Below are 230,686 nucleotides of genomic sequence, written 5' to 3' on the forward strand. Positions count from 1 at the left end.
CTGTCCAGCGTTTAATCTCTTCGTCCATCGTCGTGCTCATCGGTGTCTCCTAAGTGAAGATTACACCTGAGCAGAAAATCACTGGGTCATTACATCCAAGGTTACTTTGACCCATCCGCGTTTCCCAGGCCAATGCTCGATAGACAATCCGAGCTGTTACGGCGCCTGTGAATTCGCTTGGGACCCTGAAGCATCCTCGTACTTTCGAGTCCTGTGGAAGTAGAGGTGGTTGTTGATGCCATGGATGTGGTCGGAAGCGAGCGCCGAGATGGAGGTTGTCAAACGAATTGAGTGTTGGTTTTGGCACTGATCAAAGTCCGCCCGTGCTGACTCAAGCGAGATGACAAACGGCCGATAGTCCTGATACGCGCTAATTCCCCATGACTTCATGAAAAGGCCACCAAGGGCCAAAGTTCAGCTGTCCGGCCTGCGGCACGAGGGGAGGGGCTGGATGCCGCAAACGTCGTTTGCACCCATCTATTCAACGACGACAACGTCCCAGCCCCCATCGCGGAGGGTGGTTTCGCCATCCCCATCCAGCCGTCCGCGATTTACCGCGACGCAGAGGAAGTCAGTCGGACGGGACAGGCCCACATACACATGGCGACGCTGAAGTGGGATCGTAGCCGGTAGCCTGCCCTTTGCCCGCGGCTGCCCTGCCAACAGAGGCACCACATCCGGGATGTCGAAGCGGCGCGACAGTCCGTAAGACTCCAGATACAGCGTTGCCAGGTGCGTCTCCCCCTTGGTCATGGCCACCGTGTCGACATCGACCGTCACGCTCCGCTCGCCAACGGTCACATGGCACAAGCCACCGTGGCGCGCCTCGGCGTCCGCCTCCTCAGCCGGTGACGCAAAGAACTCAAGGGCGGCAAACCGTGGGCGCGTCATGCCAGGAAAGAGGAGAGGTTCGACGGCCGTATACAACATGTCGACGAGGGTGCTCCGGCCCAACGCTGTGGCCGACGCCTCTTTATCCATCGCCATCAGCCGGCAGACCTTACGGAGCAGTGTCAGGTCAAAGTCCTCCCTCGCGCGCAGCCCCCGGAACAGCTGCCAAGGCTCCCGCACGTTGACCGCTGCGGGAGAGTCCGCCTCCCGCAGGGCAACGAGCACCATCCGGCGTGCCCGTTCCGCCCGTGGACCGAGATTGGTGGGCACGGCGCCGATGCCCGGACCCTCCCCAAGCATGGTCCACGCGTTGGCCTGTTTGGGTGGAGCATCGGCGGGCGGCGTCGCCAGTGGGGGCCAGAAGTCCCCTACGTGTCGGCCGGGCGCCTGGTTCGCCATACCCGTGCGGCGTGCGCAGACGGCCCGCACCCGCTGGCCCGCAGCAAGTGTTGCGGCATCAAACCGGGCAAGGACGAGTTCTCCGAAGAAGGGAATGACCCGCGAGATTCTTGCCGTGTCATAGACAAGCACCGTCGGTCGGTGGGGCGAGACGGGGCCCTTGCCAACCACGGCAGGACCGTCCTCCCGTATGCGGGAGACCATCTCGGCAATTGCGGGACCAAACCGCCGGCTCGTGCTCATTGTGAGAAAGGGCTCACGGGGAAAGTCGAAGTGTCCGTCCCCGCCTCCGTCAAAAATCCGCTGGTTGCTGTCACCGAAGCGCTGCATGACCACCCTCTCGCCGAACGCGCTTCTGATGAGTGCGGCCTGGCGCGGGGAGGTGTCTTGCATCTCGTCGAGCATCACCAAGGGAAAGCGCGCTGCAAGGATTGACGGTAAGCGCTTTTGGTCGACGAGGACGTCTTCTGCGATGGCCAGCATATCGTCGTGGCGGAACACGCCCTCGTTCGACAGTCGCGCTTTGAGCCGACGCAGGAAATCTCCAACGGGCCCGCCTTCCTTCGGCAGCTCGCCGCTTTTGGAGACAATAGCAAGCCCGGGCCCCGCAAAGGAGAGCGTAGCGACAAGGGCTGCGCGCCGCTCCGGGGACTGCTCCATCCAAAAGCGCGTCTTGCTGTGGCTTCGTGCGGCCCGGAGGGCTTTAGCGGCAAAGACGTCGTCGTCGACGCAATCAACCTGCACGCCTGCACTCCGGAGGCGGGGCAGGGCGAGGAACTGGTTGGCAAAAGCATGGATGGTGCCGATGAAGTGCGGATGTGACAGCAGCCGCAATCCTTCGGGGGTCTTGCCCACGCGCTCCCGGATTTCCCGTGCTGCCGTGTTCGTGTGGCTGATGACACACAGGCCCGAACGTTCGGACGTCCAGCGGCGCGCAAGAAGATAGAGCTTGGCGGCGAGAATCGTCGTCTTGCCACTGCCCGGTGCTGCCTGGATATCCCGGTTGCCGGACTCCAGCAGCACCGCTCGGCATTCGGCGTTGTCAAACTCAAGGCCCGGGAAAGCGGCCCCGAGTGCGAGGAGCTCTTCCTCGGTCAAGTGCGGGGCAGTCACGGCGCCTTGTCTCCGAACGGCCCGGTCAGGTGGATGAGCGCGTCTTGCAGGTATGGGGGGAGCGCATTGAAGAGAGCAACGCCCTGCCCGTACTTGCCCGATTCAAGCAGTGCAGCGGCGAACTGAGCGGTCACCGCCTTCGAGGCTTTCTTGGCAAACAGCGGCCGGTAAATCTGGCAAGCCCGCGCTTCCCTGGTCTGGTCCGACGCTTCGATTCCCTCCCAGCTTTTCTCGAGTTCAACCACGCCGGCTTCGACCTCATCTGCTGCGAGATGCCCGTCGTTCGCCTTTGCCTGCACGGCAAGACCGACCGCCACGTGCATGAGCTTCGCGCAGTCCGAATGGGCCATATCGTACTCGAGGGTCCAGTGACCTGACACGCACACCTTCGTGCTACCACCCTCGGCGCGCATGGTCCGGCTCTCGCGCCGCTTTGTGAGGTCGTCCTTGGAAAAATCGGCGAGGAACTTCTTTTTCTTCTTCTTCGGCACATACGTCGCCTCATTGGGCACGACGTCCAAGTCCGTGATGCACGCAACCGGGAGGGGCAGGGACACACCGTCCTTGCGCTGGAGAATGCGGGCGTAGTGATACAGGCCAACATCACCGACATTGACCACCGAGACGCCGTGTTTGGAAAAATCGCGTCCGCATGCCCTGGCGATGGCCGGCAGGAGCAGCGCCTCACCCGGCCCCTCGACGATGGCAACACCGCGGGCAAAGAACAAGTTGGCGCGGGACGACTCGAGAAAGCGGCGGAGATAGGCGTAATCGGCCGCCTCCAGGGCTGTGGTCTCCTGGTCTAGCCGAAAGGTGCGTCCGCCGACGACCAGTGTCATCGACTCGATGGGCGCCCCGGCTACAAGGGACGGACTGTGGGTCGTCATCACCACCTGCACGGCGTTGCCTCCGTCTGTCGCCGACCCGTCGAGGAGCGCCATCACACGGTCCTGGAGCTGAGGGTGGAGGTGTGCCTCGGGCTCTTCAATGAGGAGCAGGGCAAGCTCATCGTTGTCACGCAAGAGCACGAGTTCCGTGGCCATGAAGAGCACGTTGTTGTAACCGAGCCCGCGCGGCCGGCGCACATCGGGATGGTCACCGGGCGGCAGGAGGGAGAGTTCGAACCGTTCGAGAATCGGGGTCAGGGCGAGCTCGGTGGCAAGTCGGATGCTCGCCGCGAGTGTGTCGCCCGCAAACGCAAATTTGTCGAGATACCCGGAGTTGATGCTCTTCTCGACCTCCGAGATGACCTTGTGCCCGCTCATACGGTGCTGGGCAGCCGCCATGATGCCAACGAGCGTCTGTGGAACAGCGTCGGGCTGGTCCTTGTTGAAGTCGCTTTCTTTCTGGCCGGCCGTCAAGGGGTGGGCGGCGAGGATTTGCGACAGCCGCGATGCGCGTCCGGGACGCAGCTCGTTTTCGGCATCTCGCAGGGGGCGAAGGTAGGTGGCGCGAATCATCTCGCGGACGGTCGATGCGAGCTCCGGCCCGCTGCCATTGGCCCCGGAGCGCGCCTCGGTTTCGACTCTTCCGCGTCGCTTGGGTGTGGGCGGTACCCAGCGCGCGGAGACGGTCAGATGCAGGCTACTCGTGCCATCGGTCTCCAGGGTCAGCCAATCGAGCAGCGCAGCTTCCTGTGTTTCATTCAGGCCCCTGAGCACCCCGCTGATGGAGAGCGTCGCAACCCGCTGCCCGTCCTGGACATGAAAATCCTGCTCGGTCAGACGGGTCGCTTCAAAACTAGTGGTCCAAAGGAGATGGCGAATGGCGTCGACGATGGCGGTCTTTCCCGCATCGTTTTCGCCAACAAGGATGTTCATCCCTGGATTGAGCGTCCAGTCGAGTCCCGGTGCCGCATTGCCGTCCCCGAAAATGCGGAAATTCGTTGCCTTGATGGAAGTCAGGTGCATGCGGGGCCCGTGTTTCAGTCTGTGGTAAAAGGGGATTCAGGAAGTCTGTGTGGCAAGGCCGACGACGCCTTCGATGCCGGCAAAGTCACCTGACGCGGCGGCATAGACCTGCTCCAGGGCCTGGCGTGCCATCTGGTCGTTATAGTCGGCGACCGTGGTTGCCGGCATCTCCGATTCATCTGGCGGCTCGCGCGAGACAACGATGGCAATGGACGGCGACAGTGGCCAGTAAAAGTCGAGCGACTCGACCATGGCGCCAGGTGGGGAGTGGGAGGCGTGAACGTTGATGACCGGCTGGTCGGCCGTGACGAGGCGGCTAGTTGTGTTGTTGCGAACCACAAACAGACCGTAACCCATCTTGACGACACTGGCAGCAAGCTGGGCTGCGACGATGTGGCAGAGCACGTTCCAGATGCCTTCCGGGTTGTGCGAAGTCATTTGCGCCGGTCCGGAGAAGGCCATCTCGCGCATGCGGCGCGTGCGCGTGTATTGCACGCAAAGAAAGTGCAAAAAGCGGGTCCTGTCGCGCACGTTGCGAAAAAACGATGTGTCCCCAGCGAGCAAGGCTGCAAGGTACGGTTCCCCGGCCGCCTCGACGACGCCCTGAACCGCCTTTTCCTCGAGGTCAATGGCCGCTTCGCTGATACTCTTTTCCAGGGCGGCGGGGTCAGCGCCGCGCGCAAGGAGCCGGAGTTTGATTGCAAAGAGTTCATTGAACTCGCCAATCAGTGGCAGCGCGTAGGAACGGACGTCGGGTGCCAGGTGTGCGCAAAGACTCCGCAGCCATGCGATGTCATCCAGCGTCATCTCGCGAATTTCATAAAAATTCCGCTGCTGGCCGATTCCCATGAGGTTGGGGCGGAAGACTTTCCCCTCGCGGAGGCACCAGATGAGCTCGTTGTCGGCCCACGCCCGCAGGTAACGCCGCCAAACGAAATGCTGGGCACGCGTGATGTTCATCGGGGCGGGGTTGTGGCAGAACCGCACCACCGGGCTGCGTTGGGCATGGCCATCTTCCTTGTGGGTCGCGCTCGCATGATAAGACGACGCTGCTCGTCCACGGCAAGGCACGTGCGGCTAACGGAAGTGTCCTGTCTTGGATCGATTTTTTAAATGAACGCGAGGAGCCAGCGTATGCTTCGTCGGCGGGGGCACTCGGGCCGTGGAACGGCGAGGCCCCCATTTTCCTGCCCCAGATGTAGTCAGACACCATGCCATGAGAAGTCCTCGCGCCAGATTACGGTGGCAAGACCCCAAGGTTGCGTCGCGTCGTCGCAACTGGCTCGGTTACGAAGTCATCATTTTCAGCGAATTGGGGCTGTACCCCGAGGGGACCCACTTGGTCCCTGACGGCTTGTTCCACGCGGATGAGCAAATTGCGTTTGGCGTGGTCCGGGGCAGTTCGTGGGATCGCCTCGACCCCGATTTGCCCTTGACTGAGTTGCGGGGGTTGTCACCGGACCAACTCAGGCTTGTCGCCGCCCTGATGCTTTGCGAAGTGCGCAATGGCGCCCGGCTGATGTTTTATCCGGCAACTGAGTACGCGTTTCGGCTCGACGCCCGGCGACTCCGTCTCGACTCGCAAGCAACCATCGCTGAGATTCGCGCGCTGGTGCTTGAGCGGTGCGCCGAGGAAGCGGCAAAAGAGGAGCGGTTTCGCAGATTCAAGAGTCCCGTGGGGACTTATCAATTGTGGAACCGTTCCGAGTTTGCCCTGGAGCGACTGCCGGAGTTCTTCGAGGCTCTGAACCCAGTCGATTACGTGGTTTATCGAGGAATGCATGCCCTGATGAAGGCCGACATGCTGTCACGCTACCGGGAGTTCTGGGAAGAGGCGACGACAGCGTGCTATGTGGCACTGGACGCATCGTTCTCGGTCGTCCAAGAGCGTCTACGCGAGGAAGGAGTCGCACAGCCGTCGTCGGTGCTGGCGCAGCGGTGGGTCCATCAACACTTCAACGCGGCGTTCGGGCTACCGGAGCCGGGACCCACCGATAAGTATTTCGGTGAGATGTACGAGCAGCGCATCATGACGCTGCATCCCAAGAGCCGCCTTGGCGAATCGCCCGTCGCACCGTTGATGTACGAAGACTACATGTTCATGCGTCGTGACCTCCGGGAGATGTTCGCCTACCTCCTCACCGGCCGCCATGGCGATGACTATCAGCGGGACCTTGATGTGCACCTGGGTGTTCGCAGACCTTCTGCGTGAGGGCGCGACAGGGGCGCACCTGGCGCTTTGAGGCCGTCGGATTTGGAGGGCAATGGCCGGTGGATTGCACCGCCCTCGGACGCTCGCCTTGGCGACGACCAGCGACGCAATGCGACACCGAAGAGAGGGTCATGTCCTGCGTCGCCTGACCAGGCTCTGAAACCCCATAGACAGAGCCTCTGAGCTCACTACGATACCGGGGCACATTCCCATACACACTATTTGTGTCTGAAGCGTTGGGGGAAGGTAGGGAGATCGCCTCCCACTCTCTCTGTCTATTATTTAGTCGTCCTCCAGAAGGCGAGCGGCAGGATTATCCGCCGCACTGCCTGCTTGGAAATAGCCGATTACACTCGATACGGCACGGTGCTCGGTCATCGCCATGATCGCCGGCAATGCCACGCCTTGGCTGCTCGCCTCCGTCACAAAGCCCGAGCGCAGGCAATGTCCACCGAAATCCCCCGCCAGGCCCGCCAACTTGGCGCGTCGCTGCACGATCTCACCCACCGCGGCTGGCGACAGAGCAGGACCCACGCGCTGCTTCCACAGCCGCCGAAACATCGCCCCTTCGGTGATGCCGGCGGCGGCCAGCCAGGCCTCCAGCGCCTGAGCCGCGCGATCAAGCACTGGTTTGTCCGGCGTCGACGACGCCGTGACGCCGGTTTGTTGGGTCTTGCTGTGCTCCAGGCGATAGATAAAGCCCTGCGGGCCGATCCGACGCAGGTCGCGCAGGTCAGCAGCGGCCACTTCGCTGCGTCGCCGCCCGCCACTGGCAAAGCCGAAGCAGAGTAGGGCGCGGTCACGCAGGCCTTCCAATCTGTCGTCGCAGGTGGCCAGCATCGCCTCCAGCTCAGCGAGGGTGATGGCGGTCTTCTTGCGCGGCCGCTCGCCGCGCTTGACCGCGGCGCGAGCGGCTCAACTCAGCACGGTCCGAATGGCTGGCTGTTCCCACGGATTGGTGACGTGCTTGAGTCGGTGCGCCGTGGACAGCACGGCGACCCGATGCCGGACCGTCGCTAGTGTCCACGGACCGGGCTTGGCCTTGGGGCCGGACGCCACCAGGGCCCGATCGACGACTGCCGGCAACTCCCAAGCCAGCTCACGTCGGCCGAGCGTCGCACCACGTGATCGACCACGAACTGCAGCACGGTGGCTTCGGGCACCGGCAGCGTCAGCTCGATGCCGTAGCGCGCCGCGTGCCAGCCGGCCCAGTAGCGCAGCGCGCTGGCGTAGCTGCGCGTGGTGTTGGCGGCGGCCGCCTCGGCGAGCAGTTCGCGCGCGAGGGCCAAACGGGGACATCCAAGATTTCGCATGCCCTGAATCATTGCTAGCCCCATCATTGCCGTGTGTGGCAATCACCCTTCAGGCTGGCGGGCTTCATCCAACGCAGGGCAAGCGCCAAGTGATTGGCGGTCGGCATCCCCGCTGACGCATGCAGGCAATGGAGGAGGGAGGTGACGGCTGTGGCAGCGGCCAGTGGGCGTCAGTGATGGTCAGCCGACAAATTGAGATGCACGACGAATTTCATCGCCCAGGCATGACACCATCTAGGCACGCGGAAGGGTAGCCGGCATGCAAGGTCGCTATAGGGATAGGCCGCGCAGGCTCTCGAACGGCCGATCGCCTGGAAGGTGCCTTCTGTATCGACATTGTAGATACAATTGAGCTTTCGCCTATTTCTGCATTTCGGCCGGGGCTATAGAGCTGGCATCCGCGCCGGGCAGGCTTCGGCGGAGATGGCCCACGCCAGGGAAGAGGGAGGCTCAACCCAGTCTATGGTGGCGCGGAATACGGCTCCGGCAGACAATCTGGCGCCTCGCTGGCCCGCTTCCGGTTTTTGCGCGCTTCGGATGGGTGAGACTCTGAACTCGCAACCGTCGAGCAAAGGCGTTGAAAACGCCTACTCAGTGAAATCATAAAAACATGAGTCGTCCACAACAGTCGCGCGTAGCACGTAATCGTGAATTGAGTGCGTCAGAGGCAATCGCAGGCCGACACGGGCGACTTCGTGTTCGCGCAAGCATGCCTTTGGTCTTTAAAGCAAAGGAAAGAGTGGAATTCGAATGTATGGACTGCAGGACGGGTTCCGACGGTCAGTGGCGCATGCAGTTTCACAACGTTCTGATGGGCGTCGGTTGCCCGATTTGCAAAGTGCTTGACCCAATAAAAGTGCGCTTTCAAAAACAGTTCCCCAATTATCGTTTGGTACCCATCGTGGCGAAGACGGGAAAACCCGATGTCTCAACAATACGCTATCAGGTATTGCCACGTCAGTGGCGATTACCCGAGGACTTTGGTTGGACTCCGACCCCGCTTACGCATGCTTCGGTCAGGGAGTTTTTGGCAAAGCGACGTCTTCCGGGTAACGAGGGGCTTCAAACCTATGAGCAGTTTTTGAAAGTATTGCAAGTGTATCGTCGGAGCTTCCCAGAGGGCGTGCTTCGCTATGCGGGAAAGTCGAAGTCTGGCAGTACATCCCCTGGACCTTTCTATGCTGTGGAGACAGGATCACGATCGCTTCGGGCGGCCTTGAAATTTGACGCCATCGCAGCCGAAGGATTGCTGAAACACTGTAAGCAGGAGGGCAAGGACCGCAAACTCAAGCGGCTACTTGAAAAGGAAGCGAAGCAACATGGTGCAAAGATACTCGGCTACGGGCATCGACCGTCAGGGGGCTTTGAGATCCAATATGTGAGCCGCACGGGCTTTCAGGGCTGTGACACGCAGTGGCGCGCAAGAGAGAAATTCTGGGGGCAATCGGGTTTCCGCCGTGGCGAAACGCTGGCATTGGTCGTATTGGCGGAACTCTTCCCCTCGAGCGACTGGCGGCGGAATACGCGGCCCGATTTTCTCCTGAAAGCGAACGGCCATCGGCTAGAACTTGATGGCTATAGTCCATCACACAAGTTAGCGCTCGAATACCAAGGCAATCATCATTACAAGCCTCGTACGCTCAGCCAAGACGATCAAGCGAAGCACGAACGGGTCCTGACCCACGACAAGCTCAAGGCGGCGCTGTGCAAGACCGCTGGAGTATCACTCGTGGTGATTCCTGACGCACCGCTGGACCCGGTGAAATTTCTTGAGAACGTCGTATCCGAACTAACAAGGCTGGGCATAAGGGGATACAAATCACGTCCTTCGATCGATGCAATCCGAAGGCGATGGAGAACGATTTGCAAGAACCCACTGGCTCCTTTTCAGCAACAAGTCGTCCAGCGACTGGGGAACCACAAATTGTTGACGCCCGAACCGTCGTCTTTAGGTAAGGCGTCGATTATTCGGTATCAGTGCGGCCACTGTGGTCAAAAAAACGAAGCAATTGCCCACGGTTTCACAAGCGGGGCGCCGCGCCGTTACTGCCCACAATGCAAAGGCCGGGCTTCAGGCATGAAACGGCTCGCGGCGACTCTGCACCGATGGGAAAAACTGGGGATACCGCGCGCGTTTCTTGATCAACTGCAACCGAAAACGAATGCTGCGAAGACACAGTTCGTATATCAGTGTCCGAAGGGCCATGAAACGAGAGTTCATGATGTCGAGCATGCGCGACGTCACATTCGCGAAGGCCGATTTGAGTGCCCCGCATGCATGTCAGAAGAAGTTGGAGTCGATGTGCGACACGTTGCCAGCTTCGAGCAATATCGAGCAAGGATGCGTGCTTGCCTAGAGATTCTTCGTTTGACGCCTGCCACCTCATTTTCTTATGACGCAAAGGGCGAACTGCGTGTCGAAGTCCGGTGTCCCCACGGCCACCGGTTTTCCGTCAGTCGCCGCGAAGTCGGGTTAATGGCGAGAAACGAATGCCTGAATGACTTGAATATTGTCCCATCGGCGTGCCCGGCGTGCTGCTATCCAGGCGTGAAGCAGAACGAAAGCGGGTTATTGCGGGGCACAGTGTTTCACCGTCTTTTCGTCCTTCGAGGTATGTATCCTGATGCTCAATACGTCCATGGCTTCGATCCGACCTCGATCGGAGAAGAGGAGTACACGTGTGGCCAAAGGCACGCTGATGGAACTCCGCACCCCGTGATACGGGTTTCGTTCCGCAATTTGCAAAAGCACGCGAAACGGTACCCAAGGACCCATTTGTGCGCCTCCTGTGGGTTAGAACATGGCCAGGTGGTTGGTGGGGGCAAAACCCTCGAAGAACTCATTGCCTTAATGAAGGTGATGCGCGACGAGATCGGTCGTAGAGTCACTTTGCCGAAAAGGATGAAGATACCGACCGTCGAGGTGATATCTGGGGAAAAAATTGACGACACGGGCCGGGTGAGCACCACGAAAACACGGTTGCGATTCTGGTGTGGCATAACCGACCACCCGGCCATTACCGCCACCAAGGATTACTATTTCAATCGAGCTGGCACGCGAGGCTACGGATTTTGCCCTGGCTGCGTAAGGCTTGTCGGTGCCAATAAGGCGCCATTGCCATCCGGCAGTATGCTCCTCGGGGCGCTACGAGTTTGCAAACTGCGCAGTGGCGCCGGATCTTGAGTAGGCGCGCTCGAATAGGTGGTAAAGATAGTTGAAGCGAGGAGGGGGATGCACGCCTTTTAAGGTTCGGCATAGACAGCACCAGGAAGCAATACAACGCGTATGACGGGCCTATCGACGCCACGTGATTGCTGATGCCGACTGTATGCGGATGACCGATATCCGTTGATCGGTGTCGCAGGCCCATTAAATTTGTCACAAGCTTAAGGATGTTTAAATTCAATATGATATGAAAGTCATTTGGAGTGCCTTGTTAGGTAACCGCGAAATTTATGACATGGTTAACGAGCAAAATTCGAAATTACGACACGGTTACCGGAACCCAGTGTTCGCTTTCGATTGCGGTTTCAGCCTGTCGATGCAACACATTGCTGAAAACGTTTGACCATCTTTTCATGAGGACCAATTTGGCTCCGCGCCTCGAATTTGGTGACATTCAAAGGCCCCGATCCGAATAGGCGTTTGCCCGGTCAGGGTCAATTGCTCACGCGAGAATATCTGCGTATGGCGGTCAAAGCCCAAAATGTTTTGCCACCACGCTAGCCAGCCCGCTGGCGATCCTGCCACCCCACCTCTTCAATCGAGCGGTATTTTCAGACTCTACGTAACCTTGCGCGAAATACAACGTTGCGCCGGTTTTGAACTGAAAATGTTCGGCGAGATGATCACGTTCCGATCTGAAAGTGTCAGAAGGTAAGCCAGCACTTCGAAGTTCGATATAACGCAGGACCGCTTGGCTCGCAAATATCGTTGCAGAGACTTCTGTTCGACGTTCTGGATTGCCCTGCCAATAAACGGTCAGCCAGCCGTCATCGTCGAGCGGATCCATATTTGGATCGACAATAGGCGCAACCAGAGTGCCATCGAGCATCGACAGTGCACAGGTTTGACCGTCGACTGCAGCGTGGGTGTAAAGCGGCATAAGGTTGGCGATGAAGCCCACGATGTCTTGAGATTTTTTGCTCATAACAAGTCCAATGATCGAACACATTCAGTTGCAGCCAAGTTTTCAAAAAAAAGAGCTTATTCCGGCGGCACAGATTCGCGCCAACGCATTCCGTGTAGAAACGTATTTCGCTCCTCTGAGGTAGTTAGCGGGACTTGTGCGAAGTGGGTATGGGTCATTGATTTGATTAGCTGTTTGGCTTCCTCGGATTTCTCTGATGCGCGAGCCAAGTCAATCCCTGCCGGAAACATGTCTTCAGCGCGAGAAGCGGGGCGTGATGGTGACCACAAGCGTGATCCTAAGTTGGCCGTAGACAATTCCGCAATTAGCCCAGTTAGACCTTGACGCTCCAATCCCCGAAGAAGCTTTATCCGTTTGTTCCGAGCAAAATCTGTTCGGGTGAAGGTGTCGTTATAAATCGGGTCAAAGTGACGGATAAGGGCTGCCTCGGCAAGCTCCACTCTTTGTCGACGATCGAACGTGGCGTTGCTCATGTTTTGCCAGTGTTGAAGCTCTTCGCTCACACCACTGGTCGGCTCCAAAGTGAGGTCGCCGCCGGTACTCATGTACTTACGGTGATGCTCAAACCGGAACATCAAGAGAAGTATTTCGCTGGCCGGCGTGAAAGCTAGCGTTTCCGAAAGAATGCGTTGAAGTGTTGCATGATTTGCTAAACGGTCGATCGCAATTCTTGGGTTTTTGCGTCCCTGTCCAATACCTACGTAAAGAACTTCCAAGTCCCTGGCATCTCCCAAAACGCTTTCCGCTGTCGCAGCTAATACGTGAGAAGGTGTAAAAATGCGGTGCCCATTGGAGTCAATTAACAAGATGGAGCTTCCGATCTCGTCAACGGCCACGTCGACAATCCCTTTTGGTAAAGGATATCGAAAGGAAATGGACTCCCAGGCTTGCGATCGCTGCATTAAGAAAGAACCAGAAAGCGTGTTCGCTTCAATATGCATGGACATCGGATTGGGGCTAACGAAGATGCGAGGGCGACGAGTAATTAAATAAAGGTTGCATAGCGCAAATGCTTCACGAATGTCCGGCCTATGTTTCACCATATACAGCTCGGCGGGTGAAAGCATGTTGGCTTCACTGGAGAAAAGATGCAGGCTTCCTTCTAATGCAAACTTTCGCGTATCCATTGGACGCTCTTACCTTCGGATGGTGCATTGAATATATAAGGTCTACATGTCTCATAAGGTGAGATCGAACCTCAGTCTGGTGACGGTTTTTCTAGGGCCCACTCATTCTCAATAGATCGATGGCTGAGTCAATATCAGCGCCTGATTGAGAACTCTTCACTACGTTAACTGCGCGCATTGCGGCAGGGGCTTGAATGCCGTGCTCACGCATCAGTCGACCAATTTCGAAAGTCGCCCCGAGTCGCCAACTTGATGCCGGCCCGAGTGTTTTGGCTGTCTTTAGATCTGCGAATTGGCGCCCGTCGTAGCGAACCTCATCGAAGAGGTAGCTTAAGTCGTACACGCTGGACGGTGAGATTTCTCCCTCACCCGACAAAATACCCGCGGCGATGGAATGGTTACCACCAGCAACGAAACCAATACCCCAAGGTAGCCATAACTCCACTCGGTGGTTGTAATCCTGTGTCCACGGCCCCTGATATGGGCGCATATAATCGTTGCAGCCAGGAATTTCTTTTTCACTACCAATGGTCGCAAGCGCTGCGTTGTAGCGGCTTGTACTCCAAGGCCATGGAAGAAGGATGTCGCGACTCAGCTGTATTTTAAAGGCGTCAGGTTGTAGGTGTGGAGCTCGATATTGACCGTGCTCAAAGAAATATGGGCGCAATCCTGATCCAAAGAATTCAAGGGAATCAATATTGGGGTACGGATCCTGGCCAAGCTCTGCGACACCTAGCAGATACTCAGCTTGCATCGGACGCAAGAGAGCCCTAACTAAGCTCGGGAGACCGCGTGGGTTGATTTCGGCGATACCCTTCGCGGTCTCCATGATTTGCAGGAACTGCGTTTCAGCAGTCGGCCTGGCTCGCGCACGCCGATCAGCGCTGAACTTGGCCCCAAGCTTTCCCAACCAGCTTTCCCATGCTGGTTTTTGAGAAAGGGGCGGAATTCCGACGGCATCGCGTTGTTTTTCCTTCATACGCTTTGATATCGGCTGGGGTGAGCGTTTCTTGAGCGTGATAAATGTCCTAATTTTTGCTTTATCCGGGCACGGCCCCGTGTTCCTCGATGGCGTATTGGCTGCCACGGTCCGAATGCACGATGAGCCCCGGCGGCGGCTGGCGCGTGGCTGTGGTCACCTGCAAAGCGCTGCAGACCAGCTCGGCGAGCATGTCCGGTGCCATCGCCAAGAGTTAAGCTTTTTTCAGGACGACATGGCCTTTGCGCCGAAGATAGCCGACTCGAGTGTACCCGGCTTTCAGAATGATCATTATTTCCTTGAAGGTGGTATTTGTCTTGCCCCGATACATTTTTTGAAAAGCTTCAGGATTGCAATCTTTGCCATCAAATAGCTGCAATGCTTCCGAAGCTTTGTCATGAAAAACGTGACATAGGGACGGCGGGGAGGGTCCGGTCACCACGCCTTCAATCCATCTCAGATTGGCTTGCTCGTCATAACCATTGCGGGTGACCACGAGATGATGCGCATAACATATGGGAAGTCGCTGGGTTGGGTTGCCAACTTCATCGACATCGTCATCATCGTAAACATGTGCGCAAGTGTGGCTTACCCACTTCACGCCCTGCAGCAGCGAATTGTCATGTGCATTATCGCTACCGACGGCTAGCCGGCTTCCGTCAATCCAGAAGCTGACATTCGAGTTTGCTATGTAAGTCTCGAGTGGTGTTGGCATCGCGTCAGTCCTCCATAAACTCCGACCGCCATCCGGCCGTTACGATGAAAGTGCATCGACTTCCCCCTGCCTCCAAGCACACACGCGCAATCCCATGAATGGCACCGAATGATGATCATCGTTGCTCGTGTTGGAGCAAAAACTCTGCGTGTGCGTGAGTGATGCGGAGTGCGTGTACATGCCTTATTTCACGACGTATAGGCTGCATTGACATTTGTGATGATTTTGTGAGGACGCTAGCCAAGCGAGCACGCCGGTTTGGTGTTTAAGGTATTCGGTCCGCACTATGCTCGAATGGCGCAAAAGGGGACGGCTGAGTCAAAAGTCGCATCATGAAGGGGCGCGAATCATTACAGCGCCGAACGGCAGGCGAGGGGATCGCGGGGGAGGCAATGGCGAAGGACCTCTGGACTACCTAAGGGGGCGTACAGCGCGGCAACGCCAGCGACCTGGCCGCGTGCTACGCCATTCTGGATGATCGTCCACGACCGAATTTTGCCCACCGGGTGGACAAGGCCGCATAGGTCATTAGGGGCGCAGACTAGGTGCAGCCTCGGGTCGAACCCTGTGGCTATCTAAGGCGAACTAGTTAGATAACGTTTTTACTTGCCCGGACGTAACAGAAATACTGGTTTCGACTGCCGGAAACAGCTCCAAGAAATGAAGATCCATGCGGTCCGCATGCAATTCGATAGATGACCGAATAAGCGGACATGACACGATTAGCAGGTCAGGCGACAGAATTAGCGGGACTGCGACAGATCGGGATCGGGGCTCCGCATCGGAATCATCCTGAATTGCGCATAATGTATATTATGTCAAATTACGGATGGGCACTAATCGCGGCTGGCACGTGGGTTGCTTCACGGATCTTCCGATCGCATGGAGCTGCTTTGTGTCACGGAAACGCCACCGCCTGAGCTGGACCTACGACGACGCCCGCCAGGAGTTCCACACCCCCTCTGGCCGCGTCGTCACCCTGCAAGAAATTGCCACCGTCCTCTACGACCACGCTCAGGCCTGCCGGATCGACTTCGCAGGACCATGGACCGGCTGGCGTATGCGCGGCACCAGGCTGTACCCACCGGGATCGACAGCCGCCCTCAAGCCGGACACAGCACGGGCTTTCCTTCGCTGGATCAGCGTAGAGGCTGATCAGCCAATCTCCCCGAGCAATGAATCGGCTGAGCAAGCGTCCCCAGCTGGGTATACGAGCTACCCTCAATCTGCACAACAGCACCATCTACGCAGCGCTGATTCAACGCCAGACGTCGCCGTTCTTGCTGCCACTGTTGATAAGCTGCTTGCCGCTGTGCAGACACTTGCGCATCCTGTCGGCCCTGATAGACCACCTGCTGAGCATTCTGACGAAACGTGTCAAGCGCCTGCTGCGCCTGGCCAACATCTCGAGCACGGGAAAACTCGTTGTAGGCGATGTAGCCACCGATCAAGATCACGGCTGCGGCGACAACAGCGAACGCCAGCTTAGTGGAGCCGTCCATAGATTCCCCTGTCAGAAACGCCAGTCAGCTACGGCGCGACCAACGACGAAAATCCCAATCCAAGAGACGGGCAATAAGCCCCGCATCAGAGCGGGCCAGCCTGCGAACAAGACGAGAAAAGAAGCCCATGACACCTCCCTTTGCTCCCCTGAGCATAGAACACGGGGCTGAAAGTTCCCAGAGCAAGAGGTTTACCGAGGAGTACCCGGCCAAGGGTCGGAGGTGAACCCGCGCGCCTGGCTCAGGAGAGCCAGGTAGACGCAATACGGCCACACCGACAGCAAAAAGGCGCTTCCGGAGGGGTAAACCCCTCCACCCCATAGGTTTCGTGACGAATCACGAATTACTGTAACGCTCCCGCACCACGTCAGCAATACTCAGAACCGCTTGCCGACGCCCTTCCGTCATCGCCAAGCGCAACGCGTCAACCAAGGCCGCATCCGACAAATCCCGATACTCAGACTTGCCACGAGCAACCACCGCAGACCTGCGACGGCTGGCCCGATACTTGGCGGCGCGCTCCGCATCCGACATCGCGAACTTGCCCACGGCCGGCCGACCCGGCTTGCGCTTAAGCGACATCTCAATGGTTCCGGGGTCTTTTTCGTCACGCATCACGATATCTCCGATAGTGGAGATATATTATTGTGACGCGTCACAAAATACAAATGGCGATACGGAATATGTGACGCGTCACGAAATCATGGCTTATGCGGTGCATACACTGGCCGAGCCTCCAGTTCTGGCGGCACATATGCGGACTGGATAGGCGAAGCCTTCCACGCCTCTGACGCCAACGCGCCATCATCCAAGGGCGCGGCCTCAGCGTGGCCGGCGGGCGGCGAAGCCGCTTCCCGGCGGCCACGCTGATCCGCGTCATCCTGTTTCTCACGCGAACCAGCGTCGGCCGGCGCGGGTGGAATGAACGGGTTATAGACGCCGTTCTGAACGACCAACCGGCATTGCTTGAGCGGCAGATCGTAACGAGTGCCCTGCTCCGTATTGCACGTACAGCGGCCATCATCCACCGCAACACAATACAGCCGTGGCTGCGCCTGGACTTCCAACTTATCGAACATGGGTGCCGTCCACGGCAACCCCGATACCCTAGGCGTCATCCATTTGACGACATCGGTGTGCCGAAGCAGATCTGCCTGCGGCGACGCAGACCGCGCCTCGGTCGAAGAAGCCGCAACAGACCCGCCTGCACTCGAAACAGCCTTGATGTTCGCAGCGCGCATATGTTGCACAATCACGAAAGCAGCGGCAGCTGCAGCCAAACCTCCGACCACGATGAGCGGAAGCAAATAAACCCGCAGCGGGACACGACGTTTCATCGTGTGCAACTGACTGGACTTGTACAGCTCAAAAACTTGCTTCGGCAGCACCGCAACATCCTGAACGGCCTGCTTCAACTCTTTCCGATTGTACGGATCATCGATGCAGCGCCCCCAAGTAAATCGCTGAATCACCTGGGTGCCAAACTTACGGACCGTGTGCACGTGCTTGTCGACCAAACGACGAACGTAGGCACTCATGTTGGCCGGATCTTGCGTCGTCAACAAAAAATCCATGCCATAGTGCCGAACCTTAGTAATTTTCTGCACCCACGCAGCAGGCAAGCCACGGTCCTTAGGCATCAAAGAAATAGGCTGCTCAGGATTGGAGCCATTTTCCTGGCACTCGTCAATACAGATAATCGAACCAGGAGGAAGCTCCCACCACTTATGAAGCATCTCTTCCGTGAGCGGGATAGCTAGGCCTTCCTTAAGCCCATTGATACCAAACGCAAAAATCGGCCGACCCGGCTCGGCCTCCAACAAGCGCACAATTTCCGCAACAAGCTGCGCAGTCTTGCCCGCACCAGGCAGACCCGTAAACAACGCTATAGGCATGACGCCCCCCCTACGAAGATTGCTTTGACTTCATCGCTAGATGGACGCGTGCGGAGTCAACGACACGACGACCAGCCCAGGCGCTGAGGTAAATCGTGATGGCCTTATCGACACCGAAAAAGCCGATCCATCCACCCATACCGCTAGAAGCCAAATACTGCGCAATCTGCGTGTGATCGATGATGCCGGAGAAGGCTTTCTGCGCGACGAAACCGATTCCCAGCGACACCAACGCAGACAGGGCAAACTGCCCTACCACGCTGAGCAACATCTCGCCGATCCAGGCCACGAAAACAGGCATCAGAATGCACTCCCCGCAGTGACGCACGCCGCGCGATACAGCGCGAAGCCGACCACAAGGCCATAGATCCACGGCCCGATGGGACAAATCAGCGAGAAAGGAACAGTGAAACTTCCAAACTTGCCAATCGAAACCTGCAGGTCCTGCGCCGGACACTGTGTCCCGTAGCCAAATCCGCCGGAGTCATACGAGCCATTGTTCGCCTGGTCGCCGACCGTATTGCCGTTCGAAGGCTGGACAGTCACGTCCGACTGCGAATACTTAGACAGGTCCTGCTGAAACGTCGACGGGCCAGAATCATCACCCACCATATACTTCTGCTGATTGCACATGGCGTACCACTCTTGACGCCCCACACCGCACATCACCGCGTCACCGGAACATGCGGGCGGCGAGTTGCAATCCGAGCCACCGCCATAGCTGCCGCCATTCCCCGTGCTACTGGACGACGCAGGCGACGACTTAGACCCCGACGAGTTCGACGCCGGCAAAGAAGAATTCGTAGAGCCGCTCGACACCGAACCGCCAGGAGAATTGTAGGTATTGACCGTAACGCCGGACGTCGCACCGGTCGAAATGTTCGACTGAGTGTACTTGTCGCTAGAACCAATCTGCGTCGACGGGTCTGTGATCTGATTCTGCGTAGGGTTAGGTAGCGGCGCCGAAGGGGAGCCGGCGCACAACGTTCCGCCACCACTCGACACGCAACCGCCCTGCGACGACTCCGCAGTATGCGCTGGAATACAAAATTGTCCGCCGCCGCTCACACCGCAAAACTGATCCGTATTCGGGTCATAGCAACTTCCACCACCGCAGATAGTCGGCGACGGGCCATTCGACGTCGTAGGCTGCTGCGACAAAGGATTGCCGTTCGGATCATTCATCTGCGGCGACGTAGGCCCACCTGACGGCCCCGTGTCACCAAGATCACCCGTGTAAGTGATCGTTGCATGAATATGATAATGACCATACGCGTCAGCAATACCAGACGCACCGCTCCACTGGATGGTATAGGGACACCACACCTTGCCACCCGAATTGGGATCCGTCACCAATGTCTGACCAGTCGTCCCCAATTGCTCACCTGGAAAATAATAGGTATCGATGCTGGAATTAGCCAACATCGAACACGGATTCACAGGCGAGCCCGTGTAGTCAGTGCAACCGCCTAGCCACGGATAGCCCTGACCTGCCAAGCCGTACGGGAAACAATATGCGGGATTGCCACTCACCGGGTTCGTACTCTGCTTGCAAGGCTGCGTCTGAAAGGATGAACCCCACGTCGCTTGATCCTGCGCAAGAATCGCCTGACAAGACTGATACGCCTGACCAGCAGTTACCGCCGCACGGACGGGCGATGACGCAAAAAACATCCCAACGACAAACACGAGCAGAGCAACAGTCAGTCGTCGCGCGATGGCACAAACAGTATCCATGCAGCACCCAGCAGGCCGATCAACTCAAACCACCCGACGTAATCCGATATCGACATACGCCACCCAGGAAAGAGAAAGCGCAGGGGAGGCACACGCCTCCCCCGGCCCATGGATCAGATAGCGCTCTTGACCCACTTGTACACGCGCGCACCCACCGTCATGGCAAGCCACGCCACACCGATGGTGGCGATCGCCGCAGCCGCTGCAGTCAACGCAGCCGTCACCGACGAAACATCGACACCACCAGTGCCCTGTGCGAACGCGGCAGACGACACCATGCCGACACTCACCAGACCAACACCCGCGATCTTCTTCAGCTTGAACTTCATGTCACGCATATCACGACCCTCTACTTGCTGCTGACGCGATTGCCCTAAACGAATAAGCGGTGGCCCACGTCAGCAAAATAGCCACGCCTATCGCTGCGCCGCCCACGGCGTCCAGCGGGGGGAGCATCGACGGCTGCGCAACCCAATAGGGCGCAGAACAATGACCCGTCGTTGCATCAACATTCGCGGGGTCGCACGCCAAATACACCGTGCCTGTCATGACTTACGCCTCCGCAGAAATCGAATCCAAACGAACAACCACCACAGCGCGATAAGCGCGCACGCCGCAACCAACTCGCTCTTCGACACACACCAGTAATGCTCAAATACCAAACCAGCCGGCCCTGGCCGACGAAACGGAATGCAGAACAACCAGGGCCGGCTCCACCAATGCATCAGGCAACCTTACCGGGCGCCACGGCCACCACCGGCTTCACCGGCTTCAACTTGATATAACGCGACAGCTCCAGGTCACCGAAGCGACCTAGGGAGAAGCAACTCGGATCGATCTCGTAATCGCCCATCGGATAGACGGACCCAGTACCGAGACCGATGCGAAACGGCAGGCCGTAGCCGTCTCCCTGATCAAGCACCGCACGCTGCTCGCGCAGAATCTGCTGCGCACCGTTCCTGTCCTTGTACTGACGCTCTTGCACAACCGTGTCTTTGATAATCACGCGGGACATAGCTCTTGCCTCACCATTTCGTAGAGTTGATTCGCTGCACCCAATGTCTTGAAACGCGAGGGCAGCGATTCCCGCGTCACGTTCTGGCGCAAGAAACCCTCGGCCTGATCGCCGAGAGCGCGCAATATCAATCCAAGCGAAGGCCCGCACTGTGTGCGCAGCCACTTCACGCAAGCCGACGCAGTCGCCTCCACCTTGGCCTTGACCACCGTCAGCTTGTTGGCGACATCCTGCAGCCCAATGCGAGCGCACAACGCGTCCAGGAACGCATGCGCGCCACGGAAATAGCGCAACGGATGAAGCAACATATCGAGAGGAAGGCCACGACGCGCACGCGGGTTATCCGCGAATTCCTCGCCCACGTGCTTGCCGTAGAACCGCTGCTCGATTCTCAGCCAGGGCGACGACTCGTCTTTGAGCTGCTTGCCCTTTTCGTAGATGCACAATTCCTTGTGCCCTTTCTTGCCGACGTACAAGGTGCAACCAGTGCCGTGGCCATGGTCATCCAAGAAACGAGTCTTAGGCGGGCGCCCTGCCCCATTGAACAGACCCTCGCTCGCGCGCCGCGCGGTGTCGCGCAGATCAAGACTAATTCCACCGAAATCGTCCAGCGCCAGGTCACAGCGGCTCACGCGCGCGGCGAGAATTTCAAGCTGGAAGTGCACATGCTCCCAGCGCCTGATCCACCGGCAGCCCTCGCCACTCACCTCCACCAACATCGTGCCTGCGTTACCACCGAACGCCACACGCCCTACGAGCGCGCCCTCGCGATCCAAGATCAAGCACGAGTTGTCGTAGCGATACAGCTTGCGGCCAGTCGGCCGCGAAACGCGAAGCATCGCCTCGCTGCCGAAAATGAAGGTCCCAATGTCATCCGTGCTCGTGATCGAGCACTCTTCAAGACGGGCCATCGGGAAAGTGACCGTCAGGTAGTCGATGCCGAGGGCAAATCCGGTCACCCCACCCTTTTGGCCCCTGTTAGCGTCAGGGCCAACCACCGCTCCGGACCTTTTCCCCGCCCCGACCGGTGTAAAGCCATTTTTCAATGACTTAGCAGAGAACGGGAACGCCTCAGCGGGGCGACGGCGGCTCATTCGCCACCCCGACTAAACCAGCCCCACATCACCACCAAGCACCACGCCAAGAAGACATAGGCGGCATAGACAAAAATCCAGCTCACAGGAGCCCCCGCATGACCTGCTCGGCCGTCTCAGCGTGCCTACCTGCGCGACGCTCAGCGTCAGCGGCCAGCTCCGATTCGCCCAGGAGTCGGAAAATCGACGCGAAACGCAGTTCGGTCTCGCAGGCCTCCGCGCACCGCGTAACGGCCTCGAACTGGAAGCCGGTCATATCTGCGCACCTTGCCGATTGCCCTGCTCCGCAACAACGCGGGCAACAGCAAAGACACCATCTGCAGCCGCATCACCCCCGTCCAAGAAAAGGCCGCGCGCAACCTGGACCAACGACCTGTGGACCTCCCTCGCCTGCTCAGCCGTCAGCGTGAGAATTACCTCCGCCAGCAGAATCCGATTCATAGCCGCACCCCTTCCAGAGACGCCCGCTGACGGGCAGCAAGATCACGAAGGGGAATTGCCACCCGGGAGGTCACAAAGGCCGTGGCGGCGCAGGCAAGAAGTATCAGCACTGGATTCCCCAATGTCTTGGACCCCAAGACATGGGCGCATGTATAGTACCCCTGAACATTCGATGTCAATAGGGCCGAGACATGTCTGCCTCAATCAAACTGCTCGACAAGTACAAGACCGCCATGGGCATCACATCCGACAACGCGTGCGCAAACGCACTAGGCGTCGGCAGAGCAGCGGTCAGCCGCTGGCGAAACGGTGACGGACACCCGGACCCTGGCCTTGTGGAAGACATGTGCAAGGCAACAGGCGAATCCGTAGCGCACTGGCTACCGTTGATCGAAGCAGAAAGGGCAACAAGTCCCAAAGCACGCCAGGTGTGGCTTCGGCTTGCGCAAGCAGCCGCAGTAATAGCACTGATGGCGTCACTGCACAGGAGCGGCGCTCACGCGCAGCTCGCCCTGCTTTTTGCCGCCCATAATCCTGGCGGTCTGTATATTATGTAAAATTAGATTCGGGACATCCGAAAAGCTGGCAGTCCGGCCTTTGGGGTTCGTGACCAAACACAGATGTTCGCGCCACCCGTTGATTTGCTTGATGCCCACCACTCGGCGCCCCTGCTTGGCAGCCTAGGCCTCGTTCTCATGATTTGAGACGTCTGTTGGTCACGCTTGGCCTCAAGCCTGAGAAACCAAGGACATCGCAAACATGACCGCACAAAGCCTAAAGTCGTTTCTTACCAATGAATTCGTCGATCAGGCGTCCGATACGTTGGCTGCGGATGGGTTCATTTCCGACGAGCACGACTTCGCACCGTACCGAGAAACCGTCTCCACCCACGTCGAGTCCATTCAGAACGCGCTTCAGGATCGTGGCTTTGATATTGAACTGAGCGCCGGCTTTGTCAAAGGTAAGGATACGTACGCCTATTTTATCTATGACACCGATCGGTTCGTCGATTCCACCGCTGCCAAGGCCGCGGTAAGTCGTTGGCTAGATAGACGTGACTGATCAGTGAGTCGATTAGGCTCGCCGATTTAGCGAATCTTCTGCTTCGCTGGGCGTTTCGATTTGCCCTTTGCCGCGGATGATGACTTGCCGGCTTGCAGCTTCGAAGGCGCCGGCGCGTTGCGCCATTGCGTTAAAGCGGTCTCCAACGCCCGTATTTGCCCTGCCTGATGGGCGGATGCTTGTTCGGCCGTATGTAAGGCCGCTCGTAACGAATCCTGTTGAGCAGTGAGTTGCGCCGTGGTCTTGGCGTGCTCGCGCTGCGCGCGTTCCAGTAGTTGTTGCAGCGCCTTGACCTCCTGACGGGCGTGATCGATCTGCTGATGCGCGCGATCTTCCAGGCCACGCACCTGGTTCAGCGCGGTCGCCCGCTCGCCGCGTAAGGTATGGAGTTCCAACTGTTGCTGGTCGACCTGCGTCTGCAAACGATCCCGTTGCTGCACCAGGTCGACTCGCTGCGCTTCCATTTGATCCACCAGCACTTGGCGTTCGCGGAGTTGCGTCTCGGCCTGCGCCCGCTGGGTGGCATGCTCGGCCACATTGGCTTGTGCTTCGGCCAGTGCGATCTCCCATAACTTCCGTTCCTGGGTCAGGTCGGATTGGGCGGCGAATAGGGTGTTCTGATCCTCTATTAGCGCGGCACGGGCCAGCGTCTCGGCGTGCGACAGCGCCAGGCGCCACACGTCGGCAAATGCCTGCCCTGCTTCCGGTGGCACGTCGGGGAGCCGGATGGCCTCCTGCAATCGTTGCGCCAACGTGCCGCGCCATACATCCATCATGCGCGTGACCGTATTGGGCGAGCCGGTGCCTAACGCTTGGCGGATCTTCTCGACAGTGGGCTTGTCGCCGGCGGCGATCAACGCGTCCGCGGCCGCGTTGACCTGCTCTTGGGTGATGCCTTTAGGCATGTCTATGTCTCCTCGATCGGCACCCTGCCCTGGCCTTGCCGTACTCACGATAAGTGATGATTATCGCGGCCAGATGTCCTATTTCATAATATACATTACATAGTATGAATGATAATTCCACTTTTCCGACCCTCGCACAACCGGCTTCCAGCCTGACGTTGCCGATCTAACTAGCCGAGCAGGCCGCCGATGCGGTGCGTGAACTGCTGGCCGAAGCGGCGGCGGCGGACACGACGCGCAGCTACGCCAGTGCGCTGCGTTACTGGGCCGGGTGGCATGCGGCGCGCTACGGCATTGAATCGATGGTGTGGACAAACATCAGGCATGAAACGCATTCCGGCTGTTTCCACCGACCTGCTTCTGCGCGAAGTCGCGTCGTTGGACGACAGCGTGTTGTTGTTGCCGCAACAAGTGGTGATCTTCACCGGACTCACCATTGCCAATATCCCCTTTAGTCCATCTGTTGTTTGCCGGCTCGACTCGCTGCCTTGCGTTCAATAAATGCCGGCAGGTCTTTGAGCGATGGCGCAAGCTTGTCTCGCTGCTTCTCGCCCTGCTGACTCAGCAGTGCCTGCGATTGCGCATCTGCACGAAAGACGTCCACCATCGGCAAGAAAATGGCATGCATCCCGTCTAAAAAATCGCTGGGCTTCTTTTTGCGGGGGTTCCTAGCATTTTTTTCTGGCGCTGACTGAAACAGGACGCGCGACAGGTAATCAAAAGCCGAATAGAGCGATGGCGTTTCCTCCGGGCTCATCCGTAGCCCTCTAACAGGAACGTCAATGCTCAACAACTGCTCAGCGAGCGACCCCGGCCCACTTGAGAGGAAACGCTCGCGCGTCTCTTCGAACATGGCGCCGACCAAGACACTCATCTCCTCGCCGGTGTGGATCCCCTTTGCTTGCTGGTGCAAGCCACGCATTTCATCGTAAAGCCAGACCATGGATGCATGGAAGTTCACGGCGACATCCCGAAGGATACGAACAAATGATTCGCCCTCCGCCCAGTGCTCAATGATCCACCTGCAGAAGGAGGCGACATCACTGAGACCCTCTCTAATGACATGAATGAGTTCCCTTTGGCTAACCGTCCCTCGAAAGATTCCGAGCATCCTTGGAACGTCGGCCTTTCGTACCGGAAACCTCGCCAAGATGTCCTGGAGGCCTGCGTGATTTGCCTCCTCCATGGTCATGCTTCGGCGTTTCTTCCTGGCATTCTTCAGCGCAACCCGTCGCTGCGCGCGGGAGGTGCCCTGGTACTTGGCGGCATCGACCTTCATGGTCGTATCCCTGTCAAACGCACTGAGGTCAATCTCAACCTCTGGGAACCAGTCTTTTGACAGGCGTACGGGGTGGCGGTAGTACCCTTTCGCCGCAGCCAGTTTCTTCAGTTCATATTCGATGACATTGCCAAACGCGGGCAGATTGTTCCGCCCGCACAACTCAACAAGGACATCGATTCTCGCCTGACCCTCCTGCCCATGCGTCTGTTCCACAGGGAGGCATTCAAAGATATGGATGTCGCTGAACACGAACTCCGCGACGCCACGGTGCCGCAAATCGAGCAGTGCCTTTTTGACTGGCAGATATTCGGCAGCCTCCGCATGCATCGCGGACAGACGCGAAAAATCCTGGCTATCCAGATAGACCCTCAGCGGAGCCGGCATTTCCATCTCCATTTATTTATGTACAACGGCAATCGGGTAGCCTCATCACACCCTGCTACCCATATCCCGCGGCAACACCGCGACAACAAACCTAGATGCCATAGCCACCGGGTCGGCCGTGCAGCCCATCAGCGATTCTCTTGATGCGATCCAGCGTTCGATGGATCTCTCGTTTGTGGGCATCAAAGTCTTGGATGTTCTTTTTTACAAACAACTTTTGAAGCCTTCGTGCTTCCCCCGCGACACCGCTCCCCATACCCTCGTGTTCGAGGCGACGGGCAAACTCTTCGGACAATTCGTTCGTACTGAACTCGTCTAAGGTGGCCAAGATTTTCTCGCCCTGAGTGATGCGCCGGTCGGCCAACCCCTGCTTGTCAGCCAGCAGATCCGCTCGCGACTCGATCACCCGGTCCAATCCGGCCCGCAGTTCGGCGGTGATTGCCCCCCATAATTGGGCCAGTTGTTCGGGCTTCATGCGCATGTGTCGATCGCCGACATGGCATTCGTGCACTGAAATCATCGAGCGAATGGGTTGGGGCAACATCCTGTGGATGCCAACGACGCTCTCAATCAAAAGTTGAACAGACTCGGCGTCTCGCTGGGGTGCCTGCCGAGCATGGTGCGCAAGCGTATCCAAGTTGCTGGCCGTGGCGTCGTCAAAGCCTTCAAAAGACAGATGATCGTATTCCATGGGTCCAAGGCTCCTGTGTCCATGGATCGATTTTACTCAGAAAGGTCTCAGCTCCTGAGACCTCTCTGGCGGAACATGCCGGAGGTCTTGTCCAACGTCCCGCCCGGCCCAACGACGCCCAGGCGGGCAACCTCAGGGGGCTCCATGTCCAACGTCGACAAAATGTGCCTGCGGCTGCTGGCGATCTGCTTTCTCCCCATAATCGCCGCCGCTCCAATCGCCATGGCGGTCTCGGCGTTCAACGATGCCTTTGTGCACATGGGCGCCCCGCCCCTGTTGTCCGATCTTTCCTGGCCGATCACCCTGGTGACGGCCGCGGTGTGCGCGGCCCTTTTTGCCGTTCAGGCCACGAGGATCTGGCGATGGAAGGAAGGAAAGAGCCTCAGCTGCTCGAACTGCGGTTGCCTGTTGGGGAGCATCCGGGAGGGGCGTTGGGGGCCTTACCGCAAATGCCTGGGCTGCCGGGGTAACCACAGCGAACGGTGAAGGCCACCGCCTCATGAGCAAGATTGGTCGAAATGATCCTTGTCCCTGCAACAGTGGCAAGAAATACAAGCGCTGCCATGGTCGCCCGGATTATCAGGAAATCATCACACTGGTGGCAAAGAACGCCCAAAAACAAGCGGCTGTCCTGAAAATCCAACGCGAACGGCAGCAAGGTAAGGGGCGACCGATCATTTCGACGGCAATTGGAGATTTACGCATTGTCATCGTCGGACGCCAAAGATTTCAGGGGCGATGGAACACGTTCACTGACTTTCTTCATGACTACATCAAACTTACCCTGGATTCCGCGTGGGGCAACGCCGAAATGGCGAAGCAACCAGAGGAGCGGCACCCGTTGATCCGTTGGTACGCGGCCGTCGGCGAGTTGCAGCGGCAGCATTCCAAAGGCCACGGTGTCATCACGGCCATGCCTGCACACGGCGTTGTTCGGGCGTATCTCGGACTGGCTTACGATCTTTATACCATCGAGCACAACATCGCCAGCGTCCCCAAGCCCGAAACATGGCAACGCCTGCTGCGCCGGCTTCGCCACCCGGATCAGTTTGTGGGGGCGCGTTATGAAGTACGGATCGCGGCCATGCTTTTGCGCGCTGGGTTTTTCCTCGAATGGGAAGACGAGACGCTGGGCACAAACACGCATGGCGAGTTCGCAGCCACGTTCCCGCAGACGGGTCGCCAGTTCTGGGTCGAATGTAAGATACGGCAGCCGAAAACAACTAAGGATGCAGCAAAGGGGTTGGGGAAATTTTTGGCCTTGGTATCCAACGCCCTCAGGAAATCGACGGACAAGCAACGGATCATCTTTGTAGACTTGAACACCCCTGCAAAGGTTAAAACCGATAAGAACAGTTCTGACTGGCGCGATTGGGCCGTAGGTTGTCTGCGCAGGTTTGAGGGGGCCCCTGAGAGTCGCAAACTACCGCCCGCCATCATCATTATCACCAACTATCCCGATCATCACCATCTGGACACTCTCGTTCCCGATGCAGGAGGAGCCATAGAGGGCTTCAAGATGGACGACTACCGAACGGGAACGGCCATGCCACTTCACGAAGCCATCGAGCGAAGAGATCGGCGCCCTGAGGTGGAGGCACTTAGCAAATCTATGGCAGAGCACACGGATATCCCATCAACTTTTGACGGCGAGATTCCAGAGTTGATGGGCCAAGAAAACCGCCTGTTGATCGGGCGAAAATACGAAATTGAACCCGGTAAGTTCGGAACGCTGACGGACGCCTGCCTCATGGAGACAGAACGCAAAGCCGCCGCCGTCATCCAACTCGATGATCGAAGTCAGGTCATTTGGTACGTCCCATTGTCCGATAACGAAATATCAGCGTGGCGCCGTTATCCAGAAACATTCTTGGGAGAACTGCGACCTCCAGGTGGATCCGTTAGCAATGTTCTCGAACTTTACGATTTCTTCTTGTCCAGTCTCGACAAGACTTCAAAGGAAAACATCCTTGCTCAACTGCCAATACAGGGTGAAGAGGCCCCGCCAGCCGATTTATCAAGGGATGAGTTAGCAAAGCGTTTGGCGGAGCGATTGGCCATCAACGCGGCGCGTATGTCGAACGGATTTCCGCTCCCCGATTGGGCAATCCGTCTACGAAAACCACCCAGATCCAATGCTAAGTAACGCTGACCGCGCCAAAGCAGCACATCTTGAACGTAATAACCAAGGCACTGCCTGGATGGGATGAAGTCATTGGATTCCTACGAATGGCAGGTGCTTTCCACCTACGAAAGCGCCGACATCCTGATTCGGCTGTGACCTGTGGCGCAGCAAGTTCGGGGGATGAGCGTGCCGGACGCCAAGCGCCTGAAGGAACTGGAGACGGAGAACACGCGGCTGAGGGGATCACCTACGCTGTCATAGACCAGCGAGAAGATCGGCCCGTAGTCAAGCCAACTCGAAGGATTGTCACCGCTGCGGTCGCCCCCGAATGGCGCAATGATCAGTGCGGCAGATCGCCTCAGATCTATGAGGCAGATCGTATTTCGAATCCGGATATCCCATCCGGAGATCTCGAGTCCGCCACATCCAATTCACGCAGTCATGATCTCTTGATTACTTTCGTCATGCTCTCTTCACTTCACCTTCACTTCACTTTCGCTTCCGCTGACGATGAAACCTAGGGTTACACCTAGATTTCACTATTTTGAAACACTGGTACGTTCGCCACCACTGATGCAGACAGGGGGCGTTGTCGATGCGAAGTGATGTGGCGGTGCACTGGCGGCCGCGGGGAGAAATCGACAGGTGGCGTATGCAGCTCGGTTTATGTGTTACCGCCTGCTGCAGCCGTACGTGTTCCCCAACCACGTTCCCCTTCACACGCATTCCAGCGCGCCGTTGCGACGTCGGACCGGGCGCCTGCGCGACACCGGCAAAGTCGCTTCGTAATGGCGCTCGAATCGATTCTTTCGCGGCTGGCCTCAAGCGGAGGCGGGGCGCGCATCTATAAGCGACCTGGTGCTTATCGCCGGGATTGTCGAACTTAACCAGAAGGTCGGGCGCAACCGTTTGTCCGGTTGAGCTGCGCTTGCAGGAGAGCATATGGACAAAGCGGTTCGAACATTGCCTTGGCCAACCTACGACAAGGGCAATGTCTTCGTCGACGATGAGGACCTGGGTGCGCCGCGCCAGGCGTTGGCGAATCGGCTGTATTTCCGATATGACTATCGGGCGTACAACGATACCGAGACCGGCCGCTTCGAGGCCGCACTCCGCCGCTACCTCGGCGTGCCGCACGCGCTCGCGGTGTCGAGCGGCACGGCGGCGATCGCCCTGGGCCTGATGTCGCTCGAGCTCGAGCCGGGGGCGCTCGTCGCGTGCCCGGGCTTCACGTTCGCGGCGACGCCGAGCGCGATCATGCTCGCCGGCGGCCGGCCGCTCCTGATCGAGTGCGATCACAACCTGCACTTCGACGTCGCCGATCTCGAGCGCAAGATGTCGCCGGCAGTGCGCGCGATCGTGGTCGTCCACATGCGCGGCTTCGCGAGCGACATGCCCGCGATCCTCGCCGTCGCCAACAAGTGGAACATCCCGGTCGTCGAGGACGCGGTGCCCTCGCTCGGCCTCGTCGCCGGCGGCAAGCACACCGGCACGTTCGGTGACGCCGGGGCATTCAGCACACAATCGGATAAGTCATTGAATACCGGCGAAGGTGGCTTTCTCGTATGCCGCGATGCCACGCAGTTCGCCAAGGCGGTGGTGCTCTCCGGTGCCTATGAAGGGCGTTTCAAGCGTCACTTCGCGGGTCCGCCGCCCGAGATCTGCGATCTCGACTACCCACTCTTTAGCTTCCGCATGGACGAGATCCGCGCCGCGCTCGCCCACGCGGAAATGGCGCGCTTGCCGCGCCGACTCGAGATCTTGCGCAGCAATTACGACTATGTCGTCGATCAGATCGCGGACCTCGAGCGCATCAGTGTGCGCCAGCCGGTCATCCCGGGCAGCTACCTGGGCGACTCGCTGATCTTCCGCCTCCCGCACGTCAGCAATGATCACGTGGTGCAGGTCGCCGCCGCGCTGCGCAGCGAAGGCGTGGACGCGCGCGCCCTCGCTTCGGCCAACGATCCCAACGTGCGCTGTTTCTGGAACTGGCGGTTCCTGTTCCGCGGCAAGAGCCCGGCCGAGATCCGCGCCCTGTTGCCGGCGACCACGCAGCACCTGTCGCACGCGATCGACATCCCGATGTCGCCGACCCTGACCCGCGCCGACTGCGACGATCTGATCCGCGCGATCCGCAAGGTCATGCAACGCCGCGCTTCCTCGCACGCCGACCTCGCGCCGCGATCGGCCGACGTCGTCGAGACCGCCGAAGCCAAGTAACCCACGCGCCCGAGGACACCATGTATTCGCCCCACTCTTCTTCATCGCTGGCCGCGCCCGCCATCCCGCCGTCCGCCGAGCCCGCCGGCCCCACCCCGGGCCAGGCGTTCGCCTCGGCATACGCCGAGGCCGGCACGTCGGCGCGCGTCGACTTCCCGATCACGATCACCGATAGCTTCCCCGGCTTCCGGCGCCGGCCGCGGATCGCGATGCGCGCGCTGTTCAAGATCGTGAAAGCCGAAGGCCCCGAGGCCACGCACTTCTTCGAGACCCGCCCCGCCGAGGCCGCCAAGCGCGTGCACGACGAAGCGCTCCGCCTCGAGGCCGGCTTCGACTTCCAGTGTGGCAAGGTCCCGCTCCAACCGACCCGCGCGTGGGTGCAGATCCCCGAGGCCCTGCTCGCCGATCCGGTGGCGCTCGCCACCTTCATCGACTTTCGCCTCCTCGTCCGCCTCGGCACCGCCGAGAACCAGTCGCTCGCGCTTGGCAAGGGCGGCGATCACATGCGCGGACTGCTCGAGATGCCCAACCTCCGCCGCCTGCCCGCGCTCGCCGACCCGGTCACCTCGCTGCTCGCCGCATGCGAGCACGTCGAGCAGATGGGCGGCTCGGCCGATGGCATCGTGATGAACCCCGCCGATTATTTCCAGTACCTGTTCCCGCGCCAGGACGTGCTCACCGGGCTCGCCAACCTAGGCATCCGCATCGTGCGCACGCGGATGATCAACGCCGGCCAGGCGATCGTCGGCGACTTCTATGCCGGCGCGACGATCTTCGACAGCCAGCGTTCGACGATCGCGTTCGATCACCCGCCCGAGGGCACGTTCGCGCGCGACGGCCTCGCCGTGCGCGGCGAGATCAAGACCGCGCTCGCCATCCACCTGCCCACCCACTTCTCGATCGCGGCCCTCGCCTGAACATGACGATCAAGGTGTTATCGATCAATGGTTGGTGCCGCAACGGCAGCACGATCATTGGCAATTTGCTCAACGAGGTCGAAGGCTTCTTCCACGTCGGTGAGCTCCACTTCCTGTGGAAGAACGCGTACGGCAAGGGCTCGAACACCAAGTGCGGCTGCGGCCTCGACCTAGTGGCGTGCCCGATCTGGTCGCGCGTGCTCGACCTCGAGCGCCCCGCCGGCCGCGCCGCCGAGGATCACGCGCGCGAGGTCGTCGCGCGCCAGGTCAAGGCGATCCGCACGCGGTACACGTGGCGTGTGCTCCGCGACGGCGCGCTGCGAGGCGACCGCCGAACCCACGCCGACATCATGGCGCGCACGTACCGCGTGATCGCCGACACCACCGGCTGCAAAGTGATCGTCGACAGCACGAAGATCCCCGGCGAGGCCGCGCTCCTTGAGCACGTCGACGGCATCGAGCCGTACTACGTCCACCTCGTGCGCGATCCGCGCGCGACCGCGCACTCGTGGATGCGCCAGAAAGAGTACGTCTACACCGTCTCGGCGCTGCGCAGCACGGCATACTGGCTCACGTTCAACCTCGCGTCGCGCGCGCTCGTCTCGCACTACCCCGAGCGCTCGATCTTCCTCCGCTACGAAGACTTCATCGCCGATCCGGCCGCCACCTTGCGCCAGCTCGTCGAGCTCGTCGGCAGCGACGCGCGCACCTTGCCGCTGCGCGACCGCACCGCCGATCTCCACCCCAACCACACCGTGACCGGCAACCCCGATCGATTCCGCTCCGGGCCGACCGTGATCCGCCCCGACGACAGCAAATGGAAGGCCGAGCTGCCGGCGCGCGACAAGCTCGCCACCGTCGCGCTGGCGTGGCCGCTCATGCGGCAGTACGGCTACGCGCTCACCAACAACGCATCTCCCACTCTCGAGAGTAAACGTGGATCTAGGTCTGCACGATAAGGTCGCGCTCGTCGCTGGCGGCTCGGGCGGCCTCGGGTTCGCGATCGCCCACGAGCTGGTCAAGGAAGGCGCGCACGTCGCGATCTGCGGCCGCGATCCGGAGCGGCTCGCCGCCGCCGAAGATCGCCTGCGCTCGCTAGGTAAGGGCCGCGTGATGGCCGCGCGGGTCGACGTGCGCGAGGCCGCCGCGATCCCGCCGTGGGTCGACAGCGTGGTGCAGGAGTTTGGCAGGCTCAACATCGTGGTCACCAACAACGGTGGTCCGCCCGCCGGCTATCCGAGCCAGTTCGACCTCGCCGCGTACCGCGCCGCCGCCGATACCTCGCTGTTTCCGGCGATCCAGCTCGCGCTCACCACCCTACCGCACCTGCGTGCGCAAGGCTGGGGCCGGCTCTTGATCATCACGTCGGAGACCGTCGTGCGCAGCATCGGCGATCTCACCCTCTCGGGCGTGGCGCGCGCGGGGCTCGTTCGGTTCGCGCACGGCCTGGTCGCCGAGCTGGGCGCGTCAGGCGTGACCGTGAACGTGCTCGCCCCCGCCTACCTACGCACCGGCCCGATCGAGCGCCTCGCCGCGCAGATGGCGCCGCGGTTCGCCGGCGACTGCGAAGCGAGCATGCGCGCGCTCGCCAACCACATCCCGGTCGGCCGGGTCGGCGAGGCGAGCGAGTTCGCCGCGCTCGCCGCGTTCCTCGCCAGCGATCGCGCCGGCTTCATCACCGGCACCGTCCAGCTTGTCGACGGCGGCGCGTGCGCGGCCGGCGGCCTGCCCGATCACCTCACCACCGTCGATCCCGCCACCATCACCTGATCGAGGCCCTATGCTCTCTACCGCCACCCCGTTCACCGAGCGCGACGTCGAGCAGTTCTTCGACGCCAGCACGCAGAACTACCTCAGCTTCTGGGACAGCGAAGGCGTGCTGCACACCGGCTACTTCGCCGACGGCAACACCACCGACTACCATGCCGCCGCCGACGCCACGTCGCGCCTGCTCGGCGACGACGCCCAGATCACGGCGGCGTCGCGCGTGCTCGACGTCGGCTGCGGCTGCGGCAACTTCGTGTTCGCGCTCGCCCGCCGGTTCGCGTGCCAGTGCGAGGGCCTCGACCTCAGCCTCGAACGGGTCAAGTTCGCGGCGCAAAAGCGCGGCGAGCTGCCGCCGGCGGTCGCCGAGCGCGTGAGCTTTCGCCACGGCAGCGCGACCCAGCTGCCGTACGAAGATGGCCAGTTCACCCACGTGGTGAGCCAGGACGCGTTGTTTTTGATCCCCGACAAACCACGCAGCCACGCCGAAATGTTCCGCGTGCTCGCGCCCGGCGGTCGGCTGGCGATCTCCGACTTCCTGCAGCCCAAGCTCGAGATCAGCCCGCGCGCGCGCAAGCACGTGTACGACCGCGTGCGCTGGACCTCGGGCTACTCGCTCGTCGGCTATCAGCAAGCGCTCGAGCAGGTCGGCTTCCGGGTCCGGCTCGCGCGCGAGCTGTCGCCGCACCTTGCGCGCACGTACCAGGTACTCGGCAAGGTGGCGACCGCGCGCGCCGCCGAGACCGCCAACCCTGCCGCGCGCGACTGGATGCTCGGCTTTGCAGCGTCGTGCCAGGAGATCGAAGTCGCGATCGATCAAGGCGAGTTCGCGTGGGGCGTGCTCGTCGCGGACAAGCCCTGATTACCTTTATTCATTTCACGCTCTCGATAAGGAGTAGCAGCAATGATCCCAACGATTCGACAGGCGCTGATGAAAGACAATCGTCGCGCCGAGCTGATCAACCATCCGTTCTTCGCACGCGTGAAGCAGAGTCCCGATCTCGATCGTGACCAGGTCGCGCGCTTTCTCGGCCAGTGGTGGCACCCACTCCACTTCTTCCCGACCTTCCTGTCGCGCCTGGTCTCGAACCTGCGCGACATCGAGATGAAGACCGCCGTATCCAAGATCCTGTGGGAGGAACTCGGTGAGGGCAAGCCCGACCGCGCCCACGAGCGGGTGTACGTCGACACGATGACCGCGGTCGGCTTTCCGGCCGAGGCGGTCAACGCCGCCGCGCCGCTGCCCGCGACCGAGCGCCTGGTCCAGCGCTACAGCGAGGCCGCGACCGACTGCTGGACCGGCTTGGGCTTTCTGTACGGCACCGAGGTCGCCGACCTCGCGATGGTGTCGGGCATCGGCGTATCGGTGCGCCGGGTCACCGGCGCGAAGCAGCTGCCGTGGGTGACGATCCACGCACACCAGGAGCCCGGCCACATCGAGAGCGCGCAGGAGGCGATCACGTCCGAGCTATCGGAGATCGAAATCCACAAGATCCACGAGGCCGCGCGCGAGATGTGGTCGCTGTGGATCGCGTTCTTCGACGCGCTCGACGCGGCGTTCGATGGCCGCGAGCGCGCCCCGGAGCACGCCCAGGCGTGAGCGTCGTCCGCTCCCCGCGCTTTGTGCCACCTGCCCTCGCCGTCCGCGCGCCGGACACGGTGGTCCCGCTGTCGTTCATGCAACAGCGGCTGTGGTTCATCGAGCAGCTCGAGCCGGGGAGCGCGGCGTACAACGTGAGCGTGATGTTTCGCTTGCGCGGTCGCCTCGACCGCGCAGCGCTGCGCGACGCGCTGCAGGCGGTGGTGAACCGCCATGCAGCCCTGCGCACGCACTTCACCGACGTGCTCGGCGAGGCGCGGCAGGTCGTTGACGACGACTTCGTGCTGGCGATGCCGATCGACGAGGTCCGCGAGGCGGACGTGGCGACGGTGGCGCGCGGCCTGGCGCAGCGCGCGTTCGATTTGGCGACCGGGCCGCTCGTTCGCGCACACCTGCTCGCGATCGACGGCGGCGATCACGCCCTGATCGTCGTCGCGCACCACAGCGTGTGCGATCAGTGGTCGGTCGGCATCCTCATCAGCGAAGCGGCGGCGTTCTACCGTGGCGCGGGCGCCAGCCTGCCCGCGCTCGCGGTGGGGTATCCGGACTTCGCAATGTGGCAGCGCGGCTGGATGACCGCCGACGCGCTCGCGCCACAGCTCGCGTACTGGCGCTCGCAGCTCGCCGGCATCCCCGACGGCCTCGATCTGCCGTCGGATCGCCCGCGGCCCGCTACCCGCTCGGGGCGCGGCGCCCGGCTGTTTCCGCGCCTGCCGCGCGGCCTGGTCACCTCGCTCATCGACTTCAGTCGTCGCGAGCGCGTGACCTTGTACATGAGCTTGCTCGCCGCATTCGACGTCCTGCTCTGGCGCTACACCGGCCAGTCCGATGTCGTGACCGGCACGCCGATTGCCGGCCGCAACCGCCAGGAACTCGAAGGCCTGGTCGGCTTCTTCGCCAACACCCTCGTGCTTCGCGTGGGCGTCGAAGGCGAGCGCAGCTTTCGCGACCTCGTTCAGCGCGTGCGTGCGGTGTGCCTCGACGCGTACGCGCACCAGGACGTGCCGTTCGAGCAGCTCGTCGACGCGATCAAGCCGACCCGCGACCTCAGCCGCACGCCGATCTTCGAGGTCATGTTCGGCCTGCAAACGCCATTTCCGCACGTCGAGCTGGGCGAGTCGACGCTCGCGCCGACCCTGCTCGACGCCGGCACCGCGACGTTCGATCTGACGGTGTCGTGGGAGCTGCAGGACGGCGAGCTCGCCGGCTGGGTCGAGTACAACACCGACCTGTTCGACGCGCCGACCGTCGAGCGCATGATCGATCACTACCGCGTCCTGCTCGAGGCCGCGGTCACGCGGCCCGACGATCGGGTCGCCGCGCTGCCCCTGCTCGGCGCTGCCGAGCGCGATCGCGTGCTCTACGCGTGGAACCGCACGCACACACCGACGCCGCGGGTCGCGCACGTGGCCGAGCTGTTCGATGCGCAGGCCCGGCGCACGCCGGACGCGATCGCGGTGCTCGCCGGCGACGAGGCGGTCACCTACCGCGAACTCGATCAGCGCGCCGAGCACTGGGCTGCGATCCTGTGCGCGCGTGGCTGCGGGCCCGGCGCGCGGGTCGCGCTCGCGCTGTCGCGCGGCGTGGCGTTCCCGACGATGGTGCTCGCCGTGCTCAAGGCCGGCGCGGCGTACGTGCCGCTCGATCCGTCGTACCCCGCCGATCGGCTCGCGTTGATGATCCGCGATTGCGGGGCGCGGGTCTTGATCAGCGAATCGGCCGTCGCGGCAGGCTTGCCGGCGAGCGCCGCCGAGATCCTGCTCGTCGAGGCCCCGCCGCCGATCGAACGCGTGGCCGAGCGCCTGACGGCGAGCGCCGACAATCTCGCGTACGTGATCTACACGTCCGGATCGACCGGCACGCCCAAGGGCGTGGCGATGCCGCATCGCGCGGTGGTCAACTTGATCACGTGGCAGGCCGCGCGCTCGCCCGAGCCGATGCGCACCTTGCAGTTCGCCTCGCCGAGCTTCGACGTGTCGTTTCAGGAGCTGTTCGCGACCTGGGCCAACGGCGGCTGCCTCGTGCTCGCGAGTGAGGACGAGCGCCGCGATCCCGACGCCTTGCTGCGCCGGCTCGCCGCCGCGCGCGTCGAGCGCCTGTTCCTGCCGTTCGTCGCCTTGCATCAGCTCGCCGAGGCCGCGCACGGCCGACCCGCGACGGGTCTCGCGCTGCGCGAGGTGATCACCGCCGGCGAGCAGCTGCGGATCACACCGGCGATCGCCGCGCTGTTCACCCAGCTCCCGGCGTGCCGGCTGTACAACCAGTACGGGCCGACCGAGACCCACCTCGCGAGCGAGCTCCCGCTCACCGGCGCACCATCGACGTGGGACACCCTGCCGTCGATCGGCCGGCCGATCGCCAACGTGCGGATCTACATCCTCGACGCCGATCGCCAGCCGGTGCCGATCGGCGTGCCCGGCGAGGCGTGGATCGCCGGCGCCGGCGTCGCGTGCGGCTATCTCGGCCGCGACGAGCTCACCGCCGAGCGCTTCGTCGACGATCCGTTCGCCGGTGCCGGCGAGCGCATGTACAAGACCGGCGATCGCGCGAAGTACCTCGCGACCGGCGAGCTCGTGTTTCTCGGCCGCGCCGACGATCAGGTCAAGCTGCGCGGCTATCGCATCGAGCTGGGTGAGATCGAGGCCGCGCTCGGCAGCCACCCGGCGATCCGCGAGGCAGCGGTGATCGTTCGCCACGACGGCAGCGGGCCGCGCCTCGTCGGTTACGTGACGTGCACCGACGCGGCGCCGACGACCGCAGCGATCAAAGATCACCTGCGTGCCCGTCTGCCCGACTACATGATCCCGGCGGCGATCGTGGTCCTGCCCGCGATCCCGCTGTCGCCGAACCGCAAGGTCGATCGCAAGGCGCTGCCCAGGCCCGAGGAGGATCGCAGCGAATACGTCGCGCCGAACACCGTGCTCGAGGCGCAGGTCGCCGCGGTGTGGGCGGCCGTGCTTGGCATCGAGCGGATCAGCGTGATCGAGAGCTTCTTCGAGGTCGGCGGCCACTCCCTGCTCGCCACCCAAGTCGTATCGCGGCTGCGCGCGGCGCTCGCGATCGAGCTGCCCGTCCGCGCGCTGTTCGAGGCGCCGACGATCCGCGACCTCGCGGCAAAGATCGCGACGATTGCGACGATCTCGCCGACCGAAGATCGCGCGATCCCGCGCGTCGATCGCGCCGGCGCGCTCCCGCTGTCGTTCGCGCAGCAGCGCTTGTGGTACCTCGCGCAGCTCGATGCAAGCATCAGTGTCGCCTATCACATTCCGATGACCATGCACCTGCACGGCCCACTGGATATCCCGGCGTGGCAACGCAGTCTGGATACGTTGTGGGCTCGGCACGAGGCCTTGCGCACGGTCTTCGTGTCAACCGAGGGTCAACCCCGCATCGCATTGCTGTCACCGACCATCGGCTTGCCGCTGCGCCACCATGATCTGCAGGACACGAGCGATCCTCACGCATCCCTTCGACACCTGTGTGAGGAAGAAGTCGGCGCCCCCTTCGATCTCGCCCGGGGCCCCTTGATCCGTGCCCGCCTCGTTCGCTTGGCCGAGCATGAGCATGTCTTCGTGCTTACCCAGCATCACATCGTCTCCGACGGTTGGTCCATCGGCGTGCTGACCCGTGAGCTCAGTGCGCTCTACACCGCCTTCATGCAAGGACAGGCCGATCCGCTTCGGCCGCTGAGCATCCAGTACCCCGATTACGCCGTCTGGCAGCGTCAAAGGCTCGTCGGCGAACGGCTCGCCACGCAAGTCGACTATTGGCGCCGTACGCTGGCCGATGCCCCGGTCCTGTTGACCCTGCCCACGAATCGACCCCGTTCGCCGCAGCAATCGTTCGTCGGCGCCAGTGTGCCCATCCAGCTGGATGCCGCCCTGACCCTGGCGCTCAAGCGCTTCAGTCAGCAGCACGGCACCACAGTGTTCATGACCCTGATGACGGCCTGGGCGGCCGTCCTTGCTCGTCTGTCCGGTGAGGACGATCTGGTCATCGGCACGCCCACAGCCAACCGCAACCGCGTCGAGATCGAGCCGCTGATAGGCTTCTTCGTCAACACGCTGGCCCTGCGTATCGACCTGTCCGATAACCCCAGCGTGGCCGAGCTGCTGGCTCGGGTACGCCAGGCCACCGTAGCCGCCCAGGATCACCAGGATCTACCCTTCGAGCAGGTCGTGGAGGTTGTCCAGCCCGCGCGACATCTGGACCACACGCCACTGTTCCAGGTCATGTTCACCTGGCAGAACAGCGAGGTGGAATCGTTCAAGCTCCCCGGCCTGCGAACCGAACCGGTCGACATGCCCTTCGATCGGGTCAAGTTTGATCTGGAGCTTGCCTTGGGCGAAGCCGACGGCGGCATCATCGGTTCGCTGCGCTATGCCACCACCTTGTTCGATCACGCCACCATCGTGCGCCATTGCGACTACCTTGTCGCCATGGTGTCGGGGATGGTCGCTGACGCCGCCTCGCCGGTGAAGTCTCTTTCGATACTGAGTGCGACCGAACGCCATCAGCTACTGCAACAGTGGAACGATACCGGGGCCGACTACGACCGTGGTGCAACGCTGCATGGTCTGTTCGAAGCGCGCAGCGCGGCAATTCCCGACGCCGAGGCCATTCGTTGCCGCGATGTGGTGATGACCTATGGCGAACTCAATCGATCGGCCAACCGCCTGGCTCACGCGTTGCGCGCCCGCGGCGTCGTCCCGGGTGATCGAGTCGCCGCGTGCGTGACGCGCGAGCCCGCATCCATCGTCGCGCTCATTGGCATTCTCAAGGCGGGGGCCGCCTACGTTCCTGTCGATCCCGCTTACCCTGAAGAACGCATCCGCTTTATTGCCGACGACGCACAGCCCCGACTGGTGCTTTGTGACGCCGCCGCCAAGGAAGTAGCCAACCGGACGCTGGGTGCCAGCCATCCGCTGGTCGATGTAACAGCCCTCTTGGCGACCGATGCGCCGGAGCACAACCCGAGCCTTACGATCGCATCCGAGGACCTCGCGTACATCATCTACACCTCCGGTTCGACAGGACGGCCGAAGGGGGTGATGGGTATGCACCGGCCCGTGGTCAATCTGATCGAATGGATCGCCAGCACGTTCGCCGTTGGCCGTGGCGACGTCCTGTTTTTCACCACTTCGCTGTCGTTCGATCTTTCTGTCTACGATATCTTCGGCATCCTGGCGTCCGGCGGCTGTATACGCATCGCTACGCGCGAGGAGCTGGCCGACCCTCAAACCCTGGCTGCGATGCTGCTGGAGTCCGACATCACCTTCTGGGATTCGGCACCGGCCGTGTTCCAGCAGCTGATTCCGTTCCTCGATCTGCGAAAGGTCGAGTCGGCTCCGACGTTACGTCTTGCCTTTTTCAGTGGCGATTGGATCCCCCTGGAATTCCATGCCGCCATCGCTCGGCACCTGCCAAACTGCAGGATGATCGGGCTTGGCGGCGCCACCGAGGCGTCGGTGTGGTCCAACTACTATCCCGTGGATGCGATCGATCCGGCGTGGATCAGCATCCCTTATGGGCGTCCCATCCAAAACGCCCGCTATTACGTACTGGACGAACGTCTCGAACCGGTGCCCTCCGGCACACGCGGGGACCTCTACATTGGTGGCGAATGTCTCGCCGCGGGCTACTTCCGCCGTGAGGATCTCACCACCGAACGTTTCCTGCCCGATCCGTTCAGTGCCGAGCCCGGGGCACGCATGTACAAGACCGGCGACCTGGCGCGCTACCTGCCGGATGGCAACCTCGTGTTCCTGGGCCGCAACGATCACCAGGTCAAGATCCGTGGCTTTCGCATCGAGCTGGGCGAGATCGAAGCGCGCCTGGCGGAACATCCGGTGGTGCGCGAGGCCGTCGTCCTCGCCCGCGAAGACGCCCCCGGCGACAAACGCCTCGTCGCCTATCTCACTACCGCACCCGAGGACACGGCCGTCTCTGCTGAGCTGGCCGCAACCTTGCGTTCCCACCTCCGTGCCTGCCTCCCCGACTACATGGTTCCGACGGCCTTCGTGCCGTTGGACGCGTTGCCCCTGACGCCCAACGGCAAGCTCGACCGCAAGGCCTTGCCCGCACCCGGCGACACGGCTTACGCACGTCGGGCCTATGAGCCACCCCAGGGGGAGATCGAGCAGACCCTCGCCGCTCTCTGGGAGGAGTTGCTCGGCCTCCGGCAGGTCAGCCGGCACGATAACTTCTTCGCGCTCGGCGGCAACTCGCTGCTCCTCGTCACGCTGCGGTCGCGGCTCGAGACCGCGCTCGGCCGGGCGATCGCGCTCAAGCCGCTCGCCGAGGCCGCGAACGTGAGCGAGCTCGCCGCACGGCTCGCCGACGACACCGCCGCGAGCTGCCTGATCCGCCTGCAAGCTGGCCCGAAGTCGCCCATCTACTTCATCCACGGCGGCGGCGGCAGCGCGCTCACCTACCGCGACCTCGCACGCGCGATCGATGGCGAGCGCACGATGTACGGCTTCAACGCGCGCGGCCTCGACAGTGACGAGCCGCCGCACGCCTCGATCGAAGCGATGGCCAGCCACTACCTCGCGCTCGCGCGCACCGTCCACCCCGGCGGCCCGTTCCTCCTCGTCGGCGCGTCGTTCGGCGGCACGGTCGCGTACGAGATGGCGCGTCAGCTCAGCGCCGCCGGCGACGCCGTCGCCCTGTGTGCCCTCCTCGACGCGCCCGGCCCCGTCGCGCTCCCCGTCGCCGTTGATCCCGCCGACCTGCTCGTGTTCCACCTCGAGGCCCGGCGCTGGCTCGCCGCCGACGCCTTGCGCGGCCGCCCGCTCGACGAGCAACTCCAGATCACGCTCGACTCCGCGCACGCCGCCGGCGTCGCCCTGCCGTTCACCAGCCTCGCGGACGGCCGCCGCCACGTCGCGGTGTGGGGGAACAACATCCGCGCCCTGCGCGCGTACACCGCGCCGGTGTGGGGCGGCGCGATCGACTTCTTCTCGCCCGCCGACGCGCTCCCGGGCAGCCCGACCTCCCATCTCGATCACGCGTGGCGCGACCGCGGCGCCTTACACGTCGAAGTCGTCGGAGGCGATCATCTGTCGATGATCGCGCCGCCGCACGCCACCGCGCTCGGCGCGAGGATCCGCACCCTCATCGACACTCGTATCCGGAGCATCGCGTCATGACCACGCAGGGCACCATCGCCAAGTACTGGATCCAGATCCTCAAGGTCGACAGCGTCGAGCCAAGCGACGACTTCATCAGCCTCGGCGGCAACTCGCTCAGCGCGGTCCAGGTCGCCAACCGGATCGCCGACGACCTCGGCGTGCAGCTCGATATCGGCGAGATGTTCAACACGCTCGAACAAGTCACCGCGTACTGCGATCAGCTGATCCGCGAGCGCGACGCAGGAGCCGTCCCGACATGACCGCCCGTTTCTTCAACGAGCCCGCCCACCGCCACGGCGCCCGCTACCGCACCCACAGCTGGTGGCGCGACACCACCTTCGTCGACGATCTACGCGCCGCCGCCGCACGCACGCCCGATCAGCCGGCCGTGATCGCCGCGCGCGCGTTCGCCAAGGACGAGATCGCGATCACCTACGGCGAGCTCGCGCGCGAGGTCGACCACATCGCCGCCGCCCTGATCGCGCTCGGCGTCGGCCGCGAGGATATCGTCGCGCTCCAGCTGCCGACGTGGTGGCAGTTCACCGCCACCGCGCTCGCGTGCGCGCGGATCGGCGCCGTGGTCGCGCCGATCCCGGCCGAATACCGCCAGCGCGAGGTCGAGTTCATCCTCGCGCGCACCGAGGCAGTGGTGTACGTCGGCCCCGCAACGTGGATGCGGTTCTCGCATCGCGACTTGCTCCGCGAGCTCGCGCCGAGCTTGCCCGCGCTTCGCCATCGCATCTTCATCGACCTCGACGACGCCCACCCCGGCGAGCTCGATTTCGCCGCCTGGCTCGCCGCCGCGCCGCCGCTCCCCGCCGCCGATCTCGATCGCCGCGCCCCCGCCGCCGACGATGTCTTCCTCGTCATGTACACCTCCGGCACCACCGGCGAGCCCAAGGGCGTCGTCCACGCGTACAACACGCTGTACGCGATCGTGCGCGCGGTCAGCGAGAGCGCCCAGATCACCGCCGCCGACGTCGTCCACTCGCCGTCGGGCATGACCGGCATGATCGGCTTTCTCTACAACTTCCTCGTCCCGCTGCACGCCGGCGCGACCGCGGCGTTCGCCGACCTCGGCGATCCCGATCGCGGCCTCGCCTTGATCGAGCGCCACCACATCAGCTTCATCTACGCGATCCCCAACTACGTGAGCGGCCTTGTCGACGCCTACCGACGCAAGCCGTGCTCGCTCGCGAGCCTGCGCGTGATCGTCACCGGCTCGGCCGCCGTGCCACCGCACCTGATCGGCGCCGTGCGCGAGGTACTCGGGGTCCACGTCCAGGCGCTGTGGGGAATGACCGAGATCGGTGGCGCGACGTTCACCGCGCCCGACGATCCGCCGGACTGGCCGGCGCACAGCGATGGTCGGCCGTGCGCGTGGATGGAGGTCCAGATCGCCGACCGCGCCGCCGACGGCAGCGGCCGCCTGCGCGTGCGCGGCGCGAACCAGTGCCTCGGCTACTTCCAACGCCCCGATCTGTATGCGGCGGTAGTCGACGCCGACGGCTGGTTCGACACCGGCGATCTCGTGCGCGAGGACGGTCGCGGCGGCATCCGCATCGTCGGCCGGATCAAGGACGTGATCGTGCGCAATGGCTACAAGGTGCCGGTGCTTGAGGTCGAGTCCGCGCTCGCCGCGCACCCGCAGGTCGCGATGGTCGCGCTCGTCGCCGATCCAGATCCGCAGGTCGGCGAGCGGGTGTGTGCGGTGATCGTCGCGCGCGATCGCGCGCCGTCGCTCACCGACGTCCGCGATCACCTGCGCGCGGCCGGGATGTCGGCGCAGTACTGGCCCGATCGCGTACATGTCGTCGGCGAGATGCCGCTCACCGCGACCGGCAAGATCCAGAAGTACGTATTGCAAGATCAATTGCGCGCCCTACCACAATAAACATATGGACTTCACGCCGACCGAAGACCAGCAGTCAGTCCAGCGCAAGGCGCGCGAATTCGCCGATCGCGTGCTCGCGCCACACGCCGCCGCACGCGACACGAATGGCGAATTCCCGCTCACGGAATTGCGCGCGCTCGGCACGCTCGGCCTGCTCGGCATCACCGTCCCCGAGGCGTTCGGCGGCGCGAACGCCGGCGCGATCGCGTACTCGCTCGCGATGCAGGAGCTCGCCCGCGGCGACGCCTCGGTCGCAGTCCTGTGCGCGCTCACCAACATGGTCGGCGAGCTGATCGCGACCCGCGGCAGCCCCGAGCTCGCCGCGCGTTGGGTGCCGCGCCTGATCTCCGGCGACGCGGTGACCGGCGCGTTCGCGCTCAGCGAGCCCGACGCCGGCTCCGATGCGTCCGCGATGCGGACATTCGCGACCCGGACTGCGCACGGCTGGCAGATCTCCGGCACCAAGCAGTGGGTCACCGCCGGCGATCGCGCGAGCTGCCTCGTCGTGTGGGCGATCACGCAGCCGCCCGTCGCGCCCGGCGGCCCGGGCGGCGGCATCACCGCGTTCGTCGTCCCCGGCGATGCGCCCGGGATCACCGTCGCGCGGCTCGAGGACAAGCTCGGCCTGCGCGCCACATCGACCGCACAGCTCGTCTTCGATCGCGTCGAGGTCGGCGACGACGCCGTGCTCGGCGCGGTCGGCGGCGGGTTCGCGCTCGCCATGCTCGCCCTCGACGGCGGCCGGATCGGCATCGCGTCGCAGGCGATCGGCATCGCGCGCGGCGCGTTCGAGGCCGCCCTGCGCTACGCCGGCGAGCGCCGGACGTTTGGTAAGCCGATCATCGAGCACCAGGCGATCGGCGCGATGCTCGCCGACGCCGCGACCTGGCTCGACGCGGCGTCGCTGATGACGTTGCGCGCCGCCTCGCTCAAGCAAGCGCGCAAGTCGTACTCGCAGGCGTCGGCGATGGCCAAGCTGTTCGCGACCGAGCACGCGTGGAAGGTGTGCGACGCCGCGCTCCAGATCCACGGCGGCTACGGCTACGTGCGCGACTTTCCCGTCGAGCGCGCGCTGCGCGACGTGCGCGTCACCCGCATCTTCGAGGGCACGAGCGAGATCCAGCGCATCGTGATCGCTCGCAACCTCTTGCAAGGCCAATTGCGATGACACCGTCCCGCGCCCAGATCATCCTCGCGTACGCCGCGATGTACCTCGTCGGTGGCTCGGTGTTCCTCGGCCAGCGCGTCGCCATGCACGGCGGACTCACTGCGTTTCTGACCAGCGGCGTGCGCATGGCGTTCGCCGGCGCGATTCTGCTCGCGTGGTCGCGCGCGCGCGGCGGCGGGCTCGCGCCGCGCCGGACCTGGCTCGATCTCGCGATCTCGGGCAGCCTGCTGTTCGTCGGCGGCAGCGCGCTGTCGATGATCGCCTCCGACCGCATCGCGTCCGGCCTCGTCGCGTTGCTCACCGCGACGGTGCCGTTCTGGATCACGATCGGCGCCGCGTTGCTCCCCAGCGGCGAGCGGCCGGCGAGCCTTGGCGCGCTCGGCCTCGTGCTCGGCTTCGTCGGCCTCGCGATCGTGATCGTGCCGACCGTGCACGGCGACGCGAGCGCGTCGGGCATCGCGATCTCGCTGATCGCGGCGGTGGCGTGGGCCGCGGGCAGCCTGTGGGCGCGCCATCGCCTGCGAGAGTTGCCCGCGATGACGATCGCGAGCCATCAGATGCTGTTCGGCGCGCTGCCGCTGATCGCGATCGGCCTCGGCCGCGGCGAGCTCGCGCAGCTCGCGCCGACCGGCGACGGCCTACTCGCACTCGCGTACCTCATCGTGTTCGGCAACCTGATCGCGTACCAGGCGTTCGTGTTCCTCATGAACCACGCGTCGCCGACCAAGGTCTCGACGTATGCGTACATCAATCCGATCCTCGCGATCGCGCTCGGCAGCTGGCTCGCCGGCGAGCACCTGCCCGCGAACGGTCTCGTCGGCGCGGCGGTGATCCTCGCCGGCGTCGCGCTCGCCAACCTCAGTACAGGTAGCCGATCTCAACGTAGGTCTTGATGCCCTCGCCGAAGCCGCACGACAGGTACGAGCCGCCGAGCGTGCTCTGCTGCGCGAACGGCGCACTGCTGTCGCTCATGAACGTCCACGCCGCGCTCGCGCCGCCCGAATCTGCCGCAAGGGATGCGGCCCTAACGTGAGCCCCTGTCGGCCGCTCGCCACGTGAACGCCACCGTTCGTCACGAGAATGCCACCGTTCGCCACAAAGCAGCGGCGCGAGGGGCCACGCTATTGAAAAATAAAAACTCATTATTTCCATTGCGGCTGAGTGGGCAGCTCAATGGTTGGTGCAATATTGGGCGAGTCGATATTTCGGATGTGCTACGTGCGCACGGGATCGAGGACTGACACGGCTTTCAACGAACGCCATGCGCTGCCTTGCAACGATCCGCTTGTGCTTCGACAGCTCGCCCGTTTCGCTCACAAGCAAGACAAAGGCGGACGAGAAAGACCATGGGCCACGAAGAACACGAAGCATATGAAGAACCAACAAGACGAGGTTTGAAGATGACTTGCTTTGAGGCCCACAAGGACTACCCAAGCAGCAAGCCAAGCAGCAAGTTCCGAGCCACTCCCCACAGAGGCGCTTCTTGGATACACAAAATGGTGGCAGCTGCCGTCGTCACTACCATGTTCGTGGCAACGAGTGCTTTCGCTGGCAGCGTCGCCGTGCCGGTGACATTGGGTGGCGTCATTCATCCCGACAGTGACGACACACTCGCCTTCACACCGGATGGCAGCACCGTGTTCTTCGATCGCAGCGAAGGTCCGCACAAGACGGTGATGATTGCGCATCGTGTCGCCAACCATTGGTCAAAGCCGGAGGTTGCGAGTTTCTCCGGCCAATGGTTCGACCAAGACCCAGTCGTTTCGCCTGACGGGAGCTACATGCTGTTCAACTCAGATCGCCCCACCCAGCCGGGCTCAAAGCCACTGACACAGAACTATTTCGGCGCTGGTGTAACGGCGCCAGGCGCGAACATCTGGCGTGTCGACCGCACAACGCATGGCTGGGGCAAGCCCGTGTGGCTAGGCACCATCGTTAACAGCGATGTTTTCATCGATTTCGCGAGCATCGCCGGCGACAACACGCTGTACTTCATGCGCTGGAACGCGGAGGGAAAAGCGATGCAGTTCTGGCGTTCCGCATATAAGAACGGCCAATATCAATCACCGGAGCGCGTGATATTAGGCAAGCCATCTGAAACGCTGCACGATCCAGCCATAGCGCCCGATCAGTCATTTATTGTGTTCGACAGCGGAAGGATCAAAGGCGGGCTCGGCCGCCTGAAAATCGCGTTCCGCGATGGCGATCATTGGGGTGAGCCCATGGATCTTGGGGATGATCTCAACAAGGATTTGCCATGGGGATCACACCTCGCGCCGGACGGGCACAATGTCTACGTCACCGGAAATTCAGGCATCTGGCAGATTTCGCTCGATCCCTGGTTGAAGGCGAGCCGGAACAACGAGAGGCCGCCCTTATGAGGCGAGCTTGTTGAGTTCCGTCCAAAAAACGGCAGTTCTTGCCGGAAGCTGGAGTGCCCTACCCCTGATAACACGGGCTAATCGTCCTGCCCTAGCGTCCGCTTTCGCCAGAAGCGGTCCTTCGCGTAAAGCGAACGCTATCCTTAATAGCGGTCATGGCATGGCTGGGGCGTTGAACGGGTGGCCGCGTCCTGCTGCCGCTACCAGGCCCTCGCTGCTTCAGCGAGAAGCTGATGACTGATACGAACTCGCTCGACAGCGATGCTCCCCTTGCTGCGCGCGACGTAGATGGACACCTGAGACCTGGCTCTTAGGTTCTGGCTGATCAACTGACCCGTTTGCAGCATGTCAGTGCAAAGGCACTCGGGAACGATTGCCAAGCCGGTTCCTGCGGCGGCGGCATCAATCGCCGCTTGGTAGTCCGGAACGATCGCCGAGGGGAGGTCGGGATTCGATCCGAATGCGGCACGCCAGAAGCTGGCAAGCACGGGCAGCGGGCCTTGAATGTCGATCAGCGGCAATCCCTTGGGCGCGGCCGATTTGGGAAGGCGCTCGCGCCAGCGCGGCGCGCACACCAGTATCAGCGCGCCCTCGTATAGCAGGTCGTAGTCGATGGCCCGGTGCGGAATTCGCGCCGGCGTCACAGCAAGATCCAACTCCTGCTCGGCCAAAGCCTTCACCAACGCGGGTGGTGGTGCCGATCGCAAGTCGAGACGGACACCGTATTGCGACAAGGGTGCAAGTCCCGAGAGGATCAGCTTTGTGAAGCCGCTGGTCGATCCCACATGAATGGTGCCTGCTAGCCCTTCGCTCTTCCCGCCCGAGACGCCCACGACGGCTTCCAGCGCATCCAGATGCGCTCCCACTTGGCGCTCCAGTTCGTGGGCGGCAGGCGTCGACGCCAATCCGCGGGGTAAGCGCTCAAACAGCTTGCAGCCCAGGCGATCCTCGAGAACCTTGATGTGTCGCGATACGGCGGGCTGAGTCAGATGGAGCGCGTCTGCAGCTCTCGAGATCGAGTTGTGCCGGTAGACGCTGAGAAAGCTTCGAAGGTAGAGCAGATGAGCCATACAAATATTTATGGGAAAGTAATCAATAAATGATTTGTCTTGAGTCTAGGTCGGCCTCAAAGTCTGGGCAAGACATCCATCAGGTGCTGCCATGCCTTTACCGCCATCCACTGTTCCTGTGTTTTCCGACCTCCGAGGCAAGATCGCCGTCGTGACCGGCGGTTCGCGTGGAATCGGAGCGGAAACCTGCCTCGCGCTCGCGAAGAACGGAGTCAAGGTCGCGATCAACGGCCGTGACGAAGCGGCAATTCAGGCGACAGTGCAGGCCATCCGTGCAATCCACGGCGAAGCCATGGCTGCGCCTGCGGATTGCGCCCAGCTGTCTTCGGTCGAAGCGATGCGGGACCGCGTCAATGCGGAGCTTGGCGCGCCTGACTTTGTCGTAGCGTTTGCCGGGGGTGGCACCGGACGGCCGATGCCGTTCGAGCAGATCACCGAGGAGGACTGGCGCTCGAGCATTGACAACAACCTGACATCTACGTTCTTCACCCTCAAATGCTTTCTGCCCGCAATGATCGCGCGTGGCTCTGGATGCATCGTGAACATGGCATCGACTGGCGGCAGGGTGGCAGCAGGGGCGCCCGCTGCCTACGGCGCGGCCAAAGCTGGCGTGATCATGCTTACGCGTCATTTGGCCCACGAGGCAGGTAAGTACGGAATCCGGGTCAACTGTGTTTCACCATCGGCGGTTCTGACGCAACGAACCCGGAAGTCGATCTCGGACGAACAAGAACAACAGATGTGCGCCGCTTTCCCGCTGGGCCGACTGGGGCATCCACAGGATGTCGCAGCCGCGACCCTATTTCTCCTGTCCTCAGCCTCTTCCTGGATCACTGGCGCGACCTTGGATGTGACCGGCGGCCGTGTCATGTCATGAAGGAGGTCCGGATGGCGCGAATCACTCGGAACTTTGGATTTGCCGTCCCCTACCCTCGATAACACGGGCTAATCGCCCTGCCCTGACAAAAGTTCAATGCGCAACGCATTCGGCCATTCGTTTTAAATTGCGGTCAGGAATCATAGGCCGCGAGAGCAAATTCCGCAGCCGTCATGCTTGCCAGGTTTAAGTGTCCCGATCGGCAATGTTCGATGGTGATCATCTTTTTGAGGCTGAATAGCCAGCGGCACCTACCTGCTTGGCCGTAGCCACGTGCTTATCCAAGCCGCGACGCGCGCCCACGCGGTATTGGCGACCAATTGTCGTCACGTGTTTGGCGTCTTCACAACCGTGAATGGCGCGGCCAAGGACCACCATTGCTTCACTTACGCCCGGACACTTTTATAGCCGCCGCCGCGGTCACCGCCCCTCTTTCAATGGCGCCATACGTCCCAAAATGAGATGATTCACAGTTAATTGGCGCCGTCGGCGCGCCTTTCCCCCACCAGAGACACCGTGAAGACTCCCCAAGGCCTGCAGGCGCTGATCGATGACGGCGTCATTGATGAAGTGCTGCGCCCGCTCAAAAGCGGCAAGGAAGCAGAGGTGTACGTCGTCCGCAGCGGCGATGACGTACGCTGCGCAAAGGTCTACAAGGACATGGCGCAACGTAGCTTCCAGCAGCGCGTGCAGTATCAGGAAGGCCGCAAGGTGCGAGGCAGTCGTGAAGCGCGCGCGATCGGCAAGGCCAGCAAGTACGGGCGCAAGCAGCAGGAAGTAGCTTGGAAGAACACTGAGGTAGATGCGCTCTACCAGCTACGCGCCGCCGGCGTGCGCGTCCCTGAGCCTTATGGCTATTTCCACGGCGTATTGGTCATGGAGCTGGTCACCGATGCCGAGGGCTACTCCGCGCCACGCCTAGGTGAGATTGAGCTCAATGCAGAGCGTGCGCGCGAATACCACCGCGTGCTGGTGCGCCAGATGGCGCTGATGCTGTGCTGCGGGCTGATTCATGGCGACCTGTCCCCGTACAACGTCTTGGTCGGTCCGGATGGGCCGGTGGTGATCGACTTCCCACAGGTCGTCAGCGCCGCCGGCAACAATGCGGCCCGCACGATGCTGCTGCGTGACGTCAACAACCTCACGGCGCACCTTGGCCGCTCGGCGCCCGAGCTATTGGAGACCTGGTACGGCGAGGAGATGTGGGCGCTGTTCCAGGCAGGCGAACTTCAACCCGATACCGAGCTTACGGGCGAGTTCACGCCTGACGAAACCGAGGTCGATCTCGACAGCATTCGCCAGTCCATCAATGATGCGCGCGAAGAAGCGTTGATCCGGCAGCAGGGGCGCGAGGCGGCAGAGGAATACTAGAATCCGCCAGTTGCTCCAATGTGCCCGAGCCTCAGAATTTCTCGCCCACAGGCAGATAGCGCCACGCTCCGGGCGGCATCGCCCCGCTAGGGCCCTTGCCCAACGCGACCTTGCCGATGCGCAATCGGCGGATTGACACGACGCCCAGCCCGACCTGGATGCACATGTCTCGCAGCTGTCCATCTTGCGCGCCCTTGATCGCGAAGCGCAGCCGGGTCTCGTTCTGCCAGCTCACTTTGCACGGCGAAAGCGCGCGCCCTTTGAAACTCAGGCCGTAACTGAGCCTCTGCAGGCCGTCAGGCGCGATCTCGCCGCTGACCTCGACGATGTACTCGTGCTCGATAAGGTCAGCGTCTTCAGTCAGGCGGCGGCGTACACGGCCGTCCTGGGTCAGCACCATCAAGCCACTAGCCTCCGCATCCATCGGCACCGGCGACGTCAAGCGATGGAAATGTCGCCTGAGCAGACGTTCACCACTCGGGTCCTCGGCCCAGCGTGTCGCCGGCGTCACCAGGGAACTGGCGGACTTATCGCCATAGACGGCGTCCACGCCCGAAGGTTTGTGCAACAGGATCGTGGCAGGCTCCACGGCGTCCAGGCGCGCGCCGGGGTCGAGCTCAACCCGCTCAAGGGTCACCTTGTGTTGCGGCACCTCGACGACAAGCCCGTCCACCGATACCCAGCCGTTCTGGATAAATTGCTCGGCTTCAGCACGCGAAAGACCAAACAGCTCAGAGACACGATGGGAAAGTCGAACCGGTGCAGACATGGGGCTGGCCAGAGAAGCGCGACACGCAGTGTAACGGCTATGGAAGGTAAGCAAGGACTTTGTGGGCGCTACCCGTCATTTCTTTGAGAGCCCCCAGTGTGAGACACCACACTAGCCGCTGGTTGTCATTTTTCAATCAAGAGCTCGGTTTATTGGATGTCAGCTGCCATTGGCGTCTTCCACCATGGCAGCTGACATCCGAATCGAACGTTTTCAGAACGCGTAGGTAAGGCTCAGATGGGCAGCCTGATCGTTGACGCGTGAAGCAAACTGTCCGTTGTAGGTCGCATCCAGCGAGAGGTGGGATGTGGCGAGGAAGCGCAAGCCCGCCGTGATGGCCATGGCGTTATGCGCCACGGGTGTGCCTTGGACGGTGAATGCATTGCTGCCGCTGACCAACTGCATGGTGGCCGCGGGGTTCGTATCACCCCATGCGTGTTGCCAACCCAGGCTGGCATGGGCCTGCACCGTGCCTTGTGGATCAACTTTCGCGGCGCCGCGCAAACCCAGCATGCCGTAGGTTTGCGTGCTGGTGTGCGCATTGCCGCTGAGTGCTGCTGCAGTACCCGATTCGGAGAAGGCATCGGTGTGCAGCCGCTGTGCCGCCAGATCGACAAACGGTGCGAGCGTGCCGCGGCCAAGCGTGAACACGTAGCTTGCATCCACATAGCCTTGCGCCGTGTTGGCGTTATATCGGGTGGTATTGGCGCCGGCCACGTTGCGGAAGTCGACGTGGCGATCGGTGCTCAGGTGCTGCCAGCCGTAGAACGCACCGCTCATCAGTTGAAAGCCCCTCATTTGCAGGCTGCCATAGACACCGGCATGGCGGGTGTGCGCGTGCGCGGTCGAATCCAGCGAACCGACACTATCGGAAAGATTACCCGTGCCGATCAGGGCGCCTACACGCGCAACGTCGCCGATAGGTGCATCTGCACCCAGCAGCATGCCGCCGCCGTTGGCGTCGAGCGTGGACGCGTTGCCATCACCTTGATGACTGCTGCCGCGAGCCATCGCCGCGGTCCACACGGAAGTACCGTTGTCCATCCGGCCTGACTGACCGCCGGTTTCCTGCGTCCAGTCCAGCAGGTGCTCGGTGACGGCGTCGCGCACATCGTGTTCGTCGTCCATGATGGCGGTGCGGACCGAGGCATGGATTTCGCCGCTCATCTGATCGAATGCGATGCGAGCCGTGTTCGCATCCGCCAGCAGCAGCTCGTCGTAGATGGCGTTGCCATAGCTCAGCTTATTGAGGCTCGTGGCCACGGCGATCTGGTTTTGCGTTTGCGCCACGGCGCTGAAGTTGATGTTGTTTCGTTGCAGGGTCAGCGTCACATCGTTGACGGCGTAACTCAGCGTCGGCGTCAGAAAGGTGAAGTTGCTGCTGGCGGATGCGAACTGCCCACTCACGCCGCCGGCTGCGCTGAGAATGGTGTAGCTGGTGTGCGGCAGCCAGTTGCCGTTGTCGGCCAACACCAGCGCACTGCCCGCCAGGCTGGCGGTACCGCCCACGCTCAGCAGGCTGGCCTGTCCGCCGGGTGTCGCTTCCACCCGCAGCACACCGTTGGCGGTTTGCGTGTAGTTGCCTTGCACGGTGAGTGTACCGATCGAGCCGCCGGCCCATACCGTGCCGCCGTTGGTCACGCTGCCGCCGATGGTGCCATGGCCACGCAAGGTGCCGCCGCCATTCACCGCGACGTTGCCGCCAAGATAGGCCGACGTCGTGGCGGCGTCGCCGACTTCCAGTGTGCCGTTCTGCACCGTGGTGGTGCCGGTGAACGCCTTGCTCTGACCATCCAGCACCAGGGTCCCGGTGCCGGCCTGGCCGAGCGAACCACTGCCGGAAATCACGCCGCCAAAGCTGACCGCATCGCTGCGGTCGAACACCAGCGAACCGTTGTCGCTGACGCTGCCATTGATCCAGCCGCTGGTGCCGCCGTTGCCCACCTGCAAGCTGCCTGCGTCGATGGTGGTCGCGCCGGCATAGCTGTTGGCGCCGGTCAGCGTCAGGTTGCCGGTGCCCCTCTTGAAAAGGGAACCGTTACCGGAAATCGCGCCGCTAAAGCTCACCGCATCGCTGCGATCGAAGACCAGCACACCGTTGTTGACGACATTGCCAGTCACTGAACCCGACGTGCCGCCATTGCCGATCTGCAAGCTACCCGCGTTGATGGTGGTGCTGCCGCCGTAAACGCTGTTGCCGGTGAGCACCAGGGTGCCCGCGCCGGACTTGCTCAACGCTCCGCTACCGCTCAATGCCTGGGTGACGGTGAAGGTGTTCGCGGCATCGGTGATATCCAGGTCGCCGCCGTTGGTGCCGAGCGCAATCGCACGTGCCGTTGCGTTGAACGCGTGACCGGTGATGCTCAGCGAGCCACCGTTGATGGTCAACGCACCCGTTGCTGCACCAAGGTTTGCCTCGCTGGATACCGACAGGGTGCTGTTGTTGATCGTGGTGCCTCCGCTATAGGTATTGGTGCCGGTCAGCGTTACGTTGTCGCTCGACAGCACCAGTCCGCCGCTGCCCGCGATCACGCCGGCAAAGCTGCCGGTGGTGTTGCTCAAGGTCAACGGTTTGCTGCCCAGCACAACCACGCCGTCGCCGCTCAGATGACTCAGCGACACGCCCGTCGTGCTGGCCGATACATCCAGCGTGCCGTGGTCGATGACGTTGCTGGACGTTGTCAGGTCACCCGTCAGCGTCAGCGTGGCGCTGCTGTCGATCGTGGTGGCGCCGGTATAGGCATTGGTGCCGGAGAGTGTCTCGTTGCCGCTCGCCAGGGTTACACCGCCATTGCCGCTGATGACCCCGCTGAAGTTGCCGCTGGCATAGGTCAGGGATAGCGTCTGACTGCCGAGATTCACGCTACCACTGCCGCTCAGCGATGTGATCGATGCACCGCTGGGGGTGCCGCCGATATCGAACGTCGCACCGTTGGCTACGCTTACGTCGCTGGAATTTGCGATGCTGCCGCTGCCTGACAACGCCAGCTTGCCCGCGTTGATCGCTGTAGTGCCGGAGTAAGGGTTGGCGCTCGTGAGCGTCAATGTGCCCGAGCCCATCTGACTGAGCGAACCGCTACCCGAAATCACGCCGCCGAAGCCAACCGCGTCGCTGCGGTCGAACTCTAGCGAACCGTCGTTGGTGACGTTGCCGCCGATCCCGCCTGTAGTGCTGCCATTGCCGATTTGCAGGCTGCCGGCGCTGATCGTCGTGCCGCCGGTATAAGTATTGTTGCCCGTAAGCACCAGGGTGCCGAGATCGGTTTTCACCAATCCGTCGCTGCCGGTGATGACGTTGCCGATGATGGCCGTCATGTTTGCGCCGGCACTGCTGCCATCGCCCACGCGGATCACCGGTGCGCGGCCGTTGCTGCCGACCAGGGCCAGAGCGTCGCCAGTGAGGGTGTAGCCGCCAACATCGAACTGCATGCCGGCAGCGGCGACCTGGCCTGCGCGGTCATCCACTGTCACCGTGCCCGGCGCACCGCCAAACACCGCAAAACCTGGTTGCGGCTGCATGGCTACGCTCGGCACGCTGCCATCGCTGCTGGTCCACGCTTGCGACGTGACGGACCAGGTGCCGCTGCCGCCGCCCATCTGTGTCGCGGAGGCTTGGCCGTTCGCGTTCCACATGGCGAGCGTGAGGCCGCTGGTGTCGACCAGGTTGATCTGCTTGCTCGCGGTGAGGTTCTGCACTTGCAGCGTTTGCCCCGCGGGCGTGCTGCCCAGCGTGATGCCGCCGTTGCTCTCGCTCAGCGTGCCGCCGTAGGTGAACACGTTGTACAGGCCAGGCCCCATGCCGCCGGCATCGGTCGCATTGAGGATGGCGCCATTGAGCGTAAGGTCGCCACCGACCTTCACGCTGGTGCCGTTGCCATAGGTCTGGAAATTCGGAGCCGGTGCACCGAACGATTCGTTGAGCACGCTGTTCTGCGCGGCGGTGAAGTTGCCGTTGACGGTCAGCACGCCGAATGCCGCGCCGGGCGTGACGATGCCTCCGGACTGCACGTTGACGTTGCCGCCGATCGTGCCGAGGCCCAGCAGCGAAGCGCCGCTGTCGACGGTCACATTGCCGCCCAGTGTTGCGCCGTTGCCGGCGGCGCTGCCTACGACCAGGCTGCCGCTTGCCACTGTCGTGGTACCGGTGAAGCTGCTGCTGTGGCCGTCCAACGTCAAGGTGCCGGTGCCTTGCTGGACGATGGCGCCGTTGCCTGTGATCACCCCGCCATAACTCACCGCATCGCTGCGATTGAACACCAGCGTGGCGTTATCGACGATATTGCTGATCACCGAGCCACTGGTGCCACCGTTGCCGATCTGCAAGCTGCCGTTGCTGATTGTGGTGACGCCTGTATAGGTGTCGGTACCCGTTAGCGTCAGCGTGCCCGTGCCGATCTTGGTCAGGCTATCGCCGGCACTTTGATTGTTGTTGATGGCGCTATCGTCGATGATGCCGCCGAGGGTGTCGTTCTGGTTCAAGCCGCCAAGGGTCAAGGTCAACGGAAGAGGATTATTGTTGGCATCCTCGTTAGTGCCCAGCAGCACAGCGCCGCCACCGGATAGTGAGCCCATCGAGAGCGCGCTGGTATCGCCAGGGGTGCCGGTGATGAACAGCGCGCTGCCGGCGTTGTTCACCACCGTGGCTTGGCTCAGGTCATTATTCCCAAAGAACCCGAAAATGCCGCCCATGTAAGCGAACGGATTGCCGACCTGGCTTCCGCTGGGCGTAGTGCTGCTGCCGACGTTGGTCAGCACGGCATTGCCGGAGTTGGCGTCTTCCACGATCAGCACGCCACTGTTGCTGATGTGGGCATCGCCGATGGAAGCGCCACCGATGGTGCCCTGTGCACCGTTTGCCATGTTGAGCGTGGCAGAGCCGAGCGTGCTGTTGTTGCCGAAACTGATGTTGCCGCCGTTATCGACGGTGATCGTGCGCGAACCCGCGCTGACGATGTTGCTAGGGGTGCCGATAAAGTCCAGAGCACTGGAAGAAGCCACCTCGACATTCCCTTTGCCCAGGGCGCCGGTTGCTTTCACTTCGGCGACGGTCATGCCCCCCGCTGTGTTGTCGATCTTGGTGCCGCCCTGATAGTTGTTGTTGCTGTTGGTCAATATCAGGGCGCCGCCGCCGGAGCCAGTGAATGTCAGGCTGCCACTGCCGGTGATCTGGCCGTCCAGTTGCAAGCTGTCGTTTGCCTGGGTGGCTAGGGTGTTGTTGCCGGCACCCAGCGTCACCGCTGCGGAGACAGCGAGGCTGCTGGCGTTCGATTGCAGCGTGCCGCCGTTGAGATCAAACACCGTCGTGCTGCTCAGCGCCTGCGCATTCTCGCCGATCAGCGTGGCTCCGGTATTGATGGCAGTACTGCCGGTGTAGGTGTTGCTGCCGGACAGATGCAGCGTGCCGCCGTTCAGCGTGAGATTGCCGGTACCGTTGATGGCGCCGTTGAACGTGTTGCTGCCGTTGGCGTTGTTCACCGTAAGCGTCTGTCCACCCAGGTTGACGCTGCCGCTGCCTGCAAGGGTGGTGATCGAGGTGCCGCTGGTGGTGGCGCTGATGTCGAAGGTGCCGCCGCTGTTGATCGTCACGCTACGCGAGCTGGTAATGCTGCCGTTGCCCGACAGTGCCAGGGTGCCGCCCGTGATGGTGGTAAGGCCCGCGTACGTCTGGGTGCCGGTCAGTGTTTCGGTGCCGCTCGCCACGGCGAGCGAACCATTGCCGCCGATCACGCCGTTGAACGTATCGGCCGCGTTGGTCAGCGTCAGCGTTTGCGACGGGGTGCCGGTGTTCACGCTGCCGCTGCCTTGCAGCGAGGCGATCGAGCTGCCGCTGGTGGTGCCGATGATGCTGAAGGTGCCTCCGCTGAGCAGCTTGAGCGTGGAGCTGGCGAGGCTGCCGCCAGTCAACATGTCGAGTTCGGCGCCTGCATCGATCGTGGTCGTTCCGCTGTAGGTGCTGACGCCGGTGAGCTGCGTCATCCCTTTGGCCAGGGTCAGCCCGCCGCCGCTACCTTGGATGACACCGTCGAACCTGCCGGCGTCGGTGAGCGTGAGGGTCTGGCTGCCCAGGTTCACCGTACCGCTGCCTTGCAGCCAGGGAATCGAGACGCCCTGCGTGTCCTTGCTGATGTCGAAGCTGGCACCGCTGTCCACTTCCACGTAGGGCGTGTTGGCGATGCTGGCGCCGTCGGCGAGCGACAGCGTGCCTTGCTGGATGATCGTGTTGCCGGAGTATGGGTTGGCCGCGCCGAGCACCAGGGTGCCGTAGTCGGTCTTGACCAGGCCGGCGCTGCCGATCAGTGCACTGTTGATGGTTGCCGTGGTGCTCGCGCTGGCCGTGGTGCCGTCGCCCACGTTGATGATGGGCCCACTGCCGCTCAGGCCGATCAACTGCAGTGCCCCACCGCTCACCACGTAGCCGTTGCTATAGAACTGCATGCCGGAAGCATTGACGGCGCCAGCGCTATTGTCGACCGTCACCGTGCCTGGTGTGCCGCCAAAGATCGCAAAGCCCGGCTGCGGTTGCATCACGCTGTTGGGTACGCTGCCGTTGGGCAGGCTGCCGCCGTTGTTGGTCCACATCGGCGAGGTCGCCGACCAGGTACCGCTGCCGCCGCCCATCTGCGTCGCCGAGGTCTGGCCGTTCGCGTTCCAGATGCTGAGCGTGTAACCGGTCGTGTCGACCAGGTTGATCTGCTTGTTGGTCGGGCTGATGGTGAGGTACTGCAGCTGCACCGTCTGGCCTGAAGGCATGCTGCTCAGCACGATGCCGCCGTTGCTCTGGTTCAACGTGCCGCCATAGGTGAATACGTTGTAGATGCCCGGGCCCATCTGGCCGAAGTTGAAGGCATTGAGCGTAAGGCCGCTGAGCGTCAGGTCGCCGCCCACGTGCACGTTGGTACCGCTGCCGAACATCTGGAAGTTGGCGCCGGGTGTGCCGAATGTTTCGTTCAGCACGCTGCCCTTCTCGGCGGTGAAGTTGCCGTTCACCGTCAGCGTGCCGGTGAAGGCGCCGGGTGCGACGTTGCCGCCGGACTGCACGTCGACGTTGCCGCCTATCGTGCCGTAACCGCTCAGCCTCGCACCGGTATTCACGATCACGTTGCCACCCAGTAGGGCGCCGCTGAAGCCGGCATCGCCCACCATCAGTTGACCGTTTGCCACCGTGGTGGTGCCGGTAAAGGCACTGCTGTTGCCGCGCAAGATCGACGTGCCGATGCCTTGCTGCGTCACGCTGCCGTTGCCGGAAATCGCGTTGGCGAAAATCGCCGTATTGCTGCGATTGAATACCAGCGCGCCGTTGTCGACGACATCGTTGGCGATCGAGCCACTGGTGCCGCCGTTACCGATCTGCAGATGGCCGTTGCTGATGGTGATGCCGCCGAACCGAACATCGCCGGTCACCGCCAGCATGCCTGCGCCAGACACGCTAAGCGGGTTGCCGCTGCTGATCGACTGGCCCAGGGTGAATGTGTTGGAGGCATCGGCGATGTCGAGCCCGCCGCCGTTGCTGGTGAGGTTGATCGTGCGATTCGTGCCGGTGTACGCGTTGCCGGTGACTTGCAGGGTGCCGCCATCGAGTGTGACGGCGCCCGCCGCGGCGCCGAGGTTGCCGTCGCTGGATACTGATAGGGTGCCGCTGCTGATGGTGGTGCCGCCGCTGTAGAGGTTGGCGGCGGTGAGCACCAGCGTGCCGCCGTCGGTTTTCCGCAAGCTGCCGGGCGCGGTGCCGTTGCTGATGACGCCGGCCATGGTGCCGGTCTGGCCATTGGCGACATCGAAGGTGGTCGCGCCGCTCAAGGCGAAGGTGTTGCCGAGCGTCAATCCGTTCGCTGCGAAGTCGAGTGTGGTGCCGGTCGCCATGCGGGTGCCGCCGGTGCCGAGCGCCTGGTTGCTAGCTGCGGCCAGTGCGCCGGCATTGATCTGCACGCCGCCGCTGAAGGTGTTATTGCCGCTGAGGGTCAGCGTGCCCGTGCCGATCTTGGCCAGGCTGTCGCCGGCGCTTTGTCGCGCGTTGTAGTTGTCGGCAATCGCACCGCTGATGGTGTCGTTCTGGTTCAAGCCGCCGAGGGTGAGCGTAAAGGGAACGACATTGAAGTTGGCGTCGTAGTTGCTGCTGAGATAGACGTTGCCGCTGCCGGACAGCGAGCCGATGGATGGCGTAATGGGCGCGTTTTGAAATCCCTGGACGTACAACGCGCCGTTGTTCACGAACGTCGCGTTGGCGGCGTTGCTGGTGCCTTCCAGGGTGATCAATCCGCCGCTATTGGCGGTCACCTTGGCGGAGCCTGCATCCGAGCTATTGAAGATGGTGTTGCCGCCATTGCTGTTGGTGATGGTGGCATTGCCGCCGTTCCCTCCTTGGAAGGAGGCGGAAGTGTAAGTGCCATTATTGACAATGGTCGCATTGCCGGCCGTGGATCCACTGAAGAACATGACGTACGAGCTCTTGCCCGTGTTCGTGATGTTGGCGCTGCCCGCATCGCTGCCCGCGGAGAAAGTAGCGGAGCCACCGCTCAGCAGATTGATGGTGGCAAGGTTCGCTGTGCTGTTCTGGTCAAATTCGAGGAAGCTGGTAGGGGTAGTGAGATTGATCGTCTGCGAACCGGCACTGACTTGGCCTTGGCCATAAGCGTCTAAGAACTGCAGGCTCCCGTTGCGGCCAACGGTCACGCTACCGCTACCCAAGGCGCCTGTCACGGACGCCTGGACGATCATCTGGGCGCCACTGGTGGAAACGATTGTCGTGCCGCCCTGGTACGTATTGTTACCGTTATTCAGAACGATGATTTGAGCCTGATTGAGGTTTTCGATCGTCAGAGGGCCATTACCGGTGATCTGCCCTTGGAAAGTCGTGTCGTTTGAACCCGGATTATCGAAGGCGACGGTTCCACCGCCGCCGGAGACGGTGATCGGCAATAAACCAGGCAGGGAGAGACCCAGCAGGTGCAGCGTGCCGTTGTCGAAATACAGGCCGTTGCTGTAGCCGAGCGTCGTTGGATTGCTGATGTACAGGGTGGCGCCACCGCCGATCGTCGTTGCGCCATGGTAGGTATTGGCGCCCGTGAGCTTCTCCGTGCCGGCTTCCACTGCAAGGCCGCCGGTGCCGTTGAGCACTCCGCTGAAGGTGCCGCTGGCATTCGTGAGGGTGAGCAGCTGACTACCCAGGTTTACGTTGCCGCCGCCTTCCAGCGAATCGAACTGTGCATTGCTGGCGCCGCTGACGTCGAGGGTGCCGCCGGCGGCGATGTTGACGTCGCTGGAATGGAAGATGCCGCCCGCACCCCAGAGCACCAGCGTGCCGGCATTGATGGTGGTTGCGCCAAAGATCGGGTTGTACGCGGTGAGGATTTCCGTGCCGCCGTTGAGTGTCAGCCCGGCTCCGGGGTTGCCGCTGATCGCGCCCGAAAACGTGCCGTTGGCGTTGGTCAGGGTAAGCGTCTGGTTGCCGATGTTTACGCTGCCGCTGCCGGACAGCGAAGTGATCGACGTGCCGCTGTTGGTCCCGCTGATGTCGAAGGTGGTGCCGCTACTGACGTTTACGCCACTGGAATGGGCAATGCTTCCGCTACCCGTCAATGCCAGCGTGCCGCCATCGATGTTGGTGTTGCCGCTGTAGGTGTTGACGGCGGTAAGTACCAGCTGGCCGCCGCTGGTTTTCTCCACCGTGCCCGGCGAGCTGCCATCGGCAATCACGCCGCTGACGGTATCGGTTTGCCCAGTGGCCACGTCGAAGGTGGGGTCGCCGTTCAAGCTGAAAGCGTTGGCGATCGAGAGCCCATTCGCAGCGAACGACAGCGTCGTGCCCGGCGCCATATTCACCGCGCCGGTGCCGAGCGCCTGGTTGCTGCCTATGGCGAGGGTGCCTGCATTGATCTGTATGCCGCCGGAGCTATTGCTGTTGCCGGAAAGCATTTCCCTCCCACCGGCCAGCACCAGGCTGCCGCTGCCGCTGAGCGCACCGCTGAAGCTGCCGCTGGCGTTGCTAAGCGTGAGCGTCTGGTTGCCCAGGTTGACCGCGCCGCTGCCATCGAGCGTAACGATCGATGCACCATGGGTGGTACTGCTGATGTCGAAGGTGGTCGCAGGCGCCATCAGGTTCACATCGCTGGACTGCGCAATGCTGCCGGCGCCGGACAAGGCCAGCGTGCCCGTCTGGATGCTGGTGCTGCCGGTGTATGTATTGGCGCCGCTCAAGGTGAGCGTGCCGGTTTGGTGGGTGCCGCCGGTGATGACTAGCGGTGCGCTGCCGGAAACAACACCCGAGATGCCAAGTGCGTTGTCGTTGCTGTTGATGGTTGTCGCGCCGTTGACGATCAACGCGCTATTGCCGAGCGACCCACCGTCGAGATTCAGGCCGCTGGCGCCGGCGACGATTGTTGCGCTCGCATTGCTGGTGACTTCTACGGCACCGTTCAAGACCGAGCCGGCATTCAGCGTGAGCGTGTTGCTGCCGCTGGTGAACAACACGGCATCGCCATTGCTGCCATTGGCGCCGCTCGTGTTGTAAGCGGCGCCGCCACTGCCACCGCGGCCGCCGCTGATCGTGCCGCTATTGATGAGCATCAGGTCGCTGCCGGCAACCCCATTGCCGCCGCCGCCACCGGCGCCGCCGTTGGTGCCATTGCCGCTTGCGCCATTGACGTAGTAACTGCCGCCACTACCCGCGCCGCCATTGCCACCGTTGCCGCCGCTGATGCTGCCGTTGTTGGTCAGCGTGACATGGTTTGCATTCACGCCCGTACCACCCGCGCCGCCACCGCCGCTGCCGCCGACCCACGTCGAGCCCGCGGGGCCCTTGGAGCCGATGCCGCCGTTACCGCCATTGCCACCGACGATGCTGTTGCCGGCAGCGTTGGTCGTCGACGCGTTGATGGCTGCGCCCAGACCGCCACCACCACCCCCGCCGCCACCGCCATTGTTACCACCACTGAGGTTGGCAAAGGGGCCCAGCGCGCCGCCGCCACCGCCGCCGCCTTCGGTTGCGGTGGCCGCGCCGCCGCCCGCGCCGCCGGCACCGCCACTGACGTTATTCACCACGAGACCGCCGCTGCCGCCGCTTCCCGCGGGGCCGGATCCATTGGCGCCGCTGTCATTGAAAGCGCCGCCGGCGCCGCCGTCATTGATGCCGCTATTGCTGCCCGCGCCGCCCGCGGCCGTGATGACGTGATTGGTCCAGTACGAGCCATCCGTTCCGTTTGCGCCGTTGGCACCTTGCGTGGTGGTGGCCCAAATGTCGGGAGCGGCGAGGCTGGTGCAAAGCGCCAGTACCGCGAGGCACGCGAGCGTCAGCGGGCGCCGGCGCGGCGGCGCGGCTTCGGTGTTGCCGCCTGCGCCGCCATGCGGTGAATGCACCAGCTCCGAAGCTACCTGCAGCGTGCCGAGCGCATGGTTCCAGACCAGGCAGAAAATGCGATTCATGATCGGTCTCTCGATGTTGTTCGCGGCGCCGCGATGCGGCACACGTGGTGCGAAGAAGAAGGAAGCGGGTGGAATCAGGCGATGTGCATGTGCTACGCGCACGGGCCATCGATGCGCAGGAACGCAGGTGCAAAAGCACGTTCGTCGATGACGTCGCGGATCACTTTCGGTGCGCGCTGGCGTGGCTCATCAGCGATGAGCGTCCGGTATTTGCGCCAAGTGCGGATCTCGCCAGGCGTGTTGCAGGCACCCACGCGAAAACGCGCGCTTGACTGCAACCACACGGCAACCGGGCGCGGCAGTCCCGGGACGAAAAGAATGCGTTTAGCCATGGCCCCTGTATCCGATGGCGACAAAATGTTGTGACTCACGTCACGCTTTGTTGCGGAGCGGCAAGCTTAATGGCGAATTTGGCAGATGCAAGTGCTGCTGCCCGTAAGCTGAGACGCCTGGTCAAGCGGACTTTTGATGGAGGCAAAGCTTGCCGCTTTGCGTCGGGCATGCCCGTTCGCAGTGCGACAGCTTGCTGTTGGCATGGGCCTTGGAGCGTGGCCACGGCCTGGGCTGGCACGGAATGAAGTGGGCACGGTGATCCATGTATCCCCTGTGGATAGCAAGATGTCGGCTATCTTGAGGACAGCGCGGACCGCTGTATGTAGAACAAAAACGCTACACGTATTGTTGCCCATCGCGCCGCAAAATTACGTCCTTTTGGAATCCTGGACTTTTCATGGAATTACCGGCCGCCGGCCAAGCCGCGCCCCTGATCCACGTGGCCATCGTGGAGGACGACCTCGGATTCAGCAGGGCGCTTACCGAAGCCATCGAGGGGGCGCAAGATATTCGGCTTGCCGCTACCGCTGGCACGCGCGCCGAAGGGTTAAAGCTGTTACAGGGGGCGCCGACCGATGTGTTGCTGGTGGACCTGGGCTTACCCGACGGCCCCGGCATCGATGTCATCAAAGCCGCCGTGCAGCAATGGAGTAGCTGCAGCATCATGGTCAGCACCAACTTCGGCGATGAAACCCACGTGATCCGCTCGATCGAGGCCGGTGCATCGGGTTATCTGCTGAAGGACAGTTCCTCCGCCAGGATCGTGGACGAGATTCGCAGCCTGGCCAGTGGCGGCAGCCCCATCAGTCCGATCATTGCGCGGCAGGTGCTCGTGCGATTCCGCCAAATCGGGGTGAGGGAAACAGGGCGACCGACCACGCCGGACGAAGCGCCGCAACTTCTGTCCGCGCGTGAGAAAGAATTGCTGGAACTCATTACCAAGGGATTCATGACGAATGAAATCGCCAAGCTGATGGAGCTATCGCCCTATACGGTGCGCAGCTTCGTGCGGCGCATCTATACCAAGCTCAAGGTCACCTCCAAGGCGGAAGCTATCTATGAAGCGAGAAGCCTGGGGCTGTTGACCGATTAGCGAGCGCTATCCATCCACTGCATGAAATACCGTCCTACGCCCTCTTTTGCCAACGCGGTGTTGGTTTTGTCCCTGCTGTTGCTGGTTATCGTGGGCATCTTCTATTCGGGTGCCGATAGCAAGCAACCATCGGTAGCAAGCCCGCATCTAACGCAAGCCGATTGGCAGGTTGACGATGCGCAGGCAGCTTCCAGACCGGCTATGGCGGCACCAGTTTCGCCGCGCTGCGCTGGGCCGGTCTCCTGGCCCTCGCCAACCAGCACGCCAGTCACGGCATGGTCGGCTTTATCAACCTCAAGCTGTACACCTTTGGCCTGGGTTCGACTTACCACAGCCTGCTTCGTGACGTGACCCGTGGCAGCAACCCGGCGCAGTCCGGCAGTGGCACGGGCTTCAAGGCGGTGGCCGGTTTCCACCTGGTGACCGGCTGGGGCAGCCCGGTCGGCACCGCTTTCATTAACGCGTTGACCACGCCGTAAGCGGGTGGCGCAGGCGTGGACCGGGTGCTTCGCCGGCGCCCGGCCCATGCCATTGGCGAACTTAAAAGCGACCACGACAAAGCGGCTATGCAGTGCACGCCCCTCGTTATCGCCCGCGCCGCCAAGGCACTACCTCTGTTTGTCGGCCTATGAAGCTAAGCGTCACTAGAACGCTTCTCGGCAGAGCGCTGAACGGCCGCCGTTGCCGTTGGGGCGCTGCTCGGCGCTGGTTGCGCCATTACAGACACCGCCTGGGCATCTTGTGAAGCTGGCTTGTCCGCAACTGGTGAATCGACTTTAGCGCTCGTTGTGAGCGCCTTATGTTTCAAGTATACGGCCTTAACTTCCGACTCGTTTGCTGCTTTTTCGCTACCGCTAAGCAGAATCTGAGTCGGAGTTGCCCGATACACCGTCGTGTGTGTATTCCCATCGTATGTTGGGCCGGCCTTTTGGCCGCCGAACTCCACACCCGGCACGCCACTGATAACCGAATACTTGCCAATTTGCTTTGAAAAAGTGACTCCGCACTGTTTGCATACCTGGTTGGGGAAGCTGGCGACAATGCCCACCAAGTTTGAATCATCTACCATTGGCCTATCGCGATGACTGTTATGCAGAGTAATAGCCATCGGCTCCGAATGGTAGGTTTGTTCAGGCCTTGGTTCTTTCTTCTCCGCGCTATTTTCCCTGGCCACGTCTATGCTTGGGGCATAAAGCAGCTTTGCGTCTTTCGCGTCCGCCTCTTTGTCCTTGTTCTTCGCCCGCCCCGCCCCGGAGACGCCTAGAGCATGGGTTGACTCCGCAGCTTCGAACGCTCTTTTTTTAGGGTCGAATTTTACTTTTATAAAATCCGAAACGACCGTATTAACTGGTGTATCGTTACCTTTTGAGTCCAACGTTTTTTTCGTTAGGAGGCCGGCCCTTTCATTGTATGTTTTTAAAAAATCATCGGGTGTTTTGGAGTCGACACCCTTGAGCGCCTCCGATGTTGGCAATGAATGCAGCCGCCACATCGACACGGAGCCGTCCTCATTTTCCCGCAATCCAGCGATAGATCCGCGCCGAGAGCGGTACATTGTCCCGTCGCTCGACGCCCCGTCCCATGTTTGTTTTGTTTGCATCTGTGTAAGGCCAGTGACGCGCATATATTCATCTGAATCAGCACTTTTACCGAATAATTTGCTGGAAAATTCGTGATACTTCAAGCCATGGCCTGACGCCACTTTCTTGCTTGAAAATGCGTCATGCGAAGGCTTGTACGAAGGCACTATCTTTACTTCTTTGGCCGCATCCCACTTCTGCCTGGACTGGGCAATGGATGCAGGATTTTTCTTGCCCTCATCGTTGCCAGCGACCTTCTCCTTGGATTGCACTGCCCGTGGACGCTTGACGGACGTGATATCTTCCGCATCCTCGTCTTGAGAGCTGGTCCGACCACGCTTGGCGGGCGCCACGCCTGGCTCACGGGTCTTACTCGCATAACCTTTGCTCATAAAAGTGCCCCAAAAAATCAATTGAACGCGGCCGCCCGGCTGTCTAAATCGTTCTGCCACCATTCCGGCCAGATGCTCATACCTTGCGTGCTTTAAATGTCATTCCGGACCGGCTGCGGTGACTGACGGCACAATGCATCCGTAAATTGACTCGCTCCAGTCGGGATTGTTTCTCAGCCGGCTAACTTTAGGCTACGGGTTATAGAAGCTGTACGTAGCAAGCGATGGCGCCTGCGGGTCATCTGGGTGGTACATGGGTGGATGCCATATTTCCGCGACATCGTTTAGCACATTGAATGATGTTATGGTTCCGCCCGTCTCAGTTATCACGCATAACGGGTCGGTTCCGACTTTGATGATTGGCGACGTAAGACCGCCTCCTAACAAGATGTGTCCTGAAGTTATATTATTATCTATAGTGGAAAACGTTGCTATCCACCCCCCGATAGGCACGGGTACGCGGTTTTTGGCGCGATCCTTTACTATGGTATCTGGCTCCACCTTTAACCACTTTCGCTTGCCGGTGCTCGAGGGTGGCTCGGTTTTAGATAGATAGCTGATAACAGGTGGCAGTTTCTTTGCGGACCTCAGGCTCTCGTCATTTCTACCAAAGCAAAACCCGTGAATGACGTGATTGTCTAGATCATTAATCAGCTCCATGTGCTGTTTTTCGCTCAATGTCGCTGCGTCATAAACCCTTATCCGGCTCTCGAAGCGCCTCTTATTTTCCGCCTTTCCCGAAGCGTAGTACGGAATGCCCCGAGAATCCGTACGCAGGACGGCCCCAGCAGCCCCGCCCTCAAGATACATATCCAGGTCTTCATTTAAAAATATCGGTTCGACATAGTCGGGATAACGCCCCACCGCCGGATTGTCATCCCAGTTATTGGAATGCCACGCGCCGTGAGTGCCCGACACTATGGCGATGGGTCGCTGGGTAACGCTTGCCCTTCTTTTAAAAAAATCCAATGGCATGCCGGTAGCACTGGCGCCAGCTACGGCAATAGCACTGGCAACGGCGCTCCTTGGTCTCCAACGTCCCATCTCGTAACCATAGATCGGCCGATCCGAACCCATGACATATTGATTCTTCTGCACATTGAAACGGCCACGACCGCTTGGTGTGCGCACTTTGTGCCAGTACTTCACTGTCGGGTCACGATTGAACTCATATTCATGCCTGGGCGGGGGGAGTACATCGGGCGCGGCTGCAGTGCTCGGATTGACGGCGCCCGTAGCGGACACGACGTTACCACCGGTTAGCCCTTGCAAAGAGGCTGGACCTCTGGCGCCGACCGGGACGCGCGCAGTGCTTGGTCGCGAAGAAATGCGCGGGCTCGGGGTGGCCTGCTCGGCCCACGCATTGCGCTGATTCGGCGCAGAAAAATCCGTCATCGTGAATGGTTCGTCATCCTCTTCATCCAAATCCTCATCGCCCGATAAAGCCCGTCCGGCATTTAGCTCGTCTAGCGCCGCGTTTAGCTCCGGGGTCCTGCTCCTATAGCTTTTGCCCATAGCGGATACTCCTCGAATGAGTTGAGCAAAGCCCTGCGGCGATCAGCACCCAGAGATGCCCTGCTCTCTTTACCCGGCAATCCTGCCGATCTTGACCAATTCCCGATGCAGCGCACGCTCGATATGAGTGCACCCCACACATGAAGCCCCCTCCTCGGACGCCAGGCAAGTTGCCAGCAGTGCCGCATTCCTGATGCTGGCTCCAGTAATGGCCGCTTTGTTTGCCAAATCGGCAAAATCGATGTCATCCGCGAGCCTGACCTGTTGGGGCCAGATGCCGCGCCACATGCGTTCACGCAGCGCCACATCGGGAAAGGAAAAGCGGACGATGAAGGTCAGCCGGCGCGTGAAGGCGTCGTCCAGGTGGCTGCGATGATTGGTTGCCAACACCACCAGGCCCGGGTGGTTCTCCAGGCGCTGCAACAGATACGACACCTCTATATTGGCGTGACGATCGTGCGCGTCTTTGGTCTCGGTGCGTTTGCCGAACAGGGCGTCAGCTTCGTCGAAGAAAAGCACGCCGGAATCGGTTGCCGCCAAGTCAAAGATGCGGGAGATGTTCTTTTCCGTTTCGCCAATGAATTTATTTACCACCGTGGATAAATCGATTTTGATCAAATCCACACCCAGCGCACCCGCCAGCACTTCCGCCACCATGGTCTTGCCGGTGCCGGAATCACCATGGAACAAGGCGCTGATACCTGTGCCGTAGCCCACTTTGCGAGCGAAGCCTTGTGCCAGCACGCGGTCTTTATGCCTGATGGTGGCGAGAATTTCCTTGAGCTGCTGCTCCAGGTCGGGACCGATGATCAGATCATCAAAGTTGCGCACCGGCGCAATGCGTTGCGCCAGCTTGCCGAAATTCTGCTGTGAGCGCAGCCGAAACGCCGCATTCAGATCCTCGATCGTCAGCGAGGCCGTGCTTGAGCGCTGTGCTCGATGGAGATCGGCCTCGTCCAAGGTTTGCGTGAGCGTATCGAAGGACAGATGAAAGCGCTTGACCAGGGCGCCTAGATCCAAGTCCACCCCTGGCGAAGCAGCCGCTGCCGTCTGCCTAAGCTGCGAGCGCAGCAGGGCTTCGTCTGCTGCCAGCGAGCGCTCCGGCATATCCAGCAGCAGATGCGGCACCTCGCCCAGCCATACCGGCGGCGCATGAGGCTCGATTGGGTACACCAGTGGCGAACGGTGATCAGCGATGCGGCGCGAAAATTGTGCAAACAAGCCCTGCCGAGTTTCCGCCATCGCCGGCAACGAGCGCAGCAACAGGCAGCTGGCCCGCAGTCGTGTCTCGCGCAGGGCAAGCACCAAAACGCCCAAGGCCTCCTCGTCCTCTTTCGGCAATAGCTCCAAATCCAGGCTCAGTGTCTGCCGGTCGACCGCGGCAGCGGCTGTGGCCAGTGCGGCACCGCGGCCGCATCCCGCATATCCGCGCAGCAGCAGCACCGGGGTGGCTTGCTGCGGGGCTGCCGATGTGCCGCCGCCAAAACAAAACTGCAGGATGCGCGCCGTCAGCTCAGGGTGGCGATCCGGCATATGCGCCGGTGGCTTCAGCCATTGGGCACACTGCGCCAATAGCGGCGGCAAACCATTGTCATGCAAACCGGGGCGTTCGTGCCCGGCCAGAAAGTGATAGAGCGCCTTGTCGACCTGCAGGAAGGTATCTGCCCATGGATCAGCGGCATCGCCTTTGCTTTTCAGCGTCAACAAGCCATGCCTTACCAGTGGCGCCTGTGGCATCAGGCTGGCCAGCCGCAGCGTCTTTTCCATGCCGCCGCGGCACAATACGTTCAAGGCAAAATCGATGGTTGGCAAGCGTTTTCTGGCATCATCCTGGATAAAGGCGAACAGCACCGAATAGCGCGCATCGAACCAAGGCAGCAAGGCCAGCAATAGAACATCGCGCTCGAAAGGCGCAAGCCCGAAACGCTCGATCAACTGCCCCAGGCGACTGTGGCGCGCGATCGGCTCGCTTTCCATGGCGAGCCCTTCGCGGCCTGTCTGGGCATCCGCATGTTCCTGCGCGGCCCAATACGGCCGCCCTTGAGGCTGCATCATCAGCGCGTCGATCTCTTCCGGCGCTCGTACCAGGCCCTGCATATTGTGAATATCATCCGGGCGCATCTGAGCTTGATGCAAGGCGCACTGCACCCGTAAATCGATGCGCTCCAGCTGCGCCAGCAGGCAGGACCAGTTTTCATCCTCGGACAGCACCCGAGCTTCCCGCCAAGGGGGAGCTGCTTCGTTGTCGACGCTTCTTTCAGTATGAGTAAGCATCGTCAGTTCACCGCGGGCTCGTCAGGTTTTCTAGCCTGACTTCGCTGACTTCAACCGGCTCAATGGTGTCGTTATGGTCGGTCAGCGGAATCGGTACGGTGGCCACATAATTGAGCAGCAAGCGCGGCTTGTTCCCCAGTGATTGCCAGAACGTGCCCAGGCTGAACAAATCCTGCTTCGGCGGCATCACCTTGGTATAAACATTAGGCAAGCCCTGCAATACGCGATTGTTGATCAGGGCGTTCAATACCTGATTCATCACGATGATCGACTGATTGGCTGGCTCGCCGCCTGGGCCGTCGGCGCTCCTCGATTGGCTGGAGTCCCAGTACGTGATCAGATAGTTGAGGCAGACGTTGACCTTCGCCGGCAACAGCGCACCACCGCTGTATGCCCGTGACTCGCCCACTCGCAGCTGCAAATCCTCATGCACGTCGTACAGAAACACGCTGACGGTCGGGACGGACGGCAAGTTGCCCGGGTCAGGCAATTCGAAACTGATAAGCACGTCATTTTGCACATACGTGCGCAATGCGTCCCGCAGCGCACGATTGACTTCGATGATGGTCATGTTCGATGGAATCATGGACGTCATCCTGTGACTGCGATTACAAGTGGATTATCGGGCCGCCGGCGGTTGTTGCCAGCGCATCGCCAGCGGCTGCCTTAGCCACGGCAGCGCCAGCATCTCGGTCGGCCACGGCCAATCGGACAGCAACACATCCCAGGGCTCCGGCTGCACATACAGCAATCCGGTGCCGTGCTCGATCGCCAGCCAGCCAGGTCGTTGCAAAAATAGCCGGCGAATATCCGCTACGCCCAGGCTTTTCCATGCCGGAAGCCGTGCCGGCAGCGTCGCCAGCCAGCGCGACACAATGTCTCGTGACCGGGCATCCGGCGCCGGTGGATCCAGTGGCCAATCCGTCGTGCATCCGCACAGCAGTTTATTCAGTGGCATGCGTGAATCGGCATAAGCGTCCTCCGCCCAGACCAGATCATCGAGCCCGCATATCGCCTCGATTTGCGCCTGGCTATGCAGGAAACGCTGCCCTCCCTGCTCCAGCAGGCCAAGTTGTCCAAACAGGTCGGGCAATAGCCCCCACAATAAGCAAAGCCCGCCGTTGCTGATGCCGATAAGCTCGGGTGGCAGGCCTTCGTCCTTGCCGTAACGCTCGAACGCAACCCGTTTGTGGGCACGCGCGCTTTTTGCGCCGCTCGCATCTTCCGTTACGTCGTCCAGTTGCGCTCGCAATCGCTTGAGGGCGCCGGGTGAGAGTCTTCGCTGGAGGATGCTGCGTACCGGCGATTGCCGCCACAACGCGCGTAGCCAGTCAGACAGATGACCATCTAACGGCAGGCCAGGAGCCGCCTCTTTGCCGTCGCCGTATACGTTTAATCCTTCCGTTTGCAAACCTTGTGTCCGAGCGAGCGGGCGTTCCGTCGCGTCGCCAGGCGGCGCCCGCCGTCGCCCTGGTGCGGCGGGACGGCTTTCGAGCAGTGCACGATGAGGGTGGCCATCACCCTCGCTCTGCACGATAGATTCAGCCGGCGACGAATGCTGTCTCCTATTCTCCGTCGCGCCGTCAGGAGGCGTTCGTCGCCCTCCCGATGCAGCGAGGGCGTCGAAGATGCGCAGTGCGGAGAGATGGCCATCGAACAGTGTGATCAACAATGGCTCGCTGCCTTCGTACTGGAAGGTAAGCGCATGCGGCGGCAATGCAGGCACGGAGAGCTGCGAATGATTCTGGAAATAGTGCAGTGCGCACAGCAGCATTTGCGTCGGTGTCGCAGGGTCTCGCAAGGGCTGTGTCGGCGCAAAATGTCGGCACAGTCGAGTCAAACTGGTCGGCGGTAGCAGTCGGCACAGGCGCCGCAATCCATCTGGGCGCAGGCAATGACCGGCCAGCACGAACAGACTGTGTTCCGGCTCCGCCGCCAGCTGCTCGAGTAGCCGCGCATCCAGCGCGGCCGGGGACGGCATCTCCCCTTCCCAATGCCCATGCTGCATATAGCGAGTAAGTAGCTCCAATATGCTGGCGCGCCCATTGGCCGGCGCGTCCCGAGTGCCGGTAGACGATGTTTCCCGGGCCTCAGTGGGCGATGCCCGGTCTTGCACCTGATCGCGCAATTTCTGCAGCAGTTGCCACTCCAACCGCAGACAGAACTGATCGTCGAAATCTGCCAGCGGCAAACTGCCTAGATCCAGCGTCAGCGGCTCACTCACCAGCAAGTCCCCGCGCTCCTGTTGCACCCGCTCAAGCACCCCTTCGATCATGCCACGCAAGCGCTGCTGAAACAGGCTGCTGCACGTGTCCGTCAAGCGCTGCGCGTGTTCGTACGGCATCGTCAGCGCAATATGCAGACGATCCAGCCTGTGACCCCCTTTTGCGCCGGCAAGCGCTACCCTCTGCTCAAGACTGATTCCGCTCATTGCTCGTTCAATCTCTCAGAATGAATTAGCTTATTTAGTTTACCTACTTCATTGGCAGTCAGAGTTTAATGATAAAGGCAAGAATGTAATAAGCCGGCAAAGAATTAATGGTGTGACTATGTGTTCCTTGGGAGGCAGTACTACCGTTATGCGTATGCGGCTCACTAGAACCGGCCGAATATGTACTCAGTCGCTGTTCCTTCTGGTGGGTGTTAGCCATGTTAACCACCGTCCACCCATCCCAACCATTGTTTGTCCATCCAACCTCAAGAACATGGCTATGCGACGGCATCTGATTTATGGTCAAGACCGTAGCGGCAATAGTGACGTCAATTTTCCCTGCCGATACTGCATTGGTGCCAACGTTGTAAGACTTGCTGCTTCCCGTGCCGGAGAGCGCACTGCCGCCTGCGTTGCCAATCTCTGCACCACTTCCGCCAAGGATGAAACGATTGCGCAAGTCCGGGCGTCCACCGCCACCGTCGCACAACGCCCACCCCTGCGGAATCACTGTTCCTGAAAACATCACGATAACGCCTGGAGGCAGCACCGTATTGGGATCCACGCAAACTTGGTTTTGGGGGTTGATCATGACACCGGACCCTGTCGCCACGGCAACGGAGCCATCTGTGCCGGAAGTCAATCCCGCCCCGCGATTGACCTCCAGCTTGTTGCCTGCCACTTGCAAGCCGAAGCCGTCATTGATCGACAGCAGGCCTGTCGCGTCATCCAATTGCAAACCGGCGCCGGGGCCGCTCTGCCCTGGACTCAAACCTACCGCCTTGCGTCCGCAATCGGCCACATCGATCAGATTGGAAAAATCGGTTTGCAGTGGGATTTTCTGGGCACTGAACGCCTCTTTCAGTGCATTGGTCGGTGGCCCGACAGGTGTGACGGCATACGATGCGACGCGTGCGCCGACCGCTGGGTCCACCACGCCACCATTGTCGCCCGAGCTGGTATTTGCGGTCATGGCATTCGGCAGGGCGTTCTCCAGCGCGGCGATATCCGGGGTGGACGAAGCCTTGCCCGCTGCTGGTTTTCCAATATGACCCGGTGTCTTTTTCTCGCTCATCATCGGCTCCTGTTTGGGCTATATCCGAGAGTCAGTCGTATTCGGCGCGCGGGACATAGAACAACTCGTTTTCAACGATCACGTCTGCGTTCCATTGATCGCCAGCCGGGCCTACTACCTGCTCCTTTTGGTCTTCCGTGGCGATGTACATCGCACCGATACCGGTCAACGAAGACGGCAGGCAGCCCAGCGTCAGCATCCGCATCAGGCTATATGAGGCGTCCCCCAGTGGCGCGCCATTGTTCTGCCAGCTGTTGTAGGTGTAGGCAAAATTTTCGAACTGCTGCAGCGGCATCCACTGCAGCACCATCGATATGTAGGACGGATACTCCTGCAATATGACGCTCTTCATCCATTCGCTGACGACGTAAGGGTCCGATGCCACTTTGTCGATGTGGTCGCGGCAAAACACGACACTGGTCATGAAGGAAAAGCGATCCCTGGCCGCATACTCGGCGCTGTCGAAATACCAGAAGTACTTGCGCGTCTGCTCGGGTAGCGGAAATGCGTCACCTTCCCGGCATTCCACCACCAGGGTGCTGGCAATGCTGTCCGCCTTCACCACCTTCACCGGCAGCGACGTCGTAGCACTGTCAGAAAAAGACCTGGCCGTCGGTGAGATGCGGTATTCGATGGTAAGCAGATCCCCCTCTCTTACCATGGCGGGATACGGACTCTGCGGTGACGAGGTCAAGCGCTTCTGATTCGGACCCAAACCGTGCTGGTTGTCGTCATATACCAGTGGATAGTACATATCCTCCAGCCAGACCTGGCAATTTTGCCAACGCACGGTACTGTGCGGATCCAGTATGCCCTGGAGATGACGCTGCAGTTGCGCGCTATCGGCGATCTTTATGGAAAAACCATCCGTTCCAGCGGAACTGGCGAAGACCTGGGCGATCATCAACGCGCGAATGGACAGCTCGGCCTTGCCCTGCTCGCCCACGACCAGGGTCACCACCTGGCCGATGCGCAGCGGCGCCCTGTTGACGGCTTGCAGCTCGATACGCAAATACGCGCCATCCTGGTAAATCGTCTTGACGTCCTGCAGGGCATCGTAGGCGTGATCCGGATAGACCGGCAGCAAGGCGCGATGCTCGACTACATAAAACGGCAACTTGTCCAGCGGCGCATCTTCATTGAAGATGCCCTCACCCCCTATGCCGAGGCGTGCGGCAATGCGCTGCTGCAATGCCGACACTTTGTCGACACGGAAATTGGCGCGCTGATAAGTCAGGCTGGCGATGTTGGCAAGATAGCCTTGCTGCGAGGCCAGAAACTCGTCGCGCTCCGCCAGCAGCGTCCGCGGCGCCACGCTGCTGTTGAAATAGCCTAGGAGATAGTCCACGTAGGACAGCTCCTTTTCCATGTCCTCGCTGCACTGCTGCAAATACGCCTTGATCGCGGCGGAACAATCCTTGAATACCTCGTTGTTGACGCCGGGTTTGGCGAACGGCCATTGCTCGCCCCAGACCGTGTCGCCAGCCTCGCGGTTGAATGCCAGCAGATTCGGCAACAAGGCCAGTTGCTGGCAGCCGTTGGCGAGCAATTGCTCGAAGGGCAGAAGAAACTGGTGCAATTGCGTCTGTTCGGGCGTGACCGGCAAATGCAGCAAGCCATAACAAGGCGGCACGTAATCGGTCGCCGGGGAATACACGGAGGGATTGCGCCAGCGGCCATACGGCAGCAGCACCGGCGGATTGCGCAGCAACGGACTACATGTCAGATACTGCACCACCTCATCAACGCTGAACACGCAGTCGATGCCGTGTGCGACCAGGGTGACCGATTCGAGCATGGTGGCGATCGGATCGGGTCCCCACAATAAGGGATAGCAGCCCGGCTCCGTGGTCCATTCCCAGGGCTCTCCCGGCACCATCGAGAGGATGCCCTGCACGCCATCGATATCCAGCACCGCATTGACCAGTCGCGCTAGATTGACGGTTATCGGGCGTGCGCAGTCGAGCGGTGGCGGCAGGTCCGTAATCCAGCCATGTTCCAGATACGGGCCATCGTAGATGGCCTCATTCTCAAGACCTTGCTGCTGCAATTGCTGCGTCGAGTAGCGTCGGACCGGCGGCGTGACATAGGTTTCGACCGCCGTAAACAGGGCCGCCATGATGGCGGCGGGGGTGGTCGTGGCATCGACATCGTCGCGCAACGCAATGACCGCACTCAGCGGCATGTCTTGCGGCTGCAGCCAGATGACGCGACTCACCGCCTCACCGAGATTGCTGTTTTCCCGCAAGAACGCATCCAGCGCTGCTTGCGCCTTCGGCAGATCGGCCAAGGTTCCGCGCGTGGGCTGCAGGTAAAGCAGGTAATTGCCGAGCAGGGTCAGTTCGCAGGGCTCATCGCCCACCGGCCACTCCGGGAGGTCGGGCTGCGGCTCGACGAAACTGTAAACGCGCCGCTCGGCGTTATACCAGTATCGGTAACGCTCTTCTTCAGGCTCGCGCACCAGTTGCGCGTTATTGAAGTAGAAGTAGCCGCTGTCGTCGCCGGTACTGTGCAAATCCAGCAGCGCGCGCCGGTAGTCGTCCTCGGAGATCGGGCCGCAAGTCAAGGCGCGTTGCGGGCCGAACGCCGCCGGGAAAATACCTTCGCCGGCACGGCGCTCTTGCGAGACCGGCGCTGGCGTCAGCAGATCGGTCAGCGGCAGAGACGAACGGTAGCCGATGTCCGAGACGTTGTAGCAGATTGCTTGCAGCAGCGTGATGCCGGGGTCGTTTTCGCCCATGTGGCTCCAGCGCTTTCCGGCGTATTCAACCAGCGCCTGCTTGGCCTGAGCCAACAGCGTCTCGAAATCTATCCATTCCTGTACTTGCGGAAACAGCGCATCGTTGCCGCTCATGGCCGCTCCTGTATTGCCTGGTGCGCCAAGGCTTCGACCGGCCATACCAGCACTAGCGCCTCGTGGTCCTCGCCCTCGACCGAGGCCTTTTTCCCGTTGAGTTCCAGGCGGTTCACGCGGTCAACCAGCGGCTGCCGCTGAATTTGTGCCACCACGTCGTAATAATCGAGCTTGCCGCCGAGCTTGACGCCGCCGGGCCGGTCTTCGATCCACGGCATGTAGTGTTGTTCCAACGCCTGCCGTACCTGCCGAAGGCCATAGTCAGGGTTGACGCCAGGCTGGAATGTCAGGCTGTAGTCGATACTCACGTCGCGGTACGCGGGATTTTCCAGCACGATGTTCTGCCAAGGCGAGGCCAGGCGTTGCAGCGTGTTTTGCATGTCTTGCAGCTTTGCCTGGTTCAGCAGCGGGCGCACCGGGTCGTCGTTATCCTTTTCGGTGTTCAGCGGGATAACGATCAGTCGCTGCTCGCGCGCGGCCGGCATCGTGGTCTGCTTGATGCTGGAAGGCGTCGCCACTTCGAACACGGCGCTGTAGCGCGCTTTCAGGATCGACACCATGTCTTGCCAGGTCAGCGCGCGATTGCGGTGCTCCAGTCGTCGCGCGACGCGTTCGAAGAACGCCTCCTGGACTTCCGCCGGCCGGCCGCCCCAGGACGGCCAGGGTTGCAAGGTTTTCGACAGCCCGGCGATAGCGGACACGGGTTGAGCCATGCTGTTTGCCGGCAAGGGCTGGGATAGGCTGGACGGGTCGAGGGCGGCCGGATTTTGCATCGTGGCCGTCATGCCATTGGTCAACAGGCCGAAAACGACGGGGTAGTCAGACGCCCCCACCGCCGGGGCCGCCGCATTGTCGATCAATGCTCGCAGCCAGCAGCGACCCGGGGGAAGTCCGTCCGGTGGCGCGAGCGCGCCGGCATCGTCGCCGCCGATGTCCTTGGGCAGAATGGCGGACCAGCAACCGCTGCGAAACAGGCCGGCGGTCTCGTCGATGACCGTGGCATCCAGCGGCGCCCAATGCCCTTGCGCATCGGCATATTGCCAGGTCATGTTCAGCGCCTTGGCGCCCTGCAGCTGCCAGAACAGCGACAAGGTCTGCCCGGGCCGCAAGCCGGCAAATCCCAGATAAAGCAGGTCCTTTTCGTTGGCCCGCGGTTCGTCGAATGTCTCGCCGGTGCCGAGGCGACACTGTTGCTCCGGTAGCGCGCCGAACAAGCGCCTTCCCTGTTCCGGCCACAACACCCCTTGTTCCCGGTCGTACGCGATGTACAACGCATCCGTTCCGCCGCGCCGCCAGTACAAGTCACTCCATTCGCCATGATTGGCCAGCAAGGAGCGGTCCAGCGCATACTGGACCGGCACGCCTTGCCGGTCCTGCCCGGCGGAAAACGGCGTATCGGCAGGGATAAGCAGTTCCGCCGTCGTCGCCGCCAACTGAAAAGCCAGCGCCACGCGCGCCGGTTCGGCGGCACGCTCGCTCAGGCCAAGCAGCTGTCGATAGTAGAGCTGGCGGTGTGCGTAGGGAAAATAATTGAGCAGGGCACGCGGCGTCTCCAGCATCTGGAGCACCGCCAGCAGCAACGCCTGCTGCGGCCATAGCGTGCCCGCGGCCAGCGACCTGTCCTGATACATGGCAGCCAGCTTTTGGGGGGTGTTCCCCCCCATGAACAGGATGTCGGCCCAGGTGCATTCCTGGTCACGCCGGCCCGCTGGATCTTCATAGGGGATCAGTCGCGCATACTGCTCGACGAATGCCAGATTCGACTCGATGCTGCGATTGTCCAGCTTGAAGCCCTCGCCGGCCACCAAGCTGGACAACAGATTTTCCAGCGCCGATACATCGCTCATGGGCTACCCGCATTGGCAAAATCCTGCTGCGCGGCGAATTCTCCGGTCCCCATGCCAGGCGTCGCCGGATCGGCACCGCCCGGCGGCGTTGGATTGCTGGCGGGTGTTGTCACCGTCAACAGCGCATTGAACTTGGCGCCCGCTCCGCCCCGGGTAATCAGCGCGGCGCCACTCGTGCAGCCTGGTGCTAGCTGGCTGGCGTCCAGCCCGACGATAGTGACTACGCCTACGCCTGAGTTGGCAAATCCTGGGGCCGTATACGTCGCATTGAGGTTGACCTTTGACTCGTCACCCGCAATACAGACTTTTTTGCCGCCGACGGTCGCTTGCCCGCTGCCGCGAATAACCGCCGGGCTGGCCGTAATCGTCACCATGCGATGGCCAAAGGCGGAGTCGATCTTTAGCTGATCCTGATCGATCACCATGGGTGAGATCATGCGACCATGCTCCTGCCGCCGACGATATCCAACTGGTTGGTCACCTTATGGGAGATATCGCTGCCGCGCAGCCGATAGGTGACCTGGATCTGCAAGCGGCTCGGCTCCGTCTGCGCCTCGTTGATCTGGATGCCGGTCACTTCCGCGCGTGGCTCGCCGCTCAACACGCTATCGAAAATCTGCGACTCGATGCCCGTCATCAGGCCCGCATTGATATTGGCGAACATGAATTGATTGAGGTCGCAACCGTAGCCCCAGCGCATGATGCGTTCGCCGGGCAAGGTGCTGAACAGAACGACCAGGCTTTGCCTGACATTTTCCGAGCCGGATGACATGCCGGCGCCGTGCTCCGGCGTAAAAACCGGCGGAAAGGCCCAGCCGCGCCCGTAGGCTTTTTCAAGAGAATCTTCCATTTCACTCTCCGCATCGGCAAAAAAGTTTCGTTCTCAATTGACCAGATTGACCTTGGACCCTTTGATTTCCACGCCGCCCGCACCACCATCCATGTCGATACGCTTGCCCTTGATTTCCACGCCGTTGTGCAGCTTCACGCTGTCCTTGTCCGCCACGATGGCAGCCGACTTCGCCGCCGAGTCGAACTGCAGAGACAGCTCGCCCTTCTTGAGGGTGATGCCCTTCAAGCTGTTTTCCTTGCTCATGGGGACCGGCGGCTTGTTGATCGGGTTGTACATGGACCCCACGATCGCCGGAAAGCACGGGTTATCGTCGAAAAAGCCGACCACCACTTCGTCGCCGGGCTCGGGGTAAAAATGGAATCCGGCTTCCTTGCTGGCATAAGGCATCGCCAGCCTGGCCCACACGACGTTGTTGTTTTCTCCCAGTACCGGCAGCGACACGCGCACGCGCTCCAGGTGGTTCGGATCGCTTTGAAAGGCAGCAACCACGCCGACCTGTAGGCCGCTGATCGTCGGCAGCGGCGCCAGCGCGCCGGCGAGGTTTCTCATGCCGAGGGAAACGACGGTCGTCCATTCCGCCTTGCCGAGGTTATGGCTGATCCCGGTCACGATGCCCAACCCGTCGAACCGCTTTCCGAAACCGGACAAGGCCAGCGTCTGCCCGAGCTGGTAATCCATCGTCCCGATCGTCTTGAATTGCCCTTGCACGCCGCCCTCCTGCAAATGCTGCAAGATGCTGTCGGCCGTGCCTTGCAAGGTGTTTTGAGACACCGAGATGCTGCTGCCCATCGTCCACGGGGCAGCGTTCAAGACCTGAAGCTCCGCCGGGTTCAGCGCCTGCGTTCCCAGCTTTTCCCGGGCGGCGGTGGCGGAAGACATGTGCTGCTGGGCAATATCCCAAGCCGTCACTTTTAGCTCTTTCGGCTGATACTGATCGTTGAACTGCCAGTGGGCCTCGATCAGCGGTGCGTTGCTTCCCCTGCCCTCGTGGCTGTTCACATCGCTTTGCCGAAACGTGTGGTCGGGCGTATCTGCAAGCCTGGGTCGAATGATTCTGACCATGTCAGGATCCGGCAGCAGCCAAGCGCCATTCGCGTCGAGCAGGCTGCGCATAAAAGCCCAGTCGGAACAGCGAAACTGAATCAGCTGCTCCTGCTTGGCCGTCATGCCAGCGGTATCGCGGCAGGCGATATCCTGCTCGCGCAGTAGCTTGCTGACGATTTCCTGCGCGCTCATGTCGGCAAAGACCTGGGAGCGACAGCTGCTTTCCAGACTAACAAGAGCGTGTTTCAGCTTGAGCGTGAGCTGGACCTTGTTCAAGCGCAATTCCAGTGCCTGCTCGACCACCACGCCGGAAAAAATAAGCGCCGGCTTTCTCCCTGCGTCTTCGATCGAGATGGATATGGCATTGCCTGGCCGACACAAGCCGATGTCGGCATCGCATTGGCTCAATATCTGCAGCGAATTGCCTTCCGTCGACAACAGCAGCGTGGCCGAGGCAATGGCGTTCACTTTTTGATCGACGGCAAACCACATCGGCTGCAAGCTGCCAAGGCTCTGCGTACGGCCGCCGCTGGTCAGCGCAATATGCAAAACCGGCGTCACCCGCCCTGCCCCCCATCCTGTGCCGGCGCCAGCAGCGTTTGTCCGGGCGCGATGGCATTCAGATTGTCCAGGTCATTGCTCCAGGCCAGCGTCAGATAGTTCATGCCGCCCACCAGCTGGGAAGCCACGCCGGCGGCAATCAAAGGCAGTCCCCCACCACCGGCAGGTACGCTCAGCACCGATACGGGTGGCGAGCGCAGGCTCTGCTCGGACTTTTGCAGCTCGATGCTCTGATCGGCGGTCAGGGTCAGTGTCGCCGTGGCGCGTAGGGGCGTGGCGTCACGATCGAACAAAGTGTAGCGATAGGACAGCGACTTCATCCGGCCGGCAAAATAGCCCTGGCCCGTCCAGCGCACATTGCCCCACTGGACCCGCAGGTAGTTCGGTTCGCCACGCGACGGATTGACGGTGCTGCAAAGCTGGCGCAGATAAGTCAGTTGATCTTCGATCGGCGTGATATTGCCGGGCATTCTGCCGTCGAAAATCAGATCCAGCGTCAGTTCCCCCGGCTGCATTACCGCATAATTGTTGCTCTGCACGCTGGTGTTGATGAATTCGTTCGCGGCGTAGTCAGTCGCATAGTTGAGCTCCAGTGTATCCGGGTTGTACATGGCCGTGATCGAGCCGACCCGGCTCTGTTGCGTCGCCTCGCGATCGGAATACGCAGTGATCGTCAACTTGGCTATCGCGCGATTGATCAGGCTCATGGATTCCACCTACCTTCCTCACGCAGCTTCTCCAGCACGCGCTGCGCAATGAGTTCCACCCAGCGCGCCTCGTCCGCCTTCTGCTGCGCAATGCCGCGCACGGTGGATGGCGGGCGTTCTTCGCCTGCGACAACCTTGGCCTGTATGACAAGCTCTCGGATTTCGATGGTCATGCCTTGATCCCCATCCAATGAATGTTCTGGTACTGCAATTCCAGCGTATTGACCAAGATGGCATTGGCATTGGCGTCGAGTTCGGCGGTTTGCCATCGGACCGGCAGCGCATTGCTGAGCGTCCACCCGCACACCGGCATCGACAGGTGATTCAACAGCAGGATGACGACGTCGGCATAAATCATTTGCTCGCCTTGCATGACCCGGTCGAACATCAGGGTTAATGGCGTAACGATCATCACGCCGCGCTCGAGGATCAGTGGACTGTGCTGCACCTTGTCGGCCAGATAGAGATTGCCGGCGTTTTGGCCACCCTGACTGTACGGCGTCACGTTCAACTGACGGTTCAGGCCCGAGACCTTTTGAAAAGCGATGTCCAACGGACTGGGGATGCCGCCGAAGACAAAGGTCGTCAGAAAGCGATTGGTGGGTGATGGTTCTAACAATTTTTCCATGACAATCTCGGCCTGTTAGGGTTGCCGGAGGCTTTCCAGGGTTGGCAGGCTTATCCCGTTCGTCATATCGAATTGCAAGCCTAGCTCGATGAATTCCGCGGGATGCAAGGTCGTCAGGCGTATTTTCATGATCATTTTTCCTGCGGCGACGTCGGCCTCGGTCATGGTTTCATGCAGACCCAGGCGCACGTCGAACGCATCGTCGGCCTCAACGCCATACAGTCCGCCGTTCAGCCAAAGCTTGTAGAGCCAGTTGCTGACTTGACCTTTGATCTTGTACCAGGTGATTTCATGGTTTGGCTCAAACACGAACATCTGTGCGAGTTGACTGACGTTGGATTCGATGTACGACACCAGGCGGCGCACCTGTACGTAGCGCCACGGCGAGCCTGCGCCGGCCGCCAATGTGCGGCAGCCCCAGATGCGAACGCCGCGCCCCGGAAAATCGCGGATCAAATTGAATGAACTGCCGCCATACTCCAGCTGATCTTCAACCTGCAAATGAGACTGGGTCGGCTTGATCACATTGCTCAGAGCCACATTCGCTGGCGCTGTCCACACACCGAGGTTGTAGTCGATACGCTCGATCGTTGCAGCCAAGGCGGCGGACGGCGGAACGACGACGGTTTTATCGGCGTAGTCAGTCAATAGTCTCGGCCAATAGGCGGCGCCCCATTCACGCCCGGTCCCGGTGAACTCGGTCAGGCACCGTCTCACCGCCGCCGCATCATCCGGAGCCTCCAGCAAACCGAACAGACCGCTGCGGCACTGGCAATACCCCAGCACGATTTGCCAGCTTTTCTGCCACAGCGTCACCGCCGAATCGGGTAGCAGTACCATGGCGGGAATCGCCACCAGCGTGATGCTCAACTCCCCCTTGATCGCCTCGGCGATGCGCGGGTCGGCAAAGGCGGCAACGATCTCCTCATTGCTGCTGCGCTCCGCCTCGCCATAAGAACCCAGCGAAAGCACGAAGCCACCGCTGCCGCCATTGTCGAAATAGTGTCTGACAGCATAGTAGAGAACGTCGACATGGGCTCGCGTCGCCGCCGGCAAGGTCGACACATGAGCGGCGCCGAACATTTCCACATACTCGGAAAAATCGTCGATAGCCTGCAGGGCGTAAGCCTCGCCGGTTTGCGTATACCCGATAAACAGCGGCACCGCGCTGCTTATCTTGTTTTGCGGAGCGATCAGGCTGCGTTCCGTAACGCTGACACCTGGTTGTCTACTCTCCATATCGAGCGTCTCCACCTCGGCAAACCAACGCAAGCAAGCATCGAGGGCGCACGACAGACCGGCCCGTCCGTGGCCGGAGGCGTCGGAAGTGCGGCAACAGGGAGGGCTCGGCCCAATGGCCGAGCCACGCTATTGAGCTACGTCTTGCGTAAATTGCAGGATGATGAATTCCGCGGGACGCACCGCGGCCATGCCGACCTTGACGATCATCTTCCCCAGGTCGATATCTGTCTGCGTCATCGTGACGCCCTTCCCGACCTGGACAAAAAACGCCTCGTCCTGCGTTACCCCGGCCAGCGCACCCTGCTGCCAGAGCCGATACAAATAATTGGTAATGGCCGCGCGAGACAGCTCCCACGTGGGTTGACTGTTCGGCTCGAACATCGCCGACTTCATCGCCTCACTGATATCGCGCTCGGCGCTGTTGAATAGCCTGCGTACCGACACATAACGCCACAGATCGCTGTCCTCGCAGGTCCTGGCACCCCATACCGTGGTGCCACCGTTATTGAACACGCGGATCATGTTCAGCGTCTTTCCGTTGCCGCTGCTATATCGGCCTTGCAGATCATCCGTCACCGGATACTGCGGAAGCATCCCGCCCTGCAGCGTCACGTTCGCCGGCGCTTTCCAGACGCCTCGCGTCAAATCGACCTTGCAATACACGCCAGCCATGGCCGCGCTTGGCGGGACGGGAATATCCGCCCACGTGGCCTCCAGCCATGGATAGTAGACGGCGGCATAGGGGGTGACGTCATAGTGCAACGACTCGCTGTGTAACGCCGCCTCAACCGATTCACCAGAATCGATCGGCGGCTGACCGGGATCAACCGGCAACTCATCAGGATCAGTCGGCGGCTCGCCCGGCCCTTCCCCCGCTGGAGCGCCAAGATCGTACGTGGGGCCATCCAGGATGGCGAATAAGCAGGCCCCGTTCTTGCACAACAGCGCCACGGCGTTCGAGATGTCCTGCCCCGCCGCCACCAGCGTCGTCGCGTCGATCAGCTTCGGTACTTCGCGTTCCAGGGAGCTGACAGGCGCCAGGTAGCAATACCCGCCGCCATTCAGGAAATAGGCGCGCATGCAGATATCGAGAACGTTCTGGCGATCGTACGCCCCCGACAAGTTTTGATAGTCCATCCAGGAAGCGATGCGAACAACGCCATTGACGCGCGCGTCGCTATCGGCGACGGCAAACACCGGCACCGATGTTGCACTGCTGCCCACCGATAGCGACAGGTTGTTGGTTTCTTCGATGTATACGCCTGGGTAACTGACCGTTACGGGCATGACCTTCCCCTTCAAGATTGGGTCGATATTTCGCGTCAAGACGGATTGCCGACACGGGCGATCAATAGGTCTGAATGGACACGCGGTCCGCTACCAAGGTCACCTCCTGGATCGACACTTCATTGCTGGAGGCATCGAGGGATGGCGAGGACAAGGCCGTTGGAAACGCATCCGCAACATTCCATGTCACGAGATAATTGCTTCCGGTCGCGTCGGTCAAACTGATCATGATGTCCCTCTTTACGACCTTGTTGAGCGAAATGGAATTGATCCAGTCATACAGGGCATTGGGGCCGCGAAATATGCCTTTGCGCAGCGTGATCGTGACCGGCTCGCGCTGACCCGGCATCTGGAAAAAATTTCCTATCCCGTCCTGGTATTGCATCGTGCCGTACTTTATGTCGAGCCCGGACACGGAACTGAACGGGATTTTGTCGTCGTCTATTGCAACCACGAAGCGGTATGACGGTATCGGATATTCAGCGGCAATCTGTTCTGTAGTAAGGGCCATTGCGCGTTCCTCTGAGGTGTCTTGCTTTTGAAATGCAGGAGGACAACAAAAGCATGAATCCATTGGTATTGACGGCCACACTTACACTTCACCCGCATGGATGCGGGCAGGCGAAATTCCTTTGCGCTGCTTCTACAACATCAACCGCCGACATCCGACCGCCGTTTGCAAGCTCGATAGCATCGCCCGCATCGGACGCGGCCATAAACTCCTGCACTCGTCACACGGGCGCCGCCGCATGGTCGCGGCACAAGCGCAGCGAGATCGAAACACCGATTGAATCGCTACGCAGCTTCCGCAAGGCAGCGATACACGTGCCTGAAAAAATCAAAGAAATGACAAGCGCACCAAGCGAACGCCCGGCGCTACCCACTGCGGCAGTGGGTCATCCCGTCTGCCCCGGACCGATCGCGATATGCTCCCCCTGGCGCATCGAATCACGACACGGGCACGCCCTCGCTCCTCCAGAGCACGAACTACCGCCAAGCCATTGCTGTGAATGCAATCCCGTGATGCAAATGCCCCTGCGCCCAATCGGCAAGGGCGGACTTCGATGACGCCGACAGTAGTTCGATGACGACATACAGGAGATATCCCCCGTCACTGGCTTGAGTGAATGCGCGTCGACTTGCAAATTGGCGTGGAGTTTAGATGAGTGGAAGATCAACGTTGTGTGAAAGCCTTTTCTTGGGCGCGATCAGCATCGAGGCTCGGATGTGAAAATAGCTCGCCTCGTGCAGACTTCGCTCAGGGCATTCGGATCCACTCCCTTTCCTGGCCGGAAAAACATGAGGGTGCGCGGGTTATTCCATCGCCTTGAGGAGATCGCATCCGCAGCACCGCAAGACGTCCACCAAGGTCTTCCTGACATTCTGCAACAGGGGGGCGCAGCAAATCCTGGCGCGCACGGCGCGCCCAGATCGTCATGCCCTTCTCCGACTTCGGCCAGGAGTGGGCAATCCGCCCGCGCTCTTGAAGGCTACCGAACGCGGCCGCCGCGAGCCCGCCAGAGAGAACAACTACCGTCGCTTGAAGCGGCTTTTCCGACTAGGTGAAAAGCCAGGCGCACTTAACCGACCGCGGTGCAGATCTTCATGCACTACCCTATGCGGCCTTGTCCACCCGAGGCGCATAGTACGGCCGCGGTCGATCCTCCAGAATGGCGTAGCTTGCCGCCAGGTCGCCGTGGTTCGGGTTCAACCAGGCGTCCAAGTTTCCCGGCTTGATGGGAATGATGCACCGGTCGTTGCCTGCGGTGGCGACTTCGGCCGGCGGTTCGCCGGGACGAAAAACCATCTTGCTCGCGTGCAGAAGCAAGCCCGTCGAAGGGTCTGGCGTAGCCAGGATCGCACAACGAAAGCGTGCCCAAGCGACAGTCGTCGAAGCCTTCGCTTCGCTTGAAAAGCGCGCTCTGGTGTGGGATCAGTACAACCTTGCCGTGCTCCCGCTGCTCTCGGTCTAAACGCTGTGGCAGCGACTTAATCTCCTGGCGTGCGCGATCAACCAGCTCAGCGGCTGGATATTCGCAGCACGCCCGGCCAGGGCTCCACCTTATCCTGCGGCTTCGGACCCGAACGCTTACTGGCGCCGGAAACACACAATTCCCACGCCGCTGGATAAGGCGGCGTGGGCTGATTGCAATACGCGGCCTGAGGCCTGGCACTCGTGTCGCTACGGCTTCCGTATGAATCCGTTCACGACGCCCGCGGAGTTAACATAGACTCCCACGATGACACCGCTAGGGTTGATCCCTGTTGCCTCAGTGAACGTGGCTCCGGGGTAGTCGAATGACGTGTAAGCGCCATTAAACAGAAAACCGTGGCTGACGCCCGAAGCATCGGTGTAAATCCCCACCACTTCACCTTGAGCGTTGGCACCGCCAGCAAACGTAAACGAGGAGCCTGGATAGTTGATCGTGGCAAACGATCCGTTGAACCGCAGGTACCCTTGGCACTGTGTGAAACATGTCGTTCCACTTAGGTGTGTGTAAGCACCAATGACTGCGCCAGATGGGATCACCACGCTGGCGGTACTACTGGTCGCACCTGGTGGGTCGAAGGTCGCCGAGAAGACGCCCCCCTTGGACAACAGGAAACTGTGGGTAACGTTGGTGTTGCCTGTGACGCCGCAGGCAGCGTCGGAACAGGTAGCGCCTGACAATTCACCTGCAGGGTTAATGCTACTGAGCTCTGTACCAGCCGCGCCTGGGTAGTCAAACGTGGTGTAAGTCCCATTGCGTAAAATGAAACCGTGGCTGACGCCAGCCACGTCGACGTAGGCGCCGACAATAACTCCCAGCGGATTGATGAAGTTGGCAGTCGTAAACGTGGAGCCCGGGGGGTCGAACGACGTAAATTCCCCTCCCTTTAGCGTAAAACCGTGCAAGGCTCCACCCGCCGTGAGGGTGTACCCGCCGACGCTCGTACCCTGGGGATTGGGGCCGCCAACAAGTTCAGTGAGTACCGCGCCCGGATAACTGACCGTCGTATAGGTCTGCGCCCACGCGAACGACGGCACTGCAACGGCCGCACCGATCGTACACATTGCGATGAACCGAGATACCTTAGTCATAAGATCTTCTCCTGATGCTCGTGTGAAGTTGCGGGCCAAAGGACTGAGGAGCCTAGGGCTCCATCCACGTACCCCACAAAGGAGATTGCGCGCTGAACGATTCCTTCCGAACGCATAGGCGTAGCGGTCGCTTATGAGTAAAAATGAACAGATGCTTCCTTAAATTACCAAATCTGTTGTTATCGAAACGTCCCAGTCCGATCTATTTCTGAGCCGAGAGCTGGCGACCCTCGAATTCAATTTCCGCGTACTGGCGCAAGCGCGCGACACCAGCATTCCGCTGCATTAGTTCGGCTCGGCCGCTCCGCGCAATACACCACGTGGCAGGATGAGCTTGGTCTCGCCCTTTTCGTGACGACTCACGAATTACTGTAACGCTCCCGCACCACGTCAGCGATACTCAGCTCAGCCTGCCGGCGCCCTCTGAGACTGGGGCGTGTGTAACACTTTCGACTCAAGCTCCGAACAGTTCGTGCCGTCGGGGGGAAACCTGCGCCCCGCCCTACACCAGCTTTCAGCGAGGTCGAGAACATGTCGGACAAGATCGGCCAGCTCCGCCGAAGTTTCTCGTTTCGACCCCTATGGAATTTGCCACCACCAAGCTCGACTTCACTCATTACGCGCTGTGACACTCTGGGCAGAATGGCGCGAACCAAGGCACTACGATTCCCCCGCATCTCTACGCATGCTGCATTCGCGGCGACATCCATCTTTTCCCAACGATCACGACACATGGAACCGACACTCCCCACTTCACATACCGAGGACGGTGCCGCCGTCTATTCCCGGCGTGTCCTTAAGATCTACGACCGTTGGGTACTCGGCTTCTCCAACAGTCATGCCTGGAAGTGTCCGACGGACACTGTGCTGCTACAATTCTTTCGCCAGCATCTGAGCACCAACCACCTCGATGTGGGTGTAGGTTCGGGCTTCTACCTGGCCAACAGCGCGTCGCAGCCGGGACAGAAGGTCACGCTGCTTGACCTCAACGACAACAGCTTGAGAGCGGCTGCCGCGCGCATTGCCCCTTTGCAGCCGACGATGGTGCATGAGGATGTCCTCCAGCCTAGCGGTGCGCTGGGCGACTGCAAGTTCAGTTCCATTTCGATGTTTTACTTGCTGCACTGTCTGCCGGGACAGATGGCACTCAAGGGTTCTGCGGTATTCCACCTGTTGCGCAAACACCTTATGGCCAACGGAACGCTCTACGGCGCGACCATTCTCGGCGATCAGTCAGGTCACAACTGGATCGGCCGCCGTTTGATGAAGCTCTACAACCGCAAAGGCATCTTCGGAAACCGCCAGGACACGTTGACTGACCTGGAGTCAGCACTGAGGCGCCATTTCGCCAAGGTCACGGTGTGGCAGCAAGGACACGTCGCGCTGTTCCGCGCGGAAATTCCGCTGAGCTGAAACCGCCCGCGGACGCCGCGGATTCACCGTCCCGACGCGTGCTCGCGTTCTATGGTGGGCTAACAGCACCGCCTGTGCTCGATCGCCCGTTTCTTATTCTGGCAATCGAGCCATTGGCGGAGGCTGCCGCCACCGTTAAACGCGCTGGATCGGGCCTGGATATTCAGCGACCCGCTCATCAGCCGTCAGCAGCGTGATGCCCTCGACCATCGCTTGAGCGACAAGAAGACGGTCGAACGGATCTTTATGGATGGGAGGCAAGGTATCGATGGCGACCGCGTGCTCGCTATGGATCGACAACTCCTGATAGCCGTTATCAAGCAGACTGCGCCGCAATACGCGTGGATCGACCTTGAAGTCATCCCGACCCAAGCCACGCTTGATCACAATTTCCCACAGGCTGGCAACGCTGAAGAACAACTCATTGTCGGGGTTGCTCATCAACCGCCCGGCATCGGCCGGAAGGTGTTCGACGCCCATCGCCGCCCACAGAAGCAAATGCGTATCCAGCAGCAGCTTCATGCGCCATCCTCAAACATTGACACGATCGACGCCTCGCCCATCCGGTCGAAATCGTCTGGCACGCTGATTTGTCCGGCCAGGAAACCGAACCGTTTGACGTGCGAAGGCTCCGGTGCGTCGAGGGCGATCACCTTCACCATAGGCTTGCCGGCCTTGGCGATTACGAATGATTCGCCCCTTGCAGCCTGCTCCACCAGCCTGGAAAGCTGGGTCTTCGCATCATGGATATTGTAGGTATGCACGGCGAAACCCACATGACTTAGTTTAATGAACTTAGTTTATCACTGGCTTGGCCCTTGTGGGCGAAGACCATTGCCCCTCCTCATCAGCCGGACCCCAAAGCGGACCGCAACTACGAGGCACAACATCTCATGTAAAATCGAGATGCAAATTATAAACTATTGAAAATAAATGAATTATATGACGGGCAAGAATGCATCGCCATGAGCGCCTACCTAAGAGTCATGCAGCCCAAGACCCGCGCAGCCCAGCGTGGCATGGTTGCTGTCTGTGCCACCAACGAGCCGCCTGGCGGTAGCGCAGTGCCAGCGCGCGCCGATTGCCCCAATGGCTGCCGCAGCTAGCGGTCCTTGGATGCCTGCGTCGTTCCCATGAATCTCGTGCGCCCTACCCTGTTCACCGACGAGCGCAATGACATGGCCATCGCCAGCGAGAAGATATTCGGGTCGGTGATTTCGATCATCCCGTACAGCGATGAAGACGAAGCCGTGGCTATTGCGAATGACACGGTCTATGGCTAGTCGGCGTACGTTGTGACGGCAAGTGCTGAATGCGGCGTGCGCGTCGCGGCGCGCATCGACGCCGGCCTCGGTCGCGAATACGGCATCTTTAGCCAATCCTGCCCGTGATACACCTCTCCAATCGCTAGCCGTTACTGGAATAACTGCACAGTTATTCGCTCAGTGATCGGATCAATGCACAATTTTCAGTGTTCGCTCGAACGGTCTGCAGCAATCATGGCCTGAGCGACAAGCATGTCGGACATCAGAGACTCTGCGTTTCGTTCCGCCTATACGAAGGTGTCGCCGACACCATTGTGCAATTGAGCACCGCAGCACTTCTGCTTAGGGTTGCTCCCATGCGAGCGAAATTGGCCCACCTACTTTCGGCATCGATCCAGGCATTCCGACCTGATTTTCCAGCTTCGACTAACCTCAACAGGGAGAAAGCCATGTCTCTCTTTCGCAAGTGCCGATGGAAACGAAGTTTACGGTTTTGGCTCGCGGCCGTTTTTGCTACGGGGGTCGCCTCCCCCTGTTTGGCGATCGACTACCAGCCATTCGACTGGATCCCGGCACCGCCCGGCACCAACGTCGTCCTGGTCTACTATGACTATGGCGCGCACAATGAATTCAACAGTCCCATTGCCGGTACGGCAAAGAACAATACCCATCTCGATAGCTACATCGGGGTCGCACGTTATCTCCATTACGGTGAAATCTCCGGGCATCCCTATGTGCTCGATTTCATCCTGCCCTTCGGCGCCTTGACAGACGGCAAGATCGCCGGCAAACGGCTGGGCGATACGTCCGGCGTCGCAGATCCGATTGCCTCGGTAGGCTATTGGTTCGTCAATCAGCCTGATAAGAAACGTTATCTGTCGGCCGTTGTCTTCCTGACTGTGCCCATCGGGTCATATGACAGCCACCGCGTGCTGAATCTTGGCGGAAATCGATGGCAAAACGACCTTCAGGTCGATTACACCCAGGGTTTTCTCGACAAATACACGTTTGACATCGCGGCGGACCGGATCTGGTACGGCGACAACACGAGAGCGGGTACAGGCCATCAGACTCTCAGTCAAAGCGCGACCTACACTGCCTATATCTGGCTGAGCCGCGACATCACGCCAGAGATGCAGCGGATTTTTCCGGGTGCCTTAAACACCTCTATTTCGGTCGGGTATGCCGGTGCGTTTGGCGGCTCCCAGCGGCTCGACGGTGTTTCGACAGGTGGAAAGACCCACGAACACCAAATCCGATTTACGTACATGCAGTCCATTTCGCCTACCTGGCAGGGCGCAATCTCTTTGAGCCATGACGTCGAGGCGCGCGGTCAATTCAAGCAGAATTTCGGTGTGCTCGTGCGAATCGCAAAATCCTTCTAGCGCCACGGCGCCCCTGCTGGATCGGCATGCATCTCAGTTTGGTGCCTGCCCCAGACTTCCGCAGACCAATGCCAGCGTCGCTGCCGCAGAAAGCGCTGCACTATGTGCATCGACCGCAGCGTTCCGCGCTTCAAGCAGCTGGCGTTCGGCTACCAGCATGTCGGTGGATGAGCCAACGCCGCGCCGAAATGCCGCGAGTGCCGCATCATAGGTAACCTGCGAGGCGTCGAGGAGCACGCGCGTGGCCGAAACGGCAGCAAGGCTGGTGTGCAATTTGGAATCGGCCATTGCCACTTCCTGTGCGGCATCGAGTTTGACGCGATCCAGCGCTTCGGCGGCGGAGTCCGCACGGTTGCGTGCTTGCGCCAATGCAGCGTTGCGAACGCCGCCGTTATAGAGAGGAATGGTTACGCCGACGATGACGGTTGCACCCCAGTGGTGGTTGGATAGATTGACGGTGGGGGCTTGATCGCCAACCGCCGGCACGGCTGAGAGATCAACATTGCCATTGGCATGCGTGCCCGAAGCGGAAACAAAGAACTTGGGCAGGAAATCGGCCTGGGCAGCGCGGACACCGGCGTCGGCCGCCTTCTGCTGAGCGATGGCGGCAAGCACGTCGGGACGCCGCTCCAACGCATCCGCAAGCACGTGATCGATGGGTTGGTCGAGATTGGACGGCAACGGCCGTTTGGATACGTCGGCGATCTGAATATGCGTGAGCGGCGACACGCCGATTGCCGACAGCAGCGCGAAATAAGCGTTCGACTTGTCTCCCTCGGCGTCGACTTTGGCAAGTTCCGCTTGCGCGGTGAGCTGGCGCGCTTGCGCCACCTCGATAACGGTTCCGATGCCGTGCTTTTTGCGACTTTCGGCGGCAATCTGGATGTCCTGTGCATCCTTCAGCGAGACTGCTGCGGTATCGGTACGGGCGGAGGCAGCCGAATAGGCGTAAAAGGCCACACTGACGGCGTGAATCAACCTCTGATGCGCACCGGTGAAGGCGATATTGGCTATCACAGCACCTTCGTCGGCGGCATTCACCAGTGCGTGCCGTTGACCGAAATCAAACAACAGCCATTCGAGCGATAGCACCGCCACGCCGCCGCTAAACGAATTGTTTTGGGCGACCGAGGCGCCCAAGCCCGAATTTCGTCCGTTCTGCTGCTGTCTTGCACCCAGCGCGGTGGCGCTGATGCGCGGCAGATACGCGCTGCGTGCGATACCGGCGGTAAGCGCGGCGTTGCGCGCTTCATTCCAGGCAATGCGGGTTTCCGGATTGGTGCTTTCCGCAAGATCAATCAGGTCGGCAAGCTGATAGACCCGTTGAGAGTCGACCGTTGTTGCCGGCAACGTTGCGCCAGCCGGATTGGGCGGCAGCACGTAGCCTTGCGATGGTGCGGCGGCGCTTGACGCGGGAGCGGCAGTCAATGCACCGGTCGCATCGACCGTCGGCGACCACGGGTGATCGGGCGCGGGAGGAGCCATTCGCAATGCAGAGGTCGCGCACCCGCACAGTGTCAAGGTCAATAGCGTAGCGATCTTAGTGCGCAAGGCCTTCCTCCCGTCTAGGCTTACCTCCGCCATTCGAGTCAAGCTCCCCGCCATCGATGGCCGTTGCCATCTGATCAAGCCGTGTGGCCATTGCGTCGAGCGTGCTGCGTTCGTCGGAGATCAACAAAGTCGTCTCGAATGCAGGAATGCCGGCTAGCAACGTATCCCTTAGCTTGAACCATTCTGCGGGCGGGCGAAGCCAGGCCGGTTCGTAGTAGGCCATGGCGAGATCGGTTTGAATCTTGGAGATCGAAGCGTGAGCCGCGGGTAATGCGTTCCGGCGTTCGACATGCTGCGTAAGCTCGGCAAGATGGGCGAGCTTGCGCAGCAGCGCAGAGATCGCAGGATCGATGCGGCGCACGATACTGACGGGCCAGATCGAAATAAAGATCAGATAGACCGCTACATTGCCGAGCAAAATGCCGATCACGCGGTCGCGCGCCACAGTCAGGTCGAAGGCTGGCGTCGAGCCTTGAATTACGCAAAGAAACAAGGCATAGGTGACTTGGAAGCCGGCATAGGCAATGCGCGGGCTGCCAGTGGCGATCCATCCGCCGAGGCAGCCACCGGCAAAGACCAGCACCAGCAATCCCCCGATTCGGTCGATGGACGGCGTCAGCCAGACAATCGCGGCCAAACCGGCCGCTGCACCGACCAATGCACCGGCGATGCGCAGGGACAATTTCTCGACCGTTTCCGCTGTCGTATCGAGCGAAATGATGTAGCAGGTGATAAGGCAGGTATGAATGCCCTGCCAATCGGCCAGCGAATAGAACAGATAGCAGCTCATCGCCGCGATCGTGACCTTGACCGCATAGCGGACGTGGTCGGGATTGGTGAACGCATCCGCGACGAAGAATCCACTCCTTTCCTGCGCGTTTTTTTTCTCCGCTGAGGGTAAAGCGACGGCAAAGTTCGCCAGCACCGCATTGAAATCCGAAGCCAGCGACGATGCCGCTGGCGAGGAAGACATCTCCGCGCCAGGCACCGGCTCGATATCCATGGGGTAGCGGTGCCGATCGAGAATGGCGGCCATATCGCCTAGCGTCGCGGCGGCGGACTGTCGCCAACTGTCCGACAGCTCGTGCGAGCGGTCGATCTCTTCGGTCAACATCAGCAGCGCATCGGTGGAACGGGCGGTTTGCTGAAGTGCTGCCAGGTCAGCGTGCGAGGACGTCTTTTCCATGAACGCCAGCCGTATTTGACCTTGAATGGCCGCATCGCCCTGCTGGCGCAATGATGTGACGCGTTGACGCGCTGTGGCGTCCGGTGCCCCCATAAGTGATTGCGCTGCACGCAATCGCGATGCGATGTCGCGCTCCGCCAGTCGTCGGGGAGCAGGCCCGATCAGAAAGTTGACGACCACGGATAGACCGGCGGGAATGCCAATCATCAGCCAGACGTAGAGCAATCCGCGCGTGGCCAACTCACCCTCCGGCGCCTTCCCCATTTGATCGAGTGCGTAAACGACGATCAGCGCAATCGTCGATGCTAAAGGCTTGAGCTTGCTGGCAGAGGCGAGGAATAGCAGCGAGAGCGACAGGGCAGCCATGATGGCCACCCGCAGCGAAGGTACATCCAGAGCCGCGCCCGCGATCAGTATGAGCAGGCCGATCAGAAAGCTGACCAATAACGCCAATACCACGCTGAAGAGCACGCTGCTGGTCCGATCCGGCTTATTCATGAAGAACACAACGTAAGCCGACAGCGCTACGTCCGGAATTTGGTAGGCCTGCCCTATCCATGTCGTGAGCACGCAGATCAACGCCAGGCGCAAAGTGAATTCGGCACGTCCCGGCGTGCGCACTACCAGCTCCGACAGCCGGGCCCGGATCGTTCCAGCTGCGTGCTCACCGGCAAGCGGCGCCATGATCGACCTCGATGATCGCGCTGGCACCCAGGCGCACCAGATCCTGGGGTGGATTTTCCAGCTTCACGCGTACCGGGAAGCGTTGCGAAACACGAACCCAATTGAGTGAGCGTTCGACATAAGGTAGCCCGTGCGGTATATCGACACGTTCGGTATCGAGCACTCCGGATCCGATGCCGGTCACGGCTCCCCGCATCGGCCGGGACCGGTCAATCATCGAATAAACGGTGGCACAGTCGCCGACCTTGACGTGCTTCAGCACCGTCTCGCGAAAGTTGCCGACCGAATACCACTCATCGGACGCGACCAGCGTGAACAGTGACTGGGATGGCACGACCATCTCGCCGCTGGTGACGCTGAGCCCGACGACGCGACCGTCATGAGGAGCTAGTACCGTCGTTTGCCGTAGAGCTCGCTCGGCAATCGCGAGCGCGGCGCGGCGCGCCTGCACGGTCGCTTCTTCACCGGCCGTGGTGTCGATGGCGGCCTTTGCGGCTGCTTGTTGCTCTTGCGCCTGACTAAGCGACTTGGCAGCATCGCGGGAGGTGACCTCGGCTTGATCGAGCTGCTGTTGCGGGATATAGCCATCCTGCGCCAGGGGACGCAGACGGTCGACGGTGCGCCGTGCGAGTGCGTCATTCTGCGCCGCCTTATGCGTCTGCTCGGCTGCAATGACGGCGTTTGAATTTTGCGTGGAAACGACGCGCCGCTTGGAGTCGAGCGCGGCTTCGGCCATGGCCAGTTCGGCGCGCGTCTGCGCGACCGCATCGCGATAAGGTTCGGGATCGATCTGAAACAGCAAGTCGCCCTGCTTCACCATGCTGTTTTCGGTGACGCCGAGCTTGATGACTCGACCGCCCACCTCGGCGGCGACGTGGACCACGTCTGCGTCGATGGAGGCGGCGTCGGTCGAGGGGTTGCGTATCGCGCGCGAAAGAGCAATGACCAGCATGACAACCGCAGCCGCTATCACGATCAGTGCCAGCAGCTTTGCCAGGCGCGAGGGACCCTGTTCTCCGGCCGCGCGCATCACTGATCCAACCATATGAGGTCGATCGCACCGGCAACGATGATGCCGACTGCCATCCAGGTGAAGAACGGATAAGCCACCAGCTGCGCCAATCCGGCGAGTCCGAAGGCAATACGTGCAAGGATCGCGATCACGATCGTCAAAATCGCAAAAACCAGCCAATCCGGGAAATACGCGCCGAACATAATGACCGCCGGCGCCGAGCTGGTCGAACAGCCGGCTATCGCGCCCACCGCGGCCAAGAGTGGCCATGAGCGGTGGCGGCCCGGCCAGACACCCCGAAAGGTTGCTGATCTCGTGTCGATCATGGCCTTGTCCCCTCGGTGCAACGTTTTCTGATGCGTGTAAGAAGAGTATCCAGCTAAAGCAGGGAGCGCCAGAGCATAGGCCGGCCTATACGGGATAGCAGAAAGCTTCAAAATCGCCGCTGCATCGAAGTCGGCGAGCCGTCTTGCCAAAGCAACCCAGCAAGCATTTCACTTACGTGAAGCATGCCCAAGGGCACGCAAACGCGCAGCAACTTTCGTGCCACACCATGCGCGCCGAAAAGATTTATACGGTTTCGCGTTGAACCGTTAGCGTTCGACGTGAACGTCATATTGAGGTTTGTATAGTCCAGGATCACGGGATCCTGGGATCGGCGTTGGCCTGGCCAGCCATCATCGACATTGGATGGATCCAATGATGAAAATCGACTGCAGCTATGGCGATTTTCTTGGAGTTGCCCGATACGTGGTTGGCTCGGTATGTAACCGATACCTTCGTGAATGGGATTCCCCTTGGCCTGCGGCTCAATGGTTCGCCGCATTCCTCCAACGGCCCAGGAGTCTCCCATGGCAAGCAGCACCCAGCGAATGAAGATCGGCGACTTCCTGCTTCGCCGTCTTGAAGAGGCCGGCATTCGACACTTGTTCGGCGTCCCCGGCGACTACAACCTCACGCTGCTGCAGCAACTGCACGACGCGAAGAAGATGAATTGGATCGGCACCACCGGCGAGCTGACTGCCTCGTATGCGGCAGATGGCTATGCACGATTGAAGGGATTGGGTGCGTTGCTTGTCACGAACGGGGTCGGTCCCTTGAGCGCGATCAACGGGGTTGGCGGCGCCTATGCCGAACACGTTCCGGTGATTTGCATTGCCGGCTCGATACCGCTGCGATCCATCGACCGTGGCTTGGGTATGCACCACACCATGGCGGATGGAAATTTCGATCACTTCCTCAATGCGTACAAGCCGGTGACGATCGCGCAGGCGCGGATTACTCCACGCAATGCGGTCGCGGAAATCGATCGCCTGATCCTCACTGCGTGGCGCGAGAAGCTTCCGGTGTACATGGAGTTTCCGTCTGACATCGCTTATCTCGATATCGAAGTGCCTGCCCCACCCCTTATGCTCGCCGAGCCGGCAAGCGATCCGGAGCGGTTGCGTTCGTGCGTTGCTGCGCTTGCGGAACGTCTGGCTGCCGCCAAGTCGGCGGCGATCCTGGTCGACACGGACGCGGATCGGTTCGGCGTTGCCTCCGAACTGATGGAGCTGGCCAACAAGCTGCAGGCTCCGCTGGCAGTGATCAACGCCGCCAAAGGTGTGATCGACGAATCGTCCCCGCATTACGTTGGCATCTACGCCGGCAAGGCCAGCGAGCCGGGTGTGTGCGAGACGATCGAGAGCAGCGACTGCCTGCTTGCCATTGCTTATCGACCCATCGAAGTAACCACGGGCGATTTCTCTGCTTCGCTGCCGGCCAATACGATCCACGCCCGCGCGCACTCGTTGGATATTGGCCATGACAATTATCAAGCGGTGACGCTTAAGGAAGTGCTTCGTGGTGTCATCGATGCCGTTCCGCAGGTCAGCCATCGCGCTCCGCGACGGCTTGCGGCAGCGGCAATGTCGAGCGCCGACATCGATGCCGATGCCAAACTGACTCAGGCCTTTTACTGGCCGGCTATTCAACGCTACCTGCGACCCGGCGATGTCCTGTATGTCGACAACGGCACGTCATTTTCCCTCCTCGGCCTCAGGCTTCCGCCGCGGTGCACGTTCATCGGTTCGATCAATTGGGGTTCGATCGGCTATTCGGTCGGAGCGTTGCTCGGCGCACTGATTGCGGCACCCGAGCGGCGTCATATCCTGCTGATCGGCGACGGTTCGTTCCAGGTCACGGCGCAGGAGCTATCGACCATACTGCGCCATGATCTCAAGCCGGTGATCTTGTTGATCAACAACGGTGGCTACACCATCGAACGCGGCTACCTCGGCAAGACCGAGCCGTACAACGACGTTGCCAATTGGTCCTACGCCGATTTACCGAAAGTGCTTCGTCCCGACACTTCGGCGCGATCGTTCCTGGTCAAAACCGGGGTGGACCTGCAAAACGCCCTTGGCACGCCGAACGACACGTTGATCTTCGTCGAATCGATCATGGATTCCTGCGACGCCCCTGCCCCGGTCACTCGAAGCAGCAACCTGGGCGCCGAGATGGATTACGGCCCGACCGGTCCGCAACACCGCGAAGGTTTGCAGCTACGGCCCGCGAAACCGCAGTTGTCAGCTTGATCGAGACAGAAGACGTTTTTAGAGCACAGGCGGCCTGCGCTTCCGCGCAGGCCGGACCTATTCCACGTCAAAAAAAGGGGCTCCGCCTTTAAATAAATCGTCGGGTGTATTCTGACGGGGCGGCGGGGGTCGGCAAATGGCTACCCATTATTACGAAGAGATATGCGATGGCCTCCAGCCCTTGTGGAAGGATGGCGAACACGTCATCAGCCGAGCACGACGGGCGGCCGCTGGGGGCGACCAGAGGCTGCTCATTGCGCGCCCCGCCGGCGAGCAACCCTCGCCTGCCTGCCTCGATCGGCTCGCTCACGAATTCGAATTGAAGGACGAACTCGACGGCGCGTGGGCGATGCGGCCGCTGGATCTGGTGCGCGATGGCGGTGGGACGATGCTGGTGCTCGAGGATCCGGGCGGTGAGCCGCTCGAGCGACTGATCGGCACGCCCATGGCGGTGGACAGCGCCGTGCGCCTCGCTGTCGGCATCGCCGCAGCGCTGGGCAAGCTTCACCGGCGCGGCCTCGTTCATAAGGATCTCAAACCCGCCCATATCCTGGTGAACTGCACGGACGGACAGCCGCGACTGAGCGGCTTCGGCATAGCCTCGCAATTGCGACGCGAGCGACAGGCGCCGGAGCCGCCGGAGACCCTCGCCGGCACACTTGCCTACATGGCCCCCGAACAGACCGGGCGCATGAACCGCTCGATCGACGCCCGCAGCGATCTGTATGCGCTCGGCGTCACGCTCTACCAGATGATCACCGGTTCGCTGCCTTTTGCCGCGACCGATCCAATGGAGTGGGTGCACTGCCATATCGCACGCAAGCCGGTGCCTCCCTGCGAGCGATTGCAGGACGTCCCTGCCCCGGTGTCGGCCATCATCATGAAGCTGATGGCCAAGACGGCCGAAGAGCGCTACCAGACCGCCGACGGCGTCGAGCGCGATCTGCGGCGCTGCCTCACCGAATGGGAAACGCATGGTTGCGTCGACGACTTTGCACTGGGTCAGCAGGACATGCCCGATCGGCTGCTCATCCCGGAACGGCTCTACGGGCGCGCAAACGAGATCGAGACCTTGCTGGCCTCCTTCGATCGCATCGCCAAAGAAGGGCCGCCGGAGCTGGTGTTGGTTTCGGGCTATTCGGGCATTGGAAAATCCGCTGTCGTCAACGAGTTGCACAGGGTGCTGGTGGCACCACGCGGGCTGTTCGCCGCAGGCAAGTTCGACCAGTACAAGCGCGACATCCCATATGCGACGCTCGCCCAGGCTTTTCAGAGCCTCGTCCGACCGCTGCTCTGCAAGCGCGAGGCGGAGCTTAGCAGCTGGCGCGACGCCTTTGCCGATGCACTCGGGCCGAACGCACGCTTGATGGTTGACGTGGTCCCCGAGCTCAAGCTCATCATCGGGGAACAGCCATCGGTTCCCGTGCTTCCGCCGCTGGACGCGCAACGGCGCTTCCAGCTGGTGTTCGAGCGCTTCATCGGTGTGTTTGCCCGGGCCGACCATCCACTGGCGCTGTTTCTCGACGACCTGCAATGGCTCGACGCGGCCACACTTGATCTGCTTGAGGATCTGTTGACCCGCTCCGATCTGCAGCACCTCATGCTGGTCGGTGCTTATCGCAATAACGAAGTCACGGCCGTCCATCCGCTGATGCACAAGCTCAAGAGCATCAGGGACGCTGGTGGAAAGGTCTCGGAAATCGCCCTTGCGCCGCTCAGACAGGCACATTTGCGGCAGTTGCTTGCAGACGCGCTTCGCTGTGAGCCCGCACACGCTGCGCCGCTCGCGCAACTGGTCCACCAGAAAACCGGTGGCAATCCGTTTTTTGCCATCCAGTTCCTGTCGTCACTCGCCGACGAAGGCATGCTTATCGTTGACCACGATGCTGCCTGCTGGTGCTGGGATCTCGGCCACATTCACGCCAAGGGATATACCGACAACGTCGTCGATCTCATGGTCGCGAAACTGGCGCGCTTGCCGGGCGAAACACAGAATGCGTTGCAGCAGCTGGCGTGCCTCGGCAACGGTGCCGAAACGACGACACTGTCGCTCGTCCTAGGGATGACGGAGGAGCAGGTTCATGCGGCGCTTTGGCCGGCCGTGCGGCTGGAATTGGTCGAGCGCGGCGCAGCCAGCTATCGGTTCGCCCACGATCGCGTGCAAGAAGCCGCGTATTCACTGATCGCCGAAGAGCTGCGCGGCGAAGCCCACCTTCGCATCGGCCGACTGCTGGCGGAGCACACGCTGGCCGGAAAGCGCAGCGAGGTGATCTTCGAGATCGTCAATCATCTCAACCGTGCGATCCCGCTGATCGTGTCACCCGTGGAGCGGGACCAGCTTGCCGAGTTCAATCTGATCGCGGGGCGGCGCGCGCAGGCTTCCATCGCCTACGCCTCGGCGCTCAAGTATCTGGTTGCCGGCGTAGCACTGGTGGGCGACGACGGATGGGATCGTCAACGCGAGCTTATCTTCGCGCTGGAGTTGCATCGAGCCGAGTGCGAATTCCTGACCGGTGCGCTGGCGGCTGCGGACGCGCGCCTGGTGCTGCTGGCAGGCCGCACGAAAGATTCGGTGGAAGCGGCACGCGTTGCGTGTCTGCGCATGGATCTGCACGTGACCCGCGATCAGAGCGACCGTGCACTGGCCGTCGGTCTTGAATGCCTGCGGCATCTGGGCATCGAGTGGTCGCCGCACCCGACGGAAGAGGAGGCGAACCGGGAATATCAGCGGATCTGGTCCACCCTTGGAGACCGGCCGCTCGAGACGCTGGTCGACCTGCCCTTGATGAGCGACCCGGCGTCGCTCGCGACCCTAGATGTACTGGCCAAACTCGGGGTGGCCGCCCTTTATACGAATCCGAACCTGCTTTCCCTGGTCACCTATCGCATGGTCAATCTGAGTCTCGAGCGCGGCAACGCCGACGCTTCCAGTTTTGCCTATGTATGGCTCGGCGTGATCGCCGGGCTGCGCCTCGGCGACTACGAGACCGGCTATCGATTCGGCCGGCTCAGCTACGAGCTGGTCGAACAACGCGGACTGAAGCGCTACGACGCCAGGGTCTATATGATCTTTGGCGGCATGGTCCTGCCGTGGAATAGGCCTGTCCGGTCTGGCCGCGAACTGGTGCGTCGCGCGTTCGAAGCGGCCAACCAAAGCGGCGATCTCACCTGCGCGGCGTACAGTTGCAGCCATCTCAATGCGAACCTGCTTGCCGCTGGTGATCCGCTGGAGCAGGTGCAAGGCGAAGCCGAACGGGGTCTCGCGTTTGCTCAGAAGATGCGATTCGGTGCCTTTATCGATCGCATCGGCGCCCAGCTTGGCCTTATACGCACGTTGCGGGGGCTCACGCCTACGTTCGGCAGCTTCGACGATGCGAATTTCGATGAGCAGCAGATCGAGCGCCGCTTCACCGAGAGCCGGAACTCGGCGATTGCCGAGTGCTGGTATTGGATTTGCAAACTGCAGGCGCGGTTCTTCGCCGGCGACTACGCGGCGGCGCTCGATGCCGCATTTCAGGCGCGACGACTGCTGTGGACATCCCTGACTTTCGAAATCGCCGAATATCACTTCTACAGCGCGTTGTCGCGCGCAGCTTGTTTCGATACAGCGACGATTGATGAGCGACAGGCGCACATGGAGGCTCTTGCCGACCATCAAAAGCAACTTGAGCTGTGGGCACAGCATTGCCCGGAGAATTTCGAGAACCGCGTTGCCCTGGTGCACGCGGAGATCGCCCGCATCGAAGGCCGCGCGCTCGATGCCATGATCTATTACGACCAGGCTATCCGCTCAGCCCAGGCAAACGGCTTTGTGCACAACGAGGCGCTAGCGAATGAGCTCGCTGCGCGTTTCTATTCGACGCGAGGTTTCGAGAAAGTGGCGCGCGTCTACCTGCAGGATGCTCGTGACGCCTATCTTCGCTGGGGAGCACATGGCAAAGCGTGGCAGCTCGAACGGCATTACCCCAACCTCAAGCCCTATGCGGACAATTCGCAGCAGACGGCCACGATCGGTACGCCGATAGAGCAACTGGATCTCGCCACGGTGCTGAGCGTCTCGCAGATCGTGTCGGGCGAAATTGTGTTCGAGCACCTGATCGAAGCGCTGATGCGCACCGCAGTGGAACACGCTGGCGCGCAACGCGGCTTGCTCGTACTTCCGCGGGACGGCGAGCTATGGATCGAGGCGCACGCCGATACCTACGACGGACCGGTCAAGGTCGCGCTCCGCGAGACGCCGATCTCCGCCGCCGAGCTGCCCGAGTCGGTGCTTCAGTATTGCGCGCGTACCCAGGAGAGCGTCATTCTCGACGATGCCTCCGCGCGCGGCACGTTCTCCACCGACGAGTACATTGTTCGCGTGCAGGCACGATCGATCCTATGCCTGCCGCTCGTCAAGCAGGGAGGACTGATCGCCCTGCTTTATCTGGAAAACCACCTCGCCGCCGGTGCATTTACCCCGTCCAGGATTGCGGTCTTGAAGGTACTGGCTTCGCAGGCGGCAATGACGCTGGACAACGCCCGTCTATACCGCGATCTCGCGGAACGTGAAGCGAAGATCCGGCGCCTCGTCGACTCCAACATCGTGGGGATCTTCATCGCGGATATCGATGGCCGGATCACCGAAGCGAATGACGCATTTCTTCGTATCGTCGGATATGACCGTGACGATCTCGTATCGAGGCGTATGCGCTGGCCGGACATGACGCCGCCCGCGTGGCGCGAACGCAATCAAAAGGAGTGGTTGCCCGAGCTCCTAAAGGCGGGGACATTGCAGCCCTATGAGAAAGAGTACTTCAGGAAAGACGGCAGCCGCGTGCCGGTGCTGGTTGGTGTTGCGCTGCTGGACGAGCACGGGGACCAAGGTATCGGATTCGTGCTCGATTTGAGCGAGCGAAAACGGGCGGAAGCGGAGGCGCGCCAATTGCAGCTCGAGCTCGCGCATGCAAACCGCGTCACGGCGATTGGGCAGCTCGCTGCCTCGATCAGCCACGAAATGAAGCAGCCGATCACGGCAATGGCCATCAATGCGTCAACGGGCCTGCGCTGGCTCAATGGCGAGCCGCCCAATGTGGAAGACGCGCGTCAAGCCTTCGATCATATCGCCCGTGACGCAAAACGTGCCGGCGAAGTGATAAAGCACATTCATGGCCTTGTTACAAAAGCCCCCGCGTGCAACGAGCTCGTGCAAATCAACGAGGCCGTTCGCGACGTCATTGCAATCGCGTCCAGCGAAGCCAACCGGAACGGCGTCTCCGTGCGGATGCAGCTGGCAGAACATTTGCCGGTTACCAAAGGCGACCGTGTGCAACTGCAACAGGTGATGCTGAACCTGATCATCAATGCCATCGAAGCGATGAGCACGTTAGACGCAGGACTGCGGGAATTGACGATCAACACCTGCATGAACGAACCGGGTGTCGTTCTTGTGACGGTGCGCGACTCCGGGCCGGGCGTTGCTTCCAAGAACATCGAGCGCCTGTTTGAGCCGTTTTATACGACGAAAGCCGCCGGGATGGGCATGGGGCTGTCGATCTGCCGCTCGATCATCGAAGCGCACGGCGGCCAGATGTGGGCAAGTGAAAACCTGCCTCGCGGCGCGGTCTTTCAGTTCACGCTGCCGGTCTATCCAGCCGTTTCAACGTAAACCGGCCTCCGTCCAGGGCTACGCCTTACATGATAGTCGGTCGGCGGGCGTTCGATGCCGGTCGAAGTGTCGACATCCGCTTGATAACCCTGGCAGTGCGCGGCTGGGTCTGTTTCCGTCTTGCCTTCCAGAGTGGTGCAACGAAACACCGGTCCCACTCTGCTTTTTGCGCGGCGCGCCGCTGCGAGTCGTCATAGGCAGAAACCAGCTCGTAAACCACGCAGCTCTGATCGCCACCGTCTTTCGGGTCGATATACACGGCGTGCTCGTCGGTGGAATCGTACTCCGCGTCCGTTATGCTAAAGCCCGTGCCATCGAAATCTTCGCTCCACGATTCGTTTTTCATGGTTGACCTCTCTCTCCGGATGGCGAGCCGGCGAATAGCGCGCCGGCTCGCTTGCCGTTTCATACCAAAGCGCCGTGCTCATGCAACTGACGCACCAACTTCGTCCTGCGCAACCCGCGAGTCTCGTTTGCGCAGTTCAAGCAAGCCGAGCAGCAACTCATCCCGCTCCGCCTCCAGCTCCTTGATGGAGCGCGATCCGACCTCGGCATGAACGCTGTCAATCAGTTTTGCCTGCACTTCCGGCGTCAGCACCGGCGTGCCAAGCGTCTTCCACCAGGCCATCATCGGGCCGCTGAACTGCTGAAAGAAGTGCTCGATGCCGCCCGGACCGCCGCCGAGATGGTTGAGCATCATGTTGCCCATCAAACCCCAACGCAGGCCCGGGCCCCAGCACAAGGCAGTGTCGACGTCGGCGGCGCTCACCACACCCTCGGTGACCAAGTGATAAACCTCGCGCGCCAATGCCGCTTGCAGCCGGTTGGCGACGTGGCCCGGCATCTCCTTGTTGACCCGCACCGTCCGCTGCCCGATCGCCGTATAGAATTCTTCTGCGCGGCGAATCGTTTCCGCAGAAGTCTTGGCGCCGCCGACGATTTCGACCAATGGAATCAGGTGCGGCGGGTTGAACGGATGGGCGATCAGGCAACGCTCGGGGTGCGCCGCGGCGCCCTTCTGAATTTCACTCATGGTGAGCCCCGAAGAGCTCGACGCAATGATCGCATCGGGAGCCATCAGCTGGTCGAGTTGCCCATAGAGCTTCTGCTTGAATTCAATCCGCTCGGGACCGTTTTCCTGCACCAGGTCCGCGCCCACGACCGCTTGCTCGAGCACGGGCGTAAACGTCAGGTTCGACCGCGAGGCTCCAGGCGACAGGCCCAATCGCGTGAGGGCTGGCCAGGCGTTCTCCACGAATTTCCTCAATGAGGCCTCCGCGTCCGGCGCGATATCCGTCGCGACGACGTGCAATCCCCTTGCGAGAAAAAGCGCGGTCCAGCTTGCGCCGATCACACCCGTTCCGATGATGGCGATGCGGCGGATGGGCTTGGTGTCGGTCATGTGATTTCTCCAATGTGTTGGTGAGACTTCGGCATAGGCAATGCCGGCGAGATTGTCGTGGGCCATGGATAGCCACATTAACCAGCAAGCGATGCGCGCTCCATTGCACGATGGTGTTGATTACACCTTCGTATTAGTGGGAGGTGATGTCGTGCAAAACCAATTCCAAAGTGCAATGGCGGCTGCATTCGGCACAGCTTAAATTGATTCGAAGACCAACGTTCCACATGGGTTATTGCCATGAAACAGCCAACTCGTATCGTCATCGCAGGCGGCGGAATCGCCGGAATTCTGCTTGCAACCAAGCTCGGCGACCAATTGGGCCGAACGGGTGATGCCACCGTAACCCTGATCGACCGCAGTCCGACGCATATATGGAAACCGATGTTGCACACCATCGCGGCGGGAACGCGCAATGTGAACCAGCAGAGCGTCATTTATCTCGCCCATGCGCGTCGACACGGCTTCACGTATCAACCGGGAGAAATGTGCGGCCTCGACCGGGAGCGTCGCGAAGTGCAGCTCGCAGCGATCAATACGCAAGAGGGCAATTTGCTGATCGAGCCGCGGGCCGTTCCATACGATGTGCTATTGCTGTGCCTGGGCAGCCGCGCGAACGATTTTGGCACGCCTGGCGTCAGGCAGCATTGTCATCTCATTGACAGCCAACAGCAGGCGGAAACATTCAACGTCGCGTTGCGCGAACGTGCTCTTCGCTGCGCCATCAAAGACGAGCAACTTCGCATTGCGATTGTGGGCGCAGGTGCGACGGGGGTCGAGTTATCGGCCGAGCTAAGTCGTCTTTTTGAAATCGCTGCCGGCTATCGCGATTCCACGATCAGGGAAAGGATGAGTCTGACGATTCTTGAGGCGGGACCACGCGTGCTTGCGGCCTTTCCACCGGAGATCTCGTCAGCGAGCCAGCAACGTCTTGAAGACATCGGTTTTCGCGTATTGACCTCGACGTCAGTCTCGTCAGCGGAACCGGGCGGCTTTCGGTACGGCGACGGGAAACTTGCCGAAGCGGATCTGATGGTATGGGCTGCTGGAGTCAAAGCACCGGATTTCATGAAACAGCTAGGCGGACTGGAGACCAACCGAGCGAACCAGGTTGTAGTGTCGGGCACGCTACAAGCGCTGCACGATGAGAGCATTTTTGCTCTCGGCGATTGCGCCGCCCTGACGCCAGAAGGTGCGCAGCGACCGCTTCCTCCTACTGCGCAAGTGGCTACTGAACAGGCCGAGCACCTCGCGCTCCACCTGCCGGATTGGCTCCGTTACAACAGGCCTGTTCCCTGCTTCCAATTCCAGGATTTCGGATCGCTTGTGTCACTGAGCGACTACGACGCGTTTGGCAGACTTGGGCGCGTCGGCTTTTTTCCTGGAGGGCTCATTCGAGGACGACTCGCTCAGCTCAGTCACGTCATGTTGTATCGACGTCACCAGCTGGCGCTGCACGGCCTTGGGAGAGCGACGCTGCTGTGGATGGCGGAGCAGATCAACCGACTTGCTCAACCAGGTATTCGACTCGCCTGAGGGCTGCACTTTTTTGCCATACCACGCCATGAAATTCCGCTTCGCCCGCGAAAGCCGCGGCTGAATGGGTGTCGGCCGGAAGGGCGGGAACGGATCGGCTTCATGCTACTTGGATGGTGCCCACGGAATTCATCTGCGAGGGTCGAGACATGAACAACGATACTAGCGATGATCGTCGCACCCGGATTTCGCCACGCACAGCCGTTGCTGAAATCGCCAAGGTTCTATGGCATCTGCGCGGCATCCTTGCCATCCTCCTTGTGCTTTTCGTCTTGTTGTCCATGGCCATGTATTACGGCGGAGGGACCGTTGATACGATCACCCGAACCCGATCATCGCCAGGCGAAACGTTCTATTTTTGCATGGTCACAGCATTGACCATTGGCTACGGCGACGTCGTGCCAACCACCATACTCGGCCGGATCATCGCAGTCTTGCTTGGCCTGCAAGGTGTGTTGATGACGGGGGTGATTGCCGGTTCTACGGTGTACGGCATCCAGGCAGCTGCCCAACGGGAGGGTTTGGGGAGCGCGCACAACCGCGACGGCTAGCCTCAACGCTGCCGCTGATGTGCTGTCAACGCAATTTGGCCGACCAAGTTATGGCCGGCCAAATCACACCTCAGTTCAATTCTTCAGCGGGTCCGAAGAACTCGTATCGGCTTCTATCCTCGGGCACACCCAGTTCGCGCAACGACCGCTTGATGAAAGCCATAAAGGGCTTCGGTCCCAGGAAATAGGCGTCGAAGTCGCCGCCGGCGGGAAGCCATTGTCGCAGCTGCTCCAGGGTCGGGCGACCTACCCCATCCGGGACAGGCGCCCCACCCAGTTGAGCCTCTTCATAGACGACGTAGGATTTAAACTGTGCAAAACGAGCACTCCATGCCTTGAGCACATCGGTGAAGGCATCCACCAGCGCATTGCGTGCATAGTGAATGAAAATGACATGCCTTTCGCCGCGGCTCAAGGCGGCCTCCGCCATGGCCAGCGTTGGTGTGATACCCACACCCCCACTGATGAGTACAAGCGGTTTGCCACTTTCGTTGAGGGTGAACTCGCCGGCAGGCGGAAAGACCTGCAGGATGCCTCCCTCAGGCACTTCGTCGTGGAGGAAGTTGGACGAGACGCCACTGGGCTCGCGCTTCACGCTGATCCGGTAGCTACACCCGTTGGGTGCAGCCGACAGCGAATAGTTTCGGCGGATTTCCGAGCCATGCACGCACAGGCGTAGGCCGATGTACTGGCCTGGCTTAAAGTCGAGCACCGGACCGCCATCGACCGGCTCCAGATAGAACGAGCAGACCTCGGCACTCTCCTTGACTTTGCGGGCCACGCGGAACGCTCGTGCACCTCGCCATCCGCCTGGCGCACTCGCCAGTGCATCGTAAGCTTTACGCTCGGCGCCCATTAGAATATCGGCAAGCTGTTGATAGGCCACTCCCCATGCTTCGACGACCGCGTCGGTCGCGACCTCCGGGCCTAGCACCTCCCGAATGGCACGCAGTAGACAGGTGCCCACGATCGGGTAGTACTCGGGCAGGATTTGCAGTGCAACGTGCTTGTTGACGATTCGCGCGGCAAGCGGGCCGAGCGCTTCGAGATGGTCGATGTTACGCGCGTACGTGAGAACGGCCTCGGCAAGCGCGCGTTGCTGGGAACCGCTGGTTTGGTGAGACTGGTTGAACAGCGGGCGCACCTGCGGATACCCCTGGAGCATCAGCTTATAGAAGTGTTTGGTGAGTGCTTCGCCGCCTGTTTCCAGCAGCGGAACAGTGGCCTTTATGATGTCGCGTTGAGCGTTGGTTAGCATAGGTATCTACTTCGTGAGCGAGCCGCGCATGGGCATCCACAGCGCGATGACTGTGTTGCGTGAATCCGGCTTTAGAGGGATGACGAACGCCGCGAGTACGAACTATTCCGCCGTCACTACACTGCGCTCTTCGCAAAATGGGGCGCACGCTTCTCCAGGAAAGCCGTAAGCGCTTCCTTGGCGTCTGCCGAGACCACCTGCTCAAAGAACACTTGGTTTTCATTCTTCATGGCTTCTTTGATTGGGCCAATCGAAGCCTGCTTCAGAAGCTGCCTGCTCGCCTGCAACGCGCTGCTCGGCTTTGCCGCCAGCTTCTCTGCCGTTGCAGTAGCAGTGGCGAGCAGGTCACCGTCAGGCACCACGCGAGTCACCAGGCCCAACTCCGCCGCATGCTGGGCGGTGAAAGGTTCTCCGAGCAGGTACAGTTCCGCTGCCCGGAGATAGCCCGCGCGCGCCGGTATCGAATAGCTCGAACCGAATTCCGGCACCAACGCCAGATTGATGAACGGCAATACGAATTTCGTGCTCTCACCCGCGTAGACGAAGTCGCAGTGGGTCAGCATCGTGGTTCCTCCACCGACCGCCGCGCCTTGCACGGCCACGACGATCGGCTTGCTGAAGGCGACCAGCGCATCCATCAGGATGCCCTGCGGGAACGCGTTCGGCCCGGGGGGATGATGGAGGAAATCCACGACGTCGTTGCCGGCGCAAAACGCGCTTCCGGCACCATGCCATAGCACGACTCGGATTGCGTCGTCCTTGTCGGCTTCGTTGAAGATCTCGGCCAGGCTCGTGTACATGTCGTTCGTCATCGCGTTCTTCTGGGCCGGACGATTGAGCTGGACGCGCAAGATCGCGCCGGAACGCTCGGTAATGATGTCGCTCATGGGTTGTTCCTCGTTTGTCGCTTTTCGATGTTTACAGGTGACGCATCAGCGCTACCCGCCTTTCGAGATGATGGTTTAGGCCGCGCGATCTTTGGCTTTCGGCACCGCCCCACTCGTGCGCAGCGCCTCGATGCCCTTCGCGTCAAATCCCAGGTCACGCAGGATCTCTTCGGTGTGCTCACCCAGATCGGGCGCGCGCCGCGCCGGCACCTTGTCAACGCCATGCACCTGGATCGGACTGCTGATGGTCGTGGTCAGCTTGCCGGCGCCCTCGATCGGCACGGTGATCCCGTTCAACGCAAGTTGGGGATCGTTGATCACCTCCTGCGGCCCGCGGACCTCGCCGAACGTGACGTGCACGCCGCCGAACACTTCATGCCAGTGCGCCATCGGCTGTGAGGCGAAGAGCTCGTCGAGGATGGCCGCGAGAATCGGCATGTTGGCAATCAGCTTCGCGGGATCCGTGAACCGCGGGTCCGTAAGCAGGTCCGCTCGGCCGATGGCGCTCGCCACCGCAGGCAGTTTGTCGGGCGTGATGACTAGGACGAACCAGGCGCCGTCGGCCGACTGATAAACGTTCATCGCGGCGTTGGCCGGATGCTTGCGATCGTGCATCGGCGGAAACGTGGCGCCGACGAGCGCGCCTTGAATGGACACACTCGCCGACCACACCCCCTCGGCGAGCAGCGAGGTCGTGACATACGATCCCTTGCCGGTCTTCTCGCGCCGATAAAGGGCCGTGACGATCGCCGAATACAAGCCCATGGCCGTGGCGTTGTCGCCACTACCGCTCACCGGCCAGGTTGGCGGTGCACCGGCGTCGCGAGTCATCGACAGCAGGCCACTGCGCGCCCAGTAGGCGGTGAGGTCGAAGCCCGGGAGGGTGGCGTCCGGCCCTTTTTCACCGAAACCCGTCAGATCCGCGTAGATCAGGCGCGGATTCCACGCCGCCACGCTATCGTATTCTAGTCCCAGCTTTTTGCGCGCCGGGTGCGGTGTGTTGATGATGAACACATCCGCCCACTTCACGAGCTCTTGTACGACCGCTTGAGAGCTCGGAGATTTCAAGTCCAGCGTGATGCTGCGCTTGTTGCGGTTGGCCAGATGCCACGCGTAGGCCTCCTCGGAATTCGGTAGGACCGGAAGCTTGTGGGCGTATCGCCACGCGTCACCAGTCGGCGGCTCGACCTTGATTACGTCGGCGCCGAAATCGCCGAGGACCACCGCGGCGCCTGGAGCGGCGACGTAGCTCGAAAAATCCAGGACCTTCAGGCCCGAGAAAATGTTGTCATTGGACATGGGATTTCTCTCAGTGAGTTGCGTTACGGCTGCTTCAGCGGTCGCGGAACTGGGGCGCACGTTTTTCGAGGAAGGCGGACGTGCCCTCCTTCTTGTCTTCCGTCCCGGCGCACAGCCCGAAGTAGGCGGCTTCGATGGCGAAGCCCTCGCTCTGAATCCCATTCAATCCTTGGTTTACCGCGTCGAGCGATAGCTTTATGCCGATAGGCGCGTTCGCAGCGATCGTGTTCAAGATGGCTTCTGCACGCGCAATGAGATCGGCTGCAGCAACGACTTCGTTGACTAGCCCGATGCGATAGGCCTCCTGCGCGCTGATGACGTCTCCGCAAAGAATGAGCTGAAGCGCGCGGCCCTTGCCAACCAGGCGCGGCAGTCGCTGCGTGCCGCCACCGCCGGGAAGCAATCCCAGCTTGACCTCGGGCTGGCCGAACTTCGCGTGCTCGGCGGCGATGCGAATGGTGCATGCCATGGCCGTTTCGCAGCCGCCGCCGAGTGCGAAACCGTTGATCGCCGCGATCACCGGCTTGCCCAAATTTTCGATCAGGTCGAGCACTCCCTGCCCGAAGCGGCTCGACTGCTCCGCTTCGACTGCGGTCGCGTGCGCAAGCTCGCTGATGTCGGCACCGGCGACAAATGCCTTGTCGCCCGCGCCGGTAAGAATGACGCCGCGCACATCGGCGGAGTCGCGCGCTTCCTCGAAAGCCGTTCGCAAATCCTTCCATGTCTGCGCGCTCAGGGCGTTGAGCACCTTGGGCCGGTTGATGGTCACATAAGCGATCGCGCCACGCTTCTCGTACTGGACGTTGGCGAGCGTCAGTGCTGTTGTCGATGCATCGGCAGGCGCTGCCGTGGGCGAAGTTACGGGTGTGGATGTTGTCGATGACATGTTGATCTCTCGTTCTAGCTTGCGCACCGGCGTAAAGCGCGCCGGCACGCTTGCGTTCCCATGAAGAACTACTTTAGGCGCCGACCGTGATCGACTCTATTGCACGATGGTATTGGCGATACTTTCGTATCGTCGTTGAGCAATGTCATGGAACTCGGTGGATTGATCGATTCAAACCAGTTGCGTTCCGTCATGGCATAGCAGGCAATGCCATGCGGCCTGAGCATGGCTTGATCCGTAGACCTGCACTTTGCGCGCCAGGCTCATACTTGCATTCGCACGGAAGGTGCATGCGCCGCAGCGCCGGCGCTATCGCTTGAGCAAATGCACCGTGTCGCCATCACGCATTTATCGACGGTGGATTGCCCGGGCAAAGCGGCATACGTGACGTCAATGGCCATCGCCTCGCTGGTCCGAGGCGATGTGCGTGTTCATCTAGTGTTCGGCAGAAATCACTTTCCCGCTGAAACTTTGATACTGATAGACGTTATAGGTAATCATGATCGGCAAGACCATGCCGATGCCAAGCAGCATGAATACCAAAGTGCTGCTGTCTGATGCCGCGGCCGCTACGGTGAGGTGGCCTGGCACGAGATCGGGGAACAAGGAGACAGCAAGCCCGATAAACGATGTCAGGAAAAGCACCCTCGATCCATTGAACGGACCATAGTCGCCACCCTTGGCTATGGAGTAGACGACATAGCAGGACACGGCAGCTGCGATAACGCCGAGGAAAATAAGCACATGAAATACGCCTGGGTCTGTCCAGCGTGCGCTTCCAACGGGACTGATGACACGGGTGCCGATCGTTACGACAATCGCGCAGCCCACCGTCGCGCACAACGCAATGATGGAATACATGCGCGCTGTGCGTTGTAGCCAACCAGCGGTCTTCCTCACCAACCACGTGGCACCAAGCAACGCGTAACCGGATACCACGCCAATCACCGTGATGAAAACAAACCCGAGACTGAGAGTGCCCGCCTGTAAGCCGGTAAGCAGTTTGCCCAGAACAATGCCTTGGGCTATGGCCGCTAGCAGGCTACCCAAACCGAAAACCCGGTCCCACAGCAATTTGTACTTAGGCCCCGCAGCATGCCGGAATTCAATCGCCGCACCACGCATGATCAGGCTGGCAATCAGCAACATGACCGTGCCGTAGAGATTCGATAGCAGCATGGCGTAGGCCGCCGGAAAGGCGCCAAATAAGGCGCCCCCGAGAGCTACGAGCCAAGTCTCGTTGGCACCCCAGACCTGTCCGATCGATTCGATCATCATATTGCGATCCGTCTCGCTCTCCCGCGGGCGAAACAGGCTGAGAATGCCGACGCCCAGGTCAAAGCCATCGGTGATGACGTACAAGATGAGCATGAGTCCGAGCAGACCGAACCATGCATGCATCAACAAACTCTCGGTTACAGCGTTATTCATGACTATCTCCGGTTGAACGGCACGGCGGGATCAATACCCAATCGCTGTGGAGTTGGGGTCGGCGCGCTTTGGATCGGCAGGTGGCACAAGAGTCAGATCGGGCCCCTGCTTTAGCCACTTGCGCGCAAAAATGAAGAACGACGCCGCCAGCACTACGAAGAACATGGCGAACATGACGATGCTTGCACTCACTGAACTGGCCGGCACGTTGGATACGGCATCCTTGGTTCTCATCAGGCCGTAGACGACCCATGGCTGGCGACCCACTTCACGGACGATCCATCCGCACTCCACAGCGATATAGGGCAAAGGAATCGCCAGTACCCAGGCAAGCAGCAATTTGCGTTGCGCCAGGAGTGCGTCGGGCTGCCGCCGCGATTTGTACACGGCGTATGAAGTCCAGAACGCCAAGCCCATCAGAAGAAAACCGACGCCCGCCATCACGCGAAATGCGTAGTAAAGCAGTGGCAACATCGGCGGTTGATCGGCTACGGCAAAATCGGTCAGTCCCTTCACCTGGCCATGTGGCGAATGCGTCGCCAGCATGCTCAGCATGCCTGGTACTTCGAGCGACCAGTCATTGGCTTGCTTCGCCTGGTTGGGCCAGGCCAGCAGCGACCAGTCCGCACCCGTTCCTGGCGCGTTGGTATGCCAATGCCCTTCGATAGCAGCTCCCTTGGCGGGTTGCGTGGCAAATACATCATAACCACTTCCGTCGCCCAGCCAGATTTGAATGGGTGCCACAATGGCCAACAGCACGAGCGCAAGCTTGAACGAGTGCAAAAAGAAATCCGAGTTGCGGCGCTTCAACATGTAATACGCCGAGACGCCCGCTACCACGACAAATCCGGTTTCAAGCGCAGCGAACCACATATGCGACACGCCCCATGGCATATCGGGATTGAAGATGGCACTGACGTAATCGGTTACAGCCAGCTTGCCATCCACGACGGAAACGCCGGCGGGCGTCTGCAGCCAGGAATTGGCCACCATGATCCAAAACACCGAAATCGATGAGCCAAGCGCCACCATCGTCGTGGCAAAAAGATGCACACCCTTGGACACGCGTCCCCAGCCGAACATCACAATGCCGAAAAAGCCGGCCTCCAGCATGAAAGCCATCGCGCCTTCGAATCCGAGTATGTTTCCGAAAAACTGCCCGGCGTACTGGGAAAACCTCGCCCAATTGGTTCCAAACTGGAACTCCAAGGGAATACCCGTTACCACGCCGACGGTAAAATTCAGCAGCAGCAACTTGCTCCAGAAACGCGCGTGCCGATACCAGACGATATTGCCCGTGCGCACCCAGAGCGATTCCACGACGCACAAGTAAGCGGAAAGGCTGATCGTGAGTATCGGCCAAAGGATGTGAAAGATGGTCGTTAGGGCAAACTGGCCGCGCGCAAGGTCCAAAGCTGACATGTCGGTTACTCGATCAATGGGGGAAAGCGAAATCCCGGCGGAACTGGCGCAGCATTCGATGGTGCACAACAGCTTCGCTGGGGGCGCGGGATCGCAGCGGATGATCGGTGGGCGGCGCTACTCGTCTTGGTCAATGCCGGCCATCAAATCCCACACGCAATCCACATCGCCATCGGCCAGTGCTTCGTACGGCGACCTGCCGCCCAGGCGACGTTGCCGAGAGCACATCCAATGCGCAGCCCGGTCACGGTTGCCCAGTAGCTGCAAGGCCATGGTTGCGATCGTGGATGCGTGCCGTTCCAGCACGTCAAAAGCCTGTCGCCTGACCTTTTCGCGAAACGCATCGGCCGCGGCGACGTCGGCCGCCAATTCTTCGAAGCTGCATAATTGCTCGTACATCGCAATCTACCTCTGTTTGTGTTCCTCGTCCTTGCCGATACCCGTCTTTCCGGCGCGACTCCTCAGCTGCGATCTCCACAGCAAATGGCTTTCAGGAATGCGACCACCGCATCCGTCCTGCCCTGCTCCACGAGCTGTCGCGCCGAAAGATTGCCCAGTTCCGCAATGGGCACGTGGAAGTACCAGGTGATGACTGCGGCCATGTTTGGCTCAACCAGCCGCGCAAGCTCCAGGACTGTGTTGACGATCGTGCTTTGTAGCGTTGCCATGGCGGTCACCTGTCGGATGATGGTCATCCTCGTGAGCATCAAAGCAAAATCTGCGCGCCGATTTGATTGCCCATTGGTATCGGTCGATACCATCGTATGCCGCGCAAGATGGGCATCTTGTCGATGCATGGGCGACTCGGATTGCGTCGACTTCGAAACCCGATACCAAGGTGTCGTGGACGAATCGCGCCTGCTGGAGCACCCTATTACGGGCTAATGGAGCGGGCCGTCCGGCGCCGGTCTTGTGCCGTAGAGACGCCCAGTTCGTGTGGCCCAGGCTGGATTCAGAGGTGTATCATGCACGCAGCAAGCGACGCCGGGGCCATGATGTCTTCCCGTATTCCGCAGGCCGAATCGATCGTGTTCGTCGTCGACGACGACATTTCCGTGCGCGAAGCCCTGGAGCTGTTGTTTCGCAGCGTTGGCCTGAAAGCGCAACTTTTTGCCTCCGCGCAGGCGTTTCTTTCACATTCGCGCACGAAAGCTCCCTGTTGCCTGGTGCTGGACGTGTCTCTTCCGGATTTGAACGGCCTGGAGCTGCAGCAACGCATCGCTTCCGAGCGCTTGCATATGCCGATCATCTTCATCACCGGCCATGGCGACATACCCATGACGGTCAAGGCCATGAAGGCCGGCGCCGCCGAATTCCTTGCCAAGCCGTTCGATGACGAAATGTTGTTGCAAGCCGTTCGTCACGCGATCGCGAGCAGTAGCGCCATGCTGGATGAAGAGGCCGAAATCCAGGCCTTGGAAGGCTTCTTTTCATCGCTGACCCATCGCGAGCGCGAAGTGATGGAGCTGGTGGTTTCGGGCCTGCTGAACAAGCAGATCGGCGGCGAACTCGGTATCAGTGAGATCACGGTCAAGGCTCATCGCGGCAGGGTGATGAAAAAAATGCATGCGCGATCCCTCGCGGACCTGGTCAAGAAGGCGGCAAAGCTGCCTATGCAATCACCGCCGCGCTAGGGATTGCATGGGCGGGGCGGCTCAGCCCGGGCGCAACACAATCCGCAGCACGTCGAGCAGCGCCGTGTCACTGAAAGGCTTGGATAGGCACTCGACCGCGCCCTGTTCGATGAGGCGCGGGCGTAGCTCCTCGTCCGTATGCGCGGTAATGAAAACGATCGGGACGGTTTTACCCCGTCGCACAAGCTCCCGCTGCAGCTCGAGACCCGACATGCCCGGCATCGCAATATCGAGGATCAGACAGCATGCCTCGTCAATGCAGCCCGAGCTCAAAAATTCCTCCGCGGAGGCGAAGGCCCGCGCCGAGAAGCCGAACTCGCGCAACAGGTCGGGCAACGACTCGCGCACGGATTCGTCATCGTCGACCACTGCTATAACCGATCGTTTCGCCGTCATGGGGTCCTTCCGTCATGTGCGGTAGTGTCGGCGTGCTCGGAGCCCAGGTTGTCTTGAGCCTGCACCGGGACGCAGAATGAAAAGGTCGCGCCGTGTCGCCGGTTGGGCGTCGCCCATAGCCGACCACCATGACTCTCGATAATGGTGCGGCAGACTGACAGGCCGATGCCCATGCCCTCCTTCTTGGTGCTGTAAAACCCATCGAAAAGCTTGGCTGCTTGCGCCGGATCGATACCTACGCCGGTATCGGACACGGCGACTCGCACCTGGTCGCCACCGTCCCACTCGATCCTGATCAGCAACTGCCTCAGACGGTCCTCGACACCACGCATCGCTTCCACGGCATTGATCAGCAGGTTCAGTATCACCTGCTGCAATTGCACGCGGTCGCCGGTGACTATGGGTATGTCATCATCAGCTTCCAACCGCATCGCGATTCGATTGCTGCGAATCTCGGAGCGCAGAAGTTCCGCCACCTCGTGAACTGCTTCGATCAGGTCCACGGCCTCGTTGCTGATCATTTTCTTACTGAATAGCGCGCGCAGACGTGTCATCACCTCTGCAGCACGGCGGCCATCGCGCAACGTACGCCGCAAGGTCTCGAGCGCACCTTCAATATTGGGTGACTTGGCGCCGAGCATGCGTAGCCCGGTACTTGCATTGGTGATGATGCCGGCAAGTGGCTGGTTGATTTCATGCGCGATGGAAGCAGTCAAGGCACCCAGACTGTTGACGCGAGCCACATGGATCAGCTCGACCCGGAGCCGGCTGAGTGCCTCTTCGGATTCCCGGCGATCGGTCACGTCCTGTATCGCACCGATGTACTCCACTTGGCCACGAGAGTCGCGCCTGGCGAGGCCTTCCAGATGCAGGTACTTGATCTTGCCGTCGGGTAGAAGCAGGCGGTGGTCAACCTCGAGGTTTTCACCGACTTTTGACCGCTCGACCATGTCAGTCATCAGATGCAAGTCTTTCGGGTGAACGCGCGTCGCGATAAGATCCAACGTTATGCGTGTTCCAAGTGTGATATCAAAAATGCGATAGAGCTGATCCGACCAGATGATCTCGTCGTCCGCCGCACACCAGTAAAAGCTCCCGCAGCCGCTGAGCTGCTGCGCTTTCGCCATCAGAGCCGCGCTTCGCAGCAGCTCTTCGCTTGCCCGCTTGCGTGCCGTGATATCGCGCATCACGCCGAGTTGCACGACGCCTCCGTCGCTGCCCAGCATGGGCGCGGCATGCGTCTCCATGTGAGAGCGCTCGCCTTCTACGGTAATGATGTCGAATTCGAGAAAGCCCTTTCTTCCTTCACACACATCCTGGTTGAACTGGATATATGCCTGACGATGCTCAGGGGCGACGAAATCGTAAAAACACTTGCCGATCAGCGCATCCGCGTCTGGCACTCCCAACAGGACGCCGATGGCCGAGTTGACTCGCAGCATCGTGCCGTCGCGTGCAACGACGTTCACGCATTCCGGCGTAGTTTCTACGATCGCGCGCCAACATTCCTCACTGCGCTTCAGCGCCCTGTCGCTGCATACCCGCTCGATGGCGATGGCTGCGAGGTGCGCAAGCCGCCCCATCATGTCACGTTGAAACTGGGTCGGCACGCCAGGCGCTTTTCGGTAGATGGAAAATACTCCGAGCGTTTCGTTAGTCCGCGACATAATCGGCATCGACCAGCAGGCGCGAAGCTCAGTTGCTTCGCTGAGCTTTCGCCAGACCGACGGCCATCGTGGGTCGGATGCCACGTCTTCAACGAACATAGGTGATTGGGTGATCACTGCAGTCGCGCAAGGCCCTAACTTTCCAGTCAACGGTGCTCCGTCCAACTCGTCGACGACCTTCGCCGCAAAAGGCGATGCGCCTCCTCGCCGAAAATGATTGCTGCCGACATGATCGAGCAACAGAATGCCGGCGTGACAGTCGTTGTCGATCGCTTCAACCAACTCACACAAGGCATCGAGTACCGGCAACCCTTGGGCCACCATTTCGAGCATACGCTTCTCGCCTGCCAGCAGTGCTTCTGCATGCTTGCGATCGTCAATATCGGTTAAAAAGAAATACCACAGGACTGGGCGGCCCTCGTTGTCCTTCAGCGGGAAGCCCTGCGAATGGAACCAACGATAGGTGCCGTCGGCACGCAGATGACGGGTCTCGGCGTCATAAGGCTCGCCGGAAGCCATCGCTGCCTTCACGCTTGCCATGGTCGCCTGCCGGTCGTCAGGATGAATCCGCGTCGACCAGGTCTTCAGTTCCTCAAAAGAGACGCCGGCATATTCAAGGGCGTGACGGTTGACATGTACAAGTTCTCCATCAGGCCCCATGAGCAGCATCACGGCAGGAAGGCCATCGACAATCAGCTGAAAGCAATGCTCGTGCATGCTCAGTACCGCTTCCGCCCGCTTGCGCGTTTCGATATCGGAATTAATGCCGCACCATTTCACGATCTCGCCCGCGGCGTCGATCAGAGGGCTGACCTGAAAAAGGAACCATTGATACACACCGTCAAAGCGCCGTAAGCGCGCCTCCGCCTCACCGGGCCGGCCGGAGGCGACAATGCTTTCCCAGGATTCGAGCAGCCTGGGCAAGTCCTCGGGATGGACCGCCGCTCGCCATCCTTCGCCCGAGGCTTCTTGATTGGAAAGCCCCGTGTATTCGCACCAGCGCTGATTGACAAAATCGATGCGTCCATCGGAATACGCAGTCCACACCAGACCTGGGATTGCATCGACGGCTCGATGAAGATCGATTCCCATGGAGATGCTTTCCCCGAATCGCATGATGGAAGAATGCGCCTCTTTGGGAGCGCTGGTCATTGTACTTTGGTATCGATTTGCAACGATCCAAGTCCATGGCATGGGGCCATCAAATACGCCGCTCGGTGACATTTGTGACGATTGCATAAGACCAAAGGCACGCCCCCGTCCCCGCACACATTTGATGCAAAAGTGTCACCGACACCTTCGTGCAATGGCATGTGCAACGCGTTCGACCTAAATTTTCCGTCACGAACGGTCAATCGCACTTGCGTCTGCGTATATCCAGTTGGATCCAAACATTTGGATGGAGTAAGGCCAATGCAGAAATTTTCGATGGAATGAATTTTCAAGAGTGACGAAACCGATTTTCGTGACCCGTTCGATCAGACAACCACTTTTTTGGCACACCGTCGTTCGATGAAGAGGTAGACATCAACAACGCGATATCGCTCGCTGAAAACGCCTCCAGTAACAAAGCCATCGACCCCTTCTCTTCACCCTCACTTCTCCTTTTTTGCGAGAGGACAAGCTTCATGTCTATCAAATCCGTCGAAAGCCCCGCACAGCAACGCGAACACCATCCGGCCAACCGCCGCGGCTGCGTCTACGTCCTGCAGGCTCACCCTGCCCCCGCCATCATCGCCATCGACCCCGATAGCGGCGAAGCACGAACTATTTTTTCCGTCCACGGCACCCCCGATGGGGTGCAGGTGGATGGACCCGGGAACGCGATCTACTGGACCAATATGGGCACTTTCCCTCCGAGCGGAGAAGTGTTTTCGGATCCTGACGGCGCTATCGAGTGCTGCGACCTGGATGGGCACAACCACGAAGTACTGATTGACGGCGGCGCGATCGTCACTCCGAAGCAAATGCAGTTGGATGCCAGCAATGGCTTGATCTATTGGTGCGACCGCGAGGGCATGGCCATCTTCCGCTGTCGCACCGACGGCAGTGCGTTGACCCCGCTACTGCGCACCGGTCGATGGCCCGAAGATTCCGATGATGTCCTGCGCCATTGTGTCGGTATCGCACTTGACGTACCCAATGGCTACCTCTATTGGACGCAGAAAGGGCCGCCCGACGGCGGGCTCGGTCGTATCTTCCGGATGGGATTGGACATGCCGGCAGGCGCCACGCCGCAGAACCGTAACGACGTGCAACTACTATTGGATAACCTGCCCGAACCCATCGACCTGGAAATCGACCACGAACGGCAGCAGCTTTATTGGACCGATCGCGGCAAGGATGCGGACGGTGGCAATACCTTGAACCGTGCGGATATCACTGCCACTGGACTCGAAAACCCCAAGGTAGTGGCCAAAGATTTGAAGGAAGGCATCGGCCTTGCTCTCGACCTCAAGCAACGGCGCGCCTTCGTTGCTGACCTGAGCGGCGCTGTCCGCGTCGTGTCCATGGACGGCGGAACATTCACGACGATCTACCGATGCGCCGGCCTCGCCACCGGCTTGGCCTTCCGTTCCACCAGCAGCTAGGCGCTCGGCCACAAGGTTAATGGATTATGTCCGCGCAGCCGAACTTTGCAAGTCACGCCCCCTTAAGCATCGCAGCATTGCCGCTCCATTGTGGCGCGGTTTGTTTCGGACATTACCTCCCGGACGGCAACCCGGAACCCTTCGCGTCCCGGGTTGCATCGTAGCGAGAAGCTCGGCACGTGCCGGTTACATGGGCTCGGACCTGTCCAGCCGAGCAGCTTAGCTTTCCAACGGGCATGGAGCATACTGGGCGGCTGCGCACTGTTGAACTTCATTCCCGCGTCACTGCATATGCTGGCCACCATTGATGGCGATATTCGTCCCCGTGATAAACGCGGTCTCATCCCGACACAAGTAGGCAATCAGGCTTGCCACCTCCTCGGGCCTGCCCAATCGACCCATGGGTATTTGCGGCAGGATCTTCGTCGCCAATATCTCTTCCGGAATCGATTCGACCATCCTGGTGGCCAGATAACCGGGGGAAACGGTGTTGACCGTCACCCCTTTCCTCGCCACTTCAAGCGCCAACGCCTTCGTGAAGCCATGCATACCGGCTTTGGCAGCTGCGTAGTTGGCTTGCCCAAACGCGCCCTTGGAACCGTTGATCGAGGAGATATTGATAACTCTCCCCCATCCGCGCGCGACCATTCCGTCGCAAACCGGCTTGGTCATATGGAAGACGGAGTCAAGATTGGTCCTCAGCACGGCATCCCATTCGGTCTTGCCCATCTTTCCAAGCACTACATCACGCGTGATGCCGGCGTTGTTTACCAGAATATCGATGGAGCCCTTATCCATCCGGATGCGTGCAACACACTCCTGGCAGCTTTGGTAATCCGCAACGTCAACGCCATAAGCTGAAAAGTTACGGCCCTGAGCTCTCATGGCCGCAAGCCAGTCACCGGCACCCGCATTGGCGGGCGAATGGGCGACAGCCACCGTGTAGCCGGCATCGTAAAGCTTGGTGCTGATGGCCTCGCCGAGCCCGCCCATGCCGCCCGTGACCAAAGCAACTCGGTCAGTCATCACGCCCGCTTACCCTCGCCATGCCATTCATTACGTGCGAGGGTGACTGGCGGCGCGCGCACTATCGGCCTCCGAAGCGCGCCCGGTTGCGGTGAACCCATTTCGGGATGCTCCTTCAAACATCTGTCGTGCGGCGGTGGTGAGCGGCTCCCAGGTCAGGCTCGCGGCATCGACCCATTGCTTATACGCGTGAACGACCCACGGGTGATTGGCAAAGCTTTCCGTCGAATCAGCGCAATTGCTCTGCCACTGTCGTGCCGCGACGCGGAAGCCATCCGCGGCGGTGGATTCGTGGTTTTGCATCTCGGCCATAACGCTCTGCCAGAAATGGGTGAATTGAAGGACCGGCTCGTGCATCAGCTCGGCTTGCATGGGAAGTACTGCCGACAGGTCCCGGTTGGCGGCGATCGCTGCAGCGGCCTTCTGAGTCGTGGCCGCATAGTCTTTTGCCGCCTTAAAGGCAATCGCCTGGTTCTTTTCCAGCTTGTCAAGCCACAGGCTGGCCACACTTGCGCCGAGACTGACGTTGGATTGATGCAGATCGAACAGGGCGTTTACATGGTAAAACATCATGGTTTGTTGTCCTTGTGGAAATTCTTCAGGCGCCGCCCGGCTTGGCCGATGCCTTGACTCGATGAACGTCATGCGTGACGAAGCCAGCGTCGTTGTTTGGCGGCTCCAGCCACGATCCATTGGCAAGCGTGCGCCTGATATCGTCCAAGCCTGCCGCCCAATGACTGTTCATCGTCGATGCGCCGAATTGATAGTCTTTGTAGTCGTGCTCGAACTCTCGCTGTTGATAGATCAGATGCTGCACGTTGTAGTGCTTTCCGCACGATAGTTCGTCCGCCAGGCTGAACCAGGGATCGTCCTTGCGCATCGCCTCCGGCACCTTTTCGAGCACCTTGCGCAATACAGTTCGATAGCGCTGTTCGCTCTGCATCGTATCCGTGACAAATCGCGTGCGACTGGAATACTGAATATCCTTCAGCCGCTCTGCGACATCCACCAGGTTATCCGGCATGGCTCCACGCGCATTCCAAAGGTCGACCTGGAACGCCAGGGTGTCGCGACGTGGCGAAGCGCGAAGGACTTCCTGCAAGGGAGTGTTCGATACGATCCCACCATCCCAGAAGAACTCGCCGTCGATCTCGACGGGCGCAAAAGCGGGCGGCAGTGCTCCCGAAGCCATGAAGTGCTCCGCACGCAAGCGGGTCCGAGTGGAGTCGAAGTACGAGAAGTTGCCGGTCGCCACATTGACCGCTCCCACCGACACTCGTATTTCACCGGCGTTGATGCGATCGAAATCGCAAAACCGTTCCAATGTCGCCTTGAGGGGCGACATGTCGTACCAGCTTTTCGCGTTGGACGCGCCACCGAACCAAGGCAGAACACTTGGAAACCGTGGATGAAAAAAGCCGAATTGCCCCTGCATCGCGGCGCTGGACGCTTGAAAAAAAGAGAGCGCCGTGCGCGTGACGTCCGAGCCATGGAACAATGCATGCTCGACGGCATGCGGCAGCGGGGGCGTCATGGCCGGTGCGCAGATGGTCTCCCAAAACTGGCGCAATCGCTTGACGCGCATCTCTGGCGCATTGCCGGCGATGACCGCTGCATTGAGCGCGCCGATGGAGATGCCTGCGATCCAGTTGAGGGGTATCTGCGCCTCCTGCAAACCCTCGAAAACGCCCGCCTGATAGGCGCCAAGCGCCCCGCCGCCTTGAAGCACAAGTGCAACCGTTTCGTAAGGCGGCATGCTTACCCGGTCATCGACATGCAGTGCTTTGGGCCCGCTTCTACTCCCTTCGTCAGCCTGACGACCGAGCTTTACACGAGGTTTCATTGCATGTGCCAGCCATGGCTGACGATGAACGATTGGCCGGTTAGCGCGGCTGTCGGAAACTCACACAAGAACACGACCGTCTGCGCCACGTCCTCGACCGTGGTGAAGGTGCCGTCCACTGTATCGCCAAGCAGCACGTGCTTGACCACTTCCTCTTCAGTCATGCCCAGCTTGGCGGCTTGTTGCGGAATCTGCTTGTCAACGAGCGGCGTGCGCACGAATCCAGGGCAAACCACATGCGACCTTACGTTATGCTGCGCCCCCTCCTTCGCCAATACGCGCGCAAGCCCCAGCAGCGCATGCTTCGCGGCGACGTAGGCACATTTAAGCATCGACGCTTCGTGCGAGTGCACAGACCCCATGTAGATCACCACCCCGCCGCGATCACCGGCGTACATGTGCTTCAAGGCCGCCTTGGTGGTCAGGAACGCCCCGTCTACGTGAATCGCTTGCATCGTCTTCCAGTCGGAGAACTCGTAAGTGTCGATCGAGCTGACGATCTGGATGCCGGCATTGGACACCAGGATATCGATTGGACCGAATTGGGCGGCAATCTTGTCCATGCCATGATTGACTGCGGCCTCGCTGGTGACGTCCATGGCCACGCCCATCGCCCTGCCCCCAAGCTGCTGGATCTGATCGGCGACCTTCTGCGCCCCTTCCAGATTCAGGTCGGCAATCCCGACGGCGGCGCCCTGCGCTGCCAGCCTCAATGCGATCTCCTTGCCGATGCCGCTTGCGGCCCCGGTAACAACGGCGGTCTTGCCCATCAGTGTAGTCATGCTTTGCTCATCCGAGAAAGAAAAGTGCTCAACGCTTGCCTGGAAGGTAGTCGTGGACGACCTCGCCAAGACCCAAAGTGAGATTTGCGAGCAAATGGCGCGTTTCGACGATTTCAAGTACGGGCAGATCGGCGACTGGCGCGAGTGCGTGCGGCGAAAGCTGGAGCGAGGCCGGCCCGGTCCAGGCTCCTTTCAAAACGACGTCCTGCGTGTAATAGCGCACGAGCTCGCATACGCGCGGCGAACCATCCACATGAGGGATGATCTTCAGAAGATAATTAGGGGCAGCGAGCCTTCGCGCCTGTTCCGCGACGTCGAGTTCCCGATGCTTGTAGCCCATCGTGGCCGTGGCTATGCGCACGGGGCCGTAATCAAGCGTGCCGACCAACGTATCGGTGTGGACTTCCAACCTTGGCTTGGCGAGCTTTTTGGGGAAGCCCCAGAGTTCCCGTCCACCCGCAATGGGCGGATGGTCGTCCAGATACATGGCCAGCGTGTAACTACCCGGCTTCCCGTTAAAGCTTACCGGTATGACTTGGCCGCTTTCCGTGTAGTCGCCAAAGCCGGTGGAGTCCGGCATGCGAATAAATTCATAATGGACAAGGGGGGCGGCGACGGCAAGCGGCTCTGGAACAAGCTCGCGCAAGCGATCGGGATCGGTGCGATAGGTGATGATGAGATATTCGCGATCGTAGAATTTGTACGGCCCCATGGGGAAGGCGGGGCTTGACATCGGCATGGCGAAGGCATTCTTTCTTACACGTTCTAGGCTCATCTAGGCTCCGGTGAAGTAATTCCATGTAAGCTCGCCTCCCATCCCCGGGGCTATCAAGCGCTAGCCGAGCCGCGACTGAGGCATCCATCGAGCACCTCATTTTAGGTATCGCCATCGCGCTGGACTACGTAGCGCAGCGATGAAACAGTTGTGAATTAAAGGAATAGATAAAGATGACAAGCATGGGTTCCATCGACCTTCTCAAGGCGGTAAAGACGTTTACCGCGACCTACGAGCTGGCTAGTTTTTCGGCAGCCGGACGACAGCTGGGCCTGACCCCCGGTGCGATCAGCAAGCAAATCGGCATGCTCGAGTCGTTGCTCGGCTGCCGGCTCTTTCAGCGAACGACGCGCAACCTGTCCGCCACCGAGGAGGGGCGGCGGCTGTATGCGCTGGTTCATCAACCTGCCCAACAAATCGAGGATGCTTTTGCTGCACTATCGTCCGCCGAGGCGCGAATCAGCGGTGTCGTCAAGGTCTCGCTGCCCATCGCTTTTACGCGCGTGGCATTGCTTCCGGTGTTGCGAAAATTTCGGGAGCAGTCCCCCCTGGTTACGCTCGATCTTCGTTTCGAAAACCGGCACGTCGACCTGATTTCAGAAGGCTATGACTGCGCCATCGGCAACCTGCCCGACGTCGATTCAAATATCGTTTCCCGAAACCTTTCACCCTCGCTGCAAGTGGTATGTGCAGCGCCCTCCTACCTGGAGCGTCATGGCGAGCCGCGCTCCATCGAAGAGCTGGAGCAACATGAGCTCATTGCGTTTCGTTCGCCCAGTTCGGGAAGAATCCAGGCCTGGAAACTTCAAGCGAAGAGCAAGGAAGTCGTATTCCAACCTCAGCCGCGGCTCATCGTCACCGATACCGAGGCACTGGCGGAGCTAGCGGTCGCCGGTTGCGGCATCGTGCTTCTGGGCGCTCATCATGCTTTTCCGCTGATTGATGCCGGCAGGCTCAAGCACGTATTGACGGAATTCGTGGAACGGCGAAGCGACATTTGCATTTACTACCCAACCCGCAAACACTTGCCGCCGCGCGTCGCGGCGTTTGTGGATTTCGTGATCGAAGAGATCAGGCAAAGCGAGATCGTCAAGCGTTCAGAACGCCTGCTTGGCCAGCAAAAGGATTGATTGAAGGGGCCGAGCTCTGTCCAGGCGCTGCGTGACAACCGTGTCACGCAGCCGTCTTCCGATCAGCGACGCAGAAGCTGTGTGCCGATGTTCACTCCAAAGCCCTGTCGGTAGGCGAGCTGAACCATCAGCATGCCAAAAGGCTCCAGGAAACGTGCGCTGGTCAGCGGGCCGGCATCGACGGGATCGAGTCCCAGTTCACCGATGAGGGTTGCGACCGCGCGCTTGGCTTGGACATCGTCGCCGCAATAGAACTGCGAGGGTTGCTGCCCGTCGAACCGCAGTTCTCCGGAGCGGAGCTGGTGAGCAAACGGAAACAGGACTTCAACCACCCTGGCGGCCGGCAGGAGCCGTGCAACTTCTTCCGCGCCAGAGGTTTCCGTACCCAGCAAAAGGCCGCTTAGATCCGGCTTCAAGGGATTGTTGCAACTGATAACGACTTTGCCGGCGAGTACGGAGGCCACGTCTTTAAGTGCGATGTCGATCGCTGCCCACGGCACCGCAACCAGCACCACATCGCCGAACTGCGCTGCGTCGATCACCGTACCCGTGCGTCCACCGGCGGAAACTGCCGCCTCTTCGAGCGCCTTGGGGTCCTGCGTAAAGCTGAACATGATCTGGTGGCCCGCTTGCGACCAGAGCTTGCCGAGGCAGCCACCCATATTGCCCGCGCCGATGATGCCTATCTTCATGGAGGATCCTTCTTCTGTGCCAGATGCCATCTGAAAAAAACCATGGACTCGCCGTACCTACCTTGCTGGCCGGCATTGGGCCGGATAGCTTAGTGCGTTACGACTCACTCCAGCTTTGCCTACATGGCACAACAGTTTCCACTCGACACGTCCTCGAGATCGATGACGTCCGTCTTTGGAATCCACGCCCGATGACTCAAACAAGGTCATCTAGAGTCCAAGAAAGGTGTGCATCCCCTGCCCCGCTTTAACTACCTCTGGCCCTTTGACACCGGCGCGACTGCGCTGGAACCCATCAGCGGCCAACGTTGCGCCAGTGACTTCAGGCACTGGATGGTCAACGGCAATCACTCCATCTTCCTCCGATTAGCAAGCAAGCCCATGACATTGCAAAGAAGCTCGTCATGCGGGCAACCGCGGGGTCATGGGCTGCTTTCCCACCACCAGGAAACGAGTTGTCATGACGCAAGCCGCTAAACCACTGGCAGGAAAAGTCGCCGTCATCACCGGAAGCGCCCGCAATATGGGGCGTGCCTTCGCCGTGGCGCTGGCACGCCTCGGTGCCGACATCACCGTGCATCACCACTCCCCGAAGGCCAAAGATGACGCGGAGGAAACGGCGCGTCTTGTCCGGGAACAGGGCGCCCGGTCCATCATCGTCGAGGGCGACCTCGCCAAACTTGGTGTCGTGCAGACGCTTTTCGGTGCCACCTCCGAAGCATTCGGCCGCGTCGACATCGTCATCAACAACGCCGGCGTGGTTATCAAGAAACCGTTTGTCGACATCACGGAAGAGGACTTCGACCGCTCGTTCGGAATCAACGCCAAGGCGGCCTTCTTCGTCATGCAGGAAGCTGCTCGACGCATTGCCGATAACGGCCGCATCATCAATATGGGCACCACCATACTCGGCGCGACCATTCCCTTCTATTCCGTCTACGCGGGTGCGAAAGCCGCATTGGAAGATTTCACCCGCTCGCTCGCCAGGGAAATCGGCCCACGCGGCGTCACCGTCAATGTCGTAGCGCCTGGACCGATCGATACAGAGTTCTATCACGGCGCCGAGACGCCCGAATCGGTGGCGCGCGCCACCGGAGCCAGTGTCGCGGGCCGCCTGGGTCGCGTGAACGACGTGGTGCCGCTGATCGAATTCCTCGCCTCCCCTGCCTCGCAATGGGTTACGGCGCAGACACTGTTTATCAACGGAGGCTATCTGGCGCGCTGATGCGAAACGGAAGCTGGGGTCAGAGTCTTAGCTATCCCCACTTTTTTCTGGCAATCATTTCCGCAAAAAATCAGCGTTATGTTGATGCCGTTTCAACGCGAGTCGTCATTCCGGCTTTCGCCGGAATGACGAGCAAAGGCGTATCCGCAGCGGGATCGCCAAATCACCGTTCAACTCTGTCTATCCGGAAATACCTGCCGTAATGATCGGGAGCTTTTTTGAAATCAGCCAAGGACTGGTCGACCACGTGAGGTCCGCTCGGTGTCTCGCAATATGAGATTTTCTGCGTGAGGTTCTGGCGGGTCCCCGCGCTCAAGTTTGCGTCTGATGACAGCGGCCATAGATTGACGAACTCATCCGGTCCTCCCCAATCGAGGTCTTGAACGTGGTCGGCCTGTAGTCCAGTCCAATCGTATCCGTAACGCGTCAGCGCGGCGCGGAAGTCGTCCGCTTTGGAGCCGCGTTCGCTCGGCAAGAGTTGCATGATCTTTCCCGGCCGTGGCCAATATTTTGGCGGTACGCCAATCGGCTCGCCTAGCGGTAATTTTCTCGGATTACCGGGATCGTCACGGCCGTAGACCTGTCCTTGAAGGGCGATGCGTTTGGGATAATAGTCATCTTCCCGTACTTTGAACCAGCGCATGGCTATAGGGTCTTCTCGAGTGAGGCCCGTCGCGTCGTCGCATGAATTTTTCTTAGGATCTGAGACTTTTGTTGCAGTGGCCGCAGCCACCGCTAAAGGAGCGGCTATCTTGGGTGTCGTTGAGGAGGCTGCCGCCAATGCCGGCGCTGCTTTGGCCACCGGCGCCGCTTCTGCCGGCAGCGGTGGAACCAGGCGCAGCGGCGGGGCGGCTGGCTCAGCCGCAGGTGCGATCTTCAATGCCGTGTTTCCGATTACCGGTTGTGTGCCCGATGTAGCTGCAGAGGCTCTGGCTGCAGTGCTTTCACTACCTTGTGCGCCGCCCTGAATGACCTTCAGTACCGGCCGCGCACGAGAAGCGGTCGCAGTGGCGTCGCCTACAGCCCCGGTGGCGTCGCCGATCGTCGCAACGGTGTCCGCAGTCGTCCCTCCCACCTTGGCTACGGTGCCGGCACGACCGGCGGCGACCGCGAAAGTAGCGATAATGGCGATGATCTGGCCGGTCAGCTCGCCAATCATCGCGCTCTGACGTTCGCTGGAGGCTTTTTTGAAATCCTCCAACCAGCTTGTGACTAATTTTTGGACCGCCGCCGGTAGATTTTTTATGGCATTGAGAAAAGCCTTCAAGTCGCTGCTTGCAGCGTCGAAGTCGGTGAAAATGCCAGCAATAAGGTCATACAAAAATTTGATAATGGCATAGACCATGGTAATAAGACCTTCGATCATGCCGACGATACCCTCGGTAAATCCAACTATTATGCCGAGTACCGCCATGACAAGCGTGATCAGGATGTCGATTACGTCTATCCCTATGTCGACGATGCCAGCAGCCGTAGATCGCAGGGCTTCGGGTATATATTTGTCGATGAGTCGCATCAGACCGTTTCGCATACCATCTCGCGCGGAATGGATGCCACCAATCATTTTGTCGTACGCCAAATTTTTTAAGTCGGCGTAGCCCGACCGCTGAAGGCGAAGGGTCGCCGGCGCTCTTGATGCGATGAGAGCTGTGCTCGCGGATGAGTTCGCCGGTACCGGGCGACCGCTGAGCACAGCGTCGGCGGTGGCGTCCGCGGATTGCTCGTACGGGCTGTCATCGGGGTCTACGGTCAGCGGATGAGTTGTACAAGGCATGCTGCTTTGCTGAACAACATGGGCCAGTTCGTGAGCCAATAGACGCTGACCGGTTGGTCGTTCCGGCGCGTATTGACCGCCACCGAAAACGATGTGATTTCCAACCGTATATGCGTGAGCGCTAACAGCGTGCGCCGAAGCTTGTGCCTCTGCGTCAGAGTGGACTCTTACCTGGCTAAAGTCCTGCCCAAAGCGAGGTTCCATGAAAGCACGGGTGGTGGCATCCAGCGGTCGCCCAGGCGAATGAAGTACGTCGTGAACGATCGGCGGTACAGCTGGAGCAGCGGCGGCGCCTGCACTACGCCGTTGCAATTGGCAGGTGCGGCATGGGCCACCAAAAGAACTGAGATTGCCGCACTGGCATTTACGCTGTAGGAGGTTGGCGTTGGTGATAGCAGGTCTGTTGCCTTGCGTAACGATATGGCTTCCTCGATGGTTCATGGATGAAAGCTCCAGCTGTCGAGTCCGTATTCGATGGAATGTTCGATGGGAATGAAGACCGCGGGGCACTTCCCAAATAGGGTCTGCGCGAATGGGCGAATGACTCGGCCATGGAAAGCAGTCCTGGCACTGGGCGTGTTTAGGCTGCGAAGCAAATTTCAGGCCATCGTCCGGAAGCCATGCAATGCAGGGCGTAGGGCGGTTTTCGGGGCAAGTAATACCCGACCATGGGTAAAAATCGACCCACTTTGGGATCAAGAGTTGCTGACAGAACCTATTGGCTAGTAGTAAGAAAATGATGGAGCAAGCCGAACTCAGTGGCGCCACAGGTGCCGTCCATCGTCTTTCGAAGCGAATGCGCAACTTGCCAAATTCAGCCAGCCTGGCGTGAACTCGTTCAACGCCCCAGCAATGACGCCTTAAGCATTCGGTGCTGTGGATGCATCGCCGAGCGAATCGGAAACGAATAGCGTCTTGACACAAAGATTAAGTGCAAGATAGCGTCCGCTGCGGCGTCAGTCCCGCAGCTGGGTGAACCCAGGCGATGGGCTTCCAGAGCACCCCGCCTTCCAAAACGCATTGCGCTACGAGGTAGGTCATGGAGCTCGTCCGGCCTGTTGTGACCGTTACTCCCGTTGCCGGAAACGATGGTCACAACCCCTCGTTTCCAAAACCCAAGAGCGAAGTTCACAGCCGGACTTCCATGGCGAAATGGCGCAGGGCTCGCGGTGCGCTGTCGATCGTACTTGCCCTCGCCTGCAGTCCATGCGCCGCAGAGACGTTGTCCAGGCAGGATGTGGCCGCCATCGAGCATGGCCTGGTACCGCGCGTCATCGTGGCCGGGACAGCCGAAGGCCCTCGTGAATTGCACGAACGGATGAAGCAAACGACAACGCCTAGCTTGAGCGTGGCGTTGTTTCGTGGCGGCGAGGTGATTTGGGCGCAAGGCTATGGAACGGCAGCCCCCGGGCATCCCGTTGACGTGCATACCCGCTTCCAGGCGGCATCGATCAGCAAATCGGTAACGGCATTCGCCACGCTGATGTTGGTCGACGCCAACCGTCTTGATCTGGATCGAGATGTGAACGACTATCTCAAAAGCTGGAAGATCCCTGCCAGCCCCCTGACGCGCAGCGAGAAGGTGACTATTCGCCGCCTGCTGAGCCATATCGCGGGCCTTAACGTCGATGGATTCCCCGGCTATGAGAAGTCAGCGAAGATTCCCGACGCAGCGGGTGTTCTGGACGGGAAGGGAAACAGTCCTGCCCTGAAGGTCGAAGCCGTTCCGGGAACACGGTATTCGTATTCAGGTGGCGGCTACGTCGTGTTGCAGAAGTTGATCGAGGATCAATCGGGCTTGTCATTCGCGCAGTACATGCGAAGCCGCCTGCTCTCGCCGCTGCACATGGACGACAGTACGTTCGATTCCAACCCTTCGGGTGATGTCAGCCTGGCGTACGACTTCAAGGGAAAGCCTTATCCCGGCGGCTGGCACGTCTATCCGGAGCTGGGGCCTGCCGGGCTATGGACCACGCCATCGGATCTTGCAAAATTTTCACAGGCGCTGCAGGACGCGATCGATGGCGCAAAGGGTGCGCTGCTACCTCAATCGCTGGCCCGGCAAATGATCGTGCCCAGCGGCATTGCCGGCGGTGGAGATGGCTACGGTCTGGGCATTGAAGTACAAGGCAGCGGCAAGGATGCACGTTACGGTCATGGCGGAAGCAATGCCGGGTTCAAGAGCGAGTGGTATTTCTTTCCCGAGCGAAAGCTCGGCCTGGTGGTGATGACGAACTCGGAGAATGGCCGTGTCGTCCGCAACGAACTGATGCGTTCGATTTCGAACAAATATGAGTTGGGCCTGTTCCCCCCGCGCACCGTCACCCGTATCGATATCGAGCGCGACAAGTTGATGGCGCTGGCTGGCAGTTATCGCTACAAGGACGAGGATGAAGAAGTTCCTTTTCGCGTTACCGTCACTGACGAGGGTGACGTCACCCTGGAAAACCTGGGCAATGGCAAGGTCAATCATCTGATGGCGATCGGGTCCGATGCTTTCATCGATCCCGACACGGGAGAGGAGGCCAGCGTCGTTCGCGAAGCAAAGACGGGCAAGATTCAATCGTTGCTATACGACCGCGAAGACACGCTGACGAGAGTGCGTTGACGGAGGGGGCTTACTGTGGCTAGCGACTCGCTGAATTTATGCGCTGCAGGCAGCGATCAAGGCCACGGCACGCTCGATGTCCTTGTGCGTCGTGGGTGCGCCGACGGACAAACGCAGCGCACCCACGGTAGCGGCACGCCCCACGCAGTTGCGAAACGCCTCAATACTGAAGCTGCCTTCAAGTTTGTCGAAGCAGCGCTCCACTCCCGTGGCATCGAGTCCGAATGCCTTTTCGGCCGCCCCGGGATTGCAGAAGCAGCCTCCCCGAATGGCGACGCCATGCTCGCGCGCTAGCCGCTCGACATGTTCGTAGGGCAGAACGCAGCCGTCGTTCCGCAGCACGTTGAAGGCGACGATACCGCCCCGCCGCTCCATACCCAGAGGGCCATACAGGCGTACCAGCGGCACTCCATTGCGATGTCGCAATGCCGCTACAAGTCCCAGGAAATGCCGCGTATGAGACTGAATATGGGCACGCAAGTGTCGGCGCGGCATCTGGGCGAGAAAGGCGAATCCGGATTCGATGGCGGCGAGGTCGAGAAAATTGGGGGTTCCGTCCTCGAATGCCTCGTGCCCAGGCTTGAGGGTGTGCCGCCCGTGTGCGACGGACACGAACTCCACCGTACCACCCGAAAACCACGGCCTGCGAAGGCGAGCCAAGGCCGACCTTTTCGCTATCAATGCGCCGACGCCGGTCGGCAGACCGAATAGCTTGTAGAACGAACACACGACGAAGTCTGCGGCATGCTTCCTCAGGCTGAGCGCGCCGGATGGGCCGGCCGCTGCCGCATCGACCAGGACATCGCATCCGAGTGCCCGGGCCTCTTCGATGAGTGACAGGTCGTGAAGCACTCCAGAAAAATTGGACTGCTGCGGGAATGCGAACAAGCCCTCGCCCTGTCGATCGACGCTCGCCCGCAGGCTCGCCGATCCGCGATCGAGCCTCAGTTCCGTATCCAGCGGCAACACGCTGATGGCTGCCTGGGCGCGCCGGGCAAATTCCCGAATGCCGTTGACCGAATTGTGGTTGTCGGCCGAGAGGATGAGTCCGCGCTGCAACGAAAATCGATAGCTCTCGGCGACGAGCTTGATGGCTGCCGTCGCGTTGGCGGTAAAGCAGACATCGTAGATGTCCGGATCAGCATCGAAGAACGCGAGCGTTGCGGCACGGGCCGCCGCCTGCACGGCAGCGCTGTTGCGGGACGCCAGATGCTCCGAGTGGGGATTGCCGAAAATCCCGTGCGCCAGCCGCTCTCCCTGCGCTCGTACCTGCGAGGCACCGTACAGCGCGCTCGCCGCGTAATCGAGGTAGGCGATGCCGGCGGTGTCCAGACGCGCGAATTCGCTGGCGCGAAGAGCGGCGAAGTCGAAGGCATCGGCCGCATCGATGGGTTCCATGGCATGAGTCAGCATCCACGCCTCCGCGAGCCGCGCCCGATCTGCGCCGTAGCCGCAACTTCGCCCTCCTGCCCGCCTCCAATCCGGGGAGAGCCGCCGAAGTAGTGGCTCAATTCCGCGATCCGTGCGCGCTCCGCAGGCGAGGCGTTTGCCGACAGCAACGGACTCAGGACCTCTTCGCGCCAGTCGGCAAGGCCACCCGGCACGAACACCGCGTGGGTCACGCCGAGCGAGCGCAGCATGACCCAGGCCTGCCCGGCATGCGCCCCTTCCTGCGAGTAAAGGACGATCATCTGGCCGGGCGCAAAGCGCAGCTTCGCCAACTGGTCGATCGGCACGTTCTCCGCCGTCGGGATCGCGCCGGCGTGGAACTCGGCCGGCGAGCGCACATCGATGACGCGAAGTCCGGGTCGGCGATCGCGTATCCACTCGGCAAGCTGGCGAGCGCTGACGTGGTCGGAGCCTTCATCGATCGCACGGGCGATCGAATCCAGATCCAGCCCTCGCTGCTGCGTGCGCAATGGGCTACCCGCGAAAGGCGCCCCCAAGCCCAATGCAAGCGCACTGATGCCCAGCCGTCGCAGGATCTTCATCGTCTTGCCTCCCACTTCGCGACCCATGCCAAGATCGAAACGGCGACCAGCGTGACCAGCGCGACCACGACCCCGTAAGGCAGGCCCGTGAGGCGCTGGAGTGTCAATGGGCCGTATGGCGTCGAGCGGTAGAGAGGTTCGATCGCGGGGAAGGCCAAACCGACCAGCAGCACGCCAGCGAACAGCCCGAGCATCGTCGCAGCACCTTCGATGCGGCCGCTGGCCAGCGCGACACAGGACGTGCCCGGACACAAGCCGCTCAGCACAAAGCCGAGTCCGAAGACCAGGCCGCCGACGAGTTGCGGTAGCAGGTACGTTTCAGGCACATAGAACGTACCGGGATCAAATAGGCCCAGTCGCCCGCCCCAGAAAACACCAAGCATCGCGGTCAGCATCGCGCTCAGCATCACCTTGAGGACGGTGAAATCCCGCAGATAGAACTGGCCGGCGAGCTTCGGCGGATCGCCCAGGCCGGCGCATTCGAGCGCCCAGCCGAATGCCATGCCGATGCCTCCTGCAATCAGCAGATCGTTCATGGCCAGAGCCTGCGCACGAGCGGCGCGACGAGGAAGCCGGCGAGGAACAGTGCCAGCATGAAGATCCAGGCGCCGACACTCAGCAGTGCACCGCCACTCAACGCGAGGCCGCTGGTGCAGCCTCGCGCCAGCGTTGCCCCGACGCCCATCAACAGTCCGCCTGCGAGGCCAGCGAACAGCCTGCCGCCAGATGGACGGGCGGCGCGGACGAAAGTCAGTCGTGTTCGTCCTGCCAGAGCCGCCGATGCGGCGGCGCCGGCCAGCACCCCGATGATTTCGACGACAAGCCAGGCAGTCCACGGCGAACCGTCCTGGAGATAGCTGCGAAAGTAGGTGCTATGCGCAGCCGTTTCCGGCGAGACTGCGACGACAACACCACTCGCCACGCTCGCGAATGCACCGGACGCTCCCAACCCCTGCCCGGTCAGCGCGAAACAGGTGAGCAGCACCAGTCCCAGGCACACGCCGGTCGCATGGGGTTCGGCATAGGGACGTAGCGGGTGCATCGTCAGCGCTCCACCGGCAGATTGCGCATCGTCCAGTCTTCGAATGAACCGTCGTACAGCACGGCATCGATCCCTATAGCACGCGCCGCGAACAGCACCGCTGTTCCCTGCTGGCCGATGTGGCAATAAGCAATCACCCGATCGCCCGGCTTGACGCCGGCCTTGCGGAACAAGGCCAGCAGTTCGGCCGGCTTCTTCAGAGTCAGATCGTCGTTGGTGATGCTGGTGAAGGGCAGATTGCGCGCACCGGGAATATGACCGCGGCGGTGGTGGCCATCCGCACCGCTCTCTTCGAGGCCGTCGTAGTACATCGTGGCACGCGCATCAATTAGCACATAACCCGGTTGCCTGGCGTGCGCTTGCACGAACGCGGCATCGACGATGGTTGGCTGAAGGTTGAAGGGCGTCAGCGTTCCCGGCGGTGTGACTGCGGTGGCCCGGTCGGTCAGGGGGCGACCCTCGCGGCGCCACTTCGGAATGCCGCCGTCAAGCAGGTCGGCATGCGCTCCCAGCCCGGCCGATTGCAGCGTGAACCATATCCGCGTCGCCGTGGAGACCTGCTGGTTTGCGAAGTACACCACGACGCGGGAGCCGTCGGAGATGCCAAGGCCCTGCAGTCGCTGGCGCAGTTCCGGCGCGGTCGGCATTTCCAGCGAAAGCTCGCCCGACGTGGCGGCGACGTCGTCAAGACTGACGAAGCGCGCGCCAGGAATGTGCGCGGACTTGTACTGCGACTCTTCGCCGACCTGCAGCAGCACGAGGTTCGGGTCGTGCAGGTGACTTTCCAGCCACGCCGTGGATACCCATGGCTCGGCTTGTGCTGTGGTCTGCTCAGAGGTTTGCGCGTGCGTACGGTACGGCAGGGTCGCTGATCCGACGAGGATCGCAAACGCAATGGCAGTCTTCGCCAGAACCTTGATCTGCATGGCTTCTCCCGATTTAGTGTGTGCGACAGATATAGAGCACGCAGGTGCACAGCGGGATGGGCATGCGACGGAACCGGTCGGCAATGCGATGAAACGGTCCAGGCGCGGATGGTTCGTGTGCGCGATTGCGCGTGCTTTGCTAACGTGTCACGCATGGATTATCCCAACGACGACTTGCATGCCCGACTGCCGCGTAGCGTGTTGTCGGATCTGGGGGGCTGGACGCTCTACCAGAACTTCCGCACCTTCACCTGGCCCTGGTTGCTGCGCCGGGGAATCGTGTCGTGGCCGCTGGCGGTCCTCGCCGGCTGCACGTATGCCACCTGGCATGCGTCGGGCATGAATGCATGGGGCGACTGGCCTGGACTGGCGCTCCGGGCTTGCATCGCGTCGCTGATCGCGGTTTCGGCCGGCCCCTTGTTCGCCACGTTGATTCGGCGCTGGCGTCTGCCGCTCGTCGTGGAGCGCACGCTGGTGTTGCTGGCGATCCTGTCCGGGCTCTGGATCGGGGTCATCGCCCTGGACGGGGTGGGCACCTATCACGCTCATCTTATGCAGGCCTATGCCGGGCGCCCCATGGGGCCGAACCTGCTCGGCCAAGCCGTTTCAAATTTTCTCGCCACCACCATCGACGCGTCCTTCTTGGTACTGATCGTCGCGGGCGGAGGCTTCGCAGCCCTCTACTATCTCGGCGAACAGCGACGCATTGCCCAGTACGCAGCCGCTCGCCAGATCGAAAACCTGCGCGCGGAACGGAACGCAGCCGACATGCGACTGGCCCTCCTGCAGGCGCAGGTCGAACCGCATTTCCTCTTCAATACGCTGGCGTCGGTGCGGTCATTGATCGCCAGCGAACCCGAGCGCGCGGCAAGAACCATCGACGCGCTGGCGGCGTATCTGCGCATCGCGTTGCCGCGCATCCGCACAACAGGCATCGAAGAAGCCACGCTCGGTCGCCAGATCGATCTGTGCCTGGGCTATCTTGAGATCATGAAGGTCCGTACAGCTGGCCGCATCGAGGTTCACGTCGACGCGAACGATGAGGTGCGGGCCATGCCCTTCCCGCCCTTGATCCTGCTGACGCTGGTGGAGAACGCGATGACCCACGGCATCGAGCCGAAACCCGGCCCCGGCATGATCGCGATCATCGCAAGTGTCGCGGATGGATTCTTAAGCGTGAGCGTCGAGGACGATGGCCGGGGCTTGCAACCCGGCACCACGCCCGGCCTGGGCCTTGCGAATGTTCGCGCCCAGCTCCGCGATCGTTTCGGAACAGCTGCGCGTTTCGACATCGCGTCACGTGCCGGAAGCGGGGTGAGCGCACGCATCCATATTCCGCTCTCCTTCCCATGACTGCACCCATCACGGCCCTGATCGCCGAAGACGAAGAGCCGCAGCGAACTGAATTGCGCGGCATGTTGGCACGACTGTGGCCGGAACTGATCATCGTCGCGGAATGCGAGAATGGCATCAGCGCGCTCGATGCTTGGACGTCGAAGAAACCAGATATTGCCTTCCTCGACATCCGCATGCCGGGACTTAGTGGCCTCGAGGTGGCGCGGCAAGCCGGAAGTCCAGCCCAGGTCGTCTTCATCACCGCCTATGACGAATTCGCGGTGAAGGCCTTCGATGCGGGCGCCATCGACTACCTGCTGAAACCGATCCGCACCGACCGTCTCACCGAAACGGTGGCACGTCTGCGCAGCCGTCAGAGCGCAACGCAAGTCGATCTGACAGCATTGATCGACAGCCTCACCGACCGGTTGAAGCCCGTGGAGACGATTACCTGGATTACCGCCAGCATCGGCGACACTCTTCGTATGATCCATATCGGCGACGTCGTTCTGTTCCAGTCCGAGGAAAAGTACACGCGCGTTGCCACCGCCACCGATTCGGCATTCATCCGGACGCCATTGAAGGATTTGATGCCCAAGCTCGATCCTGAAGTCTTCTGGAGGGTTCATCGCAACGCCATCGTTCGCGTGTCGGCGATCCGGCAAGTCAAGCCGGATGGGGATGGCCGCTTGCTGGTCTGGCTGCATGGCATTATCGAGCCGCTGCGCGTGAGCGACGCGTTCCGCCACCGCTTCCGCGCCATGTGACCTGGCGTACCATATTCACAGGATGTGTCAAAAGCCCCGGCTCTGCCGGGGCTTTCTTTTTTTCGTCTTGCTGCGCCGCCCAGTGAAAGGGCGCCGATACCGCTATCCCTTGATGAACTTCAGGATGTCTTCGTTGATGACGTCCGCGTGCGTCGTCGCCATGCCGTGGGAAAAACCCGGATAGATCTTCAAGGTCGAGTTTTTGAGGAGCTTCGCGGCGCGCAACGCGGCATCCTGGTAAGGAACGACCTGGTCGTCATCGCCATGCATCACCAGGGCCGGCTGATGGATCTTCTCAAGGTCCGCGCTGAAGTCCGTCTCCGAGAAAGCCTTGATGCAATCGTAGTGTGCCTTGGTCCCCCCCATCATGCCCTGTCGCCACCAATTACGGATGACGCCTTCGGAGACTTTCGCGCCAGGGCGATTGAACCCGTAGAAGGGCCCCGAAGGAATGTCCAGGAAGAATTGCGCCCGGTTCGCGACGAGCGCATTCCTGAAGCCGTCGAAGACCTCCAGCGGCAGGCCATCGGGGTTGCTCGCATTCTTGACCATGATCGGGGTGACCGCGCCGATCAGCACGATCTTGGATGTACGCTCGAGGCCATGGCGCGCCACGTAGGCCGCGACTTCGCCGCCGCCGGTCGAATGGCCGACATGGATGGCGTTGCGCAGGTCGAGCGCTTCCGTGAGCGCTGCCAGGTCCGCGGCATAGTGATCCATGTCATTGCCTTCAGCCGTCTGCGTGGAACGGCCATGGCCGCGGCGATCATGCGCGATCACCCGGTAGCCGTGCGCCAGGAAGAACAGCATCTGCGCGTCCCAGTCGTCCGACGATAGCGGCCAGCCGTGACTGAACACGATCGGCTGACCCGATCCCCAATCCTTGTAGAAAATCTCCACACCGTCTTTGGTCTTGATCTTGCCGCTCATTTGGCGACCTCCCATCGAAACATCAGTTGATTTGCCCACGGCGGCCGTCCCTGTTCCGGCCGCCCTCTTGCGCCGCGACCTGCTGGCGATATCGTCTTGATGTTGCTCCAGCAGTCATGAAACCCACGTGCCTTACTGCCCAGCCGCCGCCTCGATCACCCGTGCGACAGCCTGGGGATGAGACACCATCACCACGTGCGATGCGCCCTTGATGATCTCCACCTCCCTGGCATGTGCGCGGGTGGCCATGAACGCCATCGCCTCCGGCGGAATGTTCTTGTCCGCGCTGCCGTAGATGTGCCAGGACGGCAACTGCTTCCACGCCGCTTCGCCACTCGTTTCGTCGAGCGCGGCCGCCGCCACCGGGCGCTGCGTCGCCGCCATCAATGCGGCCTGTGGTGCCGTGACATCGGCGGCGAATTGCGCATGGAACTTGTCCTGCAGGATGTAGAGATCCTTGCCGCCATCCGGCAGCGTCACCGCGGGAGCGAGCGCCTGCCCCAGCGTGCTGCCGGGAAACTTGGCGGCCAGTTCCGCCACGCTCTCGCCCCTATCGGGCGCGAAGGCGCTGACGTACACCAGCGCCTTGACGTTCGGGCGGCCATTGGCCGCTTCGGTGATGACGCTGCCGCCGTACGAATGCCCGACCAGCACTACCGACCCCTTCAGTTCGCCGACCAGGCTGGCAATGTATTGGCCATCGCTCTTCACGCCACGCAGCGGATTGGCGGCGGCAATCACGAAATAGCCGTCCTTGCGCAGGATCTTGATGACGTCGCTCCAGCTTGAGGCATCGGCGAAGGCGCCGTGCACCAGCACGATGTAGGGTTTGTCGGGCTTGCTCATCTGCGCGAACGCAGCACCGGTGGCCATGGCGGTGAGCATGGCCAGGCCAACGAAAAGTTTCTTCATGAAGGATCTCCTTGTGGGGTGAGGATGGCTAGGGGACATAACGGGTTAATGACATGGCAGGCGAAGCAGTTATCGCTCCCAGTCGGGATGGCTTCACAGGCGATCGGCGTCGAGCACTGCCTGGGTGAAGGCCTGCGGCGCTTCCTGCGGCAGGTTGTGGCCGATGCCGCCGGTGATGAGGCGGTATTCGTACTTGCCGTTGAAATGGCTGCGGTAACTTTCGGCGCTCGGATGCGGCGCACCGTTGGCGTCGCCCTCCATGGTGATGGTCGGCACGGCGATCGCCGGGGAGCTGGCCAGTTGCTTCTCCAGCCCCGCGTACCGGGTCTGTCCTTCAGCCAGGCCAAGCCGCCAGCGATAGTTGTGAATGGCGATGGCAACCTGGTCAGGATTGTCCAGCGCAGCGGCGCTGCGCTCGAAGGTGGCGTCGTCGAAATGCCACTGCGGTGAGGCGAGCTGCCAGATCAGCCTGGCGAACTCGTGCGTGTACTGCTGGTAGCCCAGGCGGCCGCGCTCGGTGGCGAAGTAGTACTGGTACCACCATTGGTATTCGGCCTTCGGCGGCAACGGCTGCTTGCCGGATGCCTGGCTGCCGATCAGATAGCCGCTCACGGACACCAGCGCCTTCACCCGCTGCGGCCACAGCGCCGCGACAATATCCGCCGACCGCGCGCCCCAGTCGTAGCCGGCCAGTACCGCGCGCTGGATTCCGAGCGCATCCATGAAATCGATCAAGTCCTGGGCCAGTGCGGCCGGCTCGGCATCGCGCGGAGTGTTCGCGGAGAGGAAGCGCGTTGCACCATAGCCTCGCGCATAGGGGACGAGCACCCGATAACCTTTCGCCGCCAATGCCGGTGCGACGGCGTCGTAGCTGTGGATGTCGTAGGGCCAGCCATGCAGCAGGATCACCACCGGACCGTTGGCCGGACCGAGTTCGGCGTAGGCCACATCAAGTAAGCCGGCGTTGACGTGCTTCAAACCGCCGAGTGGAACGGGCGCCGCCGGGGCGTTCGCGTTCGATGCTGCCGCCTGCTGCGCGTGCGCCGCGTCGATTGCGCCGGCCTGGGTCGCGGCGATCGCGATAGCTGCCATGCCTAGCAAACGGCGGCTGTTTTTCGTCTGGTGGAACATCGCTTGTCTCCCGTGAGTCAACGATCTGTGGGGTGAGGCCGCTTCGATGTCCGCGGCTGGGGATCGCTTCATGCTGCGTCGGGCCGTGCCATCGCTATCGCCGGGCCGCATCCGCTGCCTGCCGCAAGGGCTTGAAGGCCGCACGCAATTCTTCGGCGAACAGCTGCGGCTGCTCCCAAGCGGCGAAGTGCCCGCCCTTGGCGGCTTGGTGGAAGTAGTACAGCGACGGATAGGCCCGCTTGGCCCAGCTTTCCGGCGCACGGTAGATCTCGCCCGGAAATACGGTGATGGCTACCGGCACTTTGATCTGGTCGGTTTTCTGCGCCTGGGCGCTGAAGTTGTTGTTGTGGTTTTCCCAGTAGAAGCGGGACGAGGAGGCGCCGGTGTTGGTAAGCCAGTACAGCGTGATGTCGTCGAGGATCTCGTCGCGGCCCAGCACGCGTTCCGGGTGACTGTCGCTATCGGTCCATTCGACCATCTTTTCGTACATCCAGGCAGCCAGGCCGCTGGGCGAATCGGCCAACGCATAGCCGATGGTTTGCGGGCGCGTCACCATCATCGCGCCATAGGCTGCATTCCTGCCGAAGAAAGTGCTCAGCGCGTTGTAGGCGCGTCGTTCTTCCACGGAGAGGCCGGCGGGGGCCGGATCGCCTGCGTTGATCGGCTTGACCAGTTCCGGCGGAATCGTGGCCGGCATGTTGAGATGAATGCCAAGCAACCCCTTCGGCGCCTGCCGCGCCAGCGCGTCGGAGATCACCGAACCGTGGTCGCCGCCCTGTGACACGTAGTGCGTATAACCCAGGCGCTTCATCAGCGTGTCCCAGGCGCGCGCCACGCGGTCGGGATTCCAGCCGCCGTCCGTCGGGCGCCCCGAGAAGCCGTAACCGGGAATGGCCGGAATCACGACATCGAAGGCATCCTCAGCGCGGCCGCCGTAAGCCACCGGATCGGTGAGCGGGCCGATGGTCTTGATCCATTCCAGCGGCGAGCCCGGCCAGCCGTGCGTGAGGATCAGCGGCATCGCGTTCGGCTCGCGCGAGCGCACGTGGATGAACTGGATTTCCACGCCATCGATGGTGGTCACGAATTCAGGCAGCGCATTCAACTTCGTTTCCAGCCGGCGCCAGTCGTAGTCGTGTTCCCAATAGCGCACCAGTTCCTGCATGCGCGCCAGCTGGATGCCTTGGGATTCGTCACCGACCGTTTCCTTATCCGGCCAACGCGTGCGGGCAAGGCGATCGTGCAGGTCATCCAGTTGCGCCTGCGGGACGTGCACCTGGAACGGACGGATGCGGGTGTCGTCTTGGGCTGCGACGGGCGCCGCGGCGACCAGGCCGAGCATGGCGCTCAACGCAAGGCTGCATGCGAAGGCCACAGCGCGCCGGGCAAGCGGTTGCGCAGCGAGGGTCGAGTTGAACATGGTCAATCTCCGTTTGAGGGGGGCGTGCGATGCGGATCGACGTTGATGCGGGCGGCTTTGAATCGGGATGCGCCTCATCGCCATGTGCATCGAGAATGACGGCGGAGCTGAGCCGTCGCCAGTTATGCGGTGTTAGCGACTGTTAGCCATTGAGACTGTTAGCCATTGAGCGACAAGCTCGTACAACCCCACCCCAACCCTCCCTTGCTTGCACCTGATTAAGAGCGTCGAGTCTCTGCTGCACGACAGGTAGTTCCCTCCCCTGCTTGCAGGGGAGGGCTAGGGTGGGGTTGCACGAGCTTGCTGCAGCGCTTGAGCTCACCGCGAGGTTGCTTCACCCCACCCCGGCCCTCCCCTACTACACGTAGGGGAGGGAGCAGATACACGCCCGCTGAGACACAGCGCTAATCAGGTGCTTGCAGGGGAGGGAGCCGTTGCCAGCCGCTCACTAGCAAGGTCTAACAGACGATAACTGGCTTCCTCCCCTGCTCCAGCCGACGCTGTGCCGGACCATTCGAGCCGGGAAACTGCTTCATGTCACAGCCGTGCCACACGTTATCGATGGACAAGACGGCGCTGACCGTCGACGGGCTCGCGACATGGGCGGACAGCGCACGTGATGGCGAGGATCGAAGCTGCGAATCGCTGCTGCGCGCATCGAGGCCGTTGCTTGCGGCGTTTTTTGCGCGTCGCATCGGTTACGGCCAGGCAGATCTGGAAGACCTGGTACAGGAGACGTTGATGGCTGTCTATCTGCGTCACGCGCACTACGACCCTCGCCGTCCGTTTCGGGCGTGGCTGTTCGGCATCGCCAGACACAAGATGGTCGACTATTTTCGCAGCCACCGGACTCATCTGCCGATCGATCAGCTCGAAGACGTCTGTACGACGGAAGCAGCCGAACGAGGGAACTCGGCTCGGCTGGATGTAGAGCGCCTGCTGCGCAGCTTGCCGGACAAGCAGGCGAATGCGATTCGCGATACGCAAATCGCCGGACTCACTGCAGCGGAAACTGCCAGTCTGCGTGGCATGGGCGAATCGGACGTGCGCGTCTGCGTGCACCGCGGCGTGAAAGCGATGCGGCGATCCGCCGGTATCCGCCATGGCTGTCCCGGGAAAGCTTTCGATAGACGCGAAAAGCCCTAAAGGAGCGGCAGCCTTGTTTTTTGCGCACCGCTCCCTCTTGCCTCAGGTCATTCCAGCGAAGGCTGGAATCCAGTCTAAATACGCGTCCGGAGGACACGAAAACAGGTTTGGAGTGCTTCGCACCCCGTACTAAAACTGGATTCCAGCTTTCGCTGGAATGACGCTGAGGTACTAGGAAGCCCTACCGGCAAGTATCGAGCTTTCCCCGGACATCAACGCAGTATCCGCTTACGACCAAAGAACGCACATGAACCATGCAACTGATGAAAGGGAAAACCGCACTGCACGCAGGGTCGTGCTCGTCTTCGGCGGCTCGCGCAGTGTCGATGCCGCGATAGTCGATCGCCTCGCGGGCGAAGGCTTCGCGGTAGCGCGTGTCTGTATCGCCAGGCGTAGCCGGGGGCACGAGCAGCACTCATACAACACCGCCTCGAACGAAGCGGTCACGATCATTGAGGTAGACGACACGCAAGGGGGTTGGATTCCCGACGTGATTGCGCGCACCGTCACGCAGCTCGGCCCGCCGCATGCGGTGGTGATCCATGCAGGGCTGTTGCAGTTTGCCTCCAGCGCGGCGGTAAAACTGGACGACCTGGAACTGCGACTGGGCAGCCACGTGCATCGCGTGTACGAGGTTATCCAGCGCGTAGCGACGCATATGCATGATGGTGGCCGTATCGTGACGGTTGCCGCGAGCGCCACTGAATGGAACGGCGCGACGGCCGCCGTGCTTTCCATGGCGCGGGCCGCCGTCGCCGCCCTGGTCAAGGGACTGGCACTGGACCTCGCCGCCCGGCGCATCGTGGTCAACAACATCCAGCCCGGTCCCATCGATACGGACATGGCCAGTGAGTACGCGCCGCATCTGGACGGCCGCATTCCGCTGGGCTGGGTGGGCAAGCCGCATGAGATCGCCTCGCTCGTGGCCTATCTGGCCGGCGAAGCCAGCGGTTCGATGACCGGGGCAAGCATCACGATCGACGGTGGCTTTGCACTCTGAGTCGGCTTGCTCTTGCGCTGCCTTCCCCTACCCGCTTATACGCGTCCAAGAGGTCATCGATGAAGACCTGCCTTGCGAATGCACACCAGTAGAACAGCTATGCGCTGTCGAGAGCCACGGCGGCAATGCTGGTCAACAGCGCCTCCAGGGTGCGCACGTCCTTGGTGTCGAAGCCCTCCGTCACGGACTTGCGATAGGACTGCGCCAGCGCCACGGCTTCGGATGTCCTGCCCTGCTTCAACCAGAGCTTCGCCAGGTCGATGGCGGCGCGCAGGCTCCAGGCGCGGGAATCCTGGCGCTCGCTCAATGCCAGCGCTTCCTGCAGCAGGCTTTCCACCACGTCGCCATGAGCACCAAGCGAACCGGTCGCGCTCGCCTTGAGCCGCAACAGTTCCGGCAAGGCGAAGATGTCGCCGCCTTGCTTGCAGTGCTCGATCGTGGTGTTGACCAGGGTCAAGGCTTCCGCGTTGCGCCCGCTCAGCGTAAGTCCCTCGGCCAGGGACACTTCGAACGAGGTGGTAAGCAGTTCGTAGCGCAAGGATTTGAGGTTCGCCAGGCTTTCGCCCAGCCACTGGACTGCCTCATTCGGGCAGCCCTCCTCGATCGCGATGACGCCCTTGAATCCCTGGATGGCGGCCATGTAAGGCCGGAACAGGTTGGATTGCGCCAGTTGGGCGAGCAACGCGACATTGGCGTGCGCTTTGTCGAGGTCACCGGTCCAGGTGTACACGTTGAGCGACCAGATAAGCGCAATGCAGCGCGTTACCGGATGATCCAGTGCCTTGGCTTCCTTGTGCGCCTGTTCCACCCAGCGCCGCGCCTGGTCGGGGTAGCCGCGAAGCCACAGCGCCCGCGCCAGCGCGATGAACGAGCGATTGCGGTGATCGAAGCCGTAATAGATGGTGCGGCTGCGCTCGGACGGCAGGCTGTTGCGCAGCGCCGTTTCCAGCTCCTTGCACGCAGCAGCCTGGTTGCCGACCAGCAGGTGGGTGACACCTACCAGCGATGATGCCACCGCAATGGCTTCGGGCTGGCCAATCGCCTGGCCCACCTCAAGGGCCTGCTGCGCCCACACGGTCGAGGTTGAATAATCGCCGATGCGCTCGTCGTAGATCTGCAGGCGTCCGAGAATGCGCAGCTGGCTCCAGTGATCGCCCAGCGCCACGGCGATGTCCAGTGCACGCTTGAGGGCCATCCCGGCGGCCTCGGTGTTGCCGCGCGTGAACATCAGCACGAGCCCCATCGCGGCCTGCAACTCCAATTCGATCGCCGTAGCCAAGTGGCGCTCGTCGAGCCATGCAGTGGCGCGTTCGCACCAGTTGCGGCACTCCACCATCAACGAGTATTGCAGGTAGAGCTGCGCACTGGCCGCAGCCAACGGCACAGCAACGCCGGCATCGCCGGTTGGGCCGAAACTCCATTCCAAGGCGGTGCGCACGTTGCCAAGCTGGCGTGTCAGCCGGCTGGCATGCTCGAACACTTCTTCGGGCGACTCGCCCAGATTCGATAGCAGCTTCAGGTAGAACGCCGCGTGCCGAAACGCAGTCTGGCGCATTTCCTCCTCGCCGCGCTCCCGCAGTTTTTCCTTGCTGTAGGCACGCGTCATTTCCAGCAGACGGTAGGCGCCCGGTTCGGCCTGATCCAAGGACACCAAGCCCTTCGCAACCAGCCCGTCCAAGGTGACGATGGCCGTAAGCGGATCAAGCTTGGCATCGGCAACCACGTGGGCGGCGGCGTCCAGCGAGAACGGGCCGACGAAAGCTGAGAGGCGATCGAAGCTCAGCCGCTCGGTCGTCGATAGCAACCCGTAGCTCCAGTCCAGCGTGGCGCGCAGGGTCTGCTGGCGCGGAAGCGCGGTGCGGCGCCCCGACCAACCCAGGCTCAAGCCTTCCCCCAGCAAGGCATGCGTTGCGGCCACGCCGTGAGCCGCCACGCGCAATGCTGCCAGTTCGATCGGCAACGCGATGCCCTCCAGCCGCTGGCACATATCGGCCACCAGGCTTACCTCCCGCTCCTCCAGCTTGAGCGAGGCGTTGCCGGCAGTGGCGCGCCGAATGAACAGCTCGATGGCCGGGTATTGCAACAGCTGTTGCGCCGACAGGCCGTCCAGCTCGCGTGGAAAATCCAGGGAGCCCAGCCAATGCACGTGTTCGCCCAGCGCGCGCAACGGCTCGCGGCTGGTGGCCAGCACGCATACGCGCGGCGCGTGTTCACGGATCTGCTCGACGATGCCGGACACCGCGTCGATCAGATGCTCGCAATTGTCGATGATCAGCAGCAAGGCTTGCCCGGCGATGTGGGCGAGCAGTACGAACATCGGATCGTCGGTCTGCACCGCAATGCCCAGGGCGCCCGCCAGGGCATAAGGCACCAGGGCCGCATCCTCGACTTGGGCAAGATCCACGAAGCGCACGGTCGTCTCGCCGGCGCCGGCGATGCGATGGCCTACGTCGATCGCCAGGCTGGTCTTGCCCACGCCGCCGGTACCGACAATGGTGAACAGCTTCGGCTCGGACAGGCATGCGACCAGCAGGCGCGCATCCGCGTCGCGGCCGATCAGCTTCGTTCTCAGCGGCAGACTGCAGGCACCCGACGGGCGCTTGGGAACCATTGCCGCCATCGGTGTCCAGCCGCCTGCGCCCTCTTCCACCGGCAACGCTTCGGTCGGCGCGACAAAGGCATAGCCCACGCCGACCTGGGTGGAGACGTATCGATCGCCGTTTTCGCCGTCACCGAGGATCTTGCGCAGGCCCGCCATATGAAAGCGCAGGCTGCCCTCTTCGACAATGATGTCCGGCCACACGCGCTTGAGCAGCTCGCGCTTGGAAATGACCCGGCCGGGCCGCTGGACCAGCGCGATCAGCAGGTCCAGCGCGCGGCCACCGATGTCTACCGGGGCGCCATCACGCAACAGCAATCGCTTGCGTGGCACGAGGCAGAACGGACCAAACAGGATCCGCGCGGCGCTGCCGCTTAGTGGTTCGTTGGATACGGACTCCACGATGTTCTTCCCAATCTTGCTACACGGCCACGCGGCCCGCAGGCTTCGCCCAATTCCACTTGTGTTGAGGATGGCCTACTGATCGAGGAAGCCCCGCTGCATGGCGATCGTGACCGCATGCGTGCGGTCCTCGGCCCCCAGCTTGCCCATGATGTTTCGCATGCGGGATTTGACCGTGTCTTCGGAAATGTTCAGCGTCTGCCCAATGGCCCGGTTGCTCTGTCCCATGGCGGCCAGACGTAGCACGCTCAGCTCGCGCGGCGTCAGGCTTTCACAGCCGGCATGCCTGGCCATTTCGCTGGCCACGCCCGGATCGACGATCGGCTTGCCGCTCACGGCGGAGCGAATGGCCTGGACGACATCGGCAAGTTCCGCAGCCTTGAGCAGATAGGAGGAAGCTCCGAGGGTGAGTGCGCGCATCACGCGTGCATCGCCCGCGTAAGTCGTCAACACGATGATCAGCGCGGCAGGAAATTGCTTGCGGATGGTGGCGATGGCCTCAAGCCCGTCGACGCGGGGCATTTGCAGGTCGATCAGCAGCACGTCCGGCTCGAACTGCCGGAACAGCTCGATGGCTTGCCTGCCGTCCGCGGCTTGGCCGATCACTTGCATGTCCGCTTCGGCGTCGATCGCATCTGCGAGGCCATGGCGCATGGCCGGATGGTCATCGGCGATGAGCACGCGTAGGCGGTTCGGCTGGCGGTCCGAAGGGTTCACGGAAAAAGGGGGGTGAGTCATATACGCAAACTATCGCCCGAGGGCGTCCGATCCGAAAACGCCCGAAAGTGTGATTTGTCTAAAAGGACCCGCTGTCGCGCCAGTCTGGCGCACTCGCGCTAGCGTGTTTGAAATAAGGGCGCTGTAGCGGGCCGATGCTATGATCTTGCGCCGCAGCCGCCGCCTAGGCAACCATGACGCATGGTCGTCAGCGGACCCGGCGCCGCCCGTGGGCGGGCGCTGCTCAAGGGACATCAAGCGCCTATCCCTCCCGTCCTATTGAGAGCTGACATGGACACCACTGCTGTTTTTGTGTCCAGGATGCTCCGGTACATCTCTCCTGCCCGCCTGGTATTCGCTTTCGCGGCTTTCGCCGTGTGGATGCATCCGTCCTCGGCGAGTGCGCAAACGCTCGGCAGCTTCCAGCATGCCGTCTACCTGAAACAGGACGGCTGGCCCGGCAACGGCGACATGACGCAGACCGCCGATGGCTTCTTGTGGATCAGTGGCAACAAGGGATTGACGCGCTTTGACGGCAGTCGATTCCGCACCTTTGTCCCGCTGCCCGGCGAACGCTTCCTGGAAGCACGGTTGGGCGCGCTGCATCCTGCACAGGGCGGCGGCCTGTGGATCGCCACCTCCGACAGCGCAACGCTGCTCAAGGATGGTCACCTGCGCCACTATGGCGCGCAGCAGGGTTACCTCGGCAATAACGCAACCTTCATGACCGACCCGGCGGGCGTCGTGTGGGTCTCCACCTCGGCCGGCCTGCTGCGGTTCGAAAACGATGCCTGGCATGCCATCTATCGCAACCGTGCCGGCCACAGCCTGAAGTATGCGAGCTTCGACGAGGCCGGCAATCTATGGGCATCGATCGATCATCAGCTGTTCGTGCTGCCCAAGGGGCAGTCCGATTTCCAGCCGGTGCCGCATGGCCCGTCGAATGCACAGCGCGTACATGCCGGCGCTTCGGGTCATCTTTATGTGACCACCAACGACGGCATCCATTTCTACCGCCGTAACGGCCTGGAGCTAGCCGAGCTCGCCCAGCCCCTGGAAACGCGCATCTACGCCGTGCTCGAAGGCAAGGATCACGCGGTCTGGATGGGTAGCCCACACGACGGTATGTATTTTGTTTCGGCCAGCGACCTGGAGTCGGCAGAGGCCACGCACGTCGTTCCCCGAACGCAGCCAATGACACGCGAGGACGGATTGACGGGCAACTTCGCCGCTTACCTGATCAAGGACGACGAAGGCGACATCTGGGTCAATACGCCGGGTGGGCTCAACCGCTTCCGGCCTGCGGCATTCACCCGGGTCAAGCTGCCGCTCGATATCCACACCACGAGTGCAGCGCCGGATGGCGCCGGCAACCTGTGGGTTGGCAGCGAGAACAATCCGGTGCTGCAGGTGCTGCCTTCGGGCGAGCTGCATACAACGGCTGTTCCGCCGCTGACGCTCGCGCTCTACGTTGCACCCAACGGCCGTGATGTGTGGGCGGCAAATCCCAAGGGCATCTGGCGGCTTTCGCCGGGCGAACCGCGCATCGAGAAAGCCATCGGCGCGGTGGCCGGACCGGTCGGCGCGTTGCCATGCATGCTGCGCGACGGCCAAGGCAAGTTCTACGTGTGCGTGCCGTACTCAGGCAACGGCAACGGTCTGCTCGTATCCGACGGCGAGGGCTGGAAGGAGGTCTTCAACCATCCTGTCTTCCCCACCACGCTCGCGCTGGCGCCCAACGGAGACATCTGGACGGGAAGCCGCGACAGGAATCACCTGTATCGGCTTGCCAAGGGAGTGGAATCGAAGTTCGACGAACGACAGGGAGTGGCGGCCGGCGTCGTGAAGATCATTCTCGCCGACGAAGACGGCCTCTGGATCGGCGGCGACAACGGCATCCAGTACTTTGACGGGCAGCGCTTCCACACCCTGGTCACCGACGTACCGGACATTGCCATGCCAGTCGCCGGCCTCGTCGTCGATCGCCATGGCGATCTATGGGTGCAGACGCTGGACGGCATACTGCGCATCCGTGCCGCCGACCTCGCCCGCTTCCGCAGCGGCGCGCTCAAGCGGGTCCATGCCGACCTGTTCGACGACCAGGACAATGTCTCCGGCATCCCGCTGTTTTCCTGGACCAGCCCGAACCTCAAGCTGGGTTCGGACGGAAGGATCTGGACGCAGACTTCCACCGCCGTGGCATGGGCCGATCCCGATCATATGCAGGTAACGGGGCAGCAGCCCGCGGTCTACGTGGACTACCTGGAAACCTCCAGCCACGCGTATGCGTCAGCCCGCGACACCCTCACCCTGTCGCCCAACGAGAAGGCGGTGCGCATCGGCTTTACCTCACCCACCCTGGGCCGGCCCGACAAGCTCAAGTTCCGCTATCGGCTGGTGGGCATGAGCGACGCGTGGATGGATGCGGGCGACCGCCGCGAAGCGGCTTATACCAATCTTGCGCCCGGCAGCTACCGCTTCGAAGTGATGGTCACGAATGAAAGCGGGCTGTCCGGCAAGCAGCTTGGAACGATCCGTTTCGTGCGCCTGCCCGCCTATTACGAGACCTGGTGGTTCCGCGCGCTGTGGGCGCTGCCGGTAGCGCTGCTCCTGTGGCTGGCCCACAATGCGCGTTCGCGCGCACTCACGCGCCGGCTCAAGATCCGCTCCGACGAACGCGAGGCGGTAGCCCGCGATATCCACGACACGCTGCTGCAGCGCCTGCACGCCGTTCTCCTGTCACTGCAACGGCTGTCGCAGGACGAATCCATACCGGTTGCGGCAAGGGCATCGCTCGCGCGCATCCGTGACGACACCCGCGAAACCATCTCGGAGGGGCGCGAGCAGATCAGCATGCTGCGGCGTGCGCAAGATTCCGGCCTGATGCTTTACGACGAACTCATGGCGGAAGGACGCCGGCTACAGCAGCAACAGGACATCCGTTTTGCGGTGGAAGTCCATGGCGAGCCGCGCCCGCTCAAGAGCGAAGCCGCGGCGGAGCTGCGCGACGCCGCACTGGAAGGCATGCGTAACGCATTCAAGCATTCCGGTGGCGCGGAAGTTCAGGTCACGCTCAATTACGAAGAAAGCGCCTTCTGGGTCGTCGTTTCCGACAATGGCCATGGTTTCGACCCGCAAGCCCAGTCCAGCGCGCGCCATAACGGCCACTTCGGACTGCTCGGCATGCGCGAGCGCGTTTCGCGCCTGAAAGGCGCGATCCACATCGAATCCAACGCCGATGAGGGCACGGAAATCCATCTCCAGGTTCCCTCGCGGACGATTTACAAGCTGTAACGAAAAAGCGCGCCGCTGCGAAAAGTCTCCAGACCGACTGCCCAAGTCGTAGAGGACGATACGATGAATGACAAGACCAAGCTTTCCCGCCTGACCCACGCGACCGGCGCACCCGTCAGCGACAACACGAACATCCAGACGGCCGGCCCGCGCGGCCCGGCTCTGTTGCAGGACGTGTGGCTGCTCGAAAAGCTGGCCCATTTCGATCGCGAAGTGATCCCCGAACGCCGCATGCACGCCAAGGGCGCAGGCGCCCACGGCACGTTCACCGTCACGCACGACATCACACGCTATTCCAAGGCGAAGCTCTTCGCCGGGATCGGCAAGCGCACCCCCGTGTTCGCCCGCTTCTCGACCGTGGCCGGCGAACGCGGCGCCGCCGACGCCGAGCGCGATATTCGCGGCTTTGCGCTCAAGTTCTATACGGAGGAAGGCAACTGGGACCTGGTCGGCAACAACACGCCGGTGTTCTTCCTGCGCGATCCGCTGCGTTTCCCCGACCTGAACCACGCGGTCAAACGCGACCCGCGCACGGGGCTGCGTAGCGCCGATAGCAACTGGGACTTCTGGAGCCTGCTGCCGGAGGCCCTGCACCAGGTCACGATCGTCATGAGCGAGCGCGGAATTCCACGCTCCTTCCGCCATATGCACGGCTTCGGCAGTCACACTTACAGCTTCATCAACGCGGCGCATGAACGCAGCTGGGTGAAGTTCCACTTCCACACGCAGCAGGGCATCCAGAACCTGACGGACGCGGAAGCGGAAAGCCTCATAGGCAAGGACCGTGAAACCCATCAGCGCGACCTCTACGACAGCATCGAGCGCGGCGACTTTCCGCGCTGGACGCTGTTCATCCAGGTCATGACCGATACGCAGGCCAAGGCCATGCCGTTCAATCCCTTCGATCTGACCAAGGTCTGGCCCAAGGCGGAGTATCCCTTGATCGAAGTGGGCTATTTCGAACTGAATCGCCATCCGGACAATTTTTTCGCAGAGACTGAGCAAGCGGCCTTCTCGCCCGCGAACGTCGTGCCGGGTATCGGCTACTCGCCGGACAAAATGCTGCAGGCCCGCCTGTTCTCTTACGGTGACGCACAGCGTTACCGCCTGGGCGTGAACTTCCATCACATCCCGGTCAATGCACCCCAGTGCCCGTTCCACAGCTACCATCGCGATGGCGCGATGCGCACCGACGGCAATCTCGGCGGCACGCCAGCCTATTGGCCGAACAGCAAGGGCGTCTGGGCCGATCAGCCGCAACTCAACGAGCCGCCGCAGGAAATCGACGGCGCGGCAGCCCATTGGGATCATCGCCTCGACGACGATCACTACCAGCAGCCCGGCGATCTGTTCCGGAAAATGAATCCGTCACAGCGGCAGGCCTTGTTCGACAACACAGCGCGAGCCATGCAAGGTGCCCGGGACGAGGTGAAGCAGCGTCACATCGACAACTGCAACAAGGCCGATCCGGCGTACGGGGCCGGCGTTGCGGCGGCCCTGGCCAAGCTGATCGACGACGTCTTGGCTTAGGCGCCTGGAGAGTTCACGCTGCGGGGCGTGTCCGATTGTTCAAAACATCGAAGGAGATACGCCACTCTCCCGCGCTCTGATAGCTCCATGAGCGCTTCGCGAGCCCCTAACCTACTGCCGTTGATGCAGCTCCGAGGAAGCGTTCGACGATCTCCGGCAGCATCGGCTCGACGGGAAGCGTGTAGTGGGTGGTGTTCGGCAAGATTGCGAGCTCGTTTGCGGGCCGCAGGGAGCCATCGATCCCGGCATCGCGCTGGCCGCCTCCCAACGCCTTCCAGAACTCGACCATGTGTTCGGGCCGGATGGCGTCAGCATCTGCAAAGATCAGCAGTGTGCGCGTATGAAGCTTGGCGACATCGGCGCTCCAGTCCCAGGGGCGCTTGGTCAGGTCACCGACCTTCCTGAAGAGCTTGGTCCAATCGACATCGGGATAGGCCTTCCCTAACGGCGATGCCTTGACGCCAGGGCCGAGCGTAGCGGCGTTGGTCTCCAATTGCTTGAAGGCCACCACGCCCTCCGGATAAAAGCCGTCCTGCCTCATCGTCGCGGACACGAGCACGAGCCGGTCGACCACGTCCGGATGGCGGATAGCGGTCTGCAGCGCGACGCTGGCGCCGAACGAGTAGCCCATTACGTCGGCCTTGCCGAGGTTCAGATGGCCGATCAGGGCGGCAACGTCATCGCCCATCGATTCACTGCGCAGTGGCCTGTCAGTGTCTGGCGTGCGCCCATGTCCCTGGAGATGGACGGCGATCACCTGCCGGCCCTTGGCCAGTTCGGCCAGATTGCCCCCGAAGCTGTCGGGGTTGATGCCGCCGTGGAGAAGAATGAGCGGCTTGCCGCCGCCATGCATGCTGTAAAAGAGATGCTGGCCATTGACGTCGGCAAAATGCTCGTTCGAAACGGCGGGAGTCTGCTTGGCTTGAACGGGAAGGTCCGCAATCAGCACTGCGGTCGCTACGGCAGTTTTCAGGAAATCGCGTCTGAGCATATTGTCCTCACGTGGCGCCGAATGGGCCAGCGCGGTGGTGATCGTGTGATTCATCGCCATCCCTTCCCTACGACGGTAGCGGCGGTGTGGTCACGATCCGTCTGCGAGCAACTCATCCAACTGCGCGAACTGTTCGGGCAGAGCTTCCGCCGAACCGGCGAGGGCTTCGTCGCGGGCCGCTTCGGTGGGGTAGAGTTCGTGAAAGGTGACCAGCGTCTTGCCGGCGTTTTCTTCGAACGTCACCGTGGTCACGGCGCCCTGGTCGCTGTCTTCGTTCGTCCATATAAGACGCTTGTGCGGCGTTACTTCTGAGTACGTGCCGAAGAACGCCATCGGTTGATCGAAGTCCGGATGGCTGAACACGAGGTGATACCTACCTCCGGTACGAATATCCATCTCGCACGAGACCAGCGACATGCCCACCGACTTCGGAACCCACCACTGCTTGAACAATTCGGGTTTGCTCCACGCTTCGAAGACGATGTGCGCCGGGGCATTGAACGTTCGCGTCACGACGAGTTCGCGGTCGGACTTGCGCTCCACAACGGTGCGGTTCATGGCGGCGGAACTACCTTCTTTTGTTTCTGGCATTTGCCCTCTCCTTGCGGTTCAAGTGCTCGACAATCTCGTCCAGCGCGTCGAAACGCGCGCTCCACAGTTGGCGGTGCTGCTCGATCCAGGCGACCTCTTCTTCCAGCCGGCGCAATCCGAGCCTGCAGGTTCGTACGCGCCCGACCTTTTCCGTGGTCACGAGCCCCGCCTGCTCCAAGATGCTGACGTGCTTCTTCATGCCCGTGAGGGTCATGTGAAACCTTTGGGCAAGGTCGGTGATCGAAGCGTCTGAACCCCCGAGCTGCTCCAGCACACCGCGTCGGGTGACATCGGCGAGCGCGGCGAATGTTGCGTCGAGGCGAGCTTGATAGTGAACCATGTGGTTCACTGTAAGGCGCACATGGGTGATTTGCAAGCGGATGACCCCGCGGGGGCAAATCGCACGTAGCTCATCTTCCGCTCCGAACCCAAACGGCGAATGCCTGGCGTGGGCAAAGTTCCGACCGACGGCTTGGTGGCAGCCAGATCAAGACGTCAACGGAACAGAGGGATTATCCCGCCGCCATCAGCAAGGTCTTGGGTTCAAGGTACGCGCTCATGCCCCATCGGCCCATCTCGCGGCCGAGCCCGGAGTGCTTGAAACCACCGAACGGTGCGCGTGGTTCGTGGGCAAGCGTGTTGACGAGTACGCGGCCGGAGTCGATCTGGCGCGCCACGCGCTCGCACCGTTCGAGGTTTTTGCCTAGTACGACGGCGCTGAGGCCGTAGCGCGTGTCATTGGCAATGGCGATGGCGTCGGCCTCGTCGTCGTAGGGAATTATCGTGAGTACGGGGCCGAAGATTTCCTCGCGCGCAATGCGCATGCGGTTGTTCGCGCCAGTGAAGATCGTCGGCTTTACGAACCAGCCGACGCGCAGGCCATCGGGCCGGCCCTCGCCGCCGGCGAGCACTTGTGCGCCCTCCTCGATGCCGAGGCGGATGTAGCTCTGTACGCGTTCCCACTGCTTCGCGCTTACCATCGGGCCGATGTCGGTCGTAGCATCACGCGGATCGCCGGACTTGACCTGTGCGACAGCCGCCTTCGCAACCTGCTCGAATTCCGCTAGCCGCTGCCGTGGCACCAGGATGCGCGTGCCTGCGATGCAGGCCTGGCCGCTGTTGGCGAACCCGGCCTGCAGCACTAGCGGCATGATCGCGGCGAAGTCCGCGTCGTCGAGCACCACGGTCGGCGACTTGCCGCCTAGCTCCAGCGTTACGCGCTTCATCGTCTCGGCACCGGCGCCGACCAGATGCTGGCCAACCGCGGACGAACCGGTGAACGAGATCTTGGCGATGTCGGGATGGCGCGCGATGGTTTCGCCGACCACGTCGCCGCGACCATTGACGATGTTGAATACGCCTTGGGGGAGACCCGCTTCGTGCAGTGCTTCGACGACGACCTGCGTCTGCATCGCACTCATTTCGCTGGGCTTGATGACAGCGGTGCAGCCGGCCGCCAGCGCCGTCGCCAGCTTGTTGCAGATGAAGCCGGCATCGCTGTTCCACGGCGTGATCAAGCCAGCGACACCGACTGGCGTCAGGATCACCCGCGCGCTGCCGACTTGTTCCTCGAACTCGAAAGATCGAAGCGCTTCAATGGCCTGCATGATGACGTCGGCCGGATAAGTCGCCATCCAGCGACCACGCGCGTGCGGCGCGCCGTATTCGGTGACGACGGCTTCCATCAGCGCATCCTCGCGCGCCGCGATGGCTTTATGCATGCGCTCAAGCGCATCGATGCGCTCCTCGCGCGTGGTGCGCGACCATGCTGGAAACGCCGCCTTCGCCGCTGCGATCGCGCGCTGCGCGTCCTGCTCGTCGCCCAGCCGTACCTGGCCGATGACTTCCTCGGTGCTGGGGTTGTGCAGGTCGAACCATTCCTGGCCGTGTGGCACGACGAATTCGCCGTTGATGTAGATGTGTTCGATACACCGCATGTCGACTTCCTCTGGAAAGGTGAATTTGCCCCGCCAAGCTGGGAGAGCCGGCACTTGGGGGCGTTGCACGACGCAGTCTAGAGATGGATCATTGTCCTGATAATCAGGTTTATAGTGAATGGCGTATTCCGAATATCAGGATAATCCATGCATCGCACGGGAATGACCGAACTGGAGGTGATCCTTGCCGTCGCGCGTCGCCACAGTTTTCGCGGCGCGGCGCAGGAGCTGGGCATGTCGACCACGGCGGTGAGCGGCGCCGTGGCCGGGCTGGAGGCGCGCCTCAAGGTGCGCCTGTTCAACCGCTCGACGCGCAGCGTGGCACTCACCGACGCGGGGCAGCGCTACGTAGAGCGTATCGCCCCGGCACTCGCCGAAATCCACAGCGCCGGCGAGGAAGCCGGCAGCGGGCCCGACACGCCCAGCGGCACGCTGCGGATCAATGCGCCGCACGGAGCGGCATCGCTGCTGCTGGAACCTCTGTTCGGCCCTTACGCGCGACGCTACCCCGAGGTGCGCATCGACCTGGTGAGTGAGTCGCGCATGATCGACATCGTGGCCGAAGGCTTCGACGCCGGCATCCGCCTCGCCGAATCAGTGCCGCAGGACATGATCGCCGTGCCGCTCTCCCGCGACCTACGCATGTTGGTGGTGGCGACGCCCGAATATCTGGAACGCCACGGTACGCCCAGGCATCCGCGCGACCTGCTCAAACACCAGAGCATCGGCATGAACATGTCGCACGGTGGCATCTACCGCTGGGAACTGGAGAAGAACGGCCACAAGCTGCAGATGGACCTGCCAGTGCGCATGGCACTCAACGAGCTTTCCGCAATCAAGCAGGCGGTGCTGCTTGGACTGGGCATCGGCTTCATTTCCGAATGGCTCATCGCGGAGGAACTGCAAGCCGGCACTCTGGTGCCCGTGTTGGTTCCGTGGTGCATGCCCTTCGGTGGCCTGAGTCTTTACTACCCAGGTCGCCGTTTCGTGCCCGCACGCCTGCGCGCGCTGATCGAACTGGTGAAGGAGTTGCGGCTGGCCTCGGGCTGAAACAAGTTCCCCAATATTGACGTCGAACCAGGGCAACGCGTACTCGTCGCGCGTCTTCAACTCACCGCTGCAGTTTTGACACGCGCGCAATCAAGTCGTCCAGATGCGACAAAAACATCTTCAGGATGGGTGAGCTGTTCGATTTGCTGTAACCGGCCACCAGATCAATGGTGGGCGGCTCGCCGGCCAGTGGACGGCTCACCACAGACCACGGCATCAGGTTCTCCACATACGTGGGAATGATCGTGACACCGCGTGTTGAAGCCACCAGCGACATCACCATCGCCGGATTGTCCACCACCTGTTCTGGCGTCATTTGCACATCTGAGCGCGCCAGGTAGTCATCGATCACCGCCTGCAACACCGTCGCTTTTTTGCCAATGCCGATGAAGGGCTCGCCGACCAGATCCTTGGGGTGAATCGTATCGCAGGATGCCAGGCGATGATCACTGGGCATCAATACAATTAGCGACTCGTGTGTAACCGGGTGATACGCGAGATCGTAATCGGGTTCCGCGCGCAGGAATGCGAGATCGAGTTTGCCGCGGACCAACGCTTCGGCAAGGTCCGGCGAATAATCGCTTGAAACGGTGACATCGATGTTCGGCAGTTCGGCGCGAAGAATGCGTATGGCTTCCGGGAGCCAGGTCATTTCCTGCCCGGTGAGAAAGCCGAGCGAAAAACGTTGCTTACTCGGCTGCGCCGCCTTGCGCGCCGCCTCGACGGCGATGTCTACCTGGCTCAACACCATCCGCGCGTGATCGAAGAACACCTTGCCCGCTTCGGTAAGGGTGATGCCGCGCGCGCTGCGGATCAGCAGAGCTGCTCCCACCTGATCTTCCAGATCCTTGATCTGCCGGCTCAACGAAGGCTGCGATGTGTGCAGTCGCCGTTCGGCGGCCACCGTCAGGCTGCCTGTTTCGGCGACCGCGATGAAATAGCGCAGGTGACGCAGCTCCATGGGTTCACTCCTTTGTCATACTTTTTAAGCATGGTGTCAAGCTTACAAAGTCTTTTTAAAGTGCGCCAATCAGGCTCATATTTCGATCCGTGGCGATATGGCCCGGCGCGGTGGCGATGCCTTAAAGGCTCCTGCGGACGGGCGGCTAAGTGACCCATCTCAATCCCTTATGAGGAGTTTCGACATGACCACGCACACGCATCAGACCGCACCGACCCAGTACGTGGAAGCCAACGGCATTCGCTTCGCCTATCGCCGTTTCGGCAAGGTTGGCGGTGTGCCATTGGTACTCAACCAGCACTACACCGGCACGATGGACTACTGGGACCCGGCGGTAACCAACGGTCTGGCCAAGACCCGCGAGGTGATTCTCTTCAACAACGCCGGCGTCTCCTCGAGCTCCGGCGAAGTTCCTCCCAGCTTCCCGGAAATGGGCGGCAATGCCATCGCCTTCATCAAGGCGCTCGGTCTTTCCAAAGTTGACGTGCTGGGCTTCTCCATCGGCGGCATGGTGGCCCAGGAAATCGCTGTGCAGGGCGGCGATCTGATCCGCAGGGTGATCCTGGTCGGCACCGGTCCGCGCGGGGCCGATATGGCCGCCAGCCAGTCGCATGCGATCTTTTCAGGCACCTACGATCCGCCTGAGCAGCTGTGGCTGGCCGTTCACTTCTCGCCCTCGGCCTCCAGCCGCGAAGCGGGTCTGGCCTTCCTCAAGCGCAAATGGGAACGCCAGGATCGTGATCCGGAAATGAGTGCCGAAGCCATCGCTCGCCAAGGTGAGGCCATCGGCAAGTACATCGCCCAGCACGAAGGCGTGCTTGACTATCTGAAGGGCATCCGCCAGCCCACCCTCGTCGTGCAGGGCAGCGATGATGTGATCATCCCGACGCACAACTCCTACGTCTTGCAACAGAACCTGCCCAACGCCCAGCTGATCATCTACCCGGACGCCAATCACGGCTCCTTCTACCAATACCCGGAGCTGTTCGTGGCACAAGCCACACAGTTCCTCGACGCAGGATTCAAGACGCCCGACGGTGTGTCCGGAAACCTGCCGTTCCCTGCCCTTCCGTCGTCCAACTGAACCCTCTTACTTCACTACTTTGAAGGAATAACTCTCATGGCAAACCTGACCAACAAGACAGCACTCGTAACCGGCGCCTCTCGCGGCATTGGCGCGGCCATCGCCAAGCGGCTGGCCGCCGATGGTGCCAGCGTGGCAATCACCTATAGCAAGGGCGCCGCTGCCGCTGCCCAGGTGGTGAAAGACATCGAAGGAGCCGGCGGCAAAGCCATCGCGATCCAAGCGGACGCAACCGATGCCAAGGCTGTCAACGCCGCGGTGGAACAGGTTGCGAAAACCTTCGGCCGACTCGACATTCTGGTCAACAACGCGGGCACCGCCATCCCCAAGCCGTTCGAAGAAGCCACCCTGGATGAGCTGGACACGGTGATCGATATCAATCTGCGCGGCGTGTTCATCGCCACGCAGGCCGCGCTCAAGCACCTGCCGGATGGCAGTCGCATCATCAATATCGGCTCCTGCGTTGGCGAGCGGAATATGACGCCGGGTCTGGCGGCTTACGCCGCAACCAAAGGCGCGGTGAAAATGTTCACGCAAGGACTGTCGCGCGAGGTCGGGTCCCGCGGCATCACGGTCAACAATATCCAGCCCGGCCCCATCGACACCGACCTGAATCCCGCCGAAGGCGATTGGGCAACACCGCAGATCGCCAACACCGCGCTGAAGCGCTACGGACAGGTTGCGGACGTCGCCGCGATGGTGGCCTTCGTCGCCGGCCCCGAGGCGGGCTATATCACTGGCGCGAGCCTGACGGTTGACGGCGGTACCAACGCCTGAGAACGCATGAGGGTAGCCCATTGCAAGAACCTCTCGCGCCTCTTTTTAGAGGCGCGTAAACCGGACGAGCAATCGTCCTCCCAAGGAGATCTCACGTGACCAAGAATGACCAGACTTCCACCAGATCGATCAAGAAACCTGGACCGGATCACCCCATCACGATCGAACGCAATACACATCGCGTTATCGTAAAAATCCTTGGGCAGGTCGTCGCGGATACGCGTCATGCCCTCACGTTGAAAGAAGCCAGTTATCCAGCAGTGCAGTACATTCCACGCAACGATGTGGATATGGCACTGCTGAAACGCACTGATCACAGCACTTACTGCCCGTACAAGGGCGAGTGCTCCTACTTCAGCATTCCGACGGGTGGTGAACGCGCCGTCAATGCGGTGTGGACGTACGAGCATCCCTACGAAGCTGTTGCGCTTATCAAGGACCACGTCGCGTTCTATCCCGATCGCGTCAATGTCATCGAACAGCTTGACGGCTGATTCCGCCATCCGACCTCCCCTACGAACGGAGAAATGTCATGAGCAATCTCACGGGTAAAACGGCGCTGGTGACCGGCGCCTCACGCGGTATCGGTCGGGCCGCCGCGCTTGCCCTGGCCAAATCCGGCGCCCAGGTTCTGGTCCATTACCGCAGTGCGCAGAAGGAAGCCGATGCCGTCGTGGAAGATATCCGTAAAGCCGGCGGTCGTGCCGAGAAACTAGGTGCCGATCTAAGCATGCCGAACGGTCCGCATGAATTGGCCAGACAGGCTCGCAGCATCATCGGCGACCGATTGGATATCCTCGTGGCCAACGCTGGCGTCTCAAAGGCAGCGACCATCGAAGACACCACGGTCAAGGACTTCGACCAGCTCTTTGCCGTGAACGTGCGTGCGCCGTATTTCCTGATCCAGCAACTGCTGCCGACCATGTGTGCGGGCAGCAACATCATCTTTACCTCTTCGCTCGTTGCGCGCGCTGCGGTAGGCGACCTATCCGCTTATGCGGCGACCAAAGGCGCCGTCGACACGTTGGTCAAGCATTTCGCAGCATCGCTGGGCTCCCGCGGTATCCGCGTCAACGCCGTCGCGCCAGGGGTGGTGCAGACGGATATGTCCCATTTCACCAAGACTGAAGAAGGCCGGAATGTGACACTGGGCATGCAGGCGCTCAAGCGCCTCGCACAGCCCAACGATATCGCCGGCGCCATTGCGTTTCTTGCCTCGGACGAGGCGCGCTGGATTACCGGTGACACCCTGCAAGTGGATGGTGGTTCGAAGCTGTAGCAAAAGGCGTGCCTTGGCTGACTGGCTGTTGATTACCTGCGTGAAACGGACGATGTGTAAGAGTCGCAACTCCTACTAGTGTGTCGACGGGCTTGTGATCGCCGAACAGCGTCACCCGAGTCGCTTCGTTAAGGTGCTGCGTCGCGACATCTGCGTGTCAAGCGACTGTCGGCAATAAGTCGAGTAATCGCAGCCATTGCGTTAAAATTGTCCTTCTCTCGAACTCAAATCTAACTGATCCATGGCGTGCGAGCGGATCAAGTCAGACGACGTTCATTCGCGTTCAACTATTCCTTTACGCATCTGGTGCTGGCGCAGTGCATCAATCGAGTTTCGTAATTCCTGCGATTCGCAGCACGTAAGTCCTCTGCGCACCAGATACAGCCAACTCGCTGTGTCATCTCGGATTGAGATGTTCGCTTTCTCATCGCTCCGCTTCGGCGCACAGGCGTGGGCGTCTGTGCGACTTCAATGACAGAGACGAACCATTTTGAAAACTCAGTTGATTCCCCGTGAACCCCTACACCGACCTACCGCGTTACCACCCAGCAAGATCAAGCCAGACAAGAAGTCATCGTTCGCCCTTGTGCCTCGCCTCGCCGGCTACGCACTCATGGCCTTCATTGGCTGGCTGCTGGTGTCGACGCTGGTTGAGCCCTGGATTTCCACCAGTGCCACGCGCGCCGTCATAAACGCACCAGCCATTCTGATCACCGCGCCGATCAGCGGCACGGTAAGCGCCCAATACGCGCAAAATGGACAACCCATTGCGCCAGGACAAACCATCGCCGTAGTGAAGAACACCACCGTGCCGCGTGATGCGCTAACCACGCTTCTTACGCAGCGCCTTGAGCTGCAAAGCCATCTGGACGACGTCAATAGCCGTCTGCAGGCCGATCAACACATGCTCGACTACACCAACACGCAATATGGCAAATACCAGGAGGCAAGCTTGGCCCAGCTCAAGACCTCCTACGCGTCCATGCAGGCCCAGCAGGATGCGGCAGACGCCAAACTGGAAGCGCTCGATGCCAAATATGCACGCGCCATGGCACTGGAACGTGACGGCGCCATCAGCGCGGCCAACGTAGCCACCGCGCGCGCGGATGCCGATACCGCGCGCAAGGAAGCCGACGCATTGGATATGAGCGCCAAGAGCGTCAGCGCAGGCATCGCCGCCGCGCAACGCGGCGTGTATGTCTCCGCCGGGCAGAACAGCAATGGCCAGTTGCCGCAACTGGCGCAGCACCGCGCCGATATTCAAAACAGCATCAAGGAAGAGCAAGCGCAGATCGATGCGATGAACCAGCAGATGGACCATCTCAACCAATTGGTCACGCATGAGCAGGATCGTGTGCAGGCGCTCTCTGACTATGCGGTCAAAGCCTATGCGCCCGGCACGGCACAGGAAGTGGTCGCCCCGATCGGCACGCAAGTGGCCGTAGGAGCGACCTTGGTTCGTGCCACCGACTGCAGCAAGACCAATGTCGTGGCGGTATTCCCTGCGCGCATGACGCCACGCCTGAATATCGGCACCGAGCTGCGCGTACGTGTCAGCGAAACCAGTCGCGCACGCAGTGCGCACATCACGCAGCTGATGCCAAAGGCCACCGAGTCCCTGCAAAACAGCTACAGCGCGCCCTTCCCCTATGCCGAAGATGGTTCTGTCTACGCACTCGCACAATGGGATAGCCCGGACCCCGCCGACCCAGCACTGCGATCCTGCACGCCTGGTCGCAGCGTGATGGCAAGCTTGCGTTGATCTCGTGCCGAAGGAGTCTCCTATGTCTACGCGATGGCGTCAGGTTGCAAGCGTCGGCCTGATCTTCACGATGGTTGCATCCACGCATGCAAACGCCGGCACTTTACAACAGCAGCTCGCTGCCAGCAGTTGTGGCACCTTGCGCTCGGCGGCGATGGCGGAACCTGGCAACGGACCTATGCTGTTGCCGAGCTACCCCACCTTGAAACAAGGCGATGACGCGACCCGGGCGCTGGAAAACGTGGCATTCGTCTACGACAACGCCTTGGCCGGCATCGCGCTCAGCGCCTGCGGAAACCCTGATCAAGCGCGTCGCATCGCCGATGCCCTATTGCTCGCCGCTGTGCATGATCCCAGCTTCAAGGACGGTCGGCTACGCAATGCCTACCGATCAGGTCCGGCCCATGCCGACAAGGTTGAGCTGCCTGGCTACTGGCAGAGTCATGGCAACTACTGGAGCCAGGACCCGTATCAGGTCGGCACCGCCGTAGGTAATGTCGCGTGGGCCGCGTTGCTGCTGCTGAGCGTCTACGATCACAGTCACGATCGTCGTTATCTGGATGGCGCCGTGGCGCAGCTTCGCTGGATCCAGGATCACGCTTCAGGCGCCGCATCGCCACCGGGCTATGAGGGCGGCTTCTTCGGTTACGACAATGCTCAGCGCGCCCAGCACTGGAAAGCCACCGAACACAATATCGACGTCTATGCCGCCGCCACCTGGGCCGGCCGCGACAGCGGCGACCCGGCGCTCGCGCAACAGGCGAAACTGGCAGCTGGCTTCGTCTATTCGATGTGGGACGACACGCAGCATCGTTTTCTTGTGGGCACCCTGGACGATGGGAAGACGCTTTCCCACGACAAATCCGGGCTGGACGCCCAGCTCTGGCCACTGCTGGCGTTCAGTTCGCCGCCGGCCGAATGGAACCAGGTGTGGTCATGGGTCGATACGCAGCATCGCTACGGCAATGGCTACGGCTATCGCCGTCATCCCGATGGGATCTGGACCGAAGGCACGGCGCAGGTCGCCACCGCGCTGCAAGCCAGCGGCAAGCCGGTGCCCGACGCCGTCTGGCAGTTGCTCGCGGCACAACGCAGCGAGAGCGGCATGCTCTACGCCACGCCGCAGCGGAGGATCGGCACTGACTTCGCGATTGGCCCCACGTCGACGTATGCCGACTTCTTCTACTACCACCTGCCGCACTTGGGCGCGACTGCCTGGGCTGCATTGGCAGGCATGGGCTGGAATCCACTCACCGGTCGCCCGATCGCGCGCACGGAGGCCACGCCATGACCCTGCCCGTCGATGAGATGAAGCTGCTGCATTTACTCGCGCTGACCGTGCTGTTCGGTATCGGCATGGCGTGCGTGGCCAATCCGAAACGGTCGCTCCATCGCCTTGTGTTCGGTACATTCTCGGGCGTCCTGCTACTGCGCTATGCCATCTGGCGCGCCACTGAAACTCTGCCTGATCCCAGTCACGGCTTTGCCAGCGTGTGGTCTTACGTTTTCTTCTTCTTCGAGATGGTTTCCATCGTCTACACGCTTGCCACCATCGTGGTGATGGTGCGTCGTCGCGATTCGCGCCCATCCGCCGATGCCGGCGAAGCGAGGCTGCGCGCCGCGGGTGGCCGCGTCCCCGCGGTCGATGTATTCATTGCCACCTACAACGAAGACCTGCAGATCCTCGAGAAAACCATCGTCTCGGCGAAAGCCATCGACTATCCACATGTCAACGTCTGGGTGCTGGACGATACCCGTCGCGACTGGCTGCGCGATTACTGTGCGCGGATGGACGTGCACTACGTGAGGCGCGAGGACAACCGCCACGCCAAGGCAGGCAATCTCAACAACGGGCTTAAACTGTCCGCGCAGCACACGAACGCGCCCTACATTCTTGTGCTGGACGCCGATTTCGCGTCGCAGAAAAACATTCTTTACCGCGTACTCGGCCTGTTCGACGAGCCCAACGTAGCCTTGGTACAGACGCCGCAGTTCTACTACAACGCCGACCCGATCCAGCACAACCTGGGTGCGACCGACAGTTGGGTGGACGAACAACGCGTATTCTTCGACGTTTTCCAACCATCACGCGATGCGTGGAACTCAGCCTTTTGTGTGGGAACTTCGTTCGTGATATCGCGCGAGGCGATCACCCAGGCCGGCGGCTTCCCTACCGACAGCGTATGTGAAGACATCCATACGACCTATGTGTTGCGCAGGAACGGCCACATCACCCGCTGGCTCAACGAACGTCTCTCCGTGGGGTTGTCCGCCGAGGGCCTGATTGAGTACATCAACCAGCGCGGCCGCTGGTGCCTGGGCACGATGCAGGTGGCCCTGTTGAAGGATGGCCCTCTGCGCGGTCCCGGCTATAACCTGGTTGACCGGCTGCACTATATCCACGGGATGCTGCACTGGATCGGCAAGCCATTCCTACTACTGATGCTGATAGCGCCGGTGCTGTACTGGTACTTCGGCATCGCTGCGTTCTACACGACGCCGGAGCAGTTCGTTTTTTACGGCGTGCCAGCACTGGTCGGATTCTGGCTCTACGGCCCGTGGATCACCGAGCGAAAAACGCTGCCGATCTTCACCGAGGTGACCCAATTGGTGGCGGCCTATGCCGTGACGATGACCATGATTTCCGCTTGCTTCAAGCCGTTCGGGCGCCCCTTCAAGGTCACCGCCAAGGGGCTTGATCGCAGCAAAGTGGTTGTCCACTGGAAACTGGCCAGCTTCTTCATCGCACTCATGCTGTGCCTGATGGCGGGCGCTGTTAATAGCGTGATGACTGCTCAGATGAATGGCGGCACCGCGTTCAACCTGGCATGGACACTGATCGCGCTAGTGCTGGACTTGGCCGCGATCGTGGCGTGCGTTGATTTGCCGCGATTGCGGCAAGAAGAGCGCTTCCCCTTCCCGCGCGCCGCGCGCTGGCGTCAAGGTGGGCATGTGCAATCTAGCGAGTTCATCGATATCTCGCTCGATGGCGCGGCCATGAGCCACAGCCCCGTGATGCCCACGCCAGGCGAAGCGCTTGAAGTGTCCGTACCAGAAGTCGGTTGGGTGCCGGCCACGGTGGTGCGCCTCAGTAAACGCCGCTTGTGTGTGCGCTTCAAGCCGAATGAGGCAACCCGGCACCTCCTGATCAAGCTGATTTTTTGTCATGCCCCACACAACATCGCCGTCAAGGCACGTCCGCTACGCGCCTTCGCCCAACTGATGCGCATGGCTGGCTTTGCCCTCTTTCCTCCGCGATGATCCTGGAGATTGCCATGAAACCACTACTGTGCTCTGCCGCCCTTGCCAGCTGCATGCTGGCCGGCTGCTCGATGGAGCCGACTTATCAACGGCCCGGGATGCCCGTTCCCGACAGCTTTCCGTCGACCGCGCCAATCACACGAACCGCGCCGTCAACGGCAGCAGCACAGGCCGACGCCGAGGTAGCCAACCTAGACTGGCATCAGTTTTTCAAAGATACGGCGTTGCAGCGCCTGATTGAAATCGCCCTCGGCAATAACCGTGATTTGCGCGTCGCCGCCGCCAATATGACTCAGGCACGCGCCAACTATGGTGTTGCACGTGCCAGCCTTTTCCCGGAGATTGATCTGCAAGCCTATGGCGGGCGGCAGCGCCTGCCGGCCATGTCACAGCAGCCGGCCAACGGTCTGCTTGGCCCGGTCCAGAATAACAACGACAAGGCGGCCACCTTCAATACCTATCAGGTACAAGCGGGCATGACCAGCTATGAGGTGGATTTCTTTGGCCATCAACGAGCGATCGCCCACGAGTCCGGCAAGCTGGCCGACGCCAGTGCGGCCGAGTACGAAGCCGCACGCATTGCATTGATCGGCGAAGTGGCCAATGCCTATCTTTCCCTCAATGCCGATCGCGCCCTGTTGCAGTTGGCACAACAGACCTTGGCTGCGCAGCAACAGCACGCCCAGGTTATGAACAAGGCGTATGGCGACGGCGGCGTGTCGGAATTCGACATGCGCCGATCGCAAGCCCAGGCAGACGCCGCCCAGGTAGACGTGGAAAACTTGCAAATCCGGATCGCCAAGGACACCAATGCCATGGCGGTGCTCATCGGTCAGCCGTTACCAGCCGGCTACAGCGCGCCAAGCCAATGGGAGGATCCCTTGCTGACCGACGTGCCGGCGGGGCTGCCGTCCTCATTGCTCGACCGCCGTCCCGACATCGTCGCTGCCGAAGACCGGTTGCGTGCGGCCAACGCCGATATCGGTCGAGCCCGCGCCGCCTTCTTTCCCAACATCGCGCTGACCGCTGTGCTGGGCACATTGAGCGGTGGCCTTTCCAGCTTGTTCCACGCCGGCTCGGCTGCCTGGACCGGTGCGGTTTCCGGCACGATCCCGCTGCTGGACTGGGGCAAGAACAAAAACGGACTCGCTGCCAGCAAGGCTGGTTACACCGGCGCGGTCGCGGCCTATGAAGGTACCGTGCAAGAGGCTTTCCGGGAGGTGGCCGACACGCTGGCCGTCCGCGACCATATCGTCCCCGCGCTGAAGGCCCAGCAGGCTCTGGTGGACCAATCGCAACGCATCTATTCCATCTCGCAAGTACGCTTCAAGGAAGGCCTCGACGACTATATATCCAGCCAGGATGCGCAGCGATCGCTTTACACCGATCAGCAAAAACTGGTGAGCCTCAAGCTTGAGCAGGCCGTCAACCAGGTCAATCTCTACAAAGCTCTGGGCGGCGGCTGGAATCCAACCCACAGCGGCAACACCACAGCACGCGTGACATTGCCTGTGCGGCAATCGTCCGTCCGGGCATCGCTTTGAAAGGCAGGCTTCGGCGCGAAACTTTCTGCGTAGGAATTCGAGAGCGACTGGCGCCATCACCCAGACACTGTGGTTGGCGCGCGCTCGCTTGCGAATGAGGTGCTTCGGTGATGACCCTAAGAAAGTCATCGCCCAATCAACAGGCACTGAGCTACCACCGTTTCATCTTCTGCCGGCCCATACGAAGTTGGCGACCGGTTCTGCGGGCGGCTAGCAGCGTATTCACCGCTAGAAGTGGTCGACTGTGCGACAGTTTGGCTACTCGTCGCTTTACACGAGCCAATACTTGCTCATCAGTGGGACAACTTGACCAAACGGCCATGCCGCCGCTGGGCCTCGTCTTCCCGACGTGTGCGGGCATCTCCCGCCCAACTCACCAGGGGCTGGACTTGTATGACAGTCGATGTGACGCGGAAACTACAAAGCGCACCTCGCCGCAAGCCCGAAAGCCAATGCCAGATGGACGTCATCCCTACCCTTCCCCTTGGGTGAAGTCACGAGTGTTGCAGTCGCGTCCCGCCAGGGCCATCGGAAAATTTCTAGGTAGGGGTTTCGCGCGCTCTCCCGTCTCCGGCAGCCGTAGTTGATGTACCAAACTTCGGTGCATGAAGAACAGGCCAAGGTGATCCTCGACCATCGCGAGCCTTTCTCAAGCCAGGGTAAGCACCGAAGGTAGCTGGCTGGCCGGATGCATACGCAGCAGTTGATAAGCCACTCCTGCGACGCCGGTCATCAAGCCCGGCACGAAAATATCCTTGGTCATGCCGCAGGTGGGACCATGACTCTCCAGACTGCTGAGTATCGAAGCCTGCAGGTGTTCGCTGCTCATGCCTTTCGGAGCCTCGCCCGCGGCGATGGCGTGCTCAAACATTTCCCACACGCTGAGATCGCCGTGGCACAGGCAATGGTCAAGGCCAAGGCCAAAGTGCCAGGTCGCCGCTGCGGCGCGACGTAGCAGCAACCGCGTGGAGGGATGTGTCAATTCAGGGTCGAGGTCTACATGCGCCAATCCAATACCGACGGCCCCATTGCACCATGTCGCGGCACCAAGGGCTCTTTCGGTCGTGCGCAGATCCCTCCAATTGCCATGCTCCGTATCAAACAATGAGTCGTCGTAAGCAAACGCTGCGTCCGCCAGCTCGTCATAGCGGGATTCACCGCTGGCACGGGCTAACTTGCGCAGAGCCCAGCCGATGCCGGTTGCCCCGTGCGAGAAACCACCCAAACCCGCCATGCCCGATTCGCCGCCCCAACAAGCCAATCCATCCTGGTAGCGAGCACGCTCGCACAACAAGTCACCGAACTGTCGAGCCATCGTCAAATAGCCGCCAACCGGTAACGCCGCAGCCAGCGCGAGCAATGGTGGAATGGCTCCTGCGACACCGCTGAGTACGTCGTGGGTGGTGTCTTCCATGACGGCGTTGGGAAGCTGAGCAGCCAGTGCGCAGGCGCGATGCAGCATTTGCTCCTGCTCGATGCCCCAGCGAGCCAGCGTCAGGCAAGTCCAGATCTGAGAGCCCAGGCCAACATAGCCCCCCGGCAGGCGCGGCCTGATCTTGATGTCGCCGGCTTCGTCACGTAGACGCGTAGTTTCTGCTTGATCCAGGGTGCGCAAGGATGCACTGAGCAGCTCATCAAGGCCATCCACCGAATTGGCGCGCCCGGCATCGGTTTCGCGCAGATAGGCCGCAACCGCTACGGCGATGCCGGAGATGCCGTTGTAGAGATCCTGCTTGATCGGTTGCGTAGTACGACTAGTTGGGCCGACCACCGGAGCGATCCAGGCGATGCTGCCGTCGCCGCCGCGAATGGCGTTGGCAAGGATCTGGCGCATGATCGCCGCAGACTGATGGCGACGGCGCCGTTCGATATCGCCTTGGCGTGCCCGCACGGACCATAGCGAACCCTGCTTGGGTAATAGGCCTTCGCCGATAAAAGCGCTAACCAGAGCGGCCTGGATCACTTGTCGATCCAGTTGCAAATCCGACGTCCGCCAAGCTTGCAACACTTCTTCAATCCGGTCGCCAGGCGCAAGCCACTGCGTCCTGCCAGGCCCATCAAGTCGGCCATGACGAGGCAAGGTGCTGAAAAAAGGGATGTCGCCGACCATCAGCGCGTCAATTTCAGCCTCGATCACGGCAGCATCGGAGGGTGCCAGCGCAGTGCGCTCGGCCATTTCCGCCAATAAATCGAAGGCGCGCTTTCGCGCCGCACCCTCGTCATGCAGAGATATGGGGTGCCACAGCATGCGGCCGATCTCGGCATAGATTTCCGTAGCCCGCACCACCACGCGTACCGGGCAATCAGCGAAGCGTCGCAGGCGCACCTGCAACTGGCCTTCGGCATCGAGACGCCGCAAGCACGCGGTCATTTCGTCAAAGGCTTCAAGTACCCGCGGCCAAAATCGCACCAAAGCCGGTTGTTCGCTGGGTTGATTCTGTGCGGCCATCAGCTCCGTCATGATGGAACCAAGACGAGCCTCGTCAGTGCCCACGTTCTCGATAATGGCTTGCGGCTGCATGGGTTGTTGCCCCCGCAACCTACCAATGCCGGAACTATCGACACCGCGCCAGCCCAAAGCTTGGCCGCGTGCTGGCAGTAGCCCTATGGCCAGGACGGTCCCTCCGAGCACCTCGACTGCCTGATCAACGGCCTGCCCCCATCCTGACGGACGTGGCGGCATCCTTGGGGTAAAAAGCGTCTCGCAATCCACCACCACGGGATGTGGCCCCATCGCGATGAGATTCTCAGCATGCAGATCACTGCCACCCAGCACGCGCATTAGCGCTAACCAATGGCCGATGCCTCGGTAGAAGTCGTGCAGCTCACTGTCGTCGGCGGCATAGCGATGCGCGACAAACTCGGCCCACCCGTACCCTGGATAGACCGCAACGCGCGGAACTTTCATCGATGAGGTACTACCGCAAGTGGCCAAGTACTCGATCAAATCGTGCAGCTCGGCATCTACAGCCACCGAATGCGGCTTATAGACTAAGCGGCCACCTTCGGTGCGCAGCAGAACCACCGACTGGCCGTCGCAATGGCTGTCACCGGTACCGATGCTCAGCTCCAGCAGATCCCCCGGCTTGCCGCCACACAGTGATGCCAAGGCAGGCCGGTCTGTTGCCCACCGCTGAGCAAAACGCAGTATGGCGGAACAACGGTTATCGACAATACGGGCTATTCGAGTGGATAGCGTGGCATAGTGCTCAGCCAAACCCTCCCACCAGCTCAACTCAGCGGCGATCGCGCAAAATTCCCGCCAACGCTGCTGGGCGTCTTCACCCCCCAACCGTCCGGTTACCCGGGCGGCATTGAGTTCCAACAAGAGCAGCCGGGTCAGCTTGCCGTGCAGAGTCGAGAGCAGAGACGAGCGTGTTGCCTGGAGTATCGTTGCGCGCTCGCACGCACCTAGCCCCGGTATGGTTTGAAGCTGGGCTGCCAGTCGAACCAAGCCAGGCTCGACAAGGCAGCCCAAAGTAGCGGTAAAACCGCCAGCATCTGCGGATGAAGGCATCTGGGGATTACGAGCCGCAGAGACAGTGGCGCCGCTTTCAGCGACCTTCACTAGCGAAACCCTCTTTCAAAAGCGCTTGCATAGAGGCTTGATTCCTCGCAATAAGACGATTTCAATGAAGGTAGACGCTTGTCGTCAGGAGCTGACGCTCAATTACAGCAGTTATCGTGAATGGCGGTGCCGCAAGTACACAAAAAATTCGTAGTTATCGATTCGGCGGAATTGACAATATCGGCCTTGGCATATTTTCCTCCGATGAACAGTGGGCCGGCCGGACTATCGACGTCCGCGCTCGCACGCCATTGCGCAACCAAGGCCTCACCTTCCAATACCGTGTCCATAGCACTCTCCTCACTGTTAAGTTTCGGCTGAGTAACGAAAACGACAAAGGATTCCCCCTACCGGCCACTCACCCCATTTCGTGGCCGTTCCCAAAGTTAGCACCAGGTCGAATGCGTGGCAATGAGAGCGCTAAAAGTCAAGGATAGGCGAAAAGAGGTCGGAAGCTTTAGCATCCCTTCATTCGATCAAGAAATGGCAAACTAGTCGGAGAGTTCTTTAGGGGAATATTTTCATGCCATGGCTTCCGATATACGCGTCGAGGCATGATCAGGCCGAATTATTTGAGTATTTGAACAACTCGCCGGACCTCGCTTTCATCAGGTCCGATGGAGCGGGACGCTGGCGGGCATTCGAAAAGCTCGAATCGTGGTGTGACGGCAGATATTGCCTATGGCACACTGAAAGCGGCCCACTGCCACTTCTCCAAACTTGGGGCAAAGCTCATCGAGTCGTAAACGACCCCTTTGAAGGCTGGGTTGAAGTTCGCCCCGGCGCAGATAAATCGCAACCGTATTTCGGCGCGGGCCATCCGGGAATCATTTGGTTCAATGCCTATTCGTCAGATCCACGTTCAGCGAATGTCTCGACGATTGGTATTTCATCCTTCGAGTGGATTGGAAACCACTATCAAGCTCTCGGCAACGTCGCCGCTCCCTCTACAAAGGCCCTATGGGGCTCACTGCGTCGATGGGTGAGCAAACGTGCCGTCAAGGTCCCGCGTGATGGGCCGGCGCAATCCACACCAGCTGAAATTTGGGCCATGAGCGACGCTCTTGAACTATTCTCGAAAGGCATTCCTGGAGCTCCCAATCCACCCTAAGTGACAACAACACGTGCCCTTAGCTCCTGCGCGGGTGCTCGGCGAGCGCCTGCGATTTCGCCACGATGAAAGCCTCCTCGTGCCGCTCAATCTGCTTGCTGTCGCAAATACGGCATAGCAGCTTTCCTCCCTTTCCGGTCAGCATCACCTTCGAATCTTGCCTGCATTGCGTGCAGATGCTGAAGCCGGTCCCGGCCAGGTCGAGATAGGGCTCGAACCAGCGGCATTGGGTGTTCGGCAGCATCGCCGAGAGCCATGCATACTCGGGCATCGGCAGCCGATTGCCAACGCCGAGGAACTTGAGCCCCGACAGGTTCGCGAGCGGTCGCAGCGTTTTGACCTTCGATGTGTCGATCGCGAGTGACTGCAGCCATGTCATCTGGCCAAACGTTTCCAGTGCGCCAATGTCCTGCCGCGTCCACATGCTCCCGGTAACAGCGAGGGATTCGAGTGAGGTCAGCCGTGCCAGCGGCGAAAAATCCGTGACCCGCTTGAAATTTTCGATCTCGAGCAAGCGCAAGTTCGAAAGCGCTGCAAGTGGCTCGACGGACTCGATTTTCGTCGAACTGCCGAAATAGAGATAACGAAGGTGCCTTAGATTCCCGATCGAGGAGATGTCGCGGACATTGCTCCATTTGATCTGCAGGCATTCGAGGTGTGTCATGCGGCATGCAGCTTCGAGCAACGGCGGCGTGACATGCGACCACAGGCTGAGCCAGCGCACATTGTGCAATTCAGGCAACCGCTCGACCCATTGCTTGATCGCCTGCTTCTTTTCCTTTTCGGAAACGCGGCCAAGATCCCATGAGAGCTGCAGGCGCTCGCCTCCATCATAGTCACCGTAGGACGCGACCGACTTTGGCCACTGCGTAACATGAAATGGATAGGGATCGATGTTGGTCCAGCCCATGCCTTGCCGCCTTTCTATCAGGTGCCTCTGAGGCAAGTATATGCGCGCGCCATAGCGGCCTGTCCGAGTGCGTTTTGAGGTGACAAGGGCTGTCAGCAGACCCGATCAGGCCGCTCGTCCCATCCTGGGCTTGACATTATGGTGTATATACACTACAGTTCCTCCCATGAACCGCAACACGCCCCAAACCCTAGATACCGTCTCCAGCATCGTCTCAGAAGTGACGGCGCACTGCCTGATGACGCGGACCCGCCGGATCTCAAGGGTCGTGACGAGCCTCTTCGACCAGGAGCTGCGTCCGTACGGCCTGAGCTCCTCGCAGTTCTCCCTGCTCGTGCTGATCGCCCGCATGGACGGCGCCAGCCGGGCCGAGATCGGTCGGGCCAATCACCAGGAACGCTCTACGTCCACGCGCAATCTGCAGCTCGTGATCGATCAAGGCTGGGCTGAAGAACTTGTTCCGGAAAAAGGCCGCAGCCGCCCCATCGTGATTTCGAAGGCTGGCCGCACCCTGCTCGCTCAAGCGATCCCCGCGTGGCGTGCCGCCCAGGTCAAAGCCAAGCAACTACTTGGCGCTGACGGGGCTTCTGCCATTGTCCGGCTGTCCTCTGGCCTGCCCATCGAGGAGCTGGCCGGCTGATCCTTTTTTTATCAACTATGTTGCATATACACCATATCTCATCGAGGAATCCCCATGACCATCGTTAAAGCCGCTGCCGTGCAGATCAGCCCGGTGCTCTACAGCCGCGAGGCCACCGTCGAAAAGATCGTTCGCAAGATCCACGATCTCGGGCAACGGGGCGTCCAGTTCGCCACCTTCCCCGAAACCGTGGTGCCGTACTACCCGTACTTTTCCGCCGTGCAAACGCCCATGGCACAGCTGTTCGGCAGCGAATATCTCCGGCTGCTCGAACAATCCGTGACGGTGCCCTCGCCCACGACGGACGCGATCGGTGAAGCCGCCCGCAAGGCCGGCATGGTGGTGTCCATCGGCGTGAATGAGCGCGATGGCGGCACCATCTACAACACACAGTTGCTCTTTGACGCGGACGGCACTCTGATCCAGCGTCGCCGCAAGATCACGCCCACGCATTTCGAACGCATGATCTGGGGCCAGGGCGACGGTTCGGGACTGCGCGCGGTGGACAGCAAGGTCGGCCGCATCGGTCAGCTGGCGTGCTTCGAGCACAACAATCCGCTGGCGCGCTACGCGCTGATGGCCGATGGCGAGCAGATTCATTCCGCCATGTATCCGGGCTCCGCTTTTGGCGACGGCTTCGCCATGCGCATGGAAATCAATATTCGTCAGCACGCGTTGGAATCAGGCGCGTTCGTGGTGAACGCGACCGCCTGGCTCGATGCGGACCAGCAGGCGCAGATCATGCAGGACACCGGCTGCCAGATCGGCCCTATCTCGGGTGGTTGCTTCACGGCCATCGTCGCGCCCGACGGCACGCTGCTGGGTGAGCCGTTGCGCGCCGGCGAAGGCGAAGTCATCGCCGACCTCGATTTTGATTTGATCTATCGCCGCAAACAGCAGATGGATTCGCGTGGCCACTATGCCCGCCCGGAACTGCTCAGCCTGCTGATCGACCGCACGCCGACGGCCCACCTTCACGATCGCGCCGCTCGCTCCGCCATCGATTTGGCCCGCGCCGAAATTCTCTGACCAAGGCAGATCCATCCCATGAATACATCGAATGAGAGCCCCATCCTGGTCACCGGCGCTGCCGGCGACGTCGGGGCCGTCGGTCGCAGCGTGGTCGCCATGCTGCTGGAGAAAGGTCACAAAGTACGCGCGCTGGTGCGTCGTGAAGACGAACGCTCCGAGAGCCTGCGCAAGCTTGGCGCCGATGTGGTAGTCGGCGACCTGACGGATCTGAAGTCCGTCCATCGCGCCATTGAAGGCTGTCAGCGCATCTACTTCGGCATGTCGATCTCGGCGGCCTATCTGGAGGCGACCGCCAATGTGGCCGCTGTCGCGCGCCACCATGGCGTCGAAGTGATCGTCAACATGTCGCAGATGACGGTGTCGCAGATGGGCATCCATGAAACCACTGATAGTCCTCAGCACAAGCTTCACTGGCTGGCCGAACAGGTGCTGGCGTGGTCTGGCCTGCCCGTCGTCAACGTCCGCCCGACCGTCTTCCTGGACGGCTTTTTCCTGCGACTGGCGGCCATGGGCGTGCGCGACAACGACGAGCTCGTGCTACCGCTGGGAGGCGCCAAGACCTCGCCCATCGCCGCTTATGACGTAGCGCGTGTCGTGGCCACGATTCTCGATGACCCGGCACCGCACATCGGGCAGATCTACAATCTGACCGGTCCGGAGTCGGTGGATGTCGAGCAGCATGCACGTGCCTTCTCCGAGGCTCTTGGCCGAACGATTCGCTATCGCGACGTGCCGGTGGAACCGTGGGCCGAGAAGCTCCGTGAGTTCGGCGTTCCGCCGCATCTGCTCAGCCATCTCGCGGCGATGGCCCGCCTGCACGCGCAAGGTCGCTACGACCGCGCCACTGACGACGTCTTCAAGCTGACCAGCCAGAAAGCCATGAGCACGGCCGAATTCGTGAAACGTCATGCGGCCGAATTCACGCGTGGCCAGTGAGCCGTACGGCCGGTCTACTCCTTCCAAGATCACCAACGATCGCTGCTAACGAATGTAGGCACGACCTCGCATTCGCAACTCGATCACTCGAACGAATCAAGTATCACTTTCATGAAATGCCTTTCACTGTTCAGCTCCATCGCGATGGCTTTGGCCGTATCGGTATCCGCTACGCATGCGGCAGAAGTGCTTCCTTCCGGCGCCGCCCATGCCACCGGCAAGGTGTCCGATGCAGCTCTGGTCAAGTCACTTCCGGGCTTCAAGAACGCGTACACCGACGTTGACGGCGTGCGTCTGCACTACGTTACCGGCGGCAAGGGCGAACCGCTGGTCCTGCTTCCGGGCTGGCCGGAAACCTGGTGGACGTTTCACAAGATCATGCCTGCCCTGGCCGAGCACTACACGGTTATCGTCATCGACATCCGCGGCATGGGTACATCGTCGCGGCCAACAGACGGTTACGACAAGAAGACCATGGCCAAGGATATTTACGCACTGGTCCAATCCCTGGGCTACGACAAGGTCGCCATCGCCGGGCATGACATCGGCTCCGCCGTGGCCTATGCCTACGCGGAAAACTACCCGCAGGCCACCGACAAGCTGGTGATGATGGAATTTCCGCACCCCGACGAAAGCCTGCTGACGTTCCCGCTACTGCCCACGCAAGGTCCGGTCGGCGACAAAGTGGGATCGTCGCGCCCCTACCTGTGGTGGTTCGCCTTCAATCAGGTGAACGAACTACCGGAAAAGCTGCTCGCAGGCCGCATTCGCGTGGAGCAGGACTGGCTCTTCAAATACTTTCTGCAAGACGAGAACGCCATCGATGCGCGGGACCGCGCAGTGTACGAACAGGCCTACAACAGCGGGGAGGCCATTCGTGCTGGTAACGCCTGGTACCAGGCCTTCGGCCAGGACGTGGCCGATAACAAAGGCTACGGCAAGCTTGAGATGCCCGTCCTCGTGCTGGCCGGACCGGCCTACCCGTGGATGAAGGCAGTGGTCGGCAAGAAGGCCACCAAGCTCATCGCGTTGCCAGTGCCGAACAGCGGTCATTTCGTGCAGGAGGAGCAACCGGACTTCGTCAGCAAGACGATGATCGACTTCCTGCAAAACCCTGACACATCGAACCGATGAAACGACATTTGCGCCGCGTCAGTCAGTTTGTCCGATCGACGACAACGGGTCGCAACCAAGAATAGGAGATATCCCTTGTCCAACCCTACCGATAGGCAACCAATGCGAAAGGCGCCTGAACGCCTCTATGGCCATAAGAACGATTTAGCAGGGCGCCAGGATCTGCTTGATCCCCGGCCGAACTTGCGCGCAAGGGGGCATGCCATGTCATTCACCCTCAGAAGTCTCTTCATCGTTGCCTTTGGCTCCCTCTTTTGCACCGCTGCCTGGGGCCAAAATACGGCAGAGGGTGACCACCCACCGGCGCTCCTTCCCTTGGCATCGGAGCCGGCACCAAAGATCGTCGCCTATGCACCCTTGGCGGAGCCGCTGGCTCGTGGCGTCGCCATTATTCCATTTCGAACCGAAAACCTTCGAATCATGCCCGTGTTCGGCACGGCGGCGGCACAGGTATCACCACGCCTCGGTCATCTTCATGTGACTGTCGACCATTGGCCCGGCGGGTGGGCGCACACCAGTGTCGATCCGGTCATTGTGAACGCATTGGCGCCGGGTCCGCACAAGGTTCTCCTCGAGATAGCCGATCCGACGCATAAGATCATGACCAGTACAACGGTCGATTTCGTCGCGCCCCAGAGGAAAGCCGACGAGCAGCATGCGCACTAGTGTCCCGCGCACGAGCAAAAACACCACTTGGAATTGAACCATGAAATTCACTGAAACTGCGCCCACGCTGCCGTGCCCATCGGGCCCGCCGCCGTGGCTGGGAAAAATTGCGCAGGACGCGACGCTTGAAGGGGCCGTTCTCAAGCGTGCCGTTCACGGCAAGGACAACATTCTTGCCCTCATTTCACACGCCCGCAGCTTGTACGAATTCCAGGACTACACGTACTACGGGCCCTGGGGGAGCGAGTTCTTCATGGAGTCGTATCGGGCAAGCATCAACGGCGTGCCGATGGAATGCTCGGTGATCGTGCACATGAACGATGCCGGCGAAGCCGATTCGCTACTGATCCACCACTACCCGCTCGACGCCACGCTGGAGTTTTCCCGCCTCATGGGCGAGAAGTTCGGCGACCAGTTCGCCAACTTGTACCTCACCGCCGCCCAGGCCGATGGCCTGGCGAAGGCCTCAAGCAAAAAATAAGAGGGCCAGGAAACAGGGGGCAGAGCATTTTTTGCAGCATTGAAGAGAGCGCTGTGCCATGGCAAGGCGTTTTCCGCGCCCCAAAGTGCTCTGATCCCTAGCCAAGTTCTTGGGCAACTTCCCAAACATGGCCGGACGGGTCGGCGAAGGCGGCCGTGCGGCGCCCCCACGGGCGGTCAACGGGGCCGTTTAGCAACCTCACGCCACGGTCCTGGAGCATGGCGCAAGTAGCGTCCACATCGGTGACCTTGATCGTGAGCAGAACATGGCTGCCCGCCGTCGCCGGAGCCACGGGTAGCGGCTCAATCAGTTCCGGCGCCTCGGAACGCTGGAGCAGGTTGACCGCGATGCCGCCGAAATCCAACAGGCAGGAAACTTCATCCCGGCCCATCACCTTGGATTGGAAGACGCTTTCATAAAAGGTCATGGCCTGCGTGATGTCGTCGACAAACAATGTCACGACTTCGATAGCACTTGGAACGGACACCTGCTTCCCCTTCTCCGAGCTCACTTCAAGGATTGTCAATGGCGCCAGGTCACTTCTGGTTGACGAGCTTCTCAAGCGCCAACGTTCGCGTGATCAAGTCATCCAGCTCAAAACTCTCCGACTGTAAGAATGCCGCGTCCCCAATGTCCTCCGGCTGGGCAGCCAGACGGTGGGTCTCGCTCAAATGATGCTTGAGCCATGCTCTTTGTTCTTGCTGCAATTGAGCCCGCTGCTTGTCCTTGTACCTATGCAGTAGCGTCTGATAGGCCGCATTCAGTCTCGGGTCCCATCGGCCGACTTCAGTCTTATGGCATTCCAACATTTTCCCGGAAGCGCCGGCAGCTTGATCCAGGCATTTGCTGAACTGTGCACTCTCCTGTGCGCTTGCAGTAAATGCGGCGATACAGAGGGTGGCGCTAAAAACGAGAGATGATTTGCGGAACATCGTGGCGATCCTTTGCGTCTCTCTGACCGAGGTAGAGCTTAGGTTGGCTGATACTGAACTATTTTCACTGAAATTTTCAAGAGAATGCGAAGGAACAACGGAACTCGTATCTGGGTTGAACTCGATATACGCCGCACCGTCATAATCCGCTCCAGTCACCCTGCCCCGGTCCGCTTCGGGCCAGCAGCGGAGGCTGGTCATTGAACCTACCCCCCAGGAAGCGGCGATGAGAACAACTGAAGCACCTCAATCCGCCGCTCGCGGGGAATCAGTAGCGTGGCGTAAGCCCGGAGAGGTTGCCGAATCACCGCTGCAGGCGATGATCGACCAAAGCCCGCGCATGACAGCGCAGCGCCGGATGATTGCGGACATACGTAGCGGCACCGCGCCGCGCCAGCTGGCACAGCTCAACGCGGCGCCCGACAGCGAGGGCACCGGCATTCCAGGCGCCGCATCCGAACAGTCAATGCTTGAACAAGATCCGGATACCCGCAAGGAACAGGCACGGGAAGATCTGCTGGCAACCATTGACGACCTGGATGGGGCCGACGGCCAGCAATTGGAGCGGGTGCTGGCGCAGCTCCAGGAAAAATACGCTCTGAGCAAGACCGTGGTCGACGTCGACGACCCGGAAAACCTCAAGGTGGAGCTTTATGCGTCCCCGCCCCTGGTCATCGCCGGCGCTGCGCTGGGCATCGTCGCGATCGCCACGATGGGCGCGGCCTATGCCAGCTACACCCTCCGCAGACGGGTCACCTATCACCGGACCATCAGGCGCCTGACCACTGCCGGTTACCGCAGGGACGATGCGGAGGCGCTATTCCGGCAGCACAACAACGAAAGGGACCTGATCGACTGGGCGCCCGTCCTGCGTCGACAGATTGAAGACCGCGTAGCGATCGATGAAGCGATGATTGCTGGTATGCAAATCTATGACCGGAGCGTTACGCGCCTGGTCACTGCCGGTTACCGCAGGCACGATGCGGAGGCGCTGTTTCGCTTGCATGGCCATGTGGATCACTTGATCGCCTGGGCGCCGATCTTGCGCCGCCAGATTGAAGACGGCGTAGCCATCGATCAAGAAATGCTCACTAACGTACTACGGCAACACGGCGCCGCCGACAAAATGGAAGAGTTACAGCGGGCGGGAGACGGAAAAAATCTGGCTTGGGGAGAACACAATCCCGGTCTCAACCTAAACGAACCAGGCCATCTAACCGAGCTAGGCCGTTGGATTAATGACAAAAACAATAACCCTGAGCCCGATCCGGTGCGCGGCACCATGAATTGCTGGGAGGTGATCTGGTTCAGCGCCTACAAGATGCGGTACATCACCTGGGAGCATATGCATGAGGTCTATCAGAACGAACTCGAAGGGACGAGTCTGAACACGTATTTCAATGAGCGCATCAGGGTGGGCGCCCAGAAGAAGTTCGATCCGAACAATGCTGACTCTGGGCGTCCATTGCGCGGAGACATCGTGCTGTTTGGATCCGCCGAAGTGCATACGGCCATGGCCACAGGGACTGAGGCGGGACCGGAAGGAAAACGCTCTCCCGAAGTCTTCAGTCTCTGGACGCAACCCAATCACAACTACTTGCAGCGCGTGACGATAAATGCACTGCTAGCCGTCGATTCAGAGTGGGACGACGATGACGAAGAAGAAGAAAACGAAGAAGAAGAAGAAAAAAAAGAAGAAGAAGTTAAGAGTGATAAAAGCGAATTGCGGATCAGTATCCGGCGCGGCAAAGACAAAGCCGCCGGACACGGCCCGCCCGTATGGTTCTTTTCTCCGAAATGGGGATGAGCCGAATGGCGCTTACTTAAGCGTGCATCTTGATGCTTGGCGTGATTCGCCCCTCTTCCCTACTGCACCGTAGGGGAGAGGGTAGATTCTCGCACGGTGGCTGCATGTCGCAGGCAATGCAGCCATCTACGAAATGCCGCAACAGCACGCGGGCAAAGGGACCATTGGGGTTTGCTCCGAATGGCGTTTTCTTAAGCGTGCATCTCGATGCTTGACGTGATTCCCGTAGGGGGGCAGGTAGATGGCGCCAGCAAGCGAGCAACTCGCTTAAGTACGTGCCATTCGGGATGAGCCCATTTCTCGATGGCGCTAGCGCAGCAAAAGCAGGTAACTGGCCGCCGCCCAACTGAAGTTCGGCGACTGGTAGCCCTGCCCGGTGAGCGGATCGTAATTTTCATACACAGGGGCTTGGGCGGTGACTCCCTTGGCATTCAATACGAGGCGACGCGCCATGTCATCGGCCTGCTTCGCATAGCCGTAGCGGCGAAGCGCCGCCACGCCAAAATAAGCCTGGTCGAGCCACACAGGGCCACGCCAGTAGCCCGTGACCGGCGAAAAATGCGGGTCGTCTTTTGCAAGGGTCGGAAAAGGCAGGTAGGTCGCAAACTTGTTCGGGTCGAGCATGACTCGAACAGCGTGCGCAGCCTGGTCCGCACTGGCCGCGCCGGCCCATAGCGGCGCCCAGCCCTCGGAGCCGTAAACGCCCACGAAATCCTTGCTGCCAAGCCGGGCGTCGAAGAAGTAACCGCGCTGGCGGTCGTACATCCGTGCCTGGATGGCTGCACGCATGACTGCCGCTTCCTTCAGCCATTGCCGATAATCGGCATCCTTGCCGATCGCCTTGGCGATCTCGGCTAGATCCGATTTCTCCTCGTAAAGATAGGCGTTGAGATCGACCGACTCCTGGTCCGCCGACCACGCGCCCTTGTCGTTTTCCAGCATGGCTACGGTGTCGAAGCGCACGGCATTGTCCATGCCGCTTTCCCACTTGGCCGCGATGGCCGTGCCGTCGGTCGCGCCGTATTCGGCCAGTCCGTTGTGGTCATGATCGCGGGCCGCGAACCACCAGCGGTGGTAGCGCACCAGCTTGTCGTACATCTCGGAAAGAAACGCTTTGTCGCCGGTGGCCCGGTAGATGGCCAAGGTGGCCCACGTCGCAAGCGGCGGTTTGCTGTCGCGCCAGTTGTCGCCGGACTTGTCCAGGTAAAGGCAGTCCGGAACCATGCCGTCGGCGGCCTGATAGTCGAACATCGCCCGCACTTGGTCGCGCGCCAGGTCCGGCGCAAAGGATGCCAGTGCGACGGCATGTTTCCATGAATCCCAGGCCCAGAAGCCGTTGAAATCCGGATTGGAATAGGAAGGAATGACACCGTCGTGATGCAGATCGCCGCGCGCCGCGCGCCAATTGCCGAGCAAGGTCATGATCGCCTTGACCGCCACGTGCCTTGCCGTGTCGTCGGGCAAGCCGGCCAGATGGCTCGACGCGGCGGATGCCAGGTAACCCGCCCAGCGTTCGCGATTGTGTGCCCACGCCTCCGCTTCACTCACCGCCTGGGGCTTGTCGGTTTGCGGGTCATAGGCCAGCATCTGATCGACGTAGACAATCGCGGTCTGACCGGGCACGAGATGCAACGGCCGACTCAAGTCGATGCGGTAATCCGCCCCCGACAGCGTCACGTGACCGGCGTTGGCCGTATCGGCATGCAAACTCGTGCTTAGCACCGAGGGAGAGCGCGCAAAGGACTGCAACACATCCCCGTCATGCGTGGCGAGGTGGCTCGCCTCATCGGGCATCGCCTGCCCCACGAGCCCTAAGTCGATATCCAGCGTGCGCGAGGCCTTGAGCTCGACGCGCACCAGTGCGTGCCACGAATTGGCGAAGAAAAGGATCTGGCTCACGCTGAGGTCGGAGGAGACGAAACGGCGAACCAGATAACCGGGCGCAGCATGGCTTTCCGTCGGCGCCAACGGGATGTCCCGATGGCTCGCCGCATCCCGGAGCGCCAGGCGCGCAAAATGCTTGCCCACCCATCGGCCGTCGCCAAGGCTATGCACGAAGGGGCCGACAAAACCGCTGCCATCGTCACCCGCGGGCGGGAGACTGTAGCCATACCAGGCACCGGCGTCGAAAAAGATGTTGAAGCTTCGATCCGCCGGCGACGCGGGCATGCCGTGCATGTCGAGCACGTCCAGATAGCGCGCGTCCGGTTCCGTGGCCTGTGCCTTGCCAACGGCGCATGTCAGCAAGAGCCCTGCAACGACGATCAGATTTTTGAGTGGTAGGCGCATGACATCATGTTCGGCGATGCCGGCGCACATGGCCAGCGTTGTGATGCCATCGAGCTCCCTCCCCGCGCAAGGCGAAGCAAGCTCGCGGCGAACTCAAGCATTGCGGCAAGCTCGCGCAACCCCACCCTAGCCCTCCCCTGCAAGCAGGGGAGGGAACTGGTGCACGCAGGTTAGAACTTGTACTTGGCCTGGAAGTTGAACTCGCGTCCCTCGATGGATCGCGCCAGGATCACGCCGCCGCCGCTGGCGAATCCGAACAGGCGTGCATTGCCCTCGGTGACGCCGATCTGGTTGGTCACGTTCGTACCGCGCAAGGTCAGCATCCAGTTGTTGCCGATGTTGGCAATGGCACCGATGGCAATATCGTAGTAACTGCCCAGCGGCTGCTGTTCGAGCTGGTCGCCGAAGCGGTTGCCCATGTGCTCGTAGGTCATCCAGAACTTCATGCTGCCCCAGCTGGTGGGAATCTCGTACGCCGGCGTCACGCGGTATTGGATTCTCGGCTGGCGGTCCAGGTCCATGCCGTTGATGGTGCTGCACTGGTTGCTGCCGTCCTGCGCAACGTAGGGCACGCAGCTGTTGTAACCGGAGTAATGGCCATCCATGTAGTCACCGCTCAATGCCACGCTGAAATGGTCGAACGGCTTCACCGTCACCTGCGTATTGAGCCCCTTGGTCGTGGAGCCGTACACCAGGTTGATCTGTCCGGTGTCCAGCGTGATCGAGTACGGCACGCCGTAGAACAGCCTTCGATACACGGACACATCGGCATAGAGCCACGGGGATTGGTATTTGAAGCCCAACTCCATATTGTGGATCCGCTCCACCGGCGTGCTCGGCATCGGCTGGATGTTGTCGAAGCTAGGCAGGAAGATGCCGTGGTTCACGCGCGCATACACGCTCATGTTCTGGTTGATGGCGTAGTTGGCGCCGAAGGTCCAGGACGGCGCACTCCGGGAATACGACGGATGCTGGAAGCTGTTGATTCCGTATTGCGCGTTATTGTTGTAAACGGTGTAGGGATTGTTATCCAGGTCGCCGGACGCCGTGTTCTGGAACCAGCCGCCGATGTCGACATGCTGCACGCGCATGCCGCCGTCGAAGCGCCAGTTGCCGATGTTCCAGGTGTCGGTGGCGAAGAAGGCGGTCGAGGTGGCATGCCAGCGTTCGTTGAACGCCATCCACGATTGCGGCTGGTTGTTCCAGAACGAGCCCTGGCCGTCGGTGAGCTGATAGGTATGCGTACCGTCGCTCAGGTTGACCACGATCGGACTGGGGTTGGTCCTGGCCTGCAGCAGCATGTTCGCGCCATCGTTCTCCGAATGGCTTTCCGAGTACACCGCCGTGTAGTTGCCCAAGGTCAGCGTATTGCCTTCGAACAGCTCTTTGCTGATGTGGAACTCGTTGCTCGTGGATTGGATGTGCTTGTGGATGTACTCGGGGTTCTGAACCGTCACGTTCTCGTTCATGTCGGCGGGCCTGCCGTTGGTGTACATGGCCGTCGCCGTGAGATTTGCAGGCAGCCCGAACGCCGCTTCGGAGCCGGAGATGAAGCTGCCCAGCGTCGACGGGTTGGCGCCCGTGCTGAAGAACGCCGTGGTGTCCATGTTGCCGCCGACCAGGATGAATTTATCCGACAACGACCAACCGCTATCGAAATCCAGGTCGAGGTTGGCGCCCACCATATGCACATCGCCGCCCTGGCCATTGGCCATGTCGATGTTCACGCCGCCCGGCGAGCAGCCGGCCGTAAAGCACGGCGTGGTCTGCAGGAACTGGTAACGGTCGGCATTGCTGCCGAAGGTGCCGGTCAGCGGATTGAAACCCGGGTACGGCGAAAACTTGCCCGGTGCCGGGTTATAGATCGGCGTGTCGGTGACGAACTGATTCTTGTCCTTGAGCTCGCGCGCATAGAACATGATCGAGCCGTGCTCCAGGTCGTGGCTCAGCGTCGCCGTGAGCTGGCCGCCCTTGTCGGCGGCAAATTGCGGATCGCGCACGCCGTCGGACTTGCGCCAGAAACCGCCGATGCTCCCATACCAGCCGCTGTTCTTGCCGAACAACGGGAATCCATAGAAGCCGTCCAGGCGCACCATGCCTTCCGATCCGTAGGTCACGCCGACATCGCCGCTGGGCGTCGAGCTGCCTTCCTTGAGGATGAAGTTGGCGATCAGGCCCGGTTGCCCGTTGCCGTACAGCACGGATGGACCGCCCTGCACCGCCTCCACGCGATCGATGGTGTCGTCCAGACGGAACATGGCGTCGGTGAAGTATTCCCATTGGGGAAACAAGGGTGAGCCGTTGAGCTGCAGCGTCACGAACGGCGCGCCGCTGTCGGAAGGAAAGCCGGCCACCTCGATGTTGGCACCGGTCTGGCCACCGGACGATTCCGGGTACACACCCGGCGACATTTTCAGCAGGTCGGCGGTGCTGATCGGGTTGGATTCCTTGATCTGCTCGCTGGTCATCGACGTGATGGAATAGCTGGCGTCGATCTTGCGGATACCGCCGAAGTTGGCATTGCCGGTGACCACGACCTGGTTGAGGGCGGTGGCTTGCTGGGTCGATTCACCGCCTTGTGGCCTGGCGGCCTTGGCCTTGTTCTGCGCCTGGTCGGCAGGCGTCGCGGCCTGCGATGTCGCGTCCTGCGCCTGTACGGTACCCGCCATCAACAGGGCGCCAATCGCGACCGCGAGTGCGCGCTGGCTGATCTGCTTGCAACTGCTCATGAACTTCCTCCCCAAAAACTTATGTGTTTTTCCTGGATTCGCCACTTCGGCAGGGACGTATTCGCCGGCTCCCTCCGGCGTTGAAGCTTCCGTGCCCCCTGCCCGCTCACCCAGGCCACCAGCTGTGTCGTCGGCGGACCGGCATCGTAACGTAATAAGTAAATTAATACTACAATACGAAAATAGGTCTAAAGTAATCGAAAGGCGCCGCATGATCGGTATAAAAGGCGCCTCGCGGATTCGAGTGACGGATGGAATGCTGCCGTCGCACATAGGGCAGTGGGTGGGCGCGTACGCTTACCTCACCGTCATTCCGGCGCAGGCCGGAATCCAGTTTCAATACATAGTGCGAAGCACTCAAAGCCTAGTTTTGTGTCCTTCGGACGCGTATTGAGACTGGATTCCGGCCTGCGCCGAAATGACGGTGAGGTACTCCTTGGCCGAATGTTTCGAATGGAAACACCATCGGAAGCAAATCGCGGGCATCCGCGTTATTCGAGCCGCTCCAGCCACGCCCCAAAAACCATACATTTGTATGATAAATTCTCACTGACGTTGCGCTGCAGCATGCAGCGTCCTGAACTTCGGCGGCTGATGGCCCGCCACGCAAGCCTTTCGCGGCGAAAGCGCTCACGCCCAGCAGTGGAGAACGATTGAAGATGAAAGCGACGGATGCACGCAACCTGCACGGCCATGTGGTTCGCGAACTGGGCCGGCGGATCGTGTCGGGCGAATTCCCGCCCGGCGAAGTGCTGCCGCGCGAGGAGGCGCTGGCCGGCAGCCTGGACGTAAGCCGCACCGCCTTGCGCGAGGCGCTGAAGGTTTTGTCCGCCAAAGGCCTGATCGAGGCGCGCCCGAAAATCGGCACGCGCGTGCGCAAGACGGAATGCTGGAATCAGCTCGACGCCGACGTGCTTGCCTGGCGCTGCGCCTCCATGCCGACGGACAACTTCATCGAGAAGCTGGTTCAGATGCGCGAAATCATCGAGCCCGCCGCCGCCGCGGCCGCCGCGACCGTGCGTACTGCCGCACAGCTCGCCAAGATCGACAGCGCCTACCGGATGATGGAAGCGTCGCGCACGCCCGAGGAGTGGGCGCAGGCCGACGTGAGTTTTCACGACGCGGTGCTGCAGGCAACCGACAACGAATTGATGGTCTCGTTGTTCTCGGTAGTCGAAAGCGCACTGGGTATGTACTTTGCGCTATCGGCGCAATCCGCGGGCGACTTCCGCTATTCCCTGCCCCATCACCAGAAGGTGCTGGAGGCGATACGCCGCCAGCAGCCCGAGGCGGCGCGCAAGGCGATGCAGGTCATGGTTGCCGATTCGCGCGAGAACCTGCACAACCGGCGCCAAGGCGCCCCCAAAAAACCGCCGCGACGCGCCGCGGATGATTCGCGCTAAAACGCGGCAAGCACCTCGTCGAGCTTGTCGAGGAACTCCTCGGCATTCGCCCGGCTGAACACGATCGGCGGCTTGATCTTCAACACGTTGTCGTCCGGCCCCTCGGTGGAAAGCAGCACATGGCGCGCCTTCATGGCCTCCACCACCGCCTTGGCCCTGGGCTGATCCGGCGTCCGGGCCGCGGGATCGCGCACCAGCTCCGCACCGATGAACAGCCCGCGACCGCGCACATCGCCGATGCAGGCGTGGCGCTGCTGCAACTGGCGCAGGCCATCCATCAGGAAAGCACCGACCCGCCGAGCGTTTTCCTGCAGTTGCTCCTCGGCAATCACATCGAGCACCGCCAGCGCGATGGCGCACGAAACGGGATTGCCGCCGAAGGTGTTGAAGTACTCCATGCCGGTGACAAAGCTTGCGGCGATCGCCGGCGTCGTTACCACCGCACCGATCGGATGACCGTTGCCGATCGGCTTGCCCATGGTGACGATGTCAGGCACTACGCCCTGGGCTTCAAACGCCCAGAAGTGTTCGCCGGCGCGGCCAAAACCCACTTGCACCTCATCGGCCAGGCAGACGCCGCCGGCCGCACGGACCGCCGCATAAGCCTCCGGCAGATAGCCATCCGGCAACGCGATCTGTCCGCCGCATCCCAGCAAGGACTCGCAGTAGAATGCGGCGAGCGTGGTGCCTTGGCCGCGCAGGCCATCGATTGCCGGCTGCAACAGCCGGCCGTATTCCTGCCCCGCTGCGGAACCATCGCGGAACATGCCGCGATAGACATCGGGCATTTCCACCACGCCGACGTGTGCAGCCTGCCCCTCGCCGCCCTTGCCGTTGAACTTGTACGGACTGAGCTCGACCATCGACGGCGAATGCCCGTGGTAGGCGTGATCGACCACCACCACGCCCCGCGCCTTGGTGTGTGCGCGCGCCAAACGCAACGCCAAATCGTTGGCCTCGGTGCCGGAGTTGGTAAGGAACACCACCGACAATGAACTGGGCAGCGTTGCCGTCAGGCGCAGGGCGTATTCGACGATATTGTCGTGCAGGTAGCGCGTGTTGGTATTGAGCCTCGCCATCTGCGCCTGCCCCGCCTCGACCACGCGCGGGTGGCAATGGCCGACATGGCAGACGTTGTTGACCATGTCCATGTACGCGCGGCCCTGTTCATCGTAGAGCCAGACACCTTCGCCGCGAGTGATCTTCAGCGGTTCCTGGTAGGAGAGGCTCAGGGCCGGATTCAGCCGTTGCTTGCGCAGTTGCAGGATCTCAGCATGGGATCTTTGCGGCACGCCATCCAGCACGGAACGGAACGAAAGGGTGTCAATCATGGAGTGATTCCAAAAAGGGTCCGGCGATGGCGTTGCGGTCGAGGCCGGCGAGCTGCCGCAGCAAGCTGCGCACGCCCCGCTGCGACACCATGATGAACGGATTGTCGGGCGATTCACGGCTGGCCCGGGTGGCCATCAGCACGCTGTGGCAAAGACGCGCGAGTATGAAGGTTTGCAGTTGTTCGAGCTCATCGCGCAATAGGGGGCATTGCGCCAGATAGCCGCGCACCACGGCACGCGCGCAGGCCACCGGATCGGCCTCGTGTTGCATGGCATACGTGCAAGCAATGGCCAGATCGGCCAGGCGAAAACTGGTGCACATGTCGCCGAAGTCGATCACGGCGTTGACGCACGGACCGTCCTCGTCGTCCGATACGATCACATTCAGGTCGTTGGCATCGTTGTGCAGCACGCTGACCGGCAACCGTCCGTGCCAGAACGGCAATTGCCCGCAAAATGCGTCGAGTTGCGTACGCACGATGTCACGCACTGCCTCATCATCGATGTGCGCAAGCTCCTCGCGCAGGGCCGGCAGGCGCATCAGGTTCCAGTCGTGCTGGCGATCGGCCGCGGGATGCTTGAAATCCTGCAAGCCGCGAGTGAGGCGGCCGACGGCACTGCCCAGGCTCGCGTGCAGAACCGGGCGCTGCGCCGGCGCCAGGGAATCGATCACATCGGCATACGTACGTCCGGGCACGAAGCTCAGCATGCGGACCTGGCGGACCTGGCCCGAGATGGAAAGCGTCAGCAGATGCTCGCCGTTCATTGCAATCTGCACTTGCGGCCAGCGCATGGCAGGCTCGCGTTCGGCGAGCGTCATCATCGCCCGGTTTTCGAGATCGAGATCCGCGCGCGACCACGACGGGTTCGCCACCTTCAGCACATAGTCGCCGGCCTCGGTGCGGATGCGGAAATTGTGGTCCGCGTAGGACGGCAGCACGCTGATTTGGCCGCGTATATGCCAATGCCAATCGGCCAGCTGCAGGGCTTCATCGGGGGATAGCGCATCCATAAGTCATGCACGGGCGACATTGCGATGGTTTAAATTGTAGTATAAGTTGACATTTGAATCATACGGGGCGCTCCACTCATGTTTCGGCCTTTGCTGGCGGCCCTGATGGCCGCCGCCGTGATGACTACCGCCGGCGCCAGTCCGATCGACCTGGGCGGCCCGCATCCGGCTGCTTCAAGAGGTGCCACGCTGCTGCGCCAGCACGAGCCGATGAGCTTCGGCGTGTTCTACTACCCCACGCAATGGCCGCGCAGCCAATGGCAACGCGATTTCGAAGGCATGCACAAGCTCGGCTTCGATTTCACGCACATGGCGGAATTCGACTGGACCTATCTGGAGCCGGAAGAAGGCCGCTTCGACTTCGCCTGGCTGGACGGGGCGATCGACGAGGCCAGCAAGGCCGGCTTGCGCGTCATTCTCGGCACACCCTCTGCGGCACCGCCCAGCTGGATGGACGAGCACTACCCGGAGGTCTATCGGGTGGACGAGCACGGCCAGCGCCACGAACACGGCATTCGTGCGGAAGTATCGCTGACCAACCCGCGCTACCAGGCGTTCGTGACGCATCTGGTGACGGCGATGGCCCAGCGTTACGGGCACGATCCACGCGTATGGGGTTGGCAGATCGACAACGAACCCGGCACGTTTGCCGATTACAGCGCCAGCGCACGCGCCGCATTCCAGCTGTGGCTGCAAAACAAATACGGCACGATCGACGCGATGAACACTGCATGGGCAGGCTCGTTCTGGAGCACGCGCTACGGCAGCTTCAAGCAGGTGCACCTTCCCAATGCCACACTGGCCGCCGAAGACAAGCTCAGCCCGCATGCGCTGCTCGATTTCGCGCGCTTCCAGGCCGACACCACCGCGCACTTCCTGGATGCGCAGGCCGCCATCATCAAGCAGCATGCACGTGCCGGGCAATGGGTGACCACCAACTACACCAATGTCAGCACCGCCACCGATCCCCGGCGTAGCCACGGCCTGGATTTTCCCACCTTCACGCTTTATCCGGTTGCCGGCACCAACATCCTGGGCGGCGACAGCTACGCCATCGGCAAGCCCGCCAATCTGATGGAAGCGGCTGCCTACTTCCGTTCCATCAACGGCACGTTCGGCGTGATGGAATTGCAACCGGGCCAGGTCAATTGGGGCGATATCAATCCGCAACCGAAGCCCGGCGCCGTCAGCATGTGGATGTGGCACGCGTTTGCTTCCGGCGCCTCGCTGGTGAGCACGTATCGCTATCGACATCCGCTGCGCGGCAGCGAGATGTACCACGAAGGCATCATGGGCACCGATGGCGTGACGCCGTCGCGCACCGGACGCGAGTTTGTCGACGCCTTGCACGAGATCAAGGCGCTCGAACCCAAGCTCGACGACAAGGCACCGCTGCCGCCGAAACTTGCCGCGCGCTACACGGCCTATTTGTGGAGCCAGGACGTTTTCTGGGACCTGGATATCCAGCCGCAAACCACCTCGTGGAACAGCTGGGCCTACCGAAACGGCTACACGCTGGCGGTGAAGACCACCGGCGCGCCGATGGATTTCATCGCCGAAGACGACGACTTCGACCGCTACCCGTTCCTGATCGCGCCCGCTTACCAGATGGTCGGCAAGGCGCTGGCGGAAAAATGGCGGCGCTATGTCGAGCAAGGCGGTCATTTGATTCTGACGAGCCGCACCGGCCAGAAGAACGAAGGGAGCCAGTTCCACGAAGGCCCGTGGTACGCGCCGATCCTCGATCTCATCGGCGACGATGTCGATGGCTTCGACATGCTGCCGCCCAGCGCCAATGGCACGATAAACGCCGACGGCAAGACGCATGCCTGGCATCGCTGGGCCGATATTCTCACTCCGCGCCCCGGCACCACGGTGCTTGCCACATACGCTGATCACTACTATGCCGGTAAGGCCGCCGCCACCACGCGCAAGCTGGGCAAAGGCACCATCACCATGATCGGCGTGTCGACCGATGACGGCGAATTCGAACGCGCGATTGTGCGCAGCGTCTACCAGCGCGCAGGCGTGGCGATAGAAAACCTGCCTACCGGCGTGTTTCTCGACTGGCGCGGCGGCTACTACGTCATGGTCAACTACAACCCTCAGCCGTTTTCGCCCGTCCTCCCGGCCAAGGCAGCGATCGTGCATGGCAACGCGCCGTTGGCGCCAGCACAGGCACTCGTCTGGAAGGACGCCTCGCCGTGATGGACTCGCCACTCGATGGCGATCGTGCCGAACCACCAGCCATGAGGGCATGAACGATGGCGGAAACACCGGCCACAGCACCCGCAACGACGTTGCGCCGCGTGCTCGGCACGTGGGATCTAGTGCTGTTCAATATCGCTGCCATCGTCGCCTTGCGGTGGCTATCGGCGGCGGCACTGGTCGGGCCATCCAGCATGGTGCTGTGGCTGCTTGGCCTGATGGGTTTCTTTCTGCCGCTGGCCTTGGCGGTACTGGAGCTGAGTTCGCGCGTGCCCGGCGAAGGTGGCCTCTATCTGTGGTCGAAGGCGGCGTTCGGTGATCTGCACGGCTTTGTCGCGGGCTGGACGTACTGGGTCTCCAATCTGGCCTACTTCCCTTCCATGCTGCTGTTCGGCGCAGGTGTCTTCTTGCGCATCGGCGGCCCGAGCTGGATGGCCCATGCCAACGATGGACGCTACAACCTGGTCTACAGCCTGCTTGTGCTGTGGGCAGCGACCTTGCTCAGCATTCTCGGCTTGCGCCGCGCGAAGTGGCTGCAGAACATCGGCGGTATCGCAACGTGGTTGGCGGGCGCGTTGATTCTCGTCGCAGGCTTGGTAGCCGTGTACCGCTTCGGTCCCGCGACGCGCTTCACCGTCAGCGACGCGATACCCGATTTCCGCAAGCTCGCCACGTTCTCCACCTTCGCAACAATCGCGTTGGCGTTCCAGGGGCTGGAGCTGGGACTGATCCTGGGTGGCGAAATCCGCGACCCGCAACGGCAGATTCCACGCGCCACCCTGATTTCCTGCGTGGCGATTGCGGCCATCTACATCGCCGGTACCGCTTCGTTGCTGGTGGCGTTGCCTGCTTCGACGATCGACGTGATCGGCGGCATCCCGCAAGCTTTGGCGGCCGTCGGCGAGCGCATCGGCTTGCCGATCTTCGGTCCGCTGACCGCCGCGCTGGTGACGCTGGGCTCGATCGGAACGGTGGCTGCATGGGTAACGGGCACGGCGCGCCTGCCGTTCGTCGTGGGCGTGGACCGTTACTTGCCTGCGGCGTTGGGCCGGCTGCATCCGCGCTACGACACGCCCCATGTCGCATTGATTACGCAGGGCGTCCTGACATCACTGATACTGATGGCAGCGCTATCGGGCTCCACCATCCATGAGGCCTACATCATCCTGATCGACATGACAGCGATCATGTCGCTGTTGCCGCTGCTGTACATCATGCTGGCATTCCCCGTGCTGCGTCGTCGTGCAGCGGGTTTCGACAAAGGCACCAAGCGCGCCCCGGTAGGCATGATCGGTTGCTGGGTGATCGGCCTGACGGGTTTCGCTGTTACGTCGCTGGCCATTGCAACATCCACGATTCCGCCGGAAGGGGACGATCACCCGCAATTGTTCCTGCTGAAGGTCATGGGCGGATCGGTACTGCTCATAGGCATTGGGCTGGCGTTCTATCGCCATGCGCGCCGCCGAGATGACTACCGCATGACCAAATCGACCAGCCCGTAGGCTGGGATAACAATCCCAGCTTTCCACGCGGCATCGCGATGCTGGGATTGTCATCCCAGCCTACGGGCCACCGGCCGGTCAAATTTCAACACTTCACTGCGGCGCTTTGCGGTACCTCGTCGTCATTCCGGCGCAGGCCGGAATCCAGTCCGATACGCGTCTGAAGGACACAAAATCAGGCTTTGAGTGCTTCGCACGGCGTATGAAAACTGGATTCCGGCCTGCGCCGGAATGACGGTGAGGCAAGAGGGATCGGTACGGCCAAAACAAGTCTCCCGCCATATCCGATTGCGAAAAGCCCCGCTAAACAGAGAACGTCTGCGCAGTGGGTGAAAGCCGACCACTCAAAACGCGGCGGCTTGACTCGACGGCTTCCCCTCCGCACGATGAGTGGCAGGCGGTACTGTGATGATCAGCACCGCGCTGGCCATGTGAACGTCCTGAGAACGAACGATGCTGGTACTTCTGGTTGAGGATGATAGGGATCTCGCTGCGTCGGTGCTGGAATACCTTGAGTCCGACGGCTACGAGTGCGACCACGCATCCGACGGAAAAGCCGCGTTAGAGCTGGTGAAGACGCAAGCGTATGCCGTCATCGTCCTTGATGTGAACCTGCCACGAATGGATGGCTTTACGCTGTGCAAGGTCATGCGCGAAGCCGGTGTCGCCACGCCTTGTTTGATGCTGACCGCAAGAGACAGCATTGACGACAAGTTGACTGGTTTTCGCAGCGGAACCGACGACTATCTGGTCAAGCCGTTCGATATGGCCGAGCTGTCGGCCCGGCTTGGCGCCCTCTCCCTCAGGGGACGCCACAACCAGCGACTGGCTGTGGTCGATCTGGTGATAGACCTGGTAGCACGAACGGCTTCCCGCCATGGGCGCCCTCTTTCGCTCAGCGGCAGGGAGTGGGACGTGCTGGTCCACCTTGCGCGCAACAGTCCTGGTGTCGTCAGCCGCGAGCAACTGGAAGATTTGCTGTGGCCAAATGGCGCCCCCTCCCCTGATGCACTGAAGATGGTGCTTTATCGCCTGCGCCACATCATCGACGATGGTGAATCGCACACATTGATGCATACGATTCGGGGCCATGGCGTCGCGCTGCGTGCCCAGGCATCGCAGCCATGAAGCTACGGCGCTTATTCGTTGGACGTTTGATCATCCTCATCGGCCTGGTCAGCGCATTGAATGGCTATGCCATCTACCGGCTTTACAACTGGGGACTGGACGACAGCAGCGAGTTCTATCTTTGGAAGGATGCCCAGCAGGCCAGTACCTACTACGAATCGACCGGCCGACTGCCTGCCAGCGATTCGTTTCGCCAGTACTTCATCGATGCCAAGGCCCTTCCCTCTCGATACACCCAGGCGCTACCGAAAACCCGCTGGACAACGGGAGAGGTAGTGACCGTCGAGATCGGCCAGGAATTTCTTTACATCATGCCGTTTGATTTGGCGCGCGGGCATGGCCCAGCCTTCGTTGTGCACCGCTTTTTACCGGAAGACGATGCAGGACATACCGGGCCCAGCCTTACGATGGTGGGGCTCATCCTGCTGCTGCTTTCGCTGCCTATCGTTGGCGCGGTGGCCATCGAGATGTTCCGGTCGGTGGCTGGGCCGATTGAACGACTCACGGCCTGGGCCAAGACATTATCCAGCCAGCCGACAGCGACACCGCGCAAGGTGCCGGCCCTGCCCATCGAGGAACTGGATGTCCTCGCTGCGCAGTTGCAAGGCGCCATGGATGAGCTCGCCCTCACCCATCAACGCGAGCAGTATTTCCTTCAGGCTCTCAGTCATGAGCTAAGAACGCCGCTCGCGGTGACAGGTGCAACACTCGACCTGATCGACAGGAAGGGCGGCGACACTTTGGCGCCGTGGCGAAACCAGCTCGATCGCATCCGTCGCGCGCACGGAGATATGCGAGCCATGACGGAAGCCTTGCTCTGGTTATGGAGAGACAGGGGAGATGACCTGCCTCTTGTGCCCGTGCCGATGCTTCCGTTGGTAGAGGGGGCGTGGCGCGATGTTCGTTCACGAGCCCCGGAGCGAGAATTCAATTTGCAATTGGACATCGCAGCAGATCTGACGATTCGGTCCATTCCGGTTCTTTTGCAAATAACCATGCATAACCTGTTGCGCAATGCCTTGGAGCATGGCGCTCCGGGCATCGTTCGAATCAGTGCGGATGCCGGAAGCTTCCATATCAGCAATGTCATTGGCATGGACGAGCCGAGCGACAGCGGTGTGCCCGGCTTTGGCGTCGGGCTCCATCTTGTCGAGCGCATCGCCAGTCGCATGGGGTGGAAAGTGAAAGTGGCGAAGACTGATGACCTGTTCCACGTGCATGTGATTCGCGCCGATGATGGCAACCAGGACATGGCAACAAGACTGCGATCGACCTAGTACCTATCCCATGACGCCCGCAAGAGCCTTTTGAATCGCTGTTACCTTCCTGTTACCCGCGAGCCCTTACCCTCCCTTTCGACGATGATCCAAACCCGGCGAATTGAGGTGACAGTGTGACGACGCGCAGGCAGTTTATAACTCGAGCTTCAGCCCTGATCGGCCTTGGCATGGTGTCCCCGCTGGCGTTCGGCTCTTCGGGGCTTTCGTCGTGGCTCAGCCCAGCAACGGATAGCGACCCTTACCTGCCTGACGAGCTTCGCCCTCACGCGCGGATGTTCATGGCATTCGGAGCCCAGGCGTCGATCTGGCGAGATTGGACTCCTGCCGTCCAGGCGTGTCTTGGCCTGGTCGCCAGCACCATCGCCCAGTATGAGCCGCTGACGATACTGTGTCGTGACGAGGAGCTGGAGCTCGCCCAGCAACTATGTGGCACTTGCAACACGCGATTCATTACGACCGCGCTCGATGACATCTGGATGCGCGACATGAGCGCCAACTTTGTCATCGGAAGCAATGGTTATCTCGGCGCCGTCGATTTCAATTTCAACGGCTGGGGTAACAAGCAGGAACATGCCATGGATGCGCGAGTGGCGCGCACGATCAGCGACGACGCCGGTGCCAATTACATCCAGAGCGCGCTGACCGGAGAAGGTGGCGGCATCGAAGTGGATGGCGAAGGCACCGCCATTCTCAACGAAAGCTGCTGGGTCAACGAGAACCGCAACCCCGGATGGAGCCGCGACCAAGTCGAGGATGAGCTGAAGGCGATGCTTGGCCTGAAGAAAATCATCTGGCTGCCGGGCATCAAGGGCAAGGACATCACCGACGCGCATGTGGACTTCTACGCGCGTTTCGTCAGACCCGGCGTAGTCATTGCCAATCTCGACAACGCCCCTGAGTCCTACGACTACGCCGTTACCAGGACTCACCTGGACATTCTGCGTAGCGCCACGGACGCCAACGGCCGGTCGCTGGACATTCATACCCTGCCGCCGCCAGAACAGCTTCGCAAGAACGCCTTCACCAGCGGCAACGAGGCCTTTGCGGCCGGCTATGTCAACTATGTCGTCGTGCGAGGCGCAGTCATCGCGCCCGAATTCGGCGACGCACTTGCCGACAGCTACTGCAAGGATCTTCTGCAATCGCTCTACCCGTTGCACCGCATCATCCAACTGAACATCGATCCGATTGCGGCGGGCGGCGGCGGCATCCATTGCGTTACACACCATCAGCCGCAGGTCTAGCTCAAGGGTGATAGCGGACCGTGACCACCGGCAAAGTATCTCATTTAAAATCGAGATTTAAATCGTAATTTATTGATAATTAAAAACTATATGGCAACAATCGCTTTCCAGTCGGTCGCTGCTTCGCTAATAGGGCCACCTACCCCACGACACACCGTTCCATGACTGAGATTCGTGATCGTCGGAAGCGTCACCCTCTCTCACCCCAGACAACCCCTTCAATCACCCTGCCCGTACACCGTCACTGAATCAGTTCGATTCGGTTGAGTCCGCAGCCGACTGCGTCTCGAGCCAATACGTCACTTCGTATTGAATTTCTGCCAGCGCTGATACACCTTGATGGCATCCTCGTCCTTGTGTTGAATCATCGGCATGCGTCGCTCTGCGATCGGCTTGCTGAACTCGGCATAGAAGGTGTCCAACTCGAAGTATTTGCGATCGTCGCGGTAGAACGGCGCATAGTCCTCGCGGGTGGTGATGTAGATCACCTGCCGAGGGCTGCAGTAGTACATCGCCCCCAGGCACATGGGGCATGGACTGGTCAGAATGTAGATGTCGCAGTCGGTCAGATGCTCGGTGCCGAGTTTCCTGCAAGCTTCGCGCACAGCGAGGATCTCCGCGTGTGCAGTCGGGTCTTTGGTCTGGGCCACCCGGTTCGGGCTCTCTGCGACGACCTCGCCGTTGCGAACAATCACCGCGGCGAAGGGGCGTCCACCCTCCTCCACGTTCTTCATGGCCAGGTCGATGGTGTGCTTCACAAAATCCAAGGGAATACCTCGCTAGGACGGGCCAAGCGCGGGCTTGGCGACAATGGGGAATTCGGTGGCGGCTGAACAGCCGAAGCCGAGCTTCGGCTATCCGATTTCGACGGGATGCGTCAAAAAGGTTTCGTCGGAAGGTACTTGCCATCGAGCGTGATCACGGCACGGGAGCCGCCTTCCGGATCGTCGATCTTGCGGATGTCGAGCTTGAAGTTGATCGCGCTGATGATGCCATCGCCAAACTTCTCGTGGACCAGAGCCTTCAACGTCGTGCCATATACCTGCAGCACCTCGTAGAAGCGATAGATGGTGGGGTCGGTCGGGATGCGGTCGGGAATGCTGCCGCGCAGCGGGATGGTCTGAAGCAACGCCGTGGCATCGTCATCGAGATCCAGCGTGGCCGCGACTTTCTTGGCGGCGTCCGCCGGCAGCGCATGCTGGCCGAGCAGTGCCGCGGTTACAAAGGCGAGGCTGAGGCCAGTGCCTTCGGCGATCTGCTCGAAAGACAGATCCTTCTTGAGTTTGGCGGCGATGATCATTTCGGCCAACGCCGCACGGGCTGACGGATGGTGTTGAGATTGAATCATGGGTTTCGGACTCTGTGGGTGGTGAGGGATCAGGCTGCGGTAGCAAGCGAAGGTGGCGTGGCGCGCGTGTGGGGATACTGCGCAAGCGAAACGAAGGCATGGGTGGCGCCATCGAGGGCGTCGATGTCGCCGGTCTCGATGTCGTAGACCCAGCCGTGCAGGGTCAGTCGCCCCTCTTCGAGCGCGAGCCGTACGGACGGATGAGTCTTGATGTTGGCCAACTGCGCGATCACGTTCTCGCGGATCATGGCCTGAACGCGCTCGATCGGGCTTTTGTGATGGCGCGCTTCGTTGACCACGCGTGCCGAGTCGGCATAGCGCAACCAGTTGCCCACCGCCGGCATGTGGCCGAGGCAAGCGCAATTAGCGATGGCGCTCATCGCGCCGCAATCGGAATGACCGCAAATCACGATGTCCGAAACGCGCAACGCCGCAACCGCGTACTCCACCGACGCGGACACGCCACCCGGCTCCGGGCCGTAGGACGGCACGATGTTGCCGGCATTGCGAATCACGAACAGGTCGCCAGGCTCGCGCTGAGTAATCAGCTCCGGCACCAGCCGGCTGTCCGAGCATGAGATGAACAGTGCACGCGGGGCCTGCTGGGTCGCCAGCTCCTTGAACAGCTGCGCCCGCTTGGGAAACGCCTCACGCTGAAATCTCAGAAACCCCTCAATGATGTCTTTCATGTGGCTGCTCCAGCGGCTGACCCGTCGATGGAAGACACGGTACGCGCCTTCTTCCATAAGGTAAAAGACGGATTTACTATGAATTCCATTAGCAGCTGTTATGGATTGCGCGCCATGCTCTTACGCCACATCCACTACTTTCTCGCGGTCGCCGACCATGGCGGATTCACCCGTGCGGCGGCGGCGCTCCACGTCTCGCAACCGGCTCTGTCGCAACAGATCAAGCAGTTGGAGGAAACGCTCGGCGTGCCATTGTTCGATCGGACTGGGCGGACCACGCGCCTGACGGACGCCGGGCAGGTGTATCAGGACTACGCGCGCCGCGCGCTGTTGGATCTCCAGGCCGGCAAGCGCGCGCTGCACGATGTCCAGGATCTGAGCCGAGGCGCGCTTCGCCTTGGCCTGACACCAACCTTCACCTCTTACCTGATGGGCCCGCTGGTGGAGGCGTTCCATCGGCGTCACCCGCGCATTGTCCTCACTGTGCGAGAGCTGCCCCAGGAGAAGATGGAGCAACTACTGAGCGACGATCAGCTCGATGTGGGCATTGCCTTCGACGAAGTGCGCTCCCCTGATATCGAGACCCAAACTCTTCTCGTGGAGACGCTTGCTCTTGTCGTTGGCAAAGCACACCCCTACGCGCAAAAGCGGACTATTGGGTTGCAAGCGTTGAACGACGAATCCATGGTGTTGCTTTCCGCGGAGTTCGCCACGCGAGAACAGATCGACCGCCATTGCCGACAGCATGGCGCTCAACCGCGTGTTGCCATCGAGGCCAACTCGATCAGTGCAGTGGTGGAGATCGTGCGGCGCACTACATTGTCCACCTTATTGCCAGCGGACGTTGCCGCACAGCATTCCGATCTCTCCGCGGTCGCGCTCAATCCCAAGCTGCTGGAGCGCACGGCAGTTCTTCTGCAGCGCAAAGGTGCCTACCACAGCGCGGCGCACCGTGCGTTTGTCGAGTTGGCGCTCGATAGCCTGACTCGCAAAAGAAGACGTCGTGCGTAGCATCTTGTGATCGCGCGACCAAGGTGGCGGAACACTTTTCCCGCTTCCGACTTGCTGCCGGCCCGAATCAGGCCATCCGCTGCCTCACAGAGTGGCACCAGACGTGGCTCACGCCTCCATCCCCTTTTGACGGCGTCGATGCGCCGCTTGTTTCGCGCGATTGCCGCAGAGCGCCATGCTGCACCAACGCCGAGCGTGGCCCCGCGTGTGATCGGCAAAGAGCAAGGTGCAGGAGGGCCCTTCGCATGCCTTCACGTGCGAAAAATCTTCGTCGCATATGAGCCGCGCCATGGTCTCGGCAATCGGCAGCAACAAGGCTTCGGGTGAGTTCCACCGGCGTTTCGGTACGAACGTAAACATGGACGCATCGCCCGAAGGCTGCGCCACGATTTCGCTGTAGCGCTCGTCACGTTGGAGCAGCTCATTCAGGGGTTCGAGTTCGGCGAGGTCTTCCGGCGTCAGTGGACGCCCTTTTCGCTCGCGAACGAAGGAGCGGAACCATTCCCTCAACGCCCTCACCTGCCCGGCGAGACGATCCATCTCGCCAGGGATCGCCCGCTCCCGGATCGCGTGGAGCACGTCCTCAGGTACGAGATGCGCCTGTTGCAGCCAGCTCAACAGCCCTTCGCCGTCTTCGAGCCAGTCGACGGCTGCATCGAGCGGCGTCGCCACCGAATTGAGGAAATCCAGTCCGGGCGCATCGGCCAGGAAAAGGGCGGGGATGGTCTGGGTCATGGGTATCTCCTCGACCAAAAGTAACCCTCTTAGCAGAGCTTGACAAGTTACTCTCTTCATGAGTAACCTCTTAATCGCAATTTGTCAGGTTACTTCCAATGAAAGCCAGTTTGACCCACAAAGCGATCGCCAACCGGCGGGAGACCCAATGAAATGAGCCGAATATCTGCAGTTGCGGTCCTGGCACATGGTGCCTGGGCGAATGAGTCAAGCTGGAGAAAGGTGGTCGACCTTCTCCACCAAAAGTCTATTGAAGTGGTTACTTTCGAGCTTCCCATGTCCTCTCTTGCCGGCGATGTGACGGCGCTCGAGGGAGTTCTGGGAAAGATCGACGGCCCCGCAGTTCTGGCCGGACATGCCTACGCCGGCGCCGTCATTGCCGCCACGCAAAGTCCCAAGGTGAAAGCGCTGGTCTATGTCGCGGGCCTTGCACCGGATGAAGGGGAAACCGTCGCCGACGTGTTCAATCAGTTTGGACACGACGACAAGGCTCCTGTACTGGCGCCGGCAAGCGATGGACGCATCTGGTTGCCGCCAGAAGCATTCGGAACGGCTTTTGCGCAGCACGCCACGACGCAAGAACAAGAGGCGCTTGCCGCCGGCCAGCGCGCGATTTCGCCAGCCTGCATCACCGCTCCTGTCGGCCCGCCCCTGTGGAAGCACGTGCCCGCCTGGTACCTCGTGGCGCAGCACGACCACATGATCCCCGAACGAACACAGCGCTTCATGGCCGAACGGATGAAAGCACGCACGCGCGCTTATCCCGTCGACCACTTGCCAAGTGTGACCGCGCCATCGCTGGTAGCCAACATGATCGTCGACGCGCTGCACGACACCGCTGACTGACCCTCACCCTAGCCAACAAAAAGGCAGATTGCCATGTCCACCCTTCGCTATCGCAAGGCCCATGTCGGCGGTATAGACGTCTTCTACCGTGAAGCGGGCAAGCCCGGTCAACCCAAGTTGCTTCTGCTCCACGGTTTTCCGAGTTCAAGCCATATGTACCGCGAGCTGATCCCCCTGCTCTGCGACAACTTTCATATCGTTGCCCCTGACCTGCCGGGATTCGGACAAACGGATATGCCGCCGCGCGACGCATTCAAATACACCTTCGATCATCTGGCGGAGATCATCGACGGCTTCACCGAGGCCATTGGCTTTGATCGCTACATCGTCTACGTATTCGACTACGGTGCACCAACGGGTTTTCGCCAGGCGGTGAAGCATCCGGAACGAATCCAGGGCATCGTTACGCAAAACGGCAACGCCTACGTGGAAGGGTTGAGCGACGGCTGGAACCCGATCCGCGCCTATTGGGAGAGCCCCACCGATGCCCACCGCCATGCGCTCCGAGCCCTGCTGACGCCGGAGGCAACGCGCTGGCAATATGTGCACGGCATCACCGACGAGTCACAGGTGTCGCCGGATGGCATCGCGCTGGACAACTACTATCTTGCTCGCGAAGGCGCGCACGACGTGCAGTTGGATCTGTTCCTCGACTACCAAAGCAATATCGCGCTCTACCCCACGTTTCAGGCGTACTTCCGCAAACATCAACCGCGTTTGCTGGCCATCTGGGGCAAGAACGATCCGTTCTTCCTTCCAGCCGGCGCGGAAGCCTTCAAGCGGGATATTCCCGACGCCGACGTGAGGTTCCTCGATACCGGCCACTTTGCGCTGGAGACGCACGCAGGAGAGATTGCGGACGCGATCCGCACGTTCTTCGCGCCGTAGCCCAATAGAGTGGCGCTGCCGCCGTCACGCGTGGAGCTTTCTGGTCAGCACGCGGCCGATCGGGGCGCGCACTTGCTGATCGAGCATGCCGAAGTGATCGGCTGGCACATCGTGGATCTCGATACGGCCGGTGACGTAAGGCGCCCATGCGTCAACGGATGGCGCCCACTGCCCCTCCGGTACGATCGCGGCGCGGAAAAACAGCAGGTCGCCCTCGAAGGCGCGTGGTTCGAAGGTGGAGGCCAATGCGCTGCTGCGCTCGAACGAACGCAGCATGCGCGCAATGGTCGGCCGATCGTCCGCCGGCAGGCTGCCTTTGGCCACCAGGCTATCCAGCAGCTGGTGATGGTCATCAACCTCATCCGAGGCCAGCGTTTCACTTACCCCGAAGCCTGACAGGATGCTCTTGACCGCGTTATGCCGCACCGATTGCGAGTGGCGCTGCGCCACCGCGTCACTCATAGTCACGCTCCCCATGGGGTAGGCATCGAGAATGACCAAGGTGTCCACACCCTCCCCCTGCGCCTGCAGGGCCGTGGCGATCGCATGCGCCAGCAGGCCGCCGATGGACCAGCCCAGCAGATGGTAAGGGCCTTGTGGCTGGATGCGGCGAATTTCCGCCACGTAGTGGCGCACCTCATCCTCGATATTCAAATGCGATGCATGGCCGCCGGCCTCGGGCGGCTGCAAGCCGTAGACCGGGCAATCCGCGGCAATATGGCTGACCAGCCCCGCGTAGCACCAGGACAGATTGCCTCCCGGCGGCAAACAGAACAGCGGCGGTTGCGCGCCAGCAGTACGCAGCGGCAACAAGGTCTGTGCATGGGAAGCGCGACGCAGCTGCAACGCAAGGCCCGCCACGGTCGGAGCTTCGAACAGTGCGCGCACGGGTAATTCGATACCGAGCGCTGCACGTACCCGGCTTACCAGCCGCATCACCAGCAGCGAATGGCCGCCTAGATCGAAAAAATTGTCGTCGATACCCACCCGCGGCAAACCGAGTACTTCGGCGAACAGCTCAGCCAATACCTGCTCTTGCGGATGGCGTGGCGCGCGATAGTGTTCGCCGGAGTAGTCCGGCGCCGGCAGCGCCTGCCGATCCAATTTGCCATTGACGGTCAGCGGCAAGCTGTCGAGCAGCACGATGGCCGATGGCAGCATGTATTCGGGCAACTGCTCCGTCGCATAACGGCGAAGCTCGGCGAGCTGATCGAAATTCGCGGGATCGTTGGCGCAGGCTGCCCATTCGCGTCGCGCGGCGATTGGCCGATAGAGCCCGTCCAGCGCGAAGGAGGCCGGCAGTTGCGCTGAATTGGCGAACACGGCATCCATGCTGCCATCGCCGGCACTACTCCAGGTCAGCCAGACGCGATAGCCCGCCTGCTCGCCCAAGGCATGCAAAGCTTCAGGCTCGATCCCTGCATCGACATTCAGCCCGCCCAGCGCCTCACTTTCCGCACCGGCCTGCAAGGCGCGGTGGGCCGCCCACTCCTGGGCCAGGCGGGCATTGGGAATCCGATCGACGCGAAGGCTGGATGTTTGCCGCTCATGCAGCAGGGAAGCCAACGCCTCGATACTGACTAGCTCCGTCCAGGTGCACTGGAGCGTATCGGCGAATGACAGCACTTGCATGGGGCCTTTGCGCAGCACCACTTCATAACGATAGCGAGTCAGTTCGTTGGCGGCGTGGCCGCGCTTGAGCTGGATATCCACTGCAGCAATGGCGGGATACCTGGCTGGCAGCGAGGTAAAGAACTCCGGCGCCAGCAGCAATTCTTTCTCGGCCAGCACGCTTTGCCGCACACGCCGGCGCAACTCGTCTGCCGTGGTTCCAGGCGGAGCCCGGAAGGTCTCGACCGCGCCGGTGAAGCTCGCCAACAGATCGAGATGGCGCACGTCGCCAAGGTAGAGGGCTCCGCCAGGCGCGAGCCTGTCCAGCGCCTTGCCGATCACTTCCAGCAGATAGTCTGCATTGGGGAAATATTGCGCGACCGAGTTGATCACCACCGTGTCGAAATAGGCGTCGGGCAAGCCTTCGGCCTCGTGTGCATGCTGCACACGCAACGATACGCGATCACGCAAATCCGGGCGATCGCTCAACTGCTGCCGCAAGGCCGCGATGGTGGGGGCGGAGAAGTCCGTCCCCCAGTAGGTTTCGCACCCGCCCGCAAGCTGCGAGAGCAGAAGACCGCTGCCGACACCGATCTCCAGCACCCGGCGCGGCTGCAGCAGACGGATGCGCGCCACGGTCGCCTGGCGCCACTCCCGCATCTCATCCAATGAGATGGGTTCACCGGTATAACTGCTTTGCCAACCACTGAAGTTCTCGCCAAAAGGCAGTTGTGCGGCGTCGCCGTACAGCTTGTCGTAGATGACTTGCCACTCGTCGACCTGGCCTTGCTCCTGTGCCTCGTTGCGCTGCCCACCCTCAGAGTGGCCAAGGACGACGTAGCCAACCAGCTGTTTGCCGCTGGCAGGGTCGTCGCGCACCACCACGGCCGCCTGGGCCACTGCCGGGTGGCGCCGCAGCACCGCCCCAACTTCGTCCGGCTCGATGCGAAAGCCGCGGATCTTCACCTGATGATCGGTGCGCCCCAGGAAATCCAGCGCACCGTCGGCGCGCCATCGCACCAGGTCGCCGGTGCGATACAAGCGCTCGCCGTGACGGTAAGGACTGGCCACGAAACGCTCCGCGGTCTGCCCTGCTCGCCCCTGGTAGCCACGCGCGAGGCCGGTGCCGGCAAGGTACAACTCACCGGGCACGCCCACTGGCACGCATTGCAGTGCCTGGTCGAGTACGTAAGCGCGAGTGTTGTCCATGGGGGCGCCGATCGGTGTGCCCAGTTCGGCGCGGTAAGGCGCGCGCAGCGCGAAAGCCGTTGCGAAGGTAGTGCTTTCGGTGGGGCCGTAGACGTGCATCACCGTGACGCCGGGGTGCTTGTCCAGCACGGTACGAAACGCCGAAGGGTCGGCCGCTTCGCCACCGGTCCAAACCTCGCTCACCTTCGCAAAACCATCCGGCCGCTCCTGGGCCAGCAGGCCGAACAATGCGGTGGTCAGGAATAGTGCACTGACTTGTTGCTGCACGATGACGTGCGCCAACAGGTCCACGTCCATGTCCCCGGGCGGCGCGATGGCAATCCGCGCACCGCTGAGCAAAGGCACCCAGACTTCATAAGTGGAGGCATCAAACGCATGGGGAGAGTGCATCAGCACGCAGCGTTGCGCGGCACCTTGGAAACGCCGATCGCTAGCCAGTGCCACGACAGCTTGGTGGCTCACCGCCACGCCCTTGGGCAAGCCCGTGGAGCCGGAGGTATACATCACGTAGGCGAGCTGCTCAGGATTCGCCGAAGGTGGATTCCAGGCTGAAGCGTCGGGATCAGGCGCATCGAGATCGAGCTGATCGACGCGCATCGTCGGGATGGAAAACTTGGCGGCACGCGTCTCGATGACCTGGTCGGCAAGGAGGATCGCGGCGCCGGTTTCGCGCAGGATCAGCGCAAGCCGCGAATCAGGATAGGCGTTATGCAACGGCACATAAAAACCGCCAGCCTTGATGATGGCAAGCAGCGACACCACCAGCGCCGGCGAGCGTTGTTGCAAGAGGGCCACGCCACGCTCCGGGCCGATGCCGTGCGCGGCCAACTGCCTGGCCAAACGCGTGGCTTGGTGATCGAGTTGGGCATAGGTGAGTGAGCAGGTCTGCGACGTCACCGCCACCGCATCCGGGTGGCTGGCGACTTGCCGCGCGAACAAGCGCGCAAGATCAGGCACCGGCAGCTCGCGCGCGGTGTCGTTCCATTCCCGCAGCAGTTGCCGGCGCTCATCGGGGTGGAGCAGATCGATGGCGCCGATGGCACGGTGCGGGTCATGCGCGACCGCCTCCAACAGGCCGACCCAGCGTTGCACCAGGCGCTGTACCGTCGCGCGGTCGAACAGATCCGAAGCGTATTCCAGCTCGCCATCCAAGCCTTGCAAGCCTTCCTGGCTGGCGGGCCGTTCGGCCATGGCGAAGAACAGGTCGAACTTGGCGGCACGCGTGCCGGTAGTTTCGGGGCTCGTCTGAAGGCCGGCCAACGAAAAGTCGGGCATGCCTTGGTTCTGCAAGGCCAGCGCCACCTGAAACAAGGGATGGTGCGCGGTGGAGCGCGACGGGTTGATCAGCTCCACCAGCCGCTCAAAAGGCGCATCCTGGTGTGCGTAGGCCTCCAGGGCGCGTTCGCGCACGCGCGCAAGCAACGTGACGAAGTCAGGATCGCCCGAGGTATCCGCGCGCAAGACCCAGGTGTTGACGAAAAAGCCGATCAGGTCGGTCAACGCATCGTCCATGCGCCCGGCCAGCGGGCTACCCAGCGGGATATCGGTGCCGGCACCCAGCCGGGTCAGCAAGGCCGCCAGACTGGCCTGCAGCACCATCGACAACGTGGCGCCGTGCGCCTGCGCCAAATCCGACAAGCGTCGATGCAGCGACGCATCGATGCTGAAGCCAAGGTAGTCGCCTCGATAACTCGCCACGTTCGGCCGTGGGCGGTCGCTTGGCAAGACGAGCTGCTCGGGCAGCCCAGCCAGGGCTTCTTTCCAATAGCCGAACTGACGACCGATGAGGCTGTCCGGGTCTGCCTCATCACCGAACAATTCGCGCTGCCACAGCGCATAGTCGGCGTACTGCACGGGCAACGGACTCCAGTCGGGCGCACTGCCGCCCAACCGCGCTCCATAGGCGCGCCCCAGATCGCGAGCCAAGGGCGTCATCGAAGAGCCGTCGCCAGCGATGTGGTGCAGCAGGAACAGGCAGACATGGTGCTGTTCGTCCAACCGCAGCAGGTCCACGCGCAGAGGCAGCTCGCTACCCAGGTTGAAGGGGTAACCAGCTGCCTCCGCCAGTGCAGCAGCAAGCGCCGCTTCGCTGTCGACGTGCGTCACATGGAGCACCGGCAACGCCTCTTCGACCGAAACAATGCGTTGCTCAGGCTCGCCTTCGCATTCGTCGATCACGGTGCGCAAGCTTTCGTGGCGCGCGAGCAAGTCCGCCACGGCCTGACGCAGCGCATCCCCATCCAAGGGGCCGCGCAAGCGCAGGGCCAGGGGGATGTTGTAGGTCGCGCTCGGGCCTTCGAAGCGGTGAATGAACCATAGCCGGCGCTGCGCATAGGAGAGCGGGATGCGCGACGGCCTCGCCTTTGGCTGCAACGCCCGCCTGAGCACGCCACGCGCATGCAAACGTCGCGACAACGCCAGCACGGTAGGCGCCTCGAACAGCACCCGGATCGGCAACTCCAGCTGCAGCACCGTGCGAATACGGCTGACCAGCCGTGTCGCCAGCAATGAATGCCCGCCCAGGTCAAAAAAACTTTCATCGATGCCGACCCGCTCGAGCCCGAGCACTTCGGCGAACAATGCGGCCAGGCTGCTTTCCTGCGCGTTGCGCGGCGGGCGCTGGTCGCGAGCCCGATACGCTGGTGGCGGCAACGCCGCGCGATCCAGCTTGCCATTGACAGTCAATGGCAGGGTCGCCAGTTCGACCACGGCGATCGGCACCATGTACTCGGGCAGCTTGCCGAGCAATTGGCGACGCCATGCATCACCTCTCTCCTCGCCGTTGTCGACGGCCGTAGCACCGACGGCATAGCCCACCAATTGTCGCTCGCCTGGGCGATCTTCACGCAGCATCACCACGGCCTGGGCGACGTCCGGCAGACTGCGCAGCGTAGCCTCGATCTCACCCGGCTCGATGCGAAAGCCGCGAATCTTCAGTTGCCGGTCGATGCGGTCCAGATAGTCGAGCTGTCCATCGTCCCGCCAACGCACCCGATCACCGCTGCGATACATGCGCTCCCCTGCCACGAACGGATCGGCCACGAAACGCTGCGCGCTCAGTGCCGCGCCATGCAAATACCCCATCGCCAAGCCGCGGCCCGCGATGTAAAGCTCGCCGGCCACGCCTGCGGGCACAGACTGCAGATTGTCATCGAGCACATAAAGCCGCGTGCCTGCAATCGGCCACCCGATCGGTGCCGAGGCTCCACATAGCGGCGCGCTGATACTTGCGCACACGCTCGACTCAGTCGGGCCATAAGCGTTGACCAGGCATCGCCCACGCGACCAGCGCTCGGCCAACGCGGGCGCACAGGCTTCGCCGCCGGTCGCCAGCATCAGGGAGACAGGCAGCGCCTCGGGTTGCAGCGTTTCCAGCAGCGCAGGCGGCATCACCGCATGCTCGATCGCATGCTCGCGCAGCGTCTGGGCCAGCTCCTCGCCCGTCAGCGGGCCAGGGGGCGGCAAGACCAGGCAACCACCATAGGCGAAGGCGGCGACCAGCTCCCATACTGAAGCATCGAAGCTGGACGAAGCCAACTGCAACACACGTAACGGCACGGCAGGCAGGAATCGGCGCTGACTCGCCGCCAGGCTGGCCAGGCCTGCATGCGTCGAAATCACACCCTTGGGGCGACCGGTGGAGCCGGAGGTATAAATCACATATGCGGGCAAGCCCGGATGGCGGCGCCCGGCGATATCGGTTCCGGTCAGATTGGCATCGTCGTGACCGGCCTCGTCTTCGCGCATGCGGATGGCCGGCACGCCAGGATCGAGACCCTCGATGGCGCGACGAGCATGAAGCAGGCGCGATGGGCGTGCATCGACCAACATCGCGTTGAGGCGCGCGATGGGATAGTTGATATCCAACGACAGGTACGCCGCCCCGCATTTGAGTATCGCCAGCCACGCCACCACCAGTTCGATCGAGCGCGGCACCGCGACAGCAACGATGTCGCCTGCCGCCACGCCTTCGACCAACAATCGTCGAGCCAGCCGGTTGGCTCGCGCATTCAAGGCGCCGTAGCTGATCTCATGTCCTTGATCGATGGCCGCGATGGCATCGGGCGTTTGCCGTGCATGGCGCTCGAAAGTATCGGCAAAGTGTTCCGGGGTGATCGCCTCGCCACCGGCGTGGCCATAGCGCATGACCTTTCGCCAGGCAGAATCACCGAGTGGCGGAATGCTTCGCACGGTTAGGCCAGCGGGATCGGTCATTGCCCGCAACACGCGCGCATAGCAGTCCGCATAGCGTTCGAGTGTGGCCGTGTCGTAGAGATCGAGATGTCCACAGATCCAGCCAGACAACCCGTCTTCTGCGCCCTGGAAATTCACCTGCAGGCCGAAGCTGTTGTCGCCGCCACCATGGCCATCCATGCGATCCATGGGCATGAGAGCATGCTCATGCGCCTGGAAGTTGGTGTAGTTGAACACCACGCCCAGGCGTTTGCGCTGCTCGAGGTCTTCCATGATGCGCGCCAAGGGATAGCGCCGGTGCGGCGTTACATCGCGTTCCGCTTCCCATACGCGCCGGATCAGCACGTCCCAATGCTCGCCCTGCATGCGCATGCGGAAAGGCACGGCATTGAGAAAAAGGCCGATCAACTTGTCGCCATCGCTCACTTCGGGACGGACATGCATGACCAACGCAGTCACGACGTCGCCGCTACCGCAGATCGAACTCAGTGCGGCCATGTGCGCCGTGAGCAACACCGTTTTCAGCGGCGCCCGCGCCCGTTTGGCAAGCACGTGCAACGCGGCATCCGTGCCACCGTCGATGGCCAGAGACACCGTATGGGTAAGCGCCTTGGCCGGCGCCTCTGCCTGAGGCTGCGATCGCAAGGGTTCGGACGGTTCCGCGCCTTCCAGCCATTCTTGCCAAAAGGCGCGACTGGCGGTGGAAACCATGGCTTGGCGTTCCAGCGCCATGTAGTCGCGGTAGCACGCCGACAGCGGAGCCTCCGGCAAAGGCGTGCCTTGCAGGTGCGCGCGATAACGCTGCACCAGCTCCGCTACTAGGCTTGCCTCGCTCCAGCCGTCGATGATGGCGTGATGGCAAGTGAGCGCGAGATGGAAATGGTGCTCGCCGAGACGGTGCGCGTGTATGCGCAGCAACGGCACGGCTTGTTGGTCGAAGACGCGCAACCCCTCGCTACTCATCCAGGCTTCCAGCGATGCCTGCTGTGCATCGGGCGACAACCCGACGAGGTCGCTCTCGGATAGGGGGATGTCGGCCTGCGCAAGCACCAGTTGCAGCGGCTCGCTATAGCCATCCAACATGAAACGCGTGCGCAACACTTCGTGACGGCGGCTCAAGGCATCGAGCGTCGCCCGCAGTGCCCGCGTGTCCAGCGGCAGGTCGATCACCAGGCCCGTGCAAGCCAGGTAAAGCGTGGTGCCATGGTCGTACTCGCCGTGGAAAAACATGCCGAGCTGCAATGCACTGAGCGGGTAGGCATCCACTACATCGACCGGCAGGCGTTGACGGTCGGCCGCCGATACCAAAGCGAATGGCGCCGTGGCAGCTGCGATGTCGGCATTCGAGAAGCTGGCCACTGCGGCCAGTGCCGTCACGCTTTGGTGATCGAATAGTTGAGCCAGTTCAAACCCGATGCCGCTGGCTTGCGCCCTCACCTTCAGTTGCAAGGCGAGGATCGAGTCGCCGCCAAGGTCGAAAAAGCTCTGCTCGATGCCGATTGCCGTCAAGCCCAGTACCTGCGCGAACAAAGCGGCCAGCTCCTGCTCGCGATGAGTGCGCGGGAAAGTGCCCGCCTCCACCACGTCGAACACGGGTGCGGGCAGCGCTTTGCGATCAAGCTTGCCGTTGGGCGTGACCGGCAAGGCTGCGAGGCCGACGATGGCGGTGGGCACCATATAGTCCGGCAACTGGCTAGCCAATACGCCGCGCAACACAGCGGTATCCAATTCTCCGTTGGGCACGACATAGGCCACCAGCTGGCGATGGCCAGGCCGGTCCTCGCGCACGATCGCCGCGGCTTGCACGACACCCGGCAGCCGCAACAGATGCGCCTCGATTTCGCCCAACTCGATGCGAAAGCCACGCAGCTTTACTTGTTGGTCGGCACGGCCGACGTAGTCGAGCTGGCCATCGGCACGCCAACGCCCGAGGTCGCCGGTGCGGTACATGCGCTCGCCCGGCGTGCCAAAGGGACAGGCAATGAAGCGCTGCGCCGTGAGCCCCGAGCGCCGCAGGTAGCCACGCGCCAGGCCAGGGCCGGCGATGTACAACTCGCCCGCGACACCTTGCGGTACCGGTTGAAGCCGGTCGTCGAGCACGTAGATGCGCACATTGAACAGCGGGCCGCCGATGGGCGGCGTGCCACCTTCGTGCAGCGCACTGCTGAGCGTCGCGCCCACCGTGCCTTCGGTGGGGCCGTAGGAGTTGAACAATTGCACGTGCCGAGACCAACGCTGCACTAGCGATGGGGGGCACGCCTCTCCCGCTACGACCAGCTTGATGCCTGCAGGCAAGTCGCACCCGGACAACAAGCCCAATACGGTCGGCGTCATTGCCAGATGGGTAATGCCCTCGCGCGCCAACAGTGCAGCGAGCGCAGGCCCCGGTTGCAATGGCGCTGGTGGGGCCAGCACCAGGCAGGCACCCGACAGCACCCCCATGCATAGCTCCCAGAACGCGGCATCGAAACTGGCCGAAGCCAGTTGCAGGACTCTAGCGCCCGGCCCCACGCCAAGCTGCCGCACCTGACAGGCCAGCAGATTAGGGATGCCCTGGTGCGTCACGGCCACGCCCTTGGGCTGTCCCGTGGAGCCGGACGTGTAGATCACGTAGGCCAGGTGCGCGGGACGCAGGTCGATCGATGGCGGTGTTGTCGGCTGCGTGGAGACCCACGTACGCTGCCCATCGATGAGCAAGTCCCGCCGCCCTGCTTGCGCAGGCAGGCGCTCCACCAGCATGGCGGTACTCAACAGCACCGACGCGCCAGCATCGCCGAGCATGTACGCGAGCCGTTCGGCGGGATACTCCGGGTCCAACGGCAGATAGGCTCCACCAGCCTTCATGACCGCGAGCAGGCCTACTACCAGATCGAGCGAGCGCGGCAGGCAGACACCGACCACGACATCGGGCTCCACACCCAACTCACGTAGTGCATGAGCGAGTTGACTGGAGCGCGCATCCAGCTCGGCGTAGCTGAGGTTCGCGCCATCAAAGCTGACCGCATCGGCGTCCGGAGTTGCGGCAACGCTGGCGCCAAACATCGTTGGCAGGGTGGCCTCGGGTACCGGCAGCGCGGTGTCGTTCCACGCCACCAGCACCTGTCGGCGCTGTTCGGGGCTATCGACCTCGATGGCACTCAGACGCACATCCGGATCGTTGGCGACCGTCTCCAGCAAGCGCAGCAGCCGCTCGCCATGGCGTATGACGCTGTCGCGCTCAAACAGATCGCAGGCGAACTCGATGACGCACGTCATGCCATCCGGCGTGCCGTCGGGCAGGAACTGCTCGATGAAGTTGAAGCCGAGGTCGCACTTCGCAGTGTCAACCTCGAGATGCTGCTGGCGCACTGCCAGGCCAGCCAGCGCCCAACCGCCGTACGTTTCCGTTTCCAGCGAAAGCTTCACCTGGAACAACGGATGGTGCGCGCTCGAACGCACCGGATTGACCAGCTCGACCAGGCGCTCGAACGGCAAGTTCTGGTGCGTATAAGCCTGTAGATCCGTTTCGCGCGCCCGCGCAAGCAGCGCACGGAAACTTGGGTCTGCCGAGGTGTCCAGTCGCAGCACCAGCAGGTTGACGAAGATGCCGATCAGTTCCTCCAGCGCTTCGTCATTGCGCCCGGAGATGGCAGTCCCCACCACAATGTCGCTGCCGCCACCCAGTCGCGACAGCAGCGCAGCCACTGCCGCATGCAACAGCATGAACAGGCTCGCTTGACCTTCGCGCGCCAACGCTGACAGTCGCTGATGTAACGGCGCGCCGATCTGAAACATGACCTGCCCGCCACGGTGGCTGGGTGTGGACGGCCTGGCGTGGTCGGTGGGTAGCTGCGCCAACTCCGGCAGGTCCGTCATAGCTGACGTCCAGTAGGCGATATCCCTGGCTATCTCGCTGTCCGGTGCGCTCTCTTCGGCCATCCCTTCGCGCTGCCACAGGCTGTAGTCGGCGTATTGCACCGGTAGCGGCTGCCAACCCGGCGCCCTACCCTCGCGACGTGCGGCGTAGGCGGCTTGCAGGTCGCGTCCTAGCGGTGCCCACGACCAGCCATCGCTGGCGATATGGTGCATCAACAGGCACAGCACATGATGTTCGGCGCTCAACGCAAACAGGGTCGCCCGAAGGGGCATCTCCCGCGTCAGGTCGAAGCGATGAGTTGCAGCGGCGAATAATGCCGGATCAAGCGTATCGGGCGACACCTGGACGTGATCAAACACCAGCTTCACGTCATCGGCATCGAGCACGACTTGTCGTGCCACACCGTCATCATCGGCAAACACGGTACGAAGACTTTCGTGCCGGGTGACCACATCGCCGAGTGCCAGCGCCAGCGCATCGGCATCCAATGGGCCTTCCAGGTGCAGCACGATGGGCATGTTGTAAGTGCTGCCGGGCCCCTCCAGCCGATGCAGGAACCACAGGCGCTGTTGCGCGAACGACAAGGGAACCACGGCACTCATGCTCCACCCCGCATCGGGCGCAGCGGCTTGCGTGTGATCGGGCTAGCCTCTCGCAAACGCAGCGCGAGTTCCGCGACGGTGGGTGCCTCGAACAAGGTGCGTATCGACAATTCCACCTGCAGGCTGGAGCGAATCCGGCTGATCAGCCGGGTAGCCAGCAGCGAATGGCCGCCCAGATCGAAGAAGCTGTCTTGCGTGCCGACGCGCTGCAAGCCCAGTACCTCGGCGAACAGACCCGCCAGGGCGTACTCCTCCGGCGTCGCCGGCACGCCTCCGCTCGCTGGCTGGAACACCGGCGCAGGCAGTGCGCGCTGATCCAGCTTGCCGTTGATCGTCAACGGCAACGCATCCAGCAGGATAACGGCCGCAGGCACCATGTACTCCGGCATCGTGCCGGCAAGCGCGCGACGCAAGGTCGAGGCGTCCAGAGCAGCCCCCTGCGCGGCGACCGCGTAAGCGACCAATTGCCGCTGGCCTGGCTGGTCCTCACGCACGATCACAGCGGCCTGCCTAACACCGGGCTGCGTGGCCAAGACGGCCTCGATCTCCCCCAACTCCACACGGTGGCCGCGGATCTTCACCTGATGGTCAGTACGCCCCACGTAGATCAGCTGGCCATCCTCGCGCCAACGTACACGGTCGCCGGTGCGATACATGCGCTCCCCCGGCGCCCCGAAGGGGCTGGCGACGAAGCGCTGCGCTGTAAGCCCCGCGCGTTGCAGGTAACCGCGCGCCAGACCGGCGCCGGCGATGTATAGCTCGCCGGGTACGCCGACCGGCACCGGCCGCAAGGCATCGTCCAGTACGTAGACGCGGGTGTTGTCCAGCGGTTTGCCGATCGGTATCGGCGCCTCGCTCACCGGCGCGAGTACGCGATGACAGGTAGCGAAGGTGGTGGTTTCCGTCGGGCCGTACACGTTGACCGCATCGATGTGCGGGTAGCGCGCCAACAGTTCGCGAAACACCCTTGGCACGGCGGCCTCGCCGCCGCTCCACACGGTGCGCACGTTGCCCAGGCAGTCGCCATGTTCTTCCACCAGCAATCGAAACAACGCCGTGGTGAGGAAAAGCGCCGTAACCTGATGCCGCACAATGGTGTCGGCAAGCACCGGGAGATCGGCTCGCCCCGGTGGTGCCAGTATCACGTGCTGGCCGCTCAGCAACGGTACCCAGGTCTCGTAGGTGCAGGCATCGAATACCGGTGGCGAATGCATCAGCACGCGCTGCTGCGCGCCATCGCGCCAACGACGATTCCATGCCAACTCCACCACGTTGCGATGGCTCACCGCGATGCCCTTGGGCGCGCCAGTAGAGCCAGAGGTGTAGATCACATAGGCCAGGTGATCTGGATGGCACTCCATCGGCGGGGCGCTCTGGGGCAAGTGACCCACGGTCTGGCCACAGTCATCGAACACGAGCGTGGCGACGCCGGACGAGTGCAGCCGCGCAACATGCTCGGCCCGGGTCACCACCCGCATCGCCGATGCCTCGTTGAGCATGAGGGACAAGCGAGCTTCGGGGTAGTTCGGGTCCAACGGGAGATAGGCACCGCCCGCCTTGAGAATGGCCAGCATGGCGACGAGCTGATCGAGCGAGCGCTCCATGCACAGGCCCACCCTCTGATCCGCCCCCACACCCAGCGAGCGCAGGTAATGCGCCAGCTGATTGGCGCGCGCATCCAGCTCACGATAGCTCAGCGTGCTGGCACCCTCGCTGGCCGCCGGCGCGTCAGGCGTGCGTGCAGCCTGCGCGCCGAAGAGTTCGGATACGGTGGCGTTGGGAACGGCGTGTGCGGTGTCGTTCCAGGTCTGCAAAAGCGTGTAACGCTCTTGCGCACTAAGCAGCTCGATATCGGCAAGCGAGCAATCGGGCTGCGCCACCACCTGCGTAAGCAGATGCCGCAGGCTGTCCGCGAAACGCTGCACCGTGCTGCGGTCGAACAGCTCGGTCGCATACTCCAATTGCAGGGCGAGGCCATCCGGTCTGCCCGCCGCGTCGAACAACTCGGTGAACTCGAAGGTCAGGTCGTACTTGGCCGTTTCCGTCACCAGGAACCGCGCCTGGGCCGACAGGCCGGGAACCTCGAACAACGCATCCCGATTGTTCTGCAGGATCACCGCCACCTGGAACAAAGGATGTCGCGACGTGGCGCGCCCGGGGTTGACGATGTCCACCATGCGCTCGAAGGGCAGCTCCTGGTGAGCGTAGGCATCCAAGTCTGCGTCGCGTACGCGAGCAAGCAACTGACGGAAGCTTGGCCGCCCGGAAACATCGCTTCGCAACACCAATAGATTGACGAAGAAGCCGACCAGGTCGTTGAGCGCTTCTTCGCTGCGCCCGGCTACCGGCGTGCCTAGCGGCAGATCCTCCCCCGCACCGAGCTTGAACAGCAACGCGGCGACCAGCGCATGCACGCCCATGAACAAGCTGCCGCGCGCATCGCGCGCCAACTGGCGCAGCGGGCTTGCCAGTGATTCGTCCCATCGCACCTGCACCGTCGCGCCATGTTGACTGGCGCGCGCTGGGCGGGGCCGATCGAACGGGAGATCCAACTGTTCGGGCAGGCCCGCCAAGCTGCGCTTCCAGTAGTCGACCAGGCGCGCGACGTCACTGTCCGTGGTGTCTGCTTGCGTCATCCATTCCCGCTGCCACAGGCTGTAGTCGGCGTATTGCACCGGCAGCGGCGTCCATGCGGGTGCCTGGCCGCCTAGCCGCGCCGCATAGGCTTGTGCAAGATCGCGCAGCATCGGCGCCCATGACCATCCGTCGCTGGCGATGTGATGAACCAACAACAACAATACGTGTCGCTGCGGTGCCAACCGATACAGCATCGCTCGCAACGGGATCTCCCGCTCCAGGTCGAACGGCTGGCTATGGAAACGCCTCATGGCGTCATCCAGTTCCTCTTCCGCCTGATCGACGACGTTCAAGACGCATGCCGCACGCTCACGCGGCAAGACGACCTGGTAACCGATGCCCTCTGCGTCGGTGAAGCAAGTGCGCAAGCTTTCATGCCGTGATAGCAGGTCGGACAAAGCGGCCTGGAGAACGAACCCATCCAGTGGACCGGCCAGATGCAAGGCCAGTGGAACGTTGAAGGCAATGCCCGGGCCCTCGAGCTTGCCGAGAAACCACAAGCGCTGCTGCGCAAACGACATCGGGATCATGGAAGGGGCTGCTCGGTGGATTGCATGGGGCGCAGCGGCGCACGCGTCGCGCGTGGGGCCTGGTCGAGTTGCGGCGCCAGCATGGCGACGGTAGGGGTTTCGAACAGGGCGCGTACCGGCAGCTCCGCGCCGCATGCCTGGCGCACCAGGGCAACCAGGCGCATCGCCAACAAGGAGTGCCCGCCCAGTTCGAAGAAGCTGTCGTCGATGCCGACACGATCGAGCCCAAGCACCTGCGCGAACAGTCCAGCCAGCAGGCTTTCATTGGGCGTGCCCGGATCGCGGCTATCCTGCCGGCTCAACTCCGGCGCCGGCAGCGCCGTGCGATCGAGTTTGCCGTTGGCGTTCAACGGCAGGCTCGGCAATACCACGATGGCGGAGGGGATCATCGTTGCGGGCAGACGCTCCGCAAGATAGGGCCGGAGCGCGGCGGCCAATGCTCGCGCGGTGCGCCCGTGATCCAGGCGATTGGCATAAGCGCCAGACGGTAGCGGGATGGGATGGCCAGTGCGATAGACGTCCGTCAACGCCGGCGCTTGCTCGGCAAAGAACACCGCATCGTAGCGATCGTCCTGCCCCGCCCTTGCCCAGGTCGTGGCCACCTGATAACCGAGGCATCGGGCAAGTTCGTGCCAGTCTTCCGGGTCCACGCCTTTCGCCCCTACCTGTGGGACAAGGGTGCGCGTGAGCGCATGGCCATCTGCGGACTCCCACACCGCTCGCATCGCCGCGACTTCGTCCACTAGCCTTGCGTTAGGTATGCCGCTCACACGCAGCATCGATGGCCGTTGGCTCTGCAGATGGGCGGCCACCTGTTCCAGCGAAGCAACATCCCGCAGCCACGCCAGCTGCGCACCCTCGGCGAGGGAGACGGGCGACGCACCGCGTTTGTGCAGCACCACGTCGTAGCGATGGCGGGTCAGTTCGTTATGGCAGCGGCCACGCTTGAGTTGGATATCCACGCCGGCAAGGCCGTCGATCCATGCCGGCAAGGCGGCGAAGAAGACCGGATCGAGCAACAGCTCGTTCTCCAGCAGCAGCTCCTGCTCTACTGCGCGACGGGTTTCACCAATGCTATGCCGCGCTGTCTCGGCACGATGCCAAGCGATGGCCGTGGCGAAGCAACGCAACAGGCGCAGGTTGCGGATATCTCCCAGATAGATGCGCCCGCCGGGTGCCAGCAGCTCCACGCAGAGCCGCAAGACGCCAAGCAGATAGTCGACGCCAGGGAAATACATGACCACCGAATTGATGACGATGGTGTCGAAATACCCTCGCGGCAGGCCATTGCCATCGTGCGCCGGCTGATGGCGCAGCTGCACACGCTCACGTAACGTCGGCTGTCGTGCTACGCGTTCGCGCAGCGAATCGATGACCGGCCGCGAAAAGTCCGTGCCCCAATAGCTCTGGCAATGCGGCGCCACTTGCCACATGACCAGGCCGGTACCGACACCCAACTCCAGCACGTGGCCCGGCTGCATGGCCAGCACGCGTTCAACGGTTGCCTGGCGCCACTCACGCATATGCTCAAGCGCGATCGGCGTGCCGTCGTAACTGCTGTTCCAGCCAGTGAAATCTTCTTCACCCGCCAGCTCGGCCTGCTCGCCATAGAAACGATCGTGCAGATGTTGCCACTCGCTGACGTGCGCCACCTCAGCGGCTTCGCCGGGAGGCTCTGGCGCAGTCTCACGCTGTGCGACATAGCCGACCAGCTGGTGCTGGCCGGGGCGATCTTCGCGCACCACCACCGCCGCCTGAACCACATCGGGATGGCGCAGCAGGCAGGCTTCGATCTCGCCCGGCTCGATGCGCAAGCCGTGCCATTTGATTTGCTGGTCAGCGCGACCGACAAAACGGAAGGATCCTGCCTGCCGCCGCACCCGGTCGCCACTGCGGTACATGCGCGAGCCAGGCGGGCCATGCGGGTCGGCGACGAAACGTTCGCTGCTCAACGCCGCGCGATGCAAATACCCGCGCGCGAGACCGGGGCCAGCGAGGTACAGCTCGCCTTCCTCGCCGTCGGCCACCTGCTTCAGCGCGTCGTCCAGAACATAGGCGCGTGCCTCACACACCGGCTCGCCCAGCGGCACGCGCTGGCTCGCGTCGCCATTCAGCGGCGCAGAAATCAAGGCATCCACGGTGATCTCGGTAGGACCATAGGCGTTGATAAGGCGGCGCCCCGCCGACCATGGCTTCGCCAGTTCGGGTGGGCAGGCCTCGCCGCCCACCACCAAGGTGCGCACGCCTGGCAGCGAGTCGTGCGCCATGGTCGCAAGCAAGCTGGGTGGCAAGGCCATATGGGTGATGCGTTGCCGCTGGCACGTCTGCGCCAACGCGGGGCCGGGCACCAGGTCACCCGCCTGCGCCAGCACCAGGCAGGCACCGAGACCGAGCGCCATGCCGATTTCCGCAAACGAGGCATCGAAGTTCAACGAAGCGAACTGCAACATGCGGCTATCCGCATCGATCCGTAGGCGATCCCGATAGCTGCGTAACAACGGCCCGACACCGGCATGCGTGATCGCCACGCCCTTGGGTACGCCCGTGGAGCCGGAGGTGTACAGCACATAGGCCATTTGCAACGAATGCAACACCGCTTGCAATGCCTGCCCTGTCGACCCAGGCATCGCAGCGATGGCGGCAGTTATGTCCGCATCGTCCAGAAAAACGGTGCGTGTAACTGATATCTCCACTTCCGCCCTGCGCGAACTGAGCACGAGCAGCGGAACTGCATCGCGCAACATGCTCTCCAGGCGTTGCCGGGGGTAGTCGGGGTCCAGTGGCAGATAGGCCGCTCCCGTTTTCAGCACGGCAAGTACTGCCACGATGGCATCGATCGAACGCGGCAAAGCAATGCCAATCAGACGCTCCGGCGCAGCGCCCTGCGCCACCAGCCAGCGGGCGAGCCGGTTGGCGCGGGCATTGAGCTGCGCGTAAGTCAGCTGCTCGTCGTCCAGGCACAAGGCAACGGCGTGCGGTGCACGCGCTGCGTGCGCTTCGAAAAGCTGCGTCAACGTCACGCCGTCATCGACAGCGCGACCGACGCTCGCGGCGGCCGTCGACGGCGCACCATTCTCGCGAGTGTTGTGCACGACCCCTCCATTGGGCGTGTGTCCGTGCAAGGCTACGAAGAACCGATGGCGCCAGAGGCGCCATGCATCAGGATGCGTTTAGTGCGCTGCCGACGCCATGGCCTCAACCAGGCTACGCGGACGCATGTCCTGCCAATGCGCCTCGACATAGTCGAGGCACGGCTGGCGTGCATCCGGACCGAATACCGGCTCCCAGCCAGCGGGAATCTGCGCGAATTGCGGCCAGAGCGAATGCTGGCCTTCATGGTTGACCAGGACGAAAAAGCTGTGCTTTTCGTCGTCGAAGGGGTTCGTCATGACGCTTGCCTCTTTGGATATCCCTGTCGCTGAGTGCAATCCGATAGTTGAGCGGACACCACTCGAAAATCTTTCGCTCATTCTGGCGCATGCCATGAAGGTGGCATGCCTGCGCCGAATGCAAGTTGCGGAGCTTAGGCAGCCGCAGGTTAAGATTTCGTCTTCACATGCTGTCAGGCAAGGATTACAGTTCACAAAAATCGACACAGCCTGGACAGCCGTGATGACTCGGCGCATTCGGGGCGTGCCATCCATCGGCAACGATGCGCGCTGCCGTGTGCCGCCCCGATGCGTGTCACACGAGCGGCGTGACCGCCCCTACGTCGCGTAAGTGGCATTTGTTGCGGAAACAGGTAGGGTCGAATGCGGCTGTGCGTTGACAGCAATAACCCGATCTAAATAGCTACGCTGCTTCCGGCAGTTCCCGCAATTTCGGGACATGGGATGCCGTAATAACGAGGAGTTGAATCAAAAAACCGCCGGTCGCCACCATCAGGCAGCTCCCCGCTCCGAATTGAGTCGCAACGGTCGCTCCGATCGCGGCGCCAAGAGGCCGTGCACCGAAAGTCGCCGTCACAATGAAGGCTGAGACGCGTCCGAGCAGCGCATTCGGCGTCACCGTTTGCCTGACCATCATGGTCGAGATCACCCAAAGGATCGGTCCCGCTCCGAAAAGGAAGAAACTTAGCGCGACCAGCCAGAACGAAGGCCACCAGAGGGTCAGCAGCATGAGCACCGCCGCGCTGAAGCCGCTGATCGGTCCGAGCACGATCATGACACCGAGCGACACACGGCGGGCAAGCACCGGCGCGATCAGCGCACCAATCAGCATGCCTCCACCATAGATGCCAAGCGTGATACCGACGTCAGCCGGCGACATGCCGAGATTCCGCACTGCATAAGCCACGTAGATGGCCTGAATGACGAACCAGCTCGTGTTGAAAAAGACCGCTGTGACAAGCATGGGGCGCAGCAGATCATGCCGGAGTATGAAGCTCGCCCCTTCCTTGAGATCATGCAGCGGATGGCGCTTCGGCTGCTCGGCCCGCTGCTCTTTGGAAAGCCCCGCCAGGGTCATGACTGCGAAAAGCGATAAGACAGCAGCTAGTACATAGGCGGCGGTTACGCCGGTATAACTCACCAGTGCGCCGCCAAGCGCGGGACCAGCCGTATAGGCCGTACTGCGCGCGAGCTCCAGCCATCGATTGGCGTCGGCGAGCCGCAGGCGCGGCACCAGCGAGGGAACCAGTGCAGGTGCAGCGACGTTGTAGCACACGGTGCCTATGGCCCCGACGAAACCGAGTCCGGCTAGCCATGGTAGGTTCAAGGCACTCATCGCCAGCAAACCAACGGTCATCGAAAGCGACAAGGCGCGCAACAATTCTGATCCGACCATCAGCGCCCGACGTGAGGCACGATCGACGGCCATTCCTAGCGGAATGGACAAAAGCAAGAACGGAAGGGTTTGGGCGGTCTGAAGCCATCCGGTTTCGGAGGGCGCCGCGGCGAGCAAGAGAACGGCAACGAGCGGAGCAGCTGCAAGCGCCATCTGCTCGGAGAACTGTGCAAAAAGGTTGGACCAAGCCATGCGCCTGAAGGCCACGGGAAGGGGCGAAACGGAGCCAATCACGGAAATCCCTATAGGGCAATGAATGAGGGACACCGTAATGTCTTTCGCAGGAGCGCAACTATCCGTTTTTTGCCACCTAAGGATGCTCTGATCAAGTCTGCATAAGAACGGTTCCAGGTTGGCTTATCCTTCGCCACAAAACGAAACCTGGAGCCTGAGGTATCCCCACGTTTTTTTAGGCTGACATCCCGCAAAATCGGCGTTACAGGCGTGCCATTTCAGAGCGAATCGTCATTCCGGCGCAGGCCGGAATCCAGTTCAAATACGTCGTGCGGAGCACTCAACTTTAAAAAGGAATGTGTCCTTCGGACGCGTATTTAGACTTGATTCCGGCCTGCGCCGGAATGACGACTCGCCTTAAAACGACCTAAACGTGACATTGGTTTCGTGCGGCAATGACAGCCAAAAAACGCGGGGATACCTCAGACCTGGAGCCGTTATCAAACCTGGAACCGTTATTCAGTACCGTTATCAAGCTCTTGAGCGAACAATCGCTTTTACTTATAGCGATCGGGCACCAGGTCTCCCGTCCATGTGGCATACCCGCCGACTTTCGATGCAAAGGATTGCGGGTAAGGAAAGGCCGCCAGCGACTCGACCGCGCTACCCAGTTTGTACGGCGCACCGGGGTTGGCCTCTTTGTAATCCTTCAATCCGTCGAGCACACCCCGCTGCCCCCAAGCCACCACATAGGGATTCGAAGGCAGCACAGGATGGCCACCTTGTGCTTGCCCCGCTTGCAGTCTTCCAAGCATTTGATCGATCAATTTCTTGGCGGCGTACATCACTGGCGCCGTAATGCAGGCGGGGTCTCCGCTACGGGAAGCCAGGAATCGTATGTACATATAGTGCTCGGCGGCGGCCACATCGTAGTCGTCGTCGTATCTATGCAGCGGATCGCCGCGGAGATCATCTTTCAGGTAATGCCACGCGAGGAAATTAACTCTTTCGGCGGATGGCGACATTTCCCCATTCTTCACCCACAGGTTGACCTTTACGTAATCCTGCGAGCCGTCAATCAGGACTTTCACTCGCTGGTCGTTGACCTTGCTCAGGTTTCCCATCTCGCTCTCCTTAACGTGGCCTAGTGCGCCGCCTTGATGGATGAATCCGCCAACGGGCATCTCCATCCATGAGCATCATCGAAAGATGTTTCGGTACATCCCAACGAACAACGGGAATAGCCAGGAATCGAGCATTCCTGTCATGCGCATGCCTCCCGCGCATGGTTTCCGCCAGACACCATCCCATGGCCGGACTGCGGAATCATTGCAGGCCGTGCGCGCGGCGGCAAGTGGCTTTGGATAGGGCTTTCAATCGTTCTGTGAGCCCAACCCCAGATCCAGTCTGCCGTAGCACACAGCCAAATACACGCCGTGACAAAGCTTGTAAACGTACTGTAACGATCGTTCGTGGTCTCAAGGATGACGGTGCCTCGCAAGCGCATTCATGACGAAGCCGCCTGCTCTACCAACACGATCCCATTCTGACGATTCCTGACGGCAGCCCTGATCCGCCAGAAATACATCGCGCCAATGGCGCCTTCGAACAATGAACCCACGACCCAGCAGGTGGGGAGAAAGCTGGCGCTCCCTGTGTGTGCAGACACCAGCACATAAGTGACGGGAATGCTCAGCGCCCACATCAGCAAGAGTCGGGTCAGGAACAGGAATCGGGTGAGGCCCATGCTTTCCAGTACCGAAGCGCCGGTCATGGAGAAAGCAAACGCGAGCGAATAGAGCCACAGCACACGCACGGTCGCGACGGACACCTGCTGGATCTCTTCCCCTTTGTCGTGCAGTCCGAACGGATTGAGCAAAAAATGCGGTGTCGCGATTTGCAGAAAGGAAATGATGGCCAAGTAGGCCAGCTCGATCGCCATCGTCACGAAGAGAAATTTCGATACTTGCGGAAAGTTACCTTCGCCGATGGCATTCCCGCACAGCACGCCGCACCCGATACCCAGCCCGATAAGCGGCACGCCGCCCAGGTAGTTCACCGTCAGGTTGACGTTATTGGCCGCAAGCCCGATGGCTCCAAGACCGGCGACTATCCATACAAAAGCCGCGCTGCCCAGATTGTTGAGGCCGGCGGAGCTGCCGATGACCAGGCCTTTTTTAATTCGCGCAAGCAGTTCGGCCCCCAGTCGAGCGCGTTGCCCGGATAGAACATCGCGCAGTCCCTGCCAAACCTCGCGCGGCATGCAACCCACGTAACAGACCGACATCGTCAACGTGCCGATCAAGGTGCCGATCGCCGAGCCGCGCATGCCGAGCTCCGGCAGGCCATACTTGCCAAACACCAGGCCGACGATCATGCAGATCACCACGGCCTGGCCGATCAGCCCGACCACCAGGGTCACGCGCGTCCGACCGATCCCACTGAAGTACGCCGAAAGCGCCATGTTCAAAGTCATGGCAGCACCGAAGAAAGCCGACCAGAACAGGAACTGCGATTCCAACCGGGTGGTTGCCAAGGGGCGATGGCTCAGGAACGGAATCCGCTCGATCAGCGGCGCCATCAAGCAGAGGATGAGCGCCAACGCAACGCCGACCAGGATGCCTAGCGCAGCCTGATAAGCGGCCTGCGCTTGCCCGGACTTGCCGAACGCCTGCGCTACGCACGAACGGGAAAACCCGGCGAATCCCGTAAAAAAAAGCACGATCGCCATCGCCGTGTGGATCGCCGGCCCGGACGCTTCCAGCGTATCGCTCGAATAGCGCGCCAGGCAGATGCGGTCGACCAGCATCATGATCAGGTTGCCGAGCATCGCCCCCATCAAGGGGGCGGAGACATGCAGGACCTTCCTGGCTACCCGCAGGTAGGAACCATCGTCGTTCGGGTTCAATGTCGTTTCCCCCTTGCGCTCAAGCACGTGATGTGAGCCGCACCGGCACGGCGCTGGGCCCCATGAAGAAGGTCATCACCTGTTGCACCGGCGGCGCCTTGCTATCGAACTCCAGTTCGAAGTTGCGCATGATCATCGAGACAACCATCTTGACCTCGATCAGCGCCAGGAAGCGGCCGGGACACAGGCGCTGGCCGCCGCCGAACGGGAACAGCTTGCGTGACGGATCGTCCTCCGGCTGCGGCTTGTGCTCGAAGATCCAGCGCTCGGGCAGGAACTGCTCATGCTGCGGAAAATGCTTGTCGTCCAGCCCGTCGCCGAAGGTCGTCGGCATGAAGATCACCATGCCCTTGGGAATGAAGGTGTCGGCGACCACGCAGTCGGCTTTGCTGAGCAACCCCAGGAAGGGCGTGGAAGAACGCAGTCGCTGGGTTTCGTTATGCGCCGCATCCAGATAAGGAAACTGCTTCATCTGCTCCCATTCGCGCGACAGCCTGGCATCGCCCAGCACCGCATCGACCTCGGCGGCCAGCTTGGCGGCGGCGAAGGGATTCTGGGCCAGCAGGTTGATCATCCAGGCGATGGAATTGGCGGTGGTGTCGATGCCGCCGACTACGCTGGCGATTGCATTGCTCACCAGGTCCTGGTCGCTGAAGTCCGACTCGGGATCCTCGCTGGCGACGATCATGGCTTCGAGCATATTGGTGGGATCTTCACGCAGATGCGGATGCTGTTGCATGCGTTCACGTGCTTCGTTGATCAGCCTCAGCACAGTCTGCTCGACGTCGTGCGCGGACCTGTCGGCAGCGCGGTCCACCGGCAGCCGGAAGCGGCGCCAATAGGGATACAGCGACGTGCCGCGGCTGGCTAGCCGCCGCATCAAGCTATCCAGGTCGTGCTGCAGTGCGTTGTCCTCGTCGTTCACCACGTCCAGGTCATAGCCCATTGCGATGCCGACGATAATCTCCAACGCCAACGCCTTGAGGTCGCGGTGCAGGTCGACACGCTTGCCGTTCGCCAGGGCGGCCTTCCAGCGCTGAAGCATGCGCTCGGTCATGTTCCCCATGGTGGGAAAGAAGTTGCGGATCACCTCGACGCTCAGGCCGCCCGTCACGAGCTTGCGCTGCTTGCGCCAATCCTCGCCCTCCGCAGTGAAGACACCGCCGACCTTCAGTTCGTTCATGCGCACGCGCAGGCCCCTGCTGCGCTCAAAGCCTTCGGGCCGATCCTTCAGCAGGCTGCCGATCGCCGCACGGTCGGAAACCACCACGATCGGAATGCCGAACGCATTCAGGCGATAAATGGGCCCGTATTCCCGAATGTAGTTCGTCAGCGTCACGTGCCACTGGCTTCCGCGCATCTGCAATTGGTTGCCGAACAGGGGAAGCCCCTTCGGACCAGGCAGATCATCGACCGTGCGCGAGTACTTCAACCCGCCGGTGTCTTGCACATCCCGTTCAGCGACTTCGGTGTTCGAGTTCATGATGATCTTCCTACGATGCAATGGCTGGAAATTGCGTGGTGCTAGACCGACGACAATGCGGCGTTCGGCAAGCGGCGTCTGATCCGCTGGGTGATCGCGCGGGCGAGCTTCTCGATGCGCGGCGGCTTGACGATCGATACGTGGCTGCCGCCGATGCGTGTCACCTCCAGGCCCTCCCCAAGCAGCGCGCTCCAGCCGTACGACGCGTCCTCGCCTTCACCACGGTCGGCGGCGAAATAAGTCACCGTCGTGGTAATGGGGGGCGCTTCGTAACCGACCCCTGCCGCTGCACCCGCGCGATAGACTGCGAGCACCCGCTTCATCAGCGCCATGTCCAACTGCGCCGGCAGCAAGTCTTCGCGCTGCAAGGTCGCGATCATGGCGTCGACGTCACCGCTTTGGGCGCAAGCCATCAACTCGGCATAGGCGAGGTGCTGCCGCACGTCGGCGCCTGCCATGGGCTGGTCGGCGATCCAATGCATCAGCGCCGCGCAGTCGTCGAAGCCGGCAGTGCCTTGGGCATGCAGTTGCGCCCGCAGATACGGACTGCTCCCCGTATCGATCATGCCGACAAAGCCGACGTCCTCGCCTGCGGCCAGCAACTGGCTGGCGATCTCGTACGCGATCATGCCGCCCAGCGACCAGCCCGCCAGCAGGTACGGGCCGGAGGCTTGCACGTGCCGCATCGCATCCAGATAGACGCTCGCCATGTCGACGATGCTGGCGTACGGCGTTTCACCGGCAGCGATGCCGCTTGCCGCCAGCGCGTAGACCCGCTGATCGTCATCCAGATGCCTGGCCAGGTCGAAGGCGTACTGAACCTCGCCGCCAATCGGATGAATCAGGAACAGGGGCGTCGAATGCCCCTGCGTGCGGATGGGAACCAGGTTTGGATGCCGCGAGGAAGCGTTGCTCGAATCGATGAAGTCCGCCAACGCAGCCAGGGTCGGATGCGAAAACAGGTAGCGCAGCTCCATCTCGATCCCGGCACGCTTGCGCAACTGCGAAACCAGCTGCACCGCCAGCAGGGAATGGCCGCCCAGTGCGAAGAAGTCGTCATGGATGCCGACCCGGTCGAGCTTAAGCACCTCGGCCCAAAGATCGGCCATGATCTCTTCGGTCGGCGTGCGTGGCGCGACGTAGCCTGCTTCGCTGCGTGTCATGTCAGGCGCCGGCAGCGCCCCGCGGTTGACCTTGCCGTTCGGCGTCAACGGCATGCGCTCTAGCACGATGAAGTAGCTTGGCAGCATGTACTCGGGCAGCGTTTGCGCAAGGATTGCGCGCAGTCGCGCCTCATCGGGCAGGACCTGCCCTTCGTGCGCCACCAGATAGGCCACCAGCCGCTTGTCGCCGATGCTGTCTTCGCGTGCCAGCACCACCACTTCACTGGCCACGGCTTGCAGTGCGGATTCGATTTCGCCCAGCTCGATGCGGAAGCCGCGCAGCTTGACCTGGTGATCGATGCGGCCGAGATATTCGATCTCGCCGTCGGTCCGGTAGCGGACCAGGTCGCCGGTGCGATACATGCGAGTCCCCGGCAGCGAACTGAAGGGGTTGGGAACGAATTTCTCCGTGGTCAGCTCCGGCCGGTGCAGGTAGCC

171 protein-coding genes and 5 pseudogenes (1 of these 176 cut by a window edge) are annotated in these 230,686 nt (G+C 61.3%); 70 read left to right on the top strand and 106 right to left on the bottom strand.

Annotation, left to right across the window (positions count from 1 at the left end):
• Positions 1-477: 477 nt before the first annotated feature.
• From EKH80_RS02780 to EKH80_RS02790, 3 genes are read right to left on the bottom strand one after another with little or no spacing between them, the layout of a single operon-like run.
• Complete coding sequence (locus tag EKH80_RS02780; RefSeq protein ID WP_158628718.1) at positions 478-2,403, bottom strand: UvrD-helicase domain-containing protein; 1,926 nt, start codon at positions 2,401-2,403, stop codon at positions 478-480.
• Positions 2,400-4,313: an ATP-dependent nuclease gene (locus tag EKH80_RS02785; RefSeq protein ID WP_126683216.1), complete on the bottom strand. Its 1,914-nt coding sequence runs from the start codon at positions 4,311-4,313 to the stop codon at positions 2,400-2,402. The genes EKH80_RS02780 and EKH80_RS02785 overlap by 4 nt, the downstream gene beginning before the upstream one ends.
• Before the next feature lie 36 nt (positions 4,314-4,349).
• Entirely contained in the window at positions 4,350-5,273 is a 924-nt protein-coding gene (locus EKH80_RS02790) for a DUF4238 domain-containing protein (RefSeq protein WP_126683217.1), read from the bottom strand.
• Positions 5,274-5,652: 379 nt separating this feature from the next.
• Here EKH80_RS02790 and EKH80_RS02795 point away from each other — a divergent pair, with 379 nt between their 5' ends.
• A complete protein-coding gene (locus tag EKH80_RS02795; RefSeq protein WP_126683218.1) occupies positions 5,653-6,525 on the top strand; it encodes a hypothetical protein in 873 nt (290 codons plus the stop codon).
• A 282-nt stretch (positions 6,526-6,807) separates the two neighbouring features.
• On the opposite strand, the pseudogene EKH80_RS02800 reads toward EKH80_RS02795, so the two are convergent.
• A pseudogene (locus EKH80_RS02800) lies at positions 6,808-7,838 on the bottom strand (site-specific integrase).
• A gap of 709 nt (positions 7,839-8,547) precedes the next feature.
• On the opposite strand from EKH80_RS02800, the gene EKH80_RS02805 reads away from it, so the two are divergent.
• Complete coding sequence (locus EKH80_RS02805) at positions 8,548-11,022, top strand: hypothetical protein (protein WP_126683219.1); 2,475 nt, start codon at positions 8,548-8,550, stop codon at positions 11,020-11,022.
• 511 nt (positions 11,023-11,533) lie between these two features.
• Here EKH80_RS02805 and EKH80_RS02810 read toward each other — a convergent pair.
• The 13 genes and pseudogenes from EKH80_RS02810 to EKH80_RS02875 form a co-directional block, all read right to left on the bottom strand.
• Positions 11,534-11,989, bottom strand: a complete 456-nt coding sequence (locus EKH80_RS02810) for a hypothetical protein (RefSeq protein WP_126683220.1) — start codon at positions 11,987-11,989, stop codon at positions 11,534-11,536.
• Positions 11,990-12,045: 56 nt separating this feature from the next.
• The gene (locus EKH80_RS02815; RefSeq protein WP_126683221.1) at positions 12,046-13,116 is read right to left on the bottom strand and encodes a hypothetical protein; all 1,071 of its coding nucleotides are present in this window, start codon (positions 13,114-13,116) and stop codon (positions 12,046-12,048) included.
• A 91-nt stretch (positions 13,117-13,207) separates the two neighbouring features.
• Positions 13,208-14,095 carry a DUF6710 family protein gene (locus tag EKH80_RS02820; protein WP_126683222.1) on the bottom strand — a complete coding sequence of 296 codons (888 nt, stop codon included), beginning with the start codon at positions 14,093-14,095 and terminating at the stop codon, positions 13,208-13,210.
• Positions 14,096-14,180: 85 nt separating this feature from the next.
• Positions 14,181-14,303, bottom strand: a pseudogene (locus tag EKH80_RS02825) (IS3-like element ISPsy37 family transposase); the annotation flags it as partial.
• A 6-nt stretch (positions 14,304-14,309) separates the two neighbouring features.
• Complete coding sequence (locus tag EKH80_RS02830) at positions 14,310-14,810, bottom strand: hypothetical protein (RefSeq protein ID WP_126683223.1); 501 nt, start codon at positions 14,808-14,810, stop codon at positions 14,310-14,312.
• Between the two features lie 1,139 nt (positions 14,811-15,949).
• Entirely contained in the window at positions 15,950-16,312 is a 363-nt protein-coding gene (locus EKH80_RS02835) for a hypothetical protein (RefSeq protein ID WP_126683224.1), read from the bottom strand.
• 336 nt (positions 16,313-16,648) lie between these two features.
• Complete coding sequence (locus tag EKH80_RS02840; RefSeq protein ID WP_126683225.1) at positions 16,649-16,927, bottom strand: hypothetical protein; 279 nt, start codon at positions 16,925-16,927, stop codon at positions 16,649-16,651.
• An 86-nt stretch (positions 16,928-17,013) separates the two neighbouring features.
• Positions 17,014-18,207, bottom strand: a complete 1,194-nt coding sequence (locus EKH80_RS02845) for a zonular occludens toxin domain-containing protein (RefSeq protein ID WP_126683226.1) — start codon at positions 18,205-18,207, stop codon at positions 17,014-17,016.
• A 10-nt stretch (positions 18,208-18,217) separates the two neighbouring features.
• Positions 18,218-18,508 (bottom strand): DUF2523 family protein, encoded by a 291-nt coding sequence (locus tag EKH80_RS02850; RefSeq protein ID WP_126683227.1) that lies wholly within the window; start codon positions 18,506-18,508, stop codon positions 18,218-18,220.
• Complete coding sequence (locus EKH80_RS02855; RefSeq protein WP_126683228.1) at positions 18,508-19,944, bottom strand: hypothetical protein; 1,437 nt, start codon at positions 19,942-19,944, stop codon at positions 18,508-18,510. Before EKH80_RS02855 ends, EKH80_RS02850 begins: the two co-directional genes overlap by 1 nt.
• 113 nt (positions 19,945-20,057) lie before the next feature.
• Entirely contained in the window at positions 20,058-20,282 is a 225-nt protein-coding gene (locus EKH80_RS02860; RefSeq protein WP_230473380.1) for a major capsid protein, read from the bottom strand.
• Positions 20,283-20,668: 386 nt separating this feature from the next.
• Positions 20,669-20,959 carry a single-stranded DNA-binding protein gene (locus tag EKH80_RS02870; RefSeq protein WP_126683230.1) on the bottom strand — a complete coding sequence of 97 codons (291 nt, stop codon included), beginning with the start codon at positions 20,957-20,959 and terminating at the stop codon, positions 20,669-20,671.
• Positions 20,947-22,053, bottom strand: a complete 1,107-nt coding sequence (locus tag EKH80_RS02875; protein WP_126683231.1) for a replication initiation factor domain-containing protein — start codon at positions 22,051-22,053, stop codon at positions 20,947-20,949. The genes EKH80_RS02870 and EKH80_RS02875 overlap by 13 nt, the downstream gene beginning before the upstream one ends.
• 674 nt (positions 22,054-22,727) lie before the next feature.
• Between EKH80_RS02875 and EKH80_RS24420 the strand changes: the two genes are divergently transcribed.
• On the top strand, positions 22,728-23,051 hold the full coding sequence (locus EKH80_RS24420; RefSeq protein ID WP_425481130.1) for a helix-turn-helix domain-containing protein: 324 nt from the start codon (positions 22,728-22,730) through the stop codon (positions 23,049-23,051).
• Between the two features lie 202 nt (positions 23,052-23,253).
• On the top strand, positions 23,254-23,556 hold the full coding sequence (locus EKH80_RS02885; protein WP_126683233.1) for a hypothetical protein: 303 nt from the start codon (positions 23,254-23,256) through the stop codon (positions 23,554-23,556).
• A gap of 26 nt (positions 23,557-23,582) precedes the next feature.
• On the opposite strand, the gene EKH80_RS02890 is transcribed toward EKH80_RS02885, so the two are convergent.
• Positions 23,583-24,461, bottom strand: a complete 879-nt coding sequence (locus EKH80_RS02890) for a DNA-binding protein (protein ID WP_126683234.1) — start codon at positions 24,459-24,461, stop codon at positions 23,583-23,585.
• Positions 24,462-24,565: 104 nt separating this feature from the next.
• Here EKH80_RS02890 and EKH80_RS24010 point away from each other — a divergent pair.
• Positions 24,566-24,760 (top strand): annotated as a pseudogene (locus EKH80_RS24010) (integrase); the annotation flags it as partial.
• A gap of 152 nt (positions 24,761-24,912) precedes the next feature.
• Here the strand turns inward: EKH80_RS24010 and EKH80_RS02900 are convergent.
• The gene (locus EKH80_RS02900; RefSeq protein WP_126683235.1) at positions 24,913-26,127 is read right to left on the bottom strand and encodes a hypothetical protein; all 1,215 of its coding nucleotides are present in this window, start codon (positions 26,125-26,127) and stop codon (positions 24,913-24,915) included.
• A 91-nt stretch (positions 26,128-26,218) separates the two neighbouring features.
• Positions 26,219-26,818, bottom strand: coding sequence for a hypothetical protein (locus EKH80_RS02905; protein ID WP_126683236.1), 600 nt, complete (start codon positions 26,816-26,818; stop codon positions 26,219-26,221).
• 144 nt (positions 26,819-26,962) lie between these two features.
• Between EKH80_RS02905 and EKH80_RS23930 the strand changes: the two genes are divergently transcribed.
• From EKH80_RS23930 to EKH80_RS02970, 15 genes and pseudogenes are all read left to right on the top strand, one after another.
• Positions 26,963-27,304 carry a hypothetical protein gene (locus EKH80_RS23930; RefSeq protein ID WP_196240337.1) on the top strand — a complete coding sequence of 114 codons (342 nt, stop codon included), beginning with the start codon at positions 26,963-26,965 and terminating at the stop codon, positions 27,302-27,304.
• 13 nt (positions 27,305-27,317) lie between these two features.
• Complete coding sequence (locus tag EKH80_RS24015) at positions 27,318-28,964, top strand: YecA family protein (protein ID WP_230473381.1); 1,647 nt, start codon at positions 27,318-27,320, stop codon at positions 28,962-28,964.
• A gap of 83 nt (positions 28,965-29,047) precedes the next feature.
• Positions 29,048-29,183, top strand: a pseudogene (locus EKH80_RS24020) (IS3 family transposase); the annotation flags it as partial.
• 702 nt (positions 29,184-29,885) lie between these two features.
• Complete coding sequence (locus EKH80_RS02915; RefSeq protein ID WP_126683237.1) at positions 29,886-31,163, top strand: DegT/DnrJ/EryC1/StrS family aminotransferase; 1,278 nt, start codon at positions 29,886-29,888, stop codon at positions 31,161-31,163.
• Positions 31,164-31,183: 20 nt separating this feature from the next.
• The gene (locus tag EKH80_RS02920) at positions 31,184-32,080 is read left to right on the top strand and encodes a family 3 encapsulin nanocompartment shell protein (protein WP_126683238.1); all 897 of its coding nucleotides are present in this window, start codon (positions 31,184-31,186) and stop codon (positions 32,078-32,080) included.
• A 2-nt stretch (positions 32,081-32,082) separates the two neighbouring features.
• A complete protein-coding gene (locus EKH80_RS02925) occupies positions 32,083-33,039 on the top strand; it encodes a sulfotransferase (RefSeq protein ID WP_230473382.1) in 957 nt (318 codons plus the stop codon).
• Positions 33,017-33,850, top strand: a complete 834-nt coding sequence (locus tag EKH80_RS02930; protein ID WP_126683239.1) for an SDR family oxidoreductase — start codon at positions 33,017-33,019, stop codon at positions 33,848-33,850. The genes EKH80_RS02925 and EKH80_RS02930 overlap by 23 nt, the downstream gene beginning before the upstream one ends.
• Positions 33,851-33,860: 10 nt before the next feature.
• Positions 33,861-34,706 carry a class I SAM-dependent methyltransferase gene (locus EKH80_RS02935; protein ID WP_126683240.1) on the top strand — a complete coding sequence of 282 codons (846 nt, stop codon included), beginning with the start codon at positions 33,861-33,863 and terminating at the stop codon, positions 34,704-34,706.
• A gap of 42 nt (positions 34,707-34,748) precedes the next feature.
• Complete coding sequence (locus EKH80_RS02940; RefSeq protein WP_126683241.1) at positions 34,749-35,444, top strand: iron-containing redox enzyme family protein; 696 nt, start codon at positions 34,749-34,751, stop codon at positions 35,442-35,444.
• Complete coding sequence (locus EKH80_RS02945; RefSeq protein ID WP_126683242.1) at positions 35,441-42,595, top strand: amino acid adenylation domain-containing protein; 7,155 nt, start codon at positions 35,441-35,443, stop codon at positions 42,593-42,595. Before EKH80_RS02940 ends, EKH80_RS02945 begins: the two co-directional genes overlap by 4 nt.
• Positions 42,592-42,837 carry a phosphopantetheine-binding protein gene (locus tag EKH80_RS02950; protein ID WP_126683243.1) on the top strand — a complete coding sequence of 82 codons (246 nt, stop codon included), beginning with the start codon at positions 42,592-42,594 and terminating at the stop codon, positions 42,835-42,837. Before EKH80_RS02945 ends, EKH80_RS02950 begins: the two co-directional genes overlap by 4 nt.
• On the top strand, positions 42,834-44,471 hold the full coding sequence (locus tag EKH80_RS02955; RefSeq protein WP_126683244.1) for an AMP-binding protein: 1,638 nt from the start codon (positions 42,834-42,836) through the stop codon (positions 44,469-44,471). Before EKH80_RS02950 ends, EKH80_RS02955 begins: the two co-directional genes overlap by 4 nt.
• A 4-nt stretch (positions 44,472-44,475) precedes the next feature.
• On the top strand, positions 44,476-45,639 hold the full coding sequence (locus EKH80_RS02960; protein WP_126683245.1) for an acyl-CoA dehydrogenase family protein: 1,164 nt from the start codon (positions 44,476-44,478) through the stop codon (positions 45,637-45,639).
• Positions 45,636-46,532 carry an EamA family transporter gene (locus tag EKH80_RS02965; protein ID WP_126683246.1) on the top strand — a complete coding sequence of 299 codons (897 nt, stop codon included), beginning with the start codon at positions 45,636-45,638 and terminating at the stop codon, positions 46,530-46,532. The genes EKH80_RS02960 and EKH80_RS02965 overlap by 4 nt, the downstream gene beginning before the upstream one ends.
• Positions 46,533-46,985: 453 nt before the next feature.
• On the top strand, positions 46,986-48,020 hold the full coding sequence (locus EKH80_RS02970) for a TolB family protein (protein WP_126683247.1): 1,035 nt from the start codon (positions 46,986-46,988) through the stop codon (positions 48,018-48,020).
• Between the two features lie 200 nt (positions 48,021-48,220).
• On the opposite strand, the gene EKH80_RS02975 is transcribed toward EKH80_RS02970, so the two are convergent.
• Entirely contained in the window at positions 48,221-49,090 is an 870-nt protein-coding gene (locus EKH80_RS02975) for a LysR family transcriptional regulator (protein WP_126683248.1), read from the bottom strand.
• A 91-nt stretch (positions 49,091-49,181) separates the two neighbouring features.
• Here EKH80_RS02975 and EKH80_RS02980 point away from each other — a divergent pair, with 91 nt between their 5' ends.
• Positions 49,182-49,967, top strand: coding sequence for an SDR family NAD(P)-dependent oxidoreductase (locus EKH80_RS02980; protein WP_126683249.1), 786 nt, complete (start codon positions 49,182-49,184; stop codon positions 49,965-49,967).
• Between the two features lie 516 nt (positions 49,968-50,483).
• Positions 50,484-51,338 (top strand): PA4780 family RIO1-like protein kinase, encoded by an 855-nt coding sequence (locus tag EKH80_RS02985; RefSeq protein ID WP_126683250.1) that lies wholly within the window; start codon positions 50,484-50,486, stop codon positions 51,336-51,338.
• A 31-nt stretch (positions 51,339-51,369) separates the two neighbouring features.
• Here EKH80_RS02985 and EKH80_RS02990 read toward each other — a convergent pair whose 3' ends face one another.
• The 3 genes from EKH80_RS02990 to EKH80_RS03000 form a co-directional block, all read right to left on the bottom strand.
• Positions 51,370-52,107, bottom strand: coding sequence for an rRNA pseudouridine synthase (locus EKH80_RS02990; RefSeq protein ID WP_126683251.1), 738 nt, complete (start codon positions 52,105-52,107; stop codon positions 51,370-51,372).
• Between the two features lie 213 nt (positions 52,108-52,320).
• Positions 52,321-63,525, bottom strand: coding sequence for an autotransporter-associated beta strand repeat-containing protein (locus EKH80_RS02995; RefSeq protein ID WP_126683252.1), 11,205 nt, complete (start codon positions 63,523-63,525; stop codon positions 52,321-52,323).
• A gap of 92 nt (positions 63,526-63,617) precedes the next feature.
• Entirely contained in the window at positions 63,618-63,857 is a 240-nt protein-coding gene (locus tag EKH80_RS03000; RefSeq protein ID WP_126683253.1) for a hypothetical protein, read from the bottom strand.
• A gap of 398 nt (positions 63,858-64,255) precedes the next feature.
• Here EKH80_RS03000 and EKH80_RS03005 point away from each other — a divergent pair, with 398 nt between their 5' ends.
• A complete protein-coding gene (locus tag EKH80_RS03005; protein ID WP_126683254.1) occupies positions 64,256-64,951 on the top strand; it encodes a response regulator in 696 nt (231 codons plus the stop codon).
• A gap of 275 nt (positions 64,952-65,226) precedes the next feature.
• On the top strand, positions 65,227-65,430 hold the full coding sequence (locus tag EKH80_RS03010) for a hypothetical protein (RefSeq protein ID WP_126683255.1): 204 nt from the start codon (positions 65,227-65,229) through the stop codon (positions 65,428-65,430).
• A 155-nt stretch (positions 65,431-65,585) separates the two neighbouring features.
• Here the strand turns inward: EKH80_RS03010 and EKH80_RS03015 are convergent, their stop codons facing one another.
• The 11 genes from EKH80_RS03015 to EKH80_RS03065 form a co-directional block, all read right to left on the bottom strand.
• The gene (locus tag EKH80_RS03015; protein WP_126683256.1) at positions 65,586-66,923 is read right to left on the bottom strand and encodes a hypothetical protein; all 1,338 of its coding nucleotides are present in this window, start codon (positions 66,921-66,923) and stop codon (positions 65,586-65,588) included.
• Positions 66,924-67,115: 192 nt separating this feature from the next.
• On the bottom strand, positions 67,116-68,438 hold the full coding sequence (locus tag EKH80_RS03020; RefSeq protein WP_126683257.1) for a hypothetical protein: 1,323 nt from the start codon (positions 68,436-68,438) through the stop codon (positions 67,116-67,118).
• A 69-nt stretch (positions 68,439-68,507) separates the two neighbouring features.
• Complete coding sequence (locus tag EKH80_RS03025; protein ID WP_158628720.1) at positions 68,508-70,649, bottom strand: ATP-binding protein; 2,142 nt, start codon at positions 70,647-70,649, stop codon at positions 68,508-68,510.
• A gap of 70 nt (positions 70,650-70,719) precedes the next feature.
• A complete protein-coding gene (locus EKH80_RS03030) occupies positions 70,720-71,298 on the bottom strand; it encodes a Pvc16 family protein (RefSeq protein WP_158628721.1) in 579 nt (192 codons plus the stop codon).
• Positions 71,299-71,331: 33 nt separating this feature from the next.
• Complete coding sequence (locus EKH80_RS03035; protein ID WP_126683260.1) at positions 71,332-73,143, bottom strand: contractile injection system tape measure protein; 1,812 nt, start codon at positions 73,141-73,143, stop codon at positions 71,332-71,334.
• Positions 73,144-73,201: 58 nt separating this feature from the next.
• Positions 73,202-74,218 carry a phage tail protein gene (locus EKH80_RS03040; protein WP_126683261.1) on the bottom strand — a complete coding sequence of 339 codons (1,017 nt, stop codon included), beginning with the start codon at positions 74,216-74,218 and terminating at the stop codon, positions 73,202-73,204.
• 31 nt (positions 74,219-74,249) lie between these two features.
• Positions 74,250-77,072 carry a hypothetical protein gene (locus EKH80_RS03045; RefSeq protein WP_126683262.1) on the bottom strand — a complete coding sequence of 941 codons (2,823 nt, stop codon included), beginning with the start codon at positions 77,070-77,072 and terminating at the stop codon, positions 74,250-74,252.
• The gene (locus EKH80_RS03050) at positions 77,069-78,919 is read right to left on the bottom strand and encodes a hypothetical protein (RefSeq protein ID WP_126683263.1); all 1,851 of its coding nucleotides are present in this window, start codon (positions 78,917-78,919) and stop codon (positions 77,069-77,071) included. The genes EKH80_RS03045 and EKH80_RS03050 overlap by 4 nt, the downstream gene beginning before the upstream one ends.
• Positions 78,916-79,356, bottom strand: coding sequence for a hypothetical protein (locus EKH80_RS03055; RefSeq protein ID WP_230473383.1), 441 nt, complete (start codon positions 79,354-79,356; stop codon positions 78,916-78,918). The genes EKH80_RS03050 and EKH80_RS03055 overlap by 4 nt, the downstream gene beginning before the upstream one ends.
• The gene (locus tag EKH80_RS03060; protein ID WP_126683264.1) at positions 79,353-79,769 is read right to left on the bottom strand and encodes a GPW/gp25 family protein; all 417 of its coding nucleotides are present in this window, start codon (positions 79,767-79,769) and stop codon (positions 79,353-79,355) included. The genes EKH80_RS03055 and EKH80_RS03060 overlap by 4 nt, the downstream gene beginning before the upstream one ends.
• 33 nt (positions 79,770-79,802) lie before the next feature.
• Positions 79,803-81,176, bottom strand: coding sequence for a phage baseplate assembly protein V (locus EKH80_RS03065; RefSeq protein WP_230473414.1), 1,374 nt, complete (start codon positions 81,174-81,176; stop codon positions 79,803-79,805).
• On the opposite strand from EKH80_RS03065, the gene EKH80_RS24025 reads away from it, so the two are divergent.
• Positions 81,085-81,291 carry a hypothetical protein gene (locus tag EKH80_RS24025; RefSeq protein ID WP_230473422.1) on the top strand — a complete coding sequence of 69 codons (207 nt, stop codon included), beginning with the start codon at positions 81,085-81,087 and terminating at the stop codon, positions 81,289-81,291. The genes EKH80_RS03065 and EKH80_RS24025 overlap by 92 nt on opposite strands.
• 82 nt (positions 81,292-81,373) lie before the next feature.
• On the opposite strand, the gene EKH80_RS03070 is transcribed toward EKH80_RS24025, so the two are convergent.
• The 8 genes from EKH80_RS03070 to EKH80_RS03100 all read right to left on the bottom strand — a co-directional run bounded on the left by EKH80_RS03070 (position 81,374) and on the right by EKH80_RS03100 (position 88,323).
• Positions 81,374-82,084, bottom strand: a complete 711-nt coding sequence (locus EKH80_RS03070) for a CIS tube protein (RefSeq protein WP_126683266.1) — start codon at positions 82,082-82,084, stop codon at positions 81,374-81,376.
• Complete coding sequence (locus tag EKH80_RS23935; RefSeq protein WP_196240328.1) at positions 82,081-82,257, bottom strand: DUF5908 family protein; 177 nt, start codon at positions 82,255-82,257, stop codon at positions 82,081-82,083. The genes EKH80_RS03070 and EKH80_RS23935 overlap by 4 nt, the downstream gene beginning before the upstream one ends.
• Positions 82,254-82,712: a phage tail protein gene (locus tag EKH80_RS03075; RefSeq protein ID WP_126683267.1), complete on the bottom strand. Its 459-nt coding sequence runs from the start codon at positions 82,710-82,712 to the stop codon at positions 82,254-82,256. The genes EKH80_RS23935 and EKH80_RS03075 overlap by 4 nt, the downstream gene beginning before the upstream one ends.
• Positions 82,713-82,727: 15 nt before the next feature.
• A complete protein-coding gene (locus EKH80_RS03080; RefSeq protein WP_230473384.1) occupies positions 82,728-83,984 on the bottom strand; it encodes a phage tail sheath family protein in 1,257 nt (418 codons plus the stop codon).
• A 96-nt stretch (positions 83,985-84,080) separates the two neighbouring features.
• A complete protein-coding gene (locus EKH80_RS03085; protein WP_126683268.1) occupies positions 84,081-85,241 on the bottom strand; it encodes a phage tail sheath family protein in 1,161 nt (386 codons plus the stop codon).
• Between the two features lie 61 nt (positions 85,242-85,302).
• Positions 85,303-85,752, bottom strand: a complete 450-nt coding sequence (locus tag EKH80_RS03090) for a phage tail protein (RefSeq protein WP_126683269.1) — start codon at positions 85,750-85,752, stop codon at positions 85,303-85,305.
• A gap of 1,104 nt (positions 85,753-86,856) precedes the next feature.
• Positions 86,857-87,048 (bottom strand): hypothetical protein, encoded by a 192-nt coding sequence (locus EKH80_RS03095; RefSeq protein ID WP_126683270.1) that lies wholly within the window; start codon positions 87,046-87,048, stop codon positions 86,857-86,859.
• A 375-nt stretch (positions 87,049-87,423) separates the two neighbouring features.
• Complete coding sequence (locus EKH80_RS03100; RefSeq protein ID WP_126683271.1) at positions 87,424-88,323, bottom strand: hypothetical protein; 900 nt, start codon at positions 88,321-88,323, stop codon at positions 87,424-87,426.
• A gap of 163 nt (positions 88,324-88,486) precedes the next feature.
• Between EKH80_RS03100 and EKH80_RS24425 the strand changes: the two are divergent.
• Both EKH80_RS24425 and EKH80_RS03110 read left to right on the top strand, forming a co-directional pair.
• A pseudogene (locus EKH80_RS24425) lies at positions 88,487-88,606 on the top strand (hypothetical protein); the annotation flags it as partial.
• A 449-nt stretch (positions 88,607-89,055) separates the two neighbouring features.
• Positions 89,056-89,736, top strand: a complete 681-nt coding sequence (locus EKH80_RS03110; RefSeq protein WP_126683272.1) for a methyltransferase — start codon at positions 89,056-89,058, stop codon at positions 89,734-89,736.
• Positions 89,737-89,871: 135 nt separating this feature from the next.
• Here EKH80_RS03110 and EKH80_RS03115 read toward each other — a convergent pair whose 3' ends face one another.
• Together EKH80_RS03115 and EKH80_RS03120 are read right to left on the bottom strand one after the other, a co-directional pair.
• Positions 89,872-90,258, bottom strand: a complete 387-nt coding sequence (locus EKH80_RS03115; protein WP_126683273.1) for a type II toxin-antitoxin system VapC family toxin — start codon at positions 90,256-90,258, stop codon at positions 89,872-89,874.
• Positions 90,255-90,500 (bottom strand): type II toxin-antitoxin system Phd/YefM family antitoxin, encoded by a 246-nt coding sequence (locus EKH80_RS03120; protein WP_126683274.1) that lies wholly within the window; start codon positions 90,498-90,500, stop codon positions 90,255-90,257. The genes EKH80_RS03115 and EKH80_RS03120 overlap by 4 nt, the downstream gene beginning before the upstream one ends.
• A gap of 369 nt (positions 90,501-90,869) precedes the next feature.
• Here EKH80_RS03120 and EKH80_RS03125 point away from each other — a divergent pair, with 369 nt between their 5' ends.
• Complete coding sequence (locus tag EKH80_RS03125; RefSeq protein ID WP_230473385.1) at positions 90,870-91,019, top strand: aldehyde dehydrogenase family protein; 150 nt, start codon at positions 90,870-90,872, stop codon at positions 91,017-91,019.
• 431 nt (positions 91,020-91,450) lie between these two features.
• On the top strand, positions 91,451-92,386 hold the full coding sequence (locus EKH80_RS03130) for a transporter (protein ID WP_158628722.1): 936 nt from the start codon (positions 91,451-91,453) through the stop codon (positions 92,384-92,386).
• 33 nt (positions 92,387-92,419) lie between these two features.
• Here the strand turns inward: EKH80_RS03130 and EKH80_RS03135 are convergent, their stop codons facing one another.
• From EKH80_RS03135 to EKH80_RS03150, 4 genes are read right to left on the bottom strand one after another with little or no spacing between them, the layout of a single operon-like run.
• Positions 92,420-93,871 (bottom strand): TolC family protein, encoded by a 1,452-nt coding sequence (locus EKH80_RS03135; RefSeq protein WP_126683276.1) that lies wholly within the window; start codon positions 93,869-93,871, stop codon positions 92,420-92,422.
• Between the two features lie 55 nt (positions 93,872-93,926).
• Positions 93,927-95,807, bottom strand: a complete 1,881-nt coding sequence (locus tag EKH80_RS03140; protein WP_126683277.1) for an FUSC family protein — start codon at positions 95,805-95,807, stop codon at positions 93,927-93,929.
• A complete protein-coding gene (gene mdtN, locus EKH80_RS03145) occupies positions 95,788-96,837 on the bottom strand; it encodes a multidrug transporter subunit MdtN (RefSeq protein WP_126683530.1) in 1,050 nt (349 codons plus the stop codon). The genes EKH80_RS03140 and mdtN overlap by 20 nt, the downstream gene beginning before the upstream one ends.
• On the bottom strand, positions 96,837-97,145 hold the full coding sequence (locus EKH80_RS03150) for a hypothetical protein (protein WP_126683278.1): 309 nt from the start codon (positions 97,143-97,145) through the stop codon (positions 96,837-96,839). The genes mdtN and EKH80_RS03150 overlap by 1 nt, the downstream gene beginning before the upstream one ends.
• 525 nt (positions 97,146-97,670) lie before the next feature.
• Here EKH80_RS03150 and EKH80_RS03155 point away from each other — a divergent pair.
• On the top strand, positions 97,671-99,395 hold the full coding sequence (locus tag EKH80_RS03155) for an alpha-keto acid decarboxylase family protein (RefSeq protein ID WP_158628723.1): 1,725 nt from the start codon (positions 97,671-97,673) through the stop codon (positions 99,393-99,395).
• A gap of 136 nt (positions 99,396-99,531) precedes the next feature.
• A complete protein-coding gene (locus EKH80_RS03160; RefSeq protein ID WP_126683280.1) occupies positions 99,532-105,042 on the top strand; it encodes a trifunctional serine/threonine-protein kinase/ATP-binding protein/sensor histidine kinase in 5,511 nt (1,836 codons plus the stop codon).
• Between the two features lie 25 nt (positions 105,043-105,067).
• On the opposite strand, the gene EKH80_RS03165 is transcribed toward EKH80_RS03160, so the two are convergent.
• Complete coding sequence (locus tag EKH80_RS03165) at positions 105,068-105,388, bottom strand: hypothetical protein (RefSeq protein ID WP_126683281.1); 321 nt, start codon at positions 105,386-105,388, stop codon at positions 105,068-105,070.
• Positions 105,389-105,466: 78 nt separating this feature from the next.
• Positions 105,467-106,444, bottom strand: a complete 978-nt coding sequence (locus tag EKH80_RS03170; protein ID WP_126683282.1) for a 3-hydroxyacyl-CoA dehydrogenase NAD-binding domain-containing protein — start codon at positions 106,442-106,444, stop codon at positions 105,467-105,469.
• 240 nt (positions 106,445-106,684) lie between these two features.
• Between EKH80_RS03170 and EKH80_RS03175 the strand changes: the two genes are divergently transcribed.
• Together EKH80_RS03175 and EKH80_RS03180 are read left to right on the top strand one after the other, a co-directional pair.
• Positions 106,685-107,980: an NAD(P)/FAD-dependent oxidoreductase gene (locus tag EKH80_RS03175; protein WP_126683283.1), complete on the top strand. Its 1,296-nt coding sequence runs from the start codon at positions 106,685-106,687 to the stop codon at positions 107,978-107,980.
• Positions 107,981-108,129: 149 nt separating this feature from the next.
• Positions 108,130-108,531, top strand: a complete 402-nt coding sequence (locus EKH80_RS03180) for a potassium channel family protein (RefSeq protein ID WP_126683284.1) — start codon at positions 108,130-108,132, stop codon at positions 108,529-108,531.
• Between the two features lie 70 nt (positions 108,532-108,601).
• Here EKH80_RS03180 and hmpA read toward each other — a convergent pair whose 3' ends face one another.
• The 8 genes from hmpA to EKH80_RS03220 all read right to left on the bottom strand — a co-directional run bounded on the left by hmpA (position 108,602) and on the right by EKH80_RS03220 (position 116,511).
• The gene (gene hmpA / locus EKH80_RS03185) at positions 108,602-109,789 is read right to left on the bottom strand and encodes an NO-inducible flavohemoprotein (RefSeq protein WP_126683285.1); all 1,188 of its coding nucleotides are present in this window, start codon (positions 109,787-109,789) and stop codon (positions 108,602-108,604) included.
• 116 nt (positions 109,790-109,905) lie between these two features.
• Complete coding sequence (locus tag EKH80_RS03190) at positions 109,906-110,676, bottom strand: enoyl-CoA hydratase (RefSeq protein WP_126683286.1); 771 nt, start codon at positions 110,674-110,676, stop codon at positions 109,906-109,908.
• 75 nt (positions 110,677-110,751) lie between these two features.
• On the bottom strand, positions 110,752-111,975 hold the full coding sequence (locus EKH80_RS03195) for a CaiB/BaiF CoA transferase family protein (RefSeq protein ID WP_126683287.1): 1,224 nt from the start codon (positions 111,973-111,975) through the stop codon (positions 110,752-110,754).
• A gap of 34 nt (positions 111,976-112,009) precedes the next feature.
• Positions 112,010-112,861 carry an enoyl-CoA hydratase-related protein gene (locus tag EKH80_RS03200; protein WP_126683288.1) on the bottom strand — a complete coding sequence of 284 codons (852 nt, stop codon included), beginning with the start codon at positions 112,859-112,861 and terminating at the stop codon, positions 112,010-112,012.
• A 435-nt stretch (positions 112,862-113,296) separates the two neighbouring features.
• Entirely contained in the window at positions 113,297-114,292 is a 996-nt protein-coding gene (locus EKH80_RS03205) for a cytochrome d ubiquinol oxidase subunit II (RefSeq protein WP_126683289.1), read from the bottom strand.
• A gap of 30 nt (positions 114,293-114,322) precedes the next feature.
• Entirely contained in the window at positions 114,323-115,714 is a 1,392-nt protein-coding gene (locus EKH80_RS03210; protein WP_126683290.1) for a cytochrome ubiquinol oxidase subunit I, read from the bottom strand.
• Positions 115,715-115,831: 117 nt separating this feature from the next.
• Complete coding sequence (locus tag EKH80_RS03215) at positions 115,832-116,113, bottom strand: antitoxin Xre/MbcA/ParS toxin-binding domain-containing protein (RefSeq protein ID WP_126683291.1); 282 nt, start codon at positions 116,111-116,113, stop codon at positions 115,832-115,834.
• 62 nt (positions 116,114-116,175) lie between these two features.
• Entirely contained in the window at positions 116,176-116,511 is a 336-nt protein-coding gene (locus tag EKH80_RS03220) for a hypothetical protein (protein ID WP_126683292.1), read from the bottom strand.
• A gap of 168 nt (positions 116,512-116,679) precedes the next feature.
• Between EKH80_RS03220 and EKH80_RS03225 the strand changes: the two genes are divergently transcribed.
• A complete protein-coding gene (locus EKH80_RS03225) occupies positions 116,680-117,348 on the top strand; it encodes a response regulator transcription factor (RefSeq protein ID WP_230473386.1) in 669 nt (222 codons plus the stop codon).
• Positions 117,349-117,369: 21 nt separating this feature from the next.
• Here EKH80_RS03225 and EKH80_RS03230 read toward each other — a convergent pair whose 3' ends face one another.
• Together EKH80_RS03230 and EKH80_RS03235 are read right to left on the bottom strand one after the other, a co-directional pair.
• Positions 117,370-117,744, bottom strand: coding sequence for a response regulator transcription factor (locus EKH80_RS03230; RefSeq protein WP_126683293.1), 375 nt, complete (start codon positions 117,742-117,744; stop codon positions 117,370-117,372).
• On the bottom strand, positions 117,741-120,563 hold the full coding sequence (locus tag EKH80_RS03235; RefSeq protein ID WP_158628724.1) for a PAS domain S-box protein: 2,823 nt from the start codon (positions 120,561-120,563) through the stop codon (positions 117,741-117,743). The genes EKH80_RS03230 and EKH80_RS03235 overlap by 4 nt, the downstream gene beginning before the upstream one ends.
• A 476-nt stretch (positions 120,564-121,039) precedes the next feature.
• On the opposite strand from EKH80_RS03235, the gene EKH80_RS03240 reads away from it, so the two are divergent.
• Positions 121,040-122,002 carry an SMP-30/gluconolactonase/LRE family protein gene (locus tag EKH80_RS03240; protein WP_230473387.1) on the top strand — a complete coding sequence of 321 codons (963 nt, stop codon included), beginning with the start codon at positions 121,040-121,042 and terminating at the stop codon, positions 122,000-122,002.
• A gap of 282 nt (positions 122,003-122,284) precedes the next feature.
• On the opposite strand, the gene phbB is transcribed toward EKH80_RS03240, so the two are convergent.
• From phbB to EKH80_RS03265, 5 genes are all read right to left on the bottom strand, one after another.
• A complete protein-coding gene (gene phbB, locus EKH80_RS03245) occupies positions 122,285-123,028 on the bottom strand; it encodes an acetoacetyl-CoA reductase (protein WP_126683533.1) in 744 nt (247 codons plus the stop codon).
• 30 nt (positions 123,029-123,058) lie between these two features.
• On the bottom strand, positions 123,059-123,673 hold the full coding sequence (locus tag EKH80_RS03250) for a hypothetical protein (protein WP_126683295.1): 615 nt from the start codon (positions 123,671-123,673) through the stop codon (positions 123,059-123,061).
• Positions 123,627-124,784, bottom strand: a complete 1,158-nt coding sequence (locus EKH80_RS03255; protein ID WP_230473388.1) for a DUF3734 domain-containing protein — start codon at positions 124,782-124,784, stop codon at positions 123,627-123,629. Before EKH80_RS03255 ends, EKH80_RS03250 begins: the two co-directional genes overlap by 47 nt.
• A gap of 83 nt (positions 124,785-124,867) precedes the next feature.
• Positions 124,868-125,653 carry a 3-hydroxybutyrate dehydrogenase gene (locus EKH80_RS03260; protein WP_126683297.1) on the bottom strand — a complete coding sequence of 262 codons (786 nt, stop codon included), beginning with the start codon at positions 125,651-125,653 and terminating at the stop codon, positions 124,868-124,870.
• Between the two features lie 28 nt (positions 125,654-125,681).
• On the bottom strand, positions 125,682-126,428 hold the full coding sequence (locus EKH80_RS03265) for an acetoacetate decarboxylase (protein WP_126683298.1): 747 nt from the start codon (positions 126,426-126,428) through the stop codon (positions 125,682-125,684).
• Positions 126,429-126,610: 182 nt separating this feature from the next.
• Between EKH80_RS03265 and EKH80_RS03270 the strand changes: the two genes are divergently transcribed.
• Positions 126,611-127,558: a LysR family transcriptional regulator gene (locus EKH80_RS03270; RefSeq protein WP_158628726.1), complete on the top strand. Its 948-nt coding sequence runs from the start codon at positions 126,611-126,613 to the stop codon at positions 127,556-127,558.
• Positions 127,559-127,620: 62 nt separating this feature from the next.
• On the opposite strand, the gene EKH80_RS03275 is transcribed toward EKH80_RS03270, so the two are convergent.
• A complete protein-coding gene (locus EKH80_RS03275) occupies positions 127,621-128,250 on the bottom strand; it encodes an NADPH-dependent F420 reductase (protein ID WP_158628727.1) in 630 nt (209 codons plus the stop codon).
• A gap of 460 nt (positions 128,251-128,710) precedes the next feature.
• On the opposite strand from EKH80_RS03275, the gene EKH80_RS03280 reads away from it, so the two are divergent.
• Positions 128,711-129,475: an SDR family oxidoreductase gene (locus EKH80_RS03280; protein WP_126683301.1), complete on the top strand. Its 765-nt coding sequence runs from the start codon at positions 128,711-128,713 to the stop codon at positions 129,473-129,475.
• Positions 129,476-129,638: 163 nt separating this feature from the next.
• On the opposite strand, the gene EKH80_RS23940 is transcribed toward EKH80_RS03280, so the two are convergent.
• On the bottom strand, positions 129,639-131,690 hold the full coding sequence (locus EKH80_RS23940; protein ID WP_196240329.1) for an eCIS core domain-containing protein: 2,052 nt from the start codon (positions 131,688-131,690) through the stop codon (positions 129,639-129,641).
• Positions 131,691-132,393: 703 nt separating this feature from the next.
• Between EKH80_RS23940 and EKH80_RS03290 the strand changes: the two genes are divergently transcribed.
• Positions 132,394-133,857, top strand: coding sequence for a serine hydrolase domain-containing protein (locus EKH80_RS03290; RefSeq protein ID WP_158628728.1), 1,464 nt, complete (start codon positions 132,394-132,396; stop codon positions 133,855-133,857).
• Between the two features lie 36 nt (positions 133,858-133,893).
• On the opposite strand, the gene EKH80_RS03295 is transcribed toward EKH80_RS03290, so the two are convergent.
• From EKH80_RS03295 to EKH80_RS03315, 5 genes are read right to left on the bottom strand one after another with little or no spacing between them, the layout of a single operon-like run.
• A complete protein-coding gene (locus EKH80_RS03295) occupies positions 133,894-135,270 on the bottom strand; it encodes an aminotransferase class V-fold PLP-dependent enzyme (RefSeq protein WP_126683303.1) in 1,377 nt (458 codons plus the stop codon).
• Complete coding sequence (locus EKH80_RS03300) at positions 135,264-135,848, bottom strand: rhodanese-like domain-containing protein (RefSeq protein WP_126683304.1); 585 nt, start codon at positions 135,846-135,848, stop codon at positions 135,264-135,266. The genes EKH80_RS03295 and EKH80_RS03300 overlap by 7 nt, the downstream gene beginning before the upstream one ends.
• Entirely contained in the window at positions 135,845-136,384 is a 540-nt protein-coding gene (locus EKH80_RS03305; RefSeq protein ID WP_126683305.1) for a YeeE/YedE thiosulfate transporter family protein, read from the bottom strand. Before EKH80_RS03305 ends, EKH80_RS03300 begins: the two co-directional genes overlap by 4 nt.
• A complete protein-coding gene (locus EKH80_RS03310) occupies positions 136,381-136,890 on the bottom strand; it encodes a YeeE/YedE thiosulfate transporter family protein (protein ID WP_126683306.1) in 510 nt (169 codons plus the stop codon). Before EKH80_RS03310 ends, EKH80_RS03305 begins: the two co-directional genes overlap by 4 nt.
• 2 nt (positions 136,891-136,892) lie before the next feature.
• Positions 136,893-137,816, bottom strand: coding sequence for a sulfurtransferase (locus EKH80_RS03315; RefSeq protein WP_126683307.1), 924 nt, complete (start codon positions 137,814-137,816; stop codon positions 136,893-136,895).
• A 153-nt stretch (positions 137,817-137,969) separates the two neighbouring features.
• Here EKH80_RS03315 and EKH80_RS03320 point away from each other — a divergent pair, with 153 nt between their 5' ends.
• Entirely contained in the window at positions 137,970-139,169 is a 1,200-nt protein-coding gene (locus EKH80_RS03320; RefSeq protein WP_158628729.1) for a sensor histidine kinase, read from the top strand.
• Positions 139,166-139,918, top strand: a complete 753-nt coding sequence (locus tag EKH80_RS03325) for a LytR/AlgR family response regulator transcription factor (protein WP_126683309.1) — start codon at positions 139,166-139,168, stop codon at positions 139,916-139,918. Before EKH80_RS03320 ends, EKH80_RS03325 begins: the two co-directional genes overlap by 4 nt.
• Positions 139,919-140,020: 102 nt before the next feature.
• Here the strand turns inward: EKH80_RS03325 and EKH80_RS03330 are convergent, their stop codons facing one another.
• The 4 genes from EKH80_RS03330 to EKH80_RS03345 all read right to left on the bottom strand — a co-directional run bounded on the left by EKH80_RS03330 (position 140,021) and on the right by EKH80_RS03345 (position 144,311).
• On the bottom strand, positions 140,021-140,848 hold the full coding sequence (locus EKH80_RS03330) for an alpha/beta fold hydrolase (RefSeq protein WP_230473389.1): 828 nt from the start codon (positions 140,846-140,848) through the stop codon (positions 140,021-140,023).
• A gap of 132 nt (positions 140,849-140,980) precedes the next feature.
• A complete protein-coding gene (locus tag EKH80_RS03335) occupies positions 140,981-141,760 on the bottom strand; it encodes an alpha/beta fold hydrolase (RefSeq protein ID WP_126683310.1) in 780 nt (259 codons plus the stop codon).
• A gap of 93 nt (positions 141,761-141,853) precedes the next feature.
• Entirely contained in the window at positions 141,854-142,891 is a 1,038-nt protein-coding gene (locus tag EKH80_RS03340; protein ID WP_126683311.1) for an alpha/beta fold hydrolase, read from the bottom strand.
• 94 nt (positions 142,892-142,985) lie between these two features.
• Complete coding sequence (locus tag EKH80_RS03345; RefSeq protein WP_126683312.1) at positions 142,986-144,311, bottom strand: epoxide hydrolase family protein; 1,326 nt, start codon at positions 144,309-144,311, stop codon at positions 142,986-142,988.
• Positions 144,312-144,845: 534 nt separating this feature from the next.
• On the opposite strand from EKH80_RS03345, the gene EKH80_RS03350 reads away from it, so the two are divergent.
• Positions 144,846-145,457 carry a sigma-70 family RNA polymerase sigma factor gene (locus EKH80_RS03350; RefSeq protein ID WP_230473390.1) on the top strand — a complete coding sequence of 204 codons (612 nt, stop codon included), beginning with the start codon at positions 144,846-144,848 and terminating at the stop codon, positions 145,455-145,457.
• A 247-nt stretch (positions 145,458-145,704) separates the two neighbouring features.
• Positions 145,705-146,457 (top strand): SDR family oxidoreductase, encoded by a 753-nt coding sequence (locus EKH80_RS03355; RefSeq protein ID WP_126683313.1) that lies wholly within the window; start codon positions 145,705-145,707, stop codon positions 146,455-146,457.
• Between the two features lie 97 nt (positions 146,458-146,554).
• Here the strand turns inward: EKH80_RS03355 and EKH80_RS03360 are convergent, their stop codons facing one another.
• Both EKH80_RS03360 and EKH80_RS03365 read right to left on the bottom strand, forming a co-directional pair.
• Positions 146,555-149,458: an ATP-binding protein gene (locus EKH80_RS03360; RefSeq protein WP_126683314.1), complete on the bottom strand. Its 2,904-nt coding sequence runs from the start codon at positions 149,456-149,458 to the stop codon at positions 146,555-146,557.
• 75 nt (positions 149,459-149,533) lie between these two features.
• Complete coding sequence (locus EKH80_RS03365) at positions 149,534-150,196, bottom strand: response regulator (RefSeq protein WP_126683315.1); 663 nt, start codon at positions 150,194-150,196, stop codon at positions 149,534-149,536.
• Between the two features lie 270 nt (positions 150,197-150,466).
• Between EKH80_RS03365 and EKH80_RS03370 the strand changes: the two genes are divergently transcribed.
• A complete protein-coding gene (locus tag EKH80_RS03370) occupies positions 150,467-153,469 on the top strand; it encodes a sensor histidine kinase (protein ID WP_158628730.1) in 3,003 nt (1,000 codons plus the stop codon).
• Positions 153,470-153,532: 63 nt separating this feature from the next.
• Positions 153,533-154,999, top strand: coding sequence for a catalase (locus tag EKH80_RS03375; protein WP_126683317.1), 1,467 nt, complete (start codon positions 153,533-153,535; stop codon positions 154,997-154,999).
• Positions 155,000-155,105: 106 nt separating this feature from the next.
• Here the strand turns inward: EKH80_RS03375 and EKH80_RS03380 are convergent, their stop codons facing one another.
• The 4 genes from EKH80_RS03380 to EKH80_RS03395 all read right to left on the bottom strand — a co-directional run bounded on the left by EKH80_RS03380 (position 155,106) and on the right by EKH80_RS03395 (position 158,518).
• Complete coding sequence (locus EKH80_RS03380) at positions 155,106-156,044, bottom strand: alpha/beta fold hydrolase (RefSeq protein WP_230473391.1); 939 nt, start codon at positions 156,042-156,044, stop codon at positions 155,106-155,108.
• A 36-nt stretch (positions 156,045-156,080) separates the two neighbouring features.
• Complete coding sequence (locus tag EKH80_RS03385) at positions 156,081-156,581, bottom strand: SRPBCC family protein (protein WP_126683318.1); 501 nt, start codon at positions 156,579-156,581, stop codon at positions 156,081-156,083.
• Positions 156,559-156,957 (bottom strand): ArsR/SmtB family transcription factor, encoded by a 399-nt coding sequence (locus EKH80_RS03390; protein WP_230473392.1) that lies wholly within the window; start codon positions 156,955-156,957, stop codon positions 156,559-156,561. Before EKH80_RS03390 ends, EKH80_RS03385 begins: the two co-directional genes overlap by 23 nt.
• 136 nt (positions 156,958-157,093) lie before the next feature.
• A complete protein-coding gene (locus EKH80_RS03395; protein WP_126683319.1) occupies positions 157,094-158,518 on the bottom strand; it encodes an aldehyde dehydrogenase family protein in 1,425 nt (474 codons plus the stop codon).
• A 147-nt stretch (positions 158,519-158,665) separates the two neighbouring features.
• Between EKH80_RS03395 and EKH80_RS03400 the strand changes: the two genes are divergently transcribed.
• Entirely contained in the window at positions 158,666-159,568 is a 903-nt protein-coding gene (locus tag EKH80_RS03400; RefSeq protein ID WP_196240330.1) for a LysR family transcriptional regulator, read from the top strand.
• Between the two features lie 61 nt (positions 159,569-159,629).
• On the opposite strand, the gene EKH80_RS03405 is transcribed toward EKH80_RS03400, so the two are convergent.
• Complete coding sequence (locus EKH80_RS03405; RefSeq protein WP_126683320.1) at positions 159,630-160,529, bottom strand: LysR substrate-binding domain-containing protein; 900 nt, start codon at positions 160,527-160,529, stop codon at positions 159,630-159,632.
• Between the two features lie 184 nt (positions 160,530-160,713).
• Between EKH80_RS03405 and EKH80_RS03410 the strand changes: the two genes are divergently transcribed.
• The 8 genes from EKH80_RS03410 (at position 160,714) to EKH80_RS03445 (ending at position 170,236) form a co-directional block, all read left to right on the top strand.
• Positions 160,714-161,613 (top strand): alpha/beta fold hydrolase, encoded by a 900-nt coding sequence (locus tag EKH80_RS03410; protein ID WP_126683321.1) that lies wholly within the window; start codon positions 160,714-160,716, stop codon positions 161,611-161,613.
• Positions 161,614-161,649: 36 nt separating this feature from the next.
• A complete protein-coding gene (locus EKH80_RS03415) occupies positions 161,650-162,390 on the top strand; it encodes an SDR family NAD(P)-dependent oxidoreductase (RefSeq protein WP_126683322.1) in 741 nt (246 codons plus the stop codon).
• Between the two features lie 95 nt (positions 162,391-162,485).
• A complete protein-coding gene (locus tag EKH80_RS03420) occupies positions 162,486-162,884 on the top strand; it encodes a DUF427 domain-containing protein (RefSeq protein WP_126683323.1) in 399 nt (132 codons plus the stop codon).
• 38 nt (positions 162,885-162,922) lie between these two features.
• Positions 162,923-163,669, top strand: coding sequence for an SDR family NAD(P)-dependent oxidoreductase (locus tag EKH80_RS03425; RefSeq protein WP_126683324.1), 747 nt, complete (start codon positions 162,923-162,925; stop codon positions 163,667-163,669).
• 613 nt (positions 163,670-164,282) lie between these two features.
• Positions 164,283-165,431 carry an HlyD family secretion protein gene (locus tag EKH80_RS03430; protein WP_126683325.1) on the top strand — a complete coding sequence of 383 codons (1,149 nt, stop codon included), beginning with the start codon at positions 164,283-164,285 and terminating at the stop codon, positions 165,429-165,431.
• A 22-nt stretch (positions 165,432-165,453) separates the two neighbouring features.
• Positions 165,454-166,722 (top strand): hypothetical protein, encoded by a 1,269-nt coding sequence (locus EKH80_RS03435; RefSeq protein WP_230473393.1) that lies wholly within the window; start codon positions 165,454-165,456, stop codon positions 166,720-166,722.
• Positions 166,719-168,692, top strand: a complete 1,974-nt coding sequence (locus EKH80_RS03440) for a glycosyltransferase (RefSeq protein WP_126683326.1) — start codon at positions 166,719-166,721, stop codon at positions 168,690-168,692. The genes EKH80_RS03435 and EKH80_RS03440 overlap by 4 nt, the downstream gene beginning before the upstream one ends.
• Before the next feature lie 14 nt (positions 168,693-168,706).
• A complete protein-coding gene (locus EKH80_RS03445) occupies positions 168,707-170,236 on the top strand; it encodes an efflux transporter outer membrane subunit (RefSeq protein WP_158628731.1) in 1,530 nt (509 codons plus the stop codon).
• A gap of 649 nt (positions 170,237-170,885) precedes the next feature.
• Here the strand turns inward: EKH80_RS03445 and EKH80_RS03450 are convergent.
• Together EKH80_RS03450 and EKH80_RS03455 are read right to left on the bottom strand one after the other, a co-directional pair.
• Entirely contained in the window at positions 170,886-173,753 is a 2,868-nt protein-coding gene (locus tag EKH80_RS03450) for a type 2 lanthipeptide synthetase LanM family protein (protein WP_126683328.1), read from the bottom strand.
• A 149-nt stretch (positions 173,754-173,902) separates the two neighbouring features.
• Positions 173,903-174,094: a DUF6229 family protein gene (locus tag EKH80_RS03455; protein WP_126683329.1), complete on the bottom strand. Its 192-nt coding sequence runs from the start codon at positions 174,092-174,094 to the stop codon at positions 173,903-173,905.
• Between the two features lie 233 nt (positions 174,095-174,327).
• Here EKH80_RS03455 and EKH80_RS24040 point away from each other — a divergent pair, with 233 nt between their 5' ends.
• Positions 174,328-174,915 (top strand): hypothetical protein, encoded by a 588-nt coding sequence (locus tag EKH80_RS24040; RefSeq protein WP_148110418.1) that lies wholly within the window; start codon positions 174,328-174,330, stop codon positions 174,913-174,915.
• A 19-nt stretch (positions 174,916-174,934) separates the two neighbouring features.
• Here the strand turns inward: EKH80_RS24040 and EKH80_RS03460 are convergent, their stop codons facing one another.
• Entirely contained in the window at positions 174,935-175,825 is an 891-nt protein-coding gene (locus EKH80_RS03460) for a leucine-rich repeat domain-containing protein (protein ID WP_126683330.1), read from the bottom strand.
• 166 nt (positions 175,826-175,991) lie between these two features.
• On the opposite strand from EKH80_RS03460, the gene EKH80_RS03465 reads away from it, so the two are divergent.
• The 6 genes from EKH80_RS03465 (at position 175,992) to EKH80_RS03490 (ending at position 180,714) form a co-directional block, all read left to right on the top strand.
• Positions 175,992-176,465, top strand: coding sequence for a MarR family winged helix-turn-helix transcriptional regulator (locus tag EKH80_RS03465; protein ID WP_126683331.1), 474 nt, complete (start codon positions 175,992-175,994; stop codon positions 176,463-176,465).
• 54 nt (positions 176,466-176,519) lie between these two features.
• Positions 176,520-177,494: a carbon-nitrogen hydrolase family protein gene (locus EKH80_RS03470; protein WP_126683332.1), complete on the top strand. Its 975-nt coding sequence runs from the start codon at positions 176,520-176,522 to the stop codon at positions 177,492-177,494.
• 18 nt (positions 177,495-177,512) lie between these two features.
• Positions 177,513-178,433 (top strand): NmrA family NAD(P)-binding protein, encoded by a 921-nt coding sequence (locus EKH80_RS03475; RefSeq protein WP_126683333.1) that lies wholly within the window; start codon positions 177,513-177,515, stop codon positions 178,431-178,433.
• Between the two features lie 111 nt (positions 178,434-178,544).
• Positions 178,545-179,567: an alpha/beta fold hydrolase gene (locus EKH80_RS03480; RefSeq protein ID WP_126683334.1), complete on the top strand. Its 1,023-nt coding sequence runs from the start codon at positions 178,545-178,547 to the stop codon at positions 179,565-179,567.
• 204 nt (positions 179,568-179,771) lie between these two features.
• A complete protein-coding gene (locus EKH80_RS03485; protein ID WP_126683335.1) occupies positions 179,772-180,233 on the top strand; it encodes a DUF6130 family protein in 462 nt (153 codons plus the stop codon).
• A 40-nt stretch (positions 180,234-180,273) separates the two neighbouring features.
• Positions 180,274-180,714 carry a hypothetical protein gene (locus EKH80_RS03490; protein WP_126683336.1) on the top strand — a complete coding sequence of 147 codons (441 nt, stop codon included), beginning with the start codon at positions 180,274-180,276 and terminating at the stop codon, positions 180,712-180,714.
• Between the two features lie 97 nt (positions 180,715-180,811).
• Here EKH80_RS03490 and EKH80_RS03495 read toward each other — a convergent pair whose 3' ends face one another.
• Together EKH80_RS03495 and EKH80_RS03500 are read right to left on the bottom strand one after the other, a co-directional pair.
• Complete coding sequence (locus tag EKH80_RS03495; protein ID WP_126683337.1) at positions 180,812-181,201, bottom strand: VOC family protein; 390 nt, start codon at positions 181,199-181,201, stop codon at positions 180,812-180,814.
• 49 nt (positions 181,202-181,250) lie between these two features.
• Positions 181,251-181,847 (bottom strand): lysozyme inhibitor LprI family protein, encoded by a 597-nt coding sequence (locus EKH80_RS03500; protein ID WP_230473394.1) that lies wholly within the window; start codon positions 181,845-181,847, stop codon positions 181,251-181,253.
• Positions 181,848-181,872: 25 nt separating this feature from the next.
• Here EKH80_RS03500 and EKH80_RS03505 point away from each other — a divergent pair, with 25 nt between their 5' ends.
• Complete coding sequence (locus tag EKH80_RS03505; RefSeq protein WP_126683338.1) at positions 181,873-183,453, top strand: hypothetical protein; 1,581 nt, start codon at positions 181,873-181,875, stop codon at positions 183,451-183,453.
• Between the two features lie 309 nt (positions 183,454-183,762).
• On the opposite strand, the gene EKH80_RS03510 is transcribed toward EKH80_RS03505, so the two are convergent.
• The gene (locus EKH80_RS03510; protein ID WP_158628732.1) at positions 183,763-185,742 is read right to left on the bottom strand and encodes an MGH1-like glycoside hydrolase domain-containing protein; all 1,980 of its coding nucleotides are present in this window, start codon (positions 185,740-185,742) and stop codon (positions 183,763-183,765) included.
• Between the two features lie 170 nt (positions 185,743-185,912).
• Positions 185,913-188,471 carry a TonB-dependent receptor gene (locus tag EKH80_RS03515; RefSeq protein ID WP_158628733.1) on the bottom strand — a complete coding sequence of 853 codons (2,559 nt, stop codon included), beginning with the start codon at positions 188,469-188,471 and terminating at the stop codon, positions 185,913-185,915.
• A gap of 659 nt (positions 188,472-189,130) precedes the next feature.
• On the opposite strand from EKH80_RS03515, the gene EKH80_RS03520 reads away from it, so the two are divergent.
• Positions 189,131-189,874 (top strand): FadR/GntR family transcriptional regulator, encoded by a 744-nt coding sequence (locus tag EKH80_RS03520; RefSeq protein WP_126683341.1) that lies wholly within the window; start codon positions 189,131-189,133, stop codon positions 189,872-189,874.
• Here the strand turns inward: EKH80_RS03520 and EKH80_RS03525 are convergent.
• Positions 189,871-191,205, bottom strand: a complete 1,335-nt coding sequence (locus EKH80_RS03525; RefSeq protein WP_126683342.1) for an aminotransferase class III-fold pyridoxal phosphate-dependent enzyme — start codon at positions 191,203-191,205, stop codon at positions 189,871-189,873. The genes EKH80_RS03520 and EKH80_RS03525 overlap by 4 nt on opposite strands.
• Positions 191,198-192,217: a phosphotransferase gene (locus EKH80_RS03530; RefSeq protein ID WP_126683343.1), complete on the bottom strand. Its 1,020-nt coding sequence runs from the start codon at positions 192,215-192,217 to the stop codon at positions 191,198-191,200. Before EKH80_RS03530 ends, EKH80_RS03525 begins: the two co-directional genes overlap by 8 nt.
• 78 nt (positions 192,218-192,295) lie before the next feature.
• Here EKH80_RS03530 and EKH80_RS03535 point away from each other — a divergent pair, with 78 nt between their 5' ends.
• The 5 genes from EKH80_RS03535 to EKH80_RS03555 all read left to right on the top strand — a co-directional run bounded on the left by EKH80_RS03535 (position 192,296) and on the right by EKH80_RS03555 (position 199,579).
• Positions 192,296-194,425, top strand: a complete 2,130-nt coding sequence (locus tag EKH80_RS03535) for a beta-galactosidase (protein WP_126683344.1) — start codon at positions 192,296-192,298, stop codon at positions 194,423-194,425.
• Positions 194,426-194,481: 56 nt separating this feature from the next.
• Complete coding sequence (locus tag EKH80_RS03540; RefSeq protein ID WP_126683345.1) at positions 194,482-195,927, top strand: APC family permease; 1,446 nt, start codon at positions 194,482-194,484, stop codon at positions 195,925-195,927.
• A gap of 453 nt (positions 195,928-196,380) precedes the next feature.
• The gene (locus EKH80_RS03545; protein WP_126683346.1) at positions 196,381-197,055 is read left to right on the top strand and encodes a response regulator transcription factor; all 675 of its coding nucleotides are present in this window, start codon (positions 196,381-196,383) and stop codon (positions 197,053-197,055) included.
• Positions 197,052-198,332, top strand: a complete 1,281-nt coding sequence (locus EKH80_RS03550; protein ID WP_126683347.1) for a sensor histidine kinase — start codon at positions 197,052-197,054, stop codon at positions 198,330-198,332. The genes EKH80_RS03545 and EKH80_RS03550 overlap by 4 nt, the downstream gene beginning before the upstream one ends.
• A 170-nt stretch (positions 198,333-198,502) precedes the next feature.
• Positions 198,503-199,579, top strand: coding sequence for an agmatine deiminase family protein (locus tag EKH80_RS03555; RefSeq protein WP_126683348.1), 1,077 nt, complete (start codon positions 198,503-198,505; stop codon positions 199,577-199,579).
• Positions 199,580-199,878: 299 nt separating this feature from the next.
• Here the strand turns inward: EKH80_RS03555 and EKH80_RS03560 are convergent, their stop codons facing one another.
• From EKH80_RS03560 to EKH80_RS03570, 3 genes are all read right to left on the bottom strand, one after another.
• Complete coding sequence (locus tag EKH80_RS03560; protein ID WP_230473417.1) at positions 199,879-200,337, bottom strand: nucleoside deaminase; 459 nt, start codon at positions 200,335-200,337, stop codon at positions 199,879-199,881.
• A 119-nt stretch (positions 200,338-200,456) separates the two neighbouring features.
• Complete coding sequence (cynS, locus tag EKH80_RS03565) at positions 200,457-200,927, bottom strand: cyanase (protein ID WP_126683350.1); 471 nt, start codon at positions 200,925-200,927, stop codon at positions 200,457-200,459.
• Positions 200,928-200,956: 29 nt separating this feature from the next.
• Positions 200,957-201,616, bottom strand: a complete 660-nt coding sequence (locus EKH80_RS03570) for a carbonic anhydrase (protein WP_126683351.1) — start codon at positions 201,614-201,616, stop codon at positions 200,957-200,959.
• A gap of 27 nt (positions 201,617-201,643) precedes the next feature.
• Between EKH80_RS03570 and cynR the strand changes: the two genes are divergently transcribed.
• Complete coding sequence (gene cynR / locus EKH80_RS03575) at positions 201,644-202,627, top strand: transcriptional regulator CynR (RefSeq protein WP_230473396.1); 984 nt, start codon at positions 201,644-201,646, stop codon at positions 202,625-202,627.
• 108 nt (positions 202,628-202,735) lie between these two features.
• On the opposite strand, the gene EKH80_RS03580 is transcribed toward cynR, so the two are convergent.
• Positions 202,736-203,362: a CGNR zinc finger domain-containing protein gene (locus EKH80_RS03580; RefSeq protein ID WP_126683352.1), complete on the bottom strand. Its 627-nt coding sequence runs from the start codon at positions 203,360-203,362 to the stop codon at positions 202,736-202,738.
• A 153-nt stretch (positions 203,363-203,515) separates the two neighbouring features.
• On the opposite strand from EKH80_RS03580, the gene EKH80_RS03585 reads away from it, so the two are divergent.
• Together EKH80_RS03585 and EKH80_RS03590 are read left to right on the top strand one after the other, a co-directional pair.
• Positions 203,516-204,208, top strand: a complete 693-nt coding sequence (locus EKH80_RS03585; protein WP_126683353.1) for an alpha/beta fold hydrolase — start codon at positions 203,516-203,518, stop codon at positions 204,206-204,208.
• Between the two features lie 33 nt (positions 204,209-204,241).
• On the top strand, positions 204,242-205,096 hold the full coding sequence (locus EKH80_RS03590; protein WP_126683354.1) for an alpha/beta fold hydrolase: 855 nt from the start codon (positions 204,242-204,244) through the stop codon (positions 205,094-205,096).
• 24 nt (positions 205,097-205,120) lie between these two features.
• On the opposite strand, the gene EKH80_RS03595 is transcribed toward EKH80_RS03590, so the two are convergent.
• From EKH80_RS03595 to EKH80_RS03635, 9 genes are all read right to left on the bottom strand, one after another.
• Positions 205,121-216,568 carry a non-ribosomal peptide synthetase gene (locus EKH80_RS03595; RefSeq protein WP_126683355.1) on the bottom strand — a complete coding sequence of 3,816 codons (11,448 nt, stop codon included), beginning with the start codon at positions 216,566-216,568 and terminating at the stop codon, positions 205,121-205,123.
• Complete coding sequence (locus EKH80_RS03600) at positions 216,565-219,735, bottom strand: non-ribosomal peptide synthetase (RefSeq protein WP_158628734.1); 3,171 nt, start codon at positions 219,733-219,735, stop codon at positions 216,565-216,567. The genes EKH80_RS03595 and EKH80_RS03600 overlap by 4 nt, the downstream gene beginning before the upstream one ends.
• Positions 219,732-222,827: an amino acid adenylation domain-containing protein gene (locus EKH80_RS03605; RefSeq protein ID WP_158628735.1), complete on the bottom strand. Its 3,096-nt coding sequence runs from the start codon at positions 222,825-222,827 to the stop codon at positions 219,732-219,734. The genes EKH80_RS03600 and EKH80_RS03605 overlap by 4 nt, the downstream gene beginning before the upstream one ends.
• Before the next feature lie 78 nt (positions 222,828-222,905).
• Complete coding sequence (locus tag EKH80_RS03610; protein WP_126683358.1) at positions 222,906-223,124, bottom strand: MbtH family protein; 219 nt, start codon at positions 223,122-223,124, stop codon at positions 222,906-222,908.
• Positions 223,125-223,527: 403 nt separating this feature from the next.
• Positions 223,528-224,787, bottom strand: a complete 1,260-nt coding sequence (locus EKH80_RS03615) for an MFS transporter (protein WP_329955465.1) — start codon at positions 224,785-224,787, stop codon at positions 223,528-223,530.
• A 464-nt stretch (positions 224,788-225,251) separates the two neighbouring features.
• Positions 225,252-225,884 (bottom strand): hypothetical protein, encoded by a 633-nt coding sequence (locus EKH80_RS03620; protein WP_126683360.1) that lies wholly within the window; start codon positions 225,882-225,884, stop codon positions 225,252-225,254.
• Positions 225,885-226,201: 317 nt separating this feature from the next.
• Positions 226,202-227,602, bottom strand: coding sequence for an MATE family efflux transporter (locus EKH80_RS03625; RefSeq protein ID WP_230473397.1), 1,401 nt, complete (start codon positions 227,600-227,602; stop codon positions 226,202-226,204).
• 19 nt (positions 227,603-227,621) lie between these two features.
• Positions 227,622-229,085 (bottom strand): cytochrome P450, encoded by a 1,464-nt coding sequence (locus EKH80_RS03630; protein WP_126683361.1) that lies wholly within the window; start codon positions 229,083-229,085, stop codon positions 227,622-227,624.
• 41 nt (positions 229,086-229,126) lie between these two features.
• Positions 229,127-230,686, bottom strand: partial view of a non-ribosomal peptide synthetase gene (locus tag EKH80_RS03635; RefSeq protein WP_126683362.1) — the end only. 19,965 nt of this gene lie beyond the right edge of the window; only the last 1,560 of its 21,525 coding nucleotides appear in the window; its start codon lies beyond the right edge, outside the window — the gene reads right to left on this strand; its stop codon occupies positions 229,127-229,129.

The organism is Dyella choica (genome assembly GCF_003977665.1).
In the GTDB taxonomy this organism is placed as follows: Bacteria; Pseudomonadota; Gammaproteobacteria; order Xanthomonadales; family Rhodanobacteraceae; genus Dyella_B; species Dyella_B choica.

Bases quoted from the DNA above. Each gene is read 5' to 3' on its own strand.
- EKH80_RS02785 (WP_126683216.1), bottom strand. From the start codon at position 4,313: ATGCACCTGACTTCCATCAAGGCAACGAATTTCCGCATTTTCGGGGAC.
- EKH80_RS02790 (WP_126683217.1), bottom strand. From the start codon at position 5,273: ATGAACATCACGCGTGCCCAGCATTTCGTTTGGCGGCGTTACCTGCGG.
- EKH80_RS02805 (WP_126683219.1), top strand. From the start codon at position 8,548: ATGCCTTTGGTCTTTAAAGCAAAGGAAAGAGTGGAATTCGAATGTATG.
- EKH80_RS02810 (WP_126683220.1), bottom strand. From the start codon at position 11,989: ATGAGCAAAAAATCTCAAGACATCGTGGGCTTCATCGCCAACCTTATG.
- EKH80_RS02815 (WP_126683221.1), bottom strand. From the start codon at position 13,116: ATGGATACGCGAAAGTTTGCATTAGAAGGAAGCCTGCATCTTTTCTCC.
- EKH80_RS02820 (WP_126683222.1), bottom strand. From the start codon at position 14,095: ATGAAGGAAAAACAACGCGATGCCGTCGGAATTCCGCCCCTTTCTCAA.
- EKH80_RS02830 (WP_126683223.1), bottom strand. From the start codon at position 14,810: ATGCCAACACCACTCGAGACTTACATAGCAAACTCGAATGTCAGCTTC.
- EKH80_RS02835 (WP_126683224.1), bottom strand. From the start codon at position 16,312: ATGGACGGCTCCACTAAGCTGGCGTTCGCTGTTGTCGCCGCAGCCGTG.
- EKH80_RS02840 (WP_126683225.1), bottom strand. From the start codon at position 16,927: ATGCGTGACGAAAAAGACCCCGGAACCATTGAGATGTCGCTTAAGCGC.
- EKH80_RS02845 (WP_126683226.1), bottom strand. From the start codon at position 18,207: ATGCCTATAGCGTTGTTTACGGGTCTGCCTGGTGCGGGCAAGACTGCG.
- EKH80_RS02850 (WP_126683227.1), bottom strand. From the start codon at position 18,508: ATGCCTGTTTTCGTGGCCTGGATCGGCGAGATGTTGCTCAGCGTGGTA.
- EKH80_RS02855 (WP_126683228.1), bottom strand. From the start codon at position 19,944: ATGGATACTGTTTGTGCCATCGCGCGACGACTGACTGTTGCTCTGCTC.
- EKH80_RS02860 (WP_230473380.1), bottom strand. From the start codon at position 20,282: ATGCGTGACATGAAGTTCAAGCTGAAGAAGATCGCGGGTGTTGGTCTG.
- EKH80_RS02870 (WP_126683230.1), bottom strand. From the start codon at position 20,959: ATGTCCCGCGTGATTATCAAAGACACGGTTGTGCAAGAGCGTCAGTAC.
- EKH80_RS02875 (WP_126683231.1), bottom strand. From the start codon at position 22,053: ATGAGCCGCCGTCGCCCCGCTGAGGCGTTCCCGTTCTCTGCTAAGTCA.
- EKH80_RS24420 (WP_425481130.1), top strand. From the start codon at position 22,728: ATGGGCATCACATCCGACAACGCGTGCGCAAACGCACTAGGCGTCGGC.
- EKH80_RS02885 (WP_126683233.1), top strand. From the start codon at position 23,254: ATGACCGCACAAAGCCTAAAGTCGTTTCTTACCAATGAATTCGTCGAT.
- EKH80_RS02890 (WP_126683234.1), bottom strand. From the start codon at position 24,461: ATGCCTAAAGGCATCACCCAAGAGCAGGTCAACGCGGCCGCGGACGCG.
- EKH80_RS02900 (WP_126683235.1), bottom strand. From the start codon at position 26,127: ATGCCGGCTCCGCTGAGGGTCTATCTGGATAGCCAGGATTTTTCGCGT.
- EKH80_RS02905 (WP_126683236.1), bottom strand. From the start codon at position 26,818: ATGGAATACGATCATCTGTCTTTTGAAGGCTTTGACGACGCCACGGCC.
- EKH80_RS23930 (WP_196240337.1), top strand. From the start codon at position 26,963: ATGTCCAACGTCGACAAAATGTGCCTGCGGCTGCTGGCGATCTGCTTT.
- EKH80_RS24015 (WP_230473381.1), top strand. From the start codon at position 27,318: ATGAGCAAGATTGGTCGAAATGATCCTTGTCCCTGCAACAGTGGCAAG.
- EKH80_RS02915 (WP_126683237.1), top strand. From the start codon at position 29,886: ATGGACAAAGCGGTTCGAACATTGCCTTGGCCAACCTACGACAAGGGC.
- EKH80_RS02920 (WP_126683238.1), top strand. From the start codon at position 31,184: ATGTATTCGCCCCACTCTTCTTCATCGCTGGCCGCGCCCGCCATCCCG.
- EKH80_RS02925 (WP_230473382.1), top strand. From the start codon at position 32,083: ATGACGATCAAGGTGTTATCGATCAATGGTTGGTGCCGCAACGGCAGC.
- EKH80_RS02935 (WP_126683240.1), top strand. From the start codon at position 33,861: ATGCTCTCTACCGCCACCCCGTTCACCGAGCGCGACGTCGAGCAGTTC.
- EKH80_RS02940 (WP_126683241.1), top strand. From the start codon at position 34,749: ATGATCCCAACGATTCGACAGGCGCTGATGAAAGACAATCGTCGCGCC.
- EKH80_RS02950 (WP_126683243.1), top strand. From the start codon at position 42,592: ATGACCACGCAGGGCACCATCGCCAAGTACTGGATCCAGATCCTCAAG.
- EKH80_RS02955 (WP_126683244.1), top strand. From the start codon at position 42,834: ATGACCGCCCGTTTCTTCAACGAGCCCGCCCACCGCCACGGCGCCCGC.
- EKH80_RS02960 (WP_126683245.1), top strand. From the start codon at position 44,476: ATGGACTTCACGCCGACCGAAGACCAGCAGTCAGTCCAGCGCAAGGCG.
- EKH80_RS02965 (WP_126683246.1), top strand. From the start codon at position 45,636: ATGACACCGTCCCGCGCCCAGATCATCCTCGCGTACGCCGCGATGTAC.
- EKH80_RS02970 (WP_126683247.1), top strand. From the start codon at position 46,986: ATGGGCCACGAAGAACACGAAGCATATGAAGAACCAACAAGACGAGGT.
- EKH80_RS02975 (WP_126683248.1), bottom strand. From the start codon at position 49,090: ATGGCTCATCTGCTCTACCTTCGAAGCTTTCTCAGCGTCTACCGGCAC.
- EKH80_RS02980 (WP_126683249.1), top strand. From the start codon at position 49,182: ATGCCTTTACCGCCATCCACTGTTCCTGTGTTTTCCGACCTCCGAGGC.
- EKH80_RS02990 (WP_126683251.1), bottom strand. From the start codon at position 52,107: ATGTCTGCACCGGTTCGACTTTCCCATCGTGTCTCTGAGCTGTTTGGT.
- EKH80_RS02995 (WP_126683252.1), bottom strand. From the start codon at position 63,525: ATGAATCGCATTTTCTGCCTGGTCTGGAACCATGCGCTCGGCACGCTG.
- EKH80_RS03000 (WP_126683253.1), bottom strand. From the start codon at position 63,857: ATGGCTAAACGCATTCTTTTCGTCCCGGGACTGCCGCGCCCGGTTGCC.
- EKH80_RS03005 (WP_126683254.1), top strand. From the start codon at position 64,256: ATGGAATTACCGGCCGCCGGCCAAGCCGCGCCCCTGATCCACGTGGCC.
- EKH80_RS03010 (WP_126683255.1), top strand. From the start codon at position 65,227: ATGGTCGGCTTTATCAACCTCAAGCTGTACACCTTTGGCCTGGGTTCG.
- EKH80_RS03015 (WP_126683256.1), bottom strand. From the start codon at position 66,923: ATGAGCAAAGGTTATGCGAGTAAGACCCGTGAGCCAGGCGTGGCGCCC.
- EKH80_RS03020 (WP_126683257.1), bottom strand. From the start codon at position 68,438: ATGGGCAAAAGCTATAGGAGCAGGACCCCGGAGCTAAACGCGGCGCTA.
- EKH80_RS03030 (WP_158628721.1), bottom strand. From the start codon at position 71,298: ATGATTCCATCGAACATGACCATCATCGAAGTCAATCGTGCGCTGCGG.
- EKH80_RS03035 (WP_126683260.1), bottom strand. From the start codon at position 73,143: ATGAGCGGAATCAGTCTTGAGCAGAGGGTAGCGCTTGCCGGCGCAAAA.
- EKH80_RS03040 (WP_126683261.1), bottom strand. From the start codon at position 74,218: ATGAGCGAGAAAAAGACACCGGGTCATATTGGAAAACCAGCAGCGGGC.
- EKH80_RS03045 (WP_126683262.1), bottom strand. From the start codon at position 77,072: ATGAGCGGCAACGATGCGCTGTTTCCGCAAGTACAGGAATGGATAGAT.
- EKH80_RS03050 (WP_126683263.1), bottom strand. From the start codon at position 78,919: ATGAGCGATGTATCGGCGCTGGAAAATCTGTTGTCCAGCTTGGTGGCC.
- EKH80_RS03055 (WP_230473383.1), bottom strand. From the start codon at position 79,356: ATGATCTCACCCATGGTGATCGATCAGGATCAGCTAAAGATCGACTCC.
- EKH80_RS03060 (WP_126683264.1), bottom strand. From the start codon at position 79,769: ATGGAAGATTCTCTTGAAAAAGCCTACGGGCGCGGCTGGGCCTTTCCG.
- EKH80_RS03070 (WP_126683266.1), bottom strand. From the start codon at position 82,084: ATGAGCCTGATCAATCGCGCGATAGCCAAGTTGACGATCACTGCGTAT.
- EKH80_RS23935 (WP_196240328.1), bottom strand. From the start codon at position 82,257: ATGACCATCGAAATCCGAGAGCTTGTCATACAGGCCAAGGTTGTCGCA.
- EKH80_RS03075 (WP_126683267.1), bottom strand. From the start codon at position 82,712: ATGGAAAAATTGTTAGAACCATCACCCACCAATCGCTTTCTGACGACC.
- EKH80_RS03085 (WP_126683268.1), bottom strand. From the start codon at position 85,241: ATGCCCGTAACGGTCAGTTACCCAGGCGTATACATCGAAGAAACCAAC.
- EKH80_RS03090 (WP_126683269.1), bottom strand. From the start codon at position 85,752: ATGGCCCTTACTACAGAACAGATTGCCGCTGAATATCCGATACCGTCA.
- EKH80_RS03095 (WP_126683270.1), bottom strand. From the start codon at position 87,048: ATGGTTTTTCGTCCCGGCGAACCGCCGGCCGAAGTCGCCACCGCAGGC.
- EKH80_RS03100 (WP_126683271.1), bottom strand. From the start codon at position 88,323: ATGACTAAGGTATCTCGGTTCATCGCAATGTGTACGATCGGTGCGGCC.
- EKH80_RS03110 (WP_126683272.1), top strand. From the start codon at position 89,056: ATGGAACCGACACTCCCCACTTCACATACCGAGGACGGTGCCGCCGTC.
- EKH80_RS03115 (WP_126683273.1), bottom strand. From the start codon at position 90,258: ATGAAGCTGCTGCTGGATACGCATTTGCTTCTGTGGGCGGCGATGGGC.
- EKH80_RS03125 (WP_230473385.1), top strand. From the start codon at position 90,870: ATGAATCTCGTGCGCCCTACCCTGTTCACCGACGAGCGCAATGACATG.
- EKH80_RS03130 (WP_158628722.1), top strand. From the start codon at position 91,451: ATGTCTCTCTTTCGCAAGTGCCGATGGAAACGAAGTTTACGGTTTTGG.
- EKH80_RS03135 (WP_126683276.1), bottom strand. From the start codon at position 93,871: ATGGCTCCTCCCGCGCCCGATCACCCGTGGTCGCCGACGGTCGATGCG.
- EKH80_RS03140 (WP_126683277.1), bottom strand. From the start codon at position 95,807: ATGGCGCCGCTTGCCGGTGAGCACGCAGCTGGAACGATCCGGGCCCGG.
- mdtN (WP_126683530.1), bottom strand. From the start codon at position 96,837: ATGCGCGCGGCCGGAGAACAGGGTCCCTCGCGCCTGGCAAAGCTGCTG.
- EKH80_RS03150 (WP_126683278.1), bottom strand. From the start codon at position 97,145: ATGATCGACACGAGATCAGCAACCTTTCGGGGTGTCTGGCCGGGCCGC.
- EKH80_RS03155 (WP_158628723.1), top strand. From the start codon at position 97,671: ATGGCAAGCAGCACCCAGCGAATGAAGATCGGCGACTTCCTGCTTCGC.
- EKH80_RS03160 (WP_126683280.1), top strand. From the start codon at position 99,532: ATGGCTACCCATTATTACGAAGAGATATGCGATGGCCTCCAGCCCTTG.
- EKH80_RS03165 (WP_126683281.1), bottom strand. From the start codon at position 105,388: ATGAAAAACGAATCGTGGAGCGAAGATTTCGATGGCACGGGCTTTAGC.
- EKH80_RS03170 (WP_126683282.1), bottom strand. From the start codon at position 106,444: ATGACCGACACCAAGCCCATCCGCCGCATCGCCATCATCGGAACGGGT.
- EKH80_RS03175 (WP_126683283.1), top strand. From the start codon at position 106,685: ATGAAACAGCCAACTCGTATCGTCATCGCAGGCGGCGGAATCGCCGGA.
- EKH80_RS03180 (WP_126683284.1), top strand. From the start codon at position 108,130: ATGAACAACGATACTAGCGATGATCGTCGCACCCGGATTTCGCCACGC.
- hmpA (WP_126683285.1), bottom strand. From the start codon at position 109,789: ATGCTAACCAACGCTCAACGCGACATCATAAAGGCCACTGTTCCGCTG.
- EKH80_RS03190 (WP_126683286.1), bottom strand. From the start codon at position 110,676: ATGAGCGACATCATTACCGAGCGTTCCGGCGCGATCTTGCGCGTCCAG.
- EKH80_RS03195 (WP_126683287.1), bottom strand. From the start codon at position 111,975: ATGTCCAATGACAACATTTTCTCGGGCCTGAAGGTCCTGGATTTTTCG.
- EKH80_RS03200 (WP_126683288.1), bottom strand. From the start codon at position 112,861: ATGTCATCGACAACATCCACACCCGTAACTTCGCCCACGGCAGCGCCT.
- EKH80_RS03205 (WP_126683289.1), bottom strand. From the start codon at position 114,292: ATGAATAACGCTGTAACCGAGAGTTTGTTGATGCATGCATGGTTCGGT.
- EKH80_RS03210 (WP_126683290.1), bottom strand. From the start codon at position 115,714: ATGTCAGCTTTGGACCTTGCGCGCGGCCAGTTTGCCCTAACGACCATC.
- EKH80_RS03215 (WP_126683291.1), bottom strand. From the start codon at position 116,113: ATGTACGAGCAATTATGCAGCTTCGAAGAATTGGCGGCCGACGTCGCC.
- EKH80_RS03220 (WP_126683292.1), bottom strand. From the start codon at position 116,511: ATGCATCGACAAGATGCCCATCTTGCGCGGCATACGATGGTATCGACC.
- EKH80_RS03225 (WP_230473386.1), top strand. From the start codon at position 116,680: ATGCACGCAGCAAGCGACGCCGGGGCCATGATGTCTTCCCGTATTCCG.
- EKH80_RS03230 (WP_126683293.1), bottom strand. From the start codon at position 117,744: ATGACGGCGAAACGATCGGTTATAGCAGTGGTCGACGATGACGAATCC.
- EKH80_RS03235 (WP_158628724.1), bottom strand. From the start codon at position 120,563: ATGACCAGCGCTCCCAAAGAGGCGCATTCTTCCATCATGCGATTCGGG.
- EKH80_RS03240 (WP_230473387.1), top strand. From the start codon at position 121,040: ATGTCTATCAAATCCGTCGAAAGCCCCGCACAGCAACGCGAACACCAT.
- phbB (WP_126683533.1), bottom strand. From the start codon at position 123,028: ATGACTGACCGAGTTGCTTTGGTCACGGGCGGCATGGGCGGGCTCGGC.
- EKH80_RS03250 (WP_126683295.1), bottom strand. From the start codon at position 123,673: ATGACGTTCATCGAGTCAAGGCATCGGCCAAGCCGGGCGGCGCCTGAA.
- EKH80_RS03255 (WP_230473388.1), bottom strand. From the start codon at position 124,784: ATGCCGCCTTACGAAACGGTTGCACTTGTGCTTCAAGGCGGCGGGGCG.
- EKH80_RS03260 (WP_126683297.1), bottom strand. From the start codon at position 125,653: ATGACTACACTGATGGGCAAGACCGCCGTTGTTACCGGGGCCGCAAGC.
- EKH80_RS03265 (WP_126683298.1), bottom strand. From the start codon at position 126,428: ATGAGCCTAGAACGTGTAAGAAAGAATGCCTTCGCCATGCCGATGTCA.
- EKH80_RS03270 (WP_158628726.1), top strand. From the start codon at position 126,611: ATGGGTTCCATCGACCTTCTCAAGGCGGTAAAGACGTTTACCGCGACC.
- EKH80_RS03275 (WP_158628727.1), bottom strand. From the start codon at position 128,250: ATGAAGATAGGCATCATCGGCGCGGGCAATATGGGTGGCTGCCTCGGC.
- EKH80_RS03280 (WP_126683301.1), top strand. From the start codon at position 128,711: ATGACGCAAGCCGCTAAACCACTGGCAGGAAAAGTCGCCGTCATCACC.
- EKH80_RS23940 (WP_196240329.1), bottom strand. From the start codon at position 131,690: ATGAACCATCGAGGAAGCCATATCGTTACGCAAGGCAACAGACCTGCT.
- EKH80_RS03290 (WP_158628728.1), top strand. From the start codon at position 132,394: ATGGCGAAATGGCGCAGGGCTCGCGGTGCGCTGTCGATCGTACTTGCC.
- EKH80_RS03295 (WP_126683303.1), bottom strand. From the start codon at position 135,270: ATGCTGACTCATGCCATGGAACCCATCGATGCGGCCGATGCCTTCGAC.
- EKH80_RS03300 (WP_126683304.1), bottom strand. From the start codon at position 135,848: ATGAAGATCCTGCGACGGCTGGGCATCAGTGCGCTTGCATTGGGCTTG.
- EKH80_RS03305 (WP_126683305.1), bottom strand. From the start codon at position 136,384: ATGAACGATCTGCTGATTGCAGGAGGCATCGGCATGGCATTCGGCTGG.
- EKH80_RS03310 (WP_126683306.1), bottom strand. From the start codon at position 136,890: ATGCACCCGCTACGTCCCTATGCCGAACCCCATGCGACCGGCGTGTGC.
- EKH80_RS03315 (WP_126683307.1), bottom strand. From the start codon at position 137,816: ATGCAGATCAAGGTTCTGGCGAAGACTGCCATTGCGTTTGCGATCCTC.
- EKH80_RS03320 (WP_158628729.1), top strand. From the start codon at position 137,970: ATGGATTATCCCAACGACGACTTGCATGCCCGACTGCCGCGTAGCGTG.
- EKH80_RS03325 (WP_126683309.1), top strand. From the start codon at position 139,166: ATGACTGCACCCATCACGGCCCTGATCGCCGAAGACGAAGAGCCGCAG.
- EKH80_RS03330 (WP_230473389.1), bottom strand. From the start codon at position 140,848: ATGAGCGGCAAGATCAAGACCAAAGACGGTGTGGAGATTTTCTACAAG.
- EKH80_RS03335 (WP_126683310.1), bottom strand. From the start codon at position 141,760: ATGAAGAAACTTTTCGTTGGCCTGGCCATGCTCACCGCCATGGCCACC.
- EKH80_RS03340 (WP_126683311.1), bottom strand. From the start codon at position 142,891: ATGTTCCACCAGACGAAAAACAGCCGCCGTTTGCTAGGCATGGCAGCT.
- EKH80_RS03345 (WP_126683312.1), bottom strand. From the start codon at position 144,311: ATGTTCAACTCGACCCTCGCTGCGCAACCGCTTGCCCGGCGCGCTGTG.
- EKH80_RS03350 (WP_230473390.1), top strand. From the start codon at position 144,846: ATGTCACAGCCGTGCCACACGTTATCGATGGACAAGACGGCGCTGACC.
- EKH80_RS03355 (WP_126683313.1), top strand. From the start codon at position 145,705: ATGAACCATGCAACTGATGAAAGGGAAAACCGCACTGCACGCAGGGTC.
- EKH80_RS03365 (WP_126683315.1), bottom strand. From the start codon at position 150,196: ATGACTCACCCCCCTTTTTCCGTGAACCCTTCGGACCGCCAGCCGAAC.
- EKH80_RS03370 (WP_158628730.1), top strand. From the start codon at position 150,467: ATGGACACCACTGCTGTTTTTGTGTCCAGGATGCTCCGGTACATCTCT.
- EKH80_RS03375 (WP_126683317.1), top strand. From the start codon at position 153,533: ATGAATGACAAGACCAAGCTTTCCCGCCTGACCCACGCGACCGGCGCA.
- EKH80_RS03380 (WP_230473391.1), bottom strand. From the start codon at position 156,044: ATGAATCACACGATCACCACCGCGCTGGCCCATTCGGCGCCACGTGAG.
- EKH80_RS03385 (WP_126683318.1), bottom strand. From the start codon at position 156,581: ATGCCAGAAACAAAAGAAGGTAGTTCCGCCGCCATGAACCGCACCGTT.
- EKH80_RS03395 (WP_126683319.1), bottom strand. From the start codon at position 158,518: ATGCGGTGTATCGAACACATCTACATCAACGGCGAATTCGTCGTGCCA.
- EKH80_RS03400 (WP_196240330.1), top strand. From the start codon at position 158,666: ATGCATCGCACGGGAATGACCGAACTGGAGGTGATCCTTGCCGTCGCG.
- EKH80_RS03405 (WP_126683320.1), bottom strand. From the start codon at position 160,529: ATGGAGCTGCGTCACCTGCGCTATTTCATCGCGGTCGCCGAAACAGGC.
- EKH80_RS03410 (WP_126683321.1), top strand. From the start codon at position 160,714: ATGACCACGCACACGCATCAGACCGCACCGACCCAGTACGTGGAAGCC.
- EKH80_RS03415 (WP_126683322.1), top strand. From the start codon at position 161,650: ATGGCAAACCTGACCAACAAGACAGCACTCGTAACCGGCGCCTCTCGC.
- EKH80_RS03425 (WP_126683324.1), top strand. From the start codon at position 162,923: ATGAGCAATCTCACGGGTAAAACGGCGCTGGTGACCGGCGCCTCACGC.
- EKH80_RS03430 (WP_126683325.1), top strand. From the start codon at position 164,283: ATGGCCTTCATTGGCTGGCTGCTGGTGTCGACGCTGGTTGAGCCCTGG.
- EKH80_RS03435 (WP_230473393.1), top strand. From the start codon at position 165,454: ATGTCTACGCGATGGCGTCAGGTTGCAAGCGTCGGCCTGATCTTCACG.
- EKH80_RS03440 (WP_126683326.1), top strand. From the start codon at position 166,719: ATGACCCTGCCCGTCGATGAGATGAAGCTGCTGCATTTACTCGCGCTG.
- EKH80_RS03445 (WP_158628731.1), top strand. From the start codon at position 168,707: ATGAAACCACTACTGTGCTCTGCCGCCCTTGCCAGCTGCATGCTGGCC.
- EKH80_RS03450 (WP_126683328.1), bottom strand. From the start codon at position 173,753: ATGCCTTCATCCGCAGATGCTGGCGGTTTTACCGCTACTTTGGGCTGC.
- EKH80_RS03455 (WP_126683329.1), bottom strand. From the start codon at position 174,094: ATGGACACGGTATTGGAAGGTGAGGCCTTGGTTGCGCAATGGCGTGCG.
- EKH80_RS24040 (WP_148110418.1), top strand. From the start codon at position 174,328: ATGCCATGGCTTCCGATATACGCGTCGAGGCATGATCAGGCCGAATTA.
- EKH80_RS03460 (WP_126683330.1), bottom strand. From the start codon at position 175,825: ATGGGCTGGACCAACATCGATCCCTATCCATTTCATGTTACGCAGTGG.
- EKH80_RS03465 (WP_126683331.1), top strand. From the start codon at position 175,992: ATGAACCGCAACACGCCCCAAACCCTAGATACCGTCTCCAGCATCGTC.
- EKH80_RS03470 (WP_126683332.1), top strand. From the start codon at position 176,520: ATGACCATCGTTAAAGCCGCTGCCGTGCAGATCAGCCCGGTGCTCTAC.
- EKH80_RS03475 (WP_126683333.1), top strand. From the start codon at position 177,513: ATGAATACATCGAATGAGAGCCCCATCCTGGTCACCGGCGCTGCCGGC.
- EKH80_RS03480 (WP_126683334.1), top strand. From the start codon at position 178,545: ATGAAATGCCTTTCACTGTTCAGCTCCATCGCGATGGCTTTGGCCGTA.
- EKH80_RS03485 (WP_126683335.1), top strand. From the start codon at position 179,772: ATGTCATTCACCCTCAGAAGTCTCTTCATCGTTGCCTTTGGCTCCCTC.
- EKH80_RS03490 (WP_126683336.1), top strand. From the start codon at position 180,274: ATGAAATTCACTGAAACTGCGCCCACGCTGCCGTGCCCATCGGGCCCG.
- EKH80_RS03500 (WP_230473394.1), bottom strand. From the start codon at position 181,847: ATGACCAGCCTCCGCTGCTGGCCCGAAGCGGACCGGGGCAGGGTGACT.
- EKH80_RS03505 (WP_126683338.1), top strand. From the start codon at position 181,873: ATGAGAACAACTGAAGCACCTCAATCCGCCGCTCGCGGGGAATCAGTA.
- EKH80_RS03510 (WP_158628732.1), bottom strand. From the start codon at position 185,742: ATGCGCCTACCACTCAAAAATCTGATCGTCGTTGCAGGGCTCTTGCTG.
- EKH80_RS03515 (WP_158628733.1), bottom strand. From the start codon at position 188,471: ATGAGCAGTTGCAAGCAGATCAGCCAGCGCGCACTCGCGGTCGCGATT.
- EKH80_RS03520 (WP_126683341.1), top strand. From the start codon at position 189,131: ATGAAAGCGACGGATGCACGCAACCTGCACGGCCATGTGGTTCGCGAA.
- EKH80_RS03525 (WP_126683342.1), bottom strand. From the start codon at position 191,205: ATGATTGACACCCTTTCGTTCCGTTCCGTGCTGGATGGCGTGCCGCAA.
- EKH80_RS03530 (WP_126683343.1), bottom strand. From the start codon at position 192,217: ATGGATGCGCTATCCCCCGATGAAGCCCTGCAGCTGGCCGATTGGCAT.
- EKH80_RS03535 (WP_126683344.1), top strand. From the start codon at position 192,296: ATGTTTCGGCCTTTGCTGGCGGCCCTGATGGCCGCCGCCGTGATGACT.
- EKH80_RS03540 (WP_126683345.1), top strand. From the start codon at position 194,482: ATGGCGGAAACACCGGCCACAGCACCCGCAACGACGTTGCGCCGCGTG.
- EKH80_RS03545 (WP_126683346.1), top strand. From the start codon at position 196,381: ATGCTGGTACTTCTGGTTGAGGATGATAGGGATCTCGCTGCGTCGGTG.
- EKH80_RS03550 (WP_126683347.1), top strand. From the start codon at position 197,052: ATGAAGCTACGGCGCTTATTCGTTGGACGTTTGATCATCCTCATCGGC.
- EKH80_RS03555 (WP_126683348.1), top strand. From the start codon at position 198,503: ATGGTGTCCCCGCTGGCGTTCGGCTCTTCGGGGCTTTCGTCGTGGCTC.
- cynS (WP_126683350.1), bottom strand. From the start codon at position 200,927: ATGATTCAATCTCAACACCATCCGTCAGCCCGTGCGGCGTTGGCCGAA.
- EKH80_RS03570 (WP_126683351.1), bottom strand. From the start codon at position 201,616: ATGAAAGACATCATTGAGGGGTTTCTGAGATTTCAGCGTGAGGCGTTT.
- cynR (WP_230473396.1), top strand. From the start codon at position 201,644: ATGGAAGACACGGTACGCGCCTTCTTCCATAAGGTAAAAGACGGATTT.
- EKH80_RS03580 (WP_126683352.1), bottom strand. From the start codon at position 203,362: ATGACCCAGACCATCCCCGCCCTTTTCCTGGCCGATGCGCCCGGACTG.
- EKH80_RS03585 (WP_126683353.1), top strand. From the start codon at position 203,516: ATGAGCCGAATATCTGCAGTTGCGGTCCTGGCACATGGTGCCTGGGCG.
- EKH80_RS03590 (WP_126683354.1), top strand. From the start codon at position 204,242: ATGTCCACCCTTCGCTATCGCAAGGCCCATGTCGGCGGTATAGACGTC.
- EKH80_RS03595 (WP_126683355.1), bottom strand. From the start codon at position 216,568: ATGAGTGCCGTGGTTCCCTTGTCGTTCGCGCAACAGCGCCTGTGGTTC.
- EKH80_RS03600 (WP_158628734.1), bottom strand. From the start codon at position 219,735: ATGATCCCGATGTCGTTTGCGCAGCAGCGCTTGTGGTTTCTCGGCAAG.
- EKH80_RS03610 (WP_126683358.1), bottom strand. From the start codon at position 223,124: ATGACGAACCCCTTCGACGACGAAAAGCACAGCTTTTTCGTCCTGGTC.
- EKH80_RS03620 (WP_126683360.1), bottom strand. From the start codon at position 225,884: ATGGAGATGCCCGTTGGCGGATTCATCCATCAAGGCGGCGCACTAGGC.
- EKH80_RS03630 (WP_126683361.1), bottom strand. From the start codon at position 229,085: ATGAACTCGAACACCGAAGTCGCTGAACGGGATGTGCAAGACACCGGC.